Here is a 222,403-nt window from a genome sequence, read left to right as displayed (position 1 = left end):
AGCCGAACTCCGACACCTGCTCCCCCAGCCCGGACACGTGCTCACCCGCACCGGAGACGAACTCTCCCGCGCCGCCCGTGATGTCGCCGAAGTCGCCCAGGTCGCCGAACCCGCCGGCGAGGTTCTCGAAGTCCACGCCGAGGCCGGATGCCTGCGCGAGCAGCGGACCGGCGACGCTGCTGATCACGGCACCGCCCGCGACCGCCGCGAGCAGTCCGCCCGCCGCGCCGAGCCCGATGCCCGCCGCCGCTCCGACGCCGGCACCCGCGAGGGCGCCGCGGGTCCCCGGCTTCGAGAACATCTTCTTGAGGAACCCCGGATCGTTCGCCTCGCCGCGCGTCGCGGCGCGCGCCAGGTCCTCGGGGGCGGAGGACCGCGGCTGCTCGTTCGCGGGCAGCTCGTCGCGGAGCCGCGCCTCGACCTGTGTGCGCTGCGCCGTCGTCAGCTTCGCGAACGCGTCCCGGTGCACCTGCTCGAGCTGCTCGGGGTCGGCGGTGCGGAGGAGGTAGTCGTAGCGCGCGATCGCTGCGCGGTCTTCCTGCGTGACCACCGGCTGCTGCCCGGGCCGGGCGTCCTGCGGGCGCGCGGAGGGTCGCTGCGGTGAGCCGTACTGCTGAGGCGGCTGGGCCTGCCCGCTCCGCGAGTCGCCCGTCACCTTGTCGGCGGCGGTGCGCACGAGATCGCGCCAATCGGTCGTCCCGCTCGAGGACGACCCCGGGCCGCTCTTCGAATCGAGCGCCTTCGACGCCATGCCGAGAACGCGCTTGAACATGCTCACAGAGAACCTTCCGTCGAGTACCAGCCTCGATCATGGCGGCGCCGCCTGAGCGAAGGCCCGCGAGACGCCCTCAGAAGGCCGTGAGCGGTCGGCCGAAGGCCGTCCGGAGTCTTTCCCGGAGGGCGTCGTCGCAGACGTACACGTACGTGCCGAGCATCCCGCGGGTCAGCAGCACCGCGTAGATGTTGACGATGTACTGCAGGAGCTCGTCGTCGGTGTAGTCGCGGCCCATCCGTCCCGGGTTGTTCTCCTTGCCCTTCTTATCGTGGTAATCCGAGCGGGAGACCCTCAGCCGGCCCTTCTCGCTGTCCCACCTCAGGTCCGGGCCGATGACCACGCCCGCGTAGTTCAGGTCGTACCCCTGCACGGTGTGGATCGAGCCCATCTCATCGGCGGAGCCGGGCGACGCGATCCAGTCGACCTGCGTGCTGTTCCAGCGGAGCCGCTCTCCCTGGATCTCGATGTCGGCGGCTGACGGATCCTTCCGCGACGTCCAGCGCCACGCGTAGCCGGCGACCAGCCGCGCCAGACCGGTCTCCTCCTCCCGCTGCCGCAGGTCGCGCCGCAGGGCTCCGAAGTCGTCGTAGAAGCGGAGGTCGTACTCGCCGAGGTCCGGTCGCCGGGGGAGGTCTGCTGCCGTCGGATCGAGGACGGCGCGCACCCAGCCGACGTAGTCCGTTCCGGCGCGCACTCGCATCTGCGAGGTCAGACGGTGCAGGCGGCCGTCCTCCTGAGCGGATCGGATCAACGCGTCGATCGCGGGCCGCGGAAGGTCTGCCGGTCGGACCGACTGCGCCGCGTCGAGAAGGAGGATCTGGTGATCGCTCTTCGCGCGGATCCAGTCGAGCTGAGTCCGGGCGTGATCGTCGGAGCCGAACAGCGCAGTGGTGATGTCCGTGAACTTCTTGTTGAGGGAGCCCGACGGCTGGTTGGCCCGCTGATTGAGGCGGTGCGACTCGTCGACGACGAGGAGGTCCCAGCGTCCCGGGTCCTCACCGACCTGGAAGGGAGTGAGCACCATCTTCTCGTCGAGCCCTGTGGTCTTGGCGAAGACCTTCTTGATCGAGGAGCGCAAAGACTGCTGCGGCACGACGATCCCGACCCGCAGCCCGCGCAGCAGTTCGCGGGTGTCGGCGAAGAAGAAGTCCGAGAAGACGGAGTCGCCCTCGACGAGGTCGTCCAGCCGGTCCTCGCCGGGAGCCTCCTCGGCTCTGTCGATCCTCTCCGCGAACAGCCGGACGTCCGCGAGGAGCTTGAGGAGGTAGACGGCGACGATCGTCTTGCCCGTCCCCGGCTCTCCCTGAACGATCGACGTGGACTGCGTCTGCTTCCCGAGGTCCTCGACGAGCGCGTCGACGATTCCGACGACCGCCGCCGCCTGCTCGGAGGTGAGCGTCTTGAAGGGTGAAAGTTTGAACAGGTCGCTGTTCTCGATCTCGGCGATGCTCCGCGTGAACAGGCCTTCCAGGCGCAGCTGCTCGAAGATCTCGGCGAAACGGTCCTGGTAGGCCGCCCGGTCGTAGTAGTCGGAGTCGACGATCCCCTCATTGCGATTGAGGACGGCGAATCGACCTTCCGCGAAGAGCAGCTTGATCAGGAAGGACTCGAGATCGAGGCAGACCGACTTGTTGAACCTCGGATCGACGATCACGCGCGCCGTCTGGAGATCTACCTTGTCGATCGAGCCCAGGTGCTGCCGCAGCCGGCTCGCCGCGCTCCTCGTCTCTCCGACGTAGACCCGCGGAAGACGCCTCGCGCGGCGCTTGCTCTCGTCCAGGACGTAGACGACCGGCCAGTTCGAGCGGCGGTCGTCCGTCATCGCCCAGACCTTGACGGACGGCCCGTCGAAGACGATCCGCTCGATGTCAGAGGGCGTCATACCGGGCGCTGCTTCCCCGAGCCCTGTCCACCGGGTACTTCTCGCGCGTCCGCACGAGCTTCGACCGCACCAGGTCCTCGGGGTCGGCGCCGATCCTGTCCGCGAGCAGCAGGCAATAGGTGAGGACGTCCGCCAGCTCGGATCGGACGGCATCCCGGTCGGCGTCGGGGCCCCACTGGAAGCATTCGAGCAGTTCCCCCGCCTCGATGGCGATGCTCTTCGCCAGGTTCTCCTCCGAGTGGAACTGCGCCCACTCCCGCTCGGCGACGAACGCGGCGAGCTCGTCGCGCAACTCACGTGTGGTCATGGAGCGACGCTAGCGCAGGCCCTGCTTCCCGACACGGGCGGCAGCAAGGGCCGGCGGCCCGGGGCACCGAAGCTGCCGCACGCAGGACCAGCCACTATCAGGGCCGTTCGCCCGGCGTGCGTCGACCGCGGAGTGTGCCAGCGCTTACGGCGGGGCACCCGACCAAGTGAAGAAGCTCGTCAATCGGGTCTTCCTGGCGCGTGTTCTCGTTCACGCGAACGAGACCATCACCGTCGAGTTGAACGAGCCCTTCGCCACGATCGTCTCAACCGCCGTTCAGCTCGCAGCACACGAAAAAAGCACCACTCGAAAGAGTGGTGCTCGGAGCCTCAGCAGCTTCCTGGAAGCCGAGATCGGCGCCGTCTCGGCGTTTTTCTCTGGCAAGGGTCTTGGTGACGACACTGTGGTGCCCCTGGAGGGACTCGAACCCCCAACCTGCTCCTTAGGACGGAGTCGCTCTTCCATTGAGCTACAGAGGCTGGCCGAGCCAGTGTACCCGCCGTGCCCCGCCCCCCGCGAAGCGACGACAGGGCCTCACCACAACGCCAGCGAAGCACGCCGCGGGCCTCGTCGCGCTGACCGAGCGGCACGCACCTCTTGACACGGACGCCTCCCGCCTCCATGGTTAGTTACAACACCAACTAACCACCCAACCCAGCACCGAAGGAGCCCGCGTGGACGACTCCCGCCCGCTCTTCCTGCAGATCGCCGAGCAGATCGAGAACGACATCATCGACGGCGCGCTGCCGGAGGAGTCGCAGGTCCCGTCGACCAACGAGTTCGCCGCGTTCCACCGCATCAACCCGGCCACCGCCGGCAAGGGCGTGAACCTGCTCGTCGACGACGGGGTGCTCTACAAGAAGAGGGGGATCGGCATGTTCGTCGCCGAGGGGGCGCGCGACCGGCTGGTCGAGAAGCGCCGCACGCAGTTCCGCGACCAGTTCGTCGCTCCGCTGCTCGCCGAGGCCGCCAAGCTCGGCCTCAGCACCGAGCAGCTCGCCGACATGATCACAGAAGGGGGATCGCGATGAGCGCGGTCATCGAGGTCCACGACCTCACCAAGCACTACGGACGCATGCGCGCCGTCGACGGCATCGGCTTCGCGCTGGAGGAGAACCGCATCCACGGCCTCCTCGGCCGCAACGGCGCGGGCAAGACGACGCTGATGTCGCTGCTCACCGGCCAGGAGTTCGCCAGCTCGGGCGAGATCCGCGTCTTCGGGCAGTCGCCGGTGGAGAACGCCGCCGTCCTCTCCCGCACCTGCTTCATCAAGGAGAGCCAGAAGTACCCGGACGACTTCAAGGTGAAGCACGTCCTGCGCAGCGCTCCCTGGTTCTTCGACGGCTGGGACGAGGCGTTCGCCCGCGAGCTCGTCGAGGACTTCCGCCTCCCGGTCGACCGCAAGATCAAGAAGCTCTCCCGCGGACAGCTCTCGGCGATCGGAGTGATCGTCGGTCTCGCCTCCCGCGCCCCGCTCACGTTCTTCGACGAGCCGTACCTGGGGCTGGACGCCGTCGCCCGGCAGCTGTTCTACGACCGCCTCCTCCAGGACTTCGCCGAGCACCCGCGCACGGTCGTCCTCTCCACCCACCTCATCGACGAGGTCAGCAGTCTGCTCGAGCACGTCCTCGTCATCGATCAGGGCCGCCTCGTCGTCGACAGTGACGCGGAGGAGCTGCGGGGTGCTGCGGCAACGGTCATCGGACCCCGGCAGGCCGTCGAGTCGTTCACCGCCGGACGCGAGGTCATCGCCCGCTCCGCTCTCGGCAGCCGCGCCTCGGCCACGCTCCCCCGGCTCGACGACGCGGGCCGCGCCTCCGCCGCCCGCCACGGGCTCGAGCTCGAGTCCGTCCCCCTCCAGCAGCTCGTCGTCCAGCTCACCACCGGGAAGGCCTCGGAATGACCGCCGTCACCGGCGCCCCCGCGCGCCACGACACCGCCGCCGGCCGCCTCGGCAGCATCGTCCGCCTGCACTTCGCGAACCCCGCCACCATCCTCTACACGCCGCTGATCATCACGGCCGTCATCCTGTCGGGCAACCTGGTCGTCTGGTGGCTGATCCTCCGCGGGCTCGACTCCGGCGAGCGCCTCGAGGCGCAGGAGGGGATGACCTACTCCGGTGCGTCCTTCTTCCTCTTCGTCTACATGATGGTCGTGGCCGTCCAGTCGGTGAACGTCACCTTCGGCCTCGCCCTCGGCTACGGCGCCACCCGCCGCGACTTCTCCCTCGGTACGGCCCTCACCTTCGTCGCCCTCTCGGTCTTCTACACCGGCGTCTTCGTGGTCCTCGGGATCGTGGAGCGGGCGACCGACGGCTGGGGCTTCGGCGGCAGCTTCTTCCGCTCGATCTACTTCGGCGGGGACTCCGTGGGCGAGCAGGCCGTCGCGGTGCTCTGCGCCCTGCTCTTCTTCTTCTTCATCGGAGCGGCGACGGCGGCGGTCTACGTGCGCTGGCGCCAGCGCGGGATGCTCCTCTTCTTCGGGATCCTCGGCGCCCTCCTGCTGGCCGTGATCACCCTCCTCACGCTCACCGAGAACTGGCCCGCCGTCGGCTCCTTCTTCGGCAGCGTCGGATACGCGGGCGGCTACGCCCTCTCGCTCATCCCGACCGCGATCGCCGGAGTCGCGGGCTGGGCGATCCTCCGCCGCGCCACCCCGCGCAGCAGCTGACACCACCGCCACCGATCCGAGAGGACCGACCATGACCGCCCCCGCCCGCCGCTCCGCCTCCTCGCGGAGGATCCTCTCCGTTCTGAGGCTCCACCTCGCCCACCCCGGGACGGTCCTCGGCTGGCCGCTGCTCGTCCTGCTCGCCGTCCTCGCCGGCAACCTCGTGATCTGGTGGCTCGTCCTCCGCGGGATCGGGGCCGAGCGGGGCGGCGGCGACTCCGGCATCCTCCTCGTGGGGCCGGGGATGCTGATCGTCGTCTTCCTCTTCATCGGCTCCATCCAGGCCACGACCGCCACCTTCGGGCTGGCGCTGAGCTACGGAGCGACCCGACGCGACCACGTCCTCGGCAGCGCCCTCGCCTTCGCGGCCCTGTCGGTGCTCTGGGCGGCGATCGTCGTGGTACTCGGGGTGCTCGAGGAGGCGACCGGGGGCTGGGGGCTGGGTGGCGCGCTCTTCCTCGCCTCCCCCCTCGACGGTCCGTGGCACGAGCGCTTCGTCGTCCTGCTCTGCTCCCTCCTCGCCGCCTTCGCCCTCGGGGGAGCAGCGGGAGCGGTCTTCCTCCGCTGGCGGGAGCGCGGGGTGACGGCCTTCCTCCTCGCCCTCGGAGCGGTGGCACTCGCGGTGGTCGTCGTCGTCGCTCTCGCCGGGGGCCGGCCGGTCGTGGTGGACGTCCTCGAGAGCGCGGGCACCGCCGGAGCCGCCGCTCTGCTCCTCGTCCCCGCCGCGCTCCTGACGGCGGTCGGCTCGCTGGTCCTCCGCCGGGCGACGCCGCGCGGCTGACCCCCTCCGGAGCCGGGCCTGCAAGGCCCTTCCGCCCCGGGCGTCCGGATGCCAGCGTGGGCACATGGCCGACTCCCCCGCTCCGTCCCTCCTGCCCGTCCCCGAGCACAGCTGGATCGCCCGACCCGCCGACGCCGAGCTGACGCAGGACACTCTCGACACCGTCGACGCCTGGTGGCGCGCCGCGAACTACCTCGCGGTCGGGCAGATCTACCTGCTCGCGAACCCGCTCCTGAAGACCCCGCTGAGCCGGGAGGACATCAAGCCCCGTCTGCTCGGCCACTGGGGCACCACCCCCGGCCTCAACCTGATCTACGCGCACCTGAACCGCGCGATCCGCGAGCGCCGCCAGCCGACCCTCTACATCACCGGTCCCGGCCACGGCGGACCGGGCATGGTCGCCAACGCCTACCTCGACGGCACCTACAGCGAGATCTACTCCCACATCGACGAGTCGGAGGAGGGGCTGCGCCGCCTCTTCCGCCAGTTCAGCTTCCCCGGGGGCATCCCCAGCCACGCCGCCCCCGAGACTCCGGGCAGCATCCACGAGGGCGGAGAGCTCGGGTACGCGCTGAGCCACGCGTACGGAGCGGCCTTCGACAACCCGGACCTCCTGGTCGCGGCGGTCGTCGGCGACGGCGAGGCCGAGACCGGCCCGCTCGCCACCAGCTGGCACTCCAACAAGTTCGTGAACCCGCTCACCGACGGCGTCGTCCTGCCGATCCTGCACCTCAACGGCTGGAAGATCGCGAACCCGACCGTCCTCGCCCGGATCCCGCAGGAGGAGCTCGACAGCCTCCTCCGCGGGTACGGCCACGAGCCGTTCCTCGTCGAGGGCGGCTTCGACGGCGAGGACCCGATGCGCGTGCACGAGCGGTTCGCCGACGTCCTGGACACGGTGCTCGACCGCATCGCGGCGATCAAGGAGCGCGCCGCCGCCGGCGACCTCTCACGCCCGGCCTGGCCGATGATCGTGCTGAAGACCCCGAAGGGCTGGACCTGCCCGACCGAGATCGACGGCGTCCAGGTGGAGGGCACCTACCGCTCGCACCAGGTCCCGCTGCCCAACGCCCGCGACACCGAGGCGCACACCCGCCTCCTCGAGGACTGGCTCCGCTCCTACCGGCCCGAGGAGCTCTTCACCGAGGAGGGCGGCGTGGTCGACCGCGTCCGCTCGCTGGCCCCCGAGGGCGAGCTGCGGATGAGCGCGACCCCGCACGCGAACGGCGGGCTGCTGCGGCAGACCCTCGACCTGCCCGACTTCCGCCGCTACGAGGTCGTCGTGGAGCAGCCGGGTGGCACCGTCGCGGAGGCGACGAAGGTGCTCGGCGAATGGCTCGCCGACGTCATCCGCGCCAACCCGACCAACTTCCGCCTCTTCGGGCCGGACGAGGTCGCGAGCAACCGGCTGCAGTCCGTCTACGCCGCCACCGACAAGCAGTGGGACGCCGAGCTCAGCCCCCTCGACGACCACCTGGCCCGCGCCGGGCGGGTCATGGAGGTGCTCTCGGAGCACCAGTGCCAGGGCTGGCTGGAGGGCTACCTGCTCACCGGCCGCCACGGGCTCTTCACCTGCTACGAGGCGTTCATCCACATCATCGACTCGATGTTCAACCAGCACGCGAAGTGGCTGGACGGCACCCGCGACATCGAGTGGCGCCGCCCGATCGCGAGCCTCAACTACCTGCTCTCGAGCCACGTCTGGCGCCAGGACCACAACGGCTTCAGCCACCAGGACCCCGGCTTCATCGACCACGTCGTCAACAAGAAGCCCGAGGTCGTGCGCGTCTACCTGCCCTTCGACGCGAACACGCTCCTCTCGACCTACGACCACTGCCTCCGGAGCGTCGACTACGTCAACGTGGTCGTCGCCGGGAAGCAGCCCTCGCCCCAGTGGCTCACGATGGCGGAGGCGGTCGCCCACTGCACGCGCGGACTCGGCATCCTGGAGTGGGCGAGCAGCGAGCGGCAGGGCGAGTCCCCGGACGTCGTGCTCGCCTGCGCGGGCGACGTGCCGACCCTCGAGACCCTCGCGGCGGTGAGCATCCTCCGCGAGAAGCTGCCGGACCTCGCGATCCGCACGGTCAACGTGGTCGATCTGATGCGCCTGATGTCGGAGTCGGAGCACCCGCACGGCCTCTCCGACCGCGAGTTCGATGCGGTCTTCACCCCCGACCGCCCGATCGTGTTCGCGTACCACGGCTATCCGTGGCTCATCCACCGCCTGACCTACAAGCGGACCGGCCACGGCAACCTGCACGTGCGCGGGTACAAGGAGAACGGCACCACCACCACTCCGTTCGACATGGTGATGCTCAACGACCTCGACCGCTACTCGCTGGTGATCGACGTCATCGACCGGACCCCCGGCCTCGGCGCCCGCGCCGCCGGTCTCCGCCAGGAGATGCAGGACGCCCGCATCCGCGCCCGCGCCTATACCCGCGAGCACGGCGAGGACATCCCCGAGGTCGCGAACTGGACCTGGGCCGGCGAGCGCCCCGGCAACGCCAGCGCCAACACCGGCAACGACAACGAATGACGCGGCGCGAGGGACGACCTCAGCGGCGTTGTCGTCAGGCGCGATACCGCCGGTATCGCTTCCTCCTCCGCCTTGCCGAGCCCGCCCCTCGCACCGCGTCCACTCGAACGGCGGAACGTCGTCATCGGATATCCGCGGGGGCGATGCCGACTCCGCAGCGTCAGGCGGCGGGAGCCAGGTAGTCGTCCCAGTCGGGCTGCGTCCGCTCCGCGCCGCGCACGAGCCAGGAGCCGGCGCGCGGCATCCGGGGGACGGTGCGCAGACGCCATCCCATCTCGTGCGGGGTGCGGTCGCTCTTGACGTTGTTGCAGCGCTGGCAGCAGGCGACGAGGTTCTCCCACGTGTCCCGGCCCCCGCGCGACTTGGGCTGGATGTGGTCGATCGTCGCCGCGTGCTGACCGCAGTAGCCGCAGCGGTGGTTGTCCCGGCGGAGCACGCCCCGGCGCGACACCGGCACGCTCCGGCCGCTCGGGATGCGCACGTACCGGGTCAGCACGATCACCGAGGGCCGCACGTGGTCGCCGTGCGCGCTGTGCACCGGATTGCCCTCGTCCGCGGCGATCACGGTCGCCTTCTCCGTCATCAGCAGGACCAGGGCCCGCTTGAACGACACCACCGCGAGCGGCTCGTAGCCGGCGTTGAGAACCAGAGTGCGCATCAGTGACCTCCGTGCTGTCGCACGCCGTCACGCGAAAGCGCCGCGACCACGAGCAAGGGCGCCGTCGTGATGACGGCGCCCTGCGAGGCCGCGGCGGAGTGCCGCGCGATGACGTGGAGTCGTATCCGCGTGTCGGAGGAGTGCACCGCCGCGGTGAGGACCCGCGCGCGTATCGAATCGGCCGGCCGCACGCACGAGCGCAGCCCCACGCTGTGGCGCCCGCTCCGCTCGGCCATCCCGGCACTCCGTCCCTCGACGAATCGATCCGCTCGCCACGCGAGCGGACTGGGGTTCAGGTTAACCCTTCACGCCCGGAACACCAGGGGTCGGTCCGGATTCGTCACGCGGCGTTCACACGGCGGGACGACGAGAGCCCGCCCCCTCCAGGAGGGGACGGGCTCTCGAGCGGACAGACCGGATCAGCCGTTGATGCGCACGATCCGGTAGTCGGAGGTCCACAGCGGCTGCACGCGGACGCTCGCGCCCTCGTACGGCGCGTGCAGGATGTTGCCGTTGCCCGCGTAGAAGCCGTCGTGGCCGTCCATGATGACGAGGTCGCCGGGCTGCGCGTCGGCGAGCGAGACGGGGGTGCCCATGGCGCCCTGGCCCGCGGCCGAGTGCGGCATCGAGATGCCGTACTGGGCGAAGACGTACATCACGAAGCCGGAGCAGTCGAAGCCGCTCGGGTCGGCTCCGCCGAAGACGTAGGGCACGCCCTGGTACTGCATCGCCGTGTTGAACACCGCCGAGAGGCTGTAGCTGGTGGTCGGGGCGGCGGCCGCGATCTCGCTGGCCGAGGCGCCGGAGTAGGAGTTGAACTCCTCGGCGGTCTCGGCGCGCGCCTCGGCGACGTCGCTCGTGTCGACGACGGGCTCGGCCACCACGACGGGCTCGGGCTCCGGTGCGGGCGGCGGGGGCGCCGCCTCGGCCGAGAAGCCGTCGCGGGCGATCGCGGCCTGCACCACTCCGCCGTCGACGGCGACGGTCTGCGCGGAGCCCTGGCGGAGGAGGTCGGCTCGCGTCGCCGCGAACAGGCCGTCGTCCTGGCTGCCCGGAGTGAAGGCGTAGGCGGGGAGCGCCATCGTCGCGACCAGCGCGCCGGCGAAGCCGACCATCGCGACCTTGCCGACGACACGGCCCCGGCGCTTGCGCGGGGTCCCGGCCGGCGACGGCACGAAGTCGGTGATGTCCGCGCGGCGGGCAGGAGCTGCGGGAACGGCGCGACGGGAGACGGGTGCGTCCCCGTGGATCCGGGCGCGGATGACCGGGGGCCGGTTCTCGAAGGTCGCGTCGCCGGAGCGGTCGGGGTGGTTGGAGCGGAACCGGTCGGGTGAGCCGGCGTCCTCGTTCGGGGTGAGGGGGTTCTGGGGCAAGGGGGAGATCCTCCGACGTCCCCTCAGCCCAGGCAGCTGTCCCGTCTCATGCACGAAGCATCGGTGTGCACAGGATCCGAGACGGGTGTGGGGGCGTCGGATCCCGCGCCCTGGGACCGAGGCTCGGCCGCAGGGCTCCACAGAGCGTAAGCGACCGTTACCGATTTGTCACCTTCTCGGCGGGAAGAGACCGCTCTCCCGTTCGCCTCCGGTCACCGGATGCGGTAAGGGCCCGTACGGGCCACTCCCAGGGAGGCGCGGGTCAGACGACGAGGAAGATGTGCGCCGCGACCTCGTTGGGCAGCTCGATGCCCGCCTCGGCTCCGTCGATGCGCGCGAGCACGTAGCCGTTGAGGGCCGAGAACTCGCCCTCGGCACCGGGCACGACCCCGGCCTGCTTGAGCTGGAGGAGGAGCTCCGGATCGACCTGCGCCGGCTCGCCGAGGCGTCGGACGACGCCGCGGCGGGGCTCGCTCGACCCCGCGACGAAGCGCGGCAGGCTGATGACGCCGTCGGCGAAGCGGGAGGCGGGGGTGTCGCCGAGCTCGTCCAGGCCCGGGATCGGATTGCCGTAGGGCGACTCCGTCGGGTGGTCGAGCATCTCGAGGAGACGGCGCTCGACCTGCTCGCTCATCACGTGCTCCCAGCGGCAGGCCTCCTCGTGCACGAACTCCCAGTCGAGCTTGATGACGTCGTGGAGGAGCCGCTCGGCGAGGCGGTGCTTGCGCATGACGTGGATCGCCTTGCGGCGGCCGTCGGAGGTGAGCTCGAGGTGGCGGTCGCCCGAGACGACGACGAGGCCGTCGCGCTCCATGCGACCGACGGTCTGCGACACGGTCGGCCCGGAGTGGCTGAGCCGCTCCGAGATGCGCGCGCGCAGCGGGATGATGTTCTCCTCCTCGAGCTCGAGGATGGTGCGCAGGTACATCTCGGTGGTGTCGATCAGATCCGTCATCTCAGCCTTCCCGTCTCGGCGCGCTCCACCCTAGTGGTCGCCACGACGCAGCATCGGCGCTGCGGCGCGACTCAGGCCTCCGTCGCTCGGAGGAGGGGTGCGGGCCGGGAACCCTAGTATTAACGCATGCCGGACCTCACCATTCCTCGCGAGCTGCTCCCCCACGACGGACGGTTCGGCTGCGGCCCGTCCAAGGTGCGGCACGACCAGCTCGCCCACCTCGCGACGCAGGGCGCGCACCTCCTCGGGACCTCGCACCGCCAGGCGCCCGTCAAGGACCTCGTCGGGCGCGTGCGCGAGCATCTCGCCACGCTGTTCCGCATCCCCGACGGCTACGAGGTCCTGCTGGGCAACGGCGGCTCGACCGCCTTCTGGGACGCCGCGGCCTTCTCCCTCATCGAGCGCCGCGCCGAGAACCTCACGTTCGGCGAGTTCGGCCAGAAGTTCGCGGCCGCCGCCTCCGCGCCGTTCCTCGAGCCGGCCCACGTCGTCTCCGCCCCCGCGGGGTCCCGGAGCGAGGTCGAGGTCGTCGAGGGGATCGACGTGTACGCGTGGCCCCACAACGAGACGAGCACCGGAGTGATGGCCTCCGTCCGCCGGGTCCGCGGCGACGAGGGCGCGCTCACCGTCATCGATGCCACCAGCGCGGCGGGCGGCATCGACGTCGACATCGCCGAGGCCGACGTCTACTACTTCGCCCCGCAGAAGAACTTCGCCTCCGACGGCGGACTCTGGTTCGGCCTCTTCTCCCCCGCCGCGATCGAGCGGATCGAGCGCATCGCGGCGAGCGGCCGCTACATCCCCGAGTTCCTGAGCCTCAAGAACGCCGTCGACAACTCGCGCCTGAACCAGACGCTGAACACTCCGGCGCTCTCGACCCTCCTGCTGATGGAGTCGCAGCTCGAGTGGATGAACGCCTCGGGCGGCCTGGCCTGGGCGTCGGCGCGCACGGCCGAGTCCTCCTCCGCGATCTACGACTGGGCCGAGGCCTCGAGCCTCGCCACCCCGTTCGTCGAGGTGCCCGAGCACCGCTCCCAGGTCGTCGCGACCGTCGACTTCGACGCCTCCGTCGATGCCGCTCTCGTCGCGAAGATCCTCCGCGCGAACGGGATCGTCGACACGGAGCCGTACCGCAAGCTCGGCCGCAACCAGCTGCGCGTGGCGACGTTCGTCGCGATCGAGCCGGACGACGTCCGCTCGCTGCTCGGCTGCATCGACCACGTCCTCGAGCGCCTGGCGGTCTGAGGCACGCCATGCGGCTGTGGCTGCGCGAGGAGGAGCGGCGGCCCGCGCCGCCGCCCTACGCGAGCGACGACGCGACGGCTCTGCTGGTCGGGTGCGTCGTCTGGGCGGTCGCGCTCGTGGCCGTGCTCGTGGCGACGGCCGTCGGAGCCGTCATCGAGCCGGTCGTCCTGTCGACCGTCGTGATCGGACTGGTCCTCGGCACGATCGGGCTTTTCTACAGCCGCAACCGCCGCTAGACCGCGTCGGTCTCCATCCGGAGTCCGGTGCCGTCGGCCTCGGGCTCGAGACGGACGCGCAGGCCGGTGAACTCGCCGAGGCGCTCGACGTGGGTGCCGCCGCACGCGATCGCGGCGTCCCCCGCGGGGAGGGTGCAGCGCCAGGTCCGCCGCGTGCTGAGGAGGTCGTCGTCGCGCTCGATGCGCACCTCCGCGTCCGAGGCGATCCACTCGGCGAGGAGGGCGTTCACCCGCTCCTGCACCTCGAGGATCTCCGCCAGCAGGCGGGCGGTGTCCATCCCGCTGCGTCGGAGGGACTTACCGAGGCGGTAGACGTCGGTGGAGCCGGACTCGCGGATCCGCGAGGTCTGGATCGCCGCCTGGTCGAAGTCCGGGTTGCCCAGGGCGTCGGTGCGCGCCGGCTTCGACCAGAACGAGGCCAGAGCGGCGTTCAGGGCGAGGGAGGCGAGGTGGCAGGCGGTGTGCCCACGGGAGAGCTCGTGCCGGTGCTCCGCGTCGACCTCCACGTCGACCTCGTCGTCCACGTGGAGTGAGGAGGCGTCGTCGACGATGTGGACGACGACGCAGCTCCACTCCGGAGTGCCGAGCCGCGCCGGGAGCCGCGCGCCGACGTGCAGCTCGCCGCCCTGCCACGCCCCGATGCGGCAGTCGATGAGGGGATGCCGCTCCCCCGCCACGACCAGCGCGCCGCGGTCGGGCCCCTGGTCGGGCCAGGTCGGGTCGACGGGGTGAGCGGAGGTCGCATCGAGGACGACCGCCCAGCGGCCGTCCTCCAGCCGGCCCACGTGCTGCACGCGCCCGGAGGAGCGCATGGCGCCGTCGGGATAAGCGATGCGGGTGTCGGAGTCGATGCTCATCGGGCGGCGCCGGACCGGATCAGCGGCGACGTCGACGGCGACGGGTCGTCGGGGCGGGAGCGGGCTCGGGCTCGACGTCGTCGGAGTCCTCGTCGTCCGGGTCGTCGTCGTCGGAGTCGTCCGAGTCCTCGTCGTCCGAGTCGTCGCCGTCGGAATCGTCGTCCGAGTCGTCGTCGTCATCCGAGTCGTCGTCGTCGCCCGCGTCCTCGTCCTCGTCGGAGTCGTCGTCCGACTCGTCGTCGAGGTCGTCTTCCTCGGCGTCCTCGAGCTCGTCGTCGTCCGCGTCCTCGACCTCCTCGCCGAGCGCGTCCTGCGCGGTCTGGTAGTCGGCGAGACGCACGGACCACGGCACCCAGTCCGGAGCGAGGACCGCGCCCTCGCCCGGCAGCAGCTCGACCTCCAGGACGTTCACGTCCTCGGTCTCGTCGATCCGGGACAGCGTCGCCGTCCACAGCCAACCCGGGTACCCGCGCATGAGGTTCGCGAACTGCAGCGACACGACGTGCTCGCCCTGCGCCAGAGTCGTGACCAGCTCGCCGATCGTCCCCTCGGGGGCGATCTCGGCGAGCGCGGCGCGCGCGACATCGAGAGACCCGGCAAGCACGGCGTCCGCCTCGTAGACGGGCTCGGGAGCCTCGTCCGCGGCGGCCTCGTCCGCCTCCCCCGTGGAAGCGTCGTCGTCGGCCTCGGAACGGTCGTCGGCGACGGGGCCGGAATCCTCCGCAGAAGTCGCATCCTCAGCAGGAGCCGCATCCTCAGCAGGAGCCGCATCCTCAGCAGGAGCCGAGTCGTCAGCAGGAGCCATGTCCTGAGCAGGAGCCGAGTCCTCAGGTGTTCCCGCGTCGTCAGCAGGAACCGCATCGTCAGCAAGGGCCGCGTCCTCAGCAGGAGCCGGCACTGCAGCAGAAGCCGTGCCCGAGCCGGAGACTCCCGCCTCCGCGGCGACGTCGTCGGCCGGAAGAGTCTTCTCCGCAGAGGCGGAGTCCTCGCCAGAAGCCTCGGTCACCGGGAGGGCCGCGTCGCTCTCACCCTCGCCGGAGGGAGCCTCGTCGACAGGAGCCGCCTGGTCAGCGTCGGTCTCCTCGTCGGCTCCGCGCGCGTCCTCAGCGGAGGAGTCAGAATCGGCGGGAGTCGCGTCGGGCTCGGCGCCGGAGACGCCCTCTCCCGAGGACTGCTCCACGCGAGCGTCCTCCGGGGTCGGAGCGGCGACGGTCTCCTCGACCGGGCCCTGCTCGTCGGTCGTGCCGTCGGCGTCAGGCATCCAGCTCGTCCGCAACCCGGCGCAGGAGCGCCGCGATCGTGCGCCCGTGGGCCTTGTCGGGGTAGCGGCCGCGCTTGAGCCCGGCGCCGATCCCGTCGAGCAGCTTGACCGTGTCCTCCACGATCACGGACATGTCGTCCGCGGACTTCCGGTTGAGCTTCACCAGGCTCGGCGGAGCGTCGAGGACGCGCGCCGAGAGCGCCTGCGCCCCGCGCTTGCCGTCGGCGATGCCGAACTCGAGGCGGGTGCCAGCCTTGACCGCGGTCCCGGAGGGCAGCGCGGAAGCGTGCAGGAAGACCTCCTGGCCGTCATCAGTGCTGATGAAGCCGAAGCCCTTCTCCTCGTCGTAGAACTTGACCTTGCCGGTAGGCATGCAGACCCCTCCTGGAAATGAAGCAGCCATCAGTTTAGTCGACCGGGGCCGCCCTATCCTTGACGGGTGAAGCCACAGGAGCCGGCGGGCGTCGGACGCGCGGAGCGCACGCTCGCCTACATGTTCATCGCGATCATCGTCGTGACGGTCCTCGCGTTCCTCGCGATCCTGGTCGCCCCCGCGCTCGGGATCCGCGAGTACGCCGGCCCGTTCTGGCAGTTCGTCTTCGCTGTGCCGCTGGTGGGCCTGCCCATCGCGTTCCTCATGATGATCGCGATGCTCATCGTGGGGGTCCGGCGCCGCCGCGCGCAGTCCTGATCGGACGCGCTCTCCTCCTGCCGCACCGCCTCCGATCCGGCGTTCCCCGCCGCCGAGCCTGCACCGAGCGCCCGGACAACCGACTCCCAGACTCCGTACAGCTGACGGCCAGATACTGTCCTGCATGGACGGACCCCGCATTCTCATCGTCGACGACGAGCCCAACATCAGAGACCTGCTCACCACGAGCCTCCGCTTCGCCGGCTTCGCCGTGCGTGCGGTCGGCAACGGGGCCCAGGCGATCTCGGCGGTCCTCGAGGAGGAGCCGGACCTGATCATCCTCGACGTGATGCTCCCCGACATGAACGGGTTCGGCGTGACCAAGCGCCTCCGCTCGGCCGGGTACACCTCCCCCATCCTCTTCCTCACGGCGAAGGACGACACCGAGGACAAGATCACGGGCCTCACCGTCGGCGGTGACGACTACGTCACGAAGCCGTTCAGCCTCGACGAGATCGTCGCGCGCATCAAGGCGATCCTCCGCCGCACCATGCACGCCGAGGAGGACGCGGTCATCCGGGCCGGCGAGCTGACCATGGACCAGGACACGCACGAGGTCCTCGTCGGCGACGAGCCGGTGGAGCTCAGCCCCACCGAGTTCAAGCTGCTCCGCTACCTGATGCTCAACCCGAACCGGGTGCTCAGCAAGGCGCAGATCCTCGACCACGTGTGGGAGTACGACTTCAACGGCGATGCGGGCATCGTCGAGTCCTACATCTCGTACCTGCGACGTAAGCTCGACACGCATTCGGAGGAATCGCTCATCCAGACCAAGCGAGGATTCGGATACATGCTGAAGGTCGCGAAGGCCTAGCCTCCGCCACCTCGGCGCCACCTCCCGCCGGAGGCGCGGCGCCCGCCGATCCCGAGGGAGTTCCACCGCCATGCACCAGGGTCTGGCCGAGCGGTGGAACTCCATCTCGTTGCGCACGAAGATCACCGCGGTCACGGTCCTCCTGCTCACGCTGGGACTCCTCGTCTCCGGGATCGGGACGATGACGATGCTTAAGCCGCAGCTCGTCGCCCAGCTCGACGCGCAGCTGGCCGACCAGGTCCAGCGGACGGCGAGCGACCTCTCCGTCAACGACCTCGCCGCGATCGATGAGTCCAAGGCCGACTTCGGCGCCGTCTACGACCAGTACGGCACGCTCGACAACACGAACGCGTCCGGCGCGGCCGATCCTGCCTTCCCGCAGACCTTCACCCTCGAGCAGGCGCTGCAGGGCGGCGACAAGCCGATGGAGATCTGGAGCTCCAACGGCAAGGTCGAGTACCACGTCATGTCGACGGTGTTCACGAGGGGCACCGAGTACCAGACGCTCCTGCTCGCGGTGTCGACCCGCAGCGTCGACGTCATCATGACGACGTACCTCACGATCTTCCTCGGCTTCGGAGTCGCGATCGTCGTGATCGGCGCACTCCTCACCCGCCTGCTGGTCACCACCACCTTCGCCCCGCTGCGCGAGGTCGAGCAGACCGCCGCCGCCATCGCGGACGGCGACTTCAGCCAGCGTCTGGACGGCACGACGCCCAACACCGAGGTCGGGCGCCTCAACCGCTCCCTGAACGCGATGCTCGGGCGGATCGACTCCGCCTTCCGCGACCGCGCCCGCACGATCGACCAGATGCGCCGCTTCGTCGGCGACGCCAGCCACGAGCTGCGCACCCCGCTGGTCTCCGTCCGCGGCTACGCCGAGCTGTACCGGATGGGCGCTCTGCAGACGCCCGAGGCCGTCGGCCAGGCGATGGAGCGCATCGAGAAGGAGGCGATCCGGATGGGCGGCCTGGTCGAGGACCTCCTCGAGCTCGCCCGCCTCGACGAGACGAAGCCTCTCGCACTCGCGCCCGTCGATCTGATGCCGCTCGCCCGCGACGCCGCGATGGACGCGATGGCCTCCTGGCCCGACCGCGACTTCGGCGTCGAGACCCGCGACGACACCCCCGTGGAGACGCCCGCGCTCGAGCCCGACGAGGCCGGCGCCTCCGCCACTCAGACCATGGAGCTGACGAACCCCGGGCTCACCGGCCCGATCGCCGCGGCAGGAGCGAGGCTCGCCCGATTCCGCCGGCGTCCGCGCCGGGTCAACGCCGAGGAGATCGCCGCCGGCACCGCCACCGCCCCCGAGGAGCCGGGCGTGCCCGCGATGGTGATGGCGGAGGAGAACAAGATCCGCCAGGTCCTGACGAACCTGATCGGCAACGCCGTCCGCTACACGCCCGAGGACACTCCGATCGAGATCGGCGTCGCCGTCGACCGCTCCCGCCGCCTCGCCCTGCTGGAGGTCATCGACCACGGCGAGGGCATCCCGCCGCAGATCCGCGAGAAGATCTTCCAGCGCTTCTGGCGCGCGGACACGTCGCGGACCCGCGAGACCGGCGGCAGCGGCCTCGGGCTGGCGATCGTGTCCTCGATCGTCGCCGCGCACAAGGGCCGCGTGGACGTCGTCGAGACGCCGGGCGGAGGCGCGACCTTCCGCGTCGCGCTGCCGCTGCTCACGGTCGGCCAGAACGGCGAGACCTCCCCCGCCTCGGTCTGATCCGCACCGCGGTCCGTCCTTCCTCGGGGGCCCCTTCGGTCCGAGCTCTCCCGTCGACGTCCGCGAGCGGCACGGATCGATCCGCCCGAGCGACCGTGACCTCGCCCACCCGGCCCGCACGGCCGCGCACGGCCGCGCACGGCCGCGCGCGGCTCACTCTCTCCTCTTGGGAACCAGCGGGCGGCGAGCCCGCCCGGACCGCTGGAGATGAGGCCCGACGCTCGACGGGTGCCGCGTCGCCGGATCCTGCGGAGTCGCCGTCCGCATCCGTTCCGCCGAAGACATCTCCGCCCTGACCCCGGACGTCGCGACCCGCACCGGCGCCTTCCACGCGCTTCTGGTTACTGTGTCCGCTGAGGAGACCGAGGCGGCGCGGAGGGCGGTGCCACCGCAGGAGGACCGCCGTTGTGGTCGCGGAGCGGATTCAGAACCACCTGCCGGTTCGGTCGCCTGCTGCTCGCTCAGATGCCTCCGGAAACGCCGAAGGCGGCTCCCCCGGAGGGGAACCGCCTTCTGCGTGGTGGGGGGACGGACTAGAAGTCCATGCCTCCGGTGGGGTCGCCGCCCGCGGCGACCGGGTTCTTCTCGGGCTTGTCGGCGACGACGGCCTCCGTGGTGAGGAAGAGACCGGCGATCGACGCCGCGTTCTGCAGAGCGGAGCGCGTGACCTTGACCGGGTCGATGATGCCCGCGGCGATGAGGTCGACGTACTCGCCGGTCGCGGCGTTGAGGCCGTGTCCGGTGGGCAGCTCGCGGACCTTCGCAGCGACGACGCCGGGCTCCATGCCCGCGTTGAGGGCGATCTGCTTGAGCGGGGCGTCGATGGCGACCTTGACGATGTTCGCGCCGGTCGCCTCGTCTCCGACGAGCTCGAGCTTCTCGAAGGCGAGCTTGCCGGCCTGGATGAGGGCGACGCCACCACCGGCGACGATGCCCTCCTCGACGGCGGCCTTCGCGTTGCGGACGGCGTCCTCGATGCGGTGCTTGCGCTCCTTGAGCTCGACCTCGGTCGCCGCTCCGGCCTTGATGACCGCGACGCCGCCGGCGAGCTTCGCGAGGCGCTCCTGGAGCTTCTCGCGGTCGTAGTCGCTGTCGGTGTTCTCGATCTCGCCGCGGATCTGCGCGACGCGGCCGGCGATGGCCTCGGCGTCGCCGGCACCCTCGACGATCGTGGTCTCGTCCTTGGTGATGACGACCTTGCGGGCCGAGCCGAGCAGGTCGAGGGTGACGTTCTCGAGCTTGAGGCCGACCTCCTCGGAGATGACCTGGCCGCCGGTGAGGATCGCGATGTCCTGGAGCTGCGCCTTGCGACGGTCGCCGAAGCCGGGGGCCTTGACGGCGACCGACTTGAAGATGCCGCGGATCTTGTTGACGACCAGGGTCGCCAGCGCCTCGCCGTCGACGTCCTCGGCGATGATCAGCAGCTGCTTGCCCGCCTGGATCACCTTGTCGACGACCGGGAGCAGGTCCTTGATGTTCGAGACCTTGGAGTTGACGATGAGGATGTAGGGGTCCTCGAACACCGCCTCCTGGCGGTCGGGGTCGGTCACGAAGTACTGCGACAGGTAGCCCTTGTCGAAGCGCATGCCCTCGGTGAGCTCGAGCTCGGTTCCGAAGGTGTTCGACTCCTCGACGGTGACGACTCCCTCCTTGCCGACCTTGTCGATCGCCTCGGCGATGATCGCGCCGATCTCGGGGTCCGCGGCGGAGATGGAGGCGGTCGCCGCGATCTCCTCCTTGGTCTCGATCGCCTTCGCGCCGGCGATGAGCTCGGCGGTGACGGCCTTGACGGCCTTCTCGATGCCCTTCTTGAGGCTGATCGGGTCGGCGCCGGCTGCGACGTTGCGCAGGCCCTCGCGGACGAGCGCCTGAGCGAGGACGGTCGCGGTGGTGGTTCCGTCGCCGGCGACGTCGTCGGTCTTCTTGGCGACCTCCTTGACGAGCTCGGCGCCGATCTTCTCGTACGGCTCGTCGAGCTCGATCTCCTTGGCGATGGAGACGCCGTCGTTCGTGATGGTGGGAGCGCCCCACTTCTTCTCGAGGACGACGTTGCGGCCGCGCGGGCCGAGGGTCACCTTGACCGCGTCGGCCAGAGTGTTGAGTCCACGCTCGAGGCCGCGGCGGGCTTCTTCGTCAAAAGCAATGATCTTGGCCATGTGTGTTTCTCGTCCCTCCCGGACGTCGTGAAATGTCTGTGCTGGCACTCGACCGGAGCGAGTGCCAAGGTCGATTCTGGCACTCGCGGTGGACGAGTGCAAGCGACCGGCACGCGCTCCGACACGAAGGAGCCGCCGCCCGCACGAGGCGGACGACGGCTCCCGGGAGGCTCGGCGGTCAGGCCGGGCGGACCGATTCGGCCTGGGGGCCCTTCGACCCCGTGCCGACCTCGAACGCGACCTGCTGCCCCTCCTCGAGGACCTTGTACCCCGACATGTCGATCGCGGAGTAGTGGACGAAGACGTCCTGTCCGCCGCCGTCGACCGTGATGAAGCCGTAGCCCTTCTCAGCGTTGAACCACTTGACGGTTCCGTTCGCCATCTCTGTACTCCCCAGTGCTGTGATGCCCGCGGCACGAGCGATGTGCTGGTGCCTGGTCAGGAATACTAATCCGACGATCGGGCCCGGAAGGGGCGGGAGAGGGCCTCGCGGGGAAGAGTTGCCCGGGATTCAACACGGAGGAAACGTGCCCGTAACAGAGGGCCCCGATCAGCCCTGCTCGGAGGCGTAATCGGCCCCCAGGACCACGACGACGGAGCCCGTCTCGACGAAGTCCTGCGAGAGCAGGACGGTCCCCGTTCCGAGCGAGTCGACGAGACCGAGGGCCGCTCCCTCGAGCGCCGGGTCGGTGTAGTAGACGGTCGTGGCGGCGATGTCCTCGGTGTTCGCGTTCGCGACGGTCGGGACGCTCCATCCGGCCGTCGTCAGGGCGTCGCCGGCGCTGGCGGCGAGTCCGACGGTGGCGGTGCCGTTGAGGACGGCGACGGCGAGATCGGGATCGAGCGTCGCGGCGGCGGTCGGGGTCGCCTCCGCGGTCGCGGTCGGCGGAGTGAAGACGTCCGTGAACTGCACCCGGTCGTCGATGACCAGCAGCCCGATGAAGCCGAGCAGGACGATGACTCCGGTGGCGAGCGCGGCCCAGGCGAGGGCGACCGCGCGGGCGTGAGGGGCCGGCGGCCGGCGGTGGGCGCCGACGCGCGCCTCCGTCGCCGGGACCTCGTCGAAGCGGTCTCTCGGGTGCGTGTTCGACATCGGGGGTACGGCCGGCCTTCCGTTGGTGGACTCGAGCAGCTCGTCTACTCGAGGCGCCCGAGGCGTCGCGAGGCGCGGGCGCCGGCGCGCTGGTCGCGGATGCGCTGCAGCCGCGTGACGAGCATCGGGTCGTGCGCGAGGGCGGCCGGAGAGGCGAGCACCGCGCTGAGCACCTGATAGTAGCGGGCGGCCGACAGTCCGAACTGGGAGCGGATCGCGTCGTCCTTGTCCCCGGAGCGGGCCGTCCACTCGCGCTCGAAGGCGAGCACCCGCAGCTCGCGCTCGGACAGACCGGTGCCCGGCCTCGGGTCCGTCGTCCTGCTCATCCCCCCAGGGTAGGCAGGCGCGACGCCACCGCCGGGGAGGCGCTCCGAACGGCTCGTGACCGCGTCGCGGCGTGCCGGCGGGGAGTCTCCTCCAGAGCCCGCGGAGGCGGAATGGAGCCGTCGTCCCGGGGGTTGGACCAGGTGGAGGGGCGCGACCGCCCCCGTACACTGACGAGGATTCCGAGGGAGACCCATGTCGTCGTATTCCGTGAACAAGTCCGACGCCGAGTGGCGCGAGGAGCTCGACCGCGACCAGTACGCGGTCCTGCGCGAAGCGGCCACCGAGCGCCCGTGGACCGGCGAGCTGCTCGACGAGCACCGCTCCGGCCTCTACACCTGTGCCGCCTGCAGCGCCGAGCTCTTCAAGAGCGGCACCAAGTTCGACTCCGGCTGCGGCTGGCCGAGCTTCTACGAGTCCGTGAACCCGGATGCGGTCCAGCTGATCGAGGACAGCACCCTCGGCATGGTCCGCACCGAGGTCCGCTGCGCGAACTGCGGATCCCACCTGGGACACGTCTTCCCCGACGGCTTCGGCACGCCCACCGGCGACCGCTACTGCATGAACTCGATCGCCCTGAACTTCCAGGCCGAGGGCGAGTGACCGTGTCCTCCTCCCCCGTGCTCGAGGCCGTCCTCGCGCGCCGATCGCGCTCGAAGGTGACGCCGGAGGCTCCGGGGCACGACGAGATCGCGGCGTTCGTCTCGGCGGCGTCGCGTCTCGCCGATCACAGCTCGCTGCGCCCGTGGCGGGTCATCGAGATCCGTGGCGCCGCCCGCGACCGGGTCGGTCGCAGCTTCGCGGTCGCCTCGGGGGCGAAGAAGGACCCGCGGAAGTACATCGAGAAGACGCACCGCGCCTCCCTGCTGCTGGCCGTCGTGGTCAGCGTCAAGAAGTCGAAGGTGCCGGCCTGGGAGCAGGAGGCCGTCGCCTCGGGCGTCGCCCACCTCCTGAGCCTGCTGCTCGACGAGGCGGGCTGGGGCGTCTTCTGGCGCACCGGCTCCTACACGCGCGACAAGGCCGTGCGGAAGGCGCATCGCCTCGAGAAGGGCGAGGAGCTGCTCGGCTGGCTCTACGTCGGCCGTCCCGACGGGAAGATCGGCGGCCCCAAGCGTCCCGCTCCCGCCGAGCGGCACCTCAGCATCCTCGAGCCGTGAGACGCGGCGGGCCCCGATCCGGGCGGATCCGGGGCCCGCGATAGGGTGGCCGGGCGCGCGAGCGCACCTGCCGACGTGGCGCAATTGGTAGCGCACCCGACTTGTAATCGGGCGGTTACGGGTTCGAGTCCCGTCGTCGGCTCAGGAGAGAAGAAGGCCCCGACCGCTGCGTGCGGTCGGGGCCTTCTGCATGCGCGGGGCTCGTGCGCGTCCGGGGCTCAGCCCGCGGCGGCCGGAGTCGGCTCGGAGGAGGCCGGAGCCTCGGTGGAGACCGGGGCGTCGCCGGGAGCCGGGGTCTCGGTCGACGCGGGGGCCTCGGTCGACGCGGGCGTCTCGGTCGAGGCGGGCGTGTCGCTCGGCGCCGGGGTCTCGGAGGAGGTGGGCGCGGGAGTCGCCGACGAGTAGGAGTCGGCGGCGGCCGAGAGCACGAAGGAGCTGAAGGCGTCCGGGTCGGTCAGCGAGCCCGAGTACGCCTCGCCGTTGACCAGGACGGTCGGGGTGCCCGTGACAGCGGGCACGTCCGTGCCGGGCAGCGGACCCGACGTGGCGCGCTCGGTCGCGGCGCGGACCCAGCTCACGAAGCTCTGGTCGTCGATGCAGGTGTTCACGGCCGCCGTGTCCTCGACGCCGGCCTGCGAGGCGTAGTCCTTCAGCTGGTCGTCCGAGAGTCCGTCGGTCCCCTCCGCCGGCTGGTTCGCGAACAGCAGCGAGTTGAAGTCGAAGAACGAGTCGGGCGAGCGGTCCGCGACGCACGCGGCGGCGTTGGCCGAGCGCTCCGAGTACTTGGTGCCGTTGGAGCGGGTCGTGAGGATCGCGATCGGGTGGATCTCGACCGTCGCGGCACCGCTGGTCACCCACTCCTTGATCTGGTCGCCGTTGGTCTTCTCGAACTGGCCGCAGTAGGGGCAGAGGTAGTCGAGGTAGACCCGGATGTCGACCGTGCCGGCCGAGGTGTCGAGCGCGCTGGGGGTGGGCGTCCCGTCGGCGGCGACGGCACCGCTCGTCTGCGCGACCATGTTCTCGCCGATGACGACACCGTCGCTCGCCATGTTCGCCGGGCCCGGGCCCGCGGGGCGGATGCTCGACGTGACGGCGAAGACCACGATCACGACGACCGCGATGACGACGGCGGCGAGCCCGCCCTGCAGGGCGAAGCGGCTCACGCGGTCGCGGCGCTTCTGCTGCTCGCGCAGGCGGCGCGCCTTCTCTCGGGCGGCCTCTCGTCGCTGGTTCTTCGAGAGACGGTCGTTGGCTCCGCCGGTGGTCATGACAAGAACGCTCCGAATGAGAGAGGGGGAAGAAGGGGGTCGCCGGGCGCGACTCGCCGGAATCCTACGCGCGAGCCCTGGGAAACCTCCAAACGACGGATACGCGGTGCCCGACCGACGACTGTCGGCCCCGTGGCATACTGTGACGGTTGGTCGGAGTCGCCCACGCGATGATGACCATCACTTCCATTCACTCGGATCGTCCGGCACGTACCTGCCGGTGAAGGAGCAAGAACAATGGCGTCCGTAACTTTCGACCACGCGTCCCGCGTCTACCCCGGGGCCACTCGCGCCTCCGTCGACAAGCTCAACCTCGAGGTGGGCGACGGCGAGTTCCTCGTCCTCGTCGGCCCCTCCGGCTGCGGCAAGTCCACCTCCCTGCGAATGCTCGCCGGCCTCGAAGAGGTCAACGAGGGCCGCATCCTCATCGGCGACCGCAACGTCACGGACGTTCCGCCGAAGGACCGCGACATCGCGATGGTCTTCCAGAACTACGCGCTGTACCCGCACATGTCGGTCGCCGAGAACATGGGCTTCGCGCTCAAGATCGCCGGCGTCAACAAGGACGAGCGCGCCGCGCGGGTCCTCGAGGCCGCGAAGATGCTCGACCTCGAGCCCTACCTGAACCGCAAGCCGAAGGCGCTCTCCGGTGGCCAGCGCCAGCGCGTCGCGATGGGCCGCGCCATCGTCCGCAAGCCCCAGGTGTTCCTCATGGACGAGCCGCTGTCGAACCTCGACGCCAAGCTCCGCGTGTCCACCCGCACTCAGATCGGCACGCTCCAGCGCCGCCTGGGTATCACCACGGTCTACGTCACCCACGACCAGACCGAGGCGCTCACCATGGGCGACCGCATCGCGGTCCTCAAGGACGGCCTCCTCCAGCAGGTCGGCTCGCCCCGCGACCTGTACGAGAACCCGAACAACGTCTTCGTGGCCGGCTTCATCGGCTCGCCCGCGATGAACCTGTTCCACGCGGACGTCACCGACGGCGGCGTCAAGTTCGGCGACACCGTCCTCCCGATCGCCCGCGAGGCGCTCGCGAAGACGAGCCAGAAGGTCGTCACGCTCGGCGTGCGACCCGAGGACGTCACCGTCTCGACCCAGTCCGGCGGACTGCCGATCGAGGTCGACCTCATCGAGGAGCTCGGCTCGGACGGCTACCTCTACGGCCACACCGAGGTCGAGGGCCGCCGCACCGACATCGTCGCGCGCGTCGACGGCCGCGTGCACCCGACCGCGGGCGACCGCGTGTACGTGACCGCGAACCACCGCGTGCACATCTTCGACGCGGAGTCGGGCGAGCGCCTCTCCTGAGCCTCCTCCTGCACCGCACGCTGCCGCCGTCCCCTCCAGGGCGGCGGCAGCGTCGTCTGCGGCTCCCCCACCGTCCGACACGCGACACGAACGGCGCACCATGTCCGGCTCCCTGAACATCACCTCGGCCACCGTCGACCCGGCCCTGCTCGACCTGCCGTGGAACCTGCGGCTCGACGACTGGCCCGACGAGTACATCGCCGCCCTGCCGAAGGGCATCTCGCGGCACACGGTCCGCTTCGCCCACCTCTCCGGACACGTCGTCGCCGTCAAGGAGACGACCGCCGAGATGTCGCGGCGCGAGTACGAGATGCTGAAGACGCTGCAGCGCCTCGACGTGCCGTGCGTGGTTCCGGGCGCGGTGATCACGAACCGCACCGACGACGAGGGCGAGGCCCTGCCCGCCGTGCTCGTCACCCGTCACCTCAAGTTCTCGCTCCCCTACCGGGCGCTCTTCTCGCAGACGCTGCGGCCGGACACGGCGACCCGTCTGGTCGACGCGCTGGCGCTCCTCCTGGTCCGCCTGCACGTGATCGGCTTCTTCTGGGGCGACGTCTCGCTCTCGAACACTCTCTTCCGGCGCGATGCCGGCGCCTTCGCCGCCTACCTGGTCGATGCGGAGACCGGGCAGCTCTACTCGGGCGGCCTCTCGAACGGCCAGCGCGAGAACGATCTGGAGATCGCCCGCGTCAACATCGCCGGCGAGCTGCTCGACCTCGAGGCCGGCGGTCGCGTCGACGACGACCTCGACCCGATCACGGTCTCCGACGGCATCGTCGCGGCGTACCGCAGCCTCTGGAAGGAGCTGACCGGTGCCGAGTCGTTCGCGACGTCGGAGCGCTGGCGGATCAACGACCGCGTGAACCGGCTGAACGAGCTGGGCTTCGACATCGAGGAGCTCGCGATCAAGACCGACGAGGCCGGGTCGACGGTGCGCATCCAGCCGAAGGTGGTCGACGCCGGCCACCACCAGCGGCGGCTGCTCCGTCTCACCGGGCTGGACGCGCAGGAGAACCAGGCGCGGCGCCTGCTCAACGACCTCGACTCGTACACGGCGACCTACGACAAGCAGGGCCTGGACGAGGAGATGGTGGCGCACGAGTGGCTGGCGCAGGTGTTCGAGCCGGTCATCCGCTCGATCCCCCGCGATCTCAAGGGCCGCCTGGAGCCGGCCGAGATGTTCCATCAGCTGCTCGAGCACCGATGGTTCATGTCGCAGCAGCAGGCGCGCGACGTCCCCCTGGCGGAGGCGGTCACCGCCTACGTGAACGACATCCTGCGTCACCGCCGCGACGAGGCGACGGTCATCGCTCCTCCCACCGAGGCGCTGACCCTCCCGAACCTCGTCCTCGACGAGTCCGGCGACGCCGAGCTCACCGACGAGGACGCCGACGTCGACTGGACGAAGAACGTCTGACCCCACCACCGCAAGAGGGCCCGCGCTGTCAGCACGGGCCCTCTTCGCATTCCCCCGGCTCGCTCGCCGCAGGCGGCGCCCTCGGTCCGCTCGCCGCAGGCGGCGCCCCTCGATCCGCTCGCCGCAGGCGGCGCCCCTGTCCGCTCGCCGAAGGCGGCGCCCCTGACATCCAGACCTGGAGCGCGGGTGCCGGCGCGGTGAGCTGCAAGGCGGAGGAGGAAGCGATACCGGCGGTATCGCGCCCGACGACAACGCCGCAGATCGCCGTGCCGGCGCTCGCGCTACTCGGAGGCGGAGCGGAGTTTGGAGATCTCGTAGAGCGCGACCGACGCCGCGATCCCGGCGTTGAGGGATTCGGTGGCGGAGCTGATCGGGATGGAGACGACGGCGTCGCACTGCTCGGTGACGAGGCGGGAGAGGCCCTTGCCCTCGCTGCCGACGACGACGAGGAGCGGCCGGTCGGCGAGTTCGAGGCCGGGCAGCATCACGTCGCCGTCGCCGTCGAGTCCGATGACGAAGACGCCCGCGCGCTTGAAGTCCTTGATCATGGCGGTGAGGTTGGACGCCATCGCGACGGGGATGCGCGCGGCGGCTCCGGCGGAGGTCTTCCAGGCGGCGGAGTTGAGGCCCACGGAGCGGCGCTGCGGGACGATGACGCCCTGGCCGCCGAACGCGGCGACGGAGCGGATGATCGCTCCGAGGTTGCGCGGGTCGGTGATGCCGTCGAGGGCGACGAGGAGGGGGACCGCTCCGCGGGAGACGCTGCGCTCGAGCAGGTCGCTCGGGTGGGCGTACTCGTAGGGCGGCACCTTCAGCACGAGGCCCTGGTGCACGGAGTCGGGGCCGGCGAGGCGGTCGAGCTCCGGGCGCATGACCTCGAGCACGGGAAGGCCGCGGGCGGTGGCGATCTTGAGCGCCTCCTTGACCCGGTCGTCCATCTCGATGCGGGTCGCGAGGTAGAGGGTGGTGGCCGGGATGCTGGCGCGCAGCGCCTCGAGGACCGAGTTCCGGCCCGTCACCATCTCGAAGTCGTCGCCGCTCTTGGGCTTGCGCGACGGGGCGGGGCGCCCCTGTCCGCGGGCGGCCGCGGAGAGGGCTCCGCCGGGGCGGCCCTTGCCGCCTGCGGCGACGAAGCGCTCGCGCGCGAGCTTCGCCTTGCCTGCGGGGTGGTAGGGCCGGTCCTCGGCCTTGGGCGTGGGCTTCTTGCCCTCGAGGGCCTGACGGCCCTGACCGCCGGAACCGACGGCCTTGCCCTTGCTCTTCTTTCGGACCGCTCCGGGGCGGCCGGGCTTATTCGCCATCGAGACTCCAATGCGCACCCGTCTGGGTGTCTTCGATCGTGATTCCCGCCGCGGCGAGATCGGTTCGGATGCGGTCGGCGCTCGCCCAGTCGCGCTGCTCGCGCGCGGTCTGGCGTTCGGCGACCAGGCGGTCGACCAGCACGCTGAGCGCGCGGTACGAGGGTTCGTCGTCGGAGCGCGCCCATTCGGGCGCCTCCGGGTCGATGCCGAGCACGGCCGCCATCGCGAGTACCTGGGTGCGCAGGGCCGAGACGGAGCCGAGGTCCTCGGCGTCGAGGGCGGCGTTGCCGGCGCGCACGGTCTCGTGCAGGACGCCGATGGCCTGCGGGACGGACAGGTCGTCGTCCATCGCCTCGGCGAACTCCTCCGGAACCACCGGCTCGCCGAGCGCGGCGAACCGCGTGCCGTCGAGGCGGCGGCGGGAGCGCTCGAGGAAGCCCTCGATCCGCTCCAGCGCCGCTTCGGCCTCCTCGAGGGCCCCGTCGTGGAACTCGAGGGTGGAGCGGTAGTGGGCCGAGCCGAGGTAGTAGCGGACGACGAGCGGGCGGGCCGCCTCGAGCAGCTCGGAGGCGAACACCGAGTTGCCGAGCGACTTGCTCATCTTCTGGCCGATGACGGACACGAGGCCGTTGTGCAGCCAGTAGCTGGCGAAGGCGTGGCCGGCGGCGCTGGACTGGGCGAGCTCGTTCTCGTGGTGGGGGAAGCGCAGGTCGAGCCCGCCGCCGTGGATGTCGAACTGGGTGCCGAGGTACTTCGTCGACATCGCGGAGCACTCGATGTGCCAGCCGGGGCGGCCGGCGCCCCACGGCGAGGCCCAGGCGGCGGACTCGGGCTCCTCCGGCTTGGCGCCCTTCCAGAGCGCGAAGTCGTGCGGGTCGCGCTTGCCGCGCGGGTCGGCGTCGGTCGCCGCCTCCATGCTCTCGAGGCGCTGGTGGGTGAGCGAGCCGTAGTCCGGCCAGGACCGCGTGTCGAAGTAGACGTCGCCGGAGTCGTCGGGCGCCGGGTAGGCGTGACCGCGCTCGATCAGGGTCTGGATGAGCGTGATCATCTCGGCGATGCTCGCGGTCGCGCGCGGCTCGTAGGTCGGCGGGAGGATGCCGAGGGCCGTGTACGCGGCGGTGAACTCGAGCTCGACGCGGTAGGCGAGCGCCCACCACTGCTCGACCGGCGCGCCCTCGGGCGCTCGACGCCGCGCGTCCTCGGCGATGGCGAGGATCTTGTCGTCGATGTCGGTGACGTTGCGCACCAGGGTGACCTGGAAGCCGCGGTACGCCAGCCAGCGGCGCAGCTGGTCGTAGGCGAGGGCGGAGCGCAGGTGCCCGATGTGGGGCGAGGACTGAACGGTGGGTCCGCAGACGTACATCCCGACCTCGTTCTCGCGGAGGGGGACGAAATCGACGAGGGCCTGGGCCTTCGAGTCATGCAGTCGCAGAGTCACGCGGGCGAGTTTACCGGGCGGACCGCTCCCGGCCGGGTCGGCGGCTCCGCCCGGGGACTACCGGGCGACAGCGGGGGTCGGCAGGACGAGTGCCGTCGCGGTCGCGGCGACCCCCTCGCCCCGGCCGGTGAAGCCCAGCGCGTCCGAGGTGGTGGCGGCGACGCTGACCGGTGCGCCGAGCATCTCCGAGAGCAGCCTCTGCGCCTCCTCGCGCCGCGGCGAGAACTTCGGGCGGTTGCCGATGAGCTGCACCGAGACGTTGCCGATGGCGAAGCCGGCGGCCTCCACCAGCTCGCGGGTCGCGCGGAGGAAGACCTCGCCGTGGGCGTCCGCGAAGCGCGGGTCGGCCGTGCCGAAGCGGGAGCCGATATCGCCGAGACCCGCCGCCGCCAGGAGCGCGTCGCAGATCGCGTGGGCGACCGGGTCGCCGTCGCTGTGCCCGGACAGGCCCCGCTCCCCCGGCCAGTGCAGCCCGGCGAGCCAGAGCGGCGACGCGTCGTCGAACGCGTGCACGTCCGTGCCGATGCCGACGCGCGGCACGACGACGACGGGCGGCGGTGCGAGCACCTGCTCGGCGCGGGCCAGGTCCCAGGGGGTGGTGATCTTGAAGGCGAGCGGGTCGCCGGCGACGACGATCGAGGGACTGCCGCGCGAGGCGAGGAGCGCCGCGTCGTCGGTGAAGTCCTCCTCCGCCGAGGCGTAGGCCTCGTCGAGGAGCGCGCGCGGGAAGCCCTGCGGCGTCTGCACCGCGGCGAGCTCGGAGCGGTCCACCGTGCCGAGAATCCCGCCGTCGGCGCGGATGCGCTTGATCGTGTCGGTGACCGGCAGACCCGGGATCACACCGCCGCCCGTCTCCCGGACCGCCGCGATCACCCGCTCGAACTGGTCGACGGGCGTGAGGGCGCGGGCGGCGTCGTGCACGAGCACCGTCTCGACGGCCGGACCGAGCGCCCGGAGCCCTCGAGCGACCGACTCCTGGCGGCTGGCGCCTCCGGCGACGACGCTGACGGAGCCGTCCGGGGCTCCGGCGGCGTGCGTCAGAGCGGCCGTCTCCTCGAGGAGGGCGGCGGGAGCCACGACGACGATCTGGACCGGCTCCGCGAGCAGCAGCACCGTGCGCAGGCTGCGCTCGAGGATCGTCCTCCCCGCGCAGTCGACGTAGGCCTTGGGGCGCTCGCGGCCGAGCCTCGTGCCGCTGCCGGCGGCGACGACGACGACGGCCGCGGTCGGCGCGCCGGCCGGACCGTTCAGGATGCGAGGACCTCGTCGAGGAGCACGGAGGCGGTGTCCTCGTCGGTCTTCTCGGCCAGGGCGAGCTCGGAGACGAGGATCTGGCGGGCCTTGGCGAGCATGCTCTTCTCCCCCGCCGAGAGGCCGCGGTCGCGGTCGCGGCGGGTGAGGTCGCGGACGACCTCGGAGACCTTGACGACGTCTCCGGACCCGAGCTTCTCGAGGTTGGCCTTGTAGCGGCGCGACCAGTTGGTCGGCTCCTCGACGACCTCGGCGCGCAGGACCTCGAACACGCGCTCGACGCCATCGCGGCCGATGACGTCGCGGACGCCGACCAGGTCGACGTTGTCGGCGGGCACCTCGATGACGAGGTCGCCCTGCGCGACGCGGAGCTTCAGGTACGTCTTCTCCTGGCCCTTGATCGTCCGGGTCTTCACCTCGGCGATCGTGGCGGCTCCGTGATGGGGGTAGACGACCGTCTCTCCGACCTCGAACTGCATGCGACGTCCTTTCAGCGGCGGACAGATTACCATGCGCGCCGAGCGGGACGGGAGTCCGGACGGGCGGAGCCGCGGTGCTCGCTACGCTAGCCTGGTGTCGGCTCGTGCACAGTGAAGTCGCCCTGTCCGGGGCGAGCGGGGCCGACGATCTGGAGGTTCCTGTGAAGGCGCGTATCGCTGCATCCGTCGTTCTCGCGGTCGGCGTCGCCCTCGCTACCGCCGGCTGCAACCTCGTCGCCCCGCAGGCGACGCGCAAGATCTACGACCCGAGCGACGGAGTCGGCGCGACGATCGGCGATCTCGCCATCCGCAACGCGATGATCGTCTCGGACGACGGCGAGGCCGGCACCCTGATCGTGACGCTCGTGAACTCCACCGATGAGGCGCTGAGCGTCGAGGTGCAGTACGAGGGCTCCGCGGGCCGCACCAGCGACACCGTCGACGCCGTCCCCGGCCGTACCGAGGTCCGCCCCGACAGCACCGAGGCCGTCCAGATGGACGACATCGACACGATCCCCGGCGGCCTGCTCCCCGTCTACTTCCAGTACGGCTCCGAGCAGGGCAAGGAGCTCCTCGTTCCCGTCCTGACGAACGCCCTCGAGGCCTACTCGACGCTGACCCCCGCGCCCTCCGCGACGCCGACCGTCACCCCGACGGCCGACCCCGCCCGGACCGCGCTCCCCACTCCGACCGCCGAGCCCGGCGTCGACGCTCCCACCGCGGAGTAGCCCCCTCCGCCCTCGAGGGCCGTCCACCCCGGTGGGCGGCCCTTCGTCGTCCCCGCAGTTCTCGACACACCCGCTCCGCCGGCTACTCGACCACCAGGCGGGCGACGTCCGGCTGCGCGGGTCTCGATACGCCGACCACTCGAGTACCACGCCCTGAGCGACGCCCCCGCCCGGCTCGTCGCGAAGCGACGGCCCCACCCTCGACGGCTCGTCGCGCAGCGACGGCCCCACCCCCTCGGCTCGTCCCACAGCGACGGCCCTACCCCATCCGGCTCGTCGCGCAGCGACGGCCCCGCCCCTCACCCCTCCAGCACAGGGTTGATCGCGGGTCCTGGCGGGGTGAGCTGCAAGGCGGAGGAGGGCGCGATACCAGCGGTATCGCAACCGACGACAACGCCGCAGATCGCCCCGCCAGGGCCCGCGATCAAGCGTCGAAGCGGTAGCCGAGGCCGCGGACAGTAACCAGGAGTACCGGCTCCTTCGGCGTCTTCTCGATCTTCGAGCGGATGCGCTTGACGTGGACGTCGAGGGTCTTCGTGTCGCCGAAGTAGTCGCTCCCCCAGACGCGGTCGATGAGCTGGCCGCGGGTGAGGACGCGGCCCGCGTTGCGGAGGAGCATCTCGAGGAGCTCGAACTCCTTGAGGGGCATCGGGGTCTCGACGCCGTCGACTTCGACCGTGTGGCGTTCGATGTCCATGCGGACGGGGCCGGCGACGACGATCCGCTCCTCGCCGGGCTCCTCGGTGCGGCGTCGGAGGACGGCGCGGATGCGGGCGAGCAGTTCGCGGGTGGAGTAGGGCTTGGTGACGTAGTCGTCGGCGCCGAGCTCCAGGCCGACGACGATGTCCACTTCGGAGTCCTTGGCGGTGACCATGATGATCGGGACGGAGGAGCGGGTGCGGATCTCGCGGCAGACCTCGGTGCCGGGCATGCCGGGCAGCATGAGGTCGAGGAGGATCAGGTCGTAGTCGCCCTCGTCGAAGGCGGCGACGGCGCGGTTGCCGTCCTCGGCGACGGTGACGTCGTAGCCCTCGCGTTCGAGCAGGTAGCTGAGGGGCTCGCTGAGGGCGCTCTCGTCCTCGACGAGCAGGATGCTGGTCACGCGTGTTCTCCTATCGGGGCGGTCGCCGCGAAGGGCGTCCGGGCGGGGTCGGCTTCGGGGAGCCGGATGGTGAAGGTGGAGCCGCGGCCGGGCTTGGACCAGACGCGGACGTCGCCGCCGTGGTTCTGCACGGCGTGCTTGACGATGCTGAGGCCGAGGCCGGTGCCGCCGGTGTGGCGCGAGCGGGCCTGGTCGACGCGGTAGAAGCGCTCGAACACCCGGTCGAGGTCCTCCTCCGGGATGCCGATGCCCTGGTCGGTGACGGCGATCTCGACGACGCCGCCGGTGGAGCGGACGCCGATGCCCACGCGGGAGCCGGCGGGCGAGTACTGGATGGCGTTGGCGAGGAGGTTGTGCAGCGCCGAGACGAGCATCTTCTCCTGCCCCACGACGTAGGCCTTCTTCATCCCGCCCTTGACCAGGGTGACGTCGTGCGACTCCGCCATGACGTGGGTGGTCTCGAGCGCCGCCGTGACGACGTCGTCGACGCGGATGATCTCGGCGGAGCCGGCGACGTCGGCGGCCTGGAGGCGGGAGAGCTCGATGATCTCGCGGGTGATCTTCGCGAGGCGGTGCGACTCCTGGGTCAGCCGGTGCGCGAAGCGGCGCACCTGCTGGGGGTCGTCGGCGGCGGAGTCGAGGGCCTCGGCGAGCAGGCCGACGGCGCCGATCGGGGTCTTCAGCTCGTGGGAGATGTTGGCGACGAAGTCCCGGCGGACGGCCTCGAGCCGGCGCGCCTCGGTGTGGTCCTCGGCGATGACGAGGACGTAGCGGGAGCCCAGGCGGGTCGCGTGGACGACGAGCGTCACGGCGGCGTCGGAGAGCGGGCTGGTCGCGAGCTCGAGGTCCTGGACGATGTCGTCGCCGAAGCGGCGGACGCGGTCGACGATGGCGGCGAGGTCGGGGTGGAGCAGCGTGTCCTGCGAGACCAGGCCGAGCGCGACGGCGCGGGTGGACGCCTTCAGCACGTTGTGCGACGGGTCGGTCACGAAGGCCGGCGAGCCGACGGCGTCGATGATCGCCTCGATCCCCTCGGGGAGCCCGACCGAGATCACGTCCTGCGCGATGCGGCCCTGGCGGGCGGCGAGCGTGAGCACGGTCGTCAGAAGGATCCCGATCGCGACACCGAGAACGAGCGACAGAACCACGATCAAGCCCGAATCCACGGACCCAGGCTAACCATCCACCGGGCGTCCCCCTACCGGACGCCCGTCGATCCTCCGGGGGTCGAGTACTGTTCAAACGCCCGGCACCGTCCGTTAACCTGCCGTGGTCATCATGACTGCGCCTGCGCCCACGGAGTGCAGTCGCAGCGGCGTGCGAGGTGCTCGCCGCAGATCCGGCGCCGTCGTCCGCGCGCGCCGTAGAGAGGGTCGAACACAGATGCGCGAAGTTTTCCAGCAGGAGCTGGCCGAGGTCCAGGAACGACTCGTCGAGATCTCCGGACTCGTCGAGATCGCCATCGAGAAGGCGACCCAGGCGTTCAACCACTCCGACGTCACCCTCGCGGAGGAGGTCATCGCGAGCGACGCGCGCATCGACGAGCTGGCCATCAGCCTCGACGAGCTCGCGATCGACATCCTCGCCCGGCAGAACCCGGTCGCCCGCGACCTGCGGATCGTCGTCTCGGCGCTGCGCATCAGCGCATCGCTCGAGCGGATGGGCGACATCGCCGAGCACATCGCCCAGCTCTCGCGCTACCGCTTCCCCGACAAGGTGGTCCCCAAGAGCCTGCGTCCGACGTTCGTCGAGATGGGCCGCCTCGACGTGGTCGTCGCGCACAAGCTGACCGACCTGCTCCGCTCGCAGGACCCGCGCATCGCCGAGGAGATCCGCGACGAGGACGACAAGATCGACGAGCTGCACGTCAGCGTCTTCGACAAGGTGCTCAGCGAGGCGTGGAAGGGCCAGGCCGCCGACACCGTCGACGCGACCCTCGCCAGCCGCTATCACGAGCGCTTCGCCGACCACGCCGTGTCGATCGCCAAGAAGGTCCAGTACCTGATCTCGGGCGACTACTCCTAGTCGACACCTCGGGCTCCGGCCCGTCTCACCGTCCGGCCCGCAGGAACGAGCGTCTCCTGCGGGCCGGACGTGTCCGTGCGCTCCGCCTCCGGGGCTACGGGAACGGCCCGCCGGAGTCGAGGACTCGGGCGGGCCGTTCACGCGTGCGGGGCGGTGCTACTTCTTGGCGCCCTGGGCGGCGACGGCGGCGGCACCGGCGGCCGCGGCCTCGGGGTCGAGGTAGCGCGCCTCCCCGATCGGCTCGAAGTCCTCGTTCAGCTCGTAGACGAGCGGGATCCCGGTCGGGATGTTGAGCTCCGCGATGTCCGAGTCCGAGATGCCGTCGAGCGTCTTCACCAGCGCGCGGAGGGAGTTGCCGTGCGCGGTGATCATGACGGTCTTGCCCGAGGCGAGGTCCGGCTTGATGTCGGACTCCCAGTACGGGAGCATCCGCTCGATCACGAGCTTCAGCGACTCGGTGCGGGGCAGTGCGTCGCCGAGGTCGGCGTAGCGCTCGTCGTGCGCCTGCGAGTACTGGTCGTCGTCGTCGAGCGGGGGCGGCGGCACGTCGAAGGAGCGGCGCCAGGTCTGGAACTGCTCGGGGCCGTACTCGGCGAGGGTCTGCGCCTTGTCCTTGCCCTGCAGGGCGCCGTAGTGGCGCTCGTTGAGGCGCCAGGAGCGCTTGACGTCGATCCACAGGCGGCCGGCGACCTCGAGGGCGATGTTGGCGGTCTGGATCGCACGCGTCTGGCGCGACGTGTAGACGATGTCGGGGTGCAGGCCCGCCTCGGTCAGCAGCTCGCCGGCGCGGGTGGCCTCCGCGACTCCCTGCTCGGTCAGGCGCACGTCGACCCAGCCGGTGAAGAGGTTCTTCTGGTTCCACTCGCTGTTGCCGTGGCGCACGAGGATGAGGGTGTAGGTCTCGGACATGCGTCCAGCTTAGAGGCGGCCCCCTCGCCCGCGGATACGCTGGAGAGCATGCCCATCGGAGCCGTCACCCGCGGAACGACGGGCACGAACCGCCTCCGCCGGGTCGACCGCCGGCTCGCCGAGCTGCCCGTCCTGCGCAGCACCGCCTCCCCGCTCGTCGTCGATCTCGGCTTCGGGGCGAGCGCGGTCACCACGCTCGAGCTGCACCGCCGGCTCGTCCGGGCCGCGCCCGACGTCGAGGTGCTCGGCCTCGAGATCGAGCCCGCACGGGTCGACACCGCTCGGCGCCAGCTCGCCCGGGTGAGGGAGGGCGGCACGCCGTTCCCCGCGGACGCGCGCGTGCGCTTCGAGCGCGGCGGCTTCGAGGTTCCCCTGCCCGCGGGGCGGCGGGCGGGCGTCATCCGCGCCTTCAACGTGCTCCGCCAGTACGACGAGGACGCGGTGGAGGGAGCCTGGGCGACGATGACGGACCGCCTGCAGCCCGACGGCGTCCTGGTCGAGGGAACCTGCGACGAGATCGGCCGCATCTGCACCTGGATCGAGGTCGGCCGGGAGGGCCCGCGCTCGCTGACCCTCTCGCTCCGGCTCGCGGCGATCCCCTCGCCGATGACGGCGGCCGAGCGCCTGCCGAAGGCCCTCATCCACCGCAACGTGCCCGGCGAGGGCGTGCACGCCTTCCTCTCCGCCCTCGAGCGGGCGTGGACGCTGAACGCTCCTCTCGCCGTCTACGGTCCGGGTCAGCGCTGGATCGCGGCGGTCCGGGACCTCCGGCCGGAGTGGCCGGTCCTCGGCGGGCCGCGGCGCTGGCGCCTGGGCGAGGTGACGGTCGCGTGGGAGGCGGTCGCCCCCTCCTCCTGAGCGCCGGGCCTGAGCGCCGGGCCTGAGCACCGGACCTCCTGAGCCCTAGGCGAGCGGGGGCAGGGCGGCCCGAGCCTCGGCGGGAGCGGCGCCGGTCGCCGTGAGCAGGTCGACGACGAGCGGGCGGAGCAGGACGAGCACCGTCTTCTCGGCGAGGCGCGCCTCCGGGATCAGCCGCTGGGGGTCGAGCGTGGTCGCGAGCAGCACGAGGTCCTGACGCGCCAGGGCGAGCACCGACGGATCGGCGACCGCGCGGCCGAGCAGCGCGATGCCCGGGCCGAGGGCGGCGACCGCTCCGGCGAGCGCCGGCCGCGGGGCGCCGTCCCCGACGAGGAAGTCGGTGCGGCGCGCGACGATGCGCAGATTCCGGGTCGCGAGGTCCAGCGCGGACAGCATCACGGCCTGGCGGGAGAGCTCGCCGCGGTGCCGACGGACGAACGGCGAGATCCGGGCGACGCCGGTCGCGGAGTCGAGCGCCGCGGTCCAGCCGTCGATGACCGGCTGCGTCCCGCGGATCCGCTCGAGGGCTGCGGTGGACGCCGAGGAGTCGCCCCGGCGGAGCGCCTCGGCCAGCTCCTCCACGGTCCGGCTGAGCGCGGTGAGGAGCCGGTGCGCCTCGGCCCGCGCCGTGCGCAGCGGCGGGCGGGGCACGATCGCCGTGCAGAGCAGCGCCGCGAGCCCGCCGATCAGGCCGTCGACGCTCCGGGTGAAGACGCCTCCGTCCGGCGCAGGGAGGACCATCACCAGCATCGCCTGGGTCCCGGCGGCCACGGCGAACCCCGGCGAGGGCGAGAGGGCCCGGCCGAGCGTGAAGACGATCGCGAGGACGACGGCGAGCTGCCAGACGCCGCTCCCCCACAGCAGGAGCAGGACCTCGCTGGCCGTGATGCCGATGAGCATCCCCGTCGCTGTCTCGGCCACCTGCTTGGGGCGGGTGTCGCGCGCGATGCCGAGGCTCGAGATCGTGGCCGTCAGCGCCAGCACCGGCGAGGGGTGCCCGAGGAGGAAGTGCGCGACGGAGTAGGCGAGGATCGCCGCGAGCACGATCTGCAGCACGGCGGGGAGCGACGCCCCCGCGCGGGCGAGGGCGCGCGCGGGACTCAGCTCGGGGGTCCGGACGAGACCGCGCAGCCGCTCGGCCGCCCGGCCCCGCTCGGCGGGACGTGCGGCCACCACGGCGTGGCCTACCTGGTCGTCGCCCCGAGGCGGGGCAGGCGGGGCACTCCCGCCTCCGCTCCGGCTCCGGGCGGAACCACGACCTCCTGGGCCGCGGCCACGCGCGAGTCGCCGGCCAGCACGGTCAGCTCGAGATCCACCGGGACGCTCCGCTTGACGACCGCGAGAGCGACCGGTCCGTCCTCGTAGTGCCAGGCGCTGGAGGTGACCGTGCCGACCTCGACCGGCTCGCCGCCCTTGAGCGCCGTGATGACGTCGCCGTGGGCGGGGAGGACCGAGTCGGAGCCGTCGAGCTGCAGCAGGACCAGGCGCCGGGGCGGGTGGCCGAGATTGTGCACCTTCGCCACCGTCTCCTGGCCCCGGTAGCAGCCCTTGGCGAGGTGCACGCTCGAGCGGAGGAGGTCGAGCTCGTGCGGGATGGACCGCTCGTCGACCTCGGTCGCGTGGCGCGGGCGCCAGGCGGCGATGCGCAGGGCCTCGAGGGCGTCGACCCCGGCGAGGGCCACTCCCACCCCGACGGCCGTCTCCGCGAGGGCCTCGAGGGCCGCTCGCGGGACCAGGACCTCGCGGAGCTCCCAGGAGGCCCCGGGGTGCTCTGTGGTCAGCGCGTACTGCCAGCCGCCCGGCTGGACCTGCGACCACGGGTCGCTCCAGACGACGGGCTCCTCGGCCAGGGACAGGGCGAGCGTCAGGGCCGGCCCGTCGCCGAGGGCGGCGAGGGTCGCGAAGTCGTCGGTGCGGTCGGCGACCTCGACGCGGAGCATGAAGCGCATCCGGTCGAGCCAGGCGGCCAGGCCGGCCGTCTCGTCGCGGTCGAGCAGGAGCCAGGCGGTCTCGCCGTCGTCGACGAGGCGGATGACGTGCTCGATCCGGCCGGTCGGGTCGAGCAGGAGCGTCTCGGCGGACGCGCCAGGAGCGAGGCGCGAGACGGCCTGGCTGGTGAGCGAGTCGATCCAGGTGAGGCGGTCCGGCCCCGTGACGGTCACGACGCCGCGGCCGGAGAGGTCGACGAGCGCGGTGCCCGCGGCGAGAGCGCGCTGCTCGCGGAAGGGCTCGCCGTAGTGGGCGGCGACGCCGGGCTCGGCGGCGCTCGTCGTCGCGACGGCGCCCGGGGCGGCCAGGAGCGGGGAGGGCGCGTCAGTCGACACGGGCGAGCCGTCCGGAGGAGTGGGTCCGCAGGCCCTGGCCGAGCGCGGCGATGTCCCACGCCCAGAGCAGGTGGTCGTCGACCAGGCCGTAGAGGCGCGTGGCGGCGGCGTAGTCCTTCGCCGCGGCGGTGCGCATCACCGCGTCGGTCGCGAGGTCGATCCGAGGCCCCTTGACCTGACCGAGGTAGAGCTCGCTGACCCCGTCCGGGTGCACGAGCGAGACCTCGATGTCGAACCCGCCGGCGGCGTTGCGCAGCGTCTCGACGGACTCGGCGTCGGGGAAGGCAGGTGCGCCGCGGCCGGGCAGCATTCCCGGGCCGGCGTCGGAGTCGGTCAGCGCGCGGCTGAGGCGCCAGTAGCCCGTCTCGGTGACCAGGGGCCGGGGCGCCTCCTCGGCGCCCTCCTCGATCAGCCACGTGTAGGAGTTGTAGTTGAGGTACGGGAGGCCGTCGTAGCTGAAGCTGATGCGATGGCCGAACTCGGCCTGGACGGAGTCGTCGCCGATCGTATAGTCGATGACGCCCGAGCCCTCCCAGACGCCGAGCAGCCAGGACAGGGGGACGAGCTCGGGCGGCAGGCCCGACGGAAGCGAGATCACTCGGGCTCCGGCGGCGGCTAGCGCTGGCCGCGGTAGAGCTTGTAGACGACCACGCCGGAGACCCACGCGATGGCGAGGGAGGCGAGCCCGAGCAGACCGAGGTAGAAGAGTTCCAGGGCGAGAAGCATGCGCTCATCCTACCCGCCGCCTCCGACGCAGGGGCGGGGCGGACGCGGCCGCTCAGGCGGTGCGGATCCGGGCGCTCGGGACGGGAGGGCGCGACCGCTCAGGCGGGGAGGAGGAGGGCGATCCCGCTCGCGACCGCGACCACGGCCATCGCCCCGACGATGCTCGTCATCGCGCGGAGGAGGTACCCCTCGGCGCGGGCCACGGCGAGCTGCACCGCGAAGGTCGCGAGCACGCATCCGCCGAACGTCAGCGCGAGCCAGAGCTGCCGGGACTCCGGAGCGGCGATCGCCAGAGTCAGCACGGAGCCCGCGAGTGCGAGCGCCCAGACGACTCCGATGCCCACCCGATCCCTGCCCATCCGACAATTGTGCCCCAGGCGGACGCCCCTCCCGGCCCGCCGCTAGTATTGCGGGCAGACCAGTTCTGGAGGATCCGTGGCGCAGTTGTTGATACTGACCTCGGCGGGAGGCGCCGAGGTGCTCCCCGCACTGGGGCTCCTCAGCCACCGGACCCGGCAGATCCCCGCGGAGCCCGCCCAGCTCGTGAACGCCCCGAGCTGCGATCTGATCCTGGTCGATGCGCGGCAGGACCTCGCCAGCGCCAAGTCGCTCTGCAAGATACTCACGACCACGGGCATCAACGTCCCCCTCATCCTGATCCTCACGGAGGGCGGGCTCACGGCCGTCTCGGCCGACTGGGGCGTCAACGACGTCATCCTCGACTCGGCCGGCCCCGCCGAGGTCGACGCCCGCATCCGCCTGGTGATCGGCCGGCTGGCGCAGGAGCAGTCGACCTCGCGCATCCAGGCCTCGGGCGTCGTGATCGACGAGGCCAGCTACTCCGCCAAGGTGCACGGGCGCCCGCTCGACCTCACCTTCAAGGAGTTCGAGCTCCTCCGCTTCTTCGCCACGCACCCCTCGCGCGTCTTCACCCGCGAGCAGCTGCTGAGCGAGGTGTGGGGGTACGACTACTTCGGCGGCACCCGCACGGTCGACGTGCACGTGCGGCGCCTCCGCGCGAAGCTCGGCGACCTGGAGTCGCTGATCGGCACGGTCCGCAACGTCGGATACCGCTTCAACGTGTACGAAGAGGACAATGAGCGAGTCGCTCAACCTGTCCGTTGAGGATCTGGCCGATCCCGCGGTGGCGGCCGGCCTCGAGCACCTGATCGGGCGCGCCGCCTGGTTCGACCACCAGCCCCCCTTCAGCGACCAGACGCTCGTCGACGCCCGGGCCGGCTCGCGCACCCTCCTCGTGGGGCTGCGCGCCGACGTGGTCGTGGCGGCGGCGATCCTCGGGCAGGGCGAGCTGGAGTTCGTCGTCGATCCGGAGTGGCGCGGGGTCGGCTTCGGCACCGCGACCCTGGAGCAGGTCCTCGCGAGCGGCCGGACGGGCCTGCTCGCCTGGGCGCACGGCGACCACCCCGCCGCCCGGGCCCTCGCGACCTCCCACGGCTTCGCACCGGTTCGCACCCTCCTGCACCTCGAGCTCGAGCCGCTCGCCGCCCCCGAGGTCCGCGTCCCCGAGGGCGTCGTCCTCTCGGACGCCCGCGACCTCGCTCCGGCCGAGTGGATCGCCCTGAACGCGCGGATCTTCGCCGCGCACCCCGAGCAGGGGCGGATGACGGAGGAGGACCTGGCGGCCCGCCGCGCCGAGCCGTGGTTCGACGAGGGCGACTTCCTCCTGCTCCGCGACGTCGACGGCACGCTCCTCGGCTACGACTGGCTCAAGATCGAGCCCGGATCGACGACCGGCGAGATCTACGTCCTCGGGGTCGCCCCCGAGGCGGCCGGACGGGGACTCGGCCGCACCCTGCTGAACGCCGGGCTCGCGCGGATGCTCGAGCGCGGCTGCACCGCGGCCGACCTCTACGTCGAGGCCGAGAACCGGTCGGCGGTGGCGCTCTACCGCTCGCTCGGGTTCACGGACGCCTCCGTCGACGTGCAGTACCTGCAGCGCGCCGCGCCGCTGCGCTGAGCCGGCACTCCTCCACAGGGCCTCCCCCGGCCCCGTTCATCCGGCATTCACGAGCGGCGGCGCGGAGCGGACGGACGCGGTGCCAGGATGGTCGCATGGACGGCGACAACCTGCTTCTCGAAGACGGTCTCAGCGATGACCTCGACGATGACTTCGACGACGAGGAGGAGCACTCGGACCCGCTCCTCCCCGACAACCGCTACCTCGACCGGGAGCTGAGCTGGCTCGCGTTCAACCAGCGCGTGCTCGAGCTCGCGGAGGATCCGCTGGTTCCGGCGCTCGAGCGGGCGAACTTCCTGGCGATCTTCTCGTCCAACCTCGACGAGTTCTTCATGGTCCGGGTCGCCGGCCTCAAGCGCCGCATCCTCACGGGGCTCGCCCTGCCGACGAACATCGGCCGCGTGCCGGTCGACGTGCTGACCGACATCTCGGAGAAGGCGCACCTGCTGCAGCAGCGCCACTCCCGAGCGTTCAAGGAGCTCGTCGAGCCCGCCCTGCGCGACGGCGGCATCGACCTCGTCCGCTGGGACGAGCTGAGCGACGCCGAGCGCACCGTGCTGGACGACTACTTCTCGGCCCAGGTGTTCCCGGTGCTGATGCCGCTCGCGGTCGACCCGGCGCACCCGTTCCCCTACATCTCCGGCCTCTCGCTCAACCTCTCGGTGCGGGTGCGGAACCCGAAGACGCAGAAGGTCGAGTTCGCGCGCCTCAAGGTGCCGCAGATGCTCCCCCGCTTCGTGCGGATCGCCGGAGTCGCGGCGCCGGGCGAGCCGATGCGGTTCATCTCGCTCGAGGACCTGATCGCCAACCAGCTGGACGACCTGTTCCCCGGCATGGAGATCCTCGACCACCACGTGTTCCGGGTGACGCGCAACGAGGACGTCGAGGTCGACGAGGACGAGACCGAGAACCTGATCAAGGCCCTCGAGAAGGAGCTGCTGCGCCGCCGGTTCGGCCCGCCCATCCGCCTCGAGGTCACCGACGACATGGACGACGAGACGCTGGGCCTGCTGGTCCGCGAGCTCGACATCACGACGCAGGAGGTCTACAAGCTCCCGGCCCCGCTCGACCTCAGCGGGCTCTTCAGCCTGCAGAAGATCGACCGCCCGGACCTGAAGTACCCCAATCACGTCCCGACGACGGCGGTGCAGCTCTCGCCCAGCGAGCCCAACCAGCGGCAGGACGTCTTCAAGGCTGTCTCCCGCGGCGACGTGCTCCTGCACCACCCCTACGAGTCCTTCGCGACGAGCGTGCAGTCGTTCCTCGAGCAGGCGGCGGCCGATCCGGACGTGCTCGCGATCAAGCAGACGCTCTACCGCACCTCGGGCGACTCCCCCATCGTCGAGGCGCTCATCGACGCGGCCGAGTCGGGCAAGCAGGTGCTCGCCCTGGTCGAGATCAAGGCGCGCTTCGACGAGCAGGCGAACATCTCGTGGGCGCGCAAGCTCGAGAAGGCGGGCGTGCACGTGGTCTACGGGCTCGTCGGGCTGAAGACCCACTGCAAGCTCGCGCTCGTCATCCGCCAGGAGAAGGGCGGAGTGCTCCGCCACTACTCCCACATCGGCACCGGCAACTACAACCCGAAGACCTCGCGCATCTACGAGGACCTCGGACTCCTGACGGCCGACCCCGAGGTCGGCAAGGACCTCACGCGTCTGTTCAACGAGCTCTCGGGCTACGCGATCGAGAAGAAGTTCAAGCGCCTGCTCGTCGCGCCGCGCCACCTCCGGAAGGGCCTGCTCAAGCGGATCGCCGCCGAGACCGAGAACGCCCGCGCGGGGCGCCCCTCGGGCATCCGGATCAAGGTCAACTCGATCGTCGACGAGTCCGTGATCGACGCGCTCTACCGCGCCAGCCAGGCCGGCGTGCCGGTCGACGTGTGGGTGCGCGGCATCTGCGGGCTGAAGCCCGGCCAGGAGGGGCTCTCCGAGACCATCCGCGTGCGCTCGATCCTCGGCCGCTACCTCGAGCACTCCCGCATCTTCAGCTTCGTCAACGGCGGCGAGCCGGACGTCTTCATCGGCAGCGCCGACATGATGCACCGCAACCTCGACCGCCGCGTCGAGGCTCTGGTGCGGATCGTCGAGCCGGCGCACCTCAGCGAGATCGACGACATGTTCGAGCGGGCGATGGACGAGCGGACCGCCTCCTGGTGGCTCGGCCCGGACGGTGACTGGACGCGGCACCACCTCGACGAGGAGGGCGCTCCGCTCGCCGACCTGCAGAACCAGCTGATGCAGCACATCACCCATCGCAAGCGCGCGGCGACACGGTCCGCCAACCGGGCCTCCAGCCGCTGACGCCCGTGACGGGCACCGTCTACGCAGCAGGAGCGGTGTGCTGGCGGATCATCGAGGGCCGCCCGCACATCCTCGTGATCCACCGGCCGCACCGCCGGGACGTCAGCCTGCCCAAGGGCAAGGTCGACGCGGGCGAGTCCCTCCCGGAGACCGCGGTCCGCGAGATCCGCGAGGAGACCGGGCTCTCGGTGGCGCTCGGGGTGCCGCTGGGGTGCACCGAGTACACGCTGCCGAGCGGGCGCCCGAAGGCCGTCTACTACTGGGCGGCGCAGGTGACCGAGAAGGCCGTCCTGGCGTCCGACTTCCTCCCGAACGACGAGGTCGAGGCGCTCGAGTGGGTGACGCTCAAGCGGGCCCGGAGCTACCTGACCTATCCGCATGACGTGACGATCGTCGACGAGTTCGCCCGGATAGCCGCACGCGGTGCGCTCGAGACCTTCGCGATCGTGGTCCTGCGGCACGCGAAGGCGGTGCCAGCCTCCTCCTGGGACGGCCGCGACTCCACCCGCCGCCTCACCGGGCGCGGCCGGATCGAGGCCGCGGCCGCCGCTCAGGCCGTGGCCGCCTGGCGCCCGCGCCGCCTCGTCTCGAGCACCGCCAAGCGCTGCCGGTCGACCATCGCCCCGCTGTCCGGTCTGGTCAGGAAGCCGGTCAAGCTGCGCGACGACCTCAGCCAGGAGGCGCACGAGCAGGGCACCGCCGACGTCCGCGCCCTGGTCGGCAAGCGGGTCCGCGCCCGCCGCACCGCCGTCCTCTGCAGTCACCGGCCGGTGATCCCCGAGATCCTGCGGGAGATCGCCCTCGCCACGGCGACTCCTCTCGGCGCCTACCTCGACGAGGCGGCAGCGCTCCCGACCGGGGGCTTCGCCGTGGTGCACCTCTCCACAGGCCACCCCGGCTCCGGCATCGTCGCGATCGAGACGCACACGCCGCTGGCCTGACCCGCCCGGGCCGCGCTGAGCGACCGGCTCGACGGATCCCTCCGGACCGGGCCGGTCGCGCAGCCGGGACGCGCCCGACGCACCGCGCCTTCCCCGCCGCCCCGCAATCCCCGGGGCGGACCCGTTCACCGCGCGTTCACCGAGCGGTCGGTGCCAGGACACGACCCCTCCGTACTCTCGCTCGCGGGCTGCACCAGGCCCTGTTCTGTTTTCCACGCTTTCCTACCCGAAAGGGATACTTGTGAGATTCTCGCGTCTCGGCCAGGCGGCCGTCGTCGCCGCCGTCGCAGCGATCACGCTGACCTCCTGCGCTGCCAACGAGGCACCGGCCGCAGGCGGCAGCTCCGGCTCCGCCACCACCTCCACGCTCTCCGGCACCATCACCGGGATCGGCTCGTCCGCTCAGGGCACCGCGCAGACCACCTGGGCCGCCGCGTTCCAGACCGCGAACCCCGAGGTCACGGTCAATTACGACCCGCAGGGCTCCGGCGCCGGCCGCACCAACTTCATCGACGGCGCCGCCGACTACGCCGGCTCCGACTCCGCGCTCAAGGACGAGGAGCTCGCGGGCACCTTCGCCGCCTGCGCCCCCGACACCAAGGCGATCGACCTCCCGGTCTACATCTCGCCGATCGCGGTCATCTTCAACGTGGAGGGCGTCGACGAGCTCAAGCTCGACGCGGCCACCATCGCGGGCATCTTCAAGGGCACCATCACCTCCTGGGACGCCCCGGAGATCAAGGCCCTGAACCCCGACGCGACCCTCCCGTCGGCGAACATCACCTCCGTGCACCGCTCGGACGACTCGGGCACCACGCAGAACTTCACCGACTACCTCGCGGCCACCGCGAGCGACGTCTGGGACGCTCCTGCCGCGCAGACCTTCCCGTACCAGAGCGGTGACGGCGCCAAGGGCACCTCGGGTGTCGTCGACGCGGTCAAGAACGGCACCAACACGATCGGCTACGCCGACGAGTCCGGCGCCCAGGGCATGGACATGGCCCAGCTGAAGGTCGGCGACGCGTTCTCGACCATCTCGGCCGACGGAGCCGCGGCGGTCGTCGCCGCCTCGCCCATCGCCGAGGGCCGCGAGGACAACGACCTCGCGATCAAGATCGACCGCACCGGCACCGAGGCGGACGCCTGGCCGATGGTCCTGGTCAGCTACCTCATCGTGTGCCAGGAGTACGCGGACGCCGACAAGGGCGAGGTCGTCAAGTCCTTCGCCTCCTACGTCGCGAGCGAGGAGGGCCAGGAGGCCGCCGCCGCTCAGGCCGGCTCCGCTCCCCTGAGCTCCGAGCTCGCCTCGACCGTCGCCACCGCGATCGAGTCGATCAAGTAGTCCCACCGGCAGGGCCCGTCTCGCAGCACGATCCGCGGGACGGGCCCCGCCTGTGCCGGGCTCGACCCACCGGACGCCCCCTCCGAGCCCTAGCATCTCCCTGTGCGCCCCGCCGAACCCCCTCGTCTGAAGAGAGTCCCCTGGAATGGCAACTGAGACCGTCGTCCGCCCGAAGGCGAAGGTGCGTGTCGGAGATCGGGTCTTCTCGATCTCGACCGTCGCCGCCGGTTCCCTCATCCTCCTCGTCCTCGCCGCCGTCGCGATCTTCCTCATCGCGCAGTCGATCCCCGCGTTCACCGCGCCGGCCGGCAGCCTCCCCGGCGACGCGACGAGCTTCTGGGCCTACGTCGGCCCCCTGGTCTTCGGCACGGTCTGGTCGGCGGTGATCGCCCTGGTGATCGCCCTGCCGCTCTCGATCGCGATCGCCCTCTTCATCTCGCACTACGCGCCGCGCCGCATCGCGATGGCCCTCGGCTACGTGGTCGACCTCCTCGCCGCCGTCCCCTCGGTGGTCTTCGGCCTCTGGGGCGCGACCGTGCTGGCGCCGATGGTGCAGCCCTTCTACCTCTTCCTCAACGTGAACATCGGCTGGTTCCCGCTCTTCGGCGGCCAGGCGTCGGGCACCGGCAAGACGATCCTCACCGCCTCGGTGGTGCTGGCCGTCATGGTCATCCCGATCATCACCGCGGTCTGCCGCGAGATCTTCCTCCAGGCCCCGCGCCTGCACGAGGAGGCGGCGCTCGCGCTCGGCGCGACCCGCTGGGAGATGATCCGCATGGCCGTCCTGCCCTTCGGCGCTCCGGGCATCGTCTCGGCCGCCATGCTCGGCCTCGGCCGGGCCCTCGGCGAGACGCTCGCCGTCGCGATGGTGCTCTCGCCCGCGACGGTCGTCTCCTTCCTCCTGCTCACCTCGCAGAACTCGAACACCATCGCCGCGAACATCGCGCTGCAGTTCCCGGAGGCGAGCGGGGTCGGCGTGAACGTCCTCGTCGCCTCGGGCCTCATCCTCTTCGTCATCACCCTCGTCGTGAACTCGGTCGCGCGGTTCATCGTCAACCGCCGCAAGGCCTTCTCGGGAGCCAACTGATGTCCGCCGCCACCTCGTCGATGCCCTTCTCGCTGCAGGCGGGCAAGCTGCCCAAGGGCACCCCCTGGATGCTGCTCGTCGGCAGCTGGGTCGTGTTCGCCGCCGTCTTCCTGATCCTCCAGGCGGCCGGCATGATGAACGACTTCAGCCTCGTCGGCGCGATCTTCTGGGGCACCGTCCTCTTCGACGTCGCCATCTACGTGGTCTCGCGCCTGGTCGAGGGCGGCCGCAAGGCTGTCGACCGCCTCGTGACCTCGCTGGTCGCGACCGCGTTCATCATCGCGCTGCTCCCGCTGATCTCCCTGCTCTACACGGTCGTCTCCAACGGAGTCGCGCGGTTCGATCCGCTCTTCTTCTCCTCGTCGATGCGCAACGTCATCGACGCGGGCGGCGGCGCCCTCCACGCGATCATCGGCACGCTCGAGATCACGGCCATGGCCGCGCTGATCTCGGTGCCGATCGGCCTGCTCACCTCGATCTACCTCGTCGAGTACGGCCGCGGCCACCTCGCCCGGGCGATCACCTTCTTCGTCGACGTGATGACGGGCATCCCCTCCATCGTCGCGGGCCTGTTCGCGTACGCGCTCTTCGCGCTGCTCCTCGGCCCCGGCGTCCGGATGGGCTTCGCCGGCTCGATCGCCCTCGCCGTGCTGATGATCCCCGTGGTCGTCCGCTCGTCGGAGGAGATGCTGAAGCTGGTCCCGAACGAGCTGCGCGAGGCGTCCTACGCCCTCGGCGTGCCGAAGTGGCTGACCATCGTCAAGATCGTGCTGCCGACCTCCATCGCCGGCATCACGACGGGCATCACCCTCGCGATCGCCCGCGTCATCGGCGAGACCGCCCCGCTGCTCATCGTCGCCGGCTTCACCGCGTCGATGAACTACGACCTCTTCAGCGAGCGGATGATGACCCTCCCGGTCTTCGTCTACACGCAGTACGCGAACCAGGGCCCCGACGCCGAGGCGTTCCTCAACCGGGCCTGGACCGGCGCGCTGGCCCTCATCCTGATCGTCATGGCGCTGAACCTGGTCGCCCGCCTGATCGCGAAGATCTTCGCCCCCAAGCTCGGCCGCTGACACCCACCACTCGGCTCCGGCCGGAATCCCCGAAGGAAGCAATGTCCAAGCGCATCGAGGTCAACGACCTCAACGTCTACTACAGCCAGTTCCTCGCGGTGGAGGGCGTCTCGCTCGCCATCGAGCCGCGCACGGTCACCGCCTTCATCGGCCCGTCCGGCTGCGGCAAGTCGACCTTCCTCCGCACGCTCAACCGCATGCACGAGGTCATCCCCGGCGCGCACGTCGAGGGCGAGGTCCTGATCGACGGCAACAACCTGTACGGCCCGGGCGTCGACCCGGTGCAGGTCCGCCGGCAGGTGGGCATGGTCTTCCAGCGCCCCAACCCGTTCCCGACGATGTCCATCCGGGACAACGTGCTGGCCGGCGTGAAGCTCAACAACCGCCGCATCTCGAAGTCGGACGCGGACGCGCTCGTCGAGCGCTCGCTCCAGGGCGCGAACCTCTGGAACGAGGTGAAGGACCGCCTCGACAAGCCGGGCTCCGGTCTCTCCGGCGGCCAGCAGCAGCGTCTGTGCATCGCCCGCGCGATCGCCGTCTCCCCCGACGTCCTCCTGATGGACGAGCCCTGCTCCGCCCTCGACCCGATCTCGACCCTCGCGATCGAGGACCTCATCGAGGAGCTCAAGAACGACTACACGATCGTCATCGTGACCCACAACATGCAGCAGGCCTCGCGCGTCTCGGACCGCACCGCGTTCTTCAACATCGCGGGCACCGGCAAGCCGGGCAAGCTCATCGAGTACGACGACACCGCGACGATGTTCTCGCGGCCGTCCGTCCAGGCGACCGAGGACTACGTCTCGGGCCGCTTCGGCTGATCCGCCGCAGACGAGAGCGAGCCGCGTCCCTCCGGGGTCGCGGCTCGCTCTCGTTCCACCGCGTTCCCTCCGGGAACGAGAAGAGCCGCACTCCGTCATGGGAGTGCGGCTCTTCTCGTGTTCGGGCCGTCAGGCGATGTCGATCGCCAGTATCGGATCGGTGGTCGGAGTCGGCGAGCCGCCGGCGTCCTCGACCGTCACGGCGACGACTCCGCCCTCGGTCAGGCTCCCCTCGAGCGGGGCCACGGTGCTGCCCTCTCCCCCGTCGAACGTCCCTGCGGCGACCGGACCGGATGAGCCGATGTACCAGAGCTCGTAGGTCTTGTCCTCCGGCAGCGGCGCCAGGTCGTCCACCACGAGGGCGGAGCGGCCGAGCGAGCTCGACCAGACCAGCGTCGCCTGCTCGCCGGTGGCGACCGTGCCGGTCGTCTCCTGCGCGTCGGGGGCGCTGCGGATCTGCTCCAGAGCCGTCTGCTGCTGCGTCTGGCCGGGGCCGGACGAGAGCAGCGGCGGAAGGGTCACTCCGCCGACCACGATCACCGCGGCGGCCGCGGCCGCCGAGAGGTAGACCGCGGGGCGGGCGAACCAGCGGCTCCGGGCGCGGTTCGCGGCGCTGCCGCCACCGTCCCGGCGAGCCGTAGGGCCGCTCCGCTCGCCCTCGGAGGCGACGGGGACCAGACGGGGCGCGGCGGGCGCCTCGTGGTCCTCGTCGGGCTCCTCCAGCGGCAGCTGCGGAGTGGTGGCGATGAGCGCCATCAGGTCGGCCTTGAAGCCCGGCGAGGGCTCCACGGCGGGTGCGTCGGCGACCAGCGCCTCCGCCACCTCGGCGAACGCGTCGGCCTCGCCGCGCGCCTCCGGGTGCTCGGAGAGGAAGCGCTCGTAGCGCTCCTGCTCCTCGGGCGTCAGGATGCCCAGTGCGTGACCCGCCGCGAGATCGCGCGGGTCGTCCATCCCGTCGGGGAGTCGCACATCGTTCACAGGGCCACCCCCATCTCTTCTCGAAGTCTGATCATTCCGTCACGCAGGCGTGTCTTGACGGTTCCCACGGGGCACTGCAGGATCCCCGCGATCTCGCTGTGCGAGTATCCGCCGTAGTAAGCGAGCTGCAGCGCCTGCCGCTGCAGTTCCGTCAGGCGGCCCATGGCGGCCGCGACCTTCTCGTGCTCGAGGGACACCTCCGCCTGCTCGGAGACCTGGTCGTAGTCGCGTCCGAGGTCTCGGATTCCGATGCGCATGTCCCGATCACGGCCGGCTTGAGCCGCGCGGACCCTGTCGATGGCCCTGCGGTGTGCCATCGTGAGGATCCAGGTCGTCGCGCTTCCTTTATTCGGAGCGAAACGCCCAGCGGTTTGCCAGATCTCGAGGAAGACCTCCTGGGCCACCTCCTCGGACTGGGAGCGGTCGACGAGGACGCGGATGATCAGGCCGAGGACCCTGCCGGCCATCTGGTCGTAGAGCGCGGCGAATGCGGCCTGCTCTCCCCCGGCGATGCGCTCGAGGAGGACAGCCGCCTCCGCAGTGGTGTCGTCCGTCATCAGCCCCGCCTCGCCCGCGCCCGGGCTGAAAGATTCCGCGTCATCCAGAAGGCTGTCACGGCCAGGCCTGCAACGACGACCGACACCTCGATCGGATGCGTCACGAATCGGACATCCAGCGCCAACGTGCCGATCGGCACGAGCGCGGGGTCGCCCAGCCGGGGGGCCAGCCAGAGCGAGATCACGGCCACCGCCGCAGCGGTGATGCCCGGATAGCTGCGCGGGCGGATGAGGACCCAGAGCCCGGCGAGCACGTCGAGGACCGCGAGGACGCGCATCACCGTGCCCTGCGAGAGCGAGACCCCCGCGGCGAACTGGGCGCCCTCCGCGTCGTCGACGCTCGGGGCGGCGAGGAGGTAGAGGGCGGCGACGACCAGCAGCCCCGCCCCCGCCCAGACGCGCGCGCCGATCCGGAGAGCTCTGCTGTTCTTCATTCCGCTGGCGCCTGTCTGTGGGGACTCGGGCGAGGATCGACTCCTCCTGGGCCCTCGCCTCGCGCACCGTGGCGGCGATGCGAGCAGAGAAGGGGCCGGACCGCAGGAACGCCTCTCGGCGCGAGGCCGCTCGAAGCGGCTATAAGTGGAGCCCGGGGTTACTGCGATCCGGCTTCCACCAGTCTACCAAAGGCCTCCGCGGTGGCGGCGAGCGGCGTTCGCAGTGGGTGAACGCGGGTTGCGCGTCACTCCAGGGAGTCGCTCCGCCACAGCCGCGCGCAGCTCACGAGCTCGGCCGCGGTGGTCGAGAGGCGCAGGGCGCGGGTGGTCAGCTCGCTCGCCCGGGCGGGGTTCACGGGCTCCACATCGTCGGCGACCGAGACGGCTCCGGAGGCGCTCACGCGGCAGAACGCCGCGGCGCGGTCCAGTGCCACCGCGAAGTCGCCGTCGAAGACGCCGCGGAGGATCCGGTCGGCCAGCTCGGTGATCTCTGCCGGCCCCGTGGGAGTGCTGGCTCCGGCGACCACCGGGTCGATCGTGGCGGACAGCTCGACTCCGCGCTGGTAGAGGAAGCTCGTGCTCTCCGGGTCCTGCCGGATGACCAGCCGCAGCAGGTAGATCCGCCAGAGGGCGCCCGGCAGGCTCGCCGCGCTGGAGCGCGCCCAGAGCTCGGCGAGCGCGTCGATGCCGTTGTGGTCGGTGTACTCGACCAGGCGGTCGATGACCACCGGGTCGGGGTCGTTCCGGACACGGCTCAGCAGCGCGATCGCGGTCTCGTGGGCGACGCGGCTGATCTGCGCCGGGTCCTCTCCTCCCTGGAACGCCTCGAAGACGTGGGAGGGGAACTTGGTCGGCTTGTGGAAGCCGTCTGTCATGGGGCCGCCTTCCGCGGTCGTGCGCGCGGACGCTCTCGCGCTCGCGCTCCGTAGGGGTTTCGAGGAGGGTAACGCCCGCGGCTGGGCGGGTATGCCCGCGCCGAGGACGCGGTCCGCTCCGGGATCGTCCGCGGTCCGGGCCGCACCTGCTCCGGGGGCGCCGACGGCCCGCTACCCTGGATCGCGCGGGCCTCTAGCTCAGTTGGCAGAGCAGCGGACTTTTAATCCGCGGGTCGTCGGTTCGAGCCCGACGGGGCCCACCAGTAACGGCGCGGAAGAATCGACGTCAGTCCACGTAGACGTGATCCGAACCCCTCGAAAACCCCTCGAAGCAACGACGCGCTCGCCATAATGGGTCCAGGAGGGCGCGATGTCGAAGTACAACCTCGGGGAACGGCTAGGGCTTGGCAGCCAGGGCGAAGTTTTCCGCGCAACCCCGGTCGGCGGCTCCGGGCCCGTCGCGATAAAATTCTTCAGTTACACGGGCGATCCCACGAGGCGGAGTGAGCACCTTCTTCGCTTCGAGCGCGAGACTCGTATCCAATCATCGCTTTTTCATCCCAACATTCTGCCCGTGCTTGCAATAGACACCGAAGCAAGTCGCCCGTCCTTTGTAATGCCACTGGCCGACGAATCCCTGCGCGATTTGCTTATGGCATCGCCAGGCGGCATCGGGAAAACACGGGTCGATTCAATTTTTCCATCAATCCTCGAAGCTGTCGCTCACGCTCACGCAAATGGCGTCATCCACAGAGACATAAAGCCGGAGAATATCCTCTTCATCGCGGGAGTTCCTCTTGTCGCCGATTTCGGGCTTGGTAGAAGACTATTCTCGGACTCGACTCTCACAGTGACGCAAGGCGGGCTTGGCACGGTTGGATACGCCGCACCCGAGCAGTGGGAAGACGGACATCTCGCAGACGAAAAAGCGGATGTTTACGCCCTGGGATGCGTCCTGTACGAGGTGCTCTGCGGAAGGAAGTTCGCATCGGGGCCCCGATGGGAGGAAGTTCCCGCCGAATATCGCTACTTGATCATGTCAGCGACAAGCGCCCGAGCTGATCAACGCCTCAGTACAGTCAGCGAGTTCGCAGTCCAATTCGGATGGGCGTCGAATGGAGCGAGAACTTTACTCCCGCCAACGGAGGAAGCGTTGGAGTTGGTCCGTCGACTTGCAAGTGGCGAAAATGGCGTGGTTCGGGAGCTAAACACCCTACTGATTACCAATACAGACGATGTTCAGCTCTACCTCCGAATAATTCCATATCTTGCGGAAGACGTCGTGCGTGCGCTTGCCACCGATACGGAGAACTTTCGTCGAGTTATTTCTCAATTTGATCTTTATGCTAACGATCAGCACCCGTGGGACTTCACCGATCGTATTGCGATTTTCATGTCAAGCGTCTTCAGGGCCACTGGCGACCTTCAGATCCGATCGATTGTACTTCGGCGCTTGCTCTGCATCGGAGCTGCGCACAATCGATTCTTTGTTCGCGAAAAGTATGTAGAAGTCGTGGCTATTGCGGTGCGGTTTCCGGAACTGGTTCCTGTTGTGGCCGCAAGCTTACGTGAGAATGACTGGGCGATTGCCTTCAATCGGCAAGCACTTCTAGAGCTGTCGTTACCTCCGATGCTTCGAGGGCTCCTTGGTTGACGAAACTACGACTGCCAGATGTCATACGGAGCACGAGGGCCAGGAACTCCGGAAAAGGATCCGTTGAATGAAGACTAGCGATCTAAAGTTCTGGTTTATTGACCTGACGACCGCGCCAAGTGTAATGGACTGGGCCGCGCTTATTTTGACCATCATCGGTTTTTGGATCGCGTTCGTTCAACTTAGGAAGACTAAGAAGGCGGCAGAAGCCGCGACCGAAGCACTGACCGGCGCGCAAGCGACACTCTCCGAACGCGCCATGCATGCGATTGCGCCGCAGCTTCATCATGTGCACGAAGATATTCAGGTTGCAATGAAGAGTGGCGATACTCTCGATGCGCAGCGCGCTCTACTTCGGTTCTCGCGATTAGCTAATGAGATGGGTGACATCCTAAAAACCAGCTACCCGACCCACACCGAGCTTGTCACAATCATTCAATCTGCAAGCTCGAAAGCCACGAAGGTTAAAGTTACCCTGGTCACGAAACCCACAACTGACGTTCCAACATCGTTGCGACCTGTCTTCAAGGACGTCGATGCTGTAATGGTAGCCGTTGATTCAATGACCGCGAACCTCCGCAACAAGCTAGAAGGAGCGCCTAATGTTTAGCCATTCCGAGTGGGCAATACTCGTTAGTAAGTTGCGGCAGTTGACCGAGTCCGGAAAAGTTCTCTGGAATTTGGAAGGTAATACGAGCTTGTCGGTAACGGTCGGAAAGACCATTTACCGACTTGGAGCGCGAGACGAGGACGACGCTCCACCCTGGGCACTTTATGTGATACAAATGAGCAACAAATACACGCTTGAGCCTGAGCGACTCATTGATACGCTAAACGGCGAGTACGGCGAGGAAAGCGACGTGAAACCGGGAACTCTCGTCCCGGGTCTGCGAGATGTTGCATACCGTATGGCCCTCGGTGGTCCTCAACTCGCGAAGGATCTTCTTAGTGAGATGGCCGCGATAGACCCGACAGAACCTCCGAAGTACGGCTTGCCCTTCTAGCGAGCGGCCACGAAGGCGTCGAACTTCGCCATGTGCGAGGTGTAGTCGGTGGCGTAAAGGTGCGCGTAGATCGTGTCGGTCGTGGTCACGCTCGATGTCGGCCGCTGAGCAGCGCCGCGAGATCGTCCGGCAGCGCGACGACCGCGCGCCCTCGAGCGAGACCGCGGCGGAGACAGCCCGCCGCACGCAGGCGGGCGGCCACGGGACCCGTCGCGCGCGCTGAGCGCCCAGCCCTGGGCCGCTCTGGCACGACTAGGGAGCGGCCCAGCGGGCAGCAACATTGCCTGCGGTCGCCTCTATCATCAGTGCTATGGACGATTGGGTGCCGCTTGGCATGGACCCGGAAGAGCTGGAAGTTCTCACAGATGGAGTGCCGCCGTGGCTTGAGGCGTCTATCTGGCAGTGGGTGGACCTGAATATAACCCAGTCGCTCGAACCGTCGAAGAATCACGTTTCACTGTTCGACCGAAAGACTCGTCGCCGCGAGCCGCTCTTCCGCCTCTATGCGTCCCGCGGACTTCGAGGGCTGCAAGATGTACTGGATGACAATGAAGTTCTCCGCCTAGTCGATTTCCTGCTCAAGTTCGGACTCGGCTTCGACATAGGCGTTCTCGAGTCGGTACTTCTTCAAGGCGGGTCTCTTTGGACGGTCGGTGATCGGGCAGGACACCGCGGTCTCGTCCGGAGAGTGCCAGAGGGCGTCGAAATTGCAGCTATCGAGATCATCAGCCGCTCTGGGAGCGCAGGGTCGCTGCTCGCCGAGGCATGGCAAGCCTGCTTCGGCATCGACCCGGATCCGGAGGATGCGTACGAGAAAGCCATCAAGGCCGTCGAGGAAGCGGGAGTGCATCTCGTTTCGCCGAAGAACGTAAAGGCCACGCTAGGAACGATGTGTAGCGACATGGACAACCAGGGCGACTGGCGCCTGCCGTTGGGCGAGGTCGCGAAGTACCCCTCGAACGACGCTGCCCGGAAGATGGCGCGGGCGTTGTGGTCAGGTCAGGAGAGCCGTCACGGCGGCAACGAATACAGGAAGCCGACTCAGGAGGAGGCCGAGGCAGCGGTGCTGCTGGCGGTGCCGCTCGTCCAGTGGTTCACATCTGGAGTCCTGGCGAGGCGCTGACGGGTCGGAACCCCTCCGAAAACCCCTCCACCCACGCCGCGCTGGGGTGATCCGACCCACGCCGAACAGCTCCGCGGCTCCCCCGCCGGACAGCTCCCGATCCCAGGGTTTGCATGGGTAGAAGCGCCTTCGGCGGTTCACCCCGGTCCGGATCGGATCACGGACGAGGGACCAGGGAGACCGTCTTTTAATCCGCGGGTGGTCGGTTCGAGCCCGACGGGGCCCACCACTCGACCGCCTGGTCGCGCTTTCCGGACAGTGCCAGGGCGCAGCCAGGTCGCCGCACTACCGTGCAGAGGTGCTGACCGTCCTCCGCGTCCTCCTGCGCCGGCCTCGGCTGTGCGAGGCGTGCCGCGTCCGGCCGGCCCGCCGCCGTGACCCGTTCTGCTCGACGGACTGCGCGAAGACGTACTACCTCTACCTCTGACGCCTCGTCCGGGCCGCGGTGCTCCGCGACGGCGTCACTCGTGGCAGAGCGACCACACCTCGTCCGGGTAGTCACGGACCTTCTCGCCGACGAGCAGGCGCCAGCGGCCGTCCTGGTGCTCGAGCAGGCGGCCGGTGACGACCTCCGAGAGCCAGTCGGAGTCGATCCGGTACCAGCGGACGAGGCGGACGGTCGTCGCGGTGTGCGAGACGCGGGTCGTCATCGCGGGAGTCCCTTCTCGAGGAGGGAGCGGGGTGCTGGAACCAGCGGGGCGTTCGACGCGCGAACGGGGGGATGACCCGCGCCGGGACGACTCCGTTGTCGACCGGCCGGGAGACTGCGGCGGGCATCCGGCGGACCGGATGCCAGGAACTCTAGACGACCGCGCGGACGGTGTCTGTCCCGTCGCCGGTCACAGCGGAGCGACTCCGTTCAGCGGGCTCAGGGCTGGACGGTGCAGCCGGCCGGGCGCGTCTGCCGGAACGCCGCCGCCTCGCGGGTGCGGGAGCGGAGCCTCCTCGCGCGGCGGCGGAGGAGCCGCTCGCTCGGGCCGAAGGCTCCGGATTCGAGGAGCTGGCGGAGGGACAGGGTCACCTGCCGGGCCAGACGGGGATCGATGCGGCCGGGGATCCGGATCGCGTCGATGAGGTCGAGGGCGTTGCGCGTGGTGCGGGAGATCGCCATGACGGAACCCTAGGGACGCCGGGGCGCGGTGTGCGCGCCCCGGACGGGGGCGCCGACGGGGACTGATGCTCAGCCCCGGGGCGCCCCGGCGGGATCAGTCGTGCCCGTTGCTGCCGTCGCCACGGCCCGTGGAGGACTGCAGGCGGTCGATGTGCTCGGAGGCCTGGGCCTTGGTGAGGTCGGCGGGCAGGGTCTCGCCCGCCTCGCGCGCGAGGGTGTCGAGGTAGCTGCGCTGCGGGCCGGTCATCGGCTCGTCGCCGGTGACCCAGTCGGACGGGTCCTTGCTGGCGCTGGTGTCGCTGCCGTCGTCGGCACGGGCGCCGAGGACGTCGCCCTCGGTCTTGACATCGGGATCGGTGGTGTTGTCATCGCTCATGGTGCGACCGTACGCCCGACCACCGACGTCGACGAGGGCTTGCGGAGCGGGCCCGGGCGCCCCGCTTCACGAGCCGAGCAGCGCGTGCGCGACGGTGAAGATGACCAGCCCGGCCAGGGAGCCCACGACGGTGCCGTTGATCCGGATGAACTGGAGGTCCTTCCCGACCTGCAGCTCGAGCTTCTCGGACGTCTCGCGCGGGTCCCAGCGGTGGATGGTGTCGCCGATGATGCTGGCGATGTCGGTGCGGTAGCGGTCGACCAGGTTGGCCGCTACCGATCCGATCCAGGAGTCGACGGTCGCCGCGAGACCGGCGTCGGTCGAGAGCCGGCGGCCCAGATCGACCACGATCGACTCGATGCTGCCGCGGAGGGGGCTCGACGGGTCGTCCATCGCGCCGAGGAGGGAGGCCTTCGTCGCCTCCCAGGCGTCCCCGGCGAGCTCGCGGACGCGCGGGCTGTCGAAGGCGCGGTTCTTGATCTCCTCGACCCGGGCGATCAGGTCGGGGTCGGTGCCCAGATCCTGCGCCAGCGTGGCGAGGTAGCCGTCGATCGCGATCCGGAACGGGTGCACCTGGTCCTCGCGCACCGCGGCGACGAAGACGAGCGCCTCGCGGTACAGCCGCTCGTCCACCGCTCGGCTGACCGCGGAGGGCAGCCAGCTCGGCAGGCGGCCGCTGACCATGCGGGTGAAGCTCTGCGGGTTCGCGGTCAGCCACGCCTCCGCCTGCTCCACCAGCGTGTCCACGAGGCGCCGGTGGTGGCCCGCCTCGACCACGCTGCCCACCAGCGAGCCCAGCGGCGGGCCCCACTGCGGGTCGAGGAGGTGGCGCCGCGCCAGCGCCTCGATCACGCGCTGCACGTCGGAGTCGTCCAGCAGGGCGATCGCCGAGCGGACGGCCGCGGCACTCTCGCCGCCGACCCGGTGCGCGTTCTCCGGCTCGGCGAGCCACAGCCCCGCCCGCCGGGCGATCCCGAAGGAGTCGAGCTTCTCGCGCACGATGGCGCCGCGGAGGAAGTTCTCCTCGACGAACTGCGCGAGGCTCGCGCCGATCTCGTCCTTCTTGGTCGGGATGATCGCGGTGTGCGGGATCGGCAGGCCCAGCGGCCGCCGGAACAGCGCGGTCACGGCGAACCAGTCGGCGAGCGCGCCGACCATCCCGCCCTCGCTCGCGGCCCGGACCCACTGCAGCCACGGGTAGCGCTCCTGCAGGGCGAACGACACGGCGAAGACGACGGCCATCACCACGAGCAGGCCCGTGGCGAGCCGCTTCATCCGGACGAGAGCGACGCGCTTGGCCTCGTCGTCGCGCCCGACCGCCGCGAGGGTGGTCATGACGCGGTGGGGAACCCCTCGTGGCGGATGCCCCACGCGACGGTCCACTCCTCGCCCGGCTCGAGCCAGCGCAGGCCCTGCCCGCTGTTGAACGCCTCGGCGGGAGCGGTCATCGGCTCCACGGCGATCGCGGTCTTCACGTCGTCGCCGTCGGGGAAGATCCGGGTGATGAAGACCTGGATGAAGTTGTGCGAGGCGTCGGCCCAGAGGAGCACGCGGCGGCCGTCCGCGGCGCGGAGGCCGTGCACGCTCTCGCCGTCGACCATCCGGACGTCGGCCCAGGCGTCGTCGAGCTCGAGGTCGCCGATGCGGCGGCCGGAGCGGAGGTCCCACTCGGTGCCCTCGACCGGGTTCTGCACGGTGGGGTTGAGGCGCTCGTCGACCTCGATGTGCACCGCCGCGTCGACGGTGATCTCGAGCTCGTCGGTCGGCACGTCGCCGATGGCGAGGAAGGGGTGCGTGCCGATGGCGACGGGTGCCTCGTCGGCTCCGACGTTGACGACGCGGTGGACGACCTTCAGCCCGTCGGCCTGCAGCTCGTAGCGGACCGAGGTCTCGAGGTGGAACGGGTAGCCCGCCTGCGGCACGACCGGCGCGGCCAGCTCGACGAAGGACGGGCCCTGGTCGACGAGGCGGTACGGGGTGCTCACCAGGAGGCCGTGGATGGCGTTGTGGTACTTCGGCTCGGTGATCGCGAGCTGGAGCGTCTCGCCGCGGTGGTGCCAGCGCCCGTCCTTCACGCGGTTGGGCCAGGGCATCAGGACGATGCCCGAGCCGAACGGCGGGACGGTGCTCTCCGGGTAGGAGGCGGTGATCTCCACTCCGTCGACCGAGAGGTGGCGCAGCGCTGCGGCCACCTCCGTCACGACGGCGTGCAGGGTGCGTCCCTCGGCGGTGAGGTCGAGCGAGAACTGGCGCCCGGTGGCGGGGGCGGGGGTGAAGTCGGCCATTCCTCGATCCTACGGACTGACGCGCTCGCCGAGCGTCCGGCAGCGGGTGACCGCGAGCCCCGCCTCCTCCAGAGCGGCGACGAGTCCGTCGGCGGCCCCCGCCCCCGTGAGCAGACGGTCGAACTCGTCGGGAGCGGCGACCCGGCCGAGGTCGACCACTCCGAGCTTCGAGGAGTCCGCGACCACGACCCGGCGGGTCGCCGCCTGCAGCATCCGGCGCTTCAGGGTCGCCTCCGGGAGATTGACGTTGGTGACGCCGGCCTCGGGGTGCACGCCGGTGCAGCCGATGAAGGCGATGTCGGCGCGGATCCGCTCGAGCAGCTCGGACGCCAGCGGCTCGACCAGCGAGTGCTGCAGCGGCCGCAGAGTGCCCCCGGTGACGACGACCGTGAAGCGCGGGATGGCCGGCTCGAGCGCCAGCGCCGTGGAGAGGCCGTTCGTGATCACCGTGACGTCGCGCAGCTCCTCCCGCGCCACGAGCGCGTGCGCGATGGCGAGCGGGGTGGTGCCCACGTCGAGCACGATGCTCTGCCCGGAGGAGACGGAGGCGGCGGCCTCCTCGCCGATCGCGGCCTTCTCGTCGGAGGCGGCGCTCAGGCCCTCCTCGAGCGAGCGCTCGCCGGTGGGTCTCGGCGCCGGGATCGCCCCGCCGCGCACCCGCTGGAGGACGCCCTCGCTCGCGAGCAGGGCGAGATCGGAGCGGACGGTGACGACCGAGACCCCGAGCATGTCGGCCATCGGGGCGACCCCGACGAAGCCCGAGCTCTCGGCGGCCAGGCGCAGCCTCAGCCGGCGCTCGATCGCCGACGTGGACTCCTGCTCGCCGTCCGTCCTCATCCGCCCATCGTGCCCGCGGTCGAGTGGACTTGTCAAAGCGAAAACGAGCTTTCCTTTTCGAAGGTGCGGCCCTAGTCTGACTCCTGCCATGAACGAAGCGATCACCCTCTCCGCCGGCGTCGTCAAGCGCCCGCACACGCTGGCCGACGGCCGCGAGCTCCTCTACTTCGACGACGCCGACACGACGCTCCCCCCGGAGCGCGCCGCCGACGCCCGCCACCTCGACCCCCGCCCCGCCACCGCGCGGATGCGCCAGGACGTGCTGACCGGCGAGTGGGTCTCCATCGCCGCGTCGCGCCAGAACCGCGTGTTCCTGCCGCCGGCCGAGCTCGATCCGCTCGCCCCGGCGTCGCCGACGAACCCGTCGGAGGTGCCCAGCCGCTACGACGTCGCCGTCTTCGAGAACCGCTCCCCCTCCTTCGGCCCGCTCCTCGAGGACGCGGACGCGCCCGCCTCGCTGGAGGACCTGCGCACCCTCGGGCTCGGCCGGACGCTGACCAGCGTCGGCCGCTGCGAGGTCGTCTGCTTCAGCCCCGAGCACGAGGGCTCGTTCGCCACGCTCAGCGCCTCCCGCGCCCGGACCGTGGTCGAGGCCTGGGCCGACCGCGTGGGCGCCCTCTCGGCCCTTCCCGGCGTGCAGCAGGTCTTCCCGTTCGAGAACCGCGGCGAGGCGATCGGCGTCACGCTGCACCACCCCCACGGGCAGATCTACTCCTACCCCTACGTCACGCCGCGCACGACCCGTCTGCTCGCCTCGCTCGACAGCTACGGGCCGTCGATGTTCGCCGACGTCCTCGCCTTCGAGCAGGCCGGCGAGCGCGTCCTCCTCCGCGGCGAGCACTTCACCGCGTTCGTGCCGTTCGCCGCGCGCTGGCCCGTCGAGGTGCACCTCCTGCCGCACCGCCACGTCCCGGACCTGGCGGCGACCACCCCGGAGGAGCGCGACGAGCTGGCTGCGATGTACCAGCGCCTGCTCCGCGGCATCGACGCCCTCTACGACACCCCGACGCCCTACATCGCCGCCTGGCACCAGGCCCCGGTGCACGAGCGCCGCGACGAGGTGCGCCTGATGCTCCAGATCACCTCGCCCCGCCGCGCCGAGACGAAGCTCAAGTACCTCGCGGGGAGCGAGGCCGCGATGGGCGCCTGGATCGGCGACATCGCCCCCGAGACGAGCGCCGCGGCCCTGCGCGCGGCGATCGAGCGGGCCGAAGCGGCCGTGCTCGAGGCCGGGATCGCACAGCGCCCCGACGCGGCGCTGCCGGTCGCCGCGCACAGCGACGACTCGCTTCCCGGCGGCGCCGCCACTCCCGCCACCACCGCCGCCGACATCGCCGAGGAGAACCGATGACCGCCGCTCCCGCCTCCCTGACCGCCGTCGCCGAGAGCGCGGCCGCCGCCTTCGAGCGCACCTTCGGCCGCCCCGCCGCGGGCGTCTGGGCCGGCCCCGGCCGCGTGAACCTGATCGGCGAGCACACCGACTACAACGACGGCTTCGTCTTCCCCTTCGCGATCGACCGCGCCACGGCGATGGCCGTCGCTCCGAGGGAGGACCGCCTGATCCGGATCAGCAGCGCCTTCTCCCCCGACGTGGTCGAGGTCGCTCTCGACGAGCTCGGCCCCGGCGCCGTGACCGGCTGGTCGGCCTACCCGCTCGGCGTGGTCTGGGCGCTCACCGAGTACGGCGTCGACCTGGGCTCCCGCTCGGGCTTCGACGCGTACGTCGACTCCGACGTGCCGGTCGGCGCGGGGCTCTCGAGCTCGGCGGCGCTGATGTGCGCGATGGCCGTCGCCCTCGACGAGCTCTGGCACCTCGGTTTCGACCGCGCGACGATGGCCCGCGTCGGTCGTCGCGCCGAGAACGTCGCGGTCGGCGCCCCCACCGGGATCATGGACGAGTCCGCCTCCCTCTTCGGGAAGCGCGACGCCGCGGTGTTCCTGGACTGCCGCAGCCTCGACACCGAGGTCGTCCCCCTCGGCTTCGAGGAGGCCGGCCTCGTCCTGCTCGTCGTCGACACGCGCGTCGAGCACGCGCACGCCACCGGCGGCTACGCCGAGCGGCGCGCCTCCTGCGAGCTCGGCGCCGCGACCCTCGGCGTGCCGTCGCTCCGCGAGCTGACGGTCGACGACCTGCCGCGCGCCCAGGAGCTCCTCGACGACGTCACCTACCGGCGCGTGAAGCACGTCGTGACCGAGGACGTCCGCGTGCTCGAGACCGTCCGCACCCTGCGCGAGCACGGTCCCCGGGCGATCGGCGATCTGCTCGACGCCGGCCACGTCTCACTCCGCGACGACTTCGAGATCTCGGTGCCCGAGCTCGACACCGCCGTCGAGGCGGCGCGCGGCGCCGGAGCGATCGGCGCCCGGATGACCGGCGGCGGCTTCGGCGGCTCCGCGATCGCCCTCACCCCGGTGGAGAAGGAGGAGGAGGTCCGCGCCGCGGTCCTCGCCGCCTTCGCCGAGAAGGGCTTCACGACTCCGGAGCTCTTCCTCGTCACGGCCGCCGACGGCGCGGGCCGCGTGCTCTGACCACTGCTTCCGTCGACGCCCCCTGCGACCTCGCGTCGCAGGGGGCGTCGCTCGTCCAGTCGACGCTACGGCGCCGGATCCGGCGGAACGACGGCGCGCGCTTCTCCCCCGGTGACCCGGACCAGCTCGGCGAAGCTCGTCGGGTAGACGGTGTGCGCGTGCCCGGCCGCAGCCCAGACCACGTCGTAGGCGGCGAGGGCCGCGTCGACCACGGTGCGCAGCGGCGCGGGATGGCCCACCGGCGCGATCCCGCCGATCGTCTGGCCCGTCGCGGACTTCACCTCCGCGGCCGGCGCCCGGGTGATCGATCCACCCAGCTGCACGCCCAGCCAGGCGGTGTCGACGCGGTGGCCGCCGCTGGTCAGGACCAGCAGCGGCGCACCGTCGAGCAGGAACACGAGCGAGTTGGCGATCTGACCGACGTCGACGCCCAGCGCCTCGGCCGCCAGTGCGGCCGTCGACGCGGCCGAGTCGAGCCAGCGCACGGTCGGGTGCACGCCGTGCCGGTCGAGGTCGGCGAGGACGCGGTCGACGGCCGAGTGGCTCCGTTCGCTCATGCCGCCGAGGCTAGCGCCCCGGCCGCGCTCACTTCTCGAACGTGGAGGCGTCGATCACGAAGCGGTAGCGGACGTCCGAGGCGAGGACCCGCTCGTAGGCCTCGTTGATCTGCGAGGCCGAGACGACCTCGACCTCGCTCGCGATGCCCTTCTCGGCACAGAAGTCGAGCATCTCCTGGGTCTCGCGGATGCCGCCGATGCCCGAGCCCGCGAAGGAGCGACGGGCGCCGAAGAGCGTGAAGACGTGCAACGGCAGCGCCTCGGCCGGAGCGCCCACGTTCACCATCGTGCCGTTGCGGCGCAGGAGCCCCAGGTAGGCGTCGAGGTCGAGGGGCGCGCTGACCGTGTTGACGATCAGGTCGAAGGTGTTCGCGAGATCGGTGAAGGTCGCCTCGTCGCGCGTCGCGTAGTAGTGGTCGGCGCCCAGGCGGAGGCCGTCCTCCTTCTTGCTGAGGGTCTGCGAGAGCACGGTGACCTCGGCGCCCATCGCATGCGCGAACTTGACGGCCATGTGGCCGAGCCCGCCGAGGCCGACGACGGCCACGCGCTTGCCGGGGCCCGCCTCCCAGTGCGAGAGCGGCGAGTAGGTCGTGATGCCCGCGCACAGCAGCGGAGCGGCGGCCTCGTAGGGGATCGACTCCGGCACGCGGAGCACGAAGTCCTCGACGACGACGACGTGCGTGGAGTAGCCGCCCTGGGTGATGGTGCCGTCACGGTCGACGGAGGCGTAGGTGCCGGTGTTGCCCTTCAGGCAGTACTGCTCCTCGCCCGCGAGGCAGTTCTCGCACTCGCGGCAGGAGTTCACCATGCAGCCGACGCCGACGCGGTCGCCGACGGAGTGCTTGGTGACCTCGGAGCCGACCTCGGCGACGACGCCGACGATCTCATGGCCGACGGTCAGCGGGTACGCCACCGGACCCCAGTCGCCGCGGACGGTGTGGATGTCGGAGTGGCAGATGCCGGAGTAGGCGATCTCGATGAGCACGTCGTGCGGTCCGACGTCGCGGCGCTCGATGGTGGTGGGGACGAGCGGCTCGGTCGCGGAGGGGGCGGCGTAGGCGGTGACGGTGAGCATGGGTTCTCCTCGTGGGGCGGGGCGCGCTCCGAGGACGTGTCCGACGGGGTGGGGGACGCGAGAGCGCCGGGCCACGCTACCGGCAGGCGACTGGACGTCGCCCCCGAGCGCGGTCCGGCGCGGGTCCCGTGGCGCGGGACCGGTCAGCGCAGGGCGCGCTCGGCCGCCGTCACCACGTTGTGGATGAGCATCGCGCGCGTCATCGGGCCGACGCCGCCGGGCACGGGCGAGAGCCAGCCCGCGACCTCCGCCACCTCCGGTGCGACGTCGCCCGTCAGCTTCGCGCGACCCGTCTCCGGGTTCTCGACCCGCGTGATGCCCACGTCGAGCACGGCGGCGCCGGGCTTCACCCAGTCGGCGCGGATGAGCCCGGGCACGCCCACGGCGGCCACCACGATGTCGGCGCGGCGCACCTCCGCGGCGAGATCGGCCGTGCGGGAGTGGGTGAGGGTCACGGTGGCGTCGAGGCCCTTCCGCGTGAGCAGGAGCCCGAGCGGTCGGCCGACGGTGAGCCCGCGGCCCACGACGACGACGTGTCTGCCCGAGGTCGGGATGCCGTGGCGCTGCAGCATCTCGACGATCCCGTTCGGCGTGCAGGGCAGCGGGCTGTCCAGCTCGCCCTCGACGCCGAGAACCAGGCGGCCGAGGTTGGTGGGGTGCAGGCCGTCGGCGTCCTTGTCCGGATCCATGAGCTCGAGCATCGCGTTCTCGTCGATGCCCTTCGGCAGCGGGAGCTGGATGATGTACCCGGTCACGGCCTCCGAGTCGTTGAGCTGCTGGATGGCGGCGCGGATGTCGTCCGCCGACGCGGTCGCGGGGAGGTCCACGCGGATCGACTCGATCCCGACCTCCGCGCAGTCGCGGTGCTTGCCCGCGACGTACGAGCGGGAGGCGGGATCGTCCCCCACCAGCAGCGTGCCGAGCCCGGGCACGACGCCCCGCTCGCGCAGAGCGGCGACCCGCTCCGCGATCTCCGTCTTGACCGCCGTCGCCGTCGCGACGCCGTCGAGTACCTGTGCCGTCATCTCGGGCTCCTCGGTCGTGGCACGGCGGAGGGGGGCGGTGCCCCGGCCTCCGCCGCGCGGGTGGTGCAGCGGATCGACTACAGCCCGGGGTAGAGCGGGAAGTCGTCGGTGAGGCGGGCGACGCGGCCGCGCAGCGCCTCGAGGTCGGCCGAGGGCTTGAGCGCCTCGGCGATGACGTCGGCGACCTCGGTGAACTCCGTGTCGCCGAAGCCGCGGGTCGCGAGCGCCGGCGTGCCGATGCGCAGGCCCGAGGTGACCATCGGCGGGCGGGGGTCGAACGGCACGGCGTTGCGGTTGACCGTGATGCCGACCTCGTGGAGGCGGTCCTCGGCCTGCTTGCCGTCCAGCGGCGAGTCGCGCAGGTCGGCGAGGACGAGGTGGACGTCCGTGCCGCCGGTCAGGACGTCGATGCCCTCGGCCTTCGAGTCGGCCGCCGTGAGGCGCTCGGCGAGGATCTGCGCGCCGCGGATGGTGCGTGCCTGGCGGTCGGCGAACTCGGGCTCGCCGGCGAGCTTGAACGCGGTCGCCTTCGCGGCGATCACGTGCATGAGCGGGCCGCCCTGCTGGCCGGGGAAGACGGCCGAGTTCAGCTTCTTGGCGTACTCCTGCTTCGCGAGGATGAGCCCCGAGCGCGGGCCGGCCAGCGTCTTGTGGACGGTGGTCGTCACGACGTCGGCGTAGGGCACCGGCGACGGGTGCAGCCCCGCCGCCACGAGGCCTGCGAAGTGGGCCATGTCGACCCAGAGCTTCGCGCCGACCTCGTCGGCGATGGCGCGGAACGCCTCGAAGTCGAGCTGACGGGGGTAGGCGGACCAGCCGGCGATGAGCACCTGCGGACGGACCTCGAGGGCCTTCTCGCGGACCGCGTCCATGTCGATGCGGAAGGTCTGCGGGTCGACGCCGTACGCGGTCGCGTTGTAGAGCTTGCCCGAGAAGTTCAGCTTCATGCCGTGGGTCAGGTGGCCGCCGTGCGCGAGCTCGAGGCCGAGGATGGTGTCTCCGGGCTGCACGAGCGCGGCGAGCGCCGCGGCGTTGGCGGAGGCTCCGGAGTGCGGCTGGACGTTGGCGAACTCGGCGCCGAAGAGGGCCTTGGCGCGGTCGATCGCGAGCTGCTCGGCGATGTCGACGTACTCGCAGCCGCCGTAGTAGCGGCGTCCGGGGTAGCCCTCGGCGTACTTGTTGGTCAGGACGGAGCCCTGCGACTCGAGGATCGCGCGCGGCACGAAGTTCTCGCTCGCGATCATCTCGAGGTAGCCGCGCTGGCGGTCGAGCTCCTGCTGGAGCACGGCGGCGATCTCGGGGTCGACCACCGACACGGGCTGGTCGAACGAGGCGGCGACGCCGGGGCTGGCGGGGGAAGAGGACACGGACGCTCCTTGGCTGGGAAACGGAAGGGGCCCGGCAGGTCGCTGCGGCGCGACACGGCTCGTTCGGGCGACCCGATCTACGGTATCCGTTCCAGCCCAGGCGTGCGGCGGGAAAAGTGTCCGGGGCGCTGCCCCGGAGGAGGTGCCGCTCCCTGATGGTCACCCATCCGAACGCCAGTCGCGGCGGGCTCACTCTAGCAAGCGGGCCGGGTGGCGCGGGAGTCGCGCCAGTCGGGGGCGGGCACGCGCGATCGTGCGACGATCCCTCGGGCGGTCCCGGCGCGGGACCGGGAGGGAGGGCGTCGCCGTGAGTCCTCGACGCCGCTCCGAGCGCATCGACGGCCGCAGCGACGAGGAGCTCGTCACGCTGGTCCGGGAGGGCCGCACCGACGCGGTCTCCGAGCTCTGGCGCCGCCACTCCTCGGCCGGACGCACCGTGGCCCGGGCGTGGGCGAGCAGCTCCGACCCCGACGACCTGGTCTCGGAGGCGTTCCTCCGCGTCCTGCGGGCGATCGAGCGCGGCGGCGGACCCGAGGGCGCCTTCCGCCCCTACTTCTTCACCGCCGTCCGCAACGTCGCGGGATCCTGGGCCCGGCGGGACCGGCACGAGCGGCCGTTCGACGAGGCCGACCGCGCCCTCCCCTCTGCCGGCCCCGATCCCGAGGCGCACGCCCTCGCCGCCCTCGAGCGCGACCTGGGCGCGCGCGCGTTCCGGGCGCTGCCGCCGCGCTGGCAGGAGGTGCTCTGGTACACGGAGGTGGAGGGCCTGTCCCCCGCCGCCGCCGCACCGCTGATGGGCCTGCGGCCCAACGCGGTCGCAGCGCTCGGGGTGCGGGCGCGGGAGGGGCTGCGCTCCGCGTGGATCCGGGAGCACGTGGCGGACGCCTCGGCGACGGGCGAGTGCGAGTGGGTGCTCGAGCGGGCGGGGACGTACGCGCGAGGACGAGCCCCCGTCCGGGACAGGCACCGCATCGACCGGCACCTGGACGGGTGCCTCTCCTGCCGGGAGGCGCTGGCGGAGGCCGAGAGCACTGCGCGCCGCCTCGCGTCGGTGCTGCTGCCGCTCTCGGCCGGCGTGAGCGGTGCGGCCGCGTGGGCGGCGGGCGGGGGCTCCGGCGCGGCCCCCGGTCCGCTGCCGAGCGCGGTCCGGGCGTCGAGCGCGGTCCGCGCATCGGCGGTAAGGGCGTCGAGAGCGGGCAGTGGAACAGGAGTGGTCGTCGCCGCGTCCGCTGCGGCGGCACTCGCGGTCGCGGGAGTCGTCGGCGCGGCGGTGCTGCTGTCCGGGAACGGGGGCGGCGCGCTCGTGGCGGCGGAGGACGCCTCCGCGCGGGTGGACGAGCGCGCAACTGCCGAGGCGGTTGCGCCCACGTCGAGCGGAGGAGCGGCGGCGAGCGCCGACCGGCCGGAGACGGACCCGGAGGCCGCGGACCGGACGAGTGCAGCGGACGGCGATCCGGCGGGGCGGTCCAGCGGGTCCGGCGCCGCTCCGAGGAGCACGGTGCCGGCCGTGGCCGGACGGGCTGCGTCGGACGACGCCGGAGCGACGCGCGCGACCCCCGGGAGGACGGGACGCCCGCCGCAACAGGAGCCGTCCCACGATCCCGTCGGCGCACCGGCGTCGAGAGGGATCGAGGCGACCGCCTCCCCGACTCCTGCCGCCGAGCCCGCCCCGCCCCGCCCTGCCGTGACCGGCAGCCCCGCACCGGCGCCCTCCCCTGCCGTCACCGAGGCTCCGGCCCCCTCCGGGCCGCCGGGGACCACGACCGGGAGCTCCGCGCCGGGCCCGATCGGCAACGGCCCGGCCCTGCCCTCCGTTCCGGTCCCGACCCCCGCACCCAGCACTCCGGTCCCGGTTCCTGTTCCTGTTCCTGTTCCTGTTCCTGTTCCTGTTCCGACCGTGACTCCCCCACCGGACACTCCGGCTCCGGCAACGACGCACGTACCGAGCACTCCGGCGCCGGTCCCGACAGAGGCGCCGAGCACCTCCGCTCCGGTCTCGACTCCCGCACCGGTCACGACCCCCACTCCGGCCGCACCTCCCGCTCCGGCCGCACCGACCCTCGCGCTCGACACCGACGGCCGGCTGCTGCCCGATGCCCGGGGCACCGCCGCGCCCGGCGCCGAGGTGCTCCTCGAGGACGCCTCCGACGGACGCCGCGTGGGCTCCGCCACCGCCGACGCCGACGGCTCCTGGACCGCGCCGGCGCTCCCCCTCCCCGCGGGCACGACCACGGTGCTGGCGCGCACCGCTGCAGGAGTCAGCGCCCCCGAGACGGTCGACCTGCGCGCTCCGGTGCTCCTCGCCCGGGCCGCGTCGAGCGGGGGCGCGGTCGGCGTGCTCGTGCTCGCCGATCCCGACGCGGACGGCCTCGACCTCCTGGTCGACGGCGGGCAGGTGCGGTCCCTCGCTCCCGGAGCCCCCGTCCTCGCCGCGACCCTGGAGGTCGGTCCCGGGAGGCACACGATCGGCGTCCGCTACTTCTCCCCGGACGGGCGGACGGGACCCGTCGCCGTCGTGTCCGTCGACGCGGGCTGAGGCGCGCGGACCGCCCCGTGCCCCACCGTTATCCTGGGCGGATGCAGCCCGAACCCGCCGCGTCCGCGACTCCCCGGCCCGCCTCCGCGAGCACCCGTCCGACGGGCAGCGACGCCGCGTGGTCCGGCGCCCGGCCCGCGGGAAACCACTGGACCCTGACCTTCGCCTGCCCCGACCAGCCGGGCATCGTGCACGCCGTGTCCGGTGCCGTCGTCCAGGCCCGCGGCAACATCACCGAGAGCCAGCAGTTCTCGAGCGCCGACACCGGCCGCTTCTTCATGCGCCTGCAGGTGGAGTCGCCCATCAGCCGCGAGGAGTTCGCCGCCGCCCTGCTGCCGATCACGGAGCACTACGGGATGACCTGGCGCCTCGACGTCGTCGGCCGGCCGCTGCGCACCCTCGTCCTCGCCTCCACCGCCGCGCACTGCGTCAACGACCTGCTCTTCCGCCAGCGCGCCGGGCAGCTCGCGGTGGACATCCCGATGATCCTGTCCAACCACGGCAGCCTTCGCGACCTCGCCGAGTTCTACGGCGTGCCCTTCGAGTCGCGACCCGTGGTCTCGCCGGAGTCGAAGCGCGGGTTCGAGGAGCGCGTGCTGGAGGTCGTCGAGGAGCACGACGTCGAGCTCGTGGTCCTGGCGCGCTACATGCAGATCCTCTCCCCCGAGCTCTGCGCGCGACTGGCCGGCCGCGCCATCAACATCCACCACTCGTTCCTGCCGGGCTTCAAGGGCGCGAACCCCTACAAGCAGGCGCACGCCCGCGGCGTCAAGCTGATCGGGGCGACCGCGCACTTCGTCACCAGCGACCTCGACGAGGGGCCGATCATCGAGCAGAACGTGGTGCGCGTGGACCACTCGCACTCGGTCGCTCAGCTCGTGGCGATCGGGCAGGACGAGGAGAGCCGCACGCTCACGCAGGCGGTCAAGTGGTTCGCGGAGGACCGGGTGCTCCTCGACGGGGCCCGCACCATCATCTTCCGCTGACCTCCGGCGGCTAGCATGGTCGGCGTGAATCGAGCAGGAGCGGACACCGCGGGCACCGACATCAGGATCGGCCCGAACGCGATCCTCCGGTTCCTCCTGGAGCTCGTCGCGCTGGCGACCTTCGCCCTCTGGGGCTTCGCGTCGTGGGACCTGCCGTGGAACATCGTCCTCGGCATCGGCGCTCCGGTGGTCGCCGCGCTGGTCTGGGCGCTCTTCCTCTCGCCGCGTGCGGTCCTCGCGATCGACGTCTACGGCCGCTCGCTGATCGAGCTGCTCGTGATGGGCGCCGCCGCGCTGGCGTGGCTGGACCTCGGCCAGCCGGTCGTCGCGATCGTCTTCGGCGTCCTCGCCGTCGTCTCCGGCGTCATCGCGGGACGCCGCTCCCTCTGATCCGGACGGCGGCCGCTCAGGCCGAGGGGGCGCTCGCTCGGAGCCGTCCACCGATGTTCCCGAGGGTGCACCGCGGTCCCCGTGCGCTCGCCGCCGCCTCGGACCGGGACCGAACGCGTCGTCCCGGCTCGCAGCGGCAGGTCGCCACCGCGTTCTCCCGTCGATGCACCTCCGGGGATGCGCGACCGCAGCGGGACCCCGGGCCGATCGCGCCGCCTGGCCCCCAGTCGGAGGTGCTCCGCCCCGCCTGATCGTCGATCTCTCCCCGACCCGCTCCCGCCTCCCCTCTCGAGCCGTTCCCCCACGCAGCCGGGCCGGTCCTGCTCCCGGCACGCACCACGAGCCGCCCCGTCTCCGCCTCCCCCGCCCGGGAACGGCGAACGGCCGCCCCCGCCGCTCCGGGAGGAGCAGGGGGACGGCCGTTCGCGGCGGTCGCGGAGGACTACTCCGCGGCGCCCGCCTCACGCTGCGCCAGGGCGCGGCGTCGGAGGCCGGTGATCACAGCACCTGCACCGAGGAGGGCGAGGGCGGCGGCTCCGAGGAGACCGCCGTCGAAGCCCGTCGACGGGAGGCCGCCGGCGCCGTGGCCGGGCGCGCCCGGTCCGGCCGTCGGCGTGGTGGTGGGCTCCCCCGGTCCGGCGGTGGGGCCGGCCGTCGGCGTCGCGGTCGGCTCCGGGGTGCCTGTGGGCTCCGGAGTCGCGGTCGGCGTCGGGGTGGGGGTGACCGCCTCGGTGACGTCGACGCTCACGAGCGTCGCGAGTCCCGAGTCGGTGTAGGCGACACGGCCGAGGTAGCGGGCCGGGCCCGCCAGGTTCGACCAGGAGACCGCGTACGCGATCGGCTCGCCCTGCACGGCGTCGACCACGGCGGGGTCGGTGCTCAGCGAGCCGAGACCGTTCTCCGGAGTGATGACGAAGCTGCGGAAGTCGAACGTGACGGTCGAGGATCCCGGGGCGGTCGAGTAGACATCGGCCTGGACCGTGTACTCGCCCGGAGCGGGGTCGGCGATGTCGACGCGCTCGTCGGCCGAGCCGGTCGCCGAGGTGAAGACCTTGTCGGTGCTCTCGCTGGTGACGGTGAGGTCGAGGTCGGCCGCGTCGTCGAGCGAGTCGAGGTCGAAGCGGGCGAACTCGGCGCCCTCCGGCACCACGACGGTGGTCGTCAGCGACTTCCCCGTGGGGAGCGTCGCCGAGTGGCCGTCAGCGGCAGTGGCGTCCTCGGCGAGGACGCCCTCGGCGAGACCGCTCGCGGTGAGCGGCAGCGCGCCGGTGATGCCGGGCGTGACCGTCACCGTGCCGGTGCCGGTCGAGCCGGTGCCGGAGACCTCGTAGGGCGCGTCCAGCAGGACGGGTCGCACCGCGATCGGGCTGCGGACATCGTGCTCCGCGCTCGCCCAGGTCAGGTAGCCGGTGGCGAACTGGTTGAGCGCCGCCGAGCCGGTGGTGAAGGAGACCGTGTACTCCGCCGTCTGGCCCGCACCCGTGAAGGAGAGGGTCGAGGGCGAGACGACGGTGTCGATCCCGGCGAGGCCGTCGACCGAGGCGGTGTAGGTGCCCGCGCCGGTCGAGGTGACCGTGCGGGTCACGGTCTGCGTGCCCGCGAGGGCGCCGATCGCGATCGAGGCCTGGTTGAGGTCGGACGGGTCGATCGCGGCGATCGGGTCGATCACCGGGTTCGAGGTGAAGACGTAGCCCGCGCCCTTGAGGAACGCGATCCAGTCCTCCGTGCCGCTCTCGTAGAGCAGCCCGGGGTCGAGGAACGCGGCCGGGTCGACGTGTCCGGCGCCCTGGGCGAAGACGTCCTCGGACGCGGCGCCCGACTGGTCGACGCTGTCGTAGGCGGAGGTCATCATGGCCGACTTCACCGCGGACGGCGAGGCCTTCGGGGTCGCGCCGAGGATCAGCGCGCCGAGGCCCGCCACGTGCGGCGACGACATCGAGGTGCCGGACTCGAACGCGAAGGCGGGGTCGTCGCCCTCGGCGTTGAAGCTGTCGGCGAGGATCGCGACGCCGGGCGCCGTGAGGTCGGGCTTCAGCACGTCGGCGCCGTCCGCCTCAGCGGGTCCGCGCGACGAGAAGCCGGCGACCTGCGGGACGGGGATGGAGGCTCCGGACGAGTTGCCCTCGGAGAGGGTCACGGTCGCACCGGCGGTGCCGGCGTAGGTCGTGATCGCCTGGTAGGCCTGCGAGTCGATCTGGATGCTCGGGACCGAGTGGTCGTCGACGTGCAGGGCGTTCGGGGTCGGGTTGAGCAGCAGCATGCCGATGCCGCCGGCCCGCTCGACCTCGGCCGACTTGGAGACGCGCGCGGTGACGCCCGCGGTGCAGGCGACGATCGTGCCCTTCACCTTGTCGGGGTCGAGGGTGCCGGTCTCGCAGATGGCGGGGTTCTCGGCGCCCGAGCGGACGACGTCGGCGCTGTTCACCAGCGGTCCGGTGACGTCCTCGTGGACCGAGATGGATCCTCCGACGAACTTCTGGCCGTCGCCGAGAGCGGCGGTCGCGGTGTAGGTCGGGATGGAGGACGCGGCGACCGTGGTGTACCAGGGCGACGCGTGGTCGAGCGTGGAGGCGCCCGCACCCGAGTTGCCGGCCGAGGCCGCGACGAAGACGCCGGCGGCGGCGGCGTTGAGGAACGCCTCGTCGATCGCGGTCAGGGTCGAGGTGGCCGAGCCGCCGCCGATCGAGAAGTTGATGACGTCGACGCCGTCCTTGGTCGCGGCGTCGATGGCCGCGAGGATGCCCGCTCCGGAGCAGAAGTCGTCGTCGTCGGTGCCCTCGTCGGGTCCGTTCCAGCAGACCTTGTACGCGGCGACCTTGGCGGCCGGGGCGACTCCGGAGATCTTCCCGTAGTCGTAGCCGTCGACGCTCGCCTCGACGCCGTTGTTGCCGGCTGCCGTGCTCGCGGTGTGCGAGCCGTGTCCGTCGGCGTCGCGCGGGGAGCGGTACTCGGGGTTGTCCGTCGAGCCGACCTCCTCGTCCGCGAGGAACCAGCGTGCGCCGATGAGCTTCTGGTTGCACTCGTCGCCGTCCCACTGCTCGGAGGCGGGGAGCCCCGGCGAGCAGGAGCCGACGAAGGTGCCGCCGTCCGACTTCACGAAGGAGGTGGTGGTGCCGTCCGTGTAGGGGGCCGCTCCGGGCGAGGTCGCCAGGGGCGCGCCTGCGAAGGAGGGGTTCTCGGGCGCGATGCCGGAGTCGATGACGCCGACGACGACGCCCTCGCCCGCCTTGTCGATGCCGCCCAGCTTCTGCCAGACGCCGTTCTCGCCCTCGAGGCCGAGGAAGTCGGTGGAGCGCTGCTGTCCGGTGTCGGGCACCGGGGTGCCGGCGGCGGCCGCGGCGAGCGGCGAGGCCTGCGCGGCGCGGTCGACCTTCAGGTTCTCGACCTTGCGGACCTGGGCGACGTCGCGGCGGCTCGCGAGCTCGCCCGCCTGCTCGCCTGAGAGGGTCGCGGAGAAGCCGTTGAGGGCGACGGTGTAGTGGTAGCCGATGGCGGCGTCGACCGCGGAGGCGACGTCCTCCTGGCGCTGCTCGAGGTGGGCGGAGTAGTCCTCCACCGGAGCCGAGGCGGCCTGCAGCTGCGCACCGTCGACGGGCGCGGTGCGGGCGAAGCGGGCATCGCTGCCCTGGTAGGTGGCCGCGGAGGGCTCGACGAGGGTGACGACGTAGTCGCCGTCGTCGAAGCTCTGGCCGACGGAGAGCCCGCCGACGAGCGAGGCACTGCCGGCGAGAGGGGCGGCACTGGCGCCGGTGGTGGCGAAGGCCGCGGTCGCGGCGACTCCGAGGACGGCGAGGCCCGCGAGGATGCGCCTCTCAGCGCGGCGGACGGGTGGTCGGTGGGACAGGTGGATCGGCAATCGATGTCCTTACTCACATTCGCTGGGAACCGGATCGGTTTCCACACAGAAACGACCCTACGAACTCGATTGCCCAGCTTTGTTACGAACAGGTAACGAAGTTGACGCTGAAGGGGGCCGATCTGTTGGCACTCCCCCTCCCCGAGTGCTAATTTGATCACGTTGAGCCGGGTCGGCTCAACTCTTGGAACTCTTCGTTGCACGACTGAATGGAGTGATCTCATGGCTGTCACCTACGACCCCGTCCGCGAGCTGGACCGCCTCGCCACCGCCCTCCTCGGCTCCGGTCAGGGGCCCCGCCGGATGCCGATCGACCTGTACCGGGACGGCGACCACTACGTCCTCACCGCCGACCTCCCCGGCATCGACCCGGGGTCCGTCGACGTCGACGTGGACGGGCAGCTCCTCACCATCCGTGCCCAGCGCACCGTCGCGAGCGGCGACGACGTCACCTGGATCACCCGGGAGCGCCAGTCGGCGACGTTTGTCCGCCAGCTGAGCCTCGGCCAGGGCGTCGACACCGAGCGCATCGCCGCGTCCTACGACAACGGCGTGCTCTCGGTGACCATCCCGGTCAGCGAGAAGGCGCGTCCCCGCCGCATCGAGGTCGTCTCGACCGCCCGCCCCGAGCAGGTGCGGATCGGCGAGGCGGCCGCCGAGTAGGACGACGAGCGAGGGCCCGTCCGCGATCGTGCGGGCGGGCCCTCCGCCTGTCCGCACGCCCTACGCTGGCCGGATGCGCGCCTCCTCCTCCGACACCGCTGTCGGCGTCCTGCTCCCCCGCGATCTCCCCGCCTCCGAGGTGCTCGGCTACGCCCGCCGGGCCGAGGAGCTCGGCTTCGACGAGCTCTGGGTGGTCGAGGACCTCGGCTTCCGCGGCGGCATCGCCCAGGCCGGCGCGGTGCTCGCCGCCACCGAGCGGATCGTCGTCGGCATCGGCATCCTGCCCGCCGCCGTCCGCACGGCGGCCTTCACCGCGATGGAGCTCGGCACTCTCGCCGAGCTGTTCCCCGGCCGCGTCCACGCCGGCATCGGGCACGGGATGCCGCACTGGATGCGCGGCCTCGGCGTCTGGCCGCGCAGCCCGCTCACCCTGCTCGAGGAGCAGTTCGACGCGATCCGCTCGCTGCTCTCCGGCGAGCGCACCGACCGCTCCGGCCGCTACGTGCACGTGGACGGCCTCGTCCTGAAGTCGCCGCCCGCCGTCGTGCCGCCGCTGCTGGCCGGCGTCCGCGGACCGAAGTCGCTGGCGCTCGCGGGCCGGATCGCCGACGGGGTCGTCCTGGCCGAGCCCGTCACTCCGGAGTACCTCGCGGCGGCCCGCGGCCACCTCGGCGGCACCGGACGGATCGTCGCCTACAACGTGGCCGCCGTGGACGACGACGCGGCCGCCGCGCGCGACGCGGTCCGGCCGGGACTCGAGTGGATCGGCGAGCCGGACTGGGCGCCGCACATCGAGCCGCTCCCCTTCGCCGATGACTTCGCCCGCCTCCGGGCCGAGAGCGCCGACCGCGCCGCCTTCGTCCGCGACCTGCCCGACGCCTGGGTCGACCAGCTGGCCGTCGTGGGCACCCCCGAGGACGCTCGTCGCCGCATCGGCCTGCTGCACGAGGCCGGTGCGTCGAGCGTCGTGCTGATGCCGTCGGGGCCCGATCCGCTCCACGCGATGGAGGAGCTCGCCCGGGCGCTCTGAGGCGCTCTGCAAGGGCGCGTCCCACCGGGCCCGGAGACGCCTCCGGCCCGCAGGATCCGAGGATCGTGCGGGCCGGACGCGTCTGCTGAACCCGGAGATCAGGCCGACATGCGGGCCTTCAGGTTCTCATCGAGGGTCGCGAGGAACTCCTCGGTCGTCTGCCAGCCCTGCTCGGGGCCGACGAGCAGGGCGAGGTCCTTCGTCATCTTCCCGGACTCGACCGTCTTGATGACCACGTCCTCCAGGGTGAGCGAGAAGTCGATGAGCTCCTGGTTGCCGTCGAGCTTGCCTCGGTGCGCGAGGCCGCGCGTCCAGGCGTAGATCGAGGCGATCGGGTTCGTCGAGGTGGGCTTGCCGGCCTGGTGCTGGCGGTAGTGGCGCGTGACGGTGCCGTGCGCCGCCTCCGCCTCGACGACGCTGCCGTCGGGCGTGGAGAGCACGGAGGTCATCAGGCCCAGCGAGCCGAAGCCCTGCGCGACGGTGTCGGACTGGACGTCGCCGTCGTAGTTCTTGCAGGCCCAGACGTAGCCGCCCTCCCACTTCATGGCCGAGGCGACCATGTCGTCGATGAGGCGGTGCTCGTAGGTGAGGCCCGCGGCGTCGAAGCGCTCCTTGAACTCGGTCTCGAAGATCTCCTCGAAGATGTCCTTGAAGCGGCCGTCGTAGGCCTTGAGGATCGTGTTCTTGGTGGAGAGGTAGACCGGGTAGTTGCGCGAGAGGCCGTAGTTCAGCGACGAGCGGGCGAAGTCGCGGATCGACGCGTCCTGGTTGTACTGGACCTGCGCGATGCCGTCGTCCGGGGCCTTGTAGACCTCGAACCTCATCGGCTCGGAGCCGTCCTCGGGCGTGAACTCGACGGTCAGCGTGCCCTTGCCCTTGAAGACGAAGTCGGTGGCGCGGTACTGGTCGCCGAACGCGTGGCGGCCGATGATGATCGGCTTGTTCCAGCCGGGGACCAGGCGCGGGATGTTCGAGATGATGATGGGCTCGCGGAAGATCACGCCGCCGAGGATGTTGCGGATCGTGCCGTTGGGCGACTTCCACATCTTCTTGAGGCCGAACTCCTCGACGCGGGCCTCGTCGGGGGTGATGGTCGCGCACTTCACGCCGACGCCGTGCTTCTGGATGGCGTGCGCCGCGTCGATCGTGACCTGGTCGTCCGTCTCGTCGCGGTACTCGATGCCGAGGTCGTAGTACTCGAGGTTCACGTCGAGGTACGGGTGGATGAGGGTGTCCTTGATCTTCTGCCAGATGATGCGCGTCATCTCGTCGCCGTCGAGCTCGACGACCGTTCCCTCAACCTTGATCTTGGACATTGCTCTCCCATGGTGTCGATGACCCCGCACCTGTGCGGGACGGGCGGCTCTGCACCGCTCCGGATGGCCTCCGCCAGCCTACCCGAGGCCCGAACTGTCTCGATGTCGAGACAGTTCTCGATCGTCCGCGCCGGGGCCGGCGCACGTCGCCCGACAGGAGGATGCCCGCCGTCCTGCGCCGCCGGTACAGTGACGGCATGAGTGACCTCCGCCTGGAAGAGCTGTCCGCCTCGAACATCTCCGCCGTGAACGGCCTGAGCCTCAAACCCGGCCAGGAGCAGTTCATCGCGCCGGTCTCCTACTCCGCCGCCGCCGCGGTGATCGACCCGGGCGCCTCCTGGCAGCGGGCCGTGATGGACGGCGACGAGCTGGTCGGCTTCATCCACGCGCACTTCGACCAGGAGGCGGCGGAGGAGTTCCGCAGCTGCATCTGGCGCATCAACATCGACGCGGCGAAGCAGGGCCGCGGCGTGGGCACCTTCGCCGTCCGCGCCACCGCCGACGAGGCGCGCGCCCGCGGCTTCGACACCCTCACGGTGATCTGGGAGTCCGGCGAGGACGGCCCGGAGCAGTTCTTCCGCTGGATCGGCTTCGAGATCGTCGGCGAGACGCAGTACGGCGAGAACATCGGGGCGCTGACGCTCTGAGCGCGGCGCCGGAGGCAGCGGAGCCGGCCGACTTCGTCTCCGCCGTCCTCGAGGTGGTCGCCTCGATCCCGCCCGGCCGCGTGATGGCCTACGGCGAGATCGCCGCGGTCCTCGGCACGCGTGCGGCACGCGCGGTCGGCACGGTGATGGCCCGCTACGGCTCCGACACCGCCTGGTGGCGCGTCGTCCGCGCGGGGGGAGCGCCCCCGGTCGGCCACGAGGAGCGCGCCCGCCGGGAGTACGAGCGCGAGGGCACGCCCCTCGTCGTCACGCCGGGCGGCTGGCGCGTCGACGTGCGCAGCGCCCGCTGGCGCCCCTGAGCCGGGATCGGCTCAAGGGCGTTAGTCGCGAGCGGCAGCCGCTCAGACGAGCGAGTCCCGCCAGGCCGCGTGCAGGGTGGCGAAGCGGCCCTCGCCGGCGATGAGCGCCTCCGGGGTGCCGTCCTCGACGATGCGGCCGTGCTCCATCACCAGCACCCGGTCGGCGATCGCGACCGTCGAGAGGCGGTGCGCGATGATGACCGCCGTGCGGTCCGCCAGGAGCGTCTGCAGGCCCTGCTGCACCAGGCGCTCGCTCGGGATGTCGAGGGAGGAGGTCGCCTCGTCCAGGATCAGCACCGCCGGGTCGGCCAGGAACGCGCGGGCGAACGAGATCAGCTGGCGCTGACCGGCCGAGACGCGGCCGCCGCGCTTGTTCACATCGGTGTCGTAGCCGTCCGGAAGCGCCTGGATGAACTCGTGCGCGCCGACCGCCTGCGCGGCCCGGACGATCTCGTCGTAGGACGCGGTCGGCCGCCCGATCGCGATGTTGTCGGCGACGGATCCGGAGAAGAGGTACGCCTCCTGGGTGACCATCACGATCGCGCGCCGCAGGTCCTTCGGGTGCAGCTGCCGCAGGTCCACGCCGTCGAGGGTCACCACGCCGTCGCTCGGGTCGTAGAAGCGCGAGATCAGCTTGGCGAGCGTCGTCTTGCCGGCGCCCGTGGACCCGACGAGGGCGATGGTCTGCCCGGCGGGGATGTCGAGGTCGAAGCGCGGCAGCACCTCGCGGTCGGCGGTGTAGGCGAAGCGGACGCCCTCGAAGCCGAGGTGGCCCCGCGCCTGCCGCAGGTCGACCGGGCGGGCCGGATCCGGGACGCCCGGCTCCTCGGCCAGCACGCCCGAGATCTTCTCGAGCGCGGCGGCCGCCGACTGGTAGGAGTTGTAGAACATCGCCATCTCCTGCACCGGGTCGAAGAAGCGCCGGGTGTAGAGCAGGACCGCCAGCAGCGCGCCGATCTCGAGCCCGCCGTCGAGCACGCGGACGCCGCCGATGAACAGCACCACGGCGACGGTGACGTTGCCGATCAGCACGAGCCCGGGGTCGAAGGTGCCGAACACCCCGAAGACGCGCTTGTAGGCGAGCCGGTACTGCTCGACGACCCCGCCGAACACGGACTCGTTGCGCTTCTGCGTGCGGAAGGTCTGCACGGCGCGGATGCCGGTCATCGACTCCACGAACTGCACGATGAGCCGCGACGAGGCGACGCGGGTGCCGCGGAACAGCGCCTGCGACCGCTTCTGGAACCAGCGGGTGAGCAGCGCGAGCGGCACCAGGGCGCAGGCGAGCACGATGCCGCTCACGCCGTCCAGGGAGACGAGGGCGATCGCGACGAAGCCCATGTAGAGCGCACCCTGCACCAGCTGGTTGATGCCGGAGTCGAGCAGCTCGCGGATGGAGTCGAGGTCGCTGGTCTGGCGCGAGATGATCCGGCCGGAGGTGTAGTTCTCGTGGAACTCCAGGCTCAGCTTCTGGGTGTGCAGGAAGACCCGCTTGCGCAGGTCGATCAGGATCGCCTGGCTCACCCTCGCGGAGAGCACGGTGTACCAGGCGACCAGGAGCGCGCCGACGAGTCCGGTGAGGATGTAGGCGCCGACCGTGACCGCCAGCGGGACCGCGTTCCCCGCGAGGACCGCGGGCAGGCCGTTGTCGATGCCCGCCGCGATCAGCGCCGGTCCCGCGACCTGGGCAGCGGTCGCGACGACGACCACGACCGCGGTGAGCACCAGCCGCAGCCGGAGCGGCCGCAGCAGGGACCCGAGCAGCCGCAGCGAGCGCCGGCGCAGGGCCGCCGACTCCGCTCTGCTGAGGTCGTCGCGCTCCTCGGAGGAACCGAGCGTGCTCATGATCGCGTCTCCTGGTGGGTCGTCGTGGGGCGGGAGCCGATGCGCTCGGTCCCGGTGGGCCGGGTCAGCTCGTCCTCCTCGAGGCTCGAGATGACGAAGCGGTAGTGCGGGCTGCTCGCGAGCAGCTCGCTGTGGGTGCCGACCGCGGTGATGCGGCCCTCCTCCATCAGTGCCACGCGATCGGCGAGCGCCACCGTCGAGGGGCGGTGGGCGACGATGATCGCCGTGGTGTCGCCGAGCACGCGACGCAGCCCCGCCTCGACGCGCGCCTCCGTGTCGACGTCGAGCGCCGAGAGCGGGTCGTCGAGGACGAGCACCGCCGGACGCGCGGCCACCGCGCGGGCGAGGGCCAGGCGCTGGCGCTGGCCGCCGGAGAGGCTCATCCCCTCCTCGCCCACCTTCGTGTCCAGGCCCTCGGGGAGGCGGTGGACGAAGTCGGCCTGCGCGATCTCGAGGGCCTCGAGCAGCTCCTCCTCGGTCGCGTCGGGTCGGCCGAGGAGGACGTTCTCGCGCACGCTGGTGGAGAAGAGCGTCGCGTCCTCGAACGCCATGCCGACGTGCGTGCGCAGCTCGTCGCGGCGGAGCCGGCGGATGTCGACGCCGTCGAGCTCGATGGCTCCGCCGGTCACGTCGTAGAGGCGCGGGAGCAGCGCGGTGAGCGTCGTCTTCCCGGAGCCGGTGATGCCGACCAGTGCCATCGTCTCGCCCGGCTCGACCTCGAGGTCGACGCCGTCGAGGAGGTCGCGGTAGCGCTCGGGGGCGTCCTGGTAGCGGAAGTGGACGTCGCGGAAGCGCACCCGGCCGCGCGGCTCGAGGATCGTCTCGGGGGCCTCCGGGTCGGTGATGGTGTTCCGGCTGTCCATCACCTCGAAGTAGCGGTCGACCGCCGTGCGGGTGTCAAAGGTCATCGAGAGGAGGAAGCCGATCGACTCCACCGGCCAGCGCAGCACGGTCGCGGTGGCGAAGAAGGCGAACAGCTCGCCGACGCTCAGCTGGCCGGCCGCGGCGAGCCAGACCCCGCCGAGCAGGCAGAGCGCGAACGCGATGTCCGGCACCAGCAGCAGTACGAGCCAGATCCCGGCGATGGCGCGGGCCTTGTCGATCTCGGTGCCGCGGAGCTTCTCGGCCTGGCCGGCGAAGTTCTCCAGCGCGTGCTGGTGGCGGCCGAAGGCCTTCAGGACGCGGATGCCGTGCACCGACTGCTCGACGGTCGTGGCGAGGTCGCCCGCCTGGTCCTGGCTGCGGCGCGCGATGCTCGAGTAGCGCTTCTCGAACGCGAACCCGTAGATCCAGACCGGGATCGAGCACACGACGAAGAGCACGCCGAGGATCGGGTTCCAGTAGACGAGGACGCCGAAGCCGACGACGATCGTCAGCGCGTTGACCACGAGCAGGACGAAGCCGAAGGCGATCCAGCGGCGGATGAGGCTGAGGTCGCTCATCGCCCGCGACAGGAGCTGCCCGCTCTGCCAGCGGTCGTGGAACGAGACGGGGAGGTCCTGCAGGCGGCTGTAGAGCGCCGAGCGCATGCGCGCCTCGATCCGCGTGCTGGGGGTGAGGACCATCCGGCGGCGCAGCGCGATGGCACCGGCCTCGACGACGCCGAGCACGAGGACGACGGCGACCGGGCCGATCAGCGGCCCGAGGTCGCCGGAGCCGGCGGAGGCCGCTCCGTCCCCCAGCGGCCCGTCGACGAGCTGCTGCAGGACGATCGGGATGACCAGCGACACCAGGCTCGCCACGAGCGCGACCGCGATGCCGCCGACCAGCCGGGGCAGGGAGTCGCCGACGAAGGGGACGAGGCGCAGCAGGGTCTGCAGCGTGCTCGGGCGCTTCTGCGCGGGGGCGCCGGGAGACGGGAGGGCGGGAGCGGACACGGCGGAGGGCTTTCGCGACGAGGGCGGGGCCTCCCCTGCCGGGTGGGCGGAGAGGCGGGAGGTGCCACCGGGCCGAAGAGCTCCGGGCAGCCTTGAAGGCTATACCCCGGCTATGTGCTCCGTCCAGCGGCCGCCGCGATCCGGCGGTTCCCCCCGCCTCCGCCGTCAGCGGACGCGGACCGACAGGCAGGTGACGCAGCCCTCGAGCTTCTCGAACTCCGAGACGTCCACGGTGAGGACGCGGTAGCCCAGGCTCCGCAGCAGCTCGGCGCTCCGGGGGGCGGAGGCGGCCATCAGGAGTGTGTCGCCGTCGAGGACGACCACGTGGGCGCCCGCCTCCTCGGGCATCGGCAGGAAGGAGGGGAACAGGCGTGGCTCGTCGACGACCGGCTCCCAGCCGATGACCGTGCCGTCGGGCAGCGCGGTCACGGCGCTCTTGAGGTGCAGCACCTTGGTCAGCGGGACCGCGACGACGTCGTACCCGCGGGGGCGGAGGATCGCGCGCAGCTGGGCGACCCCCGCCGCGTCGGTCCGGCCTCCGCGGCCGACGTAGACCGTCGATCCCACCTTGAGGACGTCGCCGCCGTCGAGCGTGCCCGGCTCCTCGATGCGGTCGACCGTCAGGCCGAGGGCGCGGACGGCCTCCTCGGCGCCCGCCGTCTCTCCGCGGCGGGACTCCGCTCCGGACCGGGCGATCACGGCGTGGTCGCCGAAGACGACGACCGCGTCCTCGAGGAAGACGGAGTCGGCGAGTCCGGGCGCCGGTGCGGCCTCGACCGTCTCCCAGCCGGCCCGCTCGAGCAGGTCGACGTACGCCTCCCACTGCTGCTGGGCGCGCTGCTGGTCGACGGGGACGCGCTCGAGGTGGGTGAGCTCGCCCGCCGAGAGGTCGGCGGCCGGGGCCCGGACGATCGCGATGCGGCGGTCGGTGACGACGGCGGCCGGAGCGCCCGTGGTGCGGAGGCGGTTCCAGAGCGTGTGGCCGACGCTCGCCGCCGAGACGGTGAACGCGAGCAGGAAGACGAGGTTGAGTCCGGCGAAGGTCTGGAAGATGGAGGCCCAGACGGCGCCCGTGACGGCCTCGCCGGTGGCGCTGGCTTGGACGAGCGTGCCGAACACGGCTCCGACCACACCCGCGACGAGTCCCGCGAGGGCGGCGCTCCAGGTGCGTCCGAGCATCCCCGCGACGGCGAGGACGAGGACGACCACGAAGCCGAGCACGGTCGAGAGCAGGAAGTAGGCGTTGACCTGCGGGATGGAGCCGGGCTGCAGCTGGTTGCCGATGAAGAAGGCCAGCAGGTTGGCGAGGTGCGCCACGAGCGCGGTCGCCGCGGCGGCGAGCAGGGCGACGAGGATCCGGCGGCCCGTCCCGGGCGCGCGGTCCCGGTTCGGGGCGGTGGTGGTCGCTGCGGTCGGGGTGTCGGGAGTGGACGCGGGCGTCGAGTCGGAAGGCACCCGGCGACCCTACGCGCCCCCGCCCGCGCCTCGCCTGTCGATCCCCTAGCAGCCACCTAAGAGCCGCCCGCCGCACCGCAGAGCGGTTTCAGCGGCGGCCCGTGCCCAGCGATTCCCGCGACCGGCGACGCGACCCGCTCACGGAACGCACCCCGTCGCCGAGCCGACCGCGCCCCGCCGCGCAGGGAGCGGCGGGGAAGACAAGCACCGCAAGGCAGAGCCGGTTCAGCGGGAATCGCGTGCCAAGCGATTCCCGCGACCGGCGACGCACCCCGCTCTACGGAACGCACCCCGTCGCCGAGCCGACCGCGCCCCGCCGCGCAGGGAGCGGCGGGGAAGACGAGCACCGCAAGGCAGAGCCGGTTCAGCGGGAATCGCGTGCCAAGCGATTCCCGCGACCGGCGACGCACCCCGCTCTACGGAACGCACCCCGTCGCCGAGCCGACCGCGCCCCGCCGCGCAAGGAGCGGCGGGGAAGACAAGCACCTGAGTGGCGGGCGCTCCGCGCCCGTCACTCAGTGGAAGAAGTGCCGCTCCCCCGTCGTGTACATCGTGACGCCGGCGCGGGCGGCCGCGTCGATGACCTCGGCGTCGCGGACGGACCCGCCGGGCTGGACGACGGCCTTCACGCCGGCGGTGAGGAGCACCTCGAGGCCGTCGGCGAAGGGGAAGAACGCGTCGGAGGCGGCGACGGAGCCGGGGGCGCGGTCGCCGGCGCGGGTGACGGCGAGGTGGCAGGAGTCGACGCGGTTGACCTGGCCCATGCCGACGCCGACGGAGGCGCCGCCCTTGGCGAGGAGGATCGCGTTCGACTTGACGGCGCGGCAGGCCTTCCACGCGAACTCGAGGTCGAGCATCGTGTCGGCGTCGGCGGGCTCGCCGGCGACGAGCTGCCAGCCGGAGCTGACCTCGCCGGGGCCGCCGATGAAGCGGTCCGGCTCCTGCAGCAGCAGGCCGCCGGAGATCTGCTTGAACTCGCGCTCGACGGGGGCGTAGAAGTCGGGGAGCTGCAGCAGGCGCAGGTTCTTCTTGGTCTTCAGCACCTCGAGCGCCTCGGGCTCGAAGCCGGGGGCGACGAGCACCTCGGTGAAGATCTCCTTCACCGTCTCGGCCATGGCGAGGGTGACGGGCCGGTTCGCGGCGATGACGCCGCCGAAGGCCGACACCGGGTCGCACTCGTGGGCGCGGCGGTGGGCGGAGGCGATGGGGTCGATCGCCTTCGAGCTCGCGATCGCGATGCCGCACGGGTTCGCGTGCTTGATGATCGCGACGGCGGGCAGTACGAAGTCGTAGGCCGCGCGGACGGCCGCGTCGGCGTCGACGTAGTTGTTGTAGGACATCTCCTTGCCGTGCAGCTGCGTCGCCTGCGCGATGCCGGTGCCGTCGGGCGAGACGTAGAGGGCCGCCTTCTGGTGCGAGTTCTCGCCGTAGCGGAGGACCTGCTGCAGGGTCCCGCGGATCTCGACCGAGCCCTCGACGCCCTCGGCCGCCTCCTGCCCGGCGAACCAGGCGGCGACGGCGGAGTCGTAGGAGGCGGTGTGCGCGAAGGCGCGGGCCGCCAGGGTGCGGCGCGCGGCGAGCGTCGTGCCGCCGTCGGCGAGGGCGGTCGCGATCCCGGAGTAGTCGGCCGGATCGACGACGATCGCGACGTTCGCGTGGTTCTTCGCGGAGGCGCGGACGAGGGCCGGGCCCCCGATGTCGATGTTCTCGACCACGGTCGCCGCGTCGGCGCCGCCGGCGACGGTCTCGCGGAACGGGTACAGGTTCACCACGACCAGCTCGAACGCGGCGATGTCGAGCTGCTCCAGCTGCTCGCGGTGCGAGGCGAGCCTCAGGTCGGCGAGGATGCCCGCGTGCACGGCCGGGTGCAGCGTCTTCACGCGGCCGTCGAGCGACTCCGGGAACCCGGTGACGGCCGAGACGTCGGTGACGTCGTGGCCGGCGCCGCGGAGGGTCGCTGCGGTCGAGCCGGTGGAGACGAGCTCGACGCCGGCCGCGGCGAGCGCCGCTCCGAGCTCGAGCAGGCCGGTCTTGTCGCTGACCGAGATCAGTGCCCGGCGGACGGGGACCCGGTCGCGGTCGTCGTAGATGCTGGGGTCGTGGGCGGTGATGCTCATGCGCGGGCGAGCTCCTCGAGGTCGACGGTTCCGTGGGCGATGTCGAGCACCGTCTGCACCAGCAGGCGACGCTCGATGGTCTTGATGCGCTCGTGCAGCGCGTCCTCGCTCTCGCCGGGGAGCACGGCGAGGCTCTCCTGGGCGATGACGGATCCCGTATCGACGCCGGTGTCGATCACGTGCACGGTGACGCCGGTCTCGGTCGCGCCGGCGGCGAGGGCGTCGCGGACGGCGTGGGCGCCGGGGAAGAGGGGCAGCAGGGCGGGATGCGTGTTGATCATCCGCGGGCTGAGCGCGTCCACCACCACGCGCGGCAGGATGCGCATGAAGCCCGCGCAGACGACGAGGTCGGGCTCCCACTCCCGGATGCGCCCGAGCAGGGCGGCGCCCCACTCGTCGCGGGAGGAGAAGTCGCGCGGCGCGACCGTGAAGGCGGGGACTCCGCGCTCCTCGGCGTGGCGGAAGCCCTCGGCGTCGGTGTCGCTGCCGACCGCGACGATGTGGGCGGGGAAGCCCTCGTCGCCGGTGGCGTCCAGCAGGGCGCGGAGGTTCGATCCGCCGCCGGAGAGGAGCACGACCAACTTCAGCACTGCGCAAGTCTAGGGGGACGCCTCCGCCGGCGTCAGCCGCGTCGGCTGCGGCCCGCGGCGAGGCCCAGGCCCGCGGCCAGCGCGAGCTCGAGGGCGGCGACCGCCCCGACGACGAGCGGGTCCGGGCCCACCTGGGCGAGCCGCCCAGGCCCGGCGGCGCCCGCCGAGAACCAGGCGAGGAGCCCGAGCAGCAGGCCGCCGACCACGCCGATCCCGCCGGCCGCGGCGGCGCCCCAGCGCAGCAGCGAGCGTCCGTCGAGCGCCTCGATCACGCCGCGCCGCAGCCGCCATCCCGCGGCGAACCCGGCGAGCAGCGGCACGAGCAGCCCGAGGAAGCCGAAGGCCGAGTCCCCTGCGGGCAGTGCGGCGAGGACCGGGATCGACGGGATCGGTCCGAGCAGCGTTCCGGCCGCGCTCACGGAGGAGCCGGTGCCGAGGGCGAAGCCCGGGCCGATCAGCCAGCTCGCCGCCCAGATCACCAGGTTCGGGAGGAACGCGAGCTGCCCGAGAGTGAGGGCCAGGCCGCCGAGCGCCTCGGCGCCGAGGCTCTCGTAGAGCGCGACGACCGAGGTGTAGTGCACGACCAGCAGCACGGCGACGAGCACCGCCGCGACTCCGACCACGCCGGCCGCGGCGAGCGCTCCCCCGCGCAGCGACGCGAGGACGAGCCCGGGCCCCGGCGCGGGGACGCGGTCGAGCGCGGAGGCGGCCAGCTCGCCGAGGGGGTCGGCCTCGTCGCTGCGGGCGGAGTGGAGCGCTGCTCCGACGAGCACCCCCAGCGCGAAGACGAGCGGCGGCAGCAGCGTCCCCTGCAGGGGATCGACGGTGGCGGCCGGGTCCGCGGATCCGAGCGAGACCAGGAGCGCGATCGCCAGGTAGGTCGCGATCGCGACGAGGACGCCGATGGCCCGGAACGGCGACTCCTGGGCGCGGCGGCCGGTGCGCGCGCCGAGCAGCACGGTGAGGAGTGCGAAGGCCAGCGGAGCGATCGTCACCGGGAAGGCGTCCGCGCCTCCGGGCAGCGCGACGGCGAGGGCGGAGTCGGGGGCCAGCGCCGCCTGCAGGTCGGCCCCGTGGCCGAGCAGCCAGGCGTCGGCGGCGACCCGCCAGAACACGCCGAAGTCGACCGTCGTGTCGTACTGCACGGCCCAGAGGACGGTCAGCGGGACGAGCGGGATCGCGATCCCGATCAGCGCCGACAGCGCGGCGTCGAAGGCGGCGAGGAGGGCGACGGTGATCCGGTTCATGGGCCTGACGAGCCTAGCGGCGGCGCGCTCGGAGGCGGGTCAGGGGCGCGCCGCCCGGCCCTCTAGTGTCGGAGCCATGACGGGGACCTCGGACGCACGGACGGAGCGCGGCCTGGACCGCCTCGTGAACTTCTCCGACGCCGTCGTCGCCATCGCCATCACGTTCCTCGTCCTCCCCCTGGTCGACGTGGTCGAGGAGGGCCGCGCGGCCGATCTGGGGTCCCTCCTCACCGGGCACTACGGCACCCTCTCCGCCTTCTTCATCACGTTCGCCGTGATCGGGCGGCTCTGGACGGTCCACCACTCCGTCTTCGAGGGCGTGGCCCGGTACTCGCCCGCGCTCGTCGTCGCGAACATCGTCTGGCTGGCCGCGGTCGTCCTGCTCCCCTTCGCGGCGAACCTGATCTCGAACGTGCTCGACACCGACGGCAGCGTCATCGCGCTCTACATCGGCACGATGATCGCGGCGAGCGCGGCGACCCTCGCGATGCAGCTCATCGTGCGCCGCGACCCGGATCTCCTGGCCCCGGGGGCGGAGCCGCGGCGCTCCCTCTCGAGGTCGCTGATCGTGATCAGCGTCCTCCTCGCGGCCCTCGTGCTCGCCGTCGCGTTGCCGGCCGTCAACATGTTCGCGCTCCTGCTGCTCCTGCTCTCGGGTCCGATCGAGCGCCTGGTGCACCGCGGGCGCCCCGGGGGACGCGCGGCCCACCGCCGGACGGAGCGCGGGCTCGACCGGCTCGTCAACTTCTCGGACGCGACCGCCGCCATCGCCATCACCGTCCTCGTCCTGCCGCTGGTGCAGCTGGCTCCAGAGGTCGCCCGGGAGGGCGGCGGAGTCCCGGCGCTGCTCGCGGAGCACCTGGACTCGGTCCTCGCCTTCGCGCTCTCCTTCGCGGTCATCGCCGTCTTCTGGATCCCCCACCACCGCGTCTTCGAGATCGCCGGGGACTACGACGGCGCCCTGGTGTGGCTGGATCTGCTCTGGCTGGCCGCGCTGGCGTTCTTCCCGTTCTCGACGAGCGCGCTGGCGCTGTTCCCGGACTCCCGGGCGACGATCGGGCTCTACATCGGCACGATGGCCGCGATGAGCGGGGCGCTGGTCCTGATCGAGCTGCGCCTCTCCCGGCACCCGGAGCTCAGGCGGCCCGGCGCAGGGCCCCTGCCGCTCGCGCCCGCCCTGCTGCCCTTCGCGCTGCTCCTCGTCGCACTGGCGCTGGCGCTGCTGGTCCCGTCGGTCGGGCTCTGGTGGCTGCTCCTGCTCCTGCTGCAGCGGCCCGTCCGGGCACTGCTCGCGCGGCGCTGATCCTCAGGCGCCGGGCGTCCAGCCCAGCTGCGGGGCGATGCGCTCGGCGACGGCGCGCAGGATGCGCCGGTGCGACTCCACCCCGCCGACCGCCGGGAGCGTCACCGTGAGCGCGTCCGCCTCCGCGAGCGCCGGATCCGCGGCGAGCGATGCGACGATCCGCTCCGGGCTCCCGACATGGAGGGGGCTGAAGCGCATCGGGGCGGCGATGATCGACCGGTCGGCCGTGCGGGGGCGGCCCTCGTCGTCCATCCGCGCGAGGTAGCCCTCGATGAAGGGGCGGTGCGCCTCCTCGTCGGCGGCGTCGAGCAGCGGCAGCACGATCCGGCCCGCCGTCACCCTCGATGTGCGCCCCGGGTGCGCTGCGGCGAAGGCCTCGCGGTAGGCGCGGATCTGCACCGCCTGCTGCTCGGCGAACGGCAGGCCCGTCTCCTCCGTGTTGAGCGTGGACACCTGCAGGTGCATGCCCTGCTCGCCCGCCCGGACCGCGGAGGACACCGTTCCCGCCCCGTACCAGAGCCGGTCGGCGAGGCCGGGCGCGTGCGGCTGCTGGACGAGCGGAGCGCCGACCGGGACCGACATCAGGGCCGATTCCGCGACGCCGAGCACGGCGCCCGAGAGCGCCTCGCGGAGTCGCGCGATGCGCTCCTGCGCCTCCTCGCGGAAGTCGCGCTCGGCCTGCCCGAACACCCCGTCGAAGACGGAGGCGAGATGCGCGAAGCCGCTGCTGACGCCGAGGTCGAGGCGTCCGCCCGAGAGCAGGTCCACGGTCGCGGCGTCCTCGGCGAGGCGCACGGGCGACTCGTAGCGGGCGCCGATGACCGCGGTCCCGAGGCGGAGGCGGCGGGTCCGCTGGGAGGCGGCCGCGAAGAAGGTCATCGGAGACGCGAGGTAGCGCTCGAAGTGCCGCACGCGGACCCAGCCGGTGCCGTAGCCGAGCTCCTCGGCGAGCTCGAGCAGGGCCAGCCCGTCCTCGAGGCTCCGCGCGGCGTCGCCGGGCTGCTCGGGGCCCTCCGGGTACGGCACGAAGGTCAGCAGGTCGAGTCCGAGGCGGCGGGTCACGCTGCGACGCTACTCCGGCCGGGCCCGCCCCGACGACGGAACGGACGGCGCCGCCCGCCGGAGCAGGGGCACCGTCCGTTCCGACGGTGGTGCGGGGAGGACGGGCGCTAGAGCGCCGCGTAGACCTCGCGGAGCAGGGCGGCCGTCTCGGACGGCGTCTTGCCGACCTTCACGCCCGCGGCCTCGAGGGCCTCCTTCTTGGCCTGCGCGGTCCCGGCGGAGCCGGAGACTATGGCGCCGGCATGGCCCATCGTCTTGCCCTCGGGGGCGGTGAAGCCCGCGACGTAGCCGACGACGGGCTTCGTGACGTTCGCCTTGATGAAGTCCGCGGCGCGCTCCTCGGCGTCGCCGCCGATCTCGCCGATCATCACGATCGCCTTCGTCTCGGGGTCGGCCTCGAACGCGGCGAGCGCGTCGATGTGGGTCGTGCCGATGATCGGGTCGCCGCCGATGCCGATGGCGGTCGAGAAGCCCAGGTCGCGCAGCTCGTACATCATCTGGTAGGTCAGGGTGCCCGACTTCGAGACGAGGCCGATCGGGCCCTTGCCGGTGATCGTCGCGGGGGTGATGCCCACGAGCGACTCGCCCGGCGTGATGATGCCGGGGCAGTTCGGGCCGATGATCCGCGTCTTGTTCCCCTTCTCCTGCGCGTACGCCCAGAACTCCGCGGAGTCCTGCACCGGGATGCCCTCGGTGATGACGACGAGAAGGCCGATCTCGGCGTCGATCGCCTCGATGACGGCGTCCTTCGAGAAGGCGGGCGGCACGAACGCGATGGAGACGTCGGCGCCGGTGGCCTCCATCGCCTCCTTCACGGTGCCGAAGACGGGGAGCTCGACGTCGCCGTGGGTGACGGTCGTGCCGGCCTTGCGGGCGTTGACGCCGCCGACCACGTTCGTGCCGGCCTTGAGCATCAGCGCGGTGTGCTTGGTGCCCTCGCCGCCGGTGATGCCCTGGACGATGACCTTGGAGTCCTTGGTGAGGAAGATCGACATGCTTGTTCTCTGATTCCTTGAGTCGTCGGGTCCGTTACGCGGCGGCGAGTTCGGCGGCCTTGTCGGCGCCCTCGTCCATGGTCGCGGCGAGCGTGATGAGCGGGTTGGCGGCGGCCTGGAGGATCGCGCGGCCCTCCTCGACCTTGTTGCCGTCGAGGCGGACGACGAGCGGCTTCGTGGCCGAGTCGCCGAGGATCTCGAGCGCCTGGAGGATGCCGTTGGCGACCGCGTCGCACGCGGTGATGCCGCCGAAGACGTTGACGAAGACGCTCTTGACCTGCTCGTCGCCGAGGATCACGTCGAGGCCGTTCGCCATCACCTGGGCGGAGGCTCCGCCGCCGATGTCGAGGAAGTTGGCCGGCTTCACGCCGTTGTGCCTCTCTCCGGCGTAGGCGACGACGTCGAGGGTCGACATGACCAGGCCCGCGCCGTTGCCGATGATGCCGACCTCGCCGTCGAGCTTCACGTAGTTGAGGTCGTTCTCCTTGGCCTTCGCCTCGAGCGGGTCGGCGGCGTCCTTGTCCTCGAGCGCGGCGTGGTCCGCGTGGCGGAAGCCGGCGTTCTCGTCGAGCGAGACCTTGCCGTCGAGCGCGACGATGTCGCCCTCCTCGGTGAGCACGAGCGGGTTCACCTCGACGAGCGTGGCGTCCTCGCCGGTGTAGACGTCGTACAGCTTCACCAGGACGGGCGCGACCTTGGCGATCAGCTCCTCCGGGAACTTCGCCGCGCGGGCGATCTCCTCGGCCTTGGCCTGGTCGATGCCCCGGCCGGGGACGACCTCGACGCGCGCGAGGGCGTCGGGGCGCTCGACGGCGAGCTGCTCGATCTCCATGCCGCCCTCGTAGGAGGTGAGCGAGAGGTAGGAGCGGTTTGCCCGGTCCAGCAGCACCGAGAAGTAGAACTCGCGGTCGATGCGCGCACCGCCGGCGACCATGACGCGCTTGACGACGTGGCCCTTGATGTCGAGGCCGAGGATCGACTGCGCCGCGGCGAACGCGTCCTCGGGGGTCTTCGCGACCTTCACGCCGCCCGCCTTGCCGCGGCCGCCGATCTTGACCTGCGCCTTGACGACGGTGACGCCGCCCAGCTTCTCCGCCGCGGCGCGCACCTCCTCCGGCGTGTCGGCGACGATGCCCGGGAGCACGGGGACGCCGTACTTCTCGAACAGATCACGGGCCTGGTATTCGAAGAGATCCACGCTGCATTCCCATTCCGCGCCGAGCGCGCTTGCGTTTCGAGTTCGAGGTGGCCCGGACGACGCCGGAGTCTCGGCACTGTCCCTGGGCCGCGCCGAGTCTACTCCGCACCCGCCGCGGGCTTCCCGTGCGGTCGCTCCGCGCCCGCCGGACGCCCGCCGGGGGCACCGGCTCCTCCTCCGCCCGCCGCTCCCGCGTAGCGTGGAGCCATGTCGTCGGCCTCCCGCACCCCGGACGTCTTCCGCGAGGGCGTGTTCCTGCTGGCGGGCGCGCGCGCGATCCTCCTCCAGATCGCGCACCCGGCGGTCGGGCAGGGCGTCGCCGACCACTCCGACTTCGTGCACCGGGCCGTGAACCGCCTGCACGGGACGCTCTCCTACCTCTACGTCCTGCACTACGGCACTCCCGAGGACGTCCGCGCCGTACGCCGCCGGGTGAACAGGGCGCACGTGCCCGTGCGCGGCCCCGGCTACACGGCCTTCGACCCGGAGCTGCAGCGCTGGGTCGCGGCGACGCTCACCCAGTCGATGCTGCAGCTCTACGAGGGCGCCTTCGGCGCGCTGAGCGAGGAGGAGGCGGACGACATCGTGCGCCGCTCCGTCGTCGTCGGCGCGGCCCTGCAGATGCCCGCGGACCTCTGGCCCGACTCCCGCACCGCGTTCGACGCCTACTGGGAGCGGGAGCTGGAGCGCCTGGAGGTCACGCCCGCGGCCCGCCGCGTCGCCCACGACCTGCTGGGCCCGAGCATCGCCGCCTGGTACCTGCGCCCGCTCGGCCCCTACCTCCGCCTGATCACCGCCGGCCTGCTCCCCGCGGCGCTCCGCGAGCCCTTCGGCTTCCACTGGACCGCACGGCAGGAGGCGCGGTTCGAGCGGGCGCTCTCGCGCACCTTCGCCGTCTACCGCCTGCTGCCCGCGATCGTGAGGACGGCGCCCAGCCGCTACTACCTCGCCCTGGTCCGTCGCGACGCTCAGAAGCCGGCCACGACCTCCCAGCCCGCGTAGGCGGCGAGCTCCAGCCCGAGCGCCTGCGCGGCCGCGCGCGCCTCGTCGATCCCGCGCTCGTCGCGCACGTCGACGGTGACCGGCACGCTGTCGCCGAACCCCGCGATCTCGACCCGCGCGCTCGTCGGACCGCTGTAGAGCGGAACGTGCGCGTCCGCGGTCCGCGCGCCGACCACTCGCGAGCCGGTCGCCTCCGCGATCACCGCGAGGGCGAACGGAGCCGTCACCACCGCGTCCGTGTAGAGCGTCGCCTCGCCGCGCATCGCGCCTCCCGTCGTCCGACCCGCGGAACCGGGCCGCAGCAGTCCGACTGTAGGCAGCCGCCCGCGCCTCCCGCACCCCCTTCCGCTCGGCGCCGGGATGCGCACTCCCCGCCCGTCCGTGCTGAACATCCGGTGCGGATCGCTCGACGCGGCCGCCCGGCGGATCTACGGTGAAGCACCCGGCATCCGCCGCGGCGGTCAACGACGACTGGAGCCTTGATGAGCATCACCGAACCCCGCACGGCCGAGGCCCCCGCCGCTCCCCCGCCCGCCGCCGGCTTCGGCACCCTCTCCGTCGCGGCCATCCTGGCGGAGGCGGCGCGGCGCACCCCTGACACGATCGCCATCCGCGTCGGCGAGCAGGCCGTCGACTACGCGACCCTCTGGCGGCAGACCCGTGCCTACGCGGGAGCCCTGCGCGCCCAGGGGATCGGACCGGGCGACCGCGTGGCCCTGCTCGTCCCGAACGTCCCCGACTTCCCCCGCGGCTACTTCGCCGTCCTCGCGCTCGGCGCCGTGGTGGTCCCCGTGCACGCCCTGCTCAAGCACGACGAGATCGCCTACGTCCTGCGCGACTCCGGAGCCGTCGCGCTCGTGTGCGCCGCTCCGCTGCTCGCCGAGGGGGCCGCCGGAGCGGACCTCGCCGACGTTCCCGTGCTGAGCGTGATGGTGCCCGACGGCACCGCCTCGCCCCTTCCGCGTCTGGAGGACCTCGCCGCGGAGGCGACCCCGATCGACGGCTACGTGCCCCGCTCCCCCTCCGACACGGCGACGATCCTCTACACCAGCGGCACCACCGGCCGCCCGAAGGGGGCGGAGGGGACGCACTTCGCGATCGTCTCGCAGTCGGACGTGCTGCTGATGAACACGTTCGACCTGCACCGCGGCGACGTGGTGCTCGGGGCGCTGCCGCTCTTCCACACCTTCGGGCAGGTCTGCGCGATGAACACGGCCTTCCGCACCGCCGCGACGGTCGTCCTGGTGCCGAAGTTCGACGGCGACGCCGCGCTCGAGGCGATGATCGCCCACGGCTGCACCGTCTTCGAGGGCGTGCCCACGATGTACGTCGCCCTGCTCGACGCCGCGACCCGGCGCGAGGACCGGCCGCCGCTGCGCTACGCGGTCTCGGGAGGCGCCGCCCTGCCCGTCGCCGTGATCGAGCGCTTCCGCGAGGTGTTCGGCGTCGAGATCTACGAGGGCTACGGGCTCACCGAGACCTCCCCGGTCGCCACCTTCAACCACGTCGGAGTCCCGCCGCGGCCGGGCACGGTCGGCACGCCGATCTGGGGCGTCGAGGTCGAGGTCGCCCGCCCCGACGTGACCGACCGCGTCGAGCTGCTCCCCCGGGGCGAGCTCGGCGAGATCGTGGTGCGCGGGCACAACCTGATGAAGGGGTACCTCGGCAACCCGGCGGCGACCGCGGAGGCGGTGATCGACGGCTGGTTCCGCACCGGCGACCTGGGCACGAAGGACGAGGAGGACTACATCCGCATCCTCGACCGCACGAAGGACATGATCATCCGCAACGGCTACAACGTGTACCCGCGCGAGGTCGAGGAGGTGCTGATCGGGCACCCGGCCGTGCAGAACGCGGCGGTCTTCGGGATCCCGGACGAGCGCCACGGCCAGGAGGTGATGGCCGCGGTGATCCTCGCCCCGTCGGCGACCGCCACCGCGGAGGAGCTGATCGCCTACGCGAACGAGCATCTCGCCGCCTTCAAGTTCCCCCGCCGCGTCGAGTTCGTCGACGCCCTCCCGCTCGGGCCCAGCGGCAAGATCCTCAAGCGGGAGCTCGTCGCGCGCTACGCCGGCTGACCCCTTCCGCGAGATGCCACTCGGGTGAGCCCGCCACGGCGTGCCTCCCACTCGAGTGGAATCTCGCGGACGGCGACCAGAGGGCACACGGGAAGGGACGGACGTCAGCCGAGCAGGGACCAGACGGTCCCGGCGAGGACGGTGCCGACCGCGGCGCCCGCGAGGACCTGAGCGGGGGTGTGCGCACCGAGGCGCACCCTCGACCAGAGCACCCAGAGGACGACGGGCACGCTGATCAGCAGGGAGAGCGGTCCGTAGGCGATCAGCACGACGACGGCGCAGGTGGCGACCACCGCCGCGTGCCCGGACAGCTTCCAGACCAGGTTGACCACGCCGACGGCGAGCACTACGGCCACCGTCACCACGCCGAACGCGGTCACCGCGGCAGGAGCGCCGAGCACGGCGAGCAGTACCAGGCCGGCCGCGATCGACACCAGCGCCAGCGCGATCGGCAGCGCCCGCTCGCGCCGGTCGGGCACGTGATGGTCGCCGTGGATCCGGCCGGTGCGCATCAGCAGGCGGATGACGAGGTAGGGCACCACGCCGACGAAGAGCGCCGCGAGCGCTCCCCAGGCGACGCCGAGCAGGGGCGGATCCGCGACGCGCGCGCCGACCACGACCGGCACGAGCACCGCGAGGACCGCCGGGGAGAACACCTCCGTCGCGAGCCGCGCGGCCGCCGATCCGGCCGCCACCGGACTAGATCTTCTCGATCGGCGCGACCTTGATCAGCAGCTTCTTCGCGCCCACCTGGTCGAAGAGCACGTGCGCGACGCGCTTCGAGCCCTCGCCCGTCACCGCGTTCACGCGCCCCTCACCGAAGTCGGTGTGCCGGATGCGGTCGCCCGCGATCAGCTCGAGGTCGCCGTTGTCGCGCACCATGCCGGTGATCCGGTTCGGGAACTCGCCCTTGGCCTTCGGCGCCGCGGCGAGCGCCTCCCGGAACTCGGTGTTCGATCGCGACTTGCCGAAGCCGGGCCGCTGAGCGTTCAGGGCCCGGGGCTGCGTGCCGCCGCGCGAGGTCGCCGCGCCGGGCGACTGGCGCCACTGGATCAGCTCTCCCGGGATCTCCTGCAGGAACCGGCTCGGCATCGCGACCGACGTCTCGCCGTACTGCGCGCGGGTCATCGCGAGCGAGAGGTAGAGGCGCTTGCGGGCCCGGGTGATCCCCACGTAGAACAGCCGCCGCTCCTCCGCCGGGCCGCCGGGCTCGTTCGCCGAGATGCGGTGCGGGAGCAGGTCCTCCTCGATGCCGGTGAGGAACACGGCGTCGTACTCGAGGCCCTTCGCCGTGTGCAGCGTCATCAGCGAGACGGTGCCGGAGTCGTCGTCGAGGTCGTCGGCTGCGGCGACCAGCGAGACCTCGGTGAGGAAGTCCACGAGCCCGCCGTCCGGGTTGTTGCGCGCGAACTCCTTGGTGACGGCGATGAGCTCGTCGACGTTCTCGGCGCGGGCCTCGTCCTGCGGGTCGCGGCTGGCGCGGAGCATGTCGAGGTAGCCGCTGCGGGTGAGGAGCGCCGTCAGCACCTCGTGCACCTTCGCCTCGCCGCCCTCCCGTGCGGGGTCGAGCATCAGCGCGCACTCGTCGAGGAGGGTCGCGAGGTCGACGATCGCCTTCGTCACCTTCGGGCCCATCCCGAGCGAGCCGGCGTTGCGCATCGCCTCCCGCAGGGTCACCGCGTTGGTGTCGGCGAACGACTGCAGCTGCGCCTCCGTCGCGGGGCCGATGCCCCGCTTCGGAGTGTTCATGATGCGCCGCAGCGCCAGCACGTCGGCCGGATTCGCCACCGTGATCAGGTACGCCAGTGCGTCCTTGATCTCGGCGCGCTCGTAGAACTTCGTGCCGCCCAGGATCCGGTAGGGCAGCGCGGAGCGGATGAAGATCTCCTCCAGCGCGCGGGTCTGCGCGTTGGTGCGGTAGAAGACCGCGATCTCGTCGTAGCCGGTGCCCGCCGCGTGCAGGCGGGCGATCTCGTCGACCACGAACTGCGCCTCGTCGTGACCCGAGTACCCGGTGTAGCCGACGATCTTCTCCCCGTCGCCGCTGGAGGACCAGAGGTTCTTAGCGCGACGGTCGAAGTTGTTCGAGATGACGGCGTTGGCCGCCGAGAGGATGTTCTGCGTCGAGCGGTAGTTCTGCTCGAGCAGGATCACGCGGCAGCCCGGGAAGTCGCGCTCGAACTCGACGATGTTGCGGATGTCGGCGCCGCGGAACGCGTAGATGGACTGGTCCGAGTCGCCGACGACGGTGAGCGAGGCCCCCGGGATGGAGCCGTCGGCCGTGACCGGTCCGCGGTAGGGGCGGTCGAACTGCGCCGCGGCCATCGTCGCCGGCGGCACGGGCCGGGTCAGCTCGTGGATCAGCGAGTACTGGGCGTGGTTCGTGTCCTGGTACTCGTCGACCAGCACGTGGCGGAAGCGCCGCTGGTACTTCGCGGCGACGTGCGGGAAGGCGCGGAAGAGGTAGACGGTCTGCGCGATCAGGTCGTCGAAGTCGAACGCGTTCGCCCCCTCGAGCGCCCGCGAGTAGGCCCGGAAGACCTGGAGGAACATCTCCTCGTTCGGGTCGCTGAGGTTCGCGGTGCGGGCGTAGGAGTCGACGTCGGCGAGCTCGTTCTTGAGCTTGGAGATCTTCGCGGAGGCGCTCGCGACGGTGATCCCGAGCGAGTCGGCCTCGAGGTCCTTCACGATGCGCTTGAGCAGGGCGCGCTGATCGCCCGAGTCGTAGATCGTGAACGACTTGGTCATGCCGAAGTTCTCGGCCTCGCGGCGCAGGATCCGCACGCACGCGGAGTGGAACGTCGAGATCCACATCCCCTCGGCGCTCTGCCCCACCAGCTTCTCGACGCGCTCGCGCATCTCGGCCGCGGCCTTGTTGGTGAACGTGATCGCGAGGATCTGGCTCGGCCAGGCCTCGCCGTTGCCCAGGAGGCTCGCGATGCGCCGGGTGAGGACGCTGGTCTTGCCCGAGCCCGCACCCGCGACGATGAGCAGCGCGTCTCCGCGGTACTCGACCGCCTCGCGCTGCTGGGGGTTCAGCCCCGCGACGAGCTGCTCGTGCGCCGGGTCGGTGCGGGGCGCGTCCCCGGGGCCGCCGGGGGGACCGACGATGACCGGGGTGGCGCGGGAGTCGCTCGGATCGAAGAGGAAGCTCATGTCCCTCCGAGTGTAGATCGCCCCTCCGACACCGGGAGCGGTCAGGCGGTCCGCTGACGCGGCGCGGGCGAGGTGAGCGCCCCACCGACGTCCAGTCCGCGCCACGCGAGGGAGAAGCCGAGCACGGCGAGCGCCGACGTCGACACCGCCAGGAGCTGCAGGAGCGCGAAGGCGGTGAGGTCCTTCGTGTCGTCGGGGTAGTACTGGATGCCCTGGACGGCGAGAGCCGCGAGCAGCACCACCACGATCACCGAGCACACCAGGAGCAGCCGGTTCACCCCGCGCCGCGCGGGCCTCTTCGGCGCTCGGCCCACCTGGGCCCTGGTGGTCAGCCACGCGCAGGCGGCGGAGGCGGAGGCGAGCGCGACGAGGTCGGCCCCGAGGACGTCGCTCGCCCGGTGCCAGGAGGCGGCCATCGTCAGGTTGCCGACCAGCACCACGACCGCGCCGCCCAGCGCGAGCACGACGGTCCGCGCGCGCCCGGGGACGACCATCGCCAGGGCGAAGACCACCGAGACGGCCGCCGCGGTGTGCCCGCTCGGGAAGCTGCCGCCGGTGTACCAGGAGTCGGTGTCGACCAGCTCGGGCCGCTCGAGGACCACGTTCTTGAGCAGCTGGGTGAGCCCGGCCGTGACGACGATCGAGCCGACGGAGGCGACGGCCAGCGCCGGGCGCCTCCGGATCAGCGCGATCGCCGCGACGAGCAGGGCGCCGACGACCATGGAGAGCGGGGTGACGTCCGCGAGCGCCCCCGCGGCGGCGCCGGTGGCCCGGCCGAAGACGAGGTCGGCGCCCCGGAGCCCCGAGTTCTCGACGCCCTGGCCCTGAGGGGTGAGCACGGCGAGCCAGTAGACGACGGCGACGCCGATCACGGCGAGGACGGCGGTGGTGATCCAGCGGCGGGTGATGCGCTCTCGGGTGGACACGGGGCCTCCTCTCGAGGGTCGGGCGGGCGGTGGTGAGCCGATGATGCCAGCGCAGCCTCCGCGTCCGCTCGGCACGCGCCGGACGAGAACCCGATCGGCGGACCGGTCAGCCGCGGAGCAGGCGCTCCTGCTCGGCCGCCCGCGCCTCGATCGCCAGATCGGGCTGGTCGGCGAAGACGCCGTCCACTCCCGAGCGGAGGATCATCGCGAACTCCTCCTGCCAGCCGCCGTACTCCGCCGGGTCCTTCCCGCGGCGGTGCACCTTCTCGAGGAACCGGTTCTCGGCGCGCAGCGTCCAGCAGTAGACCTCGAGCCCGGCCGCGTGCGCGTCCTCGACGAGCGGACCGGTCCCCGTCGCCCGGCCGGCCGCGTCCCGCGAGAAGAGCATGCTCTTGTCGACGCTGATCCCGTCGACGGCTCCGGCGAGGTTCCGCAGTCCCGCCGGCGTGGTGAAGGCGGAGTAGGGGGCCGCGTCGGCGCCGTGGGCGGCCACGAGGTCGGGCGGGGCGCCGCGCGACTCGAGCAGGTAGATCCGGCGGGTGCCGACTCCGCTCACCGCGAGCCGCTCCAGCACGGTCTTCTCGAAGCTCTCGATCGTGAGCCGCGGGTCGCGCGGACCCCAGCCCGCGGCGGCGAGCTCCTCGCGCAGCAGCACGTCCAGCGGCAGCCCGATCCCGGCGAAGTACGTCGCGTGCTTGATCTCGGCGACGAGCCCCGGCGGAGCGAGCGGATCGTCCTCCGCCGCCCGGTCCAGCAGCGCCAGCAGCTCGCTGAAGCGCAGCAGCGGGAACTGGCCGTCGAACGTGGCGCTGGAGCTGCGCACCGCCGGCAGCCGCTCGCGGGCCCGCAGCTCCGACAGCTCGTCCCAGGTGAAGTCCTCGGTGAACCAGCCGGTGATCTCGCGGCCGTCGATCCGCTTGGTGGTGCGGCGCGCAGCGAACTCCGGGCGCTTCTCGACGTCCGTCGTGCCGGAGATCTCGTTCTCGTGGCGGAGGACGAGCACGCCGTCGCGGGTCGCCACCAGATCGGGCTCGAGCGCATCGGCGCCCAGCGCGATCGCCAGCTCGTAGGCGGAGCGGGTGTGCTCTGGTCGGTAGCCGCTCGCTCCGCGGTGGCCGATGACGAGCGGTGACTGACGCGCGGGCATGCCGCGATCCTACGGGCGGCACTGCGCGGCTCGCAGCGGAGTCGAGGTCCGCTCGAAGAGAACAGCCAGACTCTGAGAGGTGCTCTCAGATATGGTGGTGTCCATCGTCGCAGTCCTCTCGGATCCGCGGCGCACCCCGCACCCACAGCGACTCAGATCCGCGAGTTCCCTCGGAGACCAGCGCACCTGAGAGAAGAGGAACCATGGCAAGCAACAATCCGGCCTTCGGACGCCCGGAGTTCAGCAACCGCGGCTACGCCGGCCGCGTGCAGGACCTCCCGGACGTCTCCCCCGGCACGCTCGACCAGATGTACTCCCGTCCGGCCGCCGGCTCCGTCGAGACCGACCGGATGACCGTCGAGGACACCCTCGCCAAGACCGCCCTCGCCTTCGTCGTGCTCCTCGCGGGTGCGGCCGTCGGCTGGTTCGTCCCGGGCCTGATGCTCCCCGCCGTGCTCGTCGCGCTGGTGCTGGGCATCGTCAACGCGTTCAAGAAGCAGCCGTCGCCCGCCCTGATCCTCGGCTACGCCGCGACCCAGGGCATCGCGGTCGGCGCGATCTCGAAGTTCTTCGAGAGCGCGTACGCCGGAGCGGTCGTCCAGGCCCTCATGGCGACCGTCATCGTGATCGGCGTCACCCTGGCGCTGTTCATGAACGGCAAGATCCGCACCTCGCCGAAGCTCAACAAGATCTTCTTCATCGGCATGATCAGCTACGCGGTGTTCTCGCTGGTGAACCTGGGCCTCGGCCTCTTCGGCGTCGGCGGCGGCTTCGGTCTCCGCACCGGCTTCATCGGCATCGTGATCGGCCTCATCGCCGTCGCGCTCGCCACGTACTCGCTCGTGATGGACTTCGAGTTCATCCAGCAGGGCGTGCGCAACCGCCTCCCCCGCATCTACGGCTGGACCGGCGCCTACGGCATCCTGGTCACCGTCGTCTGGATGTACCTGGAGATCCTGCGCCTCGTCGCGATCTTCCGCGAGTAGCACGGCGCACCACGTCCGACGGGCGCTCGACCTCCGGGTCGGGCGCCCGTCGTCGTTCCCGGCCCCACCGCCGTTCCCGGTGCACTGCCGGGAGCGCCTGGCACGATGGAGGGATGAGCGCCGCAGACTTCCGGATCGTCGGCCTCGACGTCGCACGCGGCCTGGCCGTCCTCGGCATGTTCGCCGCCCACCTCGCCCCCGTCGAGAGCGAGATGCTCTGGAACGGCCGCAGCTCCGTCCTCTTCGCCGTGCTGGCGGGAGTGTCGATCGGGCTGATGACGGGCGGAGCACAGCGCTCCTCGCGGCCCTGGCACGACACGGGATCGATCCTGCTCCGCGGGCTGTACCTGCTCGTCATCGGCGTCGCCCTCACCCTGCTCGGGACGCCGATCGCGGTGATCCTGCCGCACTACGGGGTGATGTTCCTCGTCGCGGCGCTGCTGCTCTTCCTGCCGCGGGCGGTCCTCGCTGTGCTGGTCGCGGCCGCGGCGATCGCCGGGCCCCTCGCGGTCGACGCGCTGACCAGCGCCGGCGGCTCCTGGCTCTCGACCCTGTCGCCCGACGAGGCGCTCCTGGCCGCGCAGCCCCTCATCTGGTTCACCCAGTACTACCCGGTGCCGTCGTGGCTGGCGTACGTGGTGCTCGGCCTCCTGATCGCGCGCTGCGACATCCGGTCCGCGACCACCCAGCGCTGGGTCGTCGTCGGCGGCGCCGTCTCGGCCGTGCTCGGCTACGGCGGCGGGCTGCTGCTCGGGGGTCCGGAGGCGGTGGAGGCGCACGCCAGCACCACCGCCGAGCTCCTCGGGGCGGGCGGGGTCGCCTGCGTGGTCCTCGGCGCGCTGACGGCTCTGCTGCAGCGGCTGCCGCTCCTGGCACGGGCGGCGACTCCGATCGCGGCCGTCGGTGCGATGCCGCTGACGATCTACTCGCTGCAGCTCGTGGCGCTGGCGGTGTACCTGGTCCCGTACGAGCCGTTCGACTTCGAGGCGTGGCGCAGCTGGGCGCTGCTCGGCGTCTTCGTGGTCGGCTCGATCGTCGCCGCTCTCCTCTGGAGGCGGCTCGTGGGGCAGGGCCCGCTGGAGTGGCTCCTCGCGCGCGCGTCGCTGCGGCCTCGGGGTCCGCGTGCGCCGCTGGGTTAGGGTGGCCGGATGATCACGCGTCGCGAGGCCGCTCAGCGCCTCGACATCCCCCTCGAGATGGCGACGCGGCACGGCATCCCCACCCGTCTGTCGGAGGAGGAGCTCGCCGCCCTCGAGCAGGATCCGCCCGCCTGGCTCGTCCAGTCGCGCGCGAACCGCACCGGCAGGCGTCCCGTGTGGGTGACCCTCGACTGCGCCGTCTGCGGTCGCTCCGAGGCCGCCCGCCCGAAGAAGTGGTGGCCCGAGTTCACGTTCCTCGTCTGCGAGGACCACTCCCCCGCCTCCTGGCCGCACCACCCCGAGGGCCACCGCCGCGACGAGTACGACGGCATCGGCACCCGCTTCATCGGTGTCCTCGACACCCCCGCCTGACCCGCGCTCGCGCGCCTGCCGCCCTCCGCCTGCGCCCCGGCCCCCGGACCGCCGCGCAGACCCGCGTTCCCCGACCACTCGGCAGGAGCTCGCTTCTCGGCCGGCACCCCCGGAACGTCCCCGCAGGGCCTCGAACCCCTGACCGCCACTCGATACGCCTCGCGAGGAACCGGTCGCCCCTGACCGATCCCCCGGCCTCACCGCGGCCACCCGTTCCCTGAACAGCCACCGGAGCTCGTTCCCCGACTTTGCACCCCGGGAACGGCCCGCAGGGGCTCGTTCCCCACTGCCTGCACCCAGGAACGGCCCCGCAGGGGCTCGTTCCCCTCTACCTGCACCCGGGAACGGCCCCGCAGAGGCTCGTTCCCCCACACTCTCCCCTCAACAAGAAACGGCCCCCTCGAAGGGGGCCGTTCCTGACGTTCCGCGGGTCTCCGCGCGGTCAGCTGCAAGGCGGAGAAGGGCGCGATACCGGAGGTATCGCAACCGCCGACAACGCCGCAGATGACCGTGCGGAGACCCGCGGAATCACTCCCACTCGATGGTGCCGGGGGGCTTGGACGTCACATCCAGCACCACCCGGTTCACGCCGCTCACCTCGTTGGTGATGCGGTTGGAGATGCGGGCGAGGAGGTCGTAGGGCAGGCGGGTCCAGTCGGCGGTCATCGCGTCCTCGGAGGAGACGGGGCGCAGGACGATGGGGTGGCCGTAGGTGCGGCCGTCGCCCTGGACTCCGACGGAGCGGACGTCGGCGAGGAGGACGACGGGGCACTGCCAGATCTCGGTGTCGAGGCCGGCGGCGGTGAGCTCGGCGCGGACGATGGCGTCGGCGTCCTGGAGGAGGTCGAGCCGCTCCTGGGTGACCTCGCCGACGATGCGGATGCCGAGGCCGGGTCCGGGGAAGGGCTGGCGGCCGACGATGACCTCGGGGAGGCCGAGCTCGCGGCCGATCGCGCGGACCTCGTCCTTGAAGAGGGTGCGGAGCGGCTCGACGAGCGCGAACTGCAGGTCCTCGGGGAGTCCGCCCACGTTGTGGTGGGACTTGATGTTGGCGGTGCCGGTGCCGCCGCCGGATTCGACGACGTCGGGGTAGAGCGTGCCCTGGACGAGGAAGTCGATCGTCTCGCCCTCGCCCTGCGCTTCGAGCACGAGCGCTTCGGCGGCGGCCTCGAAGGTGCGGATGAACTCGCGGCCGATGATCTTGCGCTTCTGCTCCGGGTCGCTGACGCCGGCGAGCGCGTCGAGGAACTGCTCGCGCGCGTCGACGGTGACCAGGCGGACGCCGGTCGCGGCGACGTAGTCCTCCTCGACCTGGCGGCGCTCGTCCTTGCGGAGGAGTCCGTGGTCGACGAAGACGCAGGTGAGCTGATCGCCGATGGCGCGGTGCACGATCGCAGCGGCGACGGCGGAGTCGACTCCGCCGGACAGGCCGCAGATGACGCGTCCGGTGCCGACCTGCTCGCGGATCACGGCGACCTGGTCGTCGATCACGTTGGAGGAGTTCCAGTCGGCCGGGATGCCCGCGGCGCGGTGGAGGAAGTTCTCGATGACGGCCTGGCCGTAGGCGGAGTGCTTGACCTCCGGGTGCCACTGCACGCCGTAGAGGCGGCGCTCGTCGTTGCCGAAGGCGGCGACCGGGGTGGAGCTCGTGGAGGCGAGGACCTCGAAGCCCTCGGGCGCCTGTGCGACCGAGTCGCCGTGGCTCATCCACACCGTCTGGTCGGCGGGCTGCTCGCCGAGGAGCACGCCACCGTCGGTCGAGAGGGCGGCATCCGTCGCTCCGTACTCGCGCAGCCCCGTGTTGGCGACCTCGCCGCCGAGCGTCTTCGCCATCACCTGGAAGCCGTAGCAGATGCCCAGGACCGGGACCCCGAGGTCGAAGATCGCGGGGTCGAGCTGCGGGGCGCCCTCCTCGTACACGCTGGAGGGGCCGCCCGAGAGGATGATGCCGACGGGCGACTTCGCGGCGATCTCGGCGGCCGTGGCGTTGGAGGGCACGATCTCGGAGTAGACGTTCGCCTCGCGGACCCGGCGGGCGATCAGCTGCGCGTACTGCGCGCCGAAGTCGACGACGAGGACGGGCTGCGCGGCCAGGTGCGGCTGGGGAGCGGTGGGCTGCTCGCTAATGGGGGGCCTCCACGGAGTCGGTCGGGGTCTTCGGGTCGGTGCCGGCGGTCCGGCGCTCGAGGTACTGCTCGACCTCGCGGGCGATGCGGGTCTCGACGAAGAAGGAGAGGGTGGGCACCACGCCGCCGAGCGCGATGAGCACGAAGCGCGTGAACGGCCAGCGCATGAGGCTCCACAGGCGGAAGTCGGCGAAGAGGTAGACGACGTAGAACCAGCCGTGCGCGATCAGGATGCCGGTGGACAGGTTCGCGCCGGTGCCGCTCGACGTGAACTCGCCTCCGGGCACCTCGTACATCGGGGCGAAGTGCAGGACGCCCTGCTGGCCGAAGGCGAACAGCTCCAGGTGGAAGACGTACTTGAGCAGCATCTCCGCGCAGAGCAGGAGCAGCATCACGCCGGTGATGATCGAGGTCACCCGGTAGAAGCGCAGCGCGCTCCGGATCGCAGGGAACTGCGCGGGCTTGGGCTCGAGGGGCATGACGACCAGTTTACGGTGCGGGGGCGGGGGCCTCGGCCCGGTCGCCCAGGTCGGCGCGGGCGCGCTCCTCGGCGTCGAGCGCCTCCTCGGCCTCGCGCTCCCACGCGTCCTTGACGAGGCGGAACCAGAGGTAGAGGGCGAAGCCGGCGAAGACGACCCACTCGATCGCGTAGAAGACGTTGAGCCAGTTCAGCGAGACGTCGCTCACGCGCGCCGGGGAGTCGATGGCCCCGAGGCCGGCGACCGGCTCGTCGACGACGACGTAGCCCTGGTAGACGTCCTGCGGCGGGTCCGGCCAGCGGTTGATCAGCGCGGGGACGGAGAGCGCGGTGAGGGTGGCGGGGTCCAGGCCCTCCGCCGGCGCCTCCGCGGCCTCGTTGGCCACGAGGCGGCCGGTGAAGGAGGCGGGCGCCTGCTCGCTCCCGCTGTTGAGCGCGTCCGCGACGGACTGAGCCTGCGTTTCGTCCTGCGTCCAGCCGTAGGCGAGCACCAGGTCGGCGTCGGCGGTGCGGGTACGGGCGATGACCCACCAGCCCGGCTGCTCGCCGTTCAGGCGGCCGCCGAGGATCTCGGCACCGCCCGGCACGAAGACGGACGAGCCCTCCACGCGCTGTCCGTCGGCGGTCGCCGTGATCGAGCGGGAGGGGGTCGCGACCTCGGCGAGCGGGAGCGTCGTCTCCGACACTCCGGAGTCGGGCGCGGCGGCTTCGACCGCGCGGCCGACCTGCCACTGCCCGAGCGCGGCGAAGAGCCCGGCGATCAGGAGTGCGAGCGCCAGCGCGGCGATCCAGCGCGGGCGCCGGGCCACCTGCCCGACCGTGCTCTGCGTCATTCGTCCCTCGTCCGCCCTCGATCCGTGCGGTGTCCCGCGGGCCGGATCGAGCCTAACCCGTGAGTGTGGGAGCTCCGTGGGATCAGTAGTCGGGCTCCCTCGGGCGGCGGGGCCGGGCGTCGTCGGCGCCGTCGGACTGCTGCATCGCCTGGTCGATGAGCGCCTGGCGCATCGGATCGGGGAACTCGTCGTCGAGCTCGTCCGGCTCCGCGGGGCGCCTCGGAGGAGCGGGGGCCTCCTCCGCGGAGACGGCGGGCGCGGCCATCGCCGCCTCCACGAGCGCGAAGTCCTCCTCGTCCATGGCGGTGGCCGCTGCGGGTGCCGGGCGGTGCCGCCGCCGCGAGAGGAACGCGCCGATGCTCTCGGAGCGCGAGGCGAGGATCGGCCCGACGATCGCCATGATCAGCACGTAGAGGCCGGCGAAGGGCTGGATCCGCTCGTCGAGCCCCGCCGAGAGCGAGAGCGTCGCCAGGATGAGCGCGAACTCGCCGCGGTTGTGCAGGATGAACGCCGCGTTCAGGCCCGCGCGCGGTCCGAGCTTGTTGAGCCACGCGACGAACTGCCCCGCGCCGAGGTTGAGGACGATGGTCATCACCGCGGCGATCAGCACCGGGACCACGACGCTCGGGAACGCGCCGGGATCCAGCCCGAGACCGAAGTTGACGAAGAAGAAGGCTCCGAACACGTCGCGCAGCGGGATCGCGATGTGCTCGACCCTCGACCGGAACCGCGTCGCTCCGATGACCAGTCCGATCAGGAACGCGCCGATCGCGTCCGTCACTCCGAGGACCTCGCCGATCCCGCCGAACAGGATGGCGAGACCGAAGAACAGGATCGTGAACAGCTCGTCGTCGCGGGTGCGGAAGAAGCGGGAGACGACCTTCCCGCCCCAGCGGGCGATCGCGAACATCACCACGAGGAACGCGAACGCGATGACGAGCTTGAGCACCACCGGCCACGGCTCCGTCTCGCCCGAGAGCACCACGGACACGATCGCCAGGTAGACCGCGATGAAGATGTCCTCGACGACCGTGACGCCCAGGATCATCGGCGTCTCGGGGTTCGCCAGGCGCTTGAGCTCGATCAGCAGCTTGGTGACGATCGCGCTCGAGCTCGTCGCCGTGATGCCGGCGATGATCAGCGCCTCGCGGCTCCCCCAGCCCAGCGCGAAGCCGAAGCCGAGGCCGACGGCCATGTTGACCGCGATGTAGGAGCCGCCGGAGAGGATCAGGCGGCCGGCGTTCCCGAAGAACTCGTCCTGGTCGAACTCCAGGCCGAGGTTGAACAGCAGGAGTATCAGCCCGAAGACCGCGGTCAGCTCGATGTAGCTCGACTCGAAGTCGAGCGGGAAGAGGTGGAAGTTCGGGCTCGCGAGGAGCCCGACGACCATGTAGATCGGGATGGCCGGGAGCCCGATCGTCCTCCCCAGCCGGCCGAGGACGTAGGCGACGACGAACAGGACGCCGAGGACGATGAGGTCTTCGCCGTGGTGCATCCTCAGGCTCCGGGCGGGGCGTCGACCGTCTTGGCGAAGCTGCCGGTGCGGAAGAACGCGAACGCCTTGGCGACCTTCTCGGGGCTGCCGGCGACCACGAGGGTGTCGCCGGGGAAGACGCGGAAGTCGGGGGCCGGCGCCGGATTGGCGGCGTCGCCCCGGACCACGGCGACGACGGTCAGCCCGACGATCCCGCGGTCGGCGGGCTTGCCGAGCTGCTGTCCGGCGATGTGGTCGTCGTAGTCGACGGTGAACCAGTCGATCGAGAGGCCCGGGATCTGGTCGAGCGCGGTCAGCGACTCCGTGATCTGCGTGCCGCCGAGGAGCTCGGCGAGGGTGTGCGCCTCGTCGTCGCTCAGGCGGAGGGACACCTTGGCGCCGTCCTGGTCGCCCTCGGCGAACGTGATCAGGTCGCTGTGGCCGGAGCGGTGGGCGATGACGCCGACCTTGCCGCCGTCGGCCGTCAGGAACGTGTGCAGAACCCCGACACCGGGCAGTTTGACCCTGCGGACCTCGACCATGCGTGCTCCCTCCGCGCCGTGCGGCGCTCCCACTCGGGACTTCCAGCTTAGGCGCGTGCGGAGCCCTCCTGCCGAGGGAACCCCGACCCGTCGAGGGATCCCGCGGTTCCCGGCCGGCTCGGCGGTCCTGCGTTCCCTCGCTGCCCACAGGTGGTGGGGGGAGTCTCCACAGGAGGAGCGGAGGGAGGGAAAGGGGGGGCGGAAGCGTGCAGTGGGGATCTGTCGAGACGGGGCGTGCCGCCGGTCGGACGAGTCCGTGCGGCTGCGCCGCGGTACGCGCCGACCGGCGAGTGGGCGGGGGCCTCCGCGGACGAGCGGTAGCGGGCGCGGATCGACGCCGTGGCCGCGACCTCGAGCGCGCCCTTCGTCCTCCGCGAGTCGGCGGCGGCGGCGGTCCGGGACGCCCCTTGGTCGAGCCTCTTGCGGAGACCGTGAATGTCGAGGGGCGACGGACCCGGGCAGCCGGACGTGGAACGGCGTCGCGGAGCGCTCGTCTGCCCTCACCCGCACTGATCGACGGACTCGCCGTCTCGGATCTCGCGCAGACCGCCGTCGATCCGAACCGACCCGGCGTTCCTCGGGGGCCGCTCGCCCGAGCACGTGCTTCTCGCCCAGAAGCGCCGGGAAGACCGGATCCGCGCGCGCGGGTCCGCAGTGTCGTCCGCCGGGCTGGCGCGAGGCCTACGACGCCAGCACGTCCGGCCGGCCCGCGCCGGCGTCCGCCGCGTCCAGGGACCCCCGGGCCGTCGAGGGAGCCCGCTGTTCGCGGTGGCCTCGACGGTCAGGATCGCCTCGGTCGGTAAGCGTCAGCTGGGCTGGTACGGCGCGACGACGACCTCGACCCGCTGGAACTCCTTGAGGTCGGAGTAGCCGGTCGTTGCCATCGAGCGGCGCAGGGCGCCGATGAGGTTCGCCGTGCCGTCGGCGCCGGTCGCCGGGCCGTAGAGGACCTGCTCGAGGGTGCCGACGGTGCCGACCTCGACGCGGCGGCCGCGCGGCAGCTGCGGGTGGTGCGCCTCCGCGCCCCAGTGCCAGCCGCCGCCCGGAGCGTCGGTCGCGCGGGCCAGCGCCGAGCCGAGCATCACGGCGTCCGCGCCCACCGCGACGGCCTTCACGATGTCGCCGGAGGTGCCGAGGCCGCCGTCCGCGATGACGTGCACGTAGCGTCCGCCCGACTCGTCGAGGTAGTCGCGGCGAGCGCCGGCGACATCGGCGACCGCGGTCGCCATCGGAGCCTGGATGCCGAGCGTCGTGCGGGTGGTGGAGGCGGCACCGCCGCCGAACCCGACGAGGACGCCCGCGGCGCCCGTGCGCATGAGGTGCAGGGCCGCGGTGTAGGTGGAGGCGCCGCCGACGATGACGGGCACGTCGAGCTCGTAGATGAACTTCTTGAGGTTCAGCGGCTCGGTGTCGCGCGAGACGTGCTCGGCCGAGACGGTCGTGCCGCGGATGACGAACACGTCGACCCCGGCGTCGACGACGGTCTGGTACAGCTCCGCGGTCCGCTGGGGCGACAGGGCCCCGGCGACGGTCACGCCCGCGGCGCGGATCTCGGCCAGGCGCGCGGTCACCAGCTCGGGGCGGATCGGAGCGGAGTAGATCTCCTGCATCCGCTGCGTCGCGGTCTCGGCCGGAAGCCGGCGGATCTCCTCGAGCAGCGGCTCCGGGTCCTCGTACCGCGTCCACAGGCCCTCGAGGTCGAGGACGCCCAGCGCCCCCAGATGCCCGAGCCGGATCGCCGTCGCCGGCGACACCACCGAGTCCATCGGCGCGGCGAGGATCGGCGTCGCGAACTGGTACGCGTCGATCGACCACTTCACCGACACGACCTCGGGGTCGCGCGTCCGGCGGCTCGGGACGACGGCGATGTCGTCGAAGGCGTACGCGCGGCGGGCGCGCTTGGCGCGCCCGATCTCGATCTCCATGACGCAGAGTTTACTGTGGCTCGCTCCTCGCTCCGCTCGTCGCTCGCCCGCGGTCGGCCCGAGCGGGCGGTCGCGTTCCGCAGAGCGTCCTGCGTCCGCGCTACGGCGATCCGCTCGCACGCGGATCGCCGGTCACCGCTGAGCGGTGTCAGCTGTGGCTCGCTCCTCGCTCCGCTCGCCGCTCGCCCGCGGTCGGCCCGAACGGGCGATCGCGTTCCGCGGAGCGTCCCGCGTCCGCGCTACGCCGATCCGCTCACACGCGGATCGCCGGTTACCGCTGAGCGGTGTCAGCTGTGGCTCGCTCCTCGCTCCGCTCGCCGCTCGCCCGCGGTCGGCCCGAACGGGCGATCGCGTTCCGCGGAGCGTCCTGCGTCCGCGCTTCAACGATCCGCTGGAACGCGGATCGCCGGTCACCGCTCCCACCGGGCTCCGCACCAGGCCGCGATCGACGCGAGCGGGCGCACTCCACCAGCAGGTGAAGCCTGCGCGGCCGCCGCCACGATTCGCTGCAACGCGGGAAGCCCGTCCCCACTCCGTCGCGCTCGCGCGCGGTGCACGACCACTCCCCCGCGACGGCAAAGGCGGAAGCCTCCCCCCGCAGTCGCGGCGGCGCCTCGCGCCGCTCGCGCTGCGTCCCCCGCCCCTCAGCCGAGGACCGGCGCTCGTCTCCCGGAGGGAGGCGGCGGATCGGGATCGCGGCCCCTCCGGCGTGGTGGGCGTATGGGCCGCAGGCCCATCGGGCAGAGGGGCCGCGATCCCGATCCGCCGCCGGCCCCACCAGACCTCTCAGCGCCGGTAGTTCGGCGCCTCCACCACCATCTGCACATCGTGCGGGTGCGACTCCTTCAGCCCGGCCGCCGTGATGCGCACGAACTTCCCGCGCTCCTTCAGCTCGGGGATGGTGCGCGCTCCGACGTAGAACATCGACTGGCGGAGCCCGCCGGCGAGCTGGTAGGCCACGTTCGCGAGCGGGCCGCGGTAGGGCACCTGGCCCTCGATGCCCTCGGCGATCAGCTTGTCGTCGGTGGGCACGTCGGACTGGAAGTAGCGGTCCTTCGAGTAGGAGGTCCGCTCGCCGCGGGTCTGCAGAGCGCCGAGGGAGCCCATGCCGCGGTAGGTCTTGAACTGCTTGCCGTTCTGGAACACGAGGTCGCCGGGGCTCTCCTCGCAGCCCGCGAGGAGCGAGCCGAGCATCACGGTGTCGGCGCCGGCGACGAGCGCCTTGGCGATGTCGCCGGAGTACTGGAGGCCGCCGTCGGCGATCACCGGCACGCCGGACTCGCGCGCGGCGAGGGACGCCTCGTAGACCGCGGTGACCTGCGGGACTCCGACGCCGGCGACGACGCGGGTGGTGCAGATCGAGCCGGGGCCGACGCCGACCTTGATGGCGTCGGCGCCCGCGTCGACGAGGGCCTGCGCCCCGGAGCGGGTCGCGACGTTGCCGCCGATAATGTCGACGCCGGCGAACGCGGAGTCGGACTTCAGGCGGCGGATGATGTCGAGCACGCCGGCGGAGTCGCCGTTGGCGGTGTCGACGACGATCACGTCGACGCCCGCGTCGAGCAGGGCGGTGGCGCGCTGCCAGGCGTCGCCGAAGAAGCCGATCGCGGCGCCGACCCGGAGGCGGCCCTCGTCGTCCTTCGTGGCGTTGGGGTACTGCTCCGACTTGTCGAAGTCCTTGACCGTGATGAGGCCGGCGAGCTTGCCCTGCGCGTCGACGAGCGGCAGCTTCTCGATCTTGTGCTGCGCGAAGAGGGCGATGACCTCGCTGTCGGGGATGCCGACGCGTCCCGTGATCAGACCGGTGCTGGTCATCACGTCGCGGACGAGCGTGGTCGCCTTCTCGAACGGCGAGACGAAGCGCATGTCGCGGTTGGTGATGATGCCCACGAGCACGCCGGTGGAGTCGACGACGGGGAGGCCGCTGATCCGGTACTGGCCGCAGAGGTCGTCGACCTGGGCGACGGTGGCGTCCGGGGTGGTCGTGACGGGGTTCGAGACCATGCCCGACTCGCTCCGCTTCACCCGGTCGACCTGGTCGGCCTGGTCGGCGATGGAGAGGTTGCGGTGCAGGACGCCGAGGCCGCCCTGGCGGGCCATCGCGATCGCCATGCGCGCCTCGGTGACGGTGTCCATCGCCGCGGAGAGCAGCGGGGTCGCCACGCTGATGCGCTTGGTGAGACGGGAGGCCGTGTCGGCCTCGCTCGGGATGACGTCGGTGTGCCCCGGGAGGAGCATGACGTCGTCGTAGGTGAGTCCGAGGAATCCGAAGGGATCCGGCTGGTCCATCAATGCCCCTTAGCAGGTCGAGTGCGGGAGCCCGGAGAGGACGGGAGGAGTCCGCTCACGAGCGCCACGGTTGTTCGATCTTAAGCGCCGTGAGGCTCGCGGTATTCCTCGACGGCGCGGCCGCCGGGCCGCGGATGGGCACTGGAGCGCTCTCCTCTCCCTCATAATGTCGTCACGCGTAAGTGCGGACGGTGAAACACCGCCGACACATGCGGAACGTATGGTCAACCAACGTTGTTTGACGACGGCGATTCGGGCGTGCCCGGAGACCCCATCCGTCTGTGCACCCTGACGAGAGGTAGACGTCTTGCTCACAGCCAGCCGTTCGATGCGCCGCCAGCGCTCGACGACCCTGCATCCGACGGACCGGGAGGCGCCCCGTGGATAGGAGACGCCCGAGGCTCCGAGACCGGCTCCTGGCCCTGGGTCTGCTCGCCGCGACCCTCACCGGGATCGCCGCGGCGGCCCCCGCCGCACTCGCCGCCACCACCGCCGACCAGTCGATCATCGCCTGGGTCCGCGTGCAGGGGACGAACGAGAACCTGACGGGGGTGACCGTCGAGATCGGCGGCGACGCCTCCGCGACCGTGACCACCGGCGAGGACGGCCGGGCCACGTTCCCCCTCGACGCCGCGGGCACCTACACGGTGACCGTCGACGAGGAGTCCCTGCCCGCCGACAAGGGCTACCCCGCCGCGGGTCAGAACCCGAAGCAGGTGAAGATCGTCGCCTCGCAGAACCAGATCGTGAACTTCATCGTCTCGACGGCCAACCCGAAGGGCTCCGGAGCGACCGTCCCGGTCCCGACGGACTCCGCAGCTCCGACCAGCCCCGCGACCGAGGGCACGACCGGCAACGACGCGACGAACCCCGACGGCACGTCCAACGCGGTGAACCAGCCGGTGTCGGCCGACACGTTCTGGATCATCTTCTGGCCGAAGGTCGTCACCGGCCTGATCTTCGGGCTCCTGATCGCCCTCGCGGCGATCGGCGCCTCGCTGATCTACGGCGTGACCGGCCTGAACAACTTCGCCCACGGCGAGCTGGTCACCTTCGGCGCACTGATGGCGTACCTCTTCTCCGGGGTCTTCGGACTCCCGGCGCTGCTGGCCATCCCGATCGCGGTGATCCTCGGCGGGGCCTTCGGCTTCGTCCAGGACGGACTGCTCTGGAAGCCGCTGCGGAAGAAGGGCATCCAGCTCATCCCGCTGATGATCGTGACGATCGGCCTCTCGCTGGCCCTGCGCTACGTGTTCGTCTTCTTCTTCGGAGCCGACCGCCTCTCGCTCCCCAACAGCACCGCTCCGTTCTTCACGGTGCCGGAGCTCGGGATCAGCCTGAAGTTCACCGACATCGTCGGCGCCGTCGTCGGCGTCGTCTGCATCGTCGCCGTGGCCTACGTCCTCACGAAGACGAAGATCGGCAAGGCGATGCGGGCGGTCTCGGACAACCGGGCCCTCGCCTCCGCCTCGGGCATCAACGTCGAGCGCGTCATCCGCGTCGTCTGGGTGATGTCGGGCGCTCTCGCCGCGCTGGCGGGGGTCTACATCGGCTACTACCAGTCGCTGCGCTGGGACACGGGAGCGTCGATCCTGCTGCTGATCTTCGCGGCGATCACGCTCGGCGGACTCGGTTCCGCCTACGGCGCGCTGGTCGGCTCGCTCATCATCGGACTGATGATGAACATCTCGACGATCTGGATCCCGGAGAACCTCAAGTACGTGGCTCCGCTCGTTCTCATGATCATCATCCTCCTGGTCAGGCCGCAGGGAATCCTGGGCCGCAAGGAACGGATCGGCTAGGACACCATGAACCTCAACTTCATCTGGCTGGCGATCGGGCAGATCGTCGATCCCACTGTCGCCGCGTACGCGCTGGCGACCATCGGCCTGGTCATCCACTTCGGATTCACGGGGCTGCTCAACTTCGGACAGGCCGGCTTCATGGCGGTGGGCGGCTACGCCTTCGCCATCACCTCGGTCAAGTTCGAGTGGCCCGTCTGGGGCTCCTTCCTCGCGACGATCGTCGCGGCGACCGTCTTCGCGCTCATCCTGGGCATCCCGACGCTCCGGCTGCGGGCCGACTACCTCTCGATCGTGACGATCGCGGCGGCGGAGATCATCCGGCTCTCGGTCAAGACCCCCGAGTTCTCGGCGATCACCGGCGGCTCGGAGGGCATCAACGGCGCGGCGAAGGCGTTCAACGACCTCAACCCGCTCCCCGAGGGCCGCTGGGGCATCGGCGTCCTCACCTACAGCCAGGACCAGTGGTGGGTGCGGATCGTCGGCTGGGGCCTCGTGCTCCTGGCCTGCCTCCTGGTGTTCCTCCTGATGCGCAGCCCCTGGGGTCGCGTCATCAAGGGCATCCGCGAGGACGAGGACGCCGTGCGCTCGCTCGGCAAGAACGTCTTCTCGTACAAGATCCAGGCGCTCATCCTGGGCGGCGTGCTCGGAGGCCTCGCAGGAGCGCTGTTCATCCTCCCCCGCTCGCTCCAGCCCGACAACTACGGCACCCAGCTCACGTTCTTCCTCTACACGATCATGCTGCTGGGCGGCGCCGCGACGGTCTTCGGACCCGTCGTCGGCTCGATCATCTTCTGGGTCGTCCTCGGTCTGACCGACGGACTGCTCACGCTCGGGATCGACACCGGGGTCCTCAACAACGACCTCATCCGCCTCACCACCGTGCAGACCGGACCCATCCGGTTCATCGTGGTGGGGGTAGCCCTCATGCTCCTGGTGATCTTCAGACCCCAGGGGATCTTCGGCAAGAAGAAGGATCTGCACTTTGCCTAAGACGCCGGTCTCGGACATCACCGAGGAAGCAATCGTCCCCGGGGTCAGGAAGAAGGACCCCATCGTCGTCGCCGACAACGTCAGCCGCCGCTTCGGCGGCCTGACCGCGGTCGACGTCGAGCACCTCGAGATCCCCCGCGGATCCATCACCGCCCTGATCGGCCCGAACGGGGCCGGAAAGACCACGTTCTTCAACCTGCTGACGGGCTTCGACAAGCCCAACACCGGCAAGTGGAACTTCAAGGGCAAGAACCTCGCCAACGTCCCGGCCTACCGGGTGTCGCGGATGGGCATGGTGCGCACGTTCCAGCTCACCAAGGCGCTCGGCGGCATGACGGTGCTCGAGAACATGCTGCTCGGCGCGAAGGGGCAGAAGGGCGAGAACATCTTCACCTCGCTCATCCGCCCGCTGTGGTCGAAGGAGGAGGACTCGATCGAGCAGCGCGCGATCCGCCTGCTCGAGAAGTTCAAGCTGGACACCAAGCGGGACGACTACGCGTCGAGCCTGTCGGGCGGCCAGAAGAAGCTGCTCGAGATGGCGCGGGCGCTGATGTCGGAGCCCGAGCTCGTCATGCTCGACGAGCCGATGGCCGGCGTGAACCCGGCGCTGACGCAGTCGCTCCTGGGTCACATCGTGAACCTGAAGGACGAGGGCATGACCGTGCTCTTCGTCGAGCACGACATGCACATGGTCAACACGATCGCCGACTGGGTGATCGTGATGGCCGAGGGCAAGGTCGTCGCCGAGGGCCCGCCCTCGACCGTGATGAACGACCCGGCCGTCATCGACGCGTACCTCGGCGCGCACCACGACACCGACCTGGGCACGATCGAGGGCCAGCTCGAGATCGCCGAGGAGATGGACTCCGACCTCGTCCGCGAGGACGTGGAGCGGCAGGCGGAGCAGGCCGGCATCCCGACGCCCGGCCACGACGCTCCGGCGGCCGGAACGGCGTCCCCGTCGGCCTCCGCGCCGACGAGCGTCGCCCCGACGACCGACGCCCCGGCCGTCGAATTCGAGAAGGACGAGAGATGACCGCCGACACGACGACTCCGAACACCCTCGAGACGCACGATCTGCACGCGGGCTACGTGCCGGGGGTCAACATCCTCAACGGCTCGAACGTCTACGTGAAGCGCGGCGAGCTCGTCGGGATCATCGGCCCGAACGGCGCCGGCAAGTCGACGCTGCTGAAGGCGATGTTCGGCCTGGTCAACATCCGCCAGGGCACCGTCCTGCTGAACGGCGAGGACATCACCGGCCTCAAGGCCGACAAGCTGGTGTCCAAGGGCGTGGGCTTCGTGCCGCAGAACAACAACGTCTTCCCGTCGCTCACCATCGAGGAGAACCTCGAGATGGGCATGTACCAGAAGCCGAAGCTGTACAAGGAGCGGCTCGAGTTCGTCACCGAGCTCTTCCCGGAGCTCAGCAAGCGGCTCAAGCAGCGCTCGGGGTCGCTCTCGGGCGGTGAGCGCCAGATGGTGGCGATGTCGCGGGCTCTGATGATGGACCCGTCGATGCTGCTGCTCGACGAGCCCAGCGCCGGCCTGTCCCCGATGCGGCAGGACGAGACGTTCGTCAACGTGCAGCGGATCAACCGCGCGGGCGTCTCGATCATGATCGTCGAGCAGAACGCGCGGCGGGCGCTGCAGATCTGCGACCGCGGCTACGTCCTCGACCAGGGCCGCGACGCCTACGAGGGCGCGGGCCGGGAGCTGATGAACGACCCCAAAGTCATCGAGCTCTATCTGGGCACGCTCGCGACGACCAACGAGGTCACCACGAGCACCCCGACCGTCGGCGGCTGATCCCCGCGGCGAAGGGCCCGTCGTCTCCGGACGGCGGGCCCTTCGCCGTTCCCGGGGCGCGGAGCGGGCGCGAGCGGGGCCGAGGGGCCGGTGCGGCTCCGGGGCGGAGGCGGGGCCGCTCGCGCAGGGCGCCGGGCCGCTCGGAGTCCACTCGGAGCAGGGCGGGAAGGCAGGCGGCTCACGCCCCGGAGACGCGCCGGCACGGGGTACCGGAGAAGGGAGGCGAGGGAGCCGCTCTCCCGGCGCGGACACGCCTTCACCGGTCTCTCCGCGATGCCCGCCGAACCCCCGGGAAGTCGGCGGAACGGCGGGCCGGACACTCGGTCTCCTGTCCGCGGGACGAGGGCAGGACAGCGAGAGTCTCTCCGCACCAGCGACCCCCACGAGGGGGACAGGATATCGCCCTGCCTGCCGTAGTTTTGGGGACACGGGACAGCCCTGCAGGGGGACGTCCCGCTCCCCTCTCCCCCGGTAGGGACCGCGATCGGTCGCCGATCTCCTCCCCTCCCCGCAGCGCCTCGAGCGCCGCGTCGTCCGCCTCGAAGGAGCCGACCATGAAGAGCTACACCCCCGCCCCTGTGGAACTCGGAGCCGGCTTCGGCACCGGTGCGATCGGCGACTACGAGCGCTGGCGCGTCGTCGGCGTCTACGCCCAGGTCGTCATCGCCGAGACCACCGGCGGCAAGCGCCGCAACTACAGCCGTTCCTTCGTCACGTACCGCCTGGCGCAGGAGGCGGAGCTGCTCCGCGCCTCCTAGGTCCTCCGCACTCCACGAGCGCGCGTCCTCCCTCCGGAGGGCGCGCGCTTCTGCGTTCCCGCTCGACGTCGTCGCTCCCGCCCGCGGTCCGGCAGGGCGCCCCTCGAGGCCGGGAGAGGCGCTCGGAGGCGCGTACAGGCCGTCCGAGCCGCTCCTCCTCCCGGGTGGCTCCTCGACGCCATGCCGGGCCCTGGACGCCGCGGAGCCGTCCGCCCGCACCCGACAGCGGCCACCCTCCCGGACGACCGCCGCGCCTCGCTGCGTCCGCGCTACCGGCGCGTCTCCGCCTCTGCCCTCCGGGAACGGCGAAGGGGCCCGGTCCGAAGACCGAGCCCCTCAGGGATGCGGCAGGAGCCGCGTCACCGCGTCGTCAGTTCAGCGAACCCTCGACGGTCTCCTCGAAGGAGGTGGTGTTGCCCGTGCCGTACTTGTAGATCGAGACCGAGGCCTCGCTGGTGTCGCCGTTCTCGTCGAACGAGATCGGGCCGGAGAGGCCGTCGTAGTCGACGTCCTCGCCGTCGGCGATGAGCTTCGCGCAGTCGGCGAAGGTCGTGCACTTGGTGCCGCCCTCCGAGACCGACATGAGGTTGTCGCGGATGGTCGCACCGTCCGTCGCCCCGCCCTGGAGCGCGGCGAGAGCGGTCAGGACCGTGGCGTCGTACGACTCCGGCGCGTAGCTGAACACGGTCAGCGCGTCGTTGCCCTGCGACTCGACGAGCGACTGCAGCTTGCCCTGGAAGTCCTCGGACGCCTGGACGCCCGGGTTGGTGAACTGCGCGCCGGCGATGTCGACGTTGGTGTCGGACTCGCCGATGACGCCGTAGTTGCCGTCCGTGCCGTAGAGCTTCGAGAAGTCGAAGCCCTTGGCCGAGAGCTGCTCCGCGATGGTCTTGATCTCGTCGAACGAGATGACGACCAGCGCATCGGGGTTCGGGGCGAGGACCGAGGTCAGCGCCGAGTTGAAGTCGGTCGAGGCCGGCTCGAAGATCTCCTCGGCCGCGACGGATGCTCCGCCCGCCTCGAGGGTCTCCTTGATGTTCTTCTCGAGGCCGGTGCCGTACGCGTCGTTCATGTACAGGATCGAGACGTTGGTCTTGCCGTCGCCGAGGATCTTGTTGCCGAGGATGCGGCCCTGGAGCACGTCCGAGGGAGCGGTGCGCCAGTAGTAGCCGTCGTCGTCGTAGGTCGTGAAGTCCGGCGAGGTGTTGGCCGGCGAGATCTGGACGACGCCCGCCTGGGTCACCTGGTCGATGAAGGTCTTCGAGACGCCCGAGGACGCCGCTCCGATGATGGCGGAGACGTTGTCGGCGATGAGGGACGTGGCCGACTGCGTCGCGATGTCGGTCGTGGTGTCGCCCGAGTCCTTCTGCTCCACGTCGATCGTGATGCCGGCCTTGGCGTCGTTGATGTCGACGACCGCCTGGTCGACGCCCGCGATCTCGGGCGGGCCGAGGACGGCGAGGGTGCCGGTCTGCGGGAGGATCGTGCCGATCTTGAGGGACAGGTCGCCCGAGCCGCTATCGCCGCTCGATCCGCTGTCGCCGCCGCCGGCGCAGCCGGCGAGGACGAGAGCGCTGGCGCCCAGAATGGCGACGCCGCCGAGGGTTGCCCGGAGGGACCGCGCGCGGGCCGAGCCGGCCTTCGCGTAAACGCCCATGTTGCTCCTTGAGAGGTGTGTGTCAGTGGGAGCGGCGCCGGTGGCAACCGCTCGGCCAACCTAACCTCCGAAGCAGCCGTGAACAATACAGGGGTGTTACCAATACGTTTCGCGACCGGATCGTTACCATTCCGCTGTCGCGCCGCGCCAGGACGACGCGTTCCGCAGATCAGACGGAGGAACGGCGCCGTCTGCGCTCCGCGGCGACGAGGTCGCCTGAGAAGATCGCCAGGGCGGCCCACACCAGCGCGAAGCCGATCCAGCGCTCGAGCGGCATCTCCTCGTGCAGGACGAAGGCCCCGACGAGGAACTGCAGGAACGGCGTCAGGTACTGCACGAAGCCGACGATCGACAGCGGGAGCCGGCGGGCGGCGCCCGCGAACAGGAGCAGCGGGACGGCCGTGACGATGCCGGCCGAGGCGAGGATGAGGGCGTGCCCCGTCCCCTCCGTCGTCAGGGTCAGCCCCACCGTGGAGCCGACGACCGCCAGCTGCACGACGGCGAGCGGCGTCAGCCAGAGCGTCTCGAGCGTCAGCCCGCCGACCGCGTCCACCGTGCCGCCGACGCGGCTCTTCACCAGGCCGTAGAGGCCGAACGAGAAGGCGAGGGCGAGCGAGATCCACGGGAAGGATCCGTAGCCCACCGCGATGACCAGCACCGCGACCGCGCTGACGCCCATCGCGGCCCACTGCAGTGGCCGGAGGCGCTCGCGCAGCACCAGGACGCCCAGCAGCACCGTGACCAGCGGGTTCATGAAGTAGCCCAGGGCCGCCTCGATGACGTGGCCCGTGGTCGTGGCGATCACGTAGACCTGCCAGTTGACGTAGATGAGCACGCCCGCGATCGCCATCACTCCGAGCAGGCGGGGGCGGCGCAGCAGCGCGCCGAAGGAGCGCCAGCCACGGAGGACCGTGAGCAGGATCACGCAGAAGACGAGCGAGAAGAGCACTCGGAACGCGACGATCTCGAACGGCGAGGCCGGCGCCATCGCGATGAAGTAGAGGGGCATCGCACCCCAGAGCAGGTAGGCCGAGAACGCGAACAGCAGCCCCGTGCCGGACATCCCGCCCGGGCGTCCCGCCGCTCCGAGCGCCTCCACTCCTTCGCCGACGGGCACGTCCGAAGGGGACGGCGAGACGGACTCGGCAGGGGTGCGGGAGCTGGTCACTCCCCCGATGCTACGCAGGCGCGGGGTGGGAGGACGGCCCCGTAGCGGTCGGATCAGGCCACTGGTCGCGAGGAGGACCGGGAACGACGGAAGGGCCCGCCGACCGAGGTCGACGGGCCCTTCCGAGGGATGCTGCCTAGCGGACGACGACCGCGAGGACGTCGCGAGCGGAGAGGACCAGCAGGTCCTCGCCACCGAACTTGACCTCGGTTCCGCCGTACTTGGAGTAGATCACCTTGTCGCCGACGGCGACGTCGAGCGGCACGCGGTTGCCGTTGTCGTCGATGCGACCGGGTCCGACGGCGACGACCTCGCCCTCCTGCGGCTTCTCCTTGGCGGTATCGGGGATGACGAGACCGGAAGCGGTCACCTGCTCCGCCTCGACCTGCTTGATGACGATGCGATCTTCGAGCGGCTTGATGGACACCGACACGGTTGACCTCTTTCTTGACGACGATGTGGGCGGAACGCGGTTCTGGCACACACGCTCCGAGAGTGCTAGATCCATCGTAGGGGCTCCGCTGGCACTCGTGCAATCAGAGTGCCAAGCAGGGCGCGGACCCGCGGGGAGGCCGTGGCCTACCATGGCCGGATGCGACGCGACGAGCTGGTCGAGCTCCTCTCCCCCGAGGGCCTCCGGCTCCTCGACTCCCTCGACGGCTACCGGTCCGACGACCTGGTGCGGGCCGTGGCACGCCTCCGGGCCGCCGGCCACTCCCCCGTCCTCGTCGCCGCGGTGCTCACCCAGGCGAGGCTCCGGCAGAAGGCGGAGGCGAAGTTCGGCGAGTTCGCCCGCTCGATGCTCTTCACGGACGCGGGACTCGAGCAGGCGACGCGGCTGCGCGTCGCCGCCCTGCACGCCGGCCGGTTCGCGGCTGCGGGAGCGGCGCGCGTCGCCGACCTCGGCAGCGGGATCGGCGGCGACGCCCTCGCGATGGCCGCGATCGACCTGGCGGTCACCGCCGTCGAGGCCGACGAGGTCACCGCGACCCTGGCCAGCTTCAACCTCGCCCCGTTCCCCGCGGCGAGCGCCGTGCACTCGACGGCCGAGACCTTCGACCTCGACGGCTTCGACGCCGTCTACCTGGACCCGGCACGCCGCACGGCGGGCCACCGCGAGACCCGGCGGCTCGACGATCCGGACGACTACTCCCCCTCGCTCGACTTCGCGTTCGGCCTGGCCGAGCAGCGTCCCGTGGGCGTGAAGGTGGGTCCCGGCTTCGACCGCGAGCGCCTGCCGCGGGACGCCGAGGCGCAGTGGGTCTCGGTCGACGGGGAGCTGGTCGAGACCGGGCTCTGGTTCGGTTCTCTGGCGCGCCCGGGCGTGCGCCGCTCCGCTCTGCTGCTCGGCGCGACCGGCTCCTCCGAGCTCACCGCGGCGGGCGACAGCGAGGACGAGGAGGTCGGCCCCCTCGGCGCGTTCGTGCACGAGCCGGACGGCTCCGCGATCCGCGCGCGCCTCCTGGGCGAGCTCGCGCGCTCCAGCGACTCGCGGATGCTCTCGCCCGGCATCGCCTACCTGACAGGCGACCATGCGGCCGCCTCGCCCTTCCTCCGCAGCTTCCGGGTCCTCGCCGAGCTGCCGCTGGACGAGCGCACGCTGGCGAAGGAGCTGCGCACCCGCGGCATCGGCGTGCTCGAGATCAAGAAGCGCGGGGTGGACGTCGACCCCGCCCGCTTCCGCAAGCGGCTGGGCCTCTCCGGCACCGGCAGCGCGGTGCTGATCCTGACGCGGATCGCCGGGCGCCACCGCGCGCTGCTCGCGGAGCGCGTCGAGCGGCCCGCGCCGGCTCAGTAGCCGGAGGTGCCGGCGGCGAGGGCCACCACGACGAAGACGAGGAAGACCGCCAGGTAGATCAGCGAGACGGCGATGCCGGCGAACCCGGTGATGATCGCGGTCAGCGCGAAGCCGCGCGCGGCCGGCTCGCGCCGGCGTCCGAGGAAGCCGAGCACGACGGCCGGAGCCGACAGCAGGAAGCCGAAGCCGGCGGCGAAGAGCGTGATGACCAGGCCGACGATGCCGAGGATCATCCCGACGAGGCTCAGCGTGCGGGGGACGACGGGCGCCGGTGCGGCCGCATAGGCGGCGGGGTGGCCGGGCACGGAGGAGTAGGCGGGCGCGGAGGAGTAGGCGGGCGCCGAGGGGTACGCGGGCGGGGGCGGCGGCGACCCGTAGGCCGGCGGCGCGGAGTCGGCGAGCGGCACCGACGGCTGCGACGCGGCCGAGGGCGGAGCGGGCGGAGCAGGGGGGACGGGCGGGGCCGGCGGGACCGGGACGGAGCCGTGCTGCTCGTCGGAGCCGGGGCCGGGACGGGTGCTGTCGTCGCTCATGGCGCGAGTCTAGCCAGCACCCCGGCGGCGGCGGAGGGGTTCCGTCCGCTCACGCGGGCAGGTACCCGCCGTCGCGCAGGTCGCCGACGAAGGCCGTCCAGGCGAGGTAGGCGATCACCGCGAGGACGATCGCGAGGTAGCCCAGCACGAAACCGGCGACCGCGAGACCGCGTCCGCGCTGTCCGGAGCGTCGGGCCTGGGCGAAGCCGATGTGGCCGAGGACGATGGCGGCGGGCGCCAGCCCCAGCAGTCCGCACACCAGAGCCGCGACCGCGAGCGGATTCATCGGCGGGCGGCGGGGCGGGAGACCGGGGTAGGGATCGGCGGCGGCCGTCGGCGGCGGGTAGGCCGCCGACGGCTCGCCGAGCGGAGGGGCGAACGGCGCGGGCGCCGGTCCGGTCTGCGGTCCGGGCGCGGTGTCGTCGGTCACGGTGTCCTCCTGGTGGTGCGGGCGCCCCCGAGCCTCGGAGGCGTGTCGATCAGTACCCGGTCGAGGGCATGGTCGCCGCGATCGAGAAGAGCGCGACGAACGAGATGATGGTGATGATGATCGCGACGAAGCCGATGATGACGGCGGCGAGGGCGAGGCCGCGGCCCTTCTCCCCCGTGCGCTTGATCTGCGACAGTGCGATGAAGCCCAGCACGATGCCCACGATGGAGACGAAGAACGAGGCGATGAAGCCGATGATCGCCAGGATGTTGTAGCGGTCGGACGCGGGCGTGTACGGAGTGGTCATGGAATCCCCCAGGGTCAGGAACGAGCGGATGCGGCCAAGAGTGGCAGTGGCACGATCCGCCTGTCAAAAAGCTGGACGGCGCTTGCGCGGCCCGGCCGCCGCCCGGTAGAGGCCTCAGCGGACCTGGATCTCGGTGACCGGGAGGGTCGAGTCGGCCCCGAAGCCGAGCCCCGACGGCGGATGCCCCGCCTCGATCAGCTGCGCCGCCAGTGCGGCGATCATCGCGCCGTTGTCGGTGCAGAGCGAGAGCGCCGGGATCCGCAGGGTCACTCCCGCGGCCGCGCACCGCTCCTCCGCCAGCGCGCGCACCCGGGCGTTCGCGACCACGCCGCCCCCGAGCAGGAGGCGCGGCACGCCCCGGTCGCGGCAGGCGGCGAGCGCCTTCGTGAGCAGGACGTCGGCGACCGCCTCGCGGAAGCTCGCCGCGACGTCGGCCACGGGCACCTCCTCCCCCGCGTCCTGGCGCTTCTCGACCCAGCGGGCGACCGCGGTCTTCAGCCCCGAGAACGAGAAGTCATAGCGGTGGCGCTCGAGGTCCTTCGGCAGGCTGAGCCCGCGGGGGAAGCGGATCGCCTTCGGGTCCCCGTCCGCCGCCACCCGGTCGATCTGCGGTCCGCCCGGATAGGGCAGGCCCAGGACGCGCGCCACCTTGTCGAAGGCCTCGCCGGCGGCGTCGTCGATGGTCTCGCCGAGCAGCTCGACGTCCGACACCAGATCGCGCACGTGCAGGAGCGAGGTGTGCCCGCCCGAGACCAGCAGCGCGATCGTCGGCACCTCGACGGGGCTGCCCTCGCTGCCGTCTGCACGGAGGACGTCGGCTCCCACGTGGCCGACGAGGTGGTTCACGGCGTAGAGCGGCAGGCCGAGCGAGACGGCGAGCGCCTTCGCCGCTCCGACGCCGACCATGAGGGCGCCCGAGAGCCCCGGTCCGCTGGTGACCGCGATCGCGTCCAGGTCGCCGAGCGCGACACCGGCCTCGGAGAGCGCCGCGTGCAGGGCGGGCTCGAGAGCCTCCAGGTGCGCCCGGGCGGCCACCTCGGGCACGACGCCGCCGTAGCGGGCGTGCTCCTCCATCGAGGAGGCGATGGTGTTCGAGAGCAGCGTCGTGCCGCGGACGATGCCGATCCCCGTCTCGTCGCAGCTGGTCTCGATGCCGAGGACGAGGGGTCCGGTGCTCACGGGGTCTCCTGGGTCGGGGTCGGCGGCCGGCGCATCACGATCGCGTCCACTCCGTCGGGCTGGTAGTAGGCGGGGCGGACGCCGATCTCCTCGAAGCCCTCCGAGCGGTAGAGGGTCTGCGCGGCGGGGTTGTCGGCGCGGACCTCGAGGAAGACCTCGCGGGCGCCGCGTTCGCGGGCCGCCTCGAGGAGCGCGCGCAGCAGTCGGCGGCCGAGGCCGGTGCGGCGGACCCGGGCGACGACCGCGATCGTCTGCACGTCGCCCTCGTGGGCGCCGACGGGGCAGAGGAGCCCGGCGTAGCCGACCACCTCGCCGTCCTGCTCGGCGACCAGGTACCGGGTGTGACGGCTCCGGATCTCCTCCGCCATCATCCCGCGCGACCAGGCGTCGCCGGCGAACTCGGACTCCTCGATCGCCATGACGGCGTCGAGGTCGTCCGCCTGCGCGTCGCGGAGCACGGCCTCGCTCATGCGGTCACCCGCTTGGGGCCGGCGGACAGCGTGACGTCGGGCGAGCGGAGGTAGAGGGGCTCGTCCTCGGCGCCGGGCCGACCGGCAGCGCGCAGGCGGGCGGCCACGACTCCGAGCTCGCCGGCGGAGACCGTCTCGGCCTCCAGGCGCGGGAGCTCCGGATGCGGGAGGGCCGGCGGCTTGTCCAGGCCCGGGCCGGCGAGACGGACGGGGAGGCCCTGGTCGTCGAGCCCGTCGTAGGCGCTCCAGTACAGCTCGCGGCGGCGGGCGTCGGTGACGACGAGGAAGCCCGCGGCGCGCCCGTGCCGCAGCGCGGCGAGCGCGATCGCGTCGTGCGAGACCACGGGGAGGGTGGGGACACCGCGGCCGAGCGCGAAGGCCCGGGCGGCGGCGATCCCGACCCGGAGGCCGGTGAAGGGGCCGGGGCCCATGCCCACGGCGACCGCCTCGATGCCCCCGGGAGCCACGTCGGCCGCCTCGAGCGCCTCCTGGATCAGCCGGCCGACCACCTCCGCGTGGCGCATGGTGTCGGTCTCGGTGCGCTCCGAGCGCACGGCGCCCGCGGAGTCGACGACGGCGACGGAGGTTCCGGAGGAGGTGTCGATCGCGAGGAGCACGCGTCCAGGGTACCCGCGGGCTCAGCTCCAGCCGGTGCCGCGGAAGCGGACGGTCCGCGGCTCGATCGGCTCCTCGCCCTCCTCGGCGTCGGAGCCGGCGGTCGGCCGCTCGATGACCACGTCGAGCCAGGACTCCGCGACGCCGTCCAGCATCCCGGCCCCCCACTCCACGACGACCACCGAGCGCGCCGGATCGAGGTCCAGGTCGTCGAGCTCGACCGGCGAGCCCACGCGGTAGGCGTCGACGTGCACGAGCGGCGGCCCGTCGTGCAGCGGCGGGTGCGTCCGCGCGATCACGAAGGTGGGGCTCGTCACGGGACCCCGCACGCCGAGCCCCTCGCCGAGCCCGCGCGTGAAGGTCGTCTTGCCCGCGCCGAGCGGCCCGGTCAGCACCAGCAGGTCGCCGGCGCGCAGCACTCGGCCGAGCTCGCGGCCGAGCTCCGCCATGGCCTCCGGATCGGCGACCTCGACGACGCGGTCCGCGAACCAGGAGCGCTCAGGCACGGCCGTCCGCCGCGCTCAGCAGCCGCCGCTGGACGCGCGGCCCGAGCCGGGTGACCAGCTCGTAGTTGATGGTGCCGCACCACCGCGCCCACTCGTCGACCGAGGGGACGCCGGTCGTCGGGTCGCCCCAGAGCGTCACCGGGTCGCCCGTCGCGACGCTCGCATCCCCCACGTCGACGACGAACTGGTCCATCGCGACCCGCCCGGCGATCCGGTGGCGGCGGCCGCCGATCGAGACCTCCGCGACGCCGGAGGCGCTCCGCGGGATGCCGTCCGCGTAGCCGAACGGCACGAGCGCGAGGGTCGTCCCGCCCTCGGCCCGCCAGGTGTAGTCGTAGCTCACGCCGGTCCCGTGGGGCACCCGGCGGACGCCGGCGACGCGGCCCTGCAGCGTCATCGCCGGGACGAGCCCGAGCTGGAGCGAGGTCTCGTCCTCGAACGGCGAGAGTCCGTAGAGGGCGATGCCGCTGCGCACCATGTCGAGGCGTGTCTCCGGGAGGCGCAGCGCCGCCGCCGTCGCCGCGAGGTGCAGGACCGGCGCCTGCACCCCGTGCGCGGCCAGCACGGCCTCGGCGCGGCGGAGGAGCGCGAGCTGGGCGAGGTCGTCCTCGCGCGAGGTGTTGGACAGGTGCGAGAAGAGCCCGGTGAGGTGGACGGTGCCGCGAGCGCTGTGACGGGCGAGCGACTCCGCCAGGTGCGGCCACTCCTCCTCCGCGGCGCCGTTGCGGCTGAGGCCCGTGTCGACCTTGAGCTGCACGGCCGCGCGCACGCCGCGGTCCTCCGCCGACTGCGCGAGCGTGTCGAGCTGGTCGACCGAGGAGACGGCGACGTCGATCGAGTGCTCGAGCGCCGCGTCGAAGTCCTCGCCGGGGTCGTGCAGCCAGCAGAGGATCGGAGCGACGACGCCTGCCTCGCGCAGGGCCACGGCCTCCCGCAGCTCCGCGGTGCCGAGGGCGTCCGCGCCGCCGTCGAGCGCCGCCTGCGCCGCGGCCAGGGCGCCGTGCCCGTAGCCGTTGGCCTTGACGACGGCCATCAGCCGGCGGGCGCCGGTGAGCTCGCGCAGACGCGCGGCGTTCGCCGCCATCGCGTCGACGTCGATCACCGCCTCGCGGTACGACGCGGGGACGCTCACGACTCTGCCACCACGAACGCGCAGGCCACGCCCGCGTCGTGCGTCATCGAGAGGTGCACGCGCGTGATCCCGCGCGCCTCCGCGGCCGCCCGGGCCGGGCCGTGCAGCGCGAAGGACGGATTCCCGTGCTCGTCCCGCTCGACGACCATGTCGTGCCAGCGGGCGCCCACGGAGTCGCCGAGCGCCTTGATCAGCGCCTCCTTGGCGGCGAAGCGGCCCGCCAGCGAGGCGACGGGGAGCGAGCGTTCGCTCTCGGCGAACAGCCGGTCGCGGAGCCGGGGCGTGCGCGTCAGCGAGCGCTCGAAGCGCGCGAGGTCCACGACGTCCACCCCGATCCCCACGATCACGGCTCGATCACTCGACCGTGACCGACTTGGCGAGATTGCGCGGCTGGTCGACGTCGAGGCCCTTGGCGGCGGCGAGCTCCATCGCGAACATCTGCAGCGGGGTGACGGCGAGCAGCGGCTCGAACAGCGGGTCGGCGAGCGGGATCGGCACGACCTCGTCGGCGATCTGGATCGCGGCCGTATCGCCCTGCTCCGCGATCGCGATGACGCGGGCGCCGCGGGCCTTGATCTCCTGGATGTTCGAGATCACCTTGCGCTGGAGCTCGTACGACTCGCTCGGGCTCGGCACGATCACGAACACGACCTGGCCCGGCTCGATCAGCGCGATCGGGCCGTGCTTGAGCTCGCCCGCCGCGAAGCCCTCGGCGTGGATGTAGGCGAGCTCCTTGAGCTTCAGCGCGCCCTCGAGCGCCACCGGGTAGCCGACGTGGCGGCCGAGGAACAGCACCGCCCGGGTGTCGGCCATCCAGCCGGCCAGCTGGGCGATGTCGTCGGAGGCGTCGAGCACGCGGGAGAGCTTCTCCGGGATCGCGGCGAGCTGAGCCGCCTGCGAGGCGACGAGCTCGGTGGAGGCGGCACCGCGCACCGCGGCCAGGTGCAGCCCGAAGAGGTAGAGCGCCGCGATCTGGGCGACGAAGGCCTTGGTCGAGGCGACCGCCACCTCCGGGCCCGCGTGCGTGTAGAGCACGGCGTCCGACTCGCGCGGGATCGTCGCGCCCTGGGTGTTGCAGACCGAGAGCGTCTTGGCGCCGTGCTCGCGGGCGTACTTGACCGCCATCAGCGTGTCCATCGTCTCGCCGGACTGGCTGATCGAGACGACGAGGGTGCGCGGGGTGAGCACCGGGTCGCGGTAGCGGAACTCGTGGCTGAGCTCGACCTCGACGGGGACGCGCGCCCACTTCTCGATCGCGTACTTGGCGACCATGCCCGAGTAGGCGGCCGTGCCGCAGGCGATGATCGTGATGCGGTCGATCTCCGTCAGCACCGGACCGAGCGCGTCGAGCTCGGGCAGCGTGATCGCGCCCTCGTGGATGCGGCCGCGGAGCGTGTTCGCGACGGCCTCGGGGCCCTCGGTGATCTCCTTCGCCATGAAGCTCGACCAGCCGCCCTTCTCGGACGCCGACGCGTCCCAGGCGATCTCGAACGGCTCGGTCTCGACGGGGTTGCCGAAGAAGTCGGTCACCGTGACGAGCTCCGGGGTGATCGTGACGATCTGGTCCTGGCCGATGGCGACCGCGCGGCGGGTGAACTCGACGAACGCCGCGACGTCGGAGCCGAGGAAGTTCTCCCCGTCGCCCAGGCCGATCACGAGCGGCGAGTTGCGGCGCGCCCCGACGACCACGCCGGGCTGGTCCTGGTGCAGGGCGAGCAGGGTGAACGCGCCCTCGAGGTGCGCGACGACGGCCTGGAAGGCGAGCACGAGGTCGCCGGTGCGGCGGTACTCGCGGGCGATCAGGTGCGCGGCGACCTCGGTGTCGGTCTCGCTCTCGAAGACGGCGCCCTCGGCGAGGAGCTGCTCCTTGAGCGGCTGGAAGTTCTCGATGATGCCGTTGTGGATGACGGCGAGCCTGCCCTCGTCCGCGAGGTGGGGGTGGGCGTTGCGGTCGGTCGGGCCGCCGTGCGTCGCCCAGCGGGTGTGGCCGATGCCCGTGGTGCCCTCGGCCAGCGGGTGCGCCTCGAGGTCGTCGACGAGGACGCTGAGCTTGCCCGAGCGCTTGCGGCTGTCGAGCTGCCCGTCGGCGTCGATCACGGCCACGCCGGCCGAGTCGTAGCCGCGGTACTCCAGACGCTTCAGGCCCCCGAGCAGCACGGCCAGGCTGTCGCGCTCACCGACGTATCCAACGATTCCACACATGCGCTCGATTCTAAGCGGCGCGGAGGCGCCTCCCGCGGCGTCGGGCACACGGCGGGGCGGACGCTAGGATCGGTCCCCATGCCGTCGTCTCCTCGCGATCCCGCGCGCGACGCGCACCCCTCCCCCTTCGTCGAGATCGTCCGCTCCGACTGGGCCGAGCTCGCCCGCACCACGGAGCTGCCGCTGTCGGAGACCGAGGTCGTGCAGCTGCGGGGGCTGGGCGACCGGCTGAGCCTCACCGAGGTCGCGGAGGTCTACCTGCCGCTCTCGCGCCTGCTGAGCCTGTACGCCGGTGGCGCGCGGCACCTGCACCGCGCGACGAGCACGTTCCTCGGGGAGCGCGCGCAGCCGACTCCGTTCGTGATCGGCGTCGCGGGGTCGGTCGCGGTGGGCAAGTCGACGATCGCGCGCCTGCTGCGGGAGCTGCTCGCCCGCTGGGAGGACACGCCCCGCGTCGAGCTGGTGACCACCGACGGCTTCCTGCTGCCCAACCGCGAGCTGGAGCGCCGCGGTCTGATGAGCCGCAAGGGCTTCCCCGAGTCGTACGACCGGCGGGCGCTGCTGCGCTTCGTCTCGGAGGTGAAAGGCGGGGCCGCGGAGGTGCGCGCGCCGTTCTACTCGCACCTCTCCTACGACATCGTTCCCGATGCCGAGATCGTCGTGCGGCGGCCGGACGTGCTGATCGTCGAGGGCCTTAACGTGCTGCAGCCGCCGGTGCCCGGTCACGGCCTGGCGGTGAGCGACCTGTTCGACTTCACCGTCTACGTCGACGCCCGGACCAGCGACATCGCGCGCTGGTACGAGGAGCGCTTCCTCACCCTGCAGCAGGGCGCGTTCGCCAATCCGAACTCCTACTTCCACCGCTACGCGGCGCTCAGCCCGGACGAGGCCCGCGAGCGAGCGCGGAGCATCTGGGCCGCGATCAACGAGCCGAACCTGCTGCAGAACGTGCGCCCCACCCGCTCCCGCGCGAGCCTGGTCCTCCGCAAGCAGGCCGACCACACGGTCTCCTCGGTCCTCCTCCGCAAGATCTGACCGCGCCCCCGGTCGCTGTTCGCCGCCGCGCACACCGCGCAGCCACCGACCTCACCGAACCCTTCCACCGCAGGATCGGTGCAGGCTCGGCACCACCCACGAGCCGTCGGCGGGAATCGCGTGCCAAGCGATTCACGCGCGGCGAACGCGACCCGCTCCACCCAGCGCGACCACCTCGACAAGCCGACCGCGAGGGGCCGCGCAGGGAGCGGCCCCTCAACGAACACAGCCGCGTGCCCAGCGATTCCCGCGCGGCGAACGCGACCCGCTCCACCCATCGCGACCACCTCGCCAAGCCGACCGCGAGGAGCCGCGCAGGGAGCGGCCCAACCCACGAGCCGTCGTGGGAATCGCGTGCCAAGCGATTCCCGCGCGGCGAACGCACCCCGCTCCACCCATCGCGACCACCTCTCCAGGCCGACCGCGAGGGGCCGCGCAGGGAGCGGCCCCTCAACGAACACAGCCGTCGTGGGAATCGCGTGCCAAGCGATTCACCCGCGGCGAACGCGCCCCGCTCCACCCATCGCAACCACCTCGCGAAGCCGACCGCGAAGGGCCGCGCAGGGAGCGGCCCGCTACGAACACCGCCGCGTGCCGAGCGATTCACCCGCGGCGAACGCGCCCCGCTCCACCCATCGCAACCACCTCGCGAAGCCGACCGCGAGGGGCCGCGCAGGGAGCGGCCCCGCAACGAACACAGCCGTCGTGGGAATCGCGTGCCAAGCGATTCACCCGCGGCGAACGCGACCCGCTCCACCCATCGCGACCACCTCTCCAGGCCGACCGCGAGGAGCCGCGCAGGGAGCGGCCCAACCCACGAGCCGTCGTGGGAATCGCGTGCCAAGCGATTCCCGCGCGGCGAACGCACCCCACTCCACCCATCGCGACCACCTCTCCAGGCCGACCGCGAGGAGCCGCGCAGGGAGCGGCTCCTTAAGAACGCAGCCGCTCGAGCACGACCGCGGCGAGCGATTCCGCGAGGCGGTCGGCCGTCTCCTGCGTCTTCGCCTCGACCATGACGCGCACCATCGGCTCCGTGCCGGAGGGGCGCAGGAGCACGCGGCCGTCGCTGCCGAGCTCGGCGGTGGCGTCGGCGACGGCGGAGGCGATGACCTCGTCGTCGCGGACGCCCTCGCGGTCGACGCCGCGCACGTTGAGGAGGGTCTGCGGGAAGACGGACATGACGGCGGCCAGGTCGGCGATCGTGCGTCCGGTCCGGGCCATCTCGGCCGCGAGCTGGAGGCCGGTGAGCACGCCGTCGCCGGTGGTGGCGTAGCGGCTCATGATGACGTGGCCGGACTGCTCCCCGCCGAGCGAGTAGCCGCCGTCGTTCATCGCCTCGAGGACGTAGCGGTCGCCGACCGCGGTCTCGATCACGCGGATGCCGGCGTCGCGCATGGCGAGCTTGAGGCCGAGGTTGCTCATGACGGTGGCCACGAGGACGTCGTCGCGGAGGGCGCCGCGGCGGGCCATGGCTGTCGCGAGGATCGCCATGATCTGGTCGCCGTCGACGATGCGGCCCTCGGCGTCCACCGCGAGGCAGCGGTCGGCGTCGCCGTCGTGGGCGATGCCGATGTCGGCGCCGGCCGCGCGGACGGCGTCGGCGACGTTGTCGAGGTGGGTGGAGCCCACTCCGTCGTTGATGTTGAGGCCGTCGGGGTCGTTGCCGATGACGGTGACGGTCGCTCCGGCGTCGGTGAACACCTGGGGCGAGATGCCGGCGGCGGCGCCGTGCGCGCAGTCGATGACCACGTGCAGGCCGTCGAGACGGGTGCCCTCGAGGGATCCGAGCAGGTAGAGGACGTAGCGGTCCTCCGCGTCGGAGAAGCGGGTGATGCGGCCGACGTCGGCTCCGGTCGGCGTGAGCGGGGGGACTCCGAGGGCCGCTTCGATGCGGTTCTCGAGCTCGTCCGGGAGCTTGCGTCCGCCGGCGGCGAAGAACTTGATGCCGTTGTCGGCGGCGGGGTTGTGCGAGGCCGAGATCATCACGCCGAAGTCGGCGTTCTCGTCGGCGATGAGGTAGGCGGTGGCGGGCGTCGGGATGACGCCGGCGTCGAGCACGTCGACTCCCGCGCTCGCGAGACCCGCCGCGACCGCGGCTCCGATGAACTGACCGGAGATGCGGGGGTCGCGGGCGAGCACGGCGACGGGCCGACGGCCCTCTGCCCGGGCGGCCGCTCCGAGTACACGGGCGGCCGCCTGGGCGAGGCCGAGAGCCAGGTCGGCCGTGACCTCGCGATTCGCGAGGCCACGGACGCCGTCTGTTCCGAACAGGCGCGGCATGGTGCGCAGTCCCTTCTCGAGCTGCTGGTCGTGCGGCCGTCAGGCCGCGTCGACTAGCGCTTCGAGAACTGGGACGCCTTGCGGGCCTTCTTGAGACCGGCCTTCTTGCGCTCGATGACGCGGGCGTCGCGGGTCAGGAAGCCCGCCTTCTTCAGGATCGCGCGGTTGTTCTCGCGGTCGATCTCGTTGAGTGCACGGGCGATGGCGAGGCGCAGCGCGCCGGCCTGACCGGAGGGGCCGCCGCCGGTGATCTTGGCGACCACGTCGTAGGAGCCGATCAGGTCGAGCACCTTGAAGGGGTCGGTGATCAGCTGCTGGTGCAGCTTGTTGGGGAAGTACTCCGCGAACTCGCGGGCGTTGACGGTCATGCCGCCGTTGCCGGGGACGAGGCGCACGCGGGCGATGGCCTGCTTGCGTCGGCCCACGGCTGCGCCGGAGACGTTGAGGACGGCGCGGGGCGTCGTGGACGCCTCGGTGGCCGGGCTTTCGGTGGAGTAGCTCTCGGGAGCCACGTCGATCTGGTCTGCGATCTTCGCCACGGTGTAGGTGATCCTTTGTCTTCGAAGTCTGGGGTGTCGGGGAGGGCCGGAGCCTACTGAGCGACCTGGGTGAAGGCGTACGCCTGCGGCTGCTGGGCCGCGTGGGGGTGCTCGGATCCCGTGTAGACCTTCAGCTTGCGCAGCTGGGCGCGGCCGAGGGAGTTCTTGGGGAGCATGCCGCGGATGGCCTTCTCGACGGCGCGGACCGGGTTCTTCTCGAGGAGCTCGGCGTACGTGGTGGCCGAGAGGCCGCCCGGGTAGCCGGAGTGGCGGTAGGCCTTCTTCTGGAGGAGCTTCTGGCCGGTGAGGGCGACCTTCTCCGCGTTGACGATGATGACGAAGTCGCCCATGTCCATGTGCGGCGCGAAGGTGGCCTTGTGCTTGCCGCGCAGGAGCGCCGCGGCGTGGGTGGCGAGACGTCCGAGCACGACGTCGGACGCGTCGATGACGATCCAGTCGTGCTGGACGTCAGCCGGCTTCGGAGAAAAAGTGCGAGTCACGTGAGTGCTGCTTTCTGGTCGGAGTGAGGTGTTCGTGGATCCCGCTCCGTGGCCGTTCGACCCGCGAGGGGCCGAACCGATCCGGTGGAGGGCTCAACTTCGGGCGCTCGGCACACGGCCGAAAACACCAAGGGTCGACATTACAGCAAAGCCCCCGTGCGGCCAAGCACGGATCGTGGCGGCAGGGGCTCCGGCGGCGGGAGGTGCGACCCGGGCCGCCACGGGTCGCGGGGCGCGGTCGCGCGCCCTCGCCTCACTCCGAGTCCTCCGGGTCCGGCCCCTCGGTCCGCACGGTGCGCTTCGACCGGGTGAGCAGGGCCCGCTCGGCGAGTGCGTCGTCCTCGGGGTAGTCGACCTCGCGGAGGATGAGGCCGCGGGCCGGCATCACCGCGAACGCGTTGGTCCGTCGGGCGGCGTCCCGGAGCAGCGGGACCGCCCCCGCCTCGAGCTTCCCGGCGCCGACCGCCACGCACGCCCCCACGAGGGCCCGCACCATGCTGTGGCAGAAGGCGTCCGCGCGCAGGTGGGCGTGCAGGACTCCGTCGGCGTCGCGCTCCCAGGTGAAGTCGAGCAGGCTCCGGATGGTGGTGGCCCCTGCGCGGGCACGGCAGAACGACGCGTAGTCGTGAAGGCCCAGGAGCGAGCGGGCCGCGGCCGTCATCGCGTCGAGGTCGAGGGAGTCGGTGATCCAGGTGGTGTTCGTGCGGTCGAGCGGGTGGCGCATCGAGGAGGCGTCGGCCAGCCGGTACTCGTACCGCCGCCAGCGCGCCGAGAACCGCGCGTCGAACCCCTCCGGCGCCTCCGTCACCCGGTGCACCGAGACGTCGGTGTACTGCCCGAGGATCCCGCGGAGCCGCCGCTCCAGGATCGACGCGGGCGGGAACGGCTCCTCCCCCGGTCGGCGCCTGCCGCTGCTGATGCGGCCCCACTGCTCGGGGGTGAGGTCGACGTGGGCGACCTGGGCGCTGGCGTGCACGCCGACGTCGGTGCGCCCGGCGACCGTCACGGTCGGGTGCTGCTCGGAGCGCAGCACCAGGGCGAGCGACTCCTCGAGCACCCCCTGCACGGTGCGGAGGCCGGGCTGCTTGGCCCAGCCGGAGAAGTGCGAGCCGTCGTAGGCCAGGTCGAGGCGGACGCGGTGGAGCATCAGACGAGTCTAGAGCGAGCCGTGGTCGCGGCTCAGGCGACCGCGAGCGGGACGTCGACGGTCGCCAGGGCAGAGACCGCCCAGCCGACCAGCGTCGACTGCTCGCCGACCGAGGAGACGATCCGCGCCTCCCAGCCGCCTGCGAGCACAGCCAGCTCGGAGGGAGCGGAGGCGATGCCCTGCACCCAGTAGGCGGCCGTGCCCAGTGAGACCGGCACGGCGCCGAGCGCCTCGCCCGCACCGGTGAAGGTCTCGACGAGGGGCCCGCGGTGCAGCGTCAGCACGACGACCGGGTCTTCGCCGTCGACGGCGTAGGAGCACGTGTCTCCCGCGGCGGTGATCGACACGGTGCCCGCCGTCAGGCCGGCCTCCTGCTCGACGAGGGAGGCGGGGAGAGCGGTCGCGCAGTCCACACCCTCGCTCGACGGCACGGAGGGCACGGTCGGTGCGGGCGCCGGCACCGGGGGCGTGCTCGCGAGACCCGCCGACTCCGGCACGTCGATCACCTCGCCGGAGGCGCAGCCGCTCACACCGGCCGCGAGTGCCAGGGCGAGGAGCGCCGCAGCGGCCGAGGAGCGCAGTCGCACAGGAGTCCTCCGAGGATCGTCGGGGCGGACCCCGGGAGCGCCGGTCGTGACGCGGCCGCACCCGACGAGCGCAGCCGTGCCATCGTAAGCGACGATTCGCGCCACTCGGCCCCGTGGAACGACGAGAGCCCCCCGCCCCGGAGGGGACGGAGGGCTCTCGGCAGAGGGGGCGTGACTACTTGGTCGCGCCGGTCTCCTCGACAGGAGCGTCCTGCGCGGCGTCCTCGACGGGAGCGTCCTGCACGGGCGCCTCCTCGACGGGGGTCTCCTCGGCAGTGGTCTCCTCGGCGGGGGCCTCGTCCACCGGAGCGGACACGGGCGCCGTGGCGGTGCGCGACTTCTTCGCCTTGGGCGTGACGGGCTCGAGGACGAGCTCGATCACGGCCATGGGCGCGTTGTCTCCCTTGCGGGGGCCGATCTTGGTGATGCGGGTGTAGCCGCCCTCGCGCTCGGCGACGAGCGGAGCGATCTCGGTGAAGAGCTCGTGGACGACCGACTTGTCGCCGATCGTCGCGAGGACGCGACGGCGGGCGTGCAGGTCGCCGCGCTTGGCGAAGGTCACCAGGCGCTCGGCGAGCGGACGAAGGCGCTTGGCCTTAGTCTCGGTCGTCTTGATGCTCTTGTGCGTGAACAGGGCCGCGGCCAGGTTCGCCAGCAGCAGGCGCTCGTGTGCGGGTCCGCCTCCGAGGCGGGGGCCCTTGGTGGGCTTGGGCATGGGTTTACTCCAGTACTAAAGGGGTGTCAGCAGGTCGGACGCGAGGAGCCGGGGCTCCGGAGCGGAGGACCTAGATGCTCTCGTCGTCGTAGCTGTAGAAGTGGGCGCCGTCGAACCCGGGGACCGAGTCCTTGAGCGACAGGCCGAGCTCCGTCAGCTTCTCCTTGACCTCATCCACCGACTTCTGACCGAAGTTGCGGATGTTCATGAGCTGCGTCTCCGAGAGGGCGACGAGCTCATTGACGTTGTTGATGCCCTCGCGCTTGAGGCAGTTGTAGCTGCGCACCGAGAGGTCGAGGTCCTCGATGGGCATGGACAGCTCGGTCGAGAGGACCGCGTCGACCGGCGCGGGGCCGATCTCGATGCCCTCGGCCGCGTTGTTCAGCTCGCGGGCGAGACCGAACAGCTCGGTCAGCGTGCGTCCGGCGGAGGCGATGGCGTCGCGCGGCGAGATCGCGGCCTTCGTCTCCACGTCCACGACCAGGCGGTCGAAGTCGGTGCGCTCGCCGGCACGGGTGGCCTCGACGCGGTAGGTGACCTTCAGCACGGGCGAGTAGATCGAGTCGACCGGGATCTGGCCGGCCTCGGAGAACTCGCTGCGGTTCTGGGTCGCCGAGACGTAGCCGCGGCCGCGCTCGATCGTGAGCTCGAGCTCGAACTTCGCCTTGTCGTTCAGCGTGGCGATGACGAGCTCCGGGTTGTGGATCTCGACACCGGCCGGAGCCGAGATGTCCGCGGCGGTGACCTGGCCGGCTCCCTGCTTGCGCAGGTAGGCGGTGATCGGCTCGTCGTGCTCGGAGGAGACGACGAGTCCCTTGATGTTCAGGATGATCTCGGTGACGTCCTCGCGGACGCCCGGGACGGTCGTGAACTCGTGCAGGACTCCGTCGATCCGGATGCTGGTGACAGCGGCGCCGGGGATGGAGGACAGCAGGGTGCGACGCAGCGAGTTGCCGAGCGTGTAGCCGAAGCCGGGCTCGAGGGGCTCGATTACGAAGCGGGAACGGAACTCCGAGATGTTCTCCTCGGTGAGCGTCGGACGCTGTGCGATAAGCACTGATGATTCCTTTCGATCACGTGTCCGCTATATGACACGTGCGTTTGCGAGGTGTGGAGTTGTGAAAGAAATGCGCGATCCGCCGGCCGGCCGCACTCCCCGCCCGGAGGCGGTTCGTGCGGCCGGCCGACGGCTGCGAGTGCTGCTTAGACGCGACGACGCTTGGGCGGGCGGCAGCCGTTGTGCGCCTGCGGGGTGACGTCGTTGATCGAGCCGACCTCGAGGCCTGCGGCCTGGAGCGAGCGGATCGCGGTCTCACGACCCGAGCCGGGGCCCTTCACGAAGACGTCCACCTTCTTCATGCCGTGCTCCTGAGCCTGGCGCGCGGCCGACTCGGCGGCGAGCTGGGCGGCGAACGGCGTCGACTTGCGCGAGCCCTTGAAGCCGACTCCACCGGACGAGGCCCAGCTGATGACGGCCCCGGAGGGGTCGGTGATCGAGACGATGGTGTTGTTGAACGTCGACTTGATGTGGGCCTGGCCCACAGCGATGTTCTTCTTCTCCTTGCGGCGCGGCTTGCGCGCGGCCGACTTGGGGGTAGCCAATTCTGTATCTCCTCTAGGTCCGTGTCGCCCGCGTTACTTGCGGCCGGCCTTCTTCTTGCCGGCGACGGTGCGCTTGGGTCCCTTGCGGGTGCGCGCGTTCGTCTTGGTGCGCTGTCCACGGACCGGGAGGCCGCGACGGTGGCGGAGGCCCTCGTACGAGCCGATCTCGACCTTGCGGCGGATGTCGGCGGCGACCTCGCGGCGGAGGTCGCCCTCCACCTTGTAGTTGCCCTCGATGTAGTCGCGGAGCGAGACGAGCTGGTCGTCGCTGAGGTCCTTGACGCGGATGTTGCCGTCGATCCCGGTGTCGCTCAGGGTCTTGAGCGCGCGAGTGCGGCCGACACCGTAGATGTAGGTCAGTGCGACCTCCACGCGCTTCTCGCGCGGGATGTCTACTCCTGCCAGACGTGCCATTGTGGCTTCTCCTGTGAGTGAGTGGAGGTGTGAAGCAGCACCGGTGCCTCGGCCTCCGACCGAAGGTGTCCTCGCCGTCCACCCCGGGGTCGCCGGGGTGCTGCGCGATTTCTGGTGCTGCGGGTGTGTTCAGTTGTGCAGTGGGGGCGGCACGCCGCCCCTGCGCTCCCTCGCGGAAGCAGCGGGACTAGCCCTGGCGCTGCTTGTGGCGGGGGTTGCTGCTGCAGATGACCATCACGTTGCCGTGGCGGCGGATGATCTTGCAGTGGTCGCAGATGCGCTTGACGCTGGGGTTGACCTTCATTGTTCTTGTCCTTGTTTTCGCTGGCGTCGTGCTCCCGGCGGATGCCGGGGCCGTTCCTTACAGGACACGCACGTCGCGAACGTCAGCGGAGCGAACGTCTACTTGTAGCGGTAGACGATCCGGCCGCGGGTCAGGTCGTAGGGGCTCAGCTCCACGATCACCCGGTCCTCGGGGAGGATCCGGATGTAGTGCTGACGCATCTTGCCCGAGATATGGGCGAGAACTTTGTGTCCGTTGGTCAGCTCCACGCGGAACATCGCGTTGGGGAGCGCCTCGACAACCGCACCTTCGATTTCGATGACACCGTCTTTTTTGGCCATAGCCTCACTGTCGTTCGGAAGTAGTGTGTGTACTGGTCGTGCGAATGTTTCCGCGACGAGCCACCACCGGGCGAGAGCCCGGATCGGGGTTCGCGGGCATGCCGGAGCACGCGCAAAACACCAAGGGTCGATACTACGCGAATCGCGGCCGCTCCGCCACCTCGGGCGTGTCGCCCCCTCCTCCGCCTCCGCGCCCGACGCGCGCCCCCTGCCCGGCCCCGCGTCCGCCGCCGCCTAGGCTGGCTCCGTCGAGCCGGAGGGAGAGCACATGGCGCGCACGACGAGGTCCGCGACCGCGAGGCGGAGCTGGTACTCGCACCCGGTGGTGACGATCCTGGCGGCGATCGCGGTCATCGCCCTGGTGCAGACCTTCTTCGTGAAGGTGTACACGGTGCCGACCGGCTCGATGGAGAACACCCTCCAGGGCGGCGGATTCTTCGGCGACCGCATCCTGGTCGACCGCACCCTCGCCCTCCAGGGCGGGCCGGAGGAGGGCCAGATCGTCGTCTTCTCGCGTGACGCCGACTGGGGCGCGAGCGACGAGGCCGGCAGCCCCCTCTCCGAGATCGTGAAGACGTTCGGCGACGTCACCAGCATCGGCCCCTCCCACGAGGAGTTCCTCGTCAAGAGGCTGATCGCCGAGGGGGGCCACACCGTCTCCTGCTGCGACGCCGAGGGGCATGTGCTGGTCGACGGGAAGCCGCTGGACGAGTCCTACGTGTTCGAGGACTTCCCCTTCACCCCCGGGACCCTCGACTGCACGACGAGCCCCGCGTCCCTCCGCTGCTTCGACGAGTACACCGTCCCCGAGGGCTCCCTCTTCGTCCTGGGCGACCACCGGTCGAACTCCAACGACTCGCTCGGCGAGTGCCGCGGCGCCGGCGGGCCGATCGACTCGTGCGTGAAGACCGTGCCGATCGACAGGGTCACCGGACGCGTCTTCGCCGTGGCCTGGCCGCTCACGCGCTGGCGGCTGTTCTAGCGCTCCGCCCGAGCCGCCGCAGACGACGACGAGGTCCCCTGCGGGAAGCAGGGGACCTCGTCGTCGTTCACCGCCGTGCGGCCACGGGACTAGCCGCGGACGACCGCCACGACCCGGTCGAAGAGCGGGTGCTCGGCCGTGAGGCCGGTGACCTCCGCCACGAACTCCTCCGGGGTGAGCGCGGCCAGCTTCTCGTGGAGCTCCACGCTCTGGGGATCCTCGGGCACGTCGAAGCGCAGCGCGGCGCCGATCGCGGCGAGCAGGCCCTCCGGCGTGCGCCCGCGCTCGGCGAGCTCGGCCGCCGGTCCGATGAAGCGCTCGTGCCGCGACAGCTTCCGCAGCGGCTGGCGTCCCACCCGGTCGACCGTGTCGGTCAGGTACGGGTTCGCGAAGCGCTTCAGCGTCTTCTCGAGGTAGGCCTGCTGCTCCTCGTCGCTGAAGCCGTGCTTGGCCACGATGAGCGCCTTGGTGTCCTCGAGCGCGGCCTTGACCGCGTCGTGCACCTCGGGCATCGCCAGCGCGTCGGAGAGCTTGTGCGCTCCGGCCGCGAAGCCGGTGTAGGCGGCCGTCGCGTGGCCGGTGTTCACCGTGAAGAGCTTCCGCTCGATGAAGGGCTCGAGGTCGTCGACCCAGGTCGCGCCCGGGATCTCCGGCTCGGTGCCCTCGAACGGAGTGCGGTCGACGACCCACTCGAAGAAGCTCTCCACCGTCACGTCCAGGCCCTGGCCCGGGTCCTGGTTCGGGACGATGCGGTCCACCGCGGTGTCGGCGAAGACGGCGCGGGTGCGCAGGCGCTCCCACTCGTCCGCGCCGAGGTTCGCGGCGACCTCGGTCTGCAGGAGGCGCGTGGCGTTGATCGCGTTCTCGCAGGCCATGACCGCCAGCCGCGGCGCCGACTCGTCGCGGGCGGCGAGGCCCTTCGCGATCACGGGGGCGACGAAGCGCAGGATGTTCGGGCCGACGGCCGTGGTGACGATGTCGGCGGCGGCGATCTCGCGGACGAGCGCCTCCTCGTCGGCGGCCGAGTCGATCGCCCGGAAGCGGTCGACGACGTGCGTGGCCGCCTCCTCCCCCACCTCGTGCACCTCGTAGCTGTCGGCGGCGGCGAGGCGGCCGATCAGCTCGGAGTTGACGTCGGCGAAGACGAGCTCGTAGCCGGCGCCGTGCAGGATCAGGCCGACGAAGCCGCGGCCGATGTTGCCGGCGCCGAAGTGGACGGCGGTGGGCATCAGGAGTTGACCTCGCCCAGCAGGCTGTAGAGCGACTGCGCGTCCGGGGCGTCGAGGAGCTTCTGCACCTCGTCCTCCTCCGAGAAGATGATCGCGATCTTGGAGAGGATCTCGAGGTGCTCGTTGTCGACGCCGGCGATGCCGACGACGAAGCGCACCTCGTTGCCGTCCCAGTCGATCGGCTGCGCATAGCGCACGAAAGAGAGGGCGGAGGAGCGGATCTCGTCCTTCGCGTCGTTGGTGCCGTGCGGGATGGCGAGCAGGTTGCCCATGTAGGTCGAGACGGTCGCCTCGCGGGCGAGCATGGCCTCGTAGTAGGCGGGGGTGACCGCGCCGACGCCGACCAGCATGTCGGCGGCCTCCTTGATGGCGGCCTCCTTCGTGGTGGCGGTGCCGGAGGCGTCGATCTGTCCGATGGTGAGCACGTCGCTCATGGGGTGCGTCCTTCCGTGGAGGTGCTGACAGCGAGGGAACCCGCAGGGGCGAGCGGAGCGTGTCCGCTCTGTCGCACCCTACGGGTTCCCTCCGAATGGTTGGCGTACTACTTGCCGTGCTGCTCCGCGACCAGCGAGACGACCTCGTCGTACTTCGGGCTGTTCATGAAGTTGTCCACGGAGACGTGGATGGCGCCCGGGGTGCGCTGGCGGGCGCGCTCCGTGAGCTCGGCCTGGGTGATGACCAGGTCCACGTCGTCCTCGAGAGCGGCGATCGCCTTGTTGGTGACCGTGACGTCCTCGAAGCCCGCCTTCTTCATCTTGTTCCGCAAAACAGAGGCGCCCATCGCGGACGAGCCCATGCCGGCGTCGCAGGCGAAGACGATGTTCCGGACCTGGGTCGCGGTGGCCGTGGCTCCCGCGGTCGAGGCGCCGGCCGAGTCCTGCGGAGCGTTGGCGCCGCGGGCGTTGATGAGCGAGCCGACGGCGCTCTCCTTGCCCTTGTTCGCCTCGTTGGCGGCGACGGCGGCGGCGAGCTTGTCGTCGCCCTCCTGCTCCGCGGCCAGGTCGCGCTTGCGGCCGGACCGGATGATGACCGAGGCCACCAGGAACGACACGGCGGTCGCGAGGATCACCGAGAGGATGACGCCGAGGAAGCTGTCGTTCGCGGTCTGCAGGAGCACCGCGATGATCGAGCCGGGCGAGGCGGGGGCGCGGAGGCCGGAGTTGAACGCGACGTTCGTCGCGACACCGGTCGCACCGCCGAGGATGACGGCCGCGAGGAGCGCCGGCTTCATCAGAACGTACGGGAAGTAGATCTCGTGGATGCCGCCGATGAAGTGGATGATCGCCGCGCCGGGAGCCGAGGCGCGGGCCGCGCCGACGCCGAAGAACGCGAAGGCCAGGAGCACGCCCATGCCGGGGCCGGGGTTGGCCTCGAGGAGGAAGAGGTAGGACTTGCCCGCCTCCTCCGCCTGCTGCACGCCCAGCGGCGTGAGGATGCCGTGGTTGATGGCGTTGTTCAGGAAGAGGATCTTCGCCGGCTCGATGAAGAGCGAGGTCAGCGGGAGCAGGCCCGCGTTGACCAGGAACTCCACGCCCGCACCGAGGGCGGTCGAGAGACCGACCACGAGCGGCGCGACGCCCGCGAAGGCGAGGAGCGCGAGGAGGAGGCCGAGGATTCCGGCGGAGAAGTTGTTGACCAGCATCTCGAAGCCGGGCTTGATCTTGCCGTCCCAGATCGAGTCGACCTTCTTCATGAGCCACGCCGACAGCGGGCCCATGATCATGGCGCCGATGAACATCGGGATGCCGGCGCCGACGATGACGCCCATGGTCGCGATGGTGCCGACCACGCCTCCGCGGGCGCCGTAGACCATGCGGCCGCCGGTGTTCGCGATGAGGAGCGGGAGGAGGTAGGTGATCATCGGGGCGACGAGGCCGGTGTTGACCACGTCGGGATCCGTGCTCCAGCCGCCGAACTGCTGGACCCAGGTGGCGTCGATGCCGAGGAGGGGGAGCCATCCGGTCTGGATGAAGAGGGCCGTGATGAAGCCCCAGGCGATGAAGGCCGCGATGTTCGGCATGACCATTCCCGAGAGGAAGGTGCCGAAGCGCTGGACGTGGACGCGCGCTCCACCGCGCGTCGACGTCGCTGACGTCGTTGTCATGTGGTGTGTTCTCCGATTTCTAGGGGCGGGCGGGCGGGACGCTCCTGAGGCGTCCCGGCTCCCGAGTGGCGGGGTGGTGCAGGGGGGTGGGGCTGGTGATCCGGGATCAGGAGGCGGCGATCGCCTCGGTGACCGCCGAACGGGCGTCGGCGGCGCTGTCGGCGGCGAGAGCGAGCTCCGCGTACCGCTTGGCGTCGTCGAGGGTGTGCTCGGCCAGCTCGGCGCGGACGTCGGCGAGAGCCGACGGCGACATCGAGAGGGTGGTGGCGCCGAGGCCGACGAGGACCACGGCGAGCAGCGGGTCGGCGGCGGCTTCTCCGCAGATCCCGACGGGCTTGCCCAGCGCCGCTCCCGCGCGGCCGACCTCGCCGACGAGGCGGAGCACGGCCGGGTGCCACGGGTCCTGGAACGCCGAGACCGTGCCGAGCATGCGGTCGGCGGCGAGCGTGTACTGGGTCAGGTCGTTGGTGCCGATCGAGGCGAAGTCCGCGACTCCGAGGATGCGGTCGGCGAGCAGGGCGGAGGAGGGCACCTCCACCATCACTCCGGCGGTGCGGATGCCGAGCTCCCGCGCCATCGAGGTGAAGTAGCGGGTCTCGTCCACGGTCGCGACCATCGGCGCCATGACCCAGAGGTCGGCGTCGGTGGCGGCGTCGGCCTGGGCGAGGGCGGTGAGCTGGTCGCGGAGGATCTGCTCGCTGGCGCGGAGGGCGCGCAGTCCGCGGAGACCGAGGGCCGGGTTCTCCTCGTGGTCGTCGTTGAGGAAGCTCAGCGGCTTGTCGGCGCCGGCGTCGAGCGCGCGGACGACGACCTTGCGGCCGGGGAACGCGGCGAGCAGGCGCGTGTACTGCTCCGCCTGCTCGGCGACCGAGGGCGCCTCCTTCGCGTCGAGGAAGAGGAACTCGGTGCGGAACAGCCCCACTCCCTCGGCGCCGAGCTCGACCGCGTTCGCAGCGCCGTCGGCCGAGCCGAGGTTCGCGAGCAGCGGCACGGCGTGGCCGTCGGCCAGCGCGCCGGGGACGACCGGTGCGGCGAGCATCTCGGCGCGCTCGGCGATCGAGGACTTCGCGGCGCCGATCTCGGCGTCCGAGGGGTTCACCGTCACGACGCCGGAGGTGGCGTCGAGGATGACGAGCTGGCCGTCCCGCAGGTCGAGGGCGCCGGTGGTGCCGACGATGGCGGTGATCGACTTCTCCCGGGCGAGGATCGCCGTGTGCGAGGTCGGTCCTCCGTCGCTGGTGATCAGACCGAGGACCTTCTCGAGGTCGAGCAGCGCCGTGTCGGCCGGAGCGAGGTCGCGGGCGACGAGCACGAACGGCTCGTCCGACTCGGGGACGCCGGGAGCGGCGACGCCGCGCAGGTGCGCCACGACGCGCTGCGAGACGTCATCGAGGTCGGTCGCGCGCTCGGCCATGTAGCCGCCCATCGCCACGAGCAGGTCGCGGAAGCCGGCGAAGGCCTCGTGCACGGCGCGCTCCGCGGTCTTGCCCCCGGCGATCCGCGCCTTGACGTCGTCCGCGAGGGACGGGTCCTCGGCCATCAGGGCCTGGGCGTCGAGGACGTCCTTCGCCGAGCCGCCGGCCCGCTCGCCTCGGTGGCGGATCGTCGCGGCGGTGGCGGACAGCGACGAGACGGCGCGCTCCTCCTCCTGGGCGATGCTGCGGGTGCTGGCGGTGTCCTCGGGCTCGGGCAGCGGCTCCGGCATGCGCAGGACCGGCCCGAGGGCCAGCCCGCGTCCCACTCCGGTGCCCTGGAGCTTGGCGGAGGCATAGGCGGTCTGAGGAGTGGACAGCGTCATGGGTGCTCGTTCCTGTCGTGCGGAGTGCGGGCGGGAGAAGAGGATGCGGGGGGCCGGGAGAGAGCGGGGCGGCGGCGTGGGGCCGGGAGAGGGCGGGGCCGGGTCCCGCAGGCGCCTGATGCGACCCGGTGAGGGTCGCCGTCACGCTCCGGGGGGCTGCCGCGGCTACCGGCGCCGTGGGCGCCGGGGCCGGCCGCCTCGCGTGACGCTAGGCGTCACGCGTCGTGGTCGGTGGTGAGGAAGGTCGCGAGCTCCTCGAGCACGGCCTGCTCGTTGTCGCCCTCGACGCTGACGGTGAGCTCGTCGCCGTGCTCGATGCCGAGCGAGATGATCCCGAGGATCGACGCGGCGTTGACCGGGGTCGCGTCGCCCTTGGCGACGAGGACCTTCTGACCCGACTTCGCCGCGGCCTGGCTGAAGAGCGAGGCGGGGCGGGCGTGGAGGCCCTTCGACGATGCAACCTGCACGGTGCGCTCGACCATGAACGTTTCTCCTTGATCCTGCAGTCGCGACTGCATCAGTGGTGCCCGGAGTCGGGCTCGCCCGGACGGACCGGGCGGGTGGAGGAGTCCCCGTCCGCGCCTGCGACGACCGCGCGAGCGGCGAAGAGGACGGGCAGGGTCTCGAGCACGGCATCGGCACCGTGCGCTCCGAAGACATCGGGCGGGAGGAGGGCGGCCGCGGCTCCCACGAGCTCCGCACGGTGGCGGAGTCCGTCGAACTGCGACTCGAGGTGCGGCCCCACGAGGAGGACGTCGGCCTCGGGGAGGGAGTGGTCGAGACCGGTGAGGGTCTCGGAGCGGAACACGGCATCCATGCCGCGCTCCTTCGCGCCCGCTCGCAGCCGGTGGGCCAGGAACGTGCTCGACGCGCCTGCACCGCAGACGATCAGGATCTTCCGCACCTCGTTCGCCTCCTCGCGTCCGGGTCGTGATTCATCCAAGCATCCCCTCGGAGGGGCGGCACCCTCCAGCAGACAATCTTCCGCGGGGGCGGAAGACGGCCCCTTCCACCCGCGGCGCGGGGGCTCCCGGGCGCGTCGCCGGGGTGATTGACTGACGGGACGTACGACTCGCCGCCCGCGTCCTGCGGGCCCGCGGCAAGGTCGTGGCGCTCCCGGCGCCCGCCCCGACCGCACGCCTGGAGCCTGATGCCTGACAACCGCGAACGACTGCTGGAGTACCTCTCCCGCGCCGACGGCTGGGTGACGGCGCACGAGCTCGCCGACAGGCTCGGAGTCACCACCCGCAGCGTCCGGAGCTACGTCACCGCGGTGAAGGCGCAGGCCGCCCCGCTGGAGCCGGTCGAGTCCTCCGCGAACGGCTACCGGCTCGCGCGCGAGGCGTACGCGGCCTACCTGGAGGCGCAGCGCAGCCGCGACGTCGAGCCCGACACACCGCGTGACCGGCTGTACAGCATCGTCCGCCGCCTGGTCGACTCCGACGAGGGCCTGGACGTCTTCGCCCTCGCCGACGCGCTGTCGGTGAGCGAGTCGACCGTCGACGCCGATCTGCGCCGGGTGAAGGCCCTCGCCGACGAGGCCGGCCTCGGGCTGGTCCGGCGCGGCCCGTCGGTGCGCCTCGAGGGCAGCGAGGAGGCCCGCCGCCGCCTGATCTCGCGGATGTTCCGCGACGAGAGCGCGCAGGGCGTCTTCACGCTCGACGACGTCCAGCGCGAGTTCGCCTCCCCCGGCCTCGGCGCCTTCAAGACCGAGCTGCTGGCCGAGCTCGAGACCCGCGGCTACTACATCAACGACTACGGCGTGAACAGCGTCCTCCTCCACATCGCGATCGCCGTCGACCGCGTCGCCCGGGGCATCGGGGACCCCTCCGGCTCCCGCCCCTCCCCCGCGATCCACGGCGAGCTCGCGGCCCTGCTGGCGGAGCTGGTGGAGCGGCACTTCGCGACGCGCCTGACCGACGCCGAGCTCGCCCAGCTCGCGATCCTGATGACGACGCGGGTGGCGACGCCCGGGCAGAACGAGCCGGTCGCCGCCGTGGTGGAGAACTACCTCGACCCGGAGGACCTCGCCGTCGTCCGCGAGCTCGTCGCCGACGTCAACCGCGAGTACCTGGTCGACCTCGACGACGAGGGCTTCATCGTCCGCCTCGCCCTGCACGTGCGGAACCTGATCGCCCGGGCCGCCGAGGGCGGTTACTCCCGCAACCCGCTCACCCGCTCCATCAAGACCAGCTACCCGATGACCTACGAGATCGCGGTGTTCCTGGCGAGCGGGCTGCAGCGCCGGCGGGGCATCGTGGTCAACGAGGACGAGATCGCCTACATCGCCCTCCACGTCGGCTCGTTCCTCGAGCGGGTGTCCCGGCGGGAGGAGCGTCTGTCCTGCGTGATCGTCTGCCCCAACTACTACGACCTCGCTCACATGCTGCGCCTGCGCGTCGAGCGCTCCCTCGGCACCGAGGTGGAGGTGCGCTCGCTGATCACGCGGAGCGACGTCGACTGGGACCGGCTCACCGCCGACCTCGTGATCACCACGATCGACGAGCGCCCCGCGTCCGACGACGTCGTGGTGGTGCAGCCGTTCCTCACCGACCACGACGTCGAGACGGTGCGCCGCGCCATCGCCCGCGTCCGCCGGCACCGCCGCCGCGCGCAGATCAAGGACGAGCTGCTGCAGTTCTTCGACGAGGAGCTGTTCTTCCGCAACGTGCACGCGCGCGACGAGGCGGCGATGATCCGGATGCTGGGCGAGCGGATGATCGCCGGCGGCATCATCGACGAGGACTACGTCGACGGCGCCATCGAGCGCGAGCGGATGAGCTCCACGGCGTTCACCGACAACCTCGCGGTCCCCCACGCGATGGCGATGAGCGCCCGCCGCACCTCGATCGCGATCGTCGTGAACGACACGGCGATGGAGTGGGGCGAGCAGCGGGTGAACGTGATCGCGATGATCGCGTTCGCCTCGGCCGGCCGCAGCACCTTCCAGTCGGTGTTCGACCAGTTCGTCGAGGTGTTCGCCGACCGGGCGGAGGTGCAGCGCCTCATCCGGCGCTCCACGGACTTCGGCGGCTTCATCGAGGAGCTGGTGCGGGTGATCGACAGCTGACTGTCCGCTCAGACAGGGATCGAGAGGGTGCTGTCGTCCTCTCGCGCCATCCCGCGCCCTGCGGGCGCCCGCCAGACCCGAGCCAGTCGCGAGAGGACGACAGCACCCTCCCTCCGCATCGGACCGGCCCCACCCCTGCGCGTCGTCGAGTCAGGCGAAGGGCGTCGGCACGATCCCGTAGGGGGCGAGGCCGGCCGCGCCGCCGTCGGCGAGCGTGGTGACCCAGATGCCGTCGTGGTGCACGGCGACGGAGTGCTCCCAGTGGGCGGCCATGCTGCTGTCCTCGGTCGCGACCGTCCACTCGTCCTCGCGGACGAAGGTCTCGGCGCTGCCCGCGGTGACCATCGGCTCGATCGCGACGACGAGTCCCGCCTTCACCTCGGGGCCGCGCTGGCGCACCCGGTAGTTGAAGACCGGCGGAGCCTCGTGCATGGTGCGCCCGATGCCGTGGCCGATGTAGTCGGTGAGGATGCCGTAGACGCGGCCCGAGCGCTCGGCCTCGTCCTCGATGTACTCCTCGATCGCCGCGCCGACCTCGTTGAGATGGCGGGCGGAGGCGAGGGCGGCGATCCCCCGCCACAGGGATCCCTCAGTCACCCGCGAGAGCTCGGCGCGTGCCGCGACCTCCTCCGGGCGGGAGGGATCGGGCAGGACCACCGTCATCGCGGAGTCGCCGTTCCAGCCGTCGATCTCGGCGCCGCTGTCGATGGAGACCAGGTCGCCCGGCTCGAGCACGCGCCCGCCGGGGATGCCGTGGACCACCTCGTCGTTGACCGAGGCGCAGATCGTGTGCCGGTAGCCCGGGACGAGCTGGAAGTTCGAGTGGCCGCCGAGTGCGACGATCGCCGACTCGGCGATCGCGTCGAGCTCGAGCGTGGTGACGCCCGGGCGGATCGCCGCGCGGACCGCATCGAGCGAGGCGGCCGTGGCGAGGCCCGGAGCGAGCATCGACCGCAGCTGCGCGGGCGTCTTGTAGAGCGAGGAGCGGAACGCCACGGCTCAGGCGGCCGGCGTGTCGAGGCGGCCCACGCGGTGGCCCTCGAGGGCGACGACGATCCGCTCGGTCACCTCGTCGACCGGCCCGAGGCCGTCGACCACGACCACGAGCCCGCGGGCCGCGTAGACGTCGATGAGCGGAGCGGTCTGCTCCTCGTAGAGCGCGAGTCGGCGCCGGATGACGTCCTCGGTGTCGTCGCTGCGCCCCTGCTCGAGCGAGCGCTTGAGAAGGCGGCCGACGACCTCGTCGGGATCGGCCGTCAGCTGGACGACCGCATCGAGCCGGTTGTCGTCCGCTGCGAGGATGCGGTCGAGCTCGTCGACCTGCTCCGTGGTGCGCGGGTAGCCGTCGAGCAGGAACCCGGTCGACGCGTCCGCCTCCTGGAGGCGGTCGTGCACGATCGCGTTGGTCAGCTCGTCCGGCACGTAGCGCCCGTTGTCGAGGTAGGCCTTCGCCTGGAGACCGAGGTCGGTCTCGTTGGCGACGTTCGCGCGGAAGATGTCCCCGGTCGAGATGGCGGGCACCCGGAGGATGTCGCTCAGCCGAGCGGCCTGGGTCCCCTTGCCTGCGCCGGGAGGGCCGATCAGCAGGAGACGGAAGCCGATCGGGTGCGACGTCATCGGAGGAGTCCTTCGTAGTGGCGCTGCTGCAGCTGGGAGTCGATCTGCTTCACCGTCTCCAGGCCGACTCCGACGATGATCAGGATGGACGTGCCGCCGAAGGGGAAGTTCTGGTTCGCACCGACCAGCGCGAGGGCCACGAGGGGCACGAGCGCGATGAGGCCGAGGTAGACCGATCCGGGCAGCGTCACCCGGGTGAGCACGTAGTTGAGGTACTCGGCGGTCGGGCGGCCGGCGCGGATGCCGGGGATGAAGCCGCCGTAGCGCTTCATGTTGTCGGCGACCTCGTCCGGGTTGAAGGTGATCGCGACGTAGAAGTAGGTGAAGCCCACGATCAGGAGGAAGTACAGCGCCATGTAGAGCGGGTGATCGCCCTTGGTGAGGTAGTTCGTGATCCAGGTGACCCAGACCGGGGCCTCCTGGCCAGCGGCGGGCTGGTTGAACTGCGCGATGAGCGCGGGCAGGTACAGCAGCGACGAGGCGAAGATGACGGGCACGACGCCGGCCATGTTGACCTTGATCGGGATGTAGGTGTTGTTGCCGCCGTAGGTGCGGCGGCCGACCATCCGCTTGGCGTACTGCACGGGGATCCGCCGCTGAGACTGCTCCACGAAGACCACGGCGACCACGAGCACGAGGCCCACGCCGAGGACGAGGAGGAAGGTCTCGAAGCCGCGCGACTGCGCGATCGACCACAGGGAGGTGGGGAACTGGGCGGCGATCGAGGTGAAGATCAGCAGCGACATGCCGTTGCCGATGCCGCGCTCGGTGATGAGCTCGCCCATCCACATGATGATCCCGGTGCCCGCGGTCATGGTGATGACCATGAGGAGGATGGAGTACCACTCGTCGGTGATGATGAGCGCCGAGCACTCCGGGACGCCGGAGTTGCCGAAGAGGGCGCCCGAGCGGGCGACGGTGATCAGCGTCGTCGACTGGAGGACGCCGAGCGCGATGGTGAGGTACCGCGTGTACTGGGTGAGCTTGCCCTGACCGGACTGCCCCTCCTTGTACAGCGTCTCGAAGTGAGGGATGACCACGCGCAGCAGCTGCACGATGATCGACGCCGTGATGTACGGCATGATCCCGAGCGCGAAGATCGACAGCTGGAGCAGTGCTCCACCGCTGAAGAGGTTCACGAGCTCGTAGAGACCCGAGGTGCCCTGGTTGCCGGCGAGACAGGCCTGCACGGCGCTGAAGTCGACGAACGGAGCAGGGATGAAGGATCCCAGCCGGAAGATCGCCACGATCGCGAGGGTGAAGCCGATCTTGCGGCGGAGGTCGGGGGTGCGGAAGATCCGCGCAACGGCGCCAAACACTACCTAAGGTCTCCTGCTCAATTCTGTGGTGCGGGATACAGGTCGAGCTTGCCACGCACTCCCGGAGGGAGTCGGCGTGGCAAGCTCGACCGACAAGCTGCTGGTGCTACTTGATGGATCCGCCCGCAGCGACGATCTTCTGCTCGGCAGAGCTGGAGACCTTGTCGACCGCGACGTTCAGCTTAACCGCAATGTCGCCGTCCCCGAGGACTTTGACCTTCTCGTTCTTGCGGACAGCACCCTTGGCGACCAGGTCGCCGATGGTGACGTCGCCGCCCTGGGGGTAGAGCTCCGCGAGAGCGGACAGGTTCACGACCTGGTACTCGACCCGGAACGGGTTCTTGAAGCCGCGCAGCTTCGGGGTGCGCATGTGCAGCGGCATCTGCCCACCCTCGAAGCCGACTCGCACCTGGTAGCGGGCCTTGGTGCCCTTGGTGCCGCGACCGGCGGTCTTTCCCTTGGAGCCCTCACCGCGACCCACGCGGGTCTTGGCCTTCTTGGCGCCGGCAGCGGGGCGGAGGTGGTGGACCTTGAGCACGTGCTCCTTGGTCGCCGGCGCCGCCGCGCCCTTCGTGGTGGTCGCCTGCGCGGGAGTCGTGGACTCCGCGGCGGCGGCCTTCTTCGTCTCAGCCATTAGTCAATCTCCTCGACCTTCACCAGGTGGGCGACGGTCTTCACGTATCCGCGGTTCTGGGCGTTGTCCTCGCGGACGACGCTCTGACCGATCTTCCTGAGGCCGAGCGAGCGCAGCGTGTCGCGCTGGTACTGCTTCTCGCTGACCTTCGACTTGATCTGGGTCACCTTGAGCTGGGCCATCAGGCACCTGCCTTCGCGTTGGACGCGGCGGCGAGGGCGTCGGCCTCGGCACGGACGAGACGTGCCGGCGCGACCTGATCGAAGTCGAGACCACGACGAGCGGCGACGGCGCGCGGCTCCTCGAGCTGCTTCAGAGCCTCGACGGTCGCGTGGACGATGTTGATGGTGTTCGACGAGCCGAGCGACTTGCTCAGGACGTCGTGGATGCCGGCGCACTCGAGGACGGCGCGGACGGGACCGCCGGCGATGACACCGGTACCCGCGGCGGCGGGGCGCAGGAGCACCACACCGGCGGCGGCCTCACCCTGGACGGGGTGCGGGATGGTCGAGGCGACGCGGGGGACGCGGAAGAAGTTCTTCTTCGCCTCCTCGACGCCCTTGGAGATGGCGGTCGGGACCTCGCGGGCCTTGCCGTAGCCGACGCCCACCAGTCCGTTGCCGTCTCCGACGACCACGAGCGCGGTGAAGCTGAAGCGACGGCCGCCCTTGACGACCTTCGACACGCGGTTGATGGTCACGACGCGCTCGAGGAACTGGCTCTTCTCGGCGTCACGGCCACCGCGGTCGCGGCCACCCTGGTTGCGGTCGCGGCCGCCGCGGCGGGGCTCACGAGCCTCCTGCTGCGGCTGCGTGGACGCAGCGGTCTCGACGGGGGCCTCCGACACAGCGGCGACCTCGGGTTCCTTGTTCTCTGCGGCGCTCACAGGTTGAGCCCTGCCTCTCGTGCTCCATCGGCGATCGCGGCGACGCGACCGGCGTACTTGTTGCCTCCGCGGTCGAAGACGACCGCCTCGACACCGGCGTTCTTGGCGCGCTCGGCGACGAGCTCGCCGACCTTGCGGGCCTTGGCGGTCTTGTCGCCGTCGAACACGCGCAGGTCGGCCTCGAGGGTCGACGCCGACGCGAGGGTGCGGCCCTGAGCGTCGTCGACGACCTGCACGAAGACGTGGCGGGCCGAGCGGTTGACGACGAGGCGGGGGCGCTCGGCGGATCCGACGACCTTCTTGCGCAGACGGTCGTGACGACGACCGCGCGCAGCGGACTTGCTCTTTCCTCTGGTTCCGAGTCCCATGATCACTTACCGCTCTTTCCGGCCTTGCGGCGAACGACCTCGCCGGCGTAGCGCACGCCCTTGCCCTTGTAGGGCTCGGGCTTGCGGATCTTACGAATGTTGGCGGCCACCTCACCGACGGCCTGCTTCGAGATGCCGTGCACGGTGAGCTTGTTGTTGCCCTCGACCGTGAACGAGATGCCCGCGGGCGGGGTGACGACGACCGGGTGCGAGAAGCCGAGCGCGAACTCGATGTCCGAGCCCTTCGCCAGCACGCGGTAACCGGTTCCGACGACCTCGAGGCCCTTGGAGTAGCCCTGCGTGACACCGATGATGTCGTTCGCGATGAGCGTGCGGGTGAGGCCGTGGAGCGAGCGCGACTCGCGCTCGTCATCGGGACGCGAGACCAGCACCTGGCCGTTCTCGACGGACACCTGGATGGGGCTGGCGACCGAGACGGTCAGCTCGCCCTTGGGGCCCTTGACGGTCACAGCGGATCCGGCGACGGAGACGTCGACGCCCGCCGGGATCTCGATGGGGAGTCTTCCAATACGCGACATGAGGGGTTACCACACGTAGGCGAGGACTTCCCCACCCACGCCCTTCTTCTCGGCCTGGCGGTCGGTCAGGAGACCGCTCGAGGTGGACAGGATGGCGACGCCGAGGCCGCCGAGCACGGTGGGGATCTCGGCCGACTTCGCGTACACGCGGAGTCCGGGCTTCGAGACCCGCTTGATGCCGGCGATCGAGCGCTCGCGGTTCGGGCCGTACTTGAGGGAGATGGAGAGCGTCGTGCCGACGCGCGCCTCCTCGACCTTCCAGTCGGCGATGTAGCCCTCGGTCTTGAGGATCTCGGCGATGTTCGCCTTGAGCTTCGAGCCCGGGAGGGTGATGGAGTCGTGGTGCGCGGAGTTCGCGTTACGGATTCTGGTCAGCAGATCTGCGACCGGATCAGTCATGGTCATGGCTGATGGTGCCTTTCTCGCCTGGTTTCGGCACCCTTTACAAGAGTGACGACCTGTGGTGTGGGACGGCGCCGACGACGTCGACGCCCATGCGGCCGCGCGAACGCAGGCCAACGAGCCATGCTACATGGCCGAGGTCCTGCGGTCGAGGGCCGATCGTGCACGGGATCCGGGGATCCCGCGTGGCGCCCGCCGCCGGCTCCGGACGGACCGGTCCGGCGGCGGACGCACGACGAGGCCGGAGGGCGGTTCTCACCGTCCCCCGGCCTCGAGGCTTGCTGCTTACGCGTTGTCCGACGACTTGAACGGGAAGCCGAGCTGCTTGAGCAGCGCGCGACCCTCGTCGTCGGTCTTGGCGGTGGTCACGACGGTCACGTCGAAGCCGCGGACGCGGTCGATGCGGTCCTGGTCGATCTCGTGGAAGATCGACTGCTCCGTGATGCCGAAGGTGTAGTTGCCGTTGCCGTCGAACTGGCGGTCCGACAGCCCGCGGAAGTCGCGGATGCGGGGCAGCGCCACCGAGAGCAGGCGGTCCAGGAACTCCCAGGCGCGGTCGCCCCGGAGGGTGACGTGAGCGCCGATGGCCTGACCCTCGCGCAGCTTGAACTGCGCGATGGACTTGCGGGCCTTGGTGACCTGCGGCTTCTGACCGGTGATGGCGGTGAGGTCCTTGACCGCGCCGTCGATGATCTTGCCGTCGCGGGCGGCCTCACCGACACCGGTGTTGACGACGACCTTGACCAGGCCGGGGACCTGGTGGACGTTGCCGAAGCCGAACTGCTCCTTGAGAGCGGGGATGATGTCGGCCTGGTACTTGGCCTTGAGCCGCGGCTGAACCTTCGCAGCCACTGCGGTGGTGTCAGTCATTACAGTTCCTCACCCGACGCCTTCGCGTAGCGCACGCGAACGGTCTTGGTCACGCCGTCCTTGGTGACGGCCACGTTGCGGTGGCCGACCCGGGTCGGCTTCTTGGTCTTCGGGTCGACGAGCGCGACGTTGGAGATGTGGATCGAGGCCTCGACGGTCTCGATGCCGCCCTCCTTCGAGCCGCGCTGCGTCTGGCCGACGCGGACGTGCTTCTTGACGAAGTTCACGCCCTCGACGACGACGCGGTTGCGCTCGACCAGCACCTCGAGGACCTTGCCCTGCTTGCCGCGGTCTCCACCGCGGGCCTGGGTAGCGCCCGAGATGACCTGGACGAGGTCACCCTTCTTGATCTTGGCCATGACTAGATAACCTCCGGTGCCAGCGAGACGATCTTCATGAACTTCTTGTCGCGGAGCTCGCGACCGACCGGTCCGAAGATGCGGGTGCCGCGGGGGTCCCCGTCGTTCTTGAGGATGACGGCGGCGTTCTCGTCGAACTTGATGTACGAGCCGTCGGCGCGACGGGTCTGCTTGATGGTGCGGACGATGACGGCCTTGACCACGTCGCCCTTCTTCACGTTGCCACCGGGGATCGCGTCCTTGACGGTGGCGACGATGATGTCACCGAGGCCCGCGTAGCGGCGGCCGGAGCCTCCGAGGACGCGGATGGTGAGGAGCATCTTGGCGCCGGTGTTGTCGGCGACCTTGACTCGGGATTCTTGCTGAAGCATGTGTCTCTCCTGCTAACTCAAGTAGGCCGCGGCCTACTTGGCCTTCTCGAGGATCTCGACCAGGCGCCAGCGCTTGGTGGCGCTGAGGGGACGGGTCTCGCTGATGACGACGGAGTCGCCGATGCCGGCGGAGTTCAGCTCGTCGTGGACCTTGACCTTGGACGTACGGCGGATGACCTTGCCGTACAGCGGGTGCTTCACCCGGTCCTCGACCTCGACGACGATGGTCTTGTCCATCTTGTCGCTGGTGACGTAGCCGCGACGGGTCTTGCGGTATCCGCGAGCGCCCGCCTCCTTCACGTCGTGGGCGGCCGACTCGTGGCCGGCGCTGTCATTGACGGTTGCCATTACTTGGCCTCCTCGTTCGACTCGGTCGCCTCGACCTCGGCCTTGGCGGCCTTCTTGGTCTTGGGCTTCTTCTCCACCTTGGCCGGGGCCTCGACGGGTGCGGGGGTGGCGCGGATGCCCAGCTCGCGCTCACGGATGACCGTGTAGATGCGGGCGATGTCGCGCTTGACGGCACGCAGGCGGCCGTTGGTGTCCAGCTGACCGGTGGCCGACTGGAAGCGGAGGTTGAACAGCTCCTCCTTGGCCTTCTTCAGCTCGGTGACGAGACGCTCGTCCTCGTAGGTGTCGAGCTCGGCGGGGGCGAGCTCCTTGGATCCGATCGCCATTACGCGTCTCCCTCCTCGCGCTTGATGATGCGTGCCTTGAGGGGCAGCTTGTGGATGGCACGGGTCATGGCCTCACGAGCGAGCTGCTCGTCGACGCCGGCGACCTCGAAGAGGACGCGACCCGGCTTGACGTTCGCGACCCACCACTCCGGCGAGCCCTTACCGGAACCCATGCGGGTCTCGGCGGGCTTCTTGGTGAGCGGACGGTCGGGGTAGATGTTGATCCACACCTTTCCGCCGCGCTTGATGTGACGCGTCATCGCGATACGAGCGGACTCGATCTGACGGTTGGTCACGTAGGCGGGGGTGAGGGCCTGGATGCCGAACTCACCGAACGACACCTTGGTGCCACCGGTGGCCTGGCCGGACCGGCCCGGGTGGTGCTGCTTGCGGTGCTTGACTCGACGCGGAATCAACATGGTTATGCCTCAACTCCTGCTGCGACGGGCGCCTCGCTCTGCTGGCGGGGTGCACGGCGCGGACGGTCGCTGCGCTCGGGGCGCGACGACTTGCTGTTCGCCTGCTCGCGGGCGAGCTCCTTGTTGGTGATGTCGCCCTTGTAGATCCAGACCTTCACGCCGATGCGGCCGAAGGTGGTCTTCGCCTCGTAGAAGCCGTAGTCGATGTTCGCGCGGAGGGTGTGCAGCGGCACGCGTCCCTCGCGGTAGAACTCCGAGCGGCTCATCTCGGCGCCGCCGAGGCGGCCGGAGACCTGGATGCGGACGCCCTTGGCGCCGGCGCGCTGAGCGCCCTGCAGGCCCTTGCGCATCGCGCGGCGGAAGGCCACGCGGGCGGAGAGCTGCTCGGCGATGCCCTGGGCGACCAGCTGAGCCTCGGCCTCGGGGTTCTTGACCTCGAGGATGTTCAGCTGGATCTGCTTGCCCGTGAGCTTCTCGAGGTCGGCGCGGATGCGCTCGGCCTCGGCGCCGCGGCGGCCGATCACGATGCCCGGGCGGGCGGTGTGGATGTCGACCCGGACGCGGTCACGGGTGCGCTCGATCTCGATGCGGGCGACGCCCGCACGGTCGAGCTGCGTGGCGAGGAGTCGGCGGATCTTGACGTCCTCGGCGAGGTAGTCGCTGTACCGCTGGCCCTTCTTGGTGCTGTCGGAGAACCAGCGCGACACGTGGTCGGTGGTGATTCCCAGACGGAAACCGTAGGGGTTTACTTTCTGACCCATTACTTGGTCCCCTCCTCAGGAGTGGCCAGCACGACGGTGATGTGGCTGGTGCGCTTGTTGATGCGGAAGGCACGACCCTGAGCACGGGGCTGGAATCGCTTGAGGGTGGTTCCCTCATCGACGAAGGCGCGGGACACGATCAGGTCCTGGTCGTCGAGGTACTCGTTCGAGGCATCGGCCTTGACGCGAGCGTTGGCCATCGCCGAGGCGACGAGCTTGTAGACGGGCTCGGACGCACCCTGCGGCGCGAACTTCAGGATGGCCAGTGCCTCCTGAGCCTGCTTCCCGCGGATCAGGTTCACGACACGGCGAGCCTTCTGGGGGGTGACGCGGATGTGTCGCACGCGTGCGATCGACTCCACCATTTCTCTCCTCCTTCTCGTCGCCGCGTCAGCGGCGACGGCCCTTCTTGTCGTCCTTCTCGTGACCGCGGAAGGTCCGAGTGGGGGCGAACTCGCCGAGCTTGTGGCCGACCATGGTCTCGGTCACGAACACGGGGATGTGCTTGCGACCGTCGTGGACCGCGATGGTGTGACCCAGCATCGCCGGGATGATCATCGAACGGCGCGACCAGGTCTTGATGACGTTCTTGTTGCCGGCTTCGTTGGCCGTGAACACCTTGCGGAGCAGGTGGTCGTCAACGAAGGGGCCCTTCTTGAGACTGCGAGGCATCTTCTACAACTCCTACTTGCGCTTCTTACCGGCGGTGCGGCGGCGAACGATGAGCTTGTCGCTCTCCTTGTTGGGGCGACGGGTGCGTCCCTCGGACTGACCCCACGGGCTGACCGGGTGGCGTCCACCGGAGGTCTTGCCCTCTCCACCACCGTGCGGGTGGTCGACCGGGTTCATCGCGACACCGCGGACGGTCGGGCGGACGCCCTTCCAGCGCATGCGGCCGGCCTTGCCCCAGTTGATGTTCGACTGCTCGGCGTTGCCGACCTCGCCGATCGTGGCGCGGCAGCGCGCGTCGACGTTGCGGATCTCGCCCGACGGCAGGCGGAGCTGCGCGTAGGGGCCGTCCTTGGCGACGAGGCGGACCGAGGTGCCGGCCGAGCGGGCGAGCTTGGCGCCGCCTCCCGGCTTGATCTCGATGGCGTGGATGACCGTACCGGTCGGGATGTTGCGCAGCGGCAGGTTGTTGCCGGGCTTGATGTCGGCGCCGGCGCCCGACTCCACGACGTCGCCCTGCGAGAGCTTGTTCGGGGCCAGGATGTAGCGCTTGGTGCCGTCCACGAAGTGGAGCAGCGCGATGCGCGCCGTGCGGTTGGGGTCGTACTCGATGTGAGCGACCTTGGCGTTGACGCCGTCCTTGTCGTTGCGACGGAAGTCGATCAGACGGTACTGGCGCTTGTGGCCACCACCGATGTGACGCGTCGTGATGCGGCCGGAGTTGTTGCGGCCACCGGTCTTGGACAGCGGGCGCAGGAGCGACTTCTCGGGCGTCGAGCGGGTGATCTCGGCGAAGTCGGCAACGCTGGAGCCGCGGCGACCGGGGGTCGTGGGCTTGTACTTACGAATAGCCATTGTCTGTTTCCTCTACGCTTCTTCGGCTCAGCCGACGCTCGTGAAGATGTCGATGGAGCCGGACTTCAGCGTGACGATCGCGCGCTTGGTGTCCTTGCGCTTGCCGGTGCCGAACTTCGTGCGGCGGGTCTTGCCCTGGCGGTTCAGCGTGTTGATCGACGCGACCTCGACGCCGAAGATCTTCTCGATGGCGAGCTTGATCTCGGTCTTGTTCGAACGCGGGTCGACCACGAAGGTGTACTTGCCCTCGTCGATCAGGCCGTAGGACTTCTCCGAGACCACCGGGGAGATGATGACGTCGCGGGGGTCCTTGTTGAACGCGGCGGACTGGCTCATGCGTTCACCTCTTCCTTGTTGGACTCGACGCCCGACTTGGCCGCGATGAACGCGTCGAGCGCGCCCTTCGAGAACACGATGTCGTCGGAGACGAGCACGTCGTACGCGTTGAGCTGGTCGGCCGGCAGGATGTGCACGAACGGCACGTTGCGGAGCGAGAGCTCGGCGATGTAGTCGTCGCGCTCGAGCACCACGAGGACGTTGCGCGACACCGAGAGGGCGTCGAGCAGGACGAGGACGTCCTTGGTCCGGGGGGTGTCGCCGAGGGCGAGGGACTCGACCACGTGGATGCGGGCACCGCGGGCGCGGTCCGAGAGAGCGCCGAGCAGAGCAGCGGCGATCATCTTCTTGGGGGTGCGCTGCGCGTAGCTGCGGGGGGTCGGTCCGTGGACCACGCCACCACCGGTCATGTGCGGGGCGCGGATCGAGCCCTGACGAGCGCGACCGGTTCCCTTCTGCTTGAACGGCTTGCGACCGGCTCCGGAGACCTCACCGCGGTTCTTCGTCTTGTGGGTTCCCTGGCGCGCCGCGGCGAGCTGGGCCACGACGACCTGGTGGATGAGGGGGATGTTGGTCTGGACGTCGAAGAGCGCGGCGGGGAGCTCGACCGAGCCCGCCTTCTGGCCCTTGACGTCGATGATGTCGACAGAGGTAGCCATGGAACTACGCTCCCTTCACGGCGTTGCGAACGAACACGAGGCGACCGCGGGCACCGGGGACGGCGCCCTTGACGAGCAGCAGGCCCTTCTCGGCGTCGACGGAGTGCACCTTGAGGTTGAGCACGGTGACGCGCTCGCCACCCATGCGACCGGCCATGCGCATGCCCTTGAAGACACGGCTGGGGGTCGAGGAGGCGCCGATGGAGCCGGGCTTGCGGTGGTTGCGGTGCGAACCGTGCGAAGCCGAGACGCCCTTGAAGTTGTGACGCTTCATGACACCGGCGAAGCCCTTGCCCTTGCTGGTGCCGACGACGTCGACCTTGGTGCCGGCCTCGAAGACGGCGTCCACGGTCAGCTCCTGGCCGGCCGAGTAGTCGGCGGCGTCGGAGGTGCGGACCTCGGTGAGGTGGCGGCGGGGGGTGACGCCCGCGGCGTCGAAGTGACCGGCGGCGGGCTTGTTCACCTTGCGCGGGTCGATCGCACCGGCGGCGAGCTGGACGGCGGTGTAGCCGTCCTTCTCCTCCGTGCGGACCTGGGTCACGACGTTGGGGCTGATCTCGATGACGGTGACCGGCACGAGCTTGTTGTTCTCGTCCCAGACCTGGGTCATTCCGAGCTTGGTGCCGAGGAGGCCCTTGCTGGTCTTCAGCGTGGGGGAAACAGTGACAGACATGGTGGCACTCCTCCTTAGAGCTTGATCTCGATGTTGACGTCGGCCGGCAGGTCGAGGCGCATGAGCGAGTCGACGGCCTTGGGCGTCGGGTCGATGATGTCGATGAGGCGCTTGTGGGTGCGCATCTCGAAGTGCTCGCGGCTGTCCTTGTACTTGTGGGGAGAACGGATCACGCAGACCACGTTCTTCTCGGTCGGCAGCGGCACGGGGCCGACCACCGTTGCACCGGCACGGGTGACCGTGTCGACGATCTTGCGCGCCGACGTGTCGATGACCTCGTGGTCGTACGACTTCAGTCGGATGCGGATCTTCTGTCCCGCCATGTGTGATCTCTCACTCTCTTGTTATTGCGTCGTACGCGACTCCCCCGGCCGGAGCCGGACTCGCCTCGCATTGGACGCGCTCGCGAAGGAACTCCGGTGACCCGGAAAAGTGCAACCAGTGTTCTTCTGTCAAAAGCACCGCACCCCTGGGGCGCTCCGATCGGCGTGCAGAACGCACGACGCACGGAGAGACCGTTGAGATGTCGGTTGTTGTCGTTCTGCTACCCGCCGCCTCGACGTCGCACCCGCGCGGCCGCCCTCTCGGGTCGAGCCTCCGCGATGCCGTCTCGGCACTGCCTGGCAGTGTCCCCCTCCGAGCAGCACGCCGCCCGAGAGGAAATTTTGAACTAGAAGAGTCTCCCACAGATGCCCCACCCCTGCAACCCGGGCGTGTCGCGCCGGAGGGCTCCTCCGCGAGCACGTCGTGACGGCCCTGGGGAGCCGGTCGCTCCGAGCAGCAGCGCGGGTCGGAGCGCCTCCCCCGCTACTCGAAGAGCAGCGCCCGGACGGCGGTCTCGGCCGACGCGGGGCGCGACGCGTCGATGGTCTCGCCGGCGCGGAAGTGGTCCAGAAGCCGCGGGTCGACGTAGCTGGCGCGGGCGACCGTCGGCGTGTTACCGAGCACGTCGGAGGCGTCGCGCATCGCCTGGGCGATCGCGGAGTTCCGAGCGCGCTGCGTGGCCTGCGGGCCCGACTTCGCCAGGCTCAGCGCGGCCGCGACCGTGCCGTGCAGAGTGCGGAAGTCCTTCGCCGTGAAGTCGTCGCCGGCGCGCTCGCGCACGTAGTCGTTGATCTCGGGTGCCGAGATCGGCCGCCACTCCCGCCCGTCCTTCCAGGCGAGCAGGCGGGCGTTCGGCCCGCGACGCTTGAGTGCACGGACGACGCGCGAGAGGTCGTGGTCGAGGATCTCGCTCGTCCACGCCTGGTGGCTCTTCCCGGGGAAGGCGAGGGCGACCCGGTCCCCGTGGGTCGTGGCGTGCGCGCACAGGAGCGTCGAGAGGCCGATGCTGCCGTGCTCCTTCGCGTACCTCTCGCTGCCGACGCGGAGCGATCCGGTGTCGAGCATCCGGAAGGCGGTGGCCAGCGCGCGCTCGCGGCTGGGTCCGTCCGAGCGGAGGGCGATGGTCACGGCCCGGCGCGCCCCGGGCAGGGCCTCCGCGAGCCGCAGCGCCCGGTCGAACTTGATCCGGTCCTTCTGCTCGCGCCAGGTCGGATGGTAGATGTACTGGCGGCGGCCGGCGGAGTCGACGCCGGTGGCCTGGATGTGCCCGTTGGGGTACGGGGCGATCCAGACGTCCGTCCAGGCCGGCGGGATGCCGAGACGGTCGAAGCGCCCGCGCAGCTCCTTGTCGGCGACGGTCGCGCCCTTCGGGTCGCGGTAGCTGAAGCCGGAGCCCGCGCGCACCCGGGTGTAGCCGCGCCCGCTCGAATCGGTCCTGCGGAGTCGTTGCGCGCGAGTGTCAGCCATCGATCCGACGATAGGACGGCGGATCCGAGGCCCGCACCCGCTTGACGGCGGGGAGGAGCAGTCGGACGGCAGCCGCTACTCGTTGCCGATCCGCTTGTCGGCCTGGCGCTTCAGGTCCTCGATGCGGTCGTCGTACTTGCCGTTGGTGAGGCGGCTGGCGATCTCGCCCGCCTTCTCGAGGGTCTGGTCGGAGACCTGCTCGGCCTTCTCGCTCCGCAGCGCGTCCTGGGCCTTCCGGCTGTTGAGCAGTTCGCCGGCCTGGCGTCCGAGCTTCCCGAGATCCACGATGATGCCTCCTTGTAAACGCGCACAGGGCGGCGCGTGCCTCAGTGTGGCGCTCCCGGCTGGGGGAACGGTGCGGGCGCGCCGGTCAGCCGGCCAGTGCGATCACCTGCTCCGCTGCGTCTGCCAGGGCGCGGCCGTAGGAGGGACCGTGACCGGCGGCGTGAACGGCGAGCGGGTGCAGCTGGTGGAGTGGCACCCGCTCCTCGTAGCCGGCCCCCAGCGGATGCTGCTCGCGGTAGCCCTCGAGGACGGCGTCGAGGTGCGGAGCACCGAAGAGGGCCAGCATCGCCAGATCGGTCTCGCGGTGTCCCCCGTGAGCGGCGGGGTCGATCAGGACGGCGCCGTCCGCCGTCCAGAGCACGTTGCCGGTCCAGAGGTCCCCGTGGATCCGGGCGGGCCCCGCACCGTCGTCGAAGGCTCCGGCCGCCACCCGGCCCAGAGCCTGCTCGACGAGCCGCGACTCGGCTGCCGTGAGGTTGCCCGCCTCCACGGCGGGGCCGAGGAACGGCCGCACCCGCTGCTCCGCGTAGAAGCGCCCCCACGAGTCGTCCGGGCGGCACGGCATCCCGCGGCGGCCGATGTAGGCGGGGCCGGTCCATCCCGGGGGCGGCGCTCCGAACGCCGCGGCTCCGGCGTCGTGCGTCCGGGCGAGCGCGGCGCCGAGAGCCCGAGCCGACTCGGCCGAGGGACGCACGGAGCGGATCTCCTCCAGCTCGATGCGCCCGGGCGACACCCTCTCCACCCCGACACAGCGCGCACCGCCGTCCGCCTCGCGCAGCCAGTCCAGGCCGGCCGCCTCCCACTCGAAGAACTGCGGGAGGGCACGGGGGTCGCTCTTCACGAAGGGCATGCCGCCACGCTAGCCGGGCGTCCCCGGGAACGACGAGAGGGGCCGCCCGCCGAAGCGGACGACCCCTCTCGAGAGATCGGTAGGACGGACCTACTTGATGATCTTGGTGACCGTACCGGCACCCACGGTGCGTCCACCCTCACGGATGGCGAAGCCGAGGCCCTCCTCCATGGCGATCGGCTGGATCAGCGCGACCGTCATGTCGGTGGTGTCGCCGGGCATGACCATCTCGGTGCCCTCGGGCAGCGTGATGACGCCGGTGACGTCGGTGGTGCGGAAGTAGAACTGCGGACGGTAGTTCGCGTAGAACGGGTTGTGACGCCCACCCTCATCCTTGGACAGGATGTACGCGGTGCCCTCGAAGTCCGTGTGCGGCGTGACCGAACCCGGCTTGACGACGACCTGGCCGCGCTCGACGTCCTCGCGCTTGGTGCCGCGGAGGAGCAGACCGCAGTTCTCGCCGGCCCAGGCCTCGTCGAGCTGCTTGTGGAACATCTCGATTCCGGTGACCGTGGTCTTCTGCGTCGGGCGGATGCCGACGATCTCGACCTCGGAGTTCAGAGCGAGGGTTCCACGCTCCGCACGGCCGGTGACGACGGTTCCACGACCGGTGATCGTGAAGACGTCCTCGATCGGCATGAGGAACGGCTTGTCCTTGTCGCGCACCGGGTCCGGGATGGACTCGTCGACGGCGTCCATGAGGTCGAGGATGGACTGGGTCCACGTCTCGTCGCCCTCGAGGGCCTTGAGGCCCGAGACGCGGATGACCGGAGCGTCGTCGCCGGGAAAGCCCTGCGACGAGAGGAGCTCGCGGACCTCGAGCTCGACGAGCTCCAGGATCTCCTCGTCGTCCACCATGTCGGACTTGTTCAACGCGACCATCAGGTAGGGGACGCCGACCTGCTTGGCGAGGAGGACGTGCTCACGGGTCTGAGCCATCGGGCCGTCGGTGGCGGCGACCACGAGGATCGCGCCGTCCATCTGGGCCGCGCCGGTGATCATGTTCTTGATGTAGTCGGCGTGACCCGGGGCGTCGACGTGCGCGTAGTGGCGCTTCGGCGTCTCGTACTCGACGTGCGAGATGTTGATCGTGATGCCGCGCTGGCGCTCCTCGGGAGCGGAGTCGATCGACGCGAAGTCACGCTGGACGTTGGTCGCGGACGGGAACTTGTCCGCCAGAACCTTCGAGATCGCCGCGGTGAGCGTGGTCTTTCCGTGGTCGACGTGACCGATGGTTCCGATGTTGACGTGCGGCTTGGTCCGCTCGAACTTGGCCTTAGCCACTGTGGGTCCTCCTCAGGACTTAGGTGCAAGCATCCGCATCCGGGCGGCCGCACGGGGCGGCACGAGGACAGGAGGACTTGCGGGGGTTTTGTGTACGTATGTTACCGGCAGTGGTCGTGCGGCCGTCCCGCTGCGACAGGGGGCGCGCTGCACTCGGCAGCAAACCCGCACGACACTACCAGGCCGCCGCCGTTCCGGGGAACGGCGACGGCCCAGGGGCGGAGCTACTCGCCCTTGTTCTTCTGGACGATCTCCTCGGCCACGGCCTTGGGGACCTCGGCGTAGGTCTCGAACGTCATCGAGTAGACGGCGCGGCCCGAGGTCTTCGAGCGCAGGTCTCCGATGTAGCCGAACATCTCGGACAGCGGGACGTTGGCCCGGATGACCTTGATGCCGGTGGCGTCCTCCATCGACTGGATCATCCCGCGACGCGAGTTGATGTCGCCGATGACGTCGCCCATGTACTCCTCGGGAGTACGGACCTCGACGGCCATGAGCGGCTCGAGGAGGACCGGCTGCGCCTTGCGCGAGGCCTCCTTGAACGCGATCGAGCCGGCGATCTTGAACGCCATCTCGGAGGAGTCGACGTCGTGCGCCGCTCCGTCGACCAGGGTCGCCTTCACGCCGACCATGGGGTAGCCGGCGAGCACGCCGACCTGCATGGCGTCGCGGATGCCCGCGTCGACGGAGGGGATGTACTCGCGCGGGACGCGGCCACCGGTGACGCCGTTGACGAACTCGTAGGTCTTGTCGGCCTCGACCTCCATCGGCTCGATGGTGATCTGGACCTTCGCGAACTGGCCGGAGCCACCCGTCTGCTTCTTGTGGGTGTAGTCGTACTTCTCGACTGTGCGGCGGATCGTCTCGCGGTACGCGACCTGGGGCTTGCCCACGTTGGCCTCGACGTTGAACTCGCGCTTCATGCGGTCGACCAGGATGTCGAGGTGCAGCTCGCCCATTCCCTTGATGACCGTCTGACCGGTCTCCTGGTTCTGCTCGGTGCGGAAGGTGGGGTCCTCCTCCGCGAGCTTCTGGATCGCGGTGCCGAGCTTCTCCTGGTCCGCCTTCGTCTTGGGCTCGATGGCGACCTCGATGACGGGCTCCGGGAAGGTCATCGACTCGAGCACGACCTGCGCGGCCGGGTCGCTCAGGGTGTCACCGGTGGTGGTGTCCTTGAGGCCGATGACGGCGTAGATGTGGCCGGCGGTGACCGAGTCGACCGGGTTCTCCTTGTTGGAGTGCATCTGGAAGATCTTGCCGATGCGCTCCTTCTTGCCCTTGGTCGAGTTGATGACCTGGGCGCCGGAGTCGAGCTTGCCCGAGTAGACGCGGACGTAGGTCAGGCGGCCGAAGAACGGGTGCACGGCGACCTTGAACGCGAGCGCCGAGAAGGGCTCGGTCGAGTCCGCGTGGCGCATGATGACCTTCTCCTCGTCGCGGACGTCATGCGCCTCGATGGCGGGGACGTCGAGCGGGGAGGGGAGGTAGTCCACGACAGCGTCGAGCATCGGCTGGACGCCGCGGTTCTTGAACGCCGAGCCGCAGAGCACCGGGTAGATCTCGGAGTTGACGGTCATCTTGCGGATGGCGCCCTTGATCTCCGCGACGGTGAGCTCCTCGCCGCCGAAGTACTTCTCGAGCAGCTCGTCGGAGGTCTCCGCGACGGTCTCGAGGAGCTTCTCGCGGTACTCCGCCGCCTTGTCGGCGAGGTCGGCCGGGATCTCCTCGATCTCGTACTTCGCGCCGAGCGCGACGTCACCCTTCGAGTCGCCGCGCCACGTGAGCGCGCGCATCTCGACCAGGTCGACGACGCCCTCGAAGGAGGACTCCGCGCCGATGGGCAGCTGGATGACCAGCGGCTTCGCGCCGAGGCGCTTGATGATCGTGTCGACCGTGTAGTAGAAGTCGGCGCCGAGCTTGTCCATCTTGTTGACGAAGCAGATGCGCGGGACGTCGTACTTGTCGGCCTGACGCCAGACGGTCTCGGACTGGGGCTCGACGCCCTCCTTGCCGTCGAAGACGGCGACGGCGCCGTCGAGGACGCGGAGCGAGCGCTCGACCTCGACCGTGAAGTCGACGTGACCGGGGGTGTCGATGATGTTGATCTGGTTCTTGTTCCAGAAGCAGGTCGTCGCGGCGGACGTGATCGTGATGCCGCGCTCCTGCTCCTGCGCCATCCAGTCCATCGTCGCGGCGCCGTCGTGGACCTCGCCGATCTTGTGCGTGATACCCGTGTAGAACAGGATGCGCTCGGTGGTGGTGGTCTTGCCGGCATCGATGTGGGCCATGATGCCGATGTTGCGGACCTTGTTCAGGTCGGTGAGCACATCTTGTGCCACGGAGTTCCTCCGATAGGTGATGGAGCCAGCGCACCGGGTTCATGGCCGAATGGCTGGGATTCTGGTGGTGGCGGTCGCCCGGTCGCGGGGATCGGGCGATCCGCCGCCGGGACCGGGCCCGCAGCGGTGACGCCGCGGGCCCGGCGGTCGCGGTCGCCCGGAGGCGGCCGCGGGGTGCGCTACCAGCGGTAGTGCGCGAAGGCCTTGTTCGACTCGGCCATCTTGTGGGTGTCCTCGCGACGCTTGACAGCGGCGCCCAGACCGTTCGACGCGTCGAGGATCTCGTTCATGAGACGCTCGGTCATCGTCTTCTCGCGACGGGCCTTCGCGTAGCTGGTGAGCCAGCGGAGCGCGAGGGTGTTGGCGCGGTGGGGCTTGACCTCGACCGGGACCTGGTAGGTCGAGCCGCCGACGCGGCGGCTGCGGACCTCGAGGGTCGGGCGGACGTTGTCGAGCGCCTTCTTGAGGGTGACGACCGCGTCCTGGCCGTTCTTGCCGGCGACGCCCTCGAGGGCACCGTAGACGATGCGCTCGGCGAGGCCCTTCTTGCCGTCCAGGAGGATCTTGTTGACGAGCTGGCTGACGATGGGGGCGCCGTAGACGGGGTCTGCGACGACGGGGCGCTTGGGAGCGGGGCCCTTACGAGGCATTACTTCTTCTCCATCTTCGCGCCGTACCGGCTGCGAGCCTGCTTGCGGTTCTTGACGGCCTGGGTGTCCAGGGCGCCGCGAACGATCTTGTAGCGGACACCGGGGAGGTCCTTGACGCGACCGCCGCGCACGAGCACCATCGAGTGCTCCTGCAGGTTGTGGCCCTCGCCGGGGATGTAGGCGGTGACCTCGGTGCCGTTGGAGAGCTTCACGCGGGCCACCTTGCGGAGGGCCGAATTCGGCTTCTTGGGCGTGGTCGTGTAGACGCGCGTGCAGACGCCGCGCTGCTGGGGGTTGGCCTTCAGGGCGGGCGCCTTGGTCTTGGTGACCTTCGGCGTGCGTCCCTTGCGGACCAACTGCTGAATCGTTGGCACTGGTTTTGCTCCTTGAATGCTGCACGGTGACAGCGGATCGATGGTCGACATTCGGCCCTCCCGTCTCCGGGAACGGCCGAGTTCATCTGGACCCGACGCACCCCGCGGCCCCGCGAGCGGGACCGGGAGGGTGAGGGGTATGCCGTGGGGGCCGCCCGATCGGACGAACCCGCGGATCCTCGCGGACCCGGTGGAGCGAAGTGCGGCGACCGCATCGACCCGGAGGCACGACACGAGCGCACGGCAAAGCGCACACCCGAAGAATATTACGGGGAGTGACGGGGCCGGTCAACCGAGCGGCGTTCGCCCTGGGAGATGCCGCAGCGCCGCGCTGAGCCGCGCCGGGACTCCGTCGTCACTCCCGCTCGTCGCCCTCCCAGCCCCAGTGGGGGCTGCGGCCGCCGGCGTCGCGACGGGCCAGGAGCAGGAGGAACACGAGCTGGACGGCGGCCGCGAGCACGCCGGTCGCGATCGCGAAGACAGTGGGGGCGTGGTCGAGGATCCAGCCGAGGATCTCCCCCGGCTCCTGGCGGCCGAGCCCGTAGAGCGCTCCGCCCGTGACGAGGAAGAGCAGGTAGACGACGACCCCGGTCAGCAGCGACGGGCCGAGGACGCGGTGGACGGCGGGACGGGCGGCGAGGGTCACCATCGCGACCAGCACGGCGACGACGCAGACCGCCACCGACACCGGCCCCAGCAGCGGGCCGGCGTCGCGCTCGGGCACGACGTCCTGGTCCAGCAGAAGGCTGAGGACCCCGAACGCGCAGACGACCAGGGCGAGGTAGAGGAACGCGGCGAAGCCGGCCAGCGCGAGGCCGTAGCCCAGGCCGGCTCCGCGGCCCTGCCCCTGCCCCTGCCCCTCCGGAGTCACGACTGCGCGGCCGCTTCGCGCTCGGCGTTGCGGCGCTTGACGCCCCGGGCGCGGCCCGCGATCGCGGCGCCGCCCCAGACGCTCGCCTCCCGACCGAGCACGCCGGCGGCGAGGACCGCCGCGAGGACGGCGGGATCGTTGACGTAGTCGAGCGCGAGGGAGCGGTCGATCGGCAGGGCGAGCGGTCCGACGGCGCTCCAGCCGCCGACCAGCGCGGCCGCGGCCGTGAGGAGGGCGACGAGGAAGCCGCCGAGGACGTAGGCCCACCAGCCCGCGCGGTTCACGACCAGCACGATCAGCGCCAGGCCGACCAGGAACGCGGCCACCGGGGCGAGGAAGAGCGCGGTCGGCGCAGCGTCGAGCGCGAGGGCGACCGGGTCGCCGCCGACGCGGTCGACGAGGAGGCGGATCGCCGTCAGGGCGACGAGGTACAGGACGGCGAAGACCGCGGTCGTCAGGAGGGCGAGCGCGAGGCCCGCGAGGCGGTTGCCGGAGCGCCGGACCGGCTCGGGCTCGGCCTCGACCGGCCCGAGGGCGCTGGGGGCGGACGCCGCGGCGGCCGGGGCGGCGGGCTCGACGGTCGGCTGCCGACCCGTCACGGGCTCGGGCCAGACGTACTCCCGGGTCGGCTGGGGTCCGGTTCCGCCGGACGTCTCGGTCGCGGAGGGGATCCGCGTGGTCTCGGCGTCGCTGCTCCAGGTCACCCGGACAGCATAGGCACGCCTTCCGCCGCGCCCGGTGCGCCGCGCGGCTCCCCGTCGACGGGGGACAGCGCCGACCGTCTACTCGAGCGGGTGGAGGAGGCGGTGCAGGAACTGCCGGGTGCGAGGCTCCCGCGGCTCCCGGAGGATCTGCGCAGGGGCGCCCCGCTCGACGACCACGCCGTCGGCCATGAAGACGACCTCCGAGGCCACCTGCCGGGCGAACTCGAGCTCGTGCGTCACGACGAGCATGGTCCAGCCCTCCCCCGCCAGCTCCCGCATCAGCGAGAGCACGTCGCCGACCAGCTCCGGGTCCAGCGCCGAGGTGGGCTCGTCGAAGAGGAGCAGATCGGGCCGCAGCGCGAGCGCCCGGACGATGCCCACGCGCTGCTGCTGACCGCCGGAGAGCTCGAAGGGGTAGGCGCTCCCCCGACCGCCGAGGCCGACGCGCTCGAGCAGGCGCTCCGCCTCCGGGACCACCTCGGACGCGGGACGGCGCTGCACTCGCAGCGGCCCCTCCGTCACGTTCTGGAGGACGGTCAGGTGCGGGAAGAGGTTGAAGTGCTGGAAGACCATCGCGGAGTGGTCGCGCAGCCCGGTCAGCGCCTTCCGTCCGACGCCGCGGTCGAAGTCGAGGACGCTGCCGTCGGCGAGCTCGACCACCCCGCCGTCCGGCACCTCGAGGCTGTTCAGCGAGCGCAGGACGGTGGTCTTGCCCGAGCCGGACGGCCCGATCAGGGCGACGACCTCGCCGCGGTGGACCTCCAGGTCGATGCCGCGCAGCACCTCCACCCCGCCGAACGACTTGCGGAGGCCGCGGGCCGTGAGCACGGGCCGGGCGTCGGTCGGAGTGTCAGCGGGCGACATAGCGGTCCAATCGCTTCTCGAGCAGGCCCTGGCCGCTGGAGAGCACCAGGCAGATGAGCCAGTAGATCAGAGCGGCCTCGAGGTAGAGGAGCATGAACTCGCTCGACGCGGTGGCGATCTTCTGCGCCTGCCGGAAGAGCTCGGTCACCAGGATGAGGGAGGCCAGCGAGGTGTCCTTCACCAGCGAGATGAAGGTGTTCGACAGCGGCGGGACGGAGACGCGCGCGGCCTGCGGGAGGATGATGCGCCGCAGCGAGAGCGAGCGGCTCATGCCGATCGTGTGCGCCGCCTCCCACTGCCCCTTCGGGACGCTGAGGATCGCCGCGCGGATCACCTCCGCCGCGTAGCCGCCCACGTTGAGGGCGAACGCGATGGTGGCGCTGGGCCAGGGGTCGATCTTCAGTCCGAGGCTCGGCAGCCCGTAGAAGATCACGAACAGCTGCACCAGGAGCGGCGTGCCCCGGATGACGGAGATGTAGGCGCGCGCGATCCAGGAGAGGATCCGCACCCGCGAGAGCCGCATCAGGGCGACCGCCAGCGCGAGCACGAGCCCGATGGCGAAGCTCGCCAGCGCGAGCGGGATCGTCCCGACGATGCCCCCGGAGAGGATCGGCCAGAACGACCGGAGGACGAGGTCCATTGTGTTCTCCCGCCTTCGCGGGAGGATCCGCGGTCGGCTCGATCGGGTGGTGGCGTCGGGGGCGGATCGTCTCCGCCTCCTGGGGAATGCTGGCACGCTTCGCGCCGGGGCGGGCGCCCTTGCGGGCGGACCCGCTGCCTGAGCCGCTCCGCCGCTCCCCCGCGTCGGGGCCGCTCACGCACGAGACGGCCCCTCCCGGAAGGGGAGGAGCCGTCTCGAGGTGGGGCTACTGGGAGACGTCGGCTCCGAAGTAGCGCTCGGAGATGGAGGCGAGGGTGCCGTCCTCGCGCAGCTCGTCGAGGGCGGAGTCGACGGCCTCGACGAGGTCGTCCGAGCCCTTCGGGAAGGTGAAAGCGCTCTCGGAGGTGTCGTCGGTGGTGACGGCGACCTTGAGGCCCGCGGCCTGGTCGGGGTAGGTCGTGGACCAGTCGAGCCAGGTGAGGCGGTCGTTCACGGTCGCGTCGACGCGGCCCTGCTCGACGAGGGCGATGGCCTGCGCCCAGCCCTCGACGCCCTCGACCTCGGCGCCGTTCCTCTGCGCGACGGTGTACCAGTTGCTCGAGAGCGACTGCGCGGTGGTCTTGCCGGAGAGGCCGGCGAGGTCGGTGATCGAGGTGTCGCTCGAGGGGACGATCACGACGCCGGGGCTGACCGAGTACGGCTCCGAGAAGTCGTACTTCGCCTCGCGTTCGTCGTTGATCGAGACCTGGTTCGCGATCACGTCGAAGCGCGCTCCGTCCAGGCCCGCGAACATGGCGTCCCACTGCGTCTCCTGGAAGTCGGGCTCGACGCCCAGCTTCTCGGCCACGGCGGTGATCACATCGACGTCGTAGCCGGTGAGGGCTCCCGTCCCGCCGTCGGCGTGGAAGGAGAAGGGCGGGTAGGTGCCCTCGGTGCCGATGGTGAGCTTCCCCGAGTCCTCGACCTCGGCCAGGGTCAGGCCGGAGCTCGCGGAGGCGGTGCCCTCGCCGCTCGAGCCGGAGACCACGTCGTCGGTCGAGGCGGGCGCGCAGCCGGCGAGGACCAGGGCGGCGGCGGCGGCGGTCGTGCCGAGCAGGACGCGCAGGGAGGTGCGGGCGGAGAGGGTCACGGTGTTGTCCTTCGGTGCATCACGGAGTCGTGGCGGTCCCGCTGCGCCGGATGCGGCGCGGGGATCGACGAGGGGACGGGTCGTCCCGGGGCGGACCGCTGCTCGGCGGAACCGCCCGGAGTGACGATAACCAGTGGAGGGGGCGGCCCTATTCCCGGATGTCGCCGTGTGACGCCGGGAGTCCGGCCAGGAAGTGCTCGGCACCGGCGACCTCGTCGCTCGTGAGGCCCGTCGCCGACTCCGGACGCACCAGGTGGAAGGGGGTGCTCTGCTCGCGGGCCCAGTCGTACGCGTCCTCGTGGAGGTTGTCGTCGATCCACACCACGGCGTCGATCGCGCCGCGCTCGGCGGCCGCCTCCAGCCACACCGCGACGGGCTGGAGCTTGCCCGTCCGGCCCGGGAACCGCGGGTCGCGCGGGAGGCCGCCGTCGAAGGCGATCGCCTCCGTGCCCGCCGGCAGCCCGAGGTCCTGGGCGAGGACCCGCGTCAAGCGCGGCGGCCAGGTCGTGGCCCACACGATCGTGCCGACCGCGGCCAGGCGGGCGACGAGCGCCGCCCGCTCCGGCTCGAGCTCCAGGCGGTGCGAGCCCGAGGCGCGATCGCTGCGGACAGAGGGGTTCAGGACGCCGTCGACGTCGAGCAGGATCAGGGCGGCCATGCCTGTCACCGTAGCGGCGGCGGGGCGGATCGCGCGAGGAGCGCTAGCGTGACGGGATGCCTCCGTCCCTCCTGCTGCCGGGAGGCCGCACGGCCGTGCTGGGGCCGGATCCCGTGCGGCCGGAGGCGCTGCTGCTCACGGTCGACGGCGCGGAGCAGTCGCTGATCGATCCGGGCGATCCCCGGGCTCTGCACCTCGAGTACCTCGCGCGCCTCGGCGCGGTGGTCGACGCCGCCGCCCCGCCCGGCGTGCCGCTGCGCGTGCTGCACCTCGGAGCCGGAGCACTGGCCCTGGCCCGGTACGTCGCCGCGACCCGGCCGGGCTCCGAGCAGCTCGCGGTGGAGAGCGCGGCGGGACTCGTGGAGTTCGTGCTCGAGCACGCGCCGCTTCCCCGCGGCGCGCGCGTCCGACTCCTCACGGCCGACGCCGCAGGGCCCCTGCCGCCCTGGAGCGCCGACCTCGTCGTGCTCGACGTCTACGACGGGGACGAGATCCCGGAGGCGTTCTACCGCGCGTCCGTCCTCGCTCCGCTCGCCGCCCGCGTCGGCGCCGACGGGCTCCTCGCGGTCAACGTCGCCGACGACGCCGACCACCGGAGGCTCGACCGCCTGCGCGGGGTCGTCCGGGAGCTGCTCCCGGTCACCGCAGCGGTCGGATCGACGGCCTTCGTCGAGGGGCGCACCGGCGGGAACGCGATCCTGCTCGCCTCAGGCTCGGCGCTCGCCGACCACGTCGCCGGCCGCCTGCTGCGCGCCGGCCCGCACCCGGTCTCCGCCGCGGCGGATGGCGACGTCGTGGTCGCCGAGGTGGCGGTAGAAGTCGACCCGTGAGTCGAGAGTGACGCCGGTCTCGAGGTACTTGGCGCGGATCCGCTTGATGTAGGTGCGGACGGTGTGCTCGGCGACGCTGAGGTCGACCGCGACGGTGCGGACCGCGGCACCCGCTCCGTAGGCGCGCATCACACGGCTCTCCTGCGGGCTCAGCACCGGGCGGCGATCCTCGCGCCCGTGCACGAGCCGGTGGCGGGCGGTGTCCGAGATCCAGGTGCGGCCGGAGGCGACCGAGACGACCGCCGCCGCGAGCTCGCTGGGGTCGTCGCCCTTCCAGACGTACGCCGCCCTCTCCCGTCGCAGCACGGCCCGCACCGGCTCCAGGGAGTCGGAGGAGGAGAGCACGACGAGGCCGACGGTCCGGGCTGCCGCACGCTCGAGGGTGTCGGCCACCTCCTCGCCGGGCACGCCGTCCAGGTCGAGGACCGCGATGCGGTCGACGCCCTCCTCGTCGTGCGAGAACTGCGGCAGCAGCTGCGCGAGCAGCGCCTGCAGCGCGGCGCGCTCGATCGCTGGTCCGTCGACGACGGCCAGCGTGAACCGATCGAATCCGGTCACGGGGGTCCCCTAGCAGGGGCAGGTTCGGGTCCGCCCCGGCTGCACCGTAGCGGTCCGCGACGTCGTCGTGCACCTGATGGGACATTCCGTCTCAGTGGGAGGACGCCCCCAGAGCGCTCCGGATCGGCTCACGGAGCGCGTGGAGGACCACCCGCGGCACCGTCTCCGGCTAGTGTCCCTCTCCATGGACGACAGCGCAGAGGGCTCCCGGCGGGCCCGGAGGATCCCCGCGGAGCAGGTCCGCAGCCGCATGATCGCCACGGCGCGCGACGTCGTCTCGAACCACGGCCTCACGGTGAGCTTCGCGCACCTGCCCATGGAGGAGTACATCCGCCTGGCCGGCGTGCCGCGCAGCTCCGTCTACCGGATCTGGAGCACGCGCGAGGAGTTCGTGGCCGACCTGGTCGGCGAGGTCTTCGTGCACGACCGGTACGCGGAGGGCGCCGATCCCGAGGCCCAGCAGGAGATGCGCGAGGTCTACGAGCGCTCCACCGATCTGCTCTCCACGGCCGCCGGCCGCCGCCGGGTCGCCTGGGAGACCATCCGCATCGGCGCGCGGGCCAATGCCGAGTCGCTCCGCCGCTCCGCCGACTGGTCGTCGTACAACGCACTGCTCGCCTGCACCTTCTCGATGGAGGAGGGGCCTGCACGCGACGCCGTGCGCTCCACGGCGAAGCGGATCGAGGGCATGCTCACGCGCCGGATGCGCGACTTCTACGAGGAGACGCTGCAGGTCTTCGGCGGGACGATGCGCCCGGGATTCACGACGCTCCAGCTCGCCCACCTCACCGCGATCGTGATCGACGGGCTCGCGCACCGCGGCCGGCTCCTCGACGACGACCTCGACGCTCCGGTGACCGCCCCCGGCCTCGACGGCGAGCCGGTCGAGTGGACTCTGGCGGCCTGGACGATCCGCTCGATCGTCGACGGGATGCTGGAGCCGGTCGCAGAGGACTGAGCGGACCCCGCGACCCGGATCACTCGTCCGGTTCGGTGAACCCGTCGATCAGCAGCAGCACCGACACCACCGCCAGTGACGGCCCCTCGGGATCGGCCGGGTCGAGCGGGCCGGTCACCAGCTCCGGTGCCGCGATCCGCGCGATGCACAGCCCCTCGATCAGTGCCGAGACGGCGGAGGCGAGAGCGGCGGAGCCGCGGTCCGGGCGCAGCCGGAGCCCCGCCTCGGCGAGGGTGTGCTCGTAGTACTTCGCCATGTTGTCGATGAAGTGCAGCTGGCGGGACCGCAGAGCGGATCCGATGGCGGTCCGTGCCGGCTCTTCGTGCGATCCCACCGCGCCGGCGAGCGCGATGAAGTTGCGCCAGTGCTGCGACGAGAAGACGTTGTCGACGTTCGCGTCGACGGCGACCCGGACGGAGGCGGTCAGGGCCTCGCGGCGCTGCGCCGGGGTCGGCTCGGGGTCGAGGCTGCGGTGGAGGTGGGAGTTCCCGGCCCGCAGGGACGGCTGGTCGAGGCGGGTGGCGAGGACCCTCTCCGGGATCGCGGCGATCAGCTCGTCGTAGAACGACTGGCGGGTGGGCCAGATCCGGTACACGGTGCTGCGCGGAACACCCGCCGAGCGGATGACGTCCTCGAGGGGCAGGTGGGCGACTCCGACGCGCAGGCCCTCGGCGCGGACGACTGCGAGAGCGGCGTCCAGCAGGCGGGTGCGGACCTGCTCGCGGGTCAGGCGGGGAGGACGCGCCGACTCCTCCGCATCGAGGGGGTCGTCGCTCATCAGGCCTCCGGCGCCGGGATGCACGGAGGAAGTCTCCGACATCTGCTGTCCAGCCGAGCGTACCCGGAGGGAGCGCGGAACGTGAGAGGAGATCGGGGACGGGCGCGGCCCGCGCATGCGGCTCGGGTGCCGCGCGGGCCGCGCTGCCTGTCCCCCAGGCGGCCTCCCCATGGGCCGGTTCGACCGTATGCTTCCCGACAGACGTCCGTCAACTGACGCGACATGATGTCTCCTCGGCGGCGTCCGCCGACCGGTCACGAGAACCGCCTCCGGGACTCCTCCGCCGCCGGGAGCGGCCTCGCCGCGGTCTGCGCTCGAGAGGCGTGCGGAGCGGACAGCTCGCCCGCGACGACGTCCGACACGACGCCGGTGGCGTGCTCGACGAGGTCGACGTTCCGGGTCAGCCGCGCGTGGTGGCACGGGCTCGCGTCGACGTCGACCACGAGCTTCGCGAAGCGCAGAGCGTCGCCGAGCCGCGCGAACGGCGAGAGCTCGGCGACGAGGGACGGCACGTCCGCTGCGGCGAAATAGGTGTAGCGGCAGGTCGAGACCACGTAGTCGTCGACTCCGGCCGTCGCCGATCCGGTCGCGACCATGATGTCGCCGAGGTCGACCGGGGCGCTGGCGAGGCCGAGCGCCACCGCGGCGGTCACCTGGATGTCACCCACCAGCGCCGTCACGTGCACACCGGCGGGCCAGGGCGGCAGGGAGCCGAGCTCGGTGGATCCCGTCCGCAGGCCCTTGCCCGCCGCCGAGGCGAGAGCGTCGATCATCGGCACTCCCGTGCACTCCCCCGCGTGCTCGGCGTCCTCCGAGACGGCGTCCCCGCAGGAGGCGAGCATCGCCGAGACGCTCAGCCGGCTCTGCGGGTCCAATCCTGCGATCACCGCGGGGCTGACCTGACCGGAGTCGTCGACCATCCGTCCGAGGCGCTCCGCGACGTCGGATCCCGTGTTCGGGGTGCCGAAGGTGAGGACGGACGAGACCATCGAGGCGACGGCGGTCCCGTCGACCGAGCCGCTCAGCGCTTGGCGGGCGGCGAGCCCTCCCATCGAGTGCGCGACGACGACGGCGCGGTGCCCGGTCGCGGAGACGAGGCAGGCGATCGAGGAGGCGAGCGCGTCGCTGATCCCCGGATCGGTGACCCAGCGCGCGGCGAGCCGGCGGTAGTCGAAGGTGTAGACCGCGGCGCCGTCGATCTGCTGCAGCCGGCCGAGGAGGGACGGCTCGGGAGCGTCGAGCGGAGCGGTCGCCGACTCCGACGACACCATGTCCACGAGATGGGAGAAGGCCCCTGTGCGGTCGGCGTCGTGCGTCGCCGTGCCCAGCCAGCCGTGCAGCATCACGATGGGGACCAGCGCGGCGGCGGAGCGCGGCCGGACGTCGTCGCCCGCGAGCACGGGAGCCAGCTCCGCGACGCCGCAGGACGAGGGAGCGACCGCCTCGGCCGCCTCCGCCCGCCCCGCGGGCACCATGACGACGCCGACCACCACGAGCAGTGCGGCCAGCACGACGATCACGAGTCTCATCCGCGCGTTTCCTCACGTGCCGCGACCAGGACGGGGAACGGGTACAGGCTCGACCCGACGAGCACTCATCGAGTCAATCACCCCGCTCCTGCGGGGAGGGCCGCTCGTCGCGAACGGGCGGCCCCCCCGTGCGGGTGACCGCGGGCCGGGGGACGACGAAGGCCCCGCCGGTGTCCCGACGGGGCCTTCGATCGTTCAGCTCACCTGGATCAGCTGTAGTTGCCCGGCTCGTAGCCGTCGCTCGAGAACGAGTCGAAGTCGACGAACGAGAGGTCGGCGTCGCTGAACGCGGCGTCGTCGGCGAAGATGCGGTTGGGGTACCGCTCGGCCTTCGCTTCCTCGGTCGCCTCGACCGACACGTTCCGGTACTTGGGCAGACCGGTTCCCGCCGGGATCAGCTTTCCGATGATCACGTTCTCCTTCAGGCCCATCAGCGGGTCGCGCTTGCCCTCCATGGCCGCCTGCGTGAGGACGCGGGTGGTCTCCTGGAAGGACGCGGCCGACAGCCACGACTCGGTCGCGAGCGAGGCCTTGGTGATGCCCATGACCTCCTGGCGGGCGGACGCGGTCCGCTTGCCCTCGGTCAGAGCCGCACGGTTGACCTCGCTGTAGCGCGAGCGGTCGACGAGCTCGCCCGGCAGCAGCTCCGTGTCGCCGTGGTCGACCACGGTGACCTTGCGGAGCATCTGACGCACGATGACCTCGATGTGCTTGTCGTGGATCGGCACACCCTGCGAGCGGTAGACGCCCTGGACGCCGCCCACCAGGTGCTTCTGGACCTCGCGGACGCCCAGCACGCGCAGGACCTCCTTGGGGTCGACCGTTCCGACGTGCAGCTGCTGCCCGAGCTCGACGTGCTGGCCGTCCTCGATGAGGAGCTGCGAGCGCTTGAGCACCGGGTAGATGACCGCCTCGTCGCCGTTGTCCGGCTGGAGGATGACGCGGCGGGCACGGTCGGTGTCCTCGATGGTGATCCGGCCGGCGGCCTCCGCGATCGGCGACGCGCCCTTGGGGGTGCGGGCCTCGAAGAGCTCCTGCACGCGGGGAAGACCCTGCGTGATGTCGTCGGCCGAGGCCGATCCACCGGTGTGGAAGGTGCGCATCGTGAGCTGCGTGCCGGGCTCGCCGATCGACTGGGCCGCGATGATGCCGACGGCCTCTCCGATGTCGACGAGCTTGCCGGTGGCGAGCGAGCGGCCGTAGCAGGCCGCGCAGACGCCGACGGCGGACTCGCAGGTCAGGACGGAGCGCACCTTGATGTGGCGCACGCCCGCTCCGACCAGCTTCTCGATGAGCACGTCGCCCACGTCCTCGCCGGCCTCGGCGACGAGCTCGCCGGCCTCGTTCGACGCCGGGGTGGCGAGCGAGCGGGCGTAGACGGAGTTCTCGACGTTGGAGTCCTTGATCCAGGCGCCGGTGGCGTCCTGGAGCATGATCGGCAGGTCGAGGCCCTTCGAGGTGCCGCAGTCCTCCTCGCGGATGATGACGTCCTGCGAGACGTCGACGAGTCGACGCGTCAGGTAGCCCGAGTCCGCGGTGCGGAGCGCGGTGTCGGCCAGGCCCTTGCGGGCACCGTGCGTGGCGATGAAGTACTCGGCGACCGACAGGCCCTCGCGGTACGAGGAGATGATCGGTCGGGCGATGATCTCGCCCTTCGGGTTGTTCACCAGGCCTCGCATGCCGGCGATGTTGCGCACCTGCAGCCAGTTGCCGCGGGCACCGGAGGTGACCATGCGGTTGATGGTGTTGTCCGTCGGGAAGTTCGCGCGCATGGCCTTGGCGACCTCGTCGGTCGCCTCGGTCCAGATCTTCACGAGCTCCTGGCGGCGCTCGGCCTGAGTGGTCAGACCCTTGTCGTACTCGGACTCGACCTTCGCGGCCTTCTTCTCGTAGCCCGCGATGATCTCGGGCTTCGACGGAGGCGTGAGGATGTCGGACAGCGCCACGGTGACACCCGAGCGGGTGGCCCAGTAGAAGCCGGCGTCCTTGATCCGGTCGAGGGAGGCGGCGACCTCCACCTTCGGGTAGCGCTCCGCGAGGTCGTTGACGATCCCGGAGATGGTCGTCTTGTCGGCGACCTGCTCGAAGTAGGGGTAGTCGACCGGCAGCGCCTCGTTGAAGAGGGCGCGGCCGAGCGTGGTCTCGAGGAGGACCGGCGCGGTGACCTTGCCGTTCTCGTCGATCTCGACGCCCTCGGGTGCCTGACCCTGCGCGAAGTACACGTCCGACATGCGGATCCTGACCTTCGAGTTCAGGTGCAGCGAGCCCTGGTCCTTCGCGAGGATCGCCTCCGAGACGGAGGAGAACGCGCGGCCCTCGCCGGCGGCGCCCTCGCGGATCGTCGTCAGGTGGTGGAGGCCGATGATCATGTCCTGCGTGGGCAGGGTGACCGGACGGCCGTCCGAGGGCTTGAGGATGTTGTTCGACGCGAGCATCAGGATGCGCGCCTCGGCCTGGGCCTCGACGGACAGCGGCAGGTGGACGGCCATCTGGTCGCCGTCGAAGTCCGCGTTGAACGCGGCGCAGACGAGCGGGTGCAGCTGGATCGCCTTGCCCTCGACCAGCTGGGGCTCGAAGGCCTGGATGCCGAGACGGTGCAGCGTGGGCGCGCGGTTCAGCAGGACGGGGCGCTCGCGGATGATCTCCTCGAGCACGTCCCACACCTGCGGGCGCGAGCGCTCCACCATGCGCTTGGCGGCCTTGATGTTCTGCGCGTGCGACAGGTCGATCAGGCGCTTGATCACGAACGGCTTGAACAGCTCCAGCGCCATCTGCTTGGGCAGACCGCACTGGTGCAGCTTGAGCTGCGGGCCGACGATGATGACCGAGCGTCCCGAGTAGTCGACGCGCTTGCCCAGCAGGTTCTGGCGGAAGCGACCCTGCTTTCCCTTGAGCATGTCGCTCAGGGACTTCAGGGCGCGGTTGCCGGTTCCGGTGACGGGGCGGCCGCGGCGGCCGTTGTCGAAGAGGGCGTCGACCGCCTCCTGGAGCATGCGCTTCTCGTTGTTCACGATGATCTCGGGGGCACCGAGGTCGAGCAGGCGGCGGAGTCGGTTGTTGCGGTTGATCACGCGACGGTAGAGGTCGTTCAGGTCGCTGGTCGCGAACCGGCCTCCGTCGAGCTGCACCATCGGGCGCAGCTCCGGCGGGATGACCGGGACGACGTCGAGGACCATCGCGGCCGGCGAGTTGCCGGTGGCGAGGAACGAGTTGACGACGCGCAGGCGCTTGATGGCGCGGATCTTCTTCTGACCCTTGCCCTCGGCGATCTGCAGGTGCAGCGTCTCGGCCTCGGCCTGGAGGTCGAACTGCTCGAGGCGCTTCTTGATCGCCTCGGCGCCCATGTAAGCCTCGAAGTAGACGCCGTACCGGTCGACGAGCTCGTTGAAGACCGCGTCCTCGGGCTTGAGGTCGCCGACCTTGAGGGTGCGGAACTGCTCCCACACGCTCTCGAGCCGCGCGATGTCCTCGTCGAAGGACTTGCGGATCTGGCCCATCTCCTTCTCGGCGCCGTCCTTGGTGCGGCGCTTCTGGTCGCTCTTGGCGCCCTCCGCCTCCAGGGCGGCGAGGTCGGTCTCCAGGCGCGCCAGGCGGTCCGCGATGCGGGAGTCGCGCTGGTCCGAGAGGGTCTTGATCTCGAGCCGGAGCTCGTTCTCGAGGCCGGGCATGTCGGCGTGACGGCCGTCGTCGTCCACGTCGATGATCATGTACGCCGCGAAGTAGATGACCTTCTCGAGGTCCTTCGGCGCCATGTCCAGCAGGTATCCGAGGCGCGAGGGGACGCCCTTGAAGTACCAGATGTGGGTGACGGGGGCGGCGAGCTCGATGTGGCCCATCCGCTCGCGGCGGACCGAGGACTTGGTGACCTCGACGCCGCAGCGCTCGCAGACGATGCCCTTGAAGCGGACTCGCTTGTACTTGCCGCAGGAGCACTCCCAGTCGCGAGAGGGACCGAAGATCTGCTCGCCGAACAGGCCGTCCTTCTCGGGCTTCAGGGTGCGGTAGTTGATGGTCTCGGGCTTCTTCACTTCACCGTGCGACCAGCGACGGATGTCATCGGCCGTTGCGAGGCCGATGCGCAGCTCATCGAAAGTGGTTACGTCGAGCAATGTTTTCTCCTTGTCGGAAAACAGGGTGTCTCGTCAGAGACGGGAGGTCGTCAGATGCTGGCGCGGATCAGATGTCGTCGACGGAGGACGACTCGAACCGGGAGGAGATGTTGATGCCGAGCTCTTCCGCGGCGCGGTAGACCTCGTCATCGGTGTCGCGCAGGCTGACCGCGGTGCCGTCGGCCGAGAGGACCTCGACGTTCAGGCACAGGGACTGCATCTCCTTGATGAGGACCTTGAAGGACTCCGGGATGCCGGGCTCCTGGATGTTCTCGCCCTTGACGATGGCCTCGTACACCTTCACGCGGCCGAGGATGTCGTCCGACTTGATGGTGAGGAGCTCCTGGAGGGCGTAGGCGGCGCCGTAGGCCTCGAGGGCCCACACCTCCATCTCGCCGAAGCGCTGTCCGCCGAACTGCGCCTTACCACCGAGTGGCTGCTGGGTGATCATCGAGTACGGGCCCGTCGAGCGCGCGTGGATCTTGTCGTCGACGAGGTGGTGCAGCTTCAGGATGTACATGTAGCCGACCGAGACCGGGTCCGGGAAGGGCTCCCCGGAGCGGCCGTCGAACAGCTGCGTCTTGCCGGACGAGCCGATCAGGCGCTCTCCGTCGCGGGTCGGGGTGGTGGAGTCGAGGAGCCCTGCGAGCTCCTCCTCCGCCGCGCCGTCGAAGACGGGGGTCGCGACCTTGGTGCCGGGCGCCGCCTCGCGGGCGTGCTCGGGCAGGCGCGCGGCCCACTCCGGCTGGCCCTCGACCTTCCAGCCCTGCTTCGCGATCCACCCGAGGTGGATCTCGAGGACCTGGCCGAAGTTCATGCGGCCGGGGACGCCGAGCGGGTTGAGGACGATGTCGACCGGGGTGCCGTCGGCGAGGAACGGCATGTCCTCGACCGGCAGGATCTTCGAGATGACGCCCTTGTTGCCGTGGCGGCCGGCGAGCTTGTCGCCCTCGGTGATCTTGCGCTTCTGGGCGATGTAGACGACCACGCGCTGGTTGACGCCCGAGCCGAGCTCGTCGTCGCCGTCCTGCGCGTCGAACACCTTGACGCCGATGATCGTGCCCTGCTCGCCGTGGGGCACCTTCAGCGACGTGTCGCGGACCTCGCGGCTCTTCTCGTTGAAGATCGCGCGGAGCAGGCGCTCCTCGGCCGAGAGCTCGGTCTCGCCCTTGGGCGTGACCTTGCCGACGAGGATGTCGCCGGGGCGGACCTCGGCGCCGATGCGGATGATGCCGCGCTCGTCCAGGTCGGCCAGGAGCTCCGGGCTGACGTTGGGGAGGTCGCGGGTGATCTCCTCCTTGCCGAGCTTGGTGTCGCGGGCGTCGACCTCGTACTCCTCGATGTGGATCGAGGAGAGGACGTCGTCCTTCACCAGGTTCTGGCTGAGGATGATCGCGTCCTCGAAGTTGTGGCCCTCCCACGGCATGAACGCGACGAGCAGGTTCTTGCCCAGCGCGAGCTCGCCGTTCTCGGTGGCGGGGCCGTCGGCGACGACCTCGCCGACCTCGATGCGCTCGCCGGCCGAGACGACCACGCGGTTGTTGTACGAGGTGCCCTGGTTGGAGCGGTCGAACTTGCGGAGGAAGTAGGTCTGCGTGCCGCCCTCGTCCAGCTGGACGGTGACGGAGTCGGCGGAGACCTCCTGGACGACACCGGCCTTGTCGGCGGTGATGACGTCGCCGGCGTCGATGGCCGCGAAGCCCTCCATGCCGGTTCCGACGACGGGCGACTCGCTGCGCAGCAGCGGGACGGCCTGACGCTGCATGTTCGCGCCCATGAGCGCGCGGTTCGCGTCGTCGTGCTCGAGGAACGGGATCAGCGAGGTCGCGACCGAGACCATCTGGCGCGGCGAGACGTCCATGTAGTGGACGCGCTCGGCGTCGACGAGCTCGACCTCTCCGCCCTTGGGGCGGACCAGGACCTTGCCCTCCGCGAAGCGGAAGTCCTTCGTGAGGGGGGCGTTCGCCTGGGCGACCAGGTACTCGTCCTCCTCGGACGCGGTGAGGTAGTCGATCTGCGAGGTGACGGTGCCGTCGACGACCTTGCGGTACGGGGTCTCGATGAAGCCGAACGAGTTGATGCGCGCGAAGGACGCGAGCGATCCGATCAGGCCGATGTTCGGGCCTTCCGGGGTCTCGATCGGGCACATGCGGCCGTAGTGCGAGGGGTGGACGTCGCGGACCTCGACGCCGGCGCGCTCACGGGAGAGACCGCCGGGGCCGAGCGCCGACAGGCGGCGCTTGTGGGTCAGACCCGCGAGCGGGTTGTTCTGGTCCATGAACTGCGACAGCTGGCTGGTCCCGAAGAACTCCTTGATCGCGGCGACGACGGGGCGCACGTTGATCAGGGTCTGCGGGGTGATCGCCTCGATGTCCTGCGTGGTCATGCGCTCGCGGACGACGCGCTCCATGCGGGACAGTCCGGTGCGGACCTGGTTCTGGATCAGCTCGCCGACCGCGCGGATGCGGCGGTTGCCGAAGTGGTCGATGTCGTCGACGTCGAGACGCAGCTCCACCGGCTCGCCGTCGCGCACGCCGGGGAGGGCGGTGCGGCCGTCGTGCAGGGCGACCAGGTACTTGATGGTCGCGATGATGTCCTCGACCGTGAGCACCGAGTCGGACAGCGCCTTGTCGATGCCGAGCTTGCGGTTGATCTTGTAGCGGCCGACCTTCGCGAGGTCGTAGCGCTTGGAGTTGAAGTAGAAGTTGTCCAGCAGCGCGCGGGCGGCCTCGGCGGCGACCTGCTCGCCCGGACGGAGCTTGCGGTAGATGTCGCGGAGGGCGTCCTCCTTGGTGAGGATGTTGTCCTTCTCGAGGGTCAGCTCGATCGACTCGTAGCCGGCGAACTGCTCGAGGATCTCCTCGCTCGTCAGGCCGAGGGCCTTGAGGAACACGGTGACCGACTGCTTGCGCTTGCGGTCGATGCGCACGCCGACCTGGTCGCGCTTGTCGATCTCGAACTCGAGCCAGGCTCCACGGCTCGGGATGACGCGGGCGGAGTAGATGTCCTTGTCGGACGTCTTCTCCTGCTGGCGCTCGAAGTAGACGCCGGGGCTGCGCACGAGCTGGGACACGACGACACGCTCGGTGCCGTTGATGATGAACGTGCCCTTCTCGGTCATCAGCGGGAAGTCGCCCATGAAGACCGTCTGGGTCTTGATCTCACCCGTGAGGTGGTTCATGAACTCGGCCTCGACGTACAGCGGAGCGGCGTAGGTCTTGCCGCGCTCCTTGCACTCCTCGATCGTGTACTTCTCGGGCTCGAGGTACGGGTTCGTGAAGCTCAGCTGCATCGTCTCGCTGAGGTCCTCGATCGGGGAGATCTCCTCGAAGATCTCGTCGAGGCCGGAGTTGGCGGGGAGGTCCTCCCGGCCGGCGGCCTTCGCCTCGGCGACGCGGGTCTTCCACGCCTCCGAGCCGACGAGCCAGTCGAAGCTCTCGGTCTGCAGCGCGAGCAGATCCGGAACGGTCAGGGTGTCGCTGATCTTGGCGAACGAGAGACGCGAAGCTCCGCGTCCGTTCTTGGGTGAGGTGGTGGTCGCGGTGGACGCAGCAGCCAAGGAAGGAACCTCCGTAGACCCTCGCGGGTCTCAATCTGTGGGATGTGTGGAGTGGGCTCCCGCCGGACGGGCCGCCACCCCTGCCCGCACGCCGTGCGGACCGAGGCGACTCGGTCTTGGGGGCGGGGCTAGAGTGTGGCAACGGCATCCACCATCTGATGCCGGGTTCCGGTGACCTGCCGACCGCGATATGAGGGCATGGGTACTTGGGAGCGCAAAGTACGAATATAGCCGCATCGCGCCACGCCGCGCAAGTGCGGATGCTTGCGCCGCCCCGCGGGGTCCGGTATACGAGGCCACGGCCTCCCGGATCGATCCGACCGGGCCGGGCGCGGAGCCCCGCCGTCCCGCCGCCGCGGCAGACTGGTCGGATGCAGGAACGCACCGGCCGCCGACGCGGAGACGACTCCGAGCACCCCCGCGCCGTGCTCGCCAGCGGGTACACCGCGCGGATCGAGCCCGACCGCCACTCGCCCGAGGCGGCGACCCTGGTCGTCGACGGCACTCCGCAGTCGCACGTCGACCTCGCGGATCCGACGCACCTCTCCTTCGAGTACGTCCGCCGGATCGGCCATGCGATCGACCTCGTCGCCCCCGAGGGCGAGAGCGTCACGGCGCTCCACCTGGGCGCCGGAGCGCTGACCCTCCCCCGCTACGTCGCCGCGACCCGGCCGGGGTCGCGCCAGCAGGTCGTCGAGATCGAGGGCGCTCTGGTCGAGCTGGTGCGCGAGGCGCTCCCGCTCCCCCGCGGGGCGCAGATCCGCATCCGCCAGGGCGACGCCCGCGAGGTGCTCGGCAAGCTGCCGCCCGGGCTGCGCGGCACGGTCGACGTGGTCGTCGTCGACATCTTCTCGGGCGCGCGCACTCCCGCGCACGTGACCAGCGCCGAGTTCTACGGGGCGATCGCGCCGCTGCTCGCCCCCGGCGGCCTGGTCGCGGTGAACGTGGCCGACGGCGGCGCACTCGCCTTCGCCCGCGCCCAGGCCGCGACGCTCGCCTCCGTCTTCGCGCACACCGCGATCATGACCGACACCCAGATGCTCAAGGCCAAGCGCTTCGGGAACGTGGTGATGCTCGCCTCCGCCGATCCGCTGCCGCTCGACGGCCTGCCGCGGCGCCTCGCCTCCGACCCCGCGCCCTCCAAGCTGGTGCAGGGGCGGGAGCTCGAGAACTTCATCGCCGGCGCCCTCGTCGTCACGGACGAGACCGCCACCCCGTCGCCGCTGCCGGCGCGGAGCATCTTCCAGGTGCGACGGGGCTGACCCGGGCCGCGCGTCGGGGCGCCGTCCGGGGACCCGCCGGTACACTCGACGCCGGGGTCAGCGACCCCGACCGTCCTCTCGTCCGCCGCGCGCGACGATCCGGATCCGCACTCCACGAGGAAGCATCGCCCTGAGCATCATCATCCGCCACGACCCCGCGACCCTTCACGAGGAGATCGACGTCGACGCCGCCCAGGAGCGCCTGGAGGAGATCGGCGCGCTGCGCAGCCTCGCCGCGCTCACCGAGAAGGCGGAGCTGCTGCGCCTGCTCGGGCGCGTCGACGAGGCGTGGGACCTCGCGAACGAGGCCGTCCGCCGCACCCGCTTCTCCGGCGACCGCGCCGAGCTGCTCACCGCCCGTGTCCGCCGCGCCCGCCTCATGCAGCTGCGGGGCCGCACCGACGAGGCCCTCTCGGAGCTCGCGCTCTGCGTCGAGGAGGCGCGCACGCACGAGTGGCACCTCGAGCACTCCTTCGCGCTCAAGCACCGCGGCCTCACCTTCTTCGAGCTGGGCGAGTACGGCCGGGCGATGCGCGACTTCGACGCCGCGACCGCCCTCGGCGAGCGCGTCGGGGTCCCCGAGGAGGAGCTCGAGGTCGCGCGCCTGGGCTACGCCGCCGCCTCCGAGTTCCAGGACGGGACCGACCGCGAAGCCCGCACCGACGGCACCGCCCGCGGCCGCCGCCGCGCCGACGGCGACGAGTCCTAGGAAGCGCCACCGGTGGCCGACCTCGAGGACGTGGCCCGCTGGGCCGACGCGCTGATCGAGGAGCACCTCGACCCCTCCTGGTCCTTCGCGCTCGACCACGCGCGCACCCGCGGCGGCGCCTGCCACTGGACGCGCCGCCGGATCACGGTCTCGCGCCACCTCGCCGCCCGCTGGAGCGACGAGGAGGTCCGGCAGACCCTCCTGCACGAGGTCGCGCACGCGCTCGCCGGGCCCGACGCCGGGCACGGACCGCCGTGGCGGCGGATCGCGGCACGGCTCGGCTACACGGGATCGCGCACCCACAGCAACCCGACCGCGGACGAGCTCGCGCCGTGGGTCGGCACCTGCCCGGGCGGACACCTCTTCTACCGCCATCGCCGGCCCACCCGGCCCCTGGCCTGCGGCCGCTGCGCGCGCCGGTTCGATCCCGCGAACGCGATCCAGTGGCGGCGCCGACCGGTCCCGGCGCCGTGACCCCGGACGAGGCCCCGCACGGCGGGCGCACGCCGGTCACCGGGCAGTGGCTCCCCGAGGCCGACGGCCGGCGCTGGTGGTTCGACTCCGGAAGCCTCGCACTCGACTTCGCCACGACCGGAGCACTGCCTCCGGGAGCGGCCGAGCACCTCGACTCCGACGCCGCCCTGGCCGCCTGGCTCGCCGAGCGCTTCGAGGCGGTCGGCCCCGAGAGCCGGGACGCGTGCCTCGACGACGCGCTGATGCTCCGGGGTGCGATCGCCCGGCTGGCCGTCGCGGCCGAGGCCGGCACCGCGCTCGACCCGCGCGACGTCGACGTGGTCAACCTGGTCGCGGCGATGCCCGACATCCCGCCGGTGCTGAGCGGCGGATCGCGGCAGGCAGGACGGCTCCACGCGGCGGGCAGGCAGGCGCTCGCGTCCATCGCCCGGGAGGCCGTGGGGCTGCTGGGTCCGGCCGCGACCGGACGGCTGCGGCGCTGCGCGGATCCGGAGTGCCGGATGCTCTACCTCGACACGTCCCGAGCCGGGTCGCGCCGCTGGTGCTCGATGCAGCGCTGCGGGAACCGGTCGAAGGTCCGGGCCTACCGGGCGCGCGCCGCAACCCCGCGCGGCTGACGCACCGCCGCGGCACCGGGAGCGGCGCCGCGGCGGGACGGGTCAGTCGGAGACGCGGACCGAGCGGTCGAAGGCGACGTAGCCCGAGAAGTCCTTGCCGACGCGGTCGAACGCCGTCGGGTAGGGGTGCGGGTACGACCAGGCCTTGTCCTTCTGCAGGCCGTCGCCGGTCTGCACCGAGAAGTACTGGCACTCGCCCTTCCACGGGCAGGTGTAGGGCGTGGGGCTCTCGACGAGCACGCCCTCGGCGATGCTCGACGGCGGGAAGTACCAGTTGCCCTCGATCGAGATCAGGTCGGAGTCGGGGGCGTCGGCGAGGACGACGTCGTTGAGGACGGCTTTCATGCGGGCCAGCTTTCGGTCGGGGCGGGGGGGCGGAGGGACCGCCTCCGCCGAACGCTACGCCGGGGGCGTGCGACTGGTCGAGGCGGCGGCTCGGATCCGCAGGGGCTTGTGCGCTCCGCGGACGCCCTGCACCGCTCGGAGGCCGCGCCCGCCGGAGCGGCGGGTCAGCGGAGGACCGACACCTCGTCGACGGCGTCGACACGGGCGGCGGCGCGGACCTCGTCCGCCCGCCCCTCGGCGGCGAGCAGGCGGCCGGACTCGGACGCGGTGAGCAGATGCGCGCACGCCCGGCGCAGGCCCTCGTAGGACGCGCAGGCCACCGCCGCCTCGGGCGAGACGTGGTCGATGCCCAGCCCGATGAGCGCGTCGACGACGGCGCCGGCCGCCAGCTGGTCCTCCATCGCGAACCGCGCCGCTCCGCTGTCGTCGACGTCGCCGAGGGCGATCACGTTGACGCTGGTGCGCCCGCCGTTCTCGTGCTGGCGCTCCAGGATCCAGCGGGCGACGGCCGAGCGGTCGGCCAGGCCCGCGCGGACGACGCGGCCCTCCACTCCCCCGAGGTCGGGGCTCTCGCCTCCGGGCAGAGCGTCGACGAGCACCGTGACGTGGGCGGGGGCGAGCACGCGGAGGGCGCGGGCCCCCCACTCGAAGCGGATCTGGTAGGTCGACTGGTCGACGGCGGCGGCGGGAGCGGTCACCCTGACACGGTAGCGAGCACCGGAGGCGCATACACGTCCGGGGCTCCGCGCGCACCCGGTTCCCGCGCAGGGGCGGGCGGAGGAGGATGTCCCTCGTGAAGGTGATGCTCAAGCACGTGCTCGACACCGACGCCGACTCCGCCTGGCGCGCCCTGCAGAGTCCGGCCGTGTTCCGGGAGGTGATGTCCCCGCTCCTGACCGCCGCGTCGCTGGACGAGGGCGGCTTCCGCCCGACCTGGGGGCTCGGCTCCCACGAGGTCGCGATGGACGCCCTCGGGATCGTGCCGATGGGCGCGCAGGAGATCGACCTCTCCTACCGCCGCGTCCCCTCGATGCCCGACGTGCGGATCCTGCGCGACAGCGGCGGGCCCCTCACCGGCTCCCTCCGCCTGATCACCGCGTGGGACCACCGCATGGCCGTCGCCCCGCTCCCCGACGGGCGCACGCTCTTCCGCGACCGCCTCGAGTTCTCGGCGGGCCTCGCCTCGGCCGCGCTCTGGCCGTCGATGTGGGCGTTCTGGCAGTGGCGCGGCATCCGCATCCGCTCCCTCGCCCCGTCCTGGCGCCACGATATCGGTGCCGACACCCGCCCGCGCGGGGAGTCCGCCGCATGAGCCCCGACGGCGTCGCCGAGGAGGAGACCGAGCTGTCGCGCTCGGAGCTCCTGCGCCTCCAGTGGCCCTCCGCCGACGAGGAGGAGCAGGACGACGACGGCGTCTCGCCCCGCCGCCGCCTCACGACCGCGGTCGAGGTGTCGGACTGGCGCCGCCACGTCCAGGCCCTCTACGCGGAGGTGCGCCGGCTCTCGAACGTGGACCTGCTCGCCGCGCACGCGTCCTGGATCCGCGGGCGCAACGCGCTCTTCGCGCAGCACCCCTCCACCCCCCTCCTCCCGGCCGACCGCGCGCACTTCCGCTCGCTGCCGATCGCGCCCTACGACGCGGCCTGGCGCTTCGAGCTCGAGGTGGCCCCCGCCGAGGAGGCGCGGCGGATGGACGTGGAGACCGGCACCGACGGCACCGTCCCCTTCGAGCTGGTCGGCACGGTCGAGGTGCCGGACGCCGGCAGCCTCGACGTCTGGCGCCTCGCGTCCTACGGAGGAGGCCTGTTCCTGCCGGTCAAGGACGCCCTCGCGGGGACACCCGGCGGCACCTACGGCGGCGGCCGCTACCTCCTGGACACCGTGAAGGGCGCCGACCTCGGCCCGGGCTCCGCCCCGGGGACGCTGGTGCTCGACTTCAACTTCGCCTACAACCCCTCCTGCGCCTACGACCCGGCCTGGGCCTGCCCGCTCGCCCAGGCGGGCAACCGGCTGCCGGTCGAGGTGCCGGTCGGCGAGCGCTACCGGGGCTGACACCGACCCTGGACGTTCTCGGAGGGGCGGCCGATAGCCTCCGGGCGGCGCCGTCGTGCGCCGGAAAGCAGGAAAGCCGCATGCCCCGTCCCGTCCTCCTCGTCACCGGAACCTCCACCGGCATCGGCCGCGCCACAGCGATCGAGGCCGCGCGCGCGGGCTGGCGGGTGGTCGCCACCGTGCGGGATCCGGAGCGGGCGGAGGGCCTGCGCGCCGCCGCCGCCGAGGCCCGCGTCGAGCTCGACCTGCGGGCGCTCGACGTGACCGACGCGGACTCCGTCGCCGGCTGCCTCCGCGCCGTGGAGGAGGAGCTCGGCGGTCTCGACGCCCTCGTGAACAACGCCGGAGCCGGCCACCTCGGCACCCTCGAGCTGGAGGATCCGGAGGAGCTGCGCCGCGTGATGGAGGTCAACTTCTTCGGCACCGTCGCGGTCACCCGCGCCGCGATGCCGATGCTGCGCTCGTCCCGCGGCCGCATCGTCACCGTCTCGAGCGTCGGCGGCGCGATCGGGCAGCCGTTCAACGAGGACTACTGCGCGGCGAAGTTCGCGGTCGAGGGGTTCTTCGAGGCGCTCGCCCCGGTCGCCGCCTCCGTCGGCGTCCACGTGTCGCTGATCGAGCCGGGAGCGGTCCGCAGCAGCTTCGTCGAGAACGCCGGCATCGACGCGGCGGCGATGCTCGCGCAGGCCGGCCCCTACGCGCCGGCGCTCGGCGCCTACCTCGACCGCGCCGCGTCGTCCTTCTCCTCGACCCACGCGCAGGACCCGTCCGACGTCGCCGCCGTCATCCTGAAGACCCTGCGCGACCCGGAGCCGGCCTTCCGCGTGCAGACCTCGGACTGGGCGGGCGACTTCGTCGGCACCAAGCTGAGCGACCGCGACGGCTCCCGCGTGCAGGCCGCGATGCGCGGATGGATCGGCATCCACTAGAGTGGGGTGGTGCGAGCGCAGCGACTGCGCTCCCCCGCGTCGTAGAACGCCCCTTGTCCCCTAGGACTCTGACCGTCGAGGATCCGTCCCGACCATCTGGCGCACGTGCATGAGGCCCCCGGCCGCGCGCACCGAATCGTACGGCGAACGGATGTGACCACCGTCACCTTCGCCCGAACGCCGATCACCCGCGCCCCCGGCCACCGCCTGCGCGTCCTCGATCGGCATGATGCCCCCGAAAGGCACCACTCCATGTCGAACACCCCCCTGTCCTTCAGCGCCCTCGGCGTGCCGGCCCCCCTCGTGGCCGCGCTTACCGCGAGCGGCATCACCGAGCCCTTCCCGATCCAGGTCGACACGCTGCCCGACACCCTCGGCGGACGCGACGTCCTCGGCCGCGGCAAGACCGGCTCCGGCAAGACCCTCGCCTTCTCCATCCCGATGATCGCCCGACTCGGCGGCTCGCTCGCCGGCGGACGCCGCCGCCCCGGCCGCCCGCTCGGACTCGTCCTCGCGCCGACCCGCGAGCTCGCCACGCAGATCACCGCCGCGATGCAGCCCCTCGCCGACGCCTACGGCATCGTCACCACCACGATCTTCGGAGGCGTCTCGCAGCAGCGCCAGGTCGCCGCGCTCAAGCAGGGCGTCGACATCGTCGTGGCCTGCCCGGGCCGCCTCGAGGACCTGATGAAGCAGGGCTTCGTGAACCTCGACGCCGTCGAGATCACCGTCCTCGACGAGGCCGACCACATGGCCGACCTCGGCTTCCTGCCGGTCGTCACGCGCATCCTCGACAAGACCCCCCGCGGCGGGCAGCGCCTGCTGTTCTCCGCGACGCTCGACAACGGCGTGGACAAGCTGGTCAAGAAGTACCTCCAGAACGAGGTGCTCCACTCGGTCGACGAGGCCAACTCGCCCGTCGCGCTGATGACCCACCACGTGTTCGAGGTCGACGGCCTCGACGCCAAGAACGCGCTCGTGAAGACGCTCGCGTCCGGCACCGGCCGCCGCATCCTCTTCATGCGCACGAAGCACCACGCGAAGAAGCTCGCCAAGCAGCTCACCGGCCAGGGCATCCCCGCGGTCGACCTGCACGGCAACCTCTCGCAGGTCGCCCGCGACCGCAACCTCGCCGCGTTCGGCGCCGGCACCGTCAAGGTCCTCGTCGCCACCGACGTCGCCGCCCGCGGCGTGCACGTCGACGACGTCGAGCTCGTCATCCACGTCGACCCGCCGATGGAGCACAAGGCGTACCTGCACCGCTCGGGCCGCACCGCCCGCGCCGGCAGCGAGGGAGACGTCGTCACCGTCGTCCTGCCCACGCAGCGCAGCGACGTGAAGACCCTCCTCCGCAAGGCCGCGATCCAGGTCGCGCCCCAGCAGGTGACGGCCGACTCGGCCGCCGTCGCGAAGCTCGTCGGCGACGTCGCTCCGTACGTCACCCCCAGCGCCGTCGTCGAGCCCGTCCGCGGCCAGTCGCAGGGCGGACGCTCGCAGGGCGCCAACGCGCAGCGCAAGCGCGCGGCCCGCACCGAGGGCACCGCCGCACCCCGCGGCGGACGCTCGACGGGTGCCGCGACCGGCGGAAGCGACCGCCCCCGCCGCGACCGCACCGCCGCCGAGGGACCCGCCCGCGGAGGCCGCAGCCGCTCGGCCGCCGGTGCCCCTCGACCTCGGGCGGATCGCGCTCGTTCTACAGCACCGCGACCGGCGGAGCAGCCTCGGCCGCTCCCGCCCGCGAGTCCGCCGGCGGCGGCGCCCGCCGCGGCGGCCGCCGCGCGCAGGGCTGAACCGTTTTGTGCGCCGCGTAGCGGCGCACCGCGGTCGGCTTCAAGCACGGTCGCGACGCGCAGAGCGTGTCGCGACCGGCTAGGCCGATCCGCTCGCACGCGGATCGACCGTTCGCCTCGCGGGCAGCCGCGGAGCGGCGCACCGCGGTCGGCTTCAAGCACGGTTGCGACGCGCAGAGCGTGTCGCGACCGGCTAGGCCGATCCGCTCGCACGCGGATCGACCGTTCGCCTCGCGGGCAGCCGCGGAGCGGCGCACCGCGGTCGGCTTCAAGCACGGTTGCGATACGCAGAGCGTGTCGCGACCGGCTAGGCCGATCCGCTCGCACGCGGATCGACCGTTCGCCTCGCGGGGAGCGGCTGGTCCGGGGGCTGAGCGTTCGGCGATCGCACGTCAACGCTCGTCCTGATCAGGGCGCCGACATCACGAAGAGCCGGGGCCCGCGACTACTGGTCGCGGGCCCCGGCCCTTCGTCGTTCACGCTTCACCTCTTCGAGCGGATTCCCGCGCAGGGAGCTCCGGAAATCCTCACCGCGTCATGATCAGGCGATCCCCTGCTGCGCCGTCGTCGGGCAGGGGCGCAGCCTCTCCTCTCCCGGTCACAGAGGTCCGGTGGACGCCGGATCCACGAGCCGAACGGCCGGGTCGCGTGCCGGCGGATCGGTCCAGGCGGACGCCCGACGCTCCAGCCGGCCCGCCATGCTTGCGAGCCGACCGCGGCGCGCCGCTATCGGCGCGCAGAAGGGAGCGCCGCGGCCGATCCGCGCCGCTAGGACAGGCGGCCGACGGAAGCGAGCGCGGCGCGGATCAGCGCGCCCCGCCCGCCCTCCATCTCGGCGGAGATCGCGTCGGAGCAGGCCTCGTCGGGGGTCATCCAGGTGAGCTCGAGGGCGTCCTGGCGGGGGTCGCAGGTGCCGGTGACGGGAACGACGTAGGCGAGGGAGACCGCGTGCTGGCGGTCGTCAGTGAACGGTCCCATGCCGGGCATCGGGAAGTACTCGGCGACGTGGAAGGGGAGCGGGCTCGCCGGGAGGAGGGGGAAGGCCATCGGGCCGAGATCCTTCTCGAGGTGGCGGAACAGCGCGTCGCGCAGCGTCTCGCCGTACATCACGCGGCCCGAGACGATCGTGCGGGTGATCTGGCCGGAGGGGGTCGCGCGCAGGAGCACGCCGACCTCGGTGACCTGCCCGAGCCCGTCGACCCGGACGGGCACGGCCTCCACGTACAGCAGCGGGAGCCGCCGGCGGATCTCGGCGAGTTCGTCGTCGGACAGCCACCCGGAGTTCGGGTCAGGGGTGCGCACGCTCATGCAGCCATTCTCACCCTTCGCGGCTGGTGTTCCGACCGGCGGCGGCGATCCCGCACTCAGGGGGATGATGGTGCGATGGGAATCGACGCGAACGCGGTGCTGTGGTCCTCCTCCGAGCGCGACCGCGTCGGCAGGCCCCTCCTGGTGCTGCTGCACGGCTACGGCTCGCACGAGGGGGACCTGTTCTCGCTCGGCGCCTACCTGCCGCTGGAGCCGGTCCTCGCGTCCCTCCGGGCGCCTCTCGCCCTGGGCGGCGGGGCGAACGCGTGGTGGCCCCTCCGTGTCCCGCTGGTGCCGGACGAGCCGCGGGCCGATCCCGAGGCCGTCGAGGCGGCGGCGGCCGGTGTGATCGAGTGGCTCGACGGTCTGGAGCACCCGGGCCCGGTGGGGCTGCTGGGCTTCTCCCAGGGCGCCGCGCTGGCGGTGCAGCTGCTGCGGCGCGCGCCTGGCCGCTTCGCCTTCGCGGTCGCCCTGTCCGGGTTCGTGGTCCCGCTCGCCGAGGGCGACGACGCGGACGAGCGGCTCGCCCGCGAGCGTCCGCCGGTGTTCTGGGGCCGCGGGACGCTCGACACGGTGATCCCGGAGGAGCTCGTGCGGGACGCGGCGGCCTGGTTCCCGGAGCACACGGCGCTCGACGCCCGGGTCTACGAGGGCGTCGCCCACGGAGTCGGGCAGGCCGAGCTCGCCGACATCGGCACGTTCGTGCGTCTCGGCTTCGCCTGACGGGCGGACTCCCCCGCGTCAAGGGCTCGCCCCCGGGCCGCGGCCCCGGCAATGTCGGAGGTGGCAGGGAGGATGGATGCATGCCGGACATCCTCGAGCGCTTCTCCCCCGCCACGCGTGCGTGGTTCGAGGGCGCGTTCCCGGCGCCGACCGCCGCCCAGGAGGGCGCCTGGTCGGCCATCTCGAGTGGAGCGCACGCCCTCGTGGTCGCTCCCACCGGCTCCGGCAAGACGCTCTCGGCCTTCCTCTGGGCGATCGACCGGCTCGTGCAGGGCCCGCCGCCGGAGGATCCGCAGCACCGCACGCGCGTGCTCTACGTCTCGCCGCTGAAGGCTCTCGGCGTCGACGTCGAGCGCAACCTCCGCTCGCCGCTCGTCGGCGTCACCCAGACGGCGCTGCGGCTGAGCGCCGAGGGCATCGGCAGCGCGCCGGCCACGGTCACCGTCGGGGTGCGGTCGGGAGACACGCCCGCCGCCGAGCGGCGCGTGCTGCAGAAGACGCCGCCGGACATCCTGATCACGACCCCCGAGTCGCTCTACCTCATGCTCACCTCGGCGGCGCGCGAGTCGCTCCGCGGCGTCGAGACGGTCATCGTCGACGAGGTCCACGCGGTCGCGTCGACCAAGCGCGGGGCGCACCTCGCCGTCTCCCTCGAGCGGCTCGACGCCCTGCTCCCGAAGCCGGTGCAGCGCATCGGCCTCTCGGCGACGGTGCGCCCGCGCGAGGAGGTGGCCCGGTTCCTCGCCGGCCGCTCCCCGGTCGCGATCGTGGCTCCGGCGTCCGAGAAGCAGTGGGACCTCAGCGTCGTCGTCCCGGTCGAGGACATGTCCGAGCTGGGGACGGCGGCTCCGCAGGACGGATCGACGATGGGGGCCACCGGTCCGCAGAGCGGGTCGATCTGGCCGCACGTCGAGGAGTCGATCGTCGACCGGGTCCTCGCGCACACCTCCTCCATCGTCTTCGCGAACTCCCGCCGTCTCGCCGAGCGGCTGACCGCCCGGCTCAACGAGATCTACGCCGAGCGCCGCGAGCTCGCCGCGGAGCGGGCGCGCGAGGCGGGCGAGCCCGTCGCCGTCGGGGCCCTGCTCGCCGAGGCGGCCTCCTCCTCCGTCCGCCGCTCCCCGGCCGAGGCGATGGGAGCGGCCGGGGGCACGAGCGGCAGCGGGCAGTCCGCGCCCGACGAGGAGCCGCTGCTCGCCCGCGCCCACCACGGCTCGGTGAGCAAGGAGCAGCGCGCGATCATCGAGGACGACCTGAAGTCCGGCCGCCTGCGCTGCGTGGTCGCGACCTCGAGCCTCGAGCTGGGGATCGACATGGGCGCGGTCGACCTCGTCGTCCAGGTCGAGACGCCGCCCTCGGTCGCGAGCGCCCTGCAGCGCGTGGGTCGAGCCGGCCACCAGGTCGGCGAGGTCTCGCGCGGGTCCTTCTACCCCAAGCACCGGGCCGACCTTCTCCACTCCGCCGTGACGACGGAGCGGATGCGCTCGGGCCTGATCGAGGCGATCGCCGTCCCCGCGAACCCGCTCGACATCCTCGCGCAGCAGACCGTCGCCGCGACCGCCCTCGAGAGCCTCGACGTGGACGACTGGTTCGACACCGTCCGCCGCAGCGCCCCGTTCGTGTCCCTGCCCCGCTCCGCCTACGAGGCGACCCTCGACCTGCTCTCGGGCCGCTACCCCTCCGACCAGTTCGCGGAGCTGCGGCCGCGCCTCGTCTGGGACCGCGACGCGAACACGCTCACCGGCCGGCCCGGCGCCCAGCGCCTCGCCGTCACCAGCGGCGGCACCATCCCCGACCGCGGGCTCTTCGGCGTGTTCATGGTCGGCGAGCCGGGCTCGACCGGCAACCGCGTCGGAGAGCTCGACGAGGAGATGGTCTACGAGTCCCGCGTCGGCGACGTCTTCGCGCTCGGAGCCACCAGCTGGCGCATCCAGGAGATCACCTACGACCGCGTGATCGTGACGCCGGCGTTCGGCGAGCCCGGGCGCCTCCCGTTCTGGAAGGGCGACTCGCAGGGGCGCCCCGCCGAGCTCGGCGAGGCGATCGGGGCGTTCACCCGCGAGGTGGGCGCCGCCGCCCCCGAGACGGCCCGCGAGCGCTGCACGGCGGCCGGGCTCGACGAGTACGCGACCAACAACCTCCTCTCCTTCCTCGACGAGCAGCGCCTGGCCACAGGGCAGATCCCGGACGACCGCACCCTCGTGCTCGAGCGCTTCCGCGACGAGCTGGGCGACTGGCGGCTGGTGCTGCACTCCCCGTACGGGATGCAGGTGCACTCGCCGTGGGCGCTCGCCATCGGCGCTCGCGTCCGCGAGCGGCACGGCGTCGACGGAGCGGCCATGGCCGGGGACGACGGCATCGTCGTGCGGATCCCCGACACCGAGTCTGAGCCGCCGGGCTCCGAGCTGTTCCTGTTCGAGCGCGAGGAGCTGGAGCAGCTGGTCACGAGCGAGGTCGGCGGCTCCGCCCTCTTCGCCGCCCGGTTCCGGGAGTGCGCGGCGCGGGCGCTCCTGCTTCCCAGGTACAACCCGGGCAAGCGCTCCCCGCTCTGGCAGCAGCGGCAGCGGGCGGCGCAGCTGCTCGACGTCGCCCGCACCTACCCGACCTTCCCGATCATCCTCGAGACCGTCCGCGAGTGCCTCCAGGACGTCTACGACCTGCCCGCGCTGCTCCGGCTCGCCGCGCGGCTGGACGGGCGCGAGCTGCGGATCCTCGAGGTCGAGACGCCGACCGCCAGTCCGTTCGCGCGGTCCATGCTCTTCGGCTACGTCGCTGCCTTCATGTACGAGGGCGACAGCCCGCTCGCCGAGCGTCGTGCCGCGGCGCTCTCGGTCGACGCGACGCTCCTCGGCGAGCTGCTCGGTCGGGCGGAGCTGCGCGAGCTGCTCGACCCGGCCGTCCTCGCGCAGATCGAGCGCGAGCTGCAGCGCGTCGAGCCCGAGCGCCGCCTCCGCGGGCTCGAGGGCGCCGCCGACCTGCTCCGGCTGCTCGGCCCGCTGACGCTCGATGAGCTCGGGGCGCGCCTGGTCGACGAGTCGGTCGCCTCGGCGGACGTCGCGAAGGCGCCCGCGATCGAGCGTGCGGTGCTCGAGGCCGACGTGGCCGCACTCGTGAAGGCCAAGCGCGTCCTGCCCGTGGGCCTCGGCGGCGAGCAGCGGTACGCCGCGATGGAGGACGCCTCCCGGCTCCGCGACGCTCTCGGCGTGCCCCTGCCGATCGGCGTCCCCGTCGCCTTCATCGACCCGGTCCGCGATCCGCTCGGCGACCTCGTCGCCCGCTACGCGCGCACCCACGGCCCCTTCACCGCCGCCGCCGTCGCCACCCGCCTGGGCCTCGGAGTCGCGGTCGTCACCGACACCCTGCGCCGCCTCGCGGGCGAGCGCCGCGTCTCGGAGGGCGAGTTCCGCCCCACCGGCACCGGGACCGAGTGGTGCGACGCCGAGGTGCTGCGCCGCCTGCGCAGCCGCTCTCTCGCCGCGCTCCGCAAGGAGGTGGAGCCGGTGGACGCGGCCGCGTACGCCCGCTTCCTCCCCGCCTGGCAGCACGTCGGCGGCTCGCTCCGCGGCATCGACGGCGTGGCCTCCGTGATCGACCAGCTGGCCGGCGCGCCCATCCCCGCGTCCGCCTGGGAGTCGCTGATCCTGCCCGCCCGGGTGCGCGACTACTCCCCCGCGATGCTCGACGAGCTCACCGCGACCGGCGAGGTCCTCTGGGCCGGCGCGGGCACCCTGCCCGGCAACGACGGCTGGGTGAGCCTCCATCTCGCCGACACGGCAGGGCTGACCCTCCCCGTCCCCGCCGCCGAGTCCGTGACCCTGACCGAGCTCCAGCAGGAGATCGTCGGCGTGCTCGGCTCGGGCGGCGGCTACTTCTTCCGCCAGCTCTCCGACGCCGTCGGCTCCACCGACGACGCGGGCCTCGTCGAGGCGCTGTGGGAGCTGGTCTGGGCCGGGCTCGTCACGAACGACACCCTGGCGCCGCTGCGCACCCTCGTCGGCTCGACCGGCGGCGCCCACCGCCAGCCGCGCGCCCCCGCCCGCGCCCGCGCGCCCCGGGGCCGGATTACCGCCCGCCCCACGATGGCCACCCGCGTGGGGCCGCCGACCGCCGGCGGCCGCTGGTCGATCGTGCCGCTCGCGGAGTCGGACGCGACGATCCGCGGGCACGCGCTCGGCGAGACGCTGCTCGAGCGGTACGGTATTGTCACCCGCGGCTCCGTGCAGGCCGAGGGCGTCCTGGGCGGCTTCGCCCTCGCCTACAAGGTGCTGAGCGGCTTCGAGCAGCAGGGCCGCGCCCGGAGGGGCTACTTCATCGAGAAGCTGGGAGCAGCGCAGTTCGGCACCGCCGGCAGCGTCGACCGGCTCCGCACGTTCGCCCCGCAGGACGAGGCGCAGGGGCGCTCACGACCGGTGCTCGCGCTGGCGGCGACCGACCCCGCCAATCCGTTCGGCGCCGCTCTGCCGTGGCCGCAGGGCGAGGGGCACCGCCCCGGTCGGAAGGCCGGCGCGCTGGTCGCCGTCGTCGACGGAGCGCTCGCGGTCTACCTCGAGCGCGGCGGCAAGACCGCCCTCACCTTCACCGCCGACGAGGCGGCCCTCGCCGACGCGGCCGGCGCCCTCTCGCAGCTCGTCCGCTCCCGCGGGGTCGAGAAGCTGACCGTCGAGAAGATCGACGGCGTCTTCGCGCTCGGCACGCCCTTCGGCGACGCCCTCGTCGCCGCCGGCTTCGTCGCGAATCCGCGCGGCCTGAGGATGCGCTCGTGAGCGCCGGAGGGAGCCCGCGTGCCCGAGGGTGACACCGTCTACCGATCCGCCCACAACCTCGCCGAGGCGCTGGACGGCGAGGTCCTGACCCGGTGCGACGTCCGCGTGCCGAAGTACGCGACGGTCGACCTCACCGGCGAGACGATCGACGAGGTCGTCCCCCGCGGCAAGCACCTGCTGATGCGGGTCGGCGACGCGCTGATCCACTCCCACCTCAAGATGGAGGGCAGCTGGCACCTCTACGCCCGCGGCGAGGGCGAGCGGCCGAAGTGGCACCGGCCGGCGTTCCAGGCCCGGATCGTCCTCGAGACCGAGGACTGGCAGGCGGTCGGCTTCGAGCTCGGACTCCTCGAGATCGTCCCCCGCTCGGCCGAGGAGGACGTGGTCGGCTACCTCGGCCCCGATCTGCTCGGCGCCGACTGGGACGCGGACGAGGCGCTGCGACGCCTGTCCGCCGATCCGGAGCGGCCGATCGGGCTCGCGCTGCTCGACCAGCGGATCATGGCCGGACTCGGCAACGTCTACCGCGCCGAGCTGTGCTTCCTGCGCGGCGTGCTGCCCGCGCGCCCGGTCGGCGGGAGCGGCGACCTCGTGCGCACCATCGCGCTCGCGAAGCGGCTCATCACCGTGAACCGCGAGCGGATCGAGCGCACGACGACCGGCAACCTGCGCCCGGGCCAGCAGCTCTGGGTCTACGGCCGCGACCGCAAGCCGTGCCGGCGCTGCGGCACTCCGATCGAGCGCGGTGAGCTCGGCGACGACGAGCTGCAGCTGCGGGTCACCTACTGGTGCCCGCACTGCCAGAGCTGAGGGGCTACTCCTCGACCGCGGAGCGGCGCCCGGGGACGTGCTTCTCGTGCACGCCGACGTCCGTCAGGCGCTCGATGCGGTCGACGTGGCGGCCTGGCTCGCCGCCGTCCGCGACGATCCAGCTGCCGACGAGGAGGAACCCGTCGCGGCCGCCGGCCGTCAGCGGGCCCGTGATCGTGAACGACCCGAGCGCCGGAGTCGAGAACGCCACGCGCACCGGGTCCCCGTGCTCGAGCCCCTCGGCCGAGCGCTCCCCGCCGACCTCGTCGGCGTCCGGAGCCAGGGCGATGCTCTGGATCTCGGTCCCCGTGCCGAGGAAGACGTCCGCGACGACGAGCTCGCCGCCGACGGCCTGCCGGACGACCCCCTCGATCCCGTAGAGGCCGTAGCGCGGTGAGCGGACGAGGACGCGCACCGAGTCGCCGATCGCGACCTCGGCGAGAGCACCCCGGATCGAGGCGACGTCCCTCCGCGCGGGAGGGGCGGACAGGGCGTCGAGGATCGGGCTGGGCATCCGATCAGGGTAGCCGCTCCGGGAGCGCACCCGCCCGGCGGATCGGCGGCGGATCCCGGGCGGCCGGGGCGTCGGGTCGCCTGGGCCGCCGACGCCGCGCGCGAGCGACGGAGCGCCGGCCGGAGGGCTCCTGCACCGCGAGACCCCGGCACTGCGGCGACACCGGCACCGCCGGGAGACGCCGGTACTGCGGCAGGCACCGGCACCGCCGGGAACGACGAAGGCCCCGCCTGAGCGGGGCCTTCGGACGATGCGGAGTCGGTGGGATTTGAACCCACGGAACCCAATAAGGGTTCTCCACCTTAGCAGGGTGGTGCACTCGACCGGACTATGCGACGACTCCTGAGCGCCCGCTGGCGGACGCACGACGACCATCATAACCGCACGCGCGAGGGCCTCGCGACACGGGCGCCCGCCCCTCCGCGGGAGGGCGAGAAGCCGCCTACTGGTCCGACAGGGGCCGGCCGATGGTGCAGGTCTCCTGCTGCGCGGTCTGCCCGGAGACGTCGCTCGGGAGGGTGACCGGTCCGTCGGGTGCGCTCGTCGCGGGGCCGTCGGTCGTGGGGGTGTCCGTGGCCGGCGACTCCGTGGCCGCCGGAGCGCCGGTCGCCCCGGGCTCCTCCCCCGTCGACTGCGAGCCGCCGCCGGTGGTGCCGCTCAACGCGATCGGCTGGTCGGCGAGGAGCGCCGCGTTCAGCGCCGCCGCCGCGTCCTCGCTGGGGTACACGCCGTTGCCGTCGATGAAGGTCGGGAACTGCACGAAGACCACGTTCGCGAGGTCGACGTCCTTCACCGCGAGGCCGATCGACACGAGGGTGTTCACGTTCTCGAGCGAGGTGGAGAGCTGCATGTTCGAGACGGCCGCCTTCGCGAGGCCGTAGAGGTTCACCGGGTTCGAGAGCGTCGACGCGCTCTTCACCTTGCGCACCAGCGATGAGAGGTACACCTGCTGGCTCGAGATGCGGGTGAGGTCGCTGCCGTCGCCGACGCCGTGCCGGGTGCGGAGGAACGCCAGCGCCTCGGCGCCGACGAGCGTGTGCGTGCCCGCGTCGAGGTTCAGCCCCGTGTACTCGTCCTGGATCGGGGTGGCGACGCAGACGTCCACTCCGCCGACCGCGTTCGACATCTCGATGACGCCCTCGAACTGGATGAGCGCCGCGTAGGGGATCTCGAGCCCGGTCAGCTGCTCGACCGTCTGCACGGTGCACGCCAGCCCGCCGGCCTCGAGCGAGGTGTTGATCTTCGCCGAGTCCACCGCGTCCGAGACGGCGCCGGTGGCCGGGTCGGTGCAGGAGGGGATCGGGACGTAGAGGTCGCGGGGGAAGCTGACGACCTCCACGGTCGAGTGGTCGGCCGAGATGTGCATGAGCATCGTGACGTCGTTGAGGTTCTCGGCACGCTCGCCGTAGGCCCCGGCGGCCGATCCGTCGGCGCTGTCGCTGCCGGCGAGCAGGATGTTGACGCCGCCCTCGATCGCCCCGATCTCGGGCACGTCGCCTCCGCCCGAGTCGATCCCTAGGTCGACGGACGGACGCGCGCTCCCGGCGATCAGCGAGGCGGCGATCGCCACGATGCAGACCGCGCTGAGCACGCCGACGCCCACGCAGGCCGCGAGGATGCGTGCGGCGAAGCGCACGCCGCTCGGGCGGCGCAGGCGGCCGTGCCGTGCTGCTGTGGTCCGGGTGGACGCGCGTTCGCTCATCGGGTCGTACTCTCTCTCGGCTGCGGGACGCGTGTCGTCCCGGAGTCAGCGCGCGAGGTGGAGAGCACCCGTGGTGCCGCCCGCCCTCGGCTCAGCCGAAGAAGCCGACCGAGCAGGTCTGCTGGTCGGCGCTCTGGCCGGTGACCGATTCTGGCAGGGCAACCTTGGATCCGTCCTCGGGAGTCGCTGCAGGAGTGCCGGGTGCCGCCTCGGCCGTCGCCAGCGGATCCGCGGTCGCCGGGCCCGACGGAGCGGCGGTGTCGGCCGGAGCCGCCGCCTCGCCCTCCACGGTCGCGCCGGCGCCCGTGCCGCCGGTGATGGCGATCGGCTGATCGGTCTGCAGGGCGCTCGCCAGGACGTCGCCCGCGGCGCGGTCCGGCTCCACCCCGCTCGGAGTCGCCCCGGTCGGGTACTGCGCGAAGACGACGTCCGCGAGGTCGACGTCCTTCAGCGCGAGTCCCATCTGGACCATCGTGTTCACGTTGTCGAGACCGGTCGAGAGCGTCATGTTGCCGAGCGCCGCCTTCGCGAGACCGTAGAGCGCGACCGGGTTGATGAGGGTGTCCGCGCTCTTGATCTGGCGCACGAGCGCCGAGAGGAAGACCTGCTGGTTGCTGATGCGGGTCAGGTCGCTGCCGTCGCCGATGCCGTGGCGGCTGCGGAGGAACTGCAGCGCCGCCATGCCCTCGAGCGAGTGCACGCCCGGCTCGAGGTAGGTGTTCGTGTAGGGGTCCGCGATCTCGGTCGCGACGCAGACGTCGACTCCGCCGACCGCGTTCGACATCTCGATCACGCCGTTGAACTGCACGACCGCGCCGTAGTCGACCCGGACGCCCATGAGGTCCTCGACGACCCCCGCCACGCAGCCGAGGCTGACGTCGCCGCCCATCGCCTCGTTGATCTTGGTGTCGTACCGGGCGGGGATCGTCTCACCCGTGGCAGCGTTCACGCACTCCGGGATGTCGACGTACATGTCGCGGGGGAAGCTCACGACCGTCGCGTTGCTGTGGTCGGCCGAGACGTGCATCAGCATGTTGACGTCGTTGAGGACGCTCGTCTCCTCGTCGGGGTCGCCGTAGGCGTCGCCCTGGCCCTTCCGCGAGTCGCTGCCGACGACCAGGACGTTGAAGCCGCCCTCCAGTGCGCCGATCTCCGGAGCGCCTCCTGCCTCGACGCTGGAGCCGGCCGCGACCGGGTGCAGGTCGACCGAGGGCTGCACGGATTGGACGATCAGCGTCGCCGCGATCGCGACCACCGACACCGAGGCGACCACGCCGACACCGCCCACGAGGGCGGCTCCCTTCACCAGGGTCCGCGCGAGGGTGTGCCGCTTCTGGCGGCCGTGCCGCACGAAGGGGCGCGGCGTGCGCGGAGTGTCGCGAGTCTGTGTCGAAGGGCCCGTGCGGCGCATCCGTCTCCCGGTGTCGAGGCGTCAGTGGTGCGGAGGTGAGGGCCGGGCGTCGATCCCGGGCGTCGCGCAATCCTATACAGAGGGCTGGCGCGTTCCGAAGGAGAGCGGGCAGGCCTCCGTCGTCGCGCGCCAGGACTGGCGTCGGAAGGCGCCGGCGGGAAGCGACGCGAAGAACGGGACTCCGCGGCGGACGGCGTGGCGGAGGGCGTGGGATTCGAACCCACGAGACGTTTCCGCCCACCAGTTTTCAAGACTGGCTCCATCGGCCGCTCGGACAGCCCTCCCGGCCACTCCCGCAGGAGCGACACCCGATAGTAACCGCCGAGCGCGCTGGACCTTGGTCAGCGCAGCGCCGAGAGCGCGACCGCCACGCCGTCCTGGTGGACCGAGGGGATCACGGCGGAGGCCACGACCCGCACCTCGTCGGGCGCCTGCCCCATCGCGAGGCCTGCGCCCTCGGCGGCGGCCCAGGTGAGCATCTCGATGTCGTTGCGGCCGTCGCCCAGCGCGACCACGTCGCTCCGCTCGATGCCCAGCTCCTCGCGGACGACCTCGAGCGCGGTGGACTTGTTGACGCCGTGCGGGGCGATGTCGAGCCAGGCGGTCCAGCCGATCGCGTAGCTGACCTGGTGCAGGCCCATCTCCTCGACCAGCGAGGTGAACTCCTCGATGCCGGTCTCGGGCGAGATCACGACGACGCGGGTGCACAGCCGGCCGAGCAGCTCCTCGAAGGGGACGTGGGTCGTCTCGGCACCCATCACGGCACCGCCCGGGAACGCCTCGGTGTAGAAGAAGGCGCCGTCCGCGTCCTCGACGGCGTAGTGCGCGTCGGGGAGGGAGCGGCGGATGGTCTCGAGGACCTCCGTCGGGTCGAAGGTCTCGACCGTCTCGGGGACGTACGCACCGGACGCGTCGCGGCGGAGCGTGACCGCTCCGTTGCAGCAGATCACGTACTCGGGCGAGATCCCGAGTCGCTCGACGACGGGAAGGGTGGAGGAGGGCGAGCGCCCGGTGGCGAGCATCACCTCGTCGCCCTGGGCGGCCACGCGGGTGATCGCGTCCGTCACCGCGCGGGTGATGGTGCCGTCCTCGTGCATGACGGTGCCGTCGATGTCGAGGGCGACGAGGCGGCGGCCGGAGGCGCGGGCCGCGCTCATGCGGCGGGCTCGAGCACCTCGAGGCCGCCGAGGTGGGGCCGCAGCGCCTCGGGGACGAGCACCGAGCCGTCCGCCCGCTGGTGGGTCTCGAGGAGGGCGACGATCCAGCGGGTGGTCGCGAGCGTGCCGTTGAGGGTGGCGACCGGAGCCGTCCTCCCTGACTCGGTGCGGTAGCGGGTGTCGAGGCGGCGGGCCTGGAACGTGGTGCAGTTCGAGGTCGAGGTCAGCTCGCGGTAGGTCTCCTGCGTGGGGACCCACGCCTCCACGTCGAACTTGCGCGCCGCGCTCTGGCCGAGGTCGCCGGCCGCCGTGTCGATGACGCGGTAGTGCAGGCCGAGGCTCTGCAGGACGTCCTCCTGGTACGAGAGCAGGCGCGCGTGCTCCGCCTCGGCGTCCTCGGGGAGGGTGTAGACGAACATCTCGAGCTTGCTGAACTGGTGCACGCGGATGATGCCGCGGGTGTCCCGTCCGCCCGAGCCCGCCTCGCGGCGGTAGCAGGTGCTCCAGCCCGCGTAGCGCTTCGCGCCGCCGGAGAGGTCGAGGATCTCGTCGGCGTGGTAGCCGGCGAGGGCGACCTCGCTGGTGCCGGTGAGGTAGAGGTCGTCGTCGCGGAGGCGGTACACCTCGTCGTCGTGCTCGCCGAGGAAGCCGGTGCCGTCCATGATCTCGGGGCGCACGAGGGTCGGCGTGATCAGCGGGGTGAAGCCGGCGGCGAGCGCCTTCTCGAGGCCCAGGTTCATCAGGGCGATCTCGAGGCGGGCGACCAGGCCCTTGAGGAAGTAGAAGCGCGCGCCGCTGACCTTCGCGCCGCGCTGCATGTCGATGCCGTCCAGCAGCTCGCCGAGCTCGAGGTGGTCGCGCGGGGCGAAGTCGAAGACGGGGCGCTCGCCGACCGTCCTGACGAGCTCGAACGACTCCTCGCCGCCCGCGGGGACGCCCTCGATGATCGGGTTGGCGATGCGCTTCACCAGCACGGTGAAGGCGTCGTCGGCCTCGGACGCCTCCTGCTGGGCCTGCTTGGCGGCGGCGGCGAGGCGCTGGGCCTCGGCGACGAGGGCCGCCTTCTCGTCCTTCGGAGCCTTGGCGACGGTCTTGCCGAAGGCGTTCTGCTCGGCCCGGAGCCGCTCCGCCTCGGTGATCGCCGCACGGCGCACGCGGTCGGCCTCGAGTGCCTCGTCGACCAGCTCGACGGAGTCGCCGCGCGCCTCCTGCGAGCGCTTCAGGACGTCCGGGTTCTCGCGCAGAAGTACGGGATCAATCACCCCAGCAGTGTAGAGGAGGGCCGGGACGGGCCGCCGCCCGCGCGTACCCCCGGGGCCGGCTGAGCATCGGCCGCGAGGAGGCATCCGATCGCGCGGACGGCTGCGAATCTGAGTCGTCCCCCGAGAACGTCCCCCCGCGTTCGACACCCCTGCTCCCCTGAAGGCTCTCCCATGCACGCCACCCCCCTCATCGACGCGACCCCCGGCGTCGTCCTCGAGCGCGACGGCTCCGTCGCTCGGATCACCCTCAACCGCCCCGACGCCCTCAACGCGATCGATCTCGGCACCGCGCGACTGCTGCTGAGCACCGTCGCCGATCTCGACGCCGACGCCGGCTGCTCCGTCATCGTGATCGCCGCGGCCGGCCGCGCGTTCTGCACGGGCGGCGACATCTCGGCGATCATGGGGTCCGAGCACCCGGACCACTACCTGCGCGACGTCGCGACCACGACCGCCCAGGTGATCCGCCTGCTCGAGGACAGCCGCGCCGTCGTCGTCTGCGCGATCGACGGCATGGTCGCCGGCGCCGGCATCGCCTTCGCTCTGGCCGCCGACATCGTGATAGCGACTCCCGCCGCCCTCTTCCTCAGCGCGTACGGCGACGTCGGGCTCGTCCCGGACGTCGGAGTCACCGCCGCGCTCCCCCGCGTCGTCGGCCGCCGCCGCGCCCTGGACTTCGTGCTGTCGGGCCGCCCGGTCCGCGCGGCCGAGGCGCTGGAGTGGCAGCTCGTGACCGAGGTCGTGCCGCGCGCCGACCTCGCCGGCCGCGTCGACGAGCGCGTGCGCGCCCTGGCGGCGAAGCCGGCGCACGTCGCGTCCGCCGCCCGCCGCCTCCTGCGCACCGACCCGCTCGACCGCGCCGAGCGCATCGTCGAGGAGACGGACACCCTGGTCGAGTTCCTGGCGGTCCCCGCCACGCGCACGCTCCTGGACGCCGAGCACGAGCGCCAGGCCCGCCGCGCCGCCCGGGCGACCGCCTCGCTCTGACCCGGGGCGAGCGTCCGCGACGACGCTCCGGCCCGGGCCGGGCGGACGTCCGCCCGACGGCCCACGGATCGGCCGGGCGTTCTCCTCCGATCTCGGCTACGGTGGTCCCCGCGAAGGGGAGTAGTTCCCACCGTCCGCCGAGCGGACGACGAGGCGCGTCGACATGCTGGTCCGGGACGATCCGGGCCCGGCGCTCCACCCCGGCTCCGGCCGGGGCGAACGAGACCTTCGGTCAGTCGACGCACGTCCTGACCGGTCCTCTCGCGCGGGTCGGCGGACCTGAGCCAGGAGATCGCATGGCGACCACCGCCCCCACCCCCAGTCCCGCACAGGTGCGCCGCTGGCGCCGCTACCTCGCCGACGAGCTCGCCGAGGCCTCCGTGTACCGCGACCTGGCCGGCCGCCGCTCCGGCGAGGAGCGGGAGATCCTGCTCGCGCTCGCCGTGGCCGAGGGCCGCCACGAGGAGCACTGGCGGGAGCTGCTCGGCTCCGCGGCGGAGCCCGCGCCCCGCCCGGACCTCCGCACGCGCTTCCTCGGCTTCCTCACCCGCCGCTTCGGCTCGGTGTTCGTCCTCGCCCTGATCCAGCGCGCCGAGGCCCGCTCCCCCTACGCCGACGACGACGACGCCACCGAGGCGATGGCGGCCGACGAGCGGATCCACGGCGAGGTCGTCCGCGGGCTCGCCGAGCGCGGCCGGAACCGCCTCTCCGGGACGTTCCGCGCGGCGGTCTTCGGAGCGAACGACGGCCTGGTCTCGAACCTCGCCCTCGTGCTCGGAGTGGGAGCGAGCGGAGTCGGGACGGGGGTCGTCCTGTTCACGGGCATCGCGGGCCTGCTCGCCGGCGCCCTCTCGATGGGCGCGGGCGAGTTCGTCTCGGTGCGCTCGCAGCGCGAGCTGCTCTCGGCCTCCAGCCCGGACCTCGACGCGAACCGCATCGTCCCCGACCTGGACGTCGACGCGAACGAGCTCGCCCTGGTCTACCGCGCTCGCGGGATGACCCAGGAGCAGGCCGACGCGCGTGCCGCCTCCGTCTTCACGGGCCTGCGCGGCGGCGCCGTCACCTCCCCCATCACGCTGGGCGGTCCCGCAGGAGACCCCGACGTCGACGAGCACGAGTCGATCGGCACGGGCATGGGCGCGGCGCTGTCGAGCTTCTGCTTCTTCGCCTCGGGCGCGATCATCCCGGTGCTGCCCTACCTGCTCGGCCTGACGGGGCTCGCCGCGGTGGTCGTCGCCTGCGTGCTCGTGGGCATCGCCCTGCTCGCCACCGGCGCGGTCGTCGGGCTGCTCTCGGGCGCCCCGCCTCTGGCCCGGGCGCTGCGCCAGCTCGGGATCGGCTACGGCGCGGCCCTGGTGACCTACCTCCTCGGCCTGCTCTTCGGCGCGTCCGGAGTCTGAGCCTCGGCCTCGAGGAGCTGCGCGGACTCGCGCGGCTCCTCGGCGCGGGGCCGCACGGCGACGCCGCGCCACCGCAGCGCCGCCACTCCGACCGCCAGCAGCAGCGACGCCGGCAGGCAGCCCAGCAGGGGGATGCAGGAGTAGTAGAGGAGCTGCCGCTGGATCCACGCGGGCGAGGGCACGTCGGAGTCGCCGTAGTAGGGCGGAGGCGGCGAGGAGTAGCCGGTGTAGAGGAGCGCGAGGCCGATCAGGGTCCCCGCGAGGCCGGCGAGCAGGAGCACGAGGAGCCACGGGTTCCGCAGCAGGGGCGCCTCGCGCACGGGCTCGGCGGGAGCCGCGGGAGCGGGGTCGGCGGCCGGCTCCGGCAGGGGTGCGGGCGCGGTCTCGGCGCCGAGGCGGTGCGACCGCCGGCCCTCGGCGGCTCCGGCGATGTCGGGCAGTGCCATGATGCGGCGCGGTCCGGGCACGGACGAGGAGCCGGGGCGGACCACGCGCGACTCCGGGAGCGCGGGACGAGCGGCGGCTCCGGACGTGGCGGCGGGAGCGCCGGGGGCGGCACCCGAGCCGGGCCTCGCGAACGCCCGCTCGTCGCCTCTCAGACGCTCCACCGGGCCCGAGAACCCGCGCTGGAAGGCCGGGTCGTAGCGCGGGTCGACCCGTTCGTCGTCGTCAGTCATCGTCGCGACCCGTCATCGTCGTCCCCGGTCATCGTCGACCTCCGGCTCGTGGGAGAGGATCCCGCGCAGCCAGTCGCGGGCCTCGAGGAACACCTCGTCGTCGTAGCGTCGCACGGAGGTGACCGGGCGGCGGTCAGCGCGCGGATACGAGCCGAGGAAGATCACCTTCGGGCTGAAGCGCCGCAGCCCCATCAGCGCGTCGGCGACCCGCTCGTCCTGGACGTGCCCGTCGAGGTCGATGACGAACCGGTACCGGCCGAGGGCATCGCCGATCGGCCGCGACTGGATCATGCTCAGGTTCACCCCGCGGGTCGCGAACTGCTCGAGCATGTCGAGCAGGGCGCCCGGCTGGTCGGCCGGGAGCTCGGCGATCACGCTGGTCTTGTCGGCGCCGGTCGGCTCGGGCAGCGCGTGCGAGCGCGAGACGTGCACGAAGCGCGTGACGGCGTTCGGGTTGTCGCCGATCCGCTCGGCCAGCACCGCGACGTCGTGGTGGGCGACGATCCCGGGAGGGGCGATGGCCGCGTCCGCGGGAGATCCGCCCAGCAGGTCGACGGTGGCCTGGACGTTGCTGGAGGCGGGCAGGTGCTCGTGGCTGGGGATCTCGCGGTCGAGCCACACCCGGCACTGTCCGTAGGCCACGGGGTGCGCGGCGACGGTGCGCACCTCCTCGAGGCTCGTCCCCGGGCGGCCGACCAGGATGAACGACACCGGCACCAGGTACTCGCCGACGATGCGCAGCCCCGGGATCCGCGCCAGCGCGTCCTGCGCGGCCGTCACTCCGCCCTCGACCGAGTTCTCGATCGCGATCACCGCGCCGTCGCTGCGGCCGGTGACCAGATCGCTCAGCGCCTCCCCCACGTTCGCGACGCTGCGCCACAGCTGTCCGCGCGCCTCCGGGACCTGCGCGAGGGCCGCCTCCGTGAACGTGCCGCTGGGCCCGAGATAGCTGTAGGCACGGGTCTCGGGGGCGCTGTCGGGCATGGCGCAAGCCTAGCCAGCCGCGGTACCCCTGGAGGGGGCCGGACTGCCACTATGGACCGCATGACCGATCGCGCAGGGAAGCCGGCACAGGCCTCCGATCTCATCGACGTCGAGGCCCTCGTGAGGGCGTACTACGAGAAGAAGCCGGACGTCTCCGACCCGGCTCAGAAGGTGGTGTTCGGCACCTCGGGCCACCGCGGATCCTCGTTCGACACGGCCTTCAACGAGGACCACATCGCCGCCGTCACCCAGGCGATCGTCGAGTACCGGACCGAGCAGGGCATCACCGGCCCGCTGTTCATCGGCGCCGACACGCACGGGCTCTCCCGCCCGGCCCTCACCACCGCCCTCGAGGTCCTGGTGGGCAACCAGGTCCGCGTGCTCGTGGACGAGTTCGACGACTTCGTGCCGACCCCGGCGCTCAGCCACGCGATCCTCCGCTACAACAACGACCCAGCGCACACCGACCGGGCCGACGGCATCGTGGTCACCCCCTCGCACAACCCGCCCCGCGACGGCGGCTTCAAGTACAACCCGCCGCACGGCGGCCCCGCCGACTCCGACGCGACGACCTGGATCGCCGACCGGGCCAATGAGCTCATCGCCGACGGCAACCGCGGCGTGACCTCGGCCGAGCCCTCCGCGGTCGAGACCTACGACTACCGCACGCACTACGTCGCGGACCTGGCGAACATCATCGACCTCGACGCGATCCGGAAGGCCGGCGTGCGGATCGGGGCCGACCCCCTCGGCGGCGCCTCCGTGCACTACTGGCAGCTGATCGCCGAGATGCACGGCCTCGACCTGACCGTGGTGAACGGGGAGGTCGACCCGGCCTGGGGCTTCATGACCCTCGACTGGGACGGCAAGATCCGGATGGACCCGTCCTCCCCCAGCGCGATGGCCTCGGTGGTCGCGCGCGCCGGCGACTTCGACATCCTCACCGGCAACGACGCCGACGCGGACCGGCACGGCATCGTCACCCCCGACGGCGGGCTGATGAACCCCAACCACTACCTGGCCGTCGCGATCGACTACCTCTACCGCCACCGCACCGGCTGGCGCGAGGACGCGGCGATCGGCAAGACGCTGGTCTCCTCCTCGATCATCGACCGGGTCGCGGAGTCGCTGGGCCGGCGCCTCTGGGAGGTCCCGGTGGGCTTCAAGTGGTTCGTCCCCGGGCTGGTCGACGGCTCGGTCGGCTTCGGCGGCGAGGAGTCCGCGGGCGCCTCGTTCCTCCGCTTCGACGGCACCGTCTGGACCACCGACAAGGACGGCATCCTCCTCGCGCTGCTCGCCTCCGAGATCGTGGCGGTCACCGGGAAGAGCCCGTCTGCGCTCTACCGCGAGCTGACCGAGCGCTTCGGCGACCCGGTCTACGAGCGCGTGGACGCGGTGGCGACGAAGGCGCAGAAGGCGGCCCTCGGCAAGCTGGACGGCGACGCGATCTCGGCGACGACCCTCGCCGGGTCCGAGATCACCGCGAAGCTCTCGAAGGCGCCCGGCAACGGCGCGGCCGTCGGAGGCGTCAAGGTCGTCACCGAGGACGCCTGGTTCGCCGCGCGCCCCTCCGGCACCGAGGACGTCTACAAGATCTACGCCGAGAGCTTCCGCGGCCTCGACCACCTGCACGAGGTCCAGGCCGAGGCGCGCACGATCGTGGACGCGGCGCTGAACTCCTAGGCGCTGCGCTCAGTCGCCCGAGAAGGCTCGTTCCCGACCAGGAGAACGAGCCTTCTCGGGCGACTCAGCGGCGGTGAGGAGGGGGCCGGCTACCAGCGCGGGTGGACGGTGGGGCGGAAGTGGGTGTCGTAGAGGGCGTTCACGGCCTCCATGAAGGCGGGGCCGAGGGGCGCGGCGGAGGCGGCGGCCGCGTTGGCGCGGGCCTGCTCGGGCGAGCGGGCGCCGGGGATCACCGAGGTGACGCCCTCCTGCTGGATGATCCAGGCGAGTGCGGCCGCCGCGGGGGCGAGGCCGTGGTCGTCGGCGAGGCGGGAGAACTCCTGCGCGGCCTCCACGCCTGTCGCGAAGTCGACGCCCGAGAAGGTCTCGCCGACGTCGAAGGCGGAGCCGTCGCGGTTGTAGCTGCGGTGGTCCTCCGGCGCGAACACGGTCTCGGTCGTGTAGCGGCCGCTGAGCAGGCCCGAGGCGAGCGGGACGCGCGCGAGGATGCCGACGCCGGCCTCGCGGGCGGCGGGCAGCACCTCGTCGAGCGGCTTGAGGCGGAACGCGTTCAGGATGATCTGGACGCTCGCGACGTTCGGGCGGGCGATGGCGGTCAGCGCCTCCTCCGTGCGCTCGACCGACACGCCGTAGGCGGCGATCGCGCCCTCGGCCACGAGGGTGTCGAGGGCGTCGTAGACGGCGTCGTCGGAGTAGACGGAGGTGGGCGGGCAGTGCAGCTGCACCAGATCGAGGGTGTCGACGCCGAGGTTGGCGCGCGAGCGGTCGGTCCAGGCGCGGAAGTTGTCGAGCACGTAGTTGGCGGGGATCTGCTCCGCGCGACGGCCCATCTTGGTGGCGACGAAGACCTGCGCGTCGGGGTGCGCCGCGCGGTAGGCGCCGATCGTCCGCTCGCTGCGGCCGTCGCCGTAGACGTCGGCGGTGTCGAAGAGGGTCACCCCCGACTCCACCGCGGCGTCGAGCACGGCGAGGGCGTCGGTCTCGGCGACGTCCCCCCAGTCGGCACCGAGCTGCCAGGTTCCGAGGCCGACGACGGAGACGGGGGCGCCGGTGCGTCCGAGGATTCGAGTTTCCATGCCTCCACCGTAGGTGCGGCCGAGCCCGCGGCGGACCCCCTTGCGCGTGCTCTAACGTCGAGGGCATGCCCCTCCTCGTGCTCGGAAGCGCCAACCTCGACCACGTCCACCGGGTCGCCCGCATCCCCGCTCCCGGAGAGACGGTGCTCGCCCTCGACGCGAGCACCTTCCCGGGCGGCAAGGGACTCAACCAGGCCGTCGCGGCCGCACGGACCGAGCCCGGCACCGTCTTCGTCACGAGCCTCGGACGCGACTCGGCGGGAGACCGGCTCGCCGCGGTCCTCGGCGAGGAGCCGCTGGAGCTGCGCGCCCGCCGCGGCGACGTCCGCACCGGCACCGCGCAGATCACCGTGGACGAGCGCGGGGAGAACGCGATCGTCGTCGACTCCGGAGCGAACGCCGCCCTGGTCGGGTTGACCGCCGAGGAGTCGGCCCTGGTGGCGGCGGCCGACGCCCTGCTCCTCCAGCTCGAGATCCCGACAGCGACGGTGACGGAGGCGGCCCGCGCCGCGCGCGCCGGCGGCACGGTGTCGATCCTGAACGCCGCCCCGATCGGCCTGCTGCCGGAGGAGCTCCTCGCGGTGCTCGACGTGCTGATCGTCAACGAGCACGAGGCCCGCGAGCTCGCCGCCGATCGCGGCATCACCGCCGCCGACGACGACGCGCTCGCCGCTGCCCTCACCGCGCTGGTGCCGCTCGTGCTGGTCACCCTCGGCTCCGACGGCGTCGTCGTGGCGGTCCGCGACCGCGAGCCGGTGCGCACCCCGGCCTTCCGGGTGGAGGCCGTGGACACCACCGGCGCCGGCGACACCTTCTGCGGCGCCTTCTCGGCCCGGCTCGCCGCCACGGGAGCACGGCTCGACGATCCGGAGCAGCTGGTCGCCCTCACCCGCTGGGCGAGCGCGGCCGCGGCGATCTCGGTCACCCGCGCCGGAGCGGCGGTGTCCGCGCCGACGGCGGCCGAGACGGACGCGTTCCTCGCCGAGCGCGCCTGAGGGGGAAGCTCTTCGGGGAGGACGGAGCGGACACCGACCCCGGGCGGCCCGGAGCACCGTCGCTCCGGTCGGCACGGTGCACTCCGGAGGAGGGAAGCTGGGACCGCCCGGCCCGGCTCCGCTCCTCGCGGCGGGGCGTCCAATCCTACGGACAGCCGCGCCCGCTCCCCGATCCGGCTAGTCGATCGCGGCGACCCGCACGGTCACCCGCGGCCGCAGCTCCGGATGCACCCGGACGCACCACTCGCGAACCGCGGCTCCGATCGCGCGCGCCACGTCCGGCGCGGACGCCTCCGCGGTCACGCAGAGGTCGACGGCCACGGACACCTCGTCCCCCGCGACGCGGACCAGGACCGGATCGGCGAACGTGCCGCCGCTCGCGGTGCCCAGCGGCTCGACCACGATCCCGGTCGCGCTCAGCGCCGTCGCCGCGTGCGCGAGCACGTCGCGCACCTCGGGCCTGGCCGGCATCAGGGTCGCGACGCCCTCCAGGGCGCGCAGCTCCGCAGCGAGCGCGGACACCGGATCGACCGGGGTCGCCGCCTCGAGGCCGCTCACGACTCCTCCGTCCCGGGGACGTAGACGTCCTCCACGCGGACGTCGATCCTCGACACCCGCAGCTCGGTCTGGGTCAGCAGCCGCGAGTGCACGCGCTCGCGCACCTGCTGGGCCGCCTCGGCGATCGGCACCCCCCAGAAGACCGAGATCGTCAGCTCCACCACGACCTCCGCGCCCGGCTCGGCGATGTCGCCGACCAGGCGGCAGCGGCCGACCAGCACGCCGGCGACGCTGTCGCCCGCCTCGCGCACGAGTCCGCGGACCGCTCCCTCGGTGATCGTGAGCGCCACGTCGGGCTGGACGCTCGCCAGCGGGATGTCGCGTCCGGCCCGCGACTCGCGGCGCACCTGGGTGAGGATCGAGCCGAACCAGCTCTCCTCCGGCGCGGGCAGGCGTGCGGCGTCGTCGTCGATGAGCGCGCCGGAGAGGGCGCGCACGCGCTCGAGGGCGCGCAGAGTGCGCCGGTGCTCCGGCGACTCCTCGATGGCGGGGTCGTACGGAGTGCGCCCGCGGTCGAGGTAGTCGCTCAGCTCGTCGATGCCGATGCCGTCGCCCTCCTGCTCCGTAGCGTCCGCCTCCTGCTCGAGCGCGGGCGGAAGCACGACGTCGTGCTCCCCCGCGCGCTCCGGCCCGTCGCCGGGACCCTGGTCCGCGTTCATCGCGTCTGCTCCCTCATCGCCAGTCCTCCATCGCCACGACCAGCGACTCGCGCGCTCGGGCCAGCTTGCCCCGCACGGCGGTCACCGTGAGACCGAGGTGATCGGCGATCTCGTTGTACGACTCCCCGCCGACCTCGCGCAGCACCCAGCACTGCCGCTGCGACTCCGGCAGCTCGGACAGGGCGTGCGCGAGAGCCCGCATGGCGTCGCTCTGCTCGGCGGCCTCGAACGGGCCGGGCTCTCGGGCCGGGGGATGCTCCACGGCGTCGACGTCGTCGGTCGGGCGGCGCTGGCGCAGCAGGTCGACGCTGGAGCGGCTGACGATCCGCATCATCCAGCTGCGCACGCTCGCCGGCTCCTTGAGCTGCGGGAGCTGCGCCCAGACCGTGATCAGCGCGTTCTGCACGGCGTCGGAGGCGTCGGCCTGCGAGCCGGTGAGGCGCCAGGCGTAGGCGCGGAGGATCGACTGGTGCCGCTTGACGAGCACCTCGAAGGCGCGCACGTCGCCCTCGGCGGAGCGCTCGGCGAGCAGCGCGTCGCTCGCCGCTTCCAGTCCGGGCACGGCGCCTCCTCCCTCTCCGCTCACGCGGCCTCGGGCCGCCTCTCAGGTGACGCTCAGGAAAAAGTCCACCGAGCACCGTGACGAACGCCGTCCGGGCTCCGTCTCACTCATGAAAGCACAGCCCGACCGGATTTCCGCCGGGCCTTCGACCCCGGTCTGCTCAGCAACGGCAGCCGATGAGACGTCCAGGAGACCTCATGAGCGACACCACGCGCACCCCCTCCACCACCCGCGTCGACAAGACCTCCGTCGACACGGTCACGAGCCTCGGCGGCTCCCGGACCTCCGGCACCGCCCAGGGCACCACGGTCATCGACGACAGCGTCGTGGCCAAGGTCGCCGGCATCGCGGCCCGCCAGGTGCCCGGCGTCTTCGCCCTCGGCAACAACGCCGCCCGTGCCTTCGGCGCGATCCGCCAGGCCGTCGGCGGTGCCGACCACGCCCAGGGCGTGAGCGTCGAGGTCGGCGAGACCCAGGTCGCGGCCGACGTGACCATCGTCGTCGAGTACCCCGTGCCGATGCAGAAGGTCGCCGACTCCGTCCGCGCCGCCGTCTCCGAGGCCATCACCGAGCTGGTCGGCATGGCCGTCTCCGAGATCAACGTCGCCGTCGTCGACGTGCACATCCCCGGCGACGACAAGGACGACGAGGCCACCGAGAGCCGCGTCCGATGAGCGACTTCCAGCGCCCCGCGCCCACCGCCCCCGGCGGCCGCAGCACCGTCCTCGGTGTCGTGGTCGGCGCGATCCTCGCCTTCGCGGCCCTGATGTTCGGATTCTGGGGCTTCGTCCTCACCGCCCTCTTCATGGCCCTCGGCGTCGTGATCGCCCGCATCGCCGACGGCACCCTCGACGTGCGCAGCCTCGTGGACGTGTTCCGCGGCCGCACCACCTCCCGCTAGGAGCCCACCGTGACCGCTCTCGACACGCGTCCCGCATCGCCGGTGGCGGGCACCGTCACCATCACCGTCCGCTCCATCGAGCGCGCCGCCGTGGCGATCGTCCACGAGGAGCTGGGCGTGGAGGTCTCCGCGATCCGCGTCCGCCTCTCCGACGACCGGGGCGGCCTCGCCCTCGCGGTGACCGCGCCGGTCGTCGTCGAGCCGGGCACCGCCCTGGCCGGCGGCTCCCTGCTCGAGCGCCTGCACGGCGATCGCACCCGCATCGCCTCCCGCATGGAGGCGCTGACCGGGCGCACCGTCAGCCGGATCGACATCCGGGTCACGGGCACCCGCACCCGAAGCACGAGGAGAGTCGCATGAGCCCCGCACCGTCGGCGCCCGACACCCGCTACAGCCGCTACCTCCGTCGCGAGACCCACAAGTCCCGCTCCGCCGCGCAGATCGTCGTCCTGGTGCTCATCGCCCTGGTCGCGGCCTACGTCGGCACGGAGGCGGTGCTCGCGATCCTCGGCGCCACGCCCCTGCTCGCCGCACCGTCCGCCCTGCTGGGCGCGATCGTCGGAGTCGCGTCGCTGGCGAACCCCGCCCTCATCGGCGTGGCCGTCGGCACGGGCGTCCTCGCCCTGGTCCTGCTGGTGCTCGCACTGGCGCCCGGGGCCCGGGCCCGCCACACCGTGGACGACGACCGCCTCGCCGTGGTCGTGGACGACGGCGTGATCGCCTCCTCCCTGGCTCGGGCAGCCCGCACGGCCGCCCACTCCCGCCGCGAGGACACCCGCGCCTCGCTCGGCCGGCGCACCGCACTGGTCGAGGTGACCCCCGCCTCGGGCATCGCGGTCGACCGCGACGCCGTGCAGAGCGCCGTCGACGAGGAGCTCGCCCGCATCGGCGCGAAGCCCGCCCCGCGCTCCACCGTCCGCGTCTCGACCTCCGGGAGGATCTGATGACCACGAGCAACCGCTTCGTCAACCGGCTCGTCCTGCTCGTCGTGGGCCTCGTGCTCGCGCTGGTCAGCGCCGGAGCTGTCCTGATCGCCGTCTCGCAGCCGGTCCGCGACTCCGTCCTCTCCTTCGCCGACGGCGAGGGCGCGGCCCTGGTCTCGCGCCTCTCCCCCGAGGAGGGCACCGCTTGGAGCGATGCCGCCGTCCTCTGGCCGCTCTACGCCATCGTCGGGATCTGCCTCCTCGGCATCGTCCTCGCGCTGGTGATGGCCTTCGCCCACGGTCACGGCCGCACCGGCACCGTCCTCCGCGACGAGGCCGAGGGCACGCCCGCCGGAGGGATCGAGATCGCGACCGGCTTCGCGGAGGACGTCCTCGAGACGGCTCTCGCCGGGCGGACGGAGCTCCTCGACGTCACGGTCGCGGCCTACCGCCACGGCTCCGAGACCGCGCTGAAGGTGCGCGTCCTCCCCCGCGGCGGGGTCTCGCCCCGCACCGTGGTCGACGCCGTGCACCAGGAGGTCGACGCTCTCGACACTCTCCTCGGCGCCCGCCTGCCGGTCCTGCTCGAGGTCGCCTCGAGCGCCCGGGCCGGCTTCTCCAAGGAGGACCGGGTCGCCTGACCCCGGTCCCGCAGCTTCCCCGGCGCCCGCCGGCGGATGGTCACACCGAACAGAAGGAGCCCCTCATGGGTGCAGACGACAAGATCCGCAACGCAGCCGAGAACCTGGTCGGCAAGGCCAAGGAGGCCGTCGGCAAGCTGACTGACAACGAGCGCCTCGAGGCCGAGGGCCAGGCCGACCAGACCAAGGCCCACACCAAGAAGGTCGGCGAGGACGTCAAGGACGTCTTCAAGAAGTGATCTGACCGGAACCTCGACGGGGCCGTCACCGCATCAGCGGTGGCGGCCCCGTCGTCGTGCGTGGAGCGGGTGCGTCGAGCGTCAGACGCCCCAGAACATGATCCGGCCGGCGGAGGCCGCGTCGATGCTCTGGTCGTGGTTGTCGGCGGTGTGCGAGGAGTAGAGGATCCTGTCGCCGTCGACGCTGGTCACGACGCCCGTGTGGTCCCAGTCGCCCGAGCCGTCCCAGTCGAACTGGACGATGTCGCCCGGCTTCACCCGGCTCCGCTCGGAGTCGGGGATGGCGGTCGCGCGCTCGGGGTGCGCGGCGAGGTAGGCGTTGAACGCTGTCGACGACGCCCAGGCGGAGCTGTAGCCGCCGGAGGAGGAGTAGCTCCACTCGCCGTCCATCTCCCAGCCGCGGGCGATCAGCGACTGCGAGGTGAAGTTGACGCAGTCGTTGCCCGAGATCACGCCGTACTGGGCCGAGTTGTAGTCGTTCCAGTAGGTGGAGAGGTAGTCGAGCTGCGAGGCCAGGCGGCTCGCGTCCAGCGCGGCCTGGGCCTTCGCGGCCTCGATCGCCGGGTCGGGCGTGTAGGCGAAGGTGATCGCCGAGGCGACGACCTTCGTGCTGGCGAGCACGCCGGTCGCGGCGGGGCTGGGAGTGGCGGTCGCGGTCGGGGCGGCGAGGTCGGTCGAGGCCTCGGCCGTCGTGCCCTCCGCGGCGCCCGACGTGTCGACGGCCGGCTGCACCGCGTCGGCCGGGGTCCCGTCGACGGTGACCGCCGCGGCGGAGTCGGTGACCGCGTCGAACGTGATGGCCTGACCGTCGGCGTCGAAGAAGGCGACCGGGACCTCGCCCGCTGCCTCTCCGTCGGCCGGAGGGGCGGTGACCGTGATCTGGTCGGGGTTGTCGACCGCGACGCTGCCCTCGGCCTCGCCGAAGCGGACGGTGGCGACCGAGTCCAGGTTCGATCCCTCGAGCGTCACGCTCGTGCCGCCGGCGACGGTGCCGGAGGTGGTGGAGACGGAGCTGAGGACGACCCGGGCGGAGGCGGTGGTCGCGGGGAGCACGGCGACGCTGGTCGAGGTCGGAGCAGCGGAGGGCGTCGCGGTGGCCGACTCGGCCGAGGAGCCGGTGCCGACGGTGAGGCTCAGGCTCGACGCGACGGCCACGACGACGAGCCCGCCGGAGACGGCGAGCGCCAGCGTGCGCGGGGACGGGCGGAAGAAGGAGGCCCCGCGGCGGGCGGGCGCGGTGCGGAGCCGGTGCCCCTCCGCTTCGCGGCGGTCGCGGCGGGACGAGAACGATCCCT

Annotated in this window: 223 protein-coding genes, 5 tRNA genes and 1 pseudogene (1 of these 229 cut by a window edge); 78 read left to right on the top strand and 151 right to left on the bottom strand. The window is 71.6% G+C overall.

Annotation, left to right across the window (positions count from 1 at the left end):
* From GTU71_RS01140 to GTU71_RS01125, 4 genes are all read right to left on the bottom strand, one after another.
* Window positions 1-772, bottom strand: partial view of a hypothetical protein gene (locus tag GTU71_RS01140; protein ID WP_244230599.1) — the 5' portion only. The gene continues 53 nt to the left of window position 1, outside the view; the window shows 772 of its 825 coding nt (coding positions 1-772); its start codon is at window positions 770-772; its stop codon lies beyond the left edge, outside the window.
* Between the two features lie 76 nt (window positions 773-848).
* Window positions 849-2,657, bottom strand: coding sequence for a DUF2075 domain-containing protein (locus GTU71_RS01135; RefSeq protein WP_159939119.1), 1,809 nt, complete (start codon window positions 2,655-2,657; stop codon window positions 849-851).
* Window positions 2,644-2,964, bottom strand: a complete 321-nt coding sequence (locus GTU71_RS01130) for a nucleotide pyrophosphohydrolase (protein WP_159939118.1) — start codon at window positions 2,962-2,964, stop codon at window positions 2,644-2,646. Before GTU71_RS01130 ends, GTU71_RS01135 begins: the two co-directional genes overlap by 14 nt.
* 404 nt (window positions 2,965-3,368) lie before the next feature.
* Window positions 3,369-3,443 (bottom strand) — tRNA-Arg (locus tag GTU71_RS01125).
* 195 nt (window positions 3,444-3,638) lie between these two features.
* On the opposite strand from GTU71_RS01125, the gene GTU71_RS01120 reads away from it, so the two are divergent.
* The 5 genes from GTU71_RS01120 (at window position 3,639) to GTU71_RS01100 (ending at window position 8,954) form a co-directional block, all read left to right on the top strand.
* Entirely contained in the window at window positions 3,639-3,995 is a 357-nt protein-coding gene (locus tag GTU71_RS01120) for a GntR family transcriptional regulator (protein WP_104224613.1), read from the top strand.
* Window positions 3,992-4,867: an ABC transporter ATP-binding protein gene (locus GTU71_RS01115; RefSeq protein ID WP_104224612.1), complete on the top strand. Its 876-nt coding sequence runs from the start codon at window positions 3,992-3,994 to the stop codon at window positions 4,865-4,867. The genes GTU71_RS01120 and GTU71_RS01115 overlap by 4 nt, the downstream gene beginning before the upstream one ends.
* Window positions 4,864-5,634 carry an ABC transporter permease gene (locus GTU71_RS01110; protein WP_159939117.1) on the top strand — a complete coding sequence of 257 codons (771 nt, stop codon included), beginning with the start codon at window positions 4,864-4,866 and terminating at the stop codon, window positions 5,632-5,634. The genes GTU71_RS01115 and GTU71_RS01110 overlap by 4 nt, the downstream gene beginning before the upstream one ends.
* Before the next feature lie 31 nt (window positions 5,635-5,665).
* The gene (locus tag GTU71_RS01105; protein ID WP_159939116.1) at window positions 5,666-6,415 is read left to right on the top strand and encodes a hypothetical protein; all 750 of its coding nucleotides are present in this window, start codon (window positions 5,666-5,668) and stop codon (window positions 6,413-6,415) included.
* 64 nt (window positions 6,416-6,479) lie between these two features.
* A complete protein-coding gene (locus GTU71_RS01100; protein ID WP_159939115.1) occupies window positions 6,480-8,954 on the top strand; it encodes a phosphoketolase family protein in 2,475 nt (824 codons plus the stop codon).
* A gap of 160 nt (window positions 8,955-9,114) precedes the next feature.
* On the opposite strand, the gene GTU71_RS01095 is transcribed toward GTU71_RS01100, so the two are convergent.
* The 3 genes from GTU71_RS01095 to GTU71_RS01085 form a co-directional block, all read right to left on the bottom strand.
* Entirely contained in the window at window positions 9,115-9,612 is a 498-nt protein-coding gene (locus GTU71_RS01095; RefSeq protein ID WP_104224608.1) for an HNH endonuclease, read from the bottom strand.
* A gap of 419 nt (window positions 9,613-10,031) precedes the next feature.
* On the bottom strand, window positions 10,032-10,985 hold the full coding sequence (locus tag GTU71_RS01090; protein ID WP_244230598.1) for a C40 family peptidase: 954 nt from the start codon (window positions 10,983-10,985) through the stop codon (window positions 10,032-10,034).
* A 262-nt stretch (window positions 10,986-11,247) separates the two neighbouring features.
* Window positions 11,248-11,940, bottom strand: a complete 693-nt coding sequence (locus GTU71_RS01085) for a metal-dependent transcriptional regulator (RefSeq protein ID WP_104224606.1) — start codon at window positions 11,938-11,940, stop codon at window positions 11,248-11,250.
* A 126-nt stretch (window positions 11,941-12,066) separates the two neighbouring features.
* Between GTU71_RS01085 and serC the strand changes: the two genes are divergently transcribed.
* Both serC and GTU71_RS01075 read left to right on the top strand, forming a co-directional pair.
* Entirely contained in the window at window positions 12,067-13,185 is a 1,119-nt protein-coding gene (serC, locus tag GTU71_RS01080) for a phosphoserine transaminase (protein ID WP_104346440.1), read from the top strand.
* An 8-nt stretch (window positions 13,186-13,193) separates the two neighbouring features.
* Window positions 13,194-13,421: a DUF2530 domain-containing protein gene (locus GTU71_RS01075; RefSeq protein WP_104224604.1), complete on the top strand. Its 228-nt coding sequence runs from the start codon at window positions 13,194-13,196 to the stop codon at window positions 13,419-13,421.
* Here the strand turns inward: GTU71_RS01075 and GTU71_RS01070 are convergent.
* From GTU71_RS01070 to GTU71_RS01060, 3 genes are read right to left on the bottom strand one after another with little or no spacing between them, the layout of a single operon-like run.
* Complete coding sequence (locus tag GTU71_RS01070) at window positions 13,418-14,278, bottom strand: metal-dependent hydrolase (protein ID WP_159939114.1); 861 nt, start codon at window positions 14,276-14,278, stop codon at window positions 13,418-13,420. The two genes, GTU71_RS01075 and GTU71_RS01070, sit on opposite strands and share 4 nt — an antisense overlap.
* Before the next feature lie 19 nt (window positions 14,279-14,297).
* Complete coding sequence (locus tag GTU71_RS16365) at window positions 14,298-15,539, bottom strand: DUF3027 domain-containing protein (RefSeq protein WP_244230597.1); 1,242 nt, start codon at window positions 15,537-15,539, stop codon at window positions 14,298-14,300.
* Window positions 15,532-15,912: a cold shock domain-containing protein gene (locus GTU71_RS01060; protein WP_104224602.1), complete on the bottom strand. Its 381-nt coding sequence runs from the start codon at window positions 15,910-15,912 to the stop codon at window positions 15,532-15,534. Before GTU71_RS01060 ends, GTU71_RS16365 begins: the two co-directional genes overlap by 8 nt.
* A gap of 66 nt (window positions 15,913-15,978) precedes the next feature.
* On the opposite strand from GTU71_RS01060, the gene GTU71_RS01055 reads away from it, so the two are divergent.
* The 3 genes from GTU71_RS01055 (at window position 15,979) to GTU71_RS01045 (ending at window position 18,767) form a co-directional block, all read left to right on the top strand.
* Entirely contained in the window at window positions 15,979-16,230 is a 252-nt protein-coding gene (locus GTU71_RS01055) for a hypothetical protein (protein WP_244229474.1), read from the top strand.
* A 124-nt stretch (window positions 16,231-16,354) separates the two neighbouring features.
* On the top strand, window positions 16,355-17,044 hold the full coding sequence (locus tag GTU71_RS01050; protein WP_055787731.1) for a response regulator transcription factor: 690 nt from the start codon (window positions 16,355-16,357) through the stop codon (window positions 17,042-17,044).
* 70 nt (window positions 17,045-17,114) lie between these two features.
* Window positions 17,115-18,767: a HAMP domain-containing sensor histidine kinase gene (locus tag GTU71_RS01045; RefSeq protein WP_104224601.1), complete on the top strand. Its 1,653-nt coding sequence runs from the start codon at window positions 17,115-17,117 to the stop codon at window positions 18,765-18,767.
* Between the two features lie 533 nt (window positions 18,768-19,300).
* Here GTU71_RS01045 and groL read toward each other — a convergent pair.
* The 4 genes from groL to GTU71_RS01025 all read right to left on the bottom strand — a co-directional run bounded on the left by groL (window position 19,301) and on the right by GTU71_RS01025 (window position 22,342).
* Window positions 19,301-20,923, bottom strand: coding sequence for a chaperonin GroEL (gene groL / locus GTU71_RS01040; RefSeq protein ID WP_104224600.1), 1,623 nt, complete (start codon window positions 20,921-20,923; stop codon window positions 19,301-19,303).
* Window positions 20,924-21,101: 178 nt separating this feature from the next.
* Window positions 21,102-21,305, bottom strand: a complete 204-nt coding sequence (locus GTU71_RS01035; RefSeq protein WP_104224599.1) for a cold-shock protein — start codon at window positions 21,303-21,305, stop codon at window positions 21,102-21,104.
* A 168-nt stretch (window positions 21,306-21,473) separates the two neighbouring features.
* Complete coding sequence (locus tag GTU71_RS01030) at window positions 21,474-22,016, bottom strand: LytR C-terminal domain-containing protein (protein ID WP_104224598.1); 543 nt, start codon at window positions 22,014-22,016, stop codon at window positions 21,474-21,476.
* Between the two features lie 44 nt (window positions 22,017-22,060).
* A complete protein-coding gene (locus GTU71_RS01025; protein WP_104224597.1) occupies window positions 22,061-22,342 on the bottom strand; it encodes a DUF3263 domain-containing protein in 282 nt (93 codons plus the stop codon).
* Window positions 22,343-22,535: 193 nt separating this feature from the next.
* Here GTU71_RS01025 and msrB point away from each other — a divergent pair, with 193 nt between their 5' ends.
* From msrB to GTU71_RS01010, 3 genes are all read left to right on the top strand, one after another.
* Window positions 22,536-22,943 carry a peptide-methionine (R)-S-oxide reductase MsrB gene (msrB, locus tag GTU71_RS01020; RefSeq protein WP_104224596.1) on the top strand — a complete coding sequence of 136 codons (408 nt, stop codon included), beginning with the start codon at window positions 22,536-22,538 and terminating at the stop codon, window positions 22,941-22,943.
* Entirely contained in the window at window positions 22,940-23,497 is a 558-nt protein-coding gene (locus tag GTU71_RS01015; RefSeq protein WP_104226480.1) for a nitroreductase family protein, read from the top strand. The genes msrB and GTU71_RS01015 overlap by 4 nt, the downstream gene beginning before the upstream one ends.
* Window positions 23,498-23,566: 69 nt before the next feature.
* Window positions 23,567-23,639, top strand: a tRNA-Thr gene (locus tag GTU71_RS01010).
* 76 nt (window positions 23,640-23,715) lie between these two features.
* Here GTU71_RS01010 and GTU71_RS01005 read toward each other — a convergent pair.
* Window positions 23,716-24,765, bottom strand: a complete 1,050-nt coding sequence (locus GTU71_RS01005) for a thioredoxin domain-containing protein (protein ID WP_159939113.1) — start codon at window positions 24,763-24,765, stop codon at window positions 23,716-23,718.
* Window positions 24,766-25,002: 237 nt separating this feature from the next.
* On the opposite strand from GTU71_RS01005, the gene ugpC reads away from it, so the two are divergent.
* Window positions 25,003-26,079, top strand: coding sequence for a sn-glycerol-3-phosphate ABC transporter ATP-binding protein UgpC (gene ugpC / locus GTU71_RS01000; protein ID WP_159939112.1), 1,077 nt, complete (start codon window positions 25,003-25,005; stop codon window positions 26,077-26,079).
* Window positions 26,080-26,179: 100 nt separating this feature from the next.
* The gene (locus GTU71_RS00995) at window positions 26,180-27,496 is read left to right on the top strand and encodes a DUF4032 domain-containing protein (RefSeq protein ID WP_104226481.1); all 1,317 of its coding nucleotides are present in this window, start codon (window positions 26,180-26,182) and stop codon (window positions 27,494-27,496) included.
* 281 nt (window positions 27,497-27,777) lie between these two features.
* On the opposite strand, the gene rlmB is transcribed toward GTU71_RS00995, so the two are convergent.
* The 4 genes from rlmB to GTU71_RS00975 are packed head-to-tail and all read right to left on the bottom strand — an operon-like array spanning window position 27,778 to window position 31,965.
* The gene (gene rlmB / locus GTU71_RS00990; RefSeq protein ID WP_104224591.1) at window positions 27,778-28,797 is read right to left on the bottom strand and encodes a 23S rRNA (guanosine(2251)-2'-O)-methyltransferase RlmB; all 1,020 of its coding nucleotides are present in this window, start codon (window positions 28,795-28,797) and stop codon (window positions 27,778-27,780) included.
* Window positions 28,787-30,235 (bottom strand): cysteine--tRNA ligase, encoded by a 1,449-nt coding sequence (gene cysS / locus GTU71_RS00985; protein ID WP_104226483.1) that lies wholly within the window; start codon window positions 30,233-30,235, stop codon window positions 28,787-28,789. Before cysS ends, rlmB begins: the two co-directional genes overlap by 11 nt.
* Window positions 30,236-30,292: 57 nt before the next feature.
* Complete coding sequence (gene ispD / locus GTU71_RS00980; protein WP_159941053.1) at window positions 30,293-31,489, bottom strand: 2-C-methyl-D-erythritol 4-phosphate cytidylyltransferase; 1,197 nt, start codon at window positions 31,487-31,489, stop codon at window positions 30,293-30,295.
* Window positions 31,483-31,965, bottom strand: a complete 483-nt coding sequence (locus GTU71_RS00975; protein WP_159939111.1) for a CarD family transcriptional regulator — start codon at window positions 31,963-31,965, stop codon at window positions 31,483-31,485. The genes ispD and GTU71_RS00975 overlap by 7 nt, the downstream gene beginning before the upstream one ends.
* Before the next feature lie 161 nt (window positions 31,966-32,126).
* Here GTU71_RS00975 and GTU71_RS00970 point away from each other — a divergent pair, with 161 nt between their 5' ends.
* Window positions 32,127-32,693 carry a hypothetical protein gene (locus GTU71_RS00970; protein ID WP_104224588.1) on the top strand — a complete coding sequence of 189 codons (567 nt, stop codon included), beginning with the start codon at window positions 32,127-32,129 and terminating at the stop codon, window positions 32,691-32,693.
* Window positions 32,694-33,117: 424 nt separating this feature from the next.
* On the opposite strand, the gene GTU71_RS00965 is transcribed toward GTU71_RS00970, so the two are convergent.
* Both GTU71_RS00965 and GTU71_RS00960 read right to left on the bottom strand, forming a co-directional pair.
* Window positions 33,118-33,795, bottom strand: a complete 678-nt coding sequence (locus GTU71_RS00965) for a response regulator transcription factor (RefSeq protein WP_104227263.1) — start codon at window positions 33,793-33,795, stop codon at window positions 33,118-33,120.
* Entirely contained in the window at window positions 33,792-34,961 is a 1,170-nt protein-coding gene (locus GTU71_RS00960; protein ID WP_104224692.1) for an ATP-binding protein, read from the bottom strand. Before GTU71_RS00960 ends, GTU71_RS00965 begins: the two co-directional genes overlap by 4 nt.
* Window positions 34,962-35,178: 217 nt before the next feature.
* Here GTU71_RS00960 and phoU point away from each other — a divergent pair, with 217 nt between their 5' ends.
* On the top strand, window positions 35,179-35,820 hold the full coding sequence (gene phoU, locus GTU71_RS00955; RefSeq protein ID WP_104224693.1) for a phosphate signaling complex protein PhoU: 642 nt from the start codon (window positions 35,179-35,181) through the stop codon (window positions 35,818-35,820).
* Between the two features lie 156 nt (window positions 35,821-35,976).
* Here phoU and GTU71_RS00950 read toward each other — a convergent pair whose 3' ends face one another.
* Window positions 35,977-36,729 carry a phosphoglyceromutase gene (locus GTU71_RS00950; protein WP_159939110.1) on the bottom strand — a complete coding sequence of 251 codons (753 nt, stop codon included), beginning with the start codon at window positions 36,727-36,729 and terminating at the stop codon, window positions 35,977-35,979.
* Between the two features lie 48 nt (window positions 36,730-36,777).
* Between GTU71_RS00950 and GTU71_RS00945 the strand changes: the two genes are divergently transcribed.
* Window positions 36,778-37,587 carry a class I SAM-dependent methyltransferase gene (locus GTU71_RS00945; protein ID WP_104328760.1) on the top strand — a complete coding sequence of 270 codons (810 nt, stop codon included), beginning with the start codon at window positions 36,778-36,780 and terminating at the stop codon, window positions 37,585-37,587.
* A gap of 45 nt (window positions 37,588-37,632) precedes the next feature.
* Here the strand turns inward: GTU71_RS00945 and GTU71_RS00940 are convergent, their stop codons facing one another.
* From GTU71_RS00940 to GTU71_RS00925, 4 genes are all read right to left on the bottom strand, one after another.
* The gene (locus GTU71_RS00940; protein ID WP_159939109.1) at window positions 37,633-38,763 is read right to left on the bottom strand and encodes an FUSC family protein; all 1,131 of its coding nucleotides are present in this window, start codon (window positions 38,761-38,763) and stop codon (window positions 37,633-37,635) included.
* Window positions 38,764-38,771: 8 nt separating this feature from the next.
* Window positions 38,772-39,884: a folate-binding protein gene (locus GTU71_RS00935; protein WP_244230705.1), complete on the bottom strand. Its 1,113-nt coding sequence runs from the start codon at window positions 39,882-39,884 to the stop codon at window positions 38,772-38,774.
* A gap of 16 nt (window positions 39,885-39,900) precedes the next feature.
* Window positions 39,901-40,509, bottom strand: a complete 609-nt coding sequence (locus GTU71_RS00930; RefSeq protein WP_104224698.1) for an FABP family protein — start codon at window positions 40,507-40,509, stop codon at window positions 39,901-39,903.
* 226 nt (window positions 40,510-40,735) lie between these two features.
* Window positions 40,736-40,996: a hypothetical protein gene (locus tag GTU71_RS00925; RefSeq protein WP_146076503.1), complete on the bottom strand. Its 261-nt coding sequence runs from the start codon at window positions 40,994-40,996 to the stop codon at window positions 40,736-40,738.
* 76 nt (window positions 40,997-41,072) lie between these two features.
* On the opposite strand from GTU71_RS00925, the gene GTU71_RS00920 reads away from it, so the two are divergent.
* The 8 genes from GTU71_RS00920 (at window position 41,073) to pstB (ending at window position 50,182) form a co-directional block, all read left to right on the top strand.
* Window positions 41,073-41,762, top strand: coding sequence for a response regulator transcription factor (locus GTU71_RS00920; RefSeq protein WP_104224700.1), 690 nt, complete (start codon window positions 41,073-41,075; stop codon window positions 41,760-41,762).
* On the top strand, window positions 41,734-42,615 hold the full coding sequence (mshD, locus tag GTU71_RS00915; protein ID WP_159939107.1) for a mycothiol synthase: 882 nt from the start codon (window positions 41,734-41,736) through the stop codon (window positions 42,613-42,615). Before GTU71_RS00920 ends, mshD begins: the two co-directional genes overlap by 29 nt.
* Window positions 42,616-42,710: 95 nt before the next feature.
* Window positions 42,711-44,915: an RNA degradosome polyphosphate kinase gene (locus GTU71_RS00910; protein ID WP_104224702.1), complete on the top strand. Its 2,205-nt coding sequence runs from the start codon at window positions 42,711-42,713 to the stop codon at window positions 44,913-44,915.
* Window positions 44,916-44,920: 5 nt separating this feature from the next.
* Window positions 44,921-45,856 carry an NUDIX domain-containing protein gene (locus tag GTU71_RS00905; protein ID WP_159939106.1) on the top strand — a complete coding sequence of 312 codons (936 nt, stop codon included), beginning with the start codon at window positions 44,921-44,923 and terminating at the stop codon, window positions 45,854-45,856.
* Window positions 45,857-46,097: 241 nt separating this feature from the next.
* A complete protein-coding gene (gene pstS, locus GTU71_RS00900; RefSeq protein ID WP_104233897.1) occupies window positions 46,098-47,198 on the top strand; it encodes a phosphate ABC transporter substrate-binding protein PstS in 1,101 nt (366 codons plus the stop codon).
* A gap of 145 nt (window positions 47,199-47,343) precedes the next feature.
* Window positions 47,344-48,285: a phosphate ABC transporter permease subunit PstC gene (gene pstC, locus GTU71_RS00895; RefSeq protein WP_104227270.1), complete on the top strand. Its 942-nt coding sequence runs from the start codon at window positions 47,344-47,346 to the stop codon at window positions 48,283-48,285.
* Window positions 48,285-49,361, top strand: a complete 1,077-nt coding sequence (gene pstA / locus GTU71_RS00890; RefSeq protein WP_104224706.1) for a phosphate ABC transporter permease PstA — start codon at window positions 48,285-48,287, stop codon at window positions 49,359-49,361. Before pstC ends, pstA begins: the two co-directional genes overlap by 1 nt.
* 41 nt (window positions 49,362-49,402) lie before the next feature.
* Window positions 49,403-50,182 carry a phosphate ABC transporter ATP-binding protein PstB gene (gene pstB / locus GTU71_RS00885; protein ID WP_104224707.1) on the top strand — a complete coding sequence of 260 codons (780 nt, stop codon included), beginning with the start codon at window positions 49,403-49,405 and terminating at the stop codon, window positions 50,180-50,182.
* A 129-nt stretch (window positions 50,183-50,311) separates the two neighbouring features.
* On the opposite strand, the gene GTU71_RS00880 is transcribed toward pstB, so the two are convergent.
* The 4 genes from GTU71_RS00880 to GTU71_RS00865 form a co-directional block, all read right to left on the bottom strand.
* A complete protein-coding gene (locus tag GTU71_RS00880) occupies window positions 50,312-51,160 on the bottom strand; it encodes an anti-sigma factor (RefSeq protein ID WP_146076502.1) in 849 nt (282 codons plus the stop codon).
* Window positions 51,157-51,717 (bottom strand): ECF RNA polymerase sigma factor SigK, encoded by a 561-nt coding sequence (gene sigK / locus GTU71_RS00875; RefSeq protein WP_104224709.1) that lies wholly within the window; start codon window positions 51,715-51,717, stop codon window positions 51,157-51,159. Before sigK ends, GTU71_RS00880 begins: the two co-directional genes overlap by 4 nt.
* Complete coding sequence (locus GTU71_RS00870; protein WP_104224710.1) at window positions 51,717-52,151, bottom strand: hypothetical protein; 435 nt, start codon at window positions 52,149-52,151, stop codon at window positions 51,717-51,719. Before GTU71_RS00870 ends, sigK begins: the two co-directional genes overlap by 1 nt.
* A 245-nt stretch (window positions 52,152-52,396) precedes the next feature.
* Window positions 52,397-53,026 carry a DNA-directed RNA polymerase subunit beta gene (locus GTU71_RS00865; protein ID WP_104227273.1) on the bottom strand — a complete coding sequence of 210 codons (630 nt, stop codon included), beginning with the start codon at window positions 53,024-53,026 and terminating at the stop codon, window positions 52,397-52,399.
* A gap of 187 nt (window positions 53,027-53,213) precedes the next feature.
* Between GTU71_RS00865 and GTU71_RS00860 the strand changes: the two genes are divergently transcribed.
* The 6 genes from GTU71_RS00860 to GTU71_RS16550 all read left to right on the top strand — a co-directional run bounded on the left by GTU71_RS00860 (window position 53,214) and on the right by GTU71_RS16550 (window position 57,234).
* Window positions 53,214-53,289, top strand: a tRNA-Lys gene (locus tag GTU71_RS00860).
* Between the two features lie 107 nt (window positions 53,290-53,396).
* Entirely contained in the window at window positions 53,397-54,680 is a 1,284-nt protein-coding gene (locus GTU71_RS00855) for a serine/threonine-protein kinase (protein WP_159939105.1), read from the top strand.
* A 67-nt stretch (window positions 54,681-54,747) separates the two neighbouring features.
* Window positions 54,748-55,290, top strand: a complete 543-nt coding sequence (locus tag GTU71_RS00850) for a hypothetical protein (RefSeq protein ID WP_159939104.1) — start codon at window positions 54,748-54,750, stop codon at window positions 55,288-55,290.
* Window positions 55,283-55,684 (top strand): hypothetical protein, encoded by a 402-nt coding sequence (locus tag GTU71_RS00845; protein ID WP_159939103.1) that lies wholly within the window; start codon window positions 55,283-55,285, stop codon window positions 55,682-55,684. Before GTU71_RS00850 ends, GTU71_RS00845 begins: the two co-directional genes overlap by 8 nt.
* Before the next feature lie 310 nt (window positions 55,685-55,994).
* Window positions 55,995-56,807: a hypothetical protein gene (locus tag GTU71_RS00840; RefSeq protein ID WP_159939102.1), complete on the top strand. Its 813-nt coding sequence runs from the start codon at window positions 55,995-55,997 to the stop codon at window positions 56,805-56,807.
* Between the two features lie 298 nt (window positions 56,808-57,105).
* Window positions 57,106-57,234, top strand: a complete 129-nt coding sequence (locus GTU71_RS16550) for a hypothetical protein (protein WP_258059535.1) — start codon at window positions 57,106-57,108, stop codon at window positions 57,232-57,234.
* 34 nt (window positions 57,235-57,268) lie between these two features.
* Here GTU71_RS16550 and GTU71_RS00835 read toward each other — a convergent pair whose 3' ends face one another.
* The 6 genes from GTU71_RS00835 to GTU71_RS00810 all read right to left on the bottom strand — a co-directional run bounded on the left by GTU71_RS00835 (window position 57,269) and on the right by GTU71_RS00810 (window position 61,416).
* Window positions 57,269-57,457, bottom strand: coding sequence for a hypothetical protein (locus GTU71_RS00835; protein WP_104224712.1), 189 nt, complete (start codon window positions 57,455-57,457; stop codon window positions 57,269-57,271).
* Between the two features lie 218 nt (window positions 57,458-57,675).
* Window positions 57,676-57,918, bottom strand: coding sequence for a hypothetical protein (locus tag GTU71_RS00830; protein ID WP_104256416.1), 243 nt, complete (start codon window positions 57,916-57,918; stop codon window positions 57,676-57,678).
* 94 nt (window positions 57,919-58,012) lie between these two features.
* Window positions 58,013-58,294: a DUF3072 domain-containing protein gene (locus GTU71_RS00825; protein ID WP_104224714.1), complete on the bottom strand. Its 282-nt coding sequence runs from the start codon at window positions 58,292-58,294 to the stop codon at window positions 58,013-58,015.
* A 66-nt stretch (window positions 58,295-58,360) separates the two neighbouring features.
* Complete coding sequence (locus tag GTU71_RS00820) at window positions 58,361-59,629, bottom strand: DUF445 domain-containing protein (protein WP_104224715.1); 1,269 nt, start codon at window positions 59,627-59,629, stop codon at window positions 58,361-58,363.
* Window positions 59,626-60,579: an aldose 1-epimerase family protein gene (locus GTU71_RS00815; RefSeq protein ID WP_104263066.1), complete on the bottom strand. Its 954-nt coding sequence runs from the start codon at window positions 60,577-60,579 to the stop codon at window positions 59,626-59,628. The genes GTU71_RS00820 and GTU71_RS00815 overlap by 4 nt, the downstream gene beginning before the upstream one ends.
* A 9-nt stretch (window positions 60,580-60,588) precedes the next feature.
* Window positions 60,589-61,416, bottom strand: a complete 828-nt coding sequence (locus tag GTU71_RS00810) for a DeoR/GlpR family DNA-binding transcription regulator (RefSeq protein WP_104256413.1) — start codon at window positions 61,414-61,416, stop codon at window positions 60,589-60,591.
* Between the two features lie 88 nt (window positions 61,417-61,504).
* Here GTU71_RS00810 and galT point away from each other — a divergent pair, with 88 nt between their 5' ends.
* Together galT and galK are read left to right on the top strand one after the other, a co-directional pair.
* A complete protein-coding gene (gene galT, locus GTU71_RS00805) occupies window positions 61,505-62,767 on the top strand; it encodes a galactose-1-phosphate uridylyltransferase (protein ID WP_159939101.1) in 1,263 nt (420 codons plus the stop codon).
* Window positions 62,764-63,945: a galactokinase gene (galK, locus tag GTU71_RS00800; RefSeq protein WP_159939100.1), complete on the top strand. Its 1,182-nt coding sequence runs from the start codon at window positions 62,764-62,766 to the stop codon at window positions 63,943-63,945. Before galT ends, galK begins: the two co-directional genes overlap by 4 nt.
* Window positions 63,946-64,010: 65 nt before the next feature.
* Here galK and GTU71_RS00795 read toward each other — a convergent pair whose 3' ends face one another.
* The 4 genes from GTU71_RS00795 to glyA all read right to left on the bottom strand — a co-directional run bounded on the left by GTU71_RS00795 (window position 64,011) and on the right by glyA (window position 67,969).
* Window positions 64,011-64,502 (bottom strand): YbaK/EbsC family protein, encoded by a 492-nt coding sequence (locus tag GTU71_RS00795; protein ID WP_159939099.1) that lies wholly within the window; start codon window positions 64,500-64,502, stop codon window positions 64,011-64,013.
* Window positions 64,503-64,530: 28 nt separating this feature from the next.
* Window positions 64,531-65,577: an NAD(P)-dependent alcohol dehydrogenase gene (locus tag GTU71_RS00790; RefSeq protein WP_104233905.1), complete on the bottom strand. Its 1,047-nt coding sequence runs from the start codon at window positions 65,575-65,577 to the stop codon at window positions 64,531-64,533.
* A 143-nt stretch (window positions 65,578-65,720) separates the two neighbouring features.
* Window positions 65,721-66,602, bottom strand: coding sequence for a bifunctional methylenetetrahydrofolate dehydrogenase/methenyltetrahydrofolate cyclohydrolase (locus GTU71_RS00785; RefSeq protein WP_159939098.1), 882 nt, complete (start codon window positions 66,600-66,602; stop codon window positions 65,721-65,723).
* A 77-nt stretch (window positions 66,603-66,679) separates the two neighbouring features.
* Window positions 66,680-67,969: a serine hydroxymethyltransferase gene (gene glyA, locus GTU71_RS00780; RefSeq protein WP_104224723.1), complete on the bottom strand. Its 1,290-nt coding sequence runs from the start codon at window positions 67,967-67,969 to the stop codon at window positions 66,680-66,682.
* A 307-nt stretch (window positions 67,970-68,276) separates the two neighbouring features.
* Here glyA and GTU71_RS00775 point away from each other — a divergent pair, with 307 nt between their 5' ends.
* From GTU71_RS00775 to GTU71_RS00765, 3 genes are read left to right on the top strand one after another with little or no spacing between them, the layout of a single operon-like run.
* Complete coding sequence (locus tag GTU71_RS00775; protein WP_159939097.1) at window positions 68,277-70,505, top strand: sigma-70 family RNA polymerase sigma factor; 2,229 nt, start codon at window positions 68,277-68,279, stop codon at window positions 70,503-70,505.
* Window positions 70,506-70,546: 41 nt separating this feature from the next.
* Entirely contained in the window at window positions 70,547-71,491 is a 945-nt protein-coding gene (purU, locus tag GTU71_RS00770; protein WP_104227281.1) for a formyltetrahydrofolate deformylase, read from the top strand.
* A gap of 24 nt (window positions 71,492-71,515) precedes the next feature.
* Window positions 71,516-71,881, top strand: coding sequence for a YrdB family protein (locus GTU71_RS00765; protein WP_244230596.1), 366 nt, complete (start codon window positions 71,516-71,518; stop codon window positions 71,879-71,881).
* Window positions 71,882-72,323: 442 nt separating this feature from the next.
* On the opposite strand, the gene GTU71_RS00760 is transcribed toward GTU71_RS00765, so the two are convergent.
* The gene (locus tag GTU71_RS00760) at window positions 72,324-75,737 is read right to left on the bottom strand and encodes a S8 family serine peptidase (RefSeq protein ID WP_159939096.1); all 3,414 of its coding nucleotides are present in this window, start codon (window positions 75,735-75,737) and stop codon (window positions 72,324-72,326) included.
* Between the two features lie 222 nt (window positions 75,738-75,959).
* Between GTU71_RS00760 and GTU71_RS00755 the strand changes: the two genes are divergently transcribed.
* Entirely contained in the window at window positions 75,960-76,400 is a 441-nt protein-coding gene (locus tag GTU71_RS00755) for an Hsp20/alpha crystallin family protein (RefSeq protein ID WP_104233909.1), read from the top strand.
* Window positions 76,401-76,473: 73 nt separating this feature from the next.
* Window positions 76,474-77,430: an LLM class flavin-dependent oxidoreductase gene (locus GTU71_RS00750; RefSeq protein ID WP_159939095.1), complete on the top strand. Its 957-nt coding sequence runs from the start codon at window positions 76,474-76,476 to the stop codon at window positions 77,428-77,430.
* Window positions 77,431-77,528: 98 nt separating this feature from the next.
* On the opposite strand, the gene GTU71_RS00745 is transcribed toward GTU71_RS00750, so the two are convergent.
* On the bottom strand, window positions 77,529-78,746 hold the full coding sequence (locus tag GTU71_RS00745) for an NADP-dependent isocitrate dehydrogenase (protein ID WP_104224939.1): 1,218 nt from the start codon (window positions 78,744-78,746) through the stop codon (window positions 77,529-77,531).
* Between the two features lie 197 nt (window positions 78,747-78,943).
* Between GTU71_RS00745 and GTU71_RS00740 the strand changes: the two genes are divergently transcribed.
* Window positions 78,944-79,393 carry a GNAT family N-acetyltransferase gene (locus GTU71_RS00740; RefSeq protein WP_159939094.1) on the top strand — a complete coding sequence of 150 codons (450 nt, stop codon included), beginning with the start codon at window positions 78,944-78,946 and terminating at the stop codon, window positions 79,391-79,393.
* Complete coding sequence (locus GTU71_RS00735) at window positions 79,390-79,713, top strand: MGMT family protein (RefSeq protein ID WP_104238475.1); 324 nt, start codon at window positions 79,390-79,392, stop codon at window positions 79,711-79,713. The genes GTU71_RS00740 and GTU71_RS00735 overlap by 4 nt, the downstream gene beginning before the upstream one ends.
* Window positions 79,714-79,755: 42 nt before the next feature.
* Here the strand turns inward: GTU71_RS00735 and GTU71_RS00730 are convergent, their stop codons facing one another.
* The 6 genes from GTU71_RS00730 to GTU71_RS00705 form a co-directional block, all read right to left on the bottom strand.
* On the bottom strand, window positions 79,756-81,558 hold the full coding sequence (locus GTU71_RS00730) for an ABC transporter ATP-binding protein (RefSeq protein ID WP_159939093.1): 1,803 nt from the start codon (window positions 81,556-81,558) through the stop codon (window positions 79,756-79,758).
* Window positions 81,555-83,435, bottom strand: coding sequence for an ABC transporter ATP-binding protein (locus tag GTU71_RS00725; RefSeq protein WP_159939092.1), 1,881 nt, complete (start codon window positions 83,433-83,435; stop codon window positions 81,555-81,557). Before GTU71_RS00725 ends, GTU71_RS00730 begins: the two co-directional genes overlap by 4 nt.
* 165 nt (window positions 83,436-83,600) lie before the next feature.
* Window positions 83,601-84,890 carry a dimethylargininase gene (ddaH, locus tag GTU71_RS16545; RefSeq protein ID WP_159939091.1) on the bottom strand — a complete coding sequence of 430 codons (1,290 nt, stop codon included), beginning with the start codon at window positions 84,888-84,890 and terminating at the stop codon, window positions 83,601-83,603.
* Window positions 84,891-85,405: 515 nt separating this feature from the next.
* On the bottom strand, window positions 85,406-87,007 hold the full coding sequence (gene purH / locus GTU71_RS00715; RefSeq protein ID WP_159939090.1) for a bifunctional phosphoribosylaminoimidazolecarboxamide formyltransferase/IMP cyclohydrolase: 1,602 nt from the start codon (window positions 87,005-87,007) through the stop codon (window positions 85,406-85,408).
* Window positions 87,004-87,597, bottom strand: a complete 594-nt coding sequence (gene purN, locus GTU71_RS00710) for a phosphoribosylglycinamide formyltransferase (RefSeq protein WP_159939089.1) — start codon at window positions 87,595-87,597, stop codon at window positions 87,004-87,006. Before purN ends, purH begins: the two co-directional genes overlap by 4 nt.
* A 32-nt stretch (window positions 87,598-87,629) precedes the next feature.
* Window positions 87,630-88,844 (bottom strand): DUF6350 family protein, encoded by a 1,215-nt coding sequence (locus GTU71_RS00705; RefSeq protein ID WP_104227293.1) that lies wholly within the window; start codon window positions 88,842-88,844, stop codon window positions 87,630-87,632.
* Window positions 88,845-88,920: 76 nt separating this feature from the next.
* Here GTU71_RS00705 and GTU71_RS00700 point away from each other — a divergent pair, with 76 nt between their 5' ends.
* Window positions 88,921-90,147 (top strand): TMEM175 family protein, encoded by a 1,227-nt coding sequence (locus GTU71_RS00700; protein ID WP_159939088.1) that lies wholly within the window; start codon window positions 88,921-88,923, stop codon window positions 90,145-90,147.
* Between the two features lie 3 nt (window positions 90,148-90,150).
* Here the strand turns inward: GTU71_RS00700 and GTU71_RS00695 are convergent, their stop codons facing one another.
* The 3 genes from GTU71_RS00695 to sucC form a co-directional block, all read right to left on the bottom strand.
* On the bottom strand, window positions 90,151-91,209 hold the full coding sequence (locus tag GTU71_RS00695; protein WP_104324678.1) for an LLM class flavin-dependent oxidoreductase: 1,059 nt from the start codon (window positions 91,207-91,209) through the stop codon (window positions 90,151-90,153).
* Between the two features lie 107 nt (window positions 91,210-91,316).
* A complete protein-coding gene (sucD, locus tag GTU71_RS00690) occupies window positions 91,317-92,204 on the bottom strand; it encodes a succinate--CoA ligase subunit alpha (RefSeq protein WP_104224929.1) in 888 nt (295 codons plus the stop codon).
* A gap of 34 nt (window positions 92,205-92,238) precedes the next feature.
* Window positions 92,239-93,402: an ADP-forming succinate--CoA ligase subunit beta gene (gene sucC / locus GTU71_RS00685; RefSeq protein ID WP_104227296.1), complete on the bottom strand. Its 1,164-nt coding sequence runs from the start codon at window positions 93,400-93,402 to the stop codon at window positions 92,239-92,241.
* Window positions 93,403-93,609: 207 nt separating this feature from the next.
* Between sucC and GTU71_RS00680 the strand changes: the two genes are divergently transcribed.
* Window positions 93,610-94,404: an oxygenase MpaB family protein gene (locus GTU71_RS00680; protein ID WP_104328740.1), complete on the top strand. Its 795-nt coding sequence runs from the start codon at window positions 93,610-93,612 to the stop codon at window positions 94,402-94,404.
* Here the strand turns inward: GTU71_RS00680 and GTU71_RS00675 are convergent.
* Entirely contained in the window at window positions 94,371-94,667 is a 297-nt protein-coding gene (locus GTU71_RS00675) for a hypothetical protein (protein WP_104224926.1), read from the bottom strand. The two genes, GTU71_RS00680 and GTU71_RS00675, sit on opposite strands and share 34 nt — an antisense overlap.
* 219 nt (window positions 94,668-94,886) lie before the next feature.
* Here GTU71_RS00675 and GTU71_RS00670 point away from each other — a divergent pair, with 219 nt between their 5' ends.
* On the top strand, window positions 94,887-96,482 hold the full coding sequence (locus GTU71_RS00670; protein ID WP_104234174.1) for a long-chain fatty acid--CoA ligase: 1,596 nt from the start codon (window positions 94,887-94,889) through the stop codon (window positions 96,480-96,482).
* 104 nt (window positions 96,483-96,586) lie between these two features.
* On the opposite strand, the gene GTU71_RS00665 is transcribed toward GTU71_RS00670, so the two are convergent.
* The 4 genes from GTU71_RS00665 to GTU71_RS00650 all read right to left on the bottom strand — a co-directional run bounded on the left by GTU71_RS00665 (window position 96,587) and on the right by GTU71_RS00650 (window position 101,711).
* The gene (locus GTU71_RS00665) at window positions 96,587-97,177 is read right to left on the bottom strand and encodes a phosphatase PAP2 family protein (protein ID WP_159939087.1); all 591 of its coding nucleotides are present in this window, start codon (window positions 97,175-97,177) and stop codon (window positions 96,587-96,589) included.
* A gap of 4 nt (window positions 97,178-97,181) precedes the next feature.
* On the bottom strand, window positions 97,182-99,638 hold the full coding sequence (locus GTU71_RS00660; RefSeq protein ID WP_104261607.1) for a UvrD-helicase domain-containing protein: 2,457 nt from the start codon (window positions 99,636-99,638) through the stop codon (window positions 97,182-97,184).
* Between the two features lie 41 nt (window positions 99,639-99,679).
* Window positions 99,680-100,564, bottom strand: a complete 885-nt coding sequence (locus tag GTU71_RS00655; protein ID WP_104224743.1) for a phosphatase PAP2 family protein — start codon at window positions 100,562-100,564, stop codon at window positions 99,680-99,682.
* A 106-nt stretch (window positions 100,565-100,670) separates the two neighbouring features.
* Complete coding sequence (locus tag GTU71_RS00650) at window positions 100,671-101,711, bottom strand: glycerophosphodiester phosphodiesterase family protein (protein WP_104224742.1); 1,041 nt, start codon at window positions 101,709-101,711, stop codon at window positions 100,671-100,673.
* A 203-nt stretch (window positions 101,712-101,914) separates the two neighbouring features.
* Here GTU71_RS00650 and GTU71_RS00645 point away from each other — a divergent pair, with 203 nt between their 5' ends.
* From GTU71_RS00645 to GTU71_RS00635, 3 genes are all read left to right on the top strand, one after another.
* Entirely contained in the window at window positions 101,915-102,697 is a 783-nt protein-coding gene (locus tag GTU71_RS00645; protein WP_104224741.1) for a Bax inhibitor-1/YccA family protein, read from the top strand.
* Window positions 102,698-102,810: 113 nt separating this feature from the next.
* A complete protein-coding gene (locus GTU71_RS00640) occupies window positions 102,811-103,836 on the top strand; it encodes a DUF418 domain-containing protein (RefSeq protein ID WP_159939086.1) in 1,026 nt (341 codons plus the stop codon).
* A gap of 9 nt (window positions 103,837-103,845) precedes the next feature.
* Complete coding sequence (locus GTU71_RS00635) at window positions 103,846-104,208, top strand: hypothetical protein (RefSeq protein WP_104224739.1); 363 nt, start codon at window positions 103,846-103,848, stop codon at window positions 104,206-104,208.
* 528 nt (window positions 104,209-104,736) lie between these two features.
* Here the strand turns inward: GTU71_RS00635 and guaA are convergent.
* The 7 genes from guaA to guaB form a co-directional block, all read right to left on the bottom strand.
* Window positions 104,737-106,302, bottom strand: coding sequence for a glutamine-hydrolyzing GMP synthase (guaA, locus tag GTU71_RS00630; protein WP_104227304.1), 1,566 nt, complete (start codon window positions 106,300-106,302; stop codon window positions 104,737-104,739).
* 28 nt (window positions 106,303-106,330) lie between these two features.
* The gene (locus GTU71_RS00625; RefSeq protein WP_104234169.1) at window positions 106,331-106,813 is read right to left on the bottom strand and encodes a DUF3817 domain-containing protein; all 483 of its coding nucleotides are present in this window, start codon (window positions 106,811-106,813) and stop codon (window positions 106,331-106,333) included.
* Window positions 106,814-106,823: 10 nt separating this feature from the next.
* Entirely contained in the window at window positions 106,824-107,645 is an 822-nt protein-coding gene (locus tag GTU71_RS00620) for an SURF1 family cytochrome oxidase biogenesis protein (protein ID WP_159939085.1), read from the bottom strand.
* Between the two features lie 82 nt (window positions 107,646-107,727).
* A complete protein-coding gene (locus tag GTU71_RS00615; protein ID WP_104234167.1) occupies window positions 107,728-109,140 on the bottom strand; it encodes a cation:proton antiporter in 1,413 nt (470 codons plus the stop codon).
* Window positions 109,141-109,142: 2 nt separating this feature from the next.
* On the bottom strand, window positions 109,143-109,661 hold the full coding sequence (locus tag GTU71_RS00610; RefSeq protein WP_068256939.1) for a TrkA C-terminal domain-containing protein: 519 nt from the start codon (window positions 109,659-109,661) through the stop codon (window positions 109,143-109,145).
* 806 nt (window positions 109,662-110,467) lie between these two features.
* Window positions 110,468-111,586 carry a GuaB3 family IMP dehydrogenase-related protein gene (locus tag GTU71_RS00605; protein WP_104224734.1) on the bottom strand — a complete coding sequence of 373 codons (1,119 nt, stop codon included), beginning with the start codon at window positions 111,584-111,586 and terminating at the stop codon, window positions 110,468-110,470.
* Window positions 111,587-112,372: 786 nt separating this feature from the next.
* Window positions 112,373-113,875, bottom strand: a complete 1,503-nt coding sequence (guaB, locus tag GTU71_RS00600) for an IMP dehydrogenase (protein WP_104315142.1) — start codon at window positions 113,873-113,875, stop codon at window positions 112,373-112,375.
* A gap of 380 nt (window positions 113,876-114,255) precedes the next feature.
* Here guaB and GTU71_RS00595 point away from each other — a divergent pair, with 380 nt between their 5' ends.
* The 5 genes from GTU71_RS00595 (at window position 114,256) to GTU71_RS00575 (ending at window position 119,237) form a co-directional block, all read left to right on the top strand.
* The gene (locus GTU71_RS00595; RefSeq protein WP_104224732.1) at window positions 114,256-115,677 is read left to right on the top strand and encodes a branched-chain amino acid ABC transporter permease; all 1,422 of its coding nucleotides are present in this window, start codon (window positions 114,256-114,258) and stop codon (window positions 115,675-115,677) included.
* Between the two features lie 6 nt (window positions 115,678-115,683).
* Window positions 115,684-116,670, top strand: coding sequence for a branched-chain amino acid ABC transporter permease (locus tag GTU71_RS00590; RefSeq protein WP_104224731.1), 987 nt, complete (start codon window positions 115,684-115,686; stop codon window positions 116,668-116,670).
* Window positions 116,663-117,706, top strand: a complete 1,044-nt coding sequence (locus GTU71_RS00585; RefSeq protein ID WP_104251056.1) for an ABC transporter ATP-binding protein — start codon at window positions 116,663-116,665, stop codon at window positions 117,704-117,706. Before GTU71_RS00590 ends, GTU71_RS00585 begins: the two co-directional genes overlap by 8 nt.
* Window positions 117,703-118,479 (top strand): ABC transporter ATP-binding protein, encoded by a 777-nt coding sequence (locus tag GTU71_RS00580; RefSeq protein ID WP_104224729.1) that lies wholly within the window; start codon window positions 117,703-117,705, stop codon window positions 118,477-118,479. The genes GTU71_RS00585 and GTU71_RS00580 overlap by 4 nt, the downstream gene beginning before the upstream one ends.
* 554 nt (window positions 118,480-119,033) lie before the next feature.
* On the top strand, window positions 119,034-119,237 hold the full coding sequence (locus GTU71_RS00575; RefSeq protein ID WP_104234164.1) for a hypothetical protein: 204 nt from the start codon (window positions 119,034-119,036) through the stop codon (window positions 119,235-119,237).
* 370 nt (window positions 119,238-119,607) lie between these two features.
* On the opposite strand, the gene GTU71_RS00570 is transcribed toward GTU71_RS00575, so the two are convergent.
* The 3 genes from GTU71_RS00570 to groES all read right to left on the bottom strand — a co-directional run bounded on the left by GTU71_RS00570 (window position 119,608) and on the right by groES (window position 122,495).
* A complete protein-coding gene (locus GTU71_RS00570; RefSeq protein WP_104329666.1) occupies window positions 119,608-120,894 on the bottom strand; it encodes an ABC transporter substrate-binding protein in 1,287 nt (428 codons plus the stop codon).
* Window positions 120,895-121,063: 169 nt separating this feature from the next.
* Window positions 121,064-121,957, bottom strand: coding sequence for an EamA family transporter RarD (gene rarD / locus GTU71_RS00565; RefSeq protein ID WP_104224726.1), 894 nt, complete (start codon window positions 121,955-121,957; stop codon window positions 121,064-121,066).
* A 241-nt stretch (window positions 121,958-122,198) separates the two neighbouring features.
* Window positions 122,199-122,495 carry a co-chaperone GroES gene (gene groES, locus GTU71_RS00560; protein ID WP_097167691.1) on the bottom strand — a complete coding sequence of 99 codons (297 nt, stop codon included), beginning with the start codon at window positions 122,493-122,495 and terminating at the stop codon, window positions 122,199-122,201.
* A 159-nt stretch (window positions 122,496-122,654) separates the two neighbouring features.
* Between groES and GTU71_RS00555 the strand changes: the two genes are divergently transcribed.
* Window positions 122,655-123,860 carry an SAM-dependent methyltransferase gene (locus tag GTU71_RS00555; RefSeq protein ID WP_159939084.1) on the top strand — a complete coding sequence of 402 codons (1,206 nt, stop codon included), beginning with the start codon at window positions 122,655-122,657 and terminating at the stop codon, window positions 123,858-123,860.
* On the opposite strand, the gene GTU71_RS00550 is transcribed toward GTU71_RS00555, so the two are convergent.
* The 10 genes from GTU71_RS00550 to glmS all read right to left on the bottom strand — a co-directional run bounded on the left by GTU71_RS00550 (window position 123,854) and on the right by glmS (window position 131,234).
* Entirely contained in the window at window positions 123,854-124,393 is a 540-nt protein-coding gene (locus GTU71_RS00550; RefSeq protein WP_159939083.1) for a DUF4190 domain-containing protein, read from the bottom strand. The two genes, GTU71_RS00555 and GTU71_RS00550, sit on opposite strands and share 7 nt — an antisense overlap.
* A 49-nt stretch (window positions 124,394-124,442) precedes the next feature.
* Window positions 124,443-124,823, bottom strand: a complete 381-nt coding sequence (locus tag GTU71_RS00545; RefSeq protein WP_104234159.1) for a DUF4190 domain-containing protein — start codon at window positions 124,821-124,823, stop codon at window positions 124,443-124,445.
* 49 nt (window positions 124,824-124,872) lie between these two features.
* The gene (locus GTU71_RS00540; protein WP_104225014.1) at window positions 124,873-125,130 is read right to left on the bottom strand and encodes a DUF4190 domain-containing protein; all 258 of its coding nucleotides are present in this window, start codon (window positions 125,128-125,130) and stop codon (window positions 124,873-124,875) included.
* 114 nt (window positions 125,131-125,244) lie between these two features.
* Entirely contained in the window at window positions 125,245-126,309 is a 1,065-nt protein-coding gene (gene tsaD, locus GTU71_RS00535) for a tRNA (adenosine(37)-N6)-threonylcarbamoyltransferase complex transferase subunit TsaD (RefSeq protein ID WP_104225013.1), read from the bottom strand.
* Window positions 126,306-126,779 (bottom strand): ribosomal protein S18-alanine N-acetyltransferase, encoded by a 474-nt coding sequence (gene rimI / locus GTU71_RS00530; protein WP_104314880.1) that lies wholly within the window; start codon window positions 126,777-126,779, stop codon window positions 126,306-126,308. Before rimI ends, tsaD begins: the two co-directional genes overlap by 4 nt.
* Window positions 126,776-127,396 carry a tRNA (adenosine(37)-N6)-threonylcarbamoyltransferase complex dimerization subunit type 1 TsaB gene (tsaB, locus tag GTU71_RS00525; protein WP_104227415.1) on the bottom strand — a complete coding sequence of 207 codons (621 nt, stop codon included), beginning with the start codon at window positions 127,394-127,396 and terminating at the stop codon, window positions 126,776-126,778. Before tsaB ends, rimI begins: the two co-directional genes overlap by 4 nt.
* A 21-nt stretch (window positions 127,397-127,417) precedes the next feature.
* The gene (gene tsaE, locus GTU71_RS00520; RefSeq protein ID WP_279631240.1) at window positions 127,418-127,900 is read right to left on the bottom strand and encodes a tRNA (adenosine(37)-N6)-threonylcarbamoyltransferase complex ATPase subunit type 1 TsaE; all 483 of its coding nucleotides are present in this window, start codon (window positions 127,898-127,900) and stop codon (window positions 127,418-127,420) included.
* The gene (gene alr, locus GTU71_RS00515; protein ID WP_159939082.1) at window positions 127,893-129,032 is read right to left on the bottom strand and encodes an alanine racemase; all 1,140 of its coding nucleotides are present in this window, start codon (window positions 129,030-129,032) and stop codon (window positions 127,893-127,895) included. The genes tsaE and alr overlap by 8 nt, the downstream gene beginning before the upstream one ends.
* A complete protein-coding gene (locus GTU71_RS00510; protein WP_104225009.1) occupies window positions 129,029-129,379 on the bottom strand; it encodes a holo-ACP synthase in 351 nt (116 codons plus the stop codon). The genes alr and GTU71_RS00510 overlap by 4 nt, the downstream gene beginning before the upstream one ends.
* Before the next feature lie 7 nt (window positions 129,380-129,386).
* On the bottom strand, window positions 129,387-131,234 hold the full coding sequence (glmS, locus tag GTU71_RS00505; protein WP_104227413.1) for a glutamine--fructose-6-phosphate transaminase (isomerizing): 1,848 nt from the start codon (window positions 131,232-131,234) through the stop codon (window positions 129,387-129,389).
* A 78-nt stretch (window positions 131,235-131,312) separates the two neighbouring features.
* Between glmS and coaA the strand changes: the two genes are divergently transcribed.
* The gene (gene coaA / locus GTU71_RS00500; protein ID WP_104234153.1) at window positions 131,313-132,269 is read left to right on the top strand and encodes a type I pantothenate kinase; all 957 of its coding nucleotides are present in this window, start codon (window positions 131,313-131,315) and stop codon (window positions 132,267-132,269) included.
* 933 nt (window positions 132,270-133,202) lie between these two features.
* Here the strand turns inward: coaA and glmM are convergent.
* The 11 genes from glmM to infA form a co-directional block, all read right to left on the bottom strand.
* Window positions 133,203-134,552, bottom strand: a complete 1,350-nt coding sequence (glmM, locus tag GTU71_RS00495; RefSeq protein ID WP_159939081.1) for a phosphoglucosamine mutase — start codon at window positions 134,550-134,552, stop codon at window positions 133,203-133,205.
* A gap of 53 nt (window positions 134,553-134,605) precedes the next feature.
* Window positions 134,606-135,091, bottom strand: a complete 486-nt coding sequence (rpsI, locus tag GTU71_RS00490; RefSeq protein WP_104225004.1) for a 30S ribosomal protein S9 — start codon at window positions 135,089-135,091, stop codon at window positions 134,606-134,608.
* A 53-nt stretch (window positions 135,092-135,144) separates the two neighbouring features.
* The gene (rplM, locus tag GTU71_RS00485) at window positions 135,145-135,591 is read right to left on the bottom strand and encodes a 50S ribosomal protein L13 (protein ID WP_104225003.1); all 447 of its coding nucleotides are present in this window, start codon (window positions 135,589-135,591) and stop codon (window positions 135,145-135,147) included.
* A 253-nt stretch (window positions 135,592-135,844) separates the two neighbouring features.
* Window positions 135,845-136,738 (bottom strand): tRNA pseudouridine synthase A, encoded by an 894-nt coding sequence (locus GTU71_RS00480; protein WP_159939080.1) that lies wholly within the window; start codon window positions 136,736-136,738, stop codon window positions 135,845-135,847.
* 32 nt (window positions 136,739-136,770) lie between these two features.
* Window positions 136,771-137,325 carry a hypothetical protein gene (locus tag GTU71_RS00475; protein WP_159939079.1) on the bottom strand — a complete coding sequence of 185 codons (555 nt, stop codon included), beginning with the start codon at window positions 137,323-137,325 and terminating at the stop codon, window positions 136,771-136,773.
* A 175-nt stretch (window positions 137,326-137,500) separates the two neighbouring features.
* Window positions 137,501-138,040 (bottom strand): 50S ribosomal protein L17, encoded by a 540-nt coding sequence (gene rplQ, locus GTU71_RS00470; RefSeq protein WP_104225000.1) that lies wholly within the window; start codon window positions 138,038-138,040, stop codon window positions 137,501-137,503.
* A 70-nt stretch (window positions 138,041-138,110) separates the two neighbouring features.
* A complete protein-coding gene (locus tag GTU71_RS00465) occupies window positions 138,111-139,097 on the bottom strand; it encodes a DNA-directed RNA polymerase subunit alpha (RefSeq protein ID WP_104224999.1) in 987 nt (328 codons plus the stop codon).
* A 146-nt stretch (window positions 139,098-139,243) separates the two neighbouring features.
* Window positions 139,244-139,642 carry a 30S ribosomal protein S11 gene (gene rpsK, locus GTU71_RS00460; protein WP_055787170.1) on the bottom strand — a complete coding sequence of 133 codons (399 nt, stop codon included), beginning with the start codon at window positions 139,640-139,642 and terminating at the stop codon, window positions 139,244-139,246.
* A 33-nt stretch (window positions 139,643-139,675) separates the two neighbouring features.
* Entirely contained in the window at window positions 139,676-140,056 is a 381-nt protein-coding gene (gene rpsM, locus GTU71_RS00455; RefSeq protein WP_068251511.1) for a 30S ribosomal protein S13, read from the bottom strand.
* 187 nt (window positions 140,057-140,243) lie between these two features.
* Window positions 140,244-140,360, bottom strand: a complete 117-nt coding sequence (gene rpmJ, locus GTU71_RS00450) for a 50S ribosomal protein L36 (RefSeq protein WP_055787164.1) — start codon at window positions 140,358-140,360, stop codon at window positions 140,244-140,246.
* 98 nt (window positions 140,361-140,458) lie between these two features.
* The gene (infA, locus tag GTU71_RS00445; protein WP_022883252.1) at window positions 140,459-140,680 is read right to left on the bottom strand and encodes a translation initiation factor IF-1; all 222 of its coding nucleotides are present in this window, start codon (window positions 140,678-140,680) and stop codon (window positions 140,459-140,461) included.
* Between the two features lie 268 nt (window positions 140,681-140,948).
* Here infA and lepB point away from each other — a divergent pair, with 268 nt between their 5' ends.
* Entirely contained in the window at window positions 140,949-141,662 is a 714-nt protein-coding gene (gene lepB, locus GTU71_RS00440) for a signal peptidase I (protein WP_104329788.1), read from the top strand.
* An 89-nt stretch (window positions 141,663-141,751) separates the two neighbouring features.
* Here the strand turns inward: lepB and GTU71_RS00435 are convergent, their stop codons facing one another.
* The 6 genes from GTU71_RS00435 to GTU71_RS00410 all read right to left on the bottom strand — a co-directional run bounded on the left by GTU71_RS00435 (window position 141,752) and on the right by GTU71_RS00410 (window position 147,736).
* Complete coding sequence (locus GTU71_RS00435; protein ID WP_104317203.1) at window positions 141,752-142,891, bottom strand: mannitol-1-phosphate 5-dehydrogenase; 1,140 nt, start codon at window positions 142,889-142,891, stop codon at window positions 141,752-141,754.
* Window positions 142,891-143,325: a PTS sugar transporter subunit IIA gene (locus GTU71_RS00430; RefSeq protein WP_104224996.1), complete on the bottom strand. Its 435-nt coding sequence runs from the start codon at window positions 143,323-143,325 to the stop codon at window positions 142,891-142,893. Before GTU71_RS00430 ends, GTU71_RS00435 begins: the two co-directional genes overlap by 1 nt.
* A gap of 107 nt (window positions 143,326-143,432) precedes the next feature.
* Window positions 143,433-144,995 carry a PTS mannitol transporter subunit IICB gene (locus GTU71_RS00425; RefSeq protein WP_104224995.1) on the bottom strand — a complete coding sequence of 521 codons (1,563 nt, stop codon included), beginning with the start codon at window positions 144,993-144,995 and terminating at the stop codon, window positions 143,433-143,435.
* Between the two features lie 106 nt (window positions 144,996-145,101).
* Window positions 145,102-146,793: a phosphoenolpyruvate--protein phosphotransferase gene (gene ptsP, locus GTU71_RS00420; RefSeq protein ID WP_104283233.1), complete on the bottom strand. Its 1,692-nt coding sequence runs from the start codon at window positions 146,791-146,793 to the stop codon at window positions 145,102-145,104.
* 215 nt (window positions 146,794-147,008) lie between these two features.
* Window positions 147,009-147,275, bottom strand: a complete 267-nt coding sequence (locus GTU71_RS00415; RefSeq protein WP_104224553.1) for an HPr family phosphocarrier protein — start codon at window positions 147,273-147,275, stop codon at window positions 147,009-147,011.
* A 35-nt stretch (window positions 147,276-147,310) separates the two neighbouring features.
* Window positions 147,311-147,736: a PTS sugar transporter gene (locus GTU71_RS00410; RefSeq protein ID WP_181065531.1), complete on the bottom strand. Its 426-nt coding sequence runs from the start codon at window positions 147,734-147,736 to the stop codon at window positions 147,311-147,313.
* 207 nt (window positions 147,737-147,943) lie between these two features.
* On the opposite strand from GTU71_RS00410, the gene GTU71_RS00405 reads away from it, so the two are divergent.
* On the top strand, window positions 147,944-149,863 hold the full coding sequence (locus GTU71_RS00405; protein WP_104255705.1) for a BglG family transcription antiterminator: 1,920 nt from the start codon (window positions 147,944-147,946) through the stop codon (window positions 149,861-149,863).
* 150 nt (window positions 149,864-150,013) lie between these two features.
* Here GTU71_RS00405 and map read toward each other — a convergent pair whose 3' ends face one another.
* From map to GTU71_RS00220, 37 genes are all read right to left on the bottom strand, one after another.
* Window positions 150,014-150,859, bottom strand: a complete 846-nt coding sequence (gene map / locus GTU71_RS00400) for a type I methionyl aminopeptidase (protein ID WP_159939078.1) — start codon at window positions 150,857-150,859, stop codon at window positions 150,014-150,016.
* Window positions 150,860-150,862: 3 nt separating this feature from the next.
* Window positions 150,863-151,480 carry an adenylate kinase gene (locus GTU71_RS00395; RefSeq protein ID WP_181065530.1) on the bottom strand — a complete coding sequence of 206 codons (618 nt, stop codon included), beginning with the start codon at window positions 151,478-151,480 and terminating at the stop codon, window positions 150,863-150,865.
* Complete coding sequence (gene secY, locus GTU71_RS00390; protein ID WP_104224557.1) at window positions 151,477-152,799, bottom strand: preprotein translocase subunit SecY; 1,323 nt, start codon at window positions 152,797-152,799, stop codon at window positions 151,477-151,479. Before secY ends, GTU71_RS00395 begins: the two co-directional genes overlap by 4 nt.
* Window positions 152,800-152,905: 106 nt before the next feature.
* Window positions 152,906-153,433, bottom strand: coding sequence for a 50S ribosomal protein L15 (gene rplO, locus GTU71_RS00385; protein ID WP_104226755.1), 528 nt, complete (start codon window positions 153,431-153,433; stop codon window positions 152,906-152,908).
* The gene (gene rpmD / locus GTU71_RS00380; RefSeq protein ID WP_181024623.1) at window positions 153,433-153,615 is read right to left on the bottom strand and encodes a 50S ribosomal protein L30; all 183 of its coding nucleotides are present in this window, start codon (window positions 153,613-153,615) and stop codon (window positions 153,433-153,435) included. Before rpmD ends, rplO begins: the two co-directional genes overlap by 1 nt.
* Window positions 153,615-154,280 (bottom strand): 30S ribosomal protein S5, encoded by a 666-nt coding sequence (gene rpsE, locus GTU71_RS00375; protein WP_181027197.1) that lies wholly within the window; start codon window positions 154,278-154,280, stop codon window positions 153,615-153,617. Before rpsE ends, rpmD begins: the two co-directional genes overlap by 1 nt.
* A 35-nt stretch (window positions 154,281-154,315) precedes the next feature.
* The gene (gene rplR / locus GTU71_RS00370; RefSeq protein WP_056037296.1) at window positions 154,316-154,687 is read right to left on the bottom strand and encodes a 50S ribosomal protein L18; all 372 of its coding nucleotides are present in this window, start codon (window positions 154,685-154,687) and stop codon (window positions 154,316-154,318) included.
* A 2-nt stretch (window positions 154,688-154,689) separates the two neighbouring features.
* On the bottom strand, window positions 154,690-155,226 hold the full coding sequence (gene rplF / locus GTU71_RS00365) for a 50S ribosomal protein L6 (protein ID WP_104224560.1): 537 nt from the start codon (window positions 155,224-155,226) through the stop codon (window positions 154,690-154,692).
* A gap of 6 nt (window positions 155,227-155,232) precedes the next feature.
* The gene (rpsH, locus tag GTU71_RS00360; RefSeq protein ID WP_068209423.1) at window positions 155,233-155,631 is read right to left on the bottom strand and encodes a 30S ribosomal protein S8; all 399 of its coding nucleotides are present in this window, start codon (window positions 155,629-155,631) and stop codon (window positions 155,233-155,235) included.
* A 282-nt stretch (window positions 155,632-155,913) separates the two neighbouring features.
* Window positions 155,914-156,498, bottom strand: a complete 585-nt coding sequence (gene rplE, locus GTU71_RS00355) for a 50S ribosomal protein L5 (RefSeq protein WP_068209425.1) — start codon at window positions 156,496-156,498, stop codon at window positions 155,914-155,916.
* The gene (gene rplX, locus GTU71_RS00350) at window positions 156,498-156,857 is read right to left on the bottom strand and encodes a 50S ribosomal protein L24 (protein ID WP_104224561.1); all 360 of its coding nucleotides are present in this window, start codon (window positions 156,855-156,857) and stop codon (window positions 156,498-156,500) included. The genes rplE and rplX overlap by 1 nt, the downstream gene beginning before the upstream one ends.
* Before the next feature lie 2 nt (window positions 156,858-156,859).
* On the bottom strand, window positions 156,860-157,228 hold the full coding sequence (gene rplN / locus GTU71_RS00345) for a 50S ribosomal protein L14 (RefSeq protein WP_104224562.1): 369 nt from the start codon (window positions 157,226-157,228) through the stop codon (window positions 156,860-156,862).
* A 33-nt stretch (window positions 157,229-157,261) separates the two neighbouring features.
* Window positions 157,262-157,576 (bottom strand): 30S ribosomal protein S17, encoded by a 315-nt coding sequence (gene rpsQ / locus GTU71_RS00340; protein ID WP_104224563.1) that lies wholly within the window; start codon window positions 157,574-157,576, stop codon window positions 157,262-157,264.
* Window positions 157,576-157,902, bottom strand: a complete 327-nt coding sequence (rpmC, locus tag GTU71_RS00335) for a 50S ribosomal protein L29 (RefSeq protein ID WP_159939077.1) — start codon at window positions 157,900-157,902, stop codon at window positions 157,576-157,578. The genes rpsQ and rpmC overlap by 1 nt, the downstream gene beginning before the upstream one ends.
* Window positions 157,902-158,321, bottom strand: coding sequence for a 50S ribosomal protein L16 (gene rplP, locus GTU71_RS00330; protein WP_068209436.1), 420 nt, complete (start codon window positions 158,319-158,321; stop codon window positions 157,902-157,904). Before rplP ends, rpmC begins: the two co-directional genes overlap by 1 nt.
* Window positions 158,322-158,323: 2 nt before the next feature.
* The gene (gene rpsC, locus GTU71_RS00325) at window positions 158,324-159,082 is read right to left on the bottom strand and encodes a 30S ribosomal protein S3 (protein ID WP_068209439.1); all 759 of its coding nucleotides are present in this window, start codon (window positions 159,080-159,082) and stop codon (window positions 158,324-158,326) included.
* Window positions 159,082-159,447, bottom strand: a complete 366-nt coding sequence (gene rplV / locus GTU71_RS00320; RefSeq protein ID WP_077221988.1) for a 50S ribosomal protein L22 — start codon at window positions 159,445-159,447, stop codon at window positions 159,082-159,084. The genes rpsC and rplV overlap by 1 nt, the downstream gene beginning before the upstream one ends.
* 25 nt (window positions 159,448-159,472) lie before the next feature.
* Window positions 159,473-159,754: a 30S ribosomal protein S19 gene (rpsS, locus tag GTU71_RS00315; RefSeq protein WP_055787078.1), complete on the bottom strand. Its 282-nt coding sequence runs from the start codon at window positions 159,752-159,754 to the stop codon at window positions 159,473-159,475.
* Window positions 159,755-159,766: 12 nt separating this feature from the next.
* On the bottom strand, window positions 159,767-160,606 hold the full coding sequence (gene rplB / locus GTU71_RS00310) for a 50S ribosomal protein L2 (RefSeq protein ID WP_068251462.1): 840 nt from the start codon (window positions 160,604-160,606) through the stop codon (window positions 159,767-159,769).
* Between the two features lie 27 nt (window positions 160,607-160,633).
* On the bottom strand, window positions 160,634-160,942 hold the full coding sequence (rplW, locus tag GTU71_RS00305) for a 50S ribosomal protein L23 (protein WP_068209445.1): 309 nt from the start codon (window positions 160,940-160,942) through the stop codon (window positions 160,634-160,636).
* Window positions 160,939-161,601, bottom strand: coding sequence for a 50S ribosomal protein L4 (gene rplD, locus GTU71_RS00300; RefSeq protein ID WP_104224565.1), 663 nt, complete (start codon window positions 161,599-161,601; stop codon window positions 160,939-160,941). Before rplD ends, rplW begins: the two co-directional genes overlap by 4 nt.
* Window positions 161,602-161,605: 4 nt before the next feature.
* Complete coding sequence (gene rplC, locus GTU71_RS00295) at window positions 161,606-162,274, bottom strand: 50S ribosomal protein L3 (protein WP_104224566.1); 669 nt, start codon at window positions 162,272-162,274, stop codon at window positions 161,606-161,608.
* A gap of 14 nt (window positions 162,275-162,288) precedes the next feature.
* On the bottom strand, window positions 162,289-162,597 hold the full coding sequence (gene rpsJ / locus GTU71_RS00290) for a 30S ribosomal protein S10 (protein WP_005050520.1): 309 nt from the start codon (window positions 162,595-162,597) through the stop codon (window positions 162,289-162,291).
* A 484-nt stretch (window positions 162,598-163,081) separates the two neighbouring features.
* A complete protein-coding gene (locus tag GTU71_RS00285) occupies window positions 163,082-164,065 on the bottom strand; it encodes a DNA topoisomerase IB (RefSeq protein WP_159939076.1) in 984 nt (327 codons plus the stop codon).
* A gap of 75 nt (window positions 164,066-164,140) precedes the next feature.
* A complete protein-coding gene (locus tag GTU71_RS00280; protein WP_159939075.1) occupies window positions 164,141-164,350 on the bottom strand; it encodes an antitoxin in 210 nt (69 codons plus the stop codon).
* Window positions 164,351-164,435: 85 nt separating this feature from the next.
* Window positions 164,436-165,200 (bottom strand): fructosamine kinase family protein, encoded by a 765-nt coding sequence (locus GTU71_RS00275; protein ID WP_104274337.1) that lies wholly within the window; start codon window positions 165,198-165,200, stop codon window positions 164,436-164,438.
* Between the two features lie 90 nt (window positions 165,201-165,290).
* Window positions 165,291-166,484, bottom strand: a complete 1,194-nt coding sequence (gene tuf / locus GTU71_RS00270) for an elongation factor Tu (RefSeq protein WP_159915396.1) — start codon at window positions 166,482-166,484, stop codon at window positions 165,291-165,293.
* Window positions 166,485-166,708: 224 nt separating this feature from the next.
* Window positions 166,709-168,823 (bottom strand): elongation factor G, encoded by a 2,115-nt coding sequence (gene fusA / locus GTU71_RS00265; protein ID WP_104224571.1) that lies wholly within the window; start codon window positions 168,821-168,823, stop codon window positions 166,709-166,711.
* Window positions 168,824-169,002: 179 nt separating this feature from the next.
* Window positions 169,003-169,473, bottom strand: a complete 471-nt coding sequence (gene rpsG / locus GTU71_RS00260; RefSeq protein ID WP_068251443.1) for a 30S ribosomal protein S7 — start codon at window positions 169,471-169,473, stop codon at window positions 169,003-169,005.
* On the bottom strand, window positions 169,473-169,847 hold the full coding sequence (gene rpsL, locus GTU71_RS00255) for a 30S ribosomal protein S12 (protein ID WP_011186743.1): 375 nt from the start codon (window positions 169,845-169,847) through the stop codon (window positions 169,473-169,475). Before rpsL ends, rpsG begins: the two co-directional genes overlap by 1 nt.
* A gap of 355 nt (window positions 169,848-170,202) precedes the next feature.
* Entirely contained in the window at window positions 170,203-170,718 is a 516-nt protein-coding gene (locus GTU71_RS00250; protein ID WP_159939074.1) for a DUF6121 family protein, read from the bottom strand.
* On the bottom strand, window positions 170,715-171,422 hold the full coding sequence (locus GTU71_RS00245; RefSeq protein ID WP_159939073.1) for a hypothetical protein: 708 nt from the start codon (window positions 171,420-171,422) through the stop codon (window positions 170,715-170,717). The genes GTU71_RS00250 and GTU71_RS00245 overlap by 4 nt, the downstream gene beginning before the upstream one ends.
* 78 nt (window positions 171,423-171,500) lie before the next feature.
* Window positions 171,501-172,286 carry an amino acid ABC transporter ATP-binding protein gene (locus GTU71_RS00240; protein WP_104224573.1) on the bottom strand — a complete coding sequence of 262 codons (786 nt, stop codon included), beginning with the start codon at window positions 172,284-172,286 and terminating at the stop codon, window positions 171,501-171,503.
* On the bottom strand, window positions 172,273-172,926 hold the full coding sequence (locus tag GTU71_RS00235; protein WP_104224574.1) for an amino acid ABC transporter permease: 654 nt from the start codon (window positions 172,924-172,926) through the stop codon (window positions 172,273-172,275). Before GTU71_RS00235 ends, GTU71_RS00240 begins: the two co-directional genes overlap by 14 nt.
* 226 nt (window positions 172,927-173,152) lie before the next feature.
* The gene (locus GTU71_RS00230) at window positions 173,153-173,914 is read right to left on the bottom strand and encodes an amino acid ABC transporter substrate-binding protein (RefSeq protein ID WP_244230702.1); all 762 of its coding nucleotides are present in this window, start codon (window positions 173,912-173,914) and stop codon (window positions 173,153-173,155) included.
* Window positions 173,915-174,164: 250 nt separating this feature from the next.
* Complete coding sequence (locus GTU71_RS00225) at window positions 174,165-174,674, bottom strand: HAD domain-containing protein (protein ID WP_159939072.1); 510 nt, start codon at window positions 174,672-174,674, stop codon at window positions 174,165-174,167.
* Between the two features lie 707 nt (window positions 174,675-175,381).
* The gene (locus tag GTU71_RS00220; RefSeq protein WP_159939071.1) at window positions 175,382-176,062 is read right to left on the bottom strand and encodes a LuxR C-terminal-related transcriptional regulator; all 681 of its coding nucleotides are present in this window, start codon (window positions 176,060-176,062) and stop codon (window positions 175,382-175,384) included.
* Between the two features lie 184 nt (window positions 176,063-176,246).
* Between GTU71_RS00220 and GTU71_RS00215 the strand changes: the two genes are divergently transcribed.
* Entirely contained in the window at window positions 176,247-177,020 is a 774-nt protein-coding gene (locus GTU71_RS00215) for a hypothetical protein (protein ID WP_159939070.1), read from the top strand.
* 19 nt (window positions 177,021-177,039) lie between these two features.
* On the opposite strand, the gene GTU71_RS00210 is transcribed toward GTU71_RS00215, so the two are convergent.
* The 4 genes from GTU71_RS00210 to rpoB form a co-directional block, all read right to left on the bottom strand.
* Window positions 177,040-177,798 (bottom strand): TetR/AcrR family transcriptional regulator, encoded by a 759-nt coding sequence (locus GTU71_RS00210; protein ID WP_146086904.1) that lies wholly within the window; start codon window positions 177,796-177,798, stop codon window positions 177,040-177,042.
* A 254-nt stretch (window positions 177,799-178,052) separates the two neighbouring features.
* Entirely contained in the window at window positions 178,053-179,327 is a 1,275-nt protein-coding gene (locus GTU71_RS00205; protein ID WP_159939069.1) for a hypothetical protein, read from the bottom strand.
* Window positions 179,328-179,536: 209 nt separating this feature from the next.
* Entirely contained in the window at window positions 179,537-183,436 is a 3,900-nt protein-coding gene (locus GTU71_RS00200; protein WP_104224580.1) for a DNA-directed RNA polymerase subunit beta', read from the bottom strand.
* 67 nt (window positions 183,437-183,503) lie between these two features.
* Window positions 183,504-186,995, bottom strand: a complete 3,492-nt coding sequence (gene rpoB, locus GTU71_RS00195) for a DNA-directed RNA polymerase subunit beta (protein WP_104224581.1) — start codon at window positions 186,993-186,995, stop codon at window positions 183,504-183,506.
* 371 nt (window positions 186,996-187,366) lie between these two features.
* Between rpoB and GTU71_RS00190 the strand changes: the two genes are divergently transcribed.
* From GTU71_RS00190 to GTU71_RS00175, 4 genes are all read left to right on the top strand, one after another.
* Window positions 187,367-188,257 (top strand): fused MFS/spermidine synthase, encoded by an 891-nt coding sequence (locus GTU71_RS00190; protein WP_104226766.1) that lies wholly within the window; start codon window positions 187,367-187,369, stop codon window positions 188,255-188,257.
* A gap of 379 nt (window positions 188,258-188,636) precedes the next feature.
* Window positions 188,637-188,966, top strand: a complete 330-nt coding sequence (locus GTU71_RS16250) for a hypothetical protein (RefSeq protein WP_181027192.1) — start codon at window positions 188,637-188,639, stop codon at window positions 188,964-188,966.
* A 12-nt stretch (window positions 188,967-188,978) separates the two neighbouring features.
* Window positions 188,979-189,440: a SprT-like domain-containing protein gene (locus tag GTU71_RS00180; RefSeq protein WP_159939068.1), complete on the top strand. Its 462-nt coding sequence runs from the start codon at window positions 188,979-188,981 to the stop codon at window positions 189,438-189,440.
* Complete coding sequence (locus GTU71_RS00175; protein WP_159939067.1) at window positions 189,437-190,057, top strand: CGNR zinc finger domain-containing protein; 621 nt, start codon at window positions 189,437-189,439, stop codon at window positions 190,055-190,057. The genes GTU71_RS00180 and GTU71_RS00175 overlap by 4 nt, the downstream gene beginning before the upstream one ends.
* Window positions 190,058-190,099: 42 nt before the next feature.
* On the opposite strand, the gene GTU71_RS00170 is transcribed toward GTU71_RS00175, so the two are convergent.
* The gene (locus GTU71_RS00170) at window positions 190,100-190,402 is read right to left on the bottom strand and encodes a DUF427 domain-containing protein (RefSeq protein ID WP_104224584.1); all 303 of its coding nucleotides are present in this window, start codon (window positions 190,400-190,402) and stop codon (window positions 190,100-190,102) included.
* A 164-nt stretch (window positions 190,403-190,566) separates the two neighbouring features.
* On the bottom strand, window positions 190,567-191,100 hold the full coding sequence (locus GTU71_RS00165) for a 2-phosphosulfolactate phosphatase (protein ID WP_159939066.1): 534 nt from the start codon (window positions 191,098-191,100) through the stop codon (window positions 190,567-190,569).
* Window positions 191,101-191,186: 86 nt separating this feature from the next.
* Between GTU71_RS00165 and GTU71_RS00160 the strand changes: the two genes are divergently transcribed.
* From GTU71_RS00160 to GTU71_RS16570, 4 genes and pseudogenes are all read left to right on the top strand, one after another.
* Window positions 191,187-191,714: a hypothetical protein gene (locus GTU71_RS00160; RefSeq protein ID WP_244230595.1), complete on the top strand. Its 528-nt coding sequence runs from the start codon at window positions 191,187-191,189 to the stop codon at window positions 191,712-191,714.
* Window positions 191,711-192,454: a DUF1684 domain-containing protein gene (locus tag GTU71_RS00155; protein ID WP_104288464.1), complete on the top strand. Its 744-nt coding sequence runs from the start codon at window positions 191,711-191,713 to the stop codon at window positions 192,452-192,454. Before GTU71_RS00160 ends, GTU71_RS00155 begins: the two co-directional genes overlap by 4 nt.
* A gap of 80 nt (window positions 192,455-192,534) precedes the next feature.
* Window positions 192,535-193,383 carry an SDR family oxidoreductase gene (locus GTU71_RS00150; protein WP_159939065.1) on the top strand — a complete coding sequence of 283 codons (849 nt, stop codon included), beginning with the start codon at window positions 192,535-192,537 and terminating at the stop codon, window positions 193,381-193,383.
* Window positions 193,384-193,635: 252 nt separating this feature from the next.
* Window positions 193,636-194,967: pseudogene (locus GTU71_RS16570) on the top strand (DEAD/DEAH box helicase); the annotation flags it as partial.
* 974 nt (window positions 194,968-195,941) lie between these two features.
* Here the strand turns inward: GTU71_RS16570 and GTU71_RS00140 are convergent.
* The gene (locus tag GTU71_RS00140; protein WP_104225113.1) at window positions 195,942-196,481 is read right to left on the bottom strand and encodes an NUDIX hydrolase family protein; all 540 of its coding nucleotides are present in this window, start codon (window positions 196,479-196,481) and stop codon (window positions 195,942-195,944) included.
* A 75-nt stretch (window positions 196,482-196,556) separates the two neighbouring features.
* Between GTU71_RS00140 and GTU71_RS00135 the strand changes: the two genes are divergently transcribed.
* From GTU71_RS00135 to GTU71_RS00125, 3 genes are all read left to right on the top strand, one after another.
* Window positions 196,557-197,204, top strand: a complete 648-nt coding sequence (locus GTU71_RS00135; RefSeq protein ID WP_104260904.1) for an alpha/beta hydrolase-fold protein — start codon at window positions 196,557-196,559, stop codon at window positions 197,202-197,204.
* An 80-nt stretch (window positions 197,205-197,284) separates the two neighbouring features.
* On the top strand, window positions 197,285-201,967 hold the full coding sequence (locus GTU71_RS00130) for an ATP-dependent helicase (RefSeq protein ID WP_159939064.1): 4,683 nt from the start codon (window positions 197,285-197,287) through the stop codon (window positions 201,965-201,967).
* Window positions 201,968-201,985: 18 nt separating this feature from the next.
* Window positions 201,986-202,777 (top strand): DNA-formamidopyrimidine glycosylase family protein, encoded by a 792-nt coding sequence (locus GTU71_RS00125; RefSeq protein WP_159939063.1) that lies wholly within the window; start codon window positions 201,986-201,988, stop codon window positions 202,775-202,777.
* A 4-nt stretch (window positions 202,778-202,781) separates the two neighbouring features.
* On the opposite strand, the gene GTU71_RS00120 is transcribed toward GTU71_RS00125, so the two are convergent.
* The 7 genes from GTU71_RS00120 to serS all read right to left on the bottom strand — a co-directional run bounded on the left by GTU71_RS00120 (window position 202,782) and on the right by serS (window position 208,823).
* A complete protein-coding gene (locus GTU71_RS00120; RefSeq protein ID WP_104233937.1) occupies window positions 202,782-203,291 on the bottom strand; it encodes a hypothetical protein in 510 nt (169 codons plus the stop codon).
* A gap of 253 nt (window positions 203,292-203,544) precedes the next feature.
* Window positions 203,545-203,634, bottom strand: a tRNA-Ser gene (locus GTU71_RS00115).
* Between the two features lie 99 nt (window positions 203,635-203,733).
* On the bottom strand, window positions 203,734-204,993 hold the full coding sequence (locus GTU71_RS00110; RefSeq protein ID WP_159939062.1) for an LCP family protein: 1,260 nt from the start codon (window positions 204,991-204,993) through the stop codon (window positions 203,734-203,736).
* Window positions 204,994-205,084: 91 nt separating this feature from the next.
* The gene (locus GTU71_RS00105; RefSeq protein WP_244230593.1) at window positions 205,085-206,299 is read right to left on the bottom strand and encodes an LCP family protein; all 1,215 of its coding nucleotides are present in this window, start codon (window positions 206,297-206,299) and stop codon (window positions 205,085-205,087) included.
* Window positions 206,300-206,600: 301 nt separating this feature from the next.
* Window positions 206,601-206,688: transfer RNA gene (locus tag GTU71_RS00100), tRNA-Ser, on the bottom strand.
* Window positions 206,689-206,745: 57 nt separating this feature from the next.
* Window positions 206,746-207,561 (bottom strand): HAD family hydrolase, encoded by an 816-nt coding sequence (locus tag GTU71_RS00095; RefSeq protein WP_159939060.1) that lies wholly within the window; start codon window positions 207,559-207,561, stop codon window positions 206,746-206,748.
* A complete protein-coding gene (serS, locus tag GTU71_RS00090) occupies window positions 207,558-208,823 on the bottom strand; it encodes a serine--tRNA ligase (RefSeq protein ID WP_159939059.1) in 1,266 nt (421 codons plus the stop codon). The genes GTU71_RS00095 and serS overlap by 4 nt, the downstream gene beginning before the upstream one ends.
* 171 nt (window positions 208,824-208,994) lie before the next feature.
* Here serS and GTU71_RS00085 point away from each other — a divergent pair, with 171 nt between their 5' ends.
* Window positions 208,995-209,810 carry an enoyl-CoA hydratase/isomerase family protein gene (locus GTU71_RS00085; protein ID WP_104238091.1) on the top strand — a complete coding sequence of 272 codons (816 nt, stop codon included), beginning with the start codon at window positions 208,995-208,997 and terminating at the stop codon, window positions 209,808-209,810.
* A gap of 296 nt (window positions 209,811-210,106) precedes the next feature.
* Window positions 210,107-211,210 carry a VIT1/CCC1 family protein gene (locus tag GTU71_RS00080; RefSeq protein WP_104224963.1) on the top strand — a complete coding sequence of 368 codons (1,104 nt, stop codon included), beginning with the start codon at window positions 210,107-210,109 and terminating at the stop codon, window positions 211,208-211,210.
* Here the strand turns inward: GTU71_RS00080 and GTU71_RS00075 are convergent.
* Together GTU71_RS00075 and pheA are read right to left on the bottom strand one after the other, a co-directional pair.
* Window positions 211,171-211,887: a hypothetical protein gene (locus GTU71_RS00075; RefSeq protein WP_104350563.1), complete on the bottom strand. Its 717-nt coding sequence runs from the start codon at window positions 211,885-211,887 to the stop codon at window positions 211,171-211,173. The genes GTU71_RS00080 and GTU71_RS00075 overlap by 40 nt on opposite strands.
* Before the next feature lie 12 nt (window positions 211,888-211,899).
* Window positions 211,900-212,871, bottom strand: a complete 972-nt coding sequence (pheA, locus tag GTU71_RS00070) for a prephenate dehydratase (RefSeq protein ID WP_104247578.1) — start codon at window positions 212,869-212,871, stop codon at window positions 211,900-211,902.
* 60 nt (window positions 212,872-212,931) lie between these two features.
* Between pheA and pgm the strand changes: the two genes are divergently transcribed.
* On the top strand, window positions 212,932-214,554 hold the full coding sequence (pgm, locus tag GTU71_RS00065; protein WP_159939058.1) for a phosphoglucomutase (alpha-D-glucose-1,6-bisphosphate-dependent): 1,623 nt from the start codon (window positions 212,932-212,934) through the stop codon (window positions 214,552-214,554).
* Between the two features lie 89 nt (window positions 214,555-214,643).
* On the opposite strand, the gene GTU71_RS00060 is transcribed toward pgm, so the two are convergent.
* A complete protein-coding gene (locus tag GTU71_RS00060; protein ID WP_104226781.1) occupies window positions 214,644-215,630 on the bottom strand; it encodes an aldo/keto reductase in 987 nt (328 codons plus the stop codon).
* Window positions 215,631-215,695: 65 nt separating this feature from the next.
* Between GTU71_RS00060 and GTU71_RS00055 the strand changes: the two genes are divergently transcribed.
* Window positions 215,696-216,625, top strand: a complete 930-nt coding sequence (locus GTU71_RS00055; protein WP_159939057.1) for a ribokinase — start codon at window positions 215,696-215,698, stop codon at window positions 216,623-216,625.
* Window positions 216,626-216,802: 177 nt separating this feature from the next.
* On the opposite strand, the gene GTU71_RS00050 is transcribed toward GTU71_RS00055, so the two are convergent.
* Genes GTU71_RS00050 through GTU71_RS00040 form a run of 3 tightly spaced genes read right to left on the bottom strand, consistent with a single transcriptional unit; the run spans window position 216,803 to window position 218,404 of the window.
* On the bottom strand, window positions 216,803-217,183 hold the full coding sequence (locus GTU71_RS00050; protein ID WP_159939056.1) for a hypothetical protein: 381 nt from the start codon (window positions 217,181-217,183) through the stop codon (window positions 216,803-216,805).
* On the bottom strand, window positions 217,180-217,842 hold the full coding sequence (locus GTU71_RS00045) for an Asp23/Gls24 family envelope stress response protein (RefSeq protein WP_104233947.1): 663 nt from the start codon (window positions 217,840-217,842) through the stop codon (window positions 217,180-217,182). The genes GTU71_RS00050 and GTU71_RS00045 overlap by 4 nt, the downstream gene beginning before the upstream one ends.
* A 13-nt stretch (window positions 217,843-217,855) precedes the next feature.
* Complete coding sequence (locus tag GTU71_RS00040; protein ID WP_104224956.1) at window positions 217,856-218,404, bottom strand: sigma-70 family RNA polymerase sigma factor; 549 nt, start codon at window positions 218,402-218,404, stop codon at window positions 217,856-217,858.
* Between the two features lie 197 nt (window positions 218,405-218,601).
* Here GTU71_RS00040 and GTU71_RS00035 point away from each other — a divergent pair, with 197 nt between their 5' ends.
* The 6 genes from GTU71_RS00035 to GTU71_RS00010 all read left to right on the top strand — a co-directional run bounded on the left by GTU71_RS00035 (window position 218,602) and on the right by GTU71_RS00010 (window position 221,108).
* The gene (locus tag GTU71_RS00035; protein WP_104226785.1) at window positions 218,602-219,078 is read left to right on the top strand and encodes an Asp23/Gls24 family envelope stress response protein; all 477 of its coding nucleotides are present in this window, start codon (window positions 218,602-218,604) and stop codon (window positions 219,076-219,078) included.
* A complete protein-coding gene (locus tag GTU71_RS00030) occupies window positions 219,075-219,305 on the top strand; it encodes a DUF2273 domain-containing protein (protein WP_104224954.1) in 231 nt (76 codons plus the stop codon). The genes GTU71_RS00035 and GTU71_RS00030 overlap by 4 nt, the downstream gene beginning before the upstream one ends.
* A 9-nt stretch (window positions 219,306-219,314) precedes the next feature.
* Window positions 219,315-219,665: a hypothetical protein gene (locus tag GTU71_RS00025; RefSeq protein ID WP_159939055.1), complete on the top strand. Its 351-nt coding sequence runs from the start codon at window positions 219,315-219,317 to the stop codon at window positions 219,663-219,665.
* Window positions 219,662-220,249, top strand: coding sequence for a DUF6286 domain-containing protein (locus GTU71_RS00020; protein ID WP_104274367.1), 588 nt, complete (start codon window positions 219,662-219,664; stop codon window positions 220,247-220,249). The genes GTU71_RS00025 and GTU71_RS00020 overlap by 4 nt, the downstream gene beginning before the upstream one ends.
* On the top strand, window positions 220,249-220,869 hold the full coding sequence (locus tag GTU71_RS00015) for a hypothetical protein (protein WP_159939054.1): 621 nt from the start codon (window positions 220,249-220,251) through the stop codon (window positions 220,867-220,869). Before GTU71_RS00020 ends, GTU71_RS00015 begins: the two co-directional genes overlap by 1 nt.
* A gap of 65 nt (window positions 220,870-220,934) precedes the next feature.
* A complete protein-coding gene (locus tag GTU71_RS00010) occupies window positions 220,935-221,108 on the top strand; it encodes a CsbD family protein (RefSeq protein ID WP_104226788.1) in 174 nt (57 codons plus the stop codon).
* A gap of 81 nt (window positions 221,109-221,189) precedes the next feature.
* Here GTU71_RS00010 and GTU71_RS00005 read toward each other — a convergent pair whose 3' ends face one another.
* A complete protein-coding gene (locus tag GTU71_RS00005) occupies window positions 221,190-222,077 on the bottom strand; it encodes an amidase domain-containing protein (RefSeq protein WP_244230701.1) in 888 nt (295 codons plus the stop codon).
* Window positions 222,078-222,403 lie beyond the last annotated feature (326 nt).

The sequence above is a fragment of the Rathayibacter sp. VKM Ac-2762 genome (genome assembly GCF_009866585.1).
Classification (GTDB): domain Bacteria; phylum Actinomycetota; class Actinomycetes; order Actinomycetales; family Microbacteriaceae; genus Rathayibacter.
Note: the sequence above shows the minus strand (reverse complement) of the source record. Positions and strands in the feature narration are given on the sequence as shown.

Excerpts from the sequence above, each read along its gene's own strand:
- GTU71_RS01085 (WP_104224606.1), bottom strand. The coding sequence starts at position 11,940 with ATGACGGATCTGATCGACACCACCGAGATGTACCTGCGCACCATCCTC.
- rpsG (WP_068251443.1), bottom strand. The coding sequence starts at position 169,473 with ATGCCTCGTAAGGGCCCCGCTCCCAAGCGCCCCGTCGTCGCAGACCCC.
- GTU71_RS00580 (WP_104224729.1), top strand. The coding sequence starts at position 117,703 with ATGACCGCCGACACGACGACTCCGAACACCCTCGAGACGCACGATCTG.
- GTU71_RS00080 (WP_104224963.1), top strand. The coding sequence starts at position 210,107 with ATGGCGACCACCGCCCCCACCCCCAGTCCCGCACAGGTGCGCCGCTGG.
- rplF (WP_104224560.1), bottom strand. The coding sequence starts at position 155,226 with ATGTCGCGTATTGGAAGACTCCCCATCGAGATCCCGGCGGGCGTCGAC.
- GTU71_RS00850 (WP_159939104.1), top strand. The coding sequence starts at position 54,748 with ATGAAGACTAGCGATCTAAAGTTCTGGTTTATTGACCTGACGACCGCG.
- groL (WP_104224600.1), bottom strand. The coding sequence starts at position 20,923 with ATGGCCAAGATCATTGCTTTTGACGAAGAAGCCCGCCGCGGCCTCGAG.
- GTU71_RS00615 (WP_104234167.1), bottom strand. The coding sequence starts at position 109,140 with ATGCACCACGGCGAAGACCTCATCGTCCTCGGCGTCCTGTTCGTCGTC.
- GTU71_RS00030 (WP_104224954.1), top strand. The coding sequence starts at position 219,075 with ATGAGCGACTTCCAGCGCCCCGCGCCCACCGCCCCCGGCGGCCGCAGC.
- purU (WP_104227281.1), top strand. The coding sequence starts at position 70,547 with ATGCAGCCCGAACCCGCCGCGTCCGCGACTCCCCGGCCCGCCTCCGCG.
- GTU71_RS00700 (WP_159939088.1), top strand. The coding sequence starts at position 88,921 with ATGACGGGGACCTCGGACGCACGGACGGAGCGCGGCCTGGACCGCCTC.
- GTU71_RS01035 (WP_104224599.1), bottom strand. The coding sequence starts at position 21,305 with ATGGCGAACGGAACCGTCAAGTGGTTCAACGCTGAGAAGGGCTACGGC.
- purH (WP_159939090.1), bottom strand. The coding sequence starts at position 87,007 with ATGAGCATCACCGCCCACGACCCCAGCATCTACGACGACCGCGACCGG.
- GTU71_RS00015 (WP_159939054.1), top strand. The coding sequence starts at position 220,249 with ATGACCACGAGCAACCGCTTCGTCAACCGGCTCGTCCTGCTCGTCGTG.
- rplV (WP_077221988.1), bottom strand. The coding sequence starts at position 159,447 with ATGGTGGAGTCGATCGCACGCGTGCGACACATCCGCGTCACCCCCCAG.
- pstC (WP_104227270.1), top strand. The coding sequence starts at position 47,344 with ATGGCAACTGAGACCGTCGTCCGCCCGAAGGCGAAGGTGCGTGTCGGA.
- GTU71_RS00215 (WP_159939070.1), top strand. The coding sequence starts at position 176,247 with ATGGACGACAGCGCAGAGGGCTCCCGGCGGGCCCGGAGGATCCCCGCG.
- GTU71_RS00825 (WP_104224714.1), bottom strand. The coding sequence starts at position 58,294 with ATGAGCGATGACAACACCACCGATCCCGATGTCAAGACCGAGGGCGAC.
- rplN (WP_104224562.1), bottom strand. The coding sequence starts at position 157,228 with ATGCTTCAGCAAGAATCCCGAGTCAAGGTCGCCGACAACACCGGCGCC.
- rarD (WP_104224726.1), bottom strand. The coding sequence starts at position 121,957 with ATGTCCGGCACGGGGCTGCTGTTCGCGTTCTCGGCCTACCTGCTCTGG.
- GTU71_RS01050 (WP_055787731.1), top strand. The coding sequence starts at position 16,355 with ATGGACGGACCCCGCATTCTCATCGTCGACGACGAGCCCAACATCAGA.
- coaA (WP_104234153.1), top strand. The coding sequence starts at position 131,313 with ATGCCGTCGTCTCCTCGCGATCCCGCGCGCGACGCGCACCCCTCCCCC.
- galK (WP_159939100.1), top strand. The coding sequence starts at position 62,764 with ATGACCGCCGCTCCCGCCTCCCTGACCGCCGTCGCCGAGAGCGCGGCC.
- GTU71_RS00730 (WP_159939093.1), bottom strand. The coding sequence starts at position 81,558 with ATGAGCACGCTCGGTTCCTCCGAGGAGCGCGACGACCTCAGCAGAGCG.
- GTU71_RS00285 (WP_159939076.1), bottom strand. The coding sequence starts at position 164,065 with ATGGCTGACACTCGCGCGCAACGACTCCGCAGGACCGATTCGAGCGGG.
- GTU71_RS00415 (WP_104224553.1), bottom strand. The coding sequence starts at position 147,275 with ATGGTCGAGCGCACCGTGCAGGTTGCATCGTCGAAGGGCCTCCACGCC.
- GTU71_RS00845 (WP_159939103.1), top strand. The coding sequence starts at position 55,283 with ATGTTTAGCCATTCCGAGTGGGCAATACTCGTTAGTAAGTTGCGGCAG.
- GTU71_RS00480 (WP_159939080.1), bottom strand. The coding sequence starts at position 136,738 with ATGCTCCACCGCGTCCGCCTCGACCTGGCCTACGACGGCTCGCACTTC.
- GTU71_RS00140 (WP_104225113.1), bottom strand. The coding sequence starts at position 196,481 with ATGAGCGTGCGCACCCCTGACCCGAACTCCGGGTGGCTGTCCGACGAC.
- GTU71_RS01045 (WP_104224601.1), top strand. The coding sequence starts at position 17,115 with ATGCACCAGGGTCTGGCCGAGCGGTGGAACTCCATCTCGTTGCGCACG.
- GTU71_RS00745 (WP_104224939.1), bottom strand. The coding sequence starts at position 78,746 with ATGTCCAAGATCAAGGTTGAGGGAACGGTCGTCGAGCTCGACGGCGAC.
- GTU71_RS00790 (WP_104233905.1), bottom strand. The coding sequence starts at position 65,577 with ATGCTCACCGTCACCGCCTACGCCGCCCCCTCCGCGACCGAGCCGCTC.
- GTU71_RS00095 (WP_159939060.1), bottom strand. The coding sequence starts at position 207,561 with ATGAGCGCGGCCCGCGCCTCCGGCCGCCGCCTCGTCGCCCTCGACATC.
- GTU71_RS00275 (WP_104274337.1), bottom strand. The coding sequence starts at position 165,200 with ATGCCCTTCGTGAAGAGCGACCCCCGTGCCCTCCCGCAGTTCTTCGAG.
- GTU71_RS00660 (WP_104261607.1), bottom strand. The coding sequence starts at position 99,638 with ATGAGCTTCCTCTTCGATCCGAGCGACTCCCGCGCCACCCCGGTCATC.
- GTU71_RS00925 (WP_146076503.1), bottom strand. The coding sequence starts at position 40,996 with ATGGGCAGGGATCGGGTGGGCATCGGAGTCGTCTGGGCGCTCGCACTC.
- glmM (WP_159939081.1), bottom strand. The coding sequence starts at position 134,552 with ATGCCGCGCCTGTTCGGAACAGACGGCGTCCGTGGCCTCGCGAATCGC.
- GTU71_RS00635 (WP_104224739.1), top strand. The coding sequence starts at position 103,846 with ATGATCACGCGTCGCGAGGCCGCTCAGCGCCTCGACATCCCCCTCGAG.
- GTU71_RS01135 (WP_159939119.1), bottom strand. The coding sequence starts at position 2,657 with ATGACGCCCTCTGACATCGAGCGGATCGTCTTCGACGGGCCGTCCGTC.
- GTU71_RS00785 (WP_159939098.1), bottom strand. The coding sequence starts at position 66,602 with ATGACGGCACAGGTACTCGACGGCGTCGCGACGGCGACGGCGGTCAAG.
- pstA (WP_104224706.1), top strand. The coding sequence starts at position 48,285 with ATGTCCGCCGCCACCTCGTCGATGCCCTTCTCGCTGCAGGCGGGCAAG.
- GTU71_RS01030 (WP_104224598.1), bottom strand. The coding sequence starts at position 22,016 with ATGTCGAACACGCACCCGAGAGACCGCTTCGACGAGGTCCCGGCGACG.
- rplD (WP_104224565.1), bottom strand. The coding sequence starts at position 161,601 with ATGGCTACCTCTGTCGACATCATCGACGTCAAGGGCCAGAAGGCGGGC.
- rplP (WP_068209436.1), bottom strand. The coding sequence starts at position 158,321 with ATGTTGATTCCGCGTCGAGTCAAGCACCGCAAGCAGCACCACCCGGGC.
- GTU71_RS00210 (WP_146086904.1), bottom strand. The coding sequence starts at position 177,798 with ATGAGCGACGACCCCCTCGATGCGGAGGAGTCGGCGCGTCCTCCCCGC.
- GTU71_RS00550 (WP_159939083.1), bottom strand. The coding sequence starts at position 124,393 with ATGAGCGACGACAGCACCCGTCCCGGCCCCGGCTCCGACGAGCAGCAC.
- GTU71_RS00130 (WP_159939064.1), top strand. The coding sequence starts at position 197,285 with ATGCCGGACATCCTCGAGCGCTTCTCCCCCGCCACGCGTGCGTGGTTC.
- GTU71_RS00855 (WP_159939105.1), top strand. The coding sequence starts at position 53,397 with ATGTCGAAGTACAACCTCGGGGAACGGCTAGGGCTTGGCAGCCAGGGC.
- rpsM (WP_068251511.1), bottom strand. The coding sequence starts at position 140,056 with ATGGCACGTCTGGCAGGAGTAGACATCCCGCGCGAGAAGCGCGTGGAG.
- GTU71_RS00740 (WP_159939094.1), top strand. The coding sequence starts at position 78,944 with ATGAGTGACCTCCGCCTGGAAGAGCTGTCCGCCTCGAACATCTCCGCC.
- GTU71_RS00625 (WP_104234169.1), bottom strand. The coding sequence starts at position 106,813 with ATGCCCCTCGAGCCCAAGCCCGCGCAGTTCCCTGCGATCCGGAGCGCG.
- rpsS (WP_055787078.1), bottom strand. The coding sequence starts at position 159,754 with ATGCCTCGCAGTCTCAAGAAGGGCCCCTTCGTTGACGACCACCTGCTC.
- GTU71_RS01095 (WP_104224608.1), bottom strand. The coding sequence starts at position 9,612 with ATGCGCACTCTGGTTCTCAACGCCGGCTACGAGCCGCTCGCGGTGGTG.
- GTU71_RS01110 (WP_159939117.1), top strand. The coding sequence starts at position 4,864 with ATGACCGCCGTCACCGGCGCCCCCGCGCGCCACGACACCGCCGCCGGC.
- phoU (WP_104224693.1), top strand. The coding sequence starts at position 35,179 with ATGCGCGAAGTTTTCCAGCAGGAGCTGGCCGAGGTCCAGGAACGACTC.
- GTU71_RS00435 (WP_104317203.1), bottom strand. The coding sequence starts at position 142,891 with ATGCCCACCGCCGTCCACTTCGGCGCCGGCAACATCGGCCGCGGCTTC.
- GTU71_RS00750 (WP_159939095.1), top strand. The coding sequence starts at position 76,474 with ATGCGCGCCTCCTCCTCCGACACCGCTGTCGGCGTCCTGCTCCCCCGC.
- rimI (WP_104314880.1), bottom strand. The coding sequence starts at position 126,779 with ATGAGCGAGGCCGTGCTCCGCGACGCGCAGGCGGACGACCTCGACGCC.
- GTU71_RS16365 (WP_244230597.1), bottom strand. The coding sequence starts at position 15,539 with ATGCCTGACGCCGACGGCACGACCGACGAGCAGGGCCCGGTCGAGGAG.
- GTU71_RS01005 (WP_159939113.1), bottom strand. The coding sequence starts at position 24,765 with ATGACCACCGGCGGAGCCAACGACCGTCTCTCGAAGAACCAGCGACGA.
- GTU71_RS00910 (WP_104224702.1), top strand. The coding sequence starts at position 42,711 with ATGGACGGCGACAACCTGCTTCTCGAAGACGGTCTCAGCGATGACCTC.
- GTU71_RS00555 (WP_159939084.1), top strand. The coding sequence starts at position 122,655 with ATGCGACGCGACGAGCTGGTCGAGCTCCTCTCCCCCGAGGGCCTCCGG.
- GTU71_RS00055 (WP_159939057.1), top strand. The coding sequence starts at position 215,696 with ATGCCCCTCCTCGTGCTCGGAAGCGCCAACCTCGACCACGTCCACCGG.
- GTU71_RS00110 (WP_159939062.1), bottom strand. The coding sequence starts at position 204,993 with ATGAGCGAACGCGCGTCCACCCGGACCACAGCAGCACGGCACGGCCGC.
- GTU71_RS00205 (WP_159939069.1), bottom strand. The coding sequence starts at position 179,327 with ATGAGACTCGTGATCGTCGTGCTGGCCGCACTGCTCGTGGTGGTCGGC.
- GTU71_RS00240 (WP_104224573.1), bottom strand. The coding sequence starts at position 172,286 with ATGTCGCCCGCTGACACTCCGACCGACGCCCGGCCCGTGCTCACGGCC.
- GTU71_RS00235 (WP_104224574.1), bottom strand. The coding sequence starts at position 172,926 with ATGGACCTCGTCCTCCGGTCGTTCTGGCCGATCCTCTCCGGGGGCATC.
- sigK (WP_104224709.1), bottom strand. The coding sequence starts at position 51,717 with ATGACGGACGACACCACTGCGGAGGCGGCTGTCCTCCTCGAGCGCATC.
- mshD (WP_159939107.1), top strand. The coding sequence starts at position 41,734 with ATGAGCGAGTCGCTCAACCTGTCCGTTGAGGATCTGGCCGATCCCGCG.
- guaB (WP_104315142.1), bottom strand. The coding sequence starts at position 113,875 with ATGGACCAGCCGGATCCCTTCGGATTCCTCGGACTCACCTACGACGAC.
- GTU71_RS00675 (WP_104224926.1), bottom strand. The coding sequence starts at position 94,667 with ATGCGCGGCGAGGCGACGCTCTACACGGACGCGGTGGTGACGGCTCCG.
- GTU71_RS00610 (WP_068256939.1), bottom strand. The coding sequence starts at position 109,661 with ATGGTCGAGGTCCGCAGGGTCAAACTGCCCGGTGTCGGGGTTCTGCAC.
- GTU71_RS00795 (WP_159939099.1), bottom strand. The coding sequence starts at position 64,502 with ATGAGCGAACGGAGCCACTCGGCCGTCGACCGCGTCCTCGCCGACCTC.
- GTU71_RS00670 (WP_104234174.1), top strand. The coding sequence starts at position 94,887 with ATGAGCATCACCGAACCCCGCACGGCCGAGGCCCCCGCCGCTCCCCCG.
- GTU71_RS00650 (WP_104224742.1), bottom strand. The coding sequence starts at position 101,711 with ATGCCCGCGCGTCAGTCACCGCTCGTCATCGGCCACCGCGGAGCGAGC.
- infA (WP_022883252.1), bottom strand. The coding sequence starts at position 140,680 with ATGGCCAAAAAAGACGGTGTCATCGAAATCGAAGGTGCGGTTGTCGAG.
- GTU71_RS00045 (WP_104233947.1), bottom strand. The coding sequence starts at position 217,842 with ATGAACGCGGACCAGGGTCCCGGCGACGGGCCGGAGCGCGCGGGGGAG.
- GTU71_RS01115 (WP_104224612.1), top strand. The coding sequence starts at position 3,992 with ATGAGCGCGGTCATCGAGGTCCACGACCTCACCAAGCACTACGGACGC.
- rplC (WP_104224566.1), bottom strand. The coding sequence starts at position 162,274 with ATGTCTGTCACTGTTTCCCCCACGCTGAAGACCAGCAAGGGCCTCCTC.
- lepB (WP_104329788.1), top strand. The coding sequence starts at position 140,949 with ATGGCGCGCACGACGAGGTCCGCGACCGCGAGGCGGAGCTGGTACTCG.
- galT (WP_159939101.1), top strand. The coding sequence starts at position 61,505 with ATGAACGAAGCGATCACCCTCTCCGCCGGCGTCGTCAAGCGCCCGCAC.
- GTU71_RS00075 (WP_104350563.1), bottom strand. The coding sequence starts at position 211,887 with ATGACTGACGACGACGAACGGGTCGACCCGCGCTACGACCCGGCCTTC.
- GTU71_RS00060 (WP_104226781.1), bottom strand. The coding sequence starts at position 215,630 with ATGGAAACTCGAATCCTCGGACGCACCGGCGCCCCCGTCTCCGTCGTC.
- GTU71_RS00170 (WP_104224584.1), bottom strand. The coding sequence starts at position 190,402 with ATGAAAGCCGTCCTCAACGACGTCGTCCTCGCCGACGCCCCCGACTCC.
- rpmD (WP_181024623.1), bottom strand. The coding sequence starts at position 153,615 with ATGGCCCAGCTCAAGGTGACCCAGATCAAGTCGAAGGTCAGCGAGAAG.
- msrB (WP_104224596.1), top strand. The coding sequence starts at position 22,536 with ATGTCGTCGTATTCCGTGAACAAGTCCGACGCCGAGTGGCGCGAGGAG.
- GTU71_RS00405 (WP_104255705.1), top strand. The coding sequence starts at position 147,944 with ATGCCTGACAACCGCGAACGACTGCTGGAGTACCTCTCCCGCGCCGAC.
- GTU71_RS00995 (WP_104226481.1), top strand. The coding sequence starts at position 26,180 with ATGTCCGGCTCCCTGAACATCACCTCGGCCACCGTCGACCCGGCCCTG.
- GTU71_RS00605 (WP_104224734.1), bottom strand. The coding sequence starts at position 111,586 with ATGGAGATCGAGATCGGGCGCGCCAAGCGCGCCCGCCGCGCGTACGCC.
- rplB (WP_068251462.1), bottom strand. The coding sequence starts at position 160,606 with ATGGCTATTCGTAAGTACAAGCCCACGACCCCCGGTCGCCGCGGCTCC.
- GTU71_RS01105 (WP_159939116.1), top strand. The coding sequence starts at position 5,666 with ATGACCGCCCCCGCCCGCCGCTCCGCCTCCTCGCGGAGGATCCTCTCC.
- GTU71_RS00620 (WP_159939085.1), bottom strand. The coding sequence starts at position 107,645 with ATGACGCAGAGCACGGTCGGGCAGGTGGCCCGGCGCCCGCGCTGGATC.
- rplR (WP_056037296.1), bottom strand. The coding sequence starts at position 154,687 with ATGGGACTCGGAACCAGAGGAAAGAGCAAGTCCGCTGCGCGCGGTCGT.
- GTU71_RS00120 (WP_104233937.1), bottom strand. The coding sequence starts at position 203,291 with ATGCCCAGCCCGATCCTCGACGCCCTGTCCGCCCCTCCCGCGCGGAGG.
- rpsH (WP_068209423.1), bottom strand. The coding sequence starts at position 155,631 with ATGACCATGACTGATCCGGTCGCAGATCTGCTGACCAGAATCCGTAAC.
- rplE (WP_068209425.1), bottom strand. The coding sequence starts at position 156,498 with ATGACTGACACCACCGCAGTGGCTGCGAAGGTTCAGCCGCGGCTCAAG.
- GTU71_RS01070 (WP_159939114.1), bottom strand. The coding sequence starts at position 14,278 with ATGAGCATCGACTCCGACACCCGCATCGCTTATCCCGACGGCGCCATG.
- ugpC (WP_159939112.1), top strand. The coding sequence starts at position 25,003 with ATGGCGTCCGTAACTTTCGACCACGCGTCCCGCGTCTACCCCGGGGCC.
- GTU71_RS00705 (WP_104227293.1), bottom strand. The coding sequence starts at position 88,844 with ATGAACCGGATCACCGTCGCCCTCCTCGCCGCCTTCGACGCCGCGCTG.
- GTU71_RS00645 (WP_104224741.1), top strand. The coding sequence starts at position 101,915 with ATGGCAAGCAACAATCCGGCCTTCGGACGCCCGGAGTTCAGCAACCGC.
- GTU71_RS00425 (WP_104224995.1), bottom strand. The coding sequence starts at position 144,995 with ATGACAACGACGTCAGCGACGTCGACGCGCGGTGGAGCGCGCGTCCAC.
- pheA (WP_104247578.1), bottom strand. The coding sequence starts at position 212,871 with ATGCCCGACAGCGCCCCCGAGACCCGTGCCTACAGCTATCTCGGGCCC.
- ptsP (WP_104283233.1), bottom strand. The coding sequence starts at position 146,793 with ATGACGCTGTCCACTCCTCAGACCGCCTATGCCTCCGCCAAGCTCCAG.
- rplX (WP_104224561.1), bottom strand. The coding sequence starts at position 156,857 with ATGGCCAAGATCAAGAAGGGTGACCTCGTCCAGGTCATCTCGGGCGCT.
- GTU71_RS00570 (WP_104329666.1), bottom strand. The coding sequence starts at position 120,894 with ATGGGCGTTTACGCGAAGGCCGGCTCGGCCCGCGCGCGGTCCCTCCGG.
- GTU71_RS00085 (WP_104238091.1), top strand. The coding sequence starts at position 208,995 with ATGCACGCCACCCCCCTCATCGACGCGACCCCCGGCGTCGTCCTCGAG.
- GTU71_RS00150 (WP_159939065.1), top strand. The coding sequence starts at position 192,535 with ATGCCCCGTCCCGTCCTCCTCGTCACCGGAACCTCCACCGGCATCGGC.
- GTU71_RS00430 (WP_104224996.1), bottom strand. The coding sequence starts at position 143,325 with ATGAGCGACGTGCTCACCATCGGACAGATCGACGCCTCCGGCACCGCC.
- GTU71_RS00820 (WP_104224715.1), bottom strand. The coding sequence starts at position 59,629 with ATGACCACCCTCGCGGCGGTCGGGCGCGACGACGAGGCCAAGCGCGTC.
- sucD (WP_104224929.1), bottom strand. The coding sequence starts at position 92,204 with ATGTCGATCTTCCTCACCAAGGACTCCAAGGTCATCGTCCAGGGCATC.
- GTU71_RS00755 (WP_104233909.1), top strand. The coding sequence starts at position 75,960 with ATGGCTGTCACCTACGACCCCGTCCGCGAGCTGGACCGCCTCGCCACC.
- GTU71_RS00155 (WP_104288464.1), top strand. The coding sequence starts at position 191,711 with ATGAGCCCCGACGGCGTCGCCGAGGAGGAGACCGAGCTGTCGCGCTCG.
- GTU71_RS01075 (WP_104224604.1), top strand. The coding sequence starts at position 13,194 with ATGCGGCTGTGGCTGCGCGAGGAGGAGCGGCGGCCCGCGCCGCCGCCC.
- GTU71_RS00680 (WP_104328740.1), top strand. The coding sequence starts at position 93,610 with ATGTCGTCGGCCTCCCGCACCCCGGACGTCTTCCGCGAGGGCGTGTTC.
- GTU71_RS00835 (WP_104224712.1), bottom strand. The coding sequence starts at position 57,457 with ATGACGACCCGCGTCTCGCACACCGCGACGACCGTCCGCCTCGTCCGC.
- GTU71_RS00010 (WP_104226788.1), top strand. The coding sequence starts at position 220,935 with ATGGGTGCAGACGACAAGATCCGCAACGCAGCCGAGAACCTGGTCGGC.
- rpsJ (WP_005050520.1), bottom strand. The coding sequence starts at position 162,597 with ATGGCGGGACAGAAGATCCGCATCCGACTGAAGTCGTACGACCACGAG.
- GTU71_RS00135 (WP_104260904.1), top strand. The coding sequence starts at position 196,557 with ATGGGAATCGACGCGAACGCGGTGCTGTGGTCCTCCTCCGAGCGCGAC.
- GTU71_RS00640 (WP_159939086.1), top strand. The coding sequence starts at position 102,811 with ATGAGCGCCGCAGACTTCCGGATCGTCGGCCTCGACGTCGCACGCGGC.
- GTU71_RS00945 (WP_104328760.1), top strand. The coding sequence starts at position 36,778 with ATGCCCATCGGAGCCGTCACCCGCGGAACGACGGGCACGAACCGCCTC.
- GTU71_RS00950 (WP_159939110.1), bottom strand. The coding sequence starts at position 36,729 with ATGTCCGAGACCTACACCCTCATCCTCGTGCGCCACGGCAACAGCGAG.
- pgm (WP_159939058.1), top strand. The coding sequence starts at position 212,932 with ATGACCGATCGCGCAGGGAAGCCGGCACAGGCCTCCGATCTCATCGAC.
- GTU71_RS01025 (WP_104224597.1), bottom strand. The coding sequence starts at position 22,342 with ATGAGCAGGACGACGGACCCGAGGCCGGGCACCGGTCTGTCCGAGCGC.
- GTU71_RS00575 (WP_104234164.1), top strand. The coding sequence starts at position 119,034 with ATGAAGAGCTACACCCCCGCCCCTGTGGAACTCGGAGCCGGCTTCGGC.
- GTU71_RS00190 (WP_104226766.1), top strand. The coding sequence starts at position 187,367 with ATGCAGGAACGCACCGGCCGCCGACGCGGAGACGACTCCGAGCACCCC.
- GTU71_RS00395 (WP_181065530.1), bottom strand. The coding sequence starts at position 151,480 with ATGACGTCGCACCCGATCGGCTTCCGTCTCCTGCTGATCGGCCCTCCC.
- GTU71_RS00590 (WP_104224731.1), top strand. The coding sequence starts at position 115,684 with ATGAACCTCAACTTCATCTGGCTGGCGATCGGGCAGATCGTCGATCCC.
- rpmJ (WP_055787164.1), bottom strand. The coding sequence starts at position 140,360 with ATGAAGGTCAACCCCAGCGTCAAGCGCATCTGCGACCACTGCAAGATC.
- GTU71_RS00160 (WP_244230595.1), top strand. The coding sequence starts at position 191,187 with ATGTCCCTCGTGAAGGTGATGCTCAAGCACGTGCTCGACACCGACGCC.
- rpsC (WP_068209439.1), bottom strand. The coding sequence starts at position 159,082 with ATGGGTCAGAAAGTAAACCCCTACGGTTTCCGTCTGGGAATCACCACC.
- glmS (WP_104227413.1), bottom strand. The coding sequence starts at position 131,234 with ATGTGTGGAATCGTTGGATACGTCGGTGAGCGCGACAGCCTGGCCGTG.
- GTU71_RS00865 (WP_104227273.1), bottom strand. The coding sequence starts at position 53,026 with ATGACAGACGGCTTCCACAAGCCGACCAAGTTCCCCTCCCACGTCTTC.
- rplW (WP_068209445.1), bottom strand. The coding sequence starts at position 160,942 with ATGAGCCAGTCCGCCGCGTTCAACAAGGACCCCCGCGACGTCATCATC.
- GTU71_RS00020 (WP_104274367.1), top strand. The coding sequence starts at position 219,662 with ATGAGCCCCGCACCGTCGGCGCCCGACACCCGCTACAGCCGCTACCTC.
- GTU71_RS00975 (WP_159939111.1), bottom strand. The coding sequence starts at position 31,965 with ATGCAGTTCGAGGTCGGAGAGACGGTCGTCTACCCCCATCACGGAGCC.
- GTU71_RS00035 (WP_104226785.1), top strand. The coding sequence starts at position 218,602 with ATGAGCGACACCACGCGCACCCCCTCCACCACCCGCGTCGACAAGACC.
- GTU71_RS00840 (WP_159939102.1), top strand. The coding sequence starts at position 55,995 with ATGGACGATTGGGTGCCGCTTGGCATGGACCCGGAAGAGCTGGAAGTT.
- GTU71_RS01130 (WP_159939118.1), bottom strand. The coding sequence starts at position 2,964 with ATGACCACACGTGAGTTGCGCGACGAGCTCGCCGCGTTCGTCGCCGAG.
- rplO (WP_104226755.1), bottom strand. The coding sequence starts at position 153,433 with ATGGCTGAGACGAAGAAGGCCGCCGCCGCGGAGTCCACGACTCCCGCG.
- GTU71_RS00830 (WP_104256416.1), bottom strand. The coding sequence starts at position 57,918 with ATGGCGATCTCCCGCACCACGCGCAACGCCCTCGACCTCATCGACGCG.
- pstB (WP_104224707.1), top strand. The coding sequence starts at position 49,403 with ATGTCCAAGCGCATCGAGGTCAACGACCTCAACGTCTACTACAGCCAG.
- GTU71_RS01060 (WP_104224602.1), bottom strand. The coding sequence starts at position 15,912 with ATGCCTACCGGCAAGGTCAAGTTCTACGACGAGGAGAAGGGCTTCGGC.
- GTU71_RS01100 (WP_159939115.1), top strand. The coding sequence starts at position 6,480 with ATGGCCGACTCCCCCGCTCCGTCCCTCCTGCCCGTCCCCGAGCACAGC.
- GTU71_RS00225 (WP_159939072.1), bottom strand. The coding sequence starts at position 174,674 with ATGGCCGCCCTGATCCTGCTCGACGTCGACGGCGTCCTGAACCCCTCT.
- GTU71_RS00870 (WP_104224710.1), bottom strand. The coding sequence starts at position 52,151 with ATGAAGAACAGCAGAGCTCTCCGGATCGGCGCGCGCGTCTGGGCGGGG.
- GTU71_RS00815 (WP_104263066.1), bottom strand. The coding sequence starts at position 60,579 with ATGGCCGACTTCACCCCCGCCCCCGCCACCGGGCGCCAGTTCTCGCTC.
- rpsQ (WP_104224563.1), bottom strand. The coding sequence starts at position 157,576 with ATGGCAACCGTCAATGACAGCGCCGGCCACGAGTCGGCCGCCCACGAC.
- GTU71_RS16250 (WP_181027192.1), top strand. The coding sequence starts at position 188,637 with ATGCAGCTGCGGGGCCGCACCGACGAGGCCCTCTCGGAGCTCGCGCTC.
- GTU71_RS00540 (WP_104225014.1), bottom strand. The coding sequence starts at position 125,130 with ATGACCACTCCGTACACGCCCGCGTCCGACCGCTACAACATCCTGGCG.
- serC (WP_104346440.1), top strand. The coding sequence starts at position 12,067 with ATGCCGGACCTCACCATTCCTCGCGAGCTGCTCCCCCACGACGGACGG.
- rlmB (WP_104224591.1), bottom strand. The coding sequence starts at position 28,797 with ATGGCGAATAAGCCCGGCCGCCCCGGAGCGGTCCGAAAGAAGAGCAAG.
- GTU71_RS00810 (WP_104256413.1), bottom strand. The coding sequence starts at position 61,416 with ATGAGGACGGACGGCGAGCAGGAGTCCACGTCGGCGATCGAGCGCCGG.
- rplQ (WP_104225000.1), bottom strand. The coding sequence starts at position 138,040 with ATGCCCAAGCCCACCAAGGGCCCCCGCCTCGGAGGCGGACCCGCACAC.
- rpmC (WP_159939077.1), bottom strand. The coding sequence starts at position 157,902 with ATGGCGATCGGATCCAAGGAGCTCGCCCCCGCCGAGCTCGACACCTAC.